The following is a 230686-nucleotide window of genomic DNA, read 5'->3' on the forward strand; positions in this document are numbered from 1 at the left end:
GACCAGATCTCCGCGGGCGCGCTGAGCCATCTGCCCAGTGCCGCATGCATGACGTTCGCGCCCCACCCCAGCTGTGAGGCGATCAGTACTCCCGCGCACAACCAGTAGAACGCGCTGGGTCGCCACTTGAAGAAGATCGGGTCCCGGAACAGCACGGTGAGGCCGCCGAGCTATGTTGAAGCCCCACTTCACTATTCGGCGTGACATCGGCGAGAGTCGATCCGGCCGGCCGGTCGCCGGCGTCACCGGGTCGCCGGGAACAGCCGCGGTGCCGCTCGGCTGACCATCCTGCATGAAGTCGAACTCCTCTCGGGCGGCTCGCCTCCACGATCACCCCGATCATCGAGCCGCGGAGGCGAGTGTATGGACTCACCCGGAACGGAAAATCATCCTCGAGGACGATTCGGGGATGATTCCCGGCCGCCGGCGCATCGGGTCACCGACGGTTCGTAGGATGGGTCATCCTATGTTTGAGACCGAAAGATCGACCGACGCCGCGGACGTGCGGTTCACTGTGCTGGGCCGGGTCACCATCCGTCGCGGCGGCGCTACCGCGGTGTCCGAACGCCCGCGGACCCAGGCGGTGCTGGCCGCGCTGTTGTTCGCCGCAGGCAGGCCGCTGACCGCCGCTCAACTGGTGGATGCGGTCTGGGGTGCGGATCGACCCGCCGACGCCGTCGCCTCGCTGCGCTCGCACGTGCGATTGTTGCGCAAGGTCGTCGAGCCCGACCGTGCTCCCCGCACCGCCTCGATACTCGTATCGATCGGCGATGGCTACGAGCTGCGTGTGCCACGCTCGGCCGTGGACGCCGGTCGGGCCGAAGCGCTGGCCGAGGCCGCGGAAACCGCGCGGAAGACCGGAGATTTCGCGCACGCGCACAGCCTGCTGGGACGGGCGCTGGAGCTGTGGCGCGGCGAAGTGCTCGCCGGCGTGCCGGGACCGCTGGCCGCCCAGCAGCGACGGCGCCTGTCCGAGCTGCGCGCCGATCTGCTCGAATCCCGCCTGGAACTCGACCTGCGGCTGGGCCGCCATGATCAGGTGGTCGGCGAATTGGCCGCCGCCGGTACCGAATTCCCGTTTCGCGAGCACTTGCGCGGACTGTGGATGACGGCGCTGTATCGCTGCGGGCGACGCAGCGAGGCGCTGGCGGTGTACACCCAGACCCGCGCGATGTTGGTCGACGAACTCGGTATCGAACCCGGCCCGGAATTGGCGGCCCTGCACCGTGGCATCCTCGAGGACGACCTGCCGCCTGCCGCGACGCTGCTCGGTGCGGCAGGCACCGTATCCGTCGCACCCGCCGACGTACGCCCCGCGCAGCTCCCCAGAGGGATCGCGGACTTCACCGGACGCGAGACGGTGGCGCACGAATTGTGCGCCATCCTGACCGATTTCGCGGCCTCGCCGCCCGTGGTGGTGCTCACCGGAATGGGCGGCGTAGGAAAGACGACCCTGGCCACCCATATCGCTCGCCAGGTCCGCACCCGGTTTCCCGACGGTCAGCTCTACGCTGACCTACGCGGCATGGACGACAGCCCGGCCGACCCGGCAGCGGTACTGGCATCGTTCCTGCGCGCCCTGGCCGTGCCCGACAGCGACATTCCACGGACAGCGGCCGAACGGGCGGGACTGCTCCGCGGACTCCTGACCGGTCGTCGGATGCTGCTCGTTCTCGACAACGCCGGCAACCTCGACCAGGTGACTCCCTTGCTGCCCGGCGAGCCCGGATGCGCGGTCTTGATCACCAGCCGTGCGGTGCTGGTTCCGCTGCCGGACGCCACGATCCGCCACTTGGACGTGCTGTCGGACACCGAGGCACGAAACCTCCTGAGCCGCATAATCGGTGCGCAGCGCACCGCCGCGGAGCCCGAGGCGGCGCAGTCCATCGTCGACGCTTGCGCCCACCTTCCGCTGGCCATCCGCATCATCGGTGCGCGCCTGGCGGCCCGGCCGCACTGGAGTGTCGCCACGGTCGCGGCACGGCTGGCCGACGAACAACGACGACTCGCCGAATTGCGCTGTGGCGATCTCGCGGTGGACGCCAGTTTCACCGTCGGCTACCGGTTACTGGATCCGGCCGGCGCACGAGCCTTCGTCATGCTGGCGGCACCGACCGTACCGGACCTTCCGGTCGCCGCCGCGGCCGCGATCCTCGGCATCGACGACGACGCGGCGACGGGCATCTGCGACTCGCTGGTCGATCTCGGTTTGTTGCAGTCCACCGCGCCCGATCGCTTCAGCTATCACGATCTGTTGCGTCTGTTCGCCAGGGCGGTCGCACCGGACGGTGACCGCGAACAGATCCTCACCCGCCTGCTCGACTTCTACCTCGCCACGGCGAAAAACGTTACCCGCCATCGCAATCCGGGACACCGCCTCGACTACATACCGGCCACGAACCACGTCGGCCGTCCTATCGTCACCGAAGCCGAGGCACACCGGTGGCTCGGCGACGAACGCTCCACCGTGATCGCCCTGCATGGTCAGATCGCCGCGAATCACCCCGGTTTGATGCCTACCGCCGTGAATGTCGCGTTGCTGATGGCCACCGGCATCGATGCCTCGGCCGAGTCCGGTCAGCTCGCCGAGGCACTCCGGCAGTTACTCGCCGTAGCCGAACGACTCGGCGATCAAGACAGCGAGGCGCGGGTTCGCCTGGCACTCGGGCTGGTGCTGGCCTTGGATCTCGGTCGCGGCGAGGAAGCGGTGACCGTGCTCGAGAGGGCAGGAAAACTCTTGCGGCCCAACGGAAACACGATGTTGCTGGCATTCGTCGAGCACGTGCTCGGGGCAGCCGAGTTGAGCACCGGGAACATGATCGACGCTGTCGCGCACAACGGGGCGGCCGCCGCGATCTTCCGCGACCTGGGCGATGCCGCCTGGGAGGGGTGGGCGTGCGCCACCCTGGCCGACAGATGCGGTGACACCGCGCAATGGGATCGAGCCGTCGAAACAGCCCAGCGGGCACTGCGATTGGCCGCCGAACTGGGGGGCGCCCCTTTCGAGTCTCTGGCGCTCGGGCAATTGGGACGGGTGGCGATACTGCGGGACAACGATCCCGAGCGGGCGATGGCGCTCTGCGCGGAGGCGGTCCGGGTGGCCCGCTTACATGAACGCCGGCTGTATCTGGGCTGGGCGCTGTATCGACTCGGCGAGGTCGCGCTGTACTGCGGCCGGTTCACCGCGGCCGAGATCGCCGCCGCCGAGGCGGTGCGGATTCTGACTGAAACGACCGACCCTATCCGGCGTGACCACGCCCTGCACTTCCAAGCCAGAGCGGTCGCCGCGCAGGGGCGCGCGGCAGAGGCGGCCGAACTCGGTGCGGACATCGCGGAGTCGTCGAGTCTGCTAAGCCGAACGCTTCCCCGGCCGGATCGGTTCGCCGTCCATTCCCCGGCGCCGGAGGTCGAACCGACGCGGTCCTGACCGGCCATGCGAGCCCGGCGGGGCACATTGCCGCAGGTGAGGCCTCTGTTCATTCTCGGCTCATCGGTTGCTCGAGCAGCCTGCGCAAGATCGGATCGGCAAGCACGTCGCATCGTCCGATCGGAGTACCACCGCAATGAGCCCCCTGTCCGTTCGCAGCGCGGCAGCCGGCGTCGCATCCATCGATCTGGTCACCTACCCCTGTTCGGAATGGGGGCGAGGGCTGCCGGAGACGGTGCGGGCCGCGCACTATCTGGCTGAGCGCGGTATCCGGGTGCGGCAAATTCGCGGCGCGTCGTTCGAGAGTTCGATCCAGCTCCTGCGCGAGCGTCTCGCCGGGCCGCATCGACCGGACGCCGTGGTCTGCGTGGGCGGCGACGACCTGATCGCGGTCGCTCTACAGGCGACCGCTATCACCGGGACACCGCTGGGGTTGCTGCCGCTCGGCCGGAACAATCGACTCGCTACCGCGCTGGGTATTCCGTCGGATGACCCCCGCGCGGCCGCCGAGATCGTGCTCGCGGGCCGCCGGCGCGGTATCGACCTCGGCGTGATCGGGTCCGGCTCGGACACCGCGACACCGATTCCGGCACGATGGTTCGCCACCGCCGTGCATGCCGCCGCAGGTGGTGTCGCGGTCGGCCGCCACCGCCACAGGTGGCCGCGCGTCGAGCCCGAACTCGAGTCGTTCCGGCTCGAAATGTCCTGTGCGAGTGGCGGTTCCCCGGTCGTCATCGAGGCCTGCGCGGTGCTGGTGACGGTGGGCCGCGGCCGTACCCGACTCGCAGACGGGCTGCTCGAAATCACCGCGATCGGTACGGTGGCCCACCGTGCGTCCGCGCGATTGTTCGCTGCTCTCGCCGCCGGGCGGCCAGTGGTCCATCCCGCTGTCAGTCGCTACCGCGCCGCGGCCGTCACGGTGGGCGCGCCGGGAGTCGATGTGGCGGCGGACGGTGTCCTGCTGGGCCGATTGCCGGTGACTATCCGGACTGTTGTCGCGGCCCAGACCGTGCTGGCCCCGTGAACTCGACTGGCGGGTCGCGCGGCCCGCCCGCCTTTCCCGTTTCGAGTGCACCTCTGAATTCGTTGAAAGACAAGGAATCCCATCATGACTGCCAGCGTGCAGCCGGAACTGCTGACCTCGTTCGACCCGGCGACGGGCAAAGCGCTGACTACCTACCGTGTCGATGACGAAGACGCGGTACGCGCGGCCGTCGCCACCGCCCGCGCGGCCGCCGCGATGTGGAGTGAACTCAGCTTCGCCGCCCGCAGAAAACATCTCCTGCGCTGGTCCAGTCTGCTGGTCGCGAAGTCGGCGGAACTGTGCGACCTGATCCACATCGAGACCGGCAAGCCTCGCGGGGACGCCTTCCTGGAGTTGCTGCTCGCCCTCGAACACACCGCGTGGGCCGCGAAGAACGCCGCCCGGGTGCTGCGGCCGCGGAGCGTGCGGACCGGTGCGTTGATGGCCAACTTCTCGGCCGCGGTCGAGCAGCGGCCGCTGGGCGTCGTCGGGGTGATCGGTCCGTGGAACTATCCGCTGTACACGCCCAACGGGTCCATCGCCTACGCCCTGGCCGCCGGCAACACCGTGGTGTTCAAGCCCAGTGAGCACACCACCGGCGTCGGAAATCTCCTGGCGGCGACCTTCGCGCAGGCGAATCCGGAACTGCCCGAAGGCATTTTCACCACCGTCAACGGTTACGGTGCGACCGGCGCCGCGCTGGTCGCCTCCGGGGTGGACAAGATCGCCTTCACCGGCTCGACCGCCACGGGCAAGCGCATCATGGCCGCCGCCGCGGACACCCTGACCCCGGTGCTGCTGGAGTGCGGCGGCAAGGACGCGGTGATCATCGCCGCCGACGCTGATCTGCCGGCCGCCGCCGACGCGGTCGCCTTCGGCGCGACCAGCAACAGTGGTCAGACCTGCATCGGGGTCGAGCGCGTCTATGTCCTCCGGCCGGTAGCCGAGCAATTCCTGGCCGAACTCACCGCAGTTCTGGCCGACGTGCGACCCGGTATCGGCGCGGCGGCCGCCTATGGCCCGATGACGCTGCCCGGCCAGCTCGCGGTGGTGCGCCGGCATGTCGAGGACGCGCTGGCGCACGGCGGCACCCTCGTGCTCGGCGGTCCGGAGTCGATCAAACCGCCCTATGTCGAGCCGGTGGTGCTGGTGGATGTCGATGAGAGTTCCGCCGCGGTATGCGAGGAAACCTTCGGCCCCATCATTACCGTGCGCACCGTCGACAGCATCGATGAGGCGGTGCGGCTGGCCAACAACAGTGGGTACGGCTTGGGTTCGGCTGTTTTCTCGCGTCGGCACGGCCGCGCCATCGCCCGTCGACTGCGAGTCGGCGCGACCTCGGTCAACTCGGTGGCGGGCTTCGCCGCGATTCCCGCGCTGCCGTTCGGTGGCGTCGGCGACTCCGGGATCGGGCGAATTCACGGTGACGCCGGGCTGCTCGAGTTCTCCCGGGCGCATTCGATAGCGGTGCAACGATTTTCGCTACCGGGCGCCGAACTGCTGTCCTATCGTCGCTCCGAGCGCACTTTACGGCTGTTGAGTACGGTGGTGCGGCTGGTGCACGGTCGCAGGTAGGGCGAGGTCTTCAGGGGCGACGCGGACATCCGCGGTCGATCTCGCGTCGTCTTCTCCGTGTGCCGCGATCCGCGCCGGTCGCACGGCTTCTGATTGGTTTGGGGGCGGTGGGCTATCCCGGGTGAGGGTTCCCGCGCGCAGGGCGGGGCAGTGAGGAGTTGTGGTGTTGTCCGGTGTGTGGGAAGCGGGAGGGTGGGGGCTGCTGGCCGGATCGGCGCTGTTGGCCGGCGCGGCGGTCGGCTATGTCGGCCGGATACCGACGCGCATGGTCGCGGCGATCATGGCGTTCGGCAGCGGCGTGCTGTTGTCGGCGGTGTCGTTCGAGCTGATCGCCGAGGCCCACGACCGAGGCGGCATGGTGCCCACCGCGATCGGCGCGGTCGGTGGCGCGATCATCTACACCGGCGCGAATCTCGTGCTGGCCGCGCGTGGGGCGCGGCATCGCAAACGCTCCGGCGACCAGCAACCCGCCGAAAGCGAGCAAGCCGGTTCGGGGACCGCGATCGCACTGGGCGCCTTGCTCGACGGCGTGCCGGAGTCGATCGTGATCGGCACCAGCCTGCTCGGCGGTGGCACGGTGAGCGCGGTCACCGTCGCCGCGGTCTTCATCAGCAATGTGCCCGAAGGACTTTCGAGTGCGTCCGGGATGCGGCGTGCGCGCCGGAGCCGGAGATATGTCTTCGGGCTGTGGGGTGCGATCGCCGTCATCAGCGCGGTTTCGGCGATGCTCGGCTACGGGCTGCTGGGCGAGGCATCGCCGGCGCTGCTGGCCGCGATCACCGCCTTGGCCGGCGGTGCGATCTTGACCATGATCGCCGACACGATGATCCCCGAGGCCTTCGACGACGCTCAGCTGATGATCGGCCCGATCACCGTCGCCGGGTTCCTGAGTGCGTTCGCCCTGTCCCACCTCGGCCACTGACCGCGGCCAGGGCGACTTGCTCTGTGTGGCAGCGTTTCTCGGCGAAGGTCGACGATGTCCGCCGGGCGCTTGGATCTAGCGATGTCGCTGATACGAATTGCGTGAGTGCCGTAGTGCCGGAAGCGATGTCCGGCGGTGGCGTCGTTTTCGCGCCGGCGCGGAGCAACTGTGCACCAGAGGTAGCTCGCGCAGATCCGGCAGCGCTAGGCGAGCGGCGACAAGGTCACTGAATCGCGTGCATTTCCCCTCGAATTCGCGGTGCTGGACACCCAGCTCATAGAGTTCGGCGAGAGCTCCCAGCATCTCATGGTGTTCGGGTCGACTCACGCACACCGCATCGGTGCCCGGCTCGGCCAGCCATAGCCGCACGTTCTCGTGTGCGACGATCAGGCGAACCAGGGCCGAGAAAGCCGACGAGCGGTTGCGTCCGAGTCGGACATCGGCGAGGAAGGCCGCCATCCGCTGGTCTTGCCGCGCGAGTAATGCTGCGACGTGTTTTGTGGGATCGGTCATGTCCACAAACCCTTTGTCCTGCTGTCGGTTCCTTTCTGTCCGGCTATACCCGCGCACGGAGTCGGCAACCGGAACGGCTACGGAGGTTCGGTCGATTGACGAGGTCGGGTTCATTCTCGGTTTTCGCGGGGAGGAAGCGGTTCGGCCAGTAGGTCACGCAACGTCAGGTGGACTTCGTGCAGAAAACTGCTGATCTCGCCCAATTGCGCTACGGAGTATCGGTCCATGACTCGGATGAGGCGGGCCGAGAGCGGGTCGAAGAACTCGTGCGCGACTGCGGCGGCTTGTCCGCCGGTGTGCAGCAACACCTTTCGGCCATCTTGCCCCTCTCGGCTGCGGCGGATGTAACCCGCGCTCTCGAGTCGGTTGAGCATGTTGGACGTGGCGCCGGGGGACAGGTGGATCCGCTTGGCGAGCGCGGCGGGGGTCAGCGGTTGCCCGAGCAGTTCTTGGTTGGCGATCTCGGCCAGGGCATTCGCGTCGCTCGCGTGCAGCGACAGCCAGCCGGCGAAGGCGCGGCGCAGATTCTCGTAGTCCACGGCGTGGCGGCGTAAGCCGTCGATCAGTTGCTGTTCCAGCCGCTCGCGGTCGTCGGTCACTGCCGTCTCCTTCGTCGTGCTGGGTGACCAGGCCACTTGCTTTCACGGTGAAACGACCTTAGCATCGGCAAAAGTTGTTTCACCGTGAAAATAGTTTGCGGTGTGATTCTTGGATTCGAGGGCGAAAGGGGTCGACGGCGCATGACGGACGAAGGCCGGTCGGCCATCCGGCGATGGCTGGGATTGGTGGCCATCTCGCTGGGGGTGGCCCTGATCGTGGTGGACACCACCATCGTGAATGTCATCCTGCCCTCCATCATCGAAGAACTCGGTGTGACCTCGGTGCAAGGTCAGTGGGTGCAGGAGTCGTACGCGGTGATCTTCGCGGCCTTGCTGCTGGTCGCCGGGCGGGTCGCCGATCTGGTCGGCGCACGCAGGATCTTCCTCATCGGCATCGCGTGCTTCGGGCTCACCAGCCTGCTGGCCGGAACGGCGGACAGCGGCACGGTACTCGTCCTCGCCCGTTTCCTGCAGGGCGCCGCCGCGGCGCTGATCCTGCCCACCTCGTTGTCGCTGCTGAATCAGACCTTCACCGGCAAGGACCGCAACCAGGCCTTCACCGTGTGGGGTTCGACCATCGGCATCGCCACCGCCATCGGGCCGCTGCTGGGCAGCTGGCTGGCCGAACATCTTTCCTGGCGTTGGGCATTCGGGATCAACATCCCGTTGACCGTGGTGGTGTGCGCGGGTGCGCTGGTGTTGCTGGAGCCGTCGAAGCGGCAACCCGGTCGAGTCGATGTCCTCGGCGCGGTGGCGTCGGTGGTCGGCTTGGGTTCGGCGGCATTCGGATTGGTGCAGAGCCGCACCTACGGCTGGGGTGCCACCCTGGCTCCGGTGGAGGTGGCGGGATGGCACTGGAGTAGTGGTCCTTCCCCGGCGCTGGTCGCCCTGGCCGTCTCGGCTGTTGTGCTGGGGGCGTTCGTGTTTCGCCAGATTCGGCTCTCCTCCGGTAACCATCGCGTGCAGCCCCTGGTGGACGTGGGACTGTTCACGATCGCGTCGTTTCGCAACGGCAATCTCGCCAGTGCGGTCATCGCACTCGGTGAGTTCGGCCTGGTGGCGGTGTTGCCGTTGTGGTTGCAGTTCACGCTCGGCTACAGCGCGGTCGAGACCGGCCTGACCGTGCTCGCCATCGCGGTCGGCGGATTTCTGGCCAGTGGGATCAGTTACCCACTGTCGGATCGCCTTTCGCCGCTGGCGATGCTGCGGATCGGTCTGGTCCTGGAGGGCGTCGGTTTGATCGTCCTGGCGGCGGCCTCGACGATCGACGCGCCGTGGTGGCACCTCGGCGTACCGCTGGCCGGATACGGTGTCGGCGTCGGATTCGCGACAGCCCAGGTGACGAACGTGGTCCTGGCCGAGGTTCCGGCCGATCGCGCGGGGCAGGGATCGGGCGTGCAGAGCGCCTTCCGGCAGCTCGGCTCTGCCCTCGGCATTGCCGTCCTGACCACCGTATTCTTCACCACGCTGAATTCTGGCCTGCGAGAAAGGCTCTCGGACTCGGGTCAGCCCGCCGGCACGGTCGACCAGCTCGCTCAGGCGGTCACCGACAGCGCCGGCGCCGCGATCGGACCGCTCGGGCAGAACCCGCAGACCGCCGCCGTCGCCGATGCCGCCCGGCAAGCGATGACCGACGCCATCGCCTGCACCGGCTATCTGGCCGCAGGTTTCGTGCTGCTCGGCGTGGTGGCGACCTTCCTGATCCCGCATCCACGCGCGAGCGCGGACGGCGCCGCATCCGAAGGCAAGTCGGAAAGGTTTGCGGGCAAACAGAATTGACACCTTCAATCGCCTACACGACGGAAAGGTCATCGTGCAACCAGGACAACCGAGCCGGACTGCGATGAGCGCCGCGCAAGGACGTGCGCTACATCAGAGCTCCGATCACCCACGAGTGTTCACCGACCCCTTGGCGGTACCGCTCGCCAAGGCGGCACACAGCGCGCTGGGCGAAGCCGCCGGGGATACCGAGGTCCCGCTGGAGGCACGGCTGTTCCTGGCCATGCGCCATCGCTTCGCCGAGGACACGCTCGCGCGCCGGGCCGATGGTCTCGCGCAGGTCGTAGTACTCGGGGCGGGACTGGACACCTTCGGATTGCGTAACCCCTACCCAGGCGTCGTCGTCTACGAAGTCGACCATCCGGACACCCAGGCCTGGAAACGGCAGCGAATCACCGACGCCGGGATCGAGGTGCCCGACTCGCTGCGCTTCGTCGCCGTCGATTTCGAATCCGACTCGTTGCCGGACCGACTGTGCGCCGCCGGATTCGATGCCGCGGCGCCGACCTTCTTCCTCTGGCTCGGCGTTGTGCAATACCTGAGCGATGCCGCGCTCGACGCGACGCTGCGATTCATCGCCGAACGTCCCGCTCCGACCTCTGTGGTAATCGACTACGGCGAGCCCCCCTCGGCGTTGCCACCTCGGCGCCGGGCAATGGTGGAGGTACTCGCCACGATCATGGAAGGCATCGGTGAACCATGGTTGTCGTTGTTCACCGCGAACGAAATCGCCGACAGGCTAGCCGGTTTCGGCCTGAAGGTGGTCGAGGACCTGGACTGGCCGGCCATGATCGAGCGCTTCGTCCCCGGCAGCACCGCCGAGGATCAGGTCGGCGCGCACGTCCTGCTCGCCGAGCGCGTCGGCAGCAGTGCGCACCCGTGACGACTGCAGCTCAGCGGGTACTGCGGCACGGTCAGCGATTTCAATCTCCGAAAGAGGGGTTATGAATACTTCGGCAGCGCAGCCGGTCACCCGCGGGTGGCCATCGCGGCGGAATCTGATCGAGACCGGCACCGAGGTCGTGGCCGCGGCCGTCGCCGGTTCGCTGGCCACCGGACCTGGCTCGCGGTGGTACCAGCGCCTCGACAAGCCCGGTTTCCAGCCGCCCGGGGCGGTGTTCCCGATCGCTTGGACATTGCTGTACGGCGATGTCGCGGTGACAACCGCGCGGGCCCTCGATCGAGCCGACAGGTTGGATGCGCGAGCGCTGCGTCGCGCTCTGGCGGTGAATCTGGCGCTCAATGCCGGCTGGAGTTGGATGTTCTTTCGCGCGCACCGCCTTCGAGCGGCGACCGCGCTGTCGGCAGCGCTGACGGTGAGCAGCGCCGATCTCGCTCGGCGAGTCATTGCCGAGGATCGAGCAGGATGGGCATTGAGCGCGTATCCCCTCTGGTGCGGGTTCGCGACGGCGTTGTCGGCGAGTCTGTGGAGACGCAATCGTTGATGATGCCGGAGTAGCGGCAGGCCATCGCGACGTTGCCGGTGACTTCCGCGACATGAAGAAGGACCGCGAGGTGTGGAGGCACCTCGCGGTCCTTTTTCTCAGCGCTTGGCTGACAAGAGATAGTTGCCGGACTGTACCCGGCCAGGTTGTGCGCTCATGCCATGTCCGGGCATTCGAGAGCGCACGCAGGTGTCAGGGTAGGTGGTTGACCAGGGAGTTGGCGATGCGCTGGGCGTCGTCGCAGGAATTGAATCCGTCGGTGCCGCCCTGCGGCTTCCAGGTTCGGGACGCCAACAGCAGAATGTCACCGCCGAAAGACGCGGGCACCGCGATGTAGCAGCCCAGTTTGTGCCCGTCCTGCGCCGCCCGGAATTGCTGAGACTTCCGGCCGGCCACCGTGACCGAACTGAAGTCGACGTATTTGCCGGTCTGCCGCAGCTCACCCACCGGCGTGCCATAGGCCGAGACGAAGAACTCGAGGGCACCGTCGGCGGTCTTCCATTTGCAGGACTTCTCGCTCGGCATACCGGAATTCGTCACCGGTTGCTCGCTGGCAGGGTTCAATCCCGCACCCGCGAGCGCGGAATCGGAGATGTCACAGGGGTTCCAGCTGCCGGCGGGCCGATCCGTGTCGGTGCCCGGTGCCGCAGCCTGGGGTGCGGGTGCCGCCTGAGGTGCGGGAGCTCCTTGAGGTGCGGGAGCCGCCTGAGGTGCGGGTGCCCCCTGCGGTGCGGGTGCCGTCTGGGCTTCGGGCGCGGCATTCGTCGCCTGCGCCGGAACCGATGTGGGTGCCGCCGCAGTCGAGGTGACCGCGTTCTTCGAGGTGCTCGGCGCCGCCGTGCTGTCGTTCGAGGCGGAACATCCGGCAACCAGCAGCGCGGCCCCGAGCGCCACCGCTGCGGCGCTGATCGATCGTGTCTTCTTGCGGCTCATGCATGCATATTCGCGCAACGGAAAAATGTTGTTACACAACCTTTTCACACTGGCCAACCTGGCCCGTTGCCCCCACCGCCGCTGAGACATGCAGCGAATCCACGAGTCTCGTGTCCAAAGGCGGTATCGACCACCACGCAGTCGCCAGGCAAGTGTGGACTGTGATTAGCAGCACTGCCCGTCGGTGGGGATTAGCAGCACTGTCCGTCGGTGGGCTTACAGCACAACGGGATTGGCATCGCGTAATCGGACCCGCGGATCGCCCGTCGACCGGAGGAGGAGTGGAACGTGGTCGACAGGCGATCGAGTGCCCGTGACAAATACGGTGTCAGGCACGAAGCTCTAACGCGGGATTGCCCGGGCAGCCTGGTCGAGTACTACCGATCCCTTGTACTGCTGATGCACCCAGCCTTCACCGGCGATGATGCCGGCGTTCCACGCGAGAATGCAGGCACCTTGGCACCAGAACGGGGTGGCACCCAAGTCCGGCGAGCAGACAGCATCCTGGGGGACACACACGTCACGCACGTAATCCTCGGCTCTGAGTTTGGTGGAATTGCTGCCGGAGATCACGGGCAAGAACTGGCCCACTCCCTGCTTGCCGGGCGCCGCGCCACCGAAGCGGACCAGGTTGTCGTTCGCCACGCGGTCGCCGTCGGCAACCAATAGCGGACTCCACAGATTTACTGTCGCGAGGGCGGCACGGTCCTGGAGGACGCGGTGCATGACCATCGCCCCCTGCGAGTATCCGGCGAGGATCAACGGTTTCTGCGCGCATTCCGGTCGAGACCGATAGTCATCGAGCAAGCTCTTGGTGTACCGCACGCCGGTCGCGATCGAGCTGAAGAATGCCTGCGGCGCGAACGACAGCGTCCACACGCTTTCGGCCTCGTAGATCACGGGCACCACGCGCAACTCCTGACCGTTGAACCCGTGATTTTTGACCTCGTCGTACATTGACGAGTACGCCGACCACATGGTGTCTCCGAGCCCGTACCAGGAATTGGATGGCTCTCCGGAGCCGCGGGCGGCGATCACGACGACGCTGGCCTGTTTACATGCCTGAATCATCGTGTTCAGCGGTGTGGGCGGGCCGGCGGCGTGCGCCGTCGGCGGACTGGACGTCATCACCAGAGTGAAGCCGACAGCGACGGCGAGCAGCGCTGTTGGCAACAGTCCTTGGCGACGTGGCGCCTGTCCGTCGGGGCGGCTCCCGGTGGCGGACCGAGGATGTGTGGAGCGGGTGCGGATAGATTCCATGAGCAGAGCTCTCTTTCGGTGCCGGGCGGAATGCGTGTGGCAGTTCTGGCCAGAAACACGCAATGGGCTCGGACTTGCTCAGGCTTGGCAGATGGACGGAATGAATACCGAAACCGGCAAGCCTTTGGCTACGGCGTCGACAATTCCGTGGATACCGTCTTCGGTCTGACGGCAGAACTGGTCGGCGAATGTTTGTCCGTCGTGCAGTGACTGCGCGGCATTCATGCAGGTGCCACGGATGAACGCGGAAGCCGCGGCAGCGGCGCCGGCAATGACAATGCCCGCACCCGCGCTGACGAACACGCTCGCGAGTGCAACCGCATTGACGTCATCGACCATCCGGTTGCAGTACTGGTCAAGCGACTCGGTGTTGCCGAACTGCGGGACAGGAATCGGTGAGACCGTAGCCGGTCCCGCACCGTCGATCACCACAGTGGTGTCCGTCGGATACGTCAGCCAGCCGTCGTAGCAATCGCCGTTGACCTGGTAGGTGCCGTTCGGCAGTTCGCCGAAGCGCAGTTCGCCATTGCCGCCACCGTTGAGCCGGACTCGCCCTTCAAGGGCACGGCCATCGCCTCGTACGTGCACGACACACAAACCGTCGAGACCTGTTGGATTGGTGCCAATTCGGCGGCCGAGGATCTGCACCTTGATGATGCCTCGTGCTTCGGTCGAAATGAGCACCTGGCCATTCCATCCGGCCCCTGGTCTTGCAGCTTCGTGATGTGAAACGCTGTCAGCGAGCGCATTCGGGGCAAGCGCGAGTCCAGGAATAAGGATCATGGTTGCCACGACAACGCTCGCGGCCACCTGGCGCGCCGCCGTCAACATCTTGATCAATTGCCCTCTCCAACCCGCCTTTTCGGCCATCGAAGCCGTGCATCAATGAACCAACAACCTAATCGGCAAACTCCTGCACCACAGTCGTTCAAACCACCGACAGAGCGCTCGCGTGGAGCTGCAATCCGTGTATCTCGTGGGTTGACAGGATGATTCACCTTCGCCGACGGGACCGAGCGCCGTCGCTATCTGTCACGGTGCAGTGCGGTGGAGGTCAGATGCTGGGTGGGTCGCAAAACCGGGGGTAGCGCAGAGAACGGGTTTCGAAGACAGCCCCTCAGGCAGCTAACAGGTACGTGATCGCTGCCAGCGCCGCGCCGAGGATCGACCCGACGATCACCTGTCCCCGTGTGTGGTCGCCCAGCCAGACACGGGACCACCGTTGCAGGGCACCCGCAGTGCCCAGTGCTCGGGGTTGAACGACATAGGTGATCGATAGTTGTGATGCCAGGTTCGCGAACAGCTGCTGGAAGTAAGTTGGGTCTTCTGGTCTCACGATAGCGGTAATGCGCTCGATGTCATAGCGGCGCAACAGTTTCAGACCATACCCCGCCATGGGGGCCTCGCACTCGTTCGGGTTCGAGTTCACAACGTACTCGACTCGGCAGAGGCAGATTCCCGAGATCGGCTGCCGCCCATCGTTTGCGACTGGCCGAACACGCGAGGGCAGGGCACGAGCGTGCACCGAACACCAGGCGGCGCCATCATCGGACTTGTAGGCTCTCCAGCTGTGAGCACACAGGGGGCGGGATCGGTTGCCGCAGATGGCCGGAAGAAGCGATGGGCACAGTTCAGAGGGGTCGCCGCCGTTGTCATCATCGGCCTGTACATTGTTGCGCTGGCCAGGTTGGCTGTCAGTGCGGATTGGGGCGACCTGACCGCAAGTCGTCTGTTCGGCCTGACTGGTGTCGTTGCCGGCCTGCTCTGCTTGATTTCACTCGGGCAGGAAATGGGTGTGGCAGTTGGTCCGCGGAGACGACGGACAAAGCGTAGAAGGGCTGTCGCGCTGCTCGTGGCCGCCTTGGCCCTGGCGGGCATCATCACGTCGATCATCCGCACAGGCACGGTTTTCGCCGACCCTGCGGGGCAGCTGATGATGCAAACGGCTGCGATTGGCACCCTGCTGATCGCCGTTACCGAGAAGCCCTCACGAGATCGGTTGTAGCCTCTGGCCTCCTTCGTCCGAACGCCCGGAACTCGGTGTTGGCCGCCATGGAAAAGCGGTACCAGCCAACGGATCTGGACGGCAAAACAACGTCTGTCGCTGTGCCGCAGAAGCATGTCCGCGTCGCGGCGCGGGGACTACGGCAGATCAGGCCAGGCCGGCTCCGCGGTACGCGGCAGGGTGTGGATCATCTCGCCAGGCGAGGGCTGAATATTGTTTTGGGCCACGAGTTTTGGGATGTCGCGAGGCGGGACGGTCGACCGCACCCCGCACACGGGGCATTCCAGATAGTGCTCGTTGCTCACGGTGAAGAGCGGGACGAAGAACAGTGAGAACTTGGTGACGAACTTCCGCAATCCGTGCGGGCCACTACACCGGCAAGTGCCACAGTAGACGGTGAGTGTGGCGAGCGTGTGAACCTGCCGCTGCCAGCCGTAGATGAGCACCGAAACCTCCTGGGTTGCAACAAAAGAACCGCGAAGTATACGACGCCACGAGCAACAGGTGGTAAGTGGCGACCCAGTCACCCGACCGCGACCGGCGGCGGTCGGGCGCGATGGACCATGCGCTGGAGATCCGCGGTCAACGCCTTCGCGATCACCAGCCCAACGCCCAAACCTTACTGACAGAAATCGCCGGAAACACCATTGACAAGACAGACCCGATCGTGGAACGCCGGCGACGCAGATGATCCGGAGATGCCAGGCGACTTACGAGGATTGTACCGCTCGGGCATGATCTAGAGCACATGGAGGAACCAAGTTGGAGCGGTGTGCGTCCAAACCAGTTGACGAACATCGGACTGTGCGGAAGGAATGTTGTTGGCACCCAACGCAGCAACGGCGCCTGTGCTGATCGGCATGGAGCTGGACAGGTTGAGGCTACCGGTCAAGATAGAGGTCGATCGATCCCTGCATCAGCGTCGTGAACCGAGCCAATTCTCGGCTGAGGCGATGAGCGGATACTGGGCGGCGGTCTGGCGGCAAGAAGCCCCGACGATCGCCTCGGGGCAGTGGGAGCGGCTCAGCATGAGGCCGACCCGCCGTGCGAAGCTGGTCGCCCTGCTCGGTGCATCATCTTCGACGGAGTTCGCGAAGATTGAGTCCGCTGGGGTGTCGGTTTACGAAGCAAGCGGACCCGCAACCGAATTCGATACGCCGTCGGTGACGGTGCGCGCAGAGCTGTCAGGGTTGACCGAGATCGTCATCGAGCCGCGTTGGGCGTCGACGGCTCAGCCCTTCGAGATCGGTCACGACATCCTTACGTGTATAGACGAGATCCGTAAGCAACGCCCGGTGTTCGATGAGTCGGGCCAGTGGGCGGCACGATCCGAGGACGAGCTGGAATCCGAAGTCGTGCAGCACCGCTTCTACCTCGAAGGGATCCCCCGGTGACAAAAGACTTTTCGATGGATCTGAACAAGATGGTCACCGCGTCGGCGTCGTGGCAGGAAACCGCCACCGACCTCGAAGCCGCGGCTCGCGGCACACGGTCGATCGCGGAAAGCCATGGCGATATCAATTGGTCGATCTTCGATGAGGTGTGGCAAGCACAGAAGAAATCCGCGGAGTGGTTACGAGACCGGTTGCGGGAGGGAAGTAGCGAAGCGACCTCGATCAGCAACGTGTTGACGCACGTAGCCACTGTTCTTCAAGAGAAAGATGAGAACTTCGCCAATGTCTTGATCAAGCTACAAGAGGGGCTGTAGTGACGGAGACGAGCAAGACCCTTGATGACCTCGATAAGGTCCTGAGGCAGTTTTCGGCGAAAATCGACGAGATCCGAAACACCCCAGACGATGTCGATGAAGCGTTCCGGCTCGCGGCCATAGCCGCAGCGGCGCAAGAAGGTGGGGCCTTGCTTCCCGGGGTTGGAGTGGCGGTGGGTGCGGTCTACGGGGTTCTGACCGAGGATTCGCTGACCGGTGTGATGCAGGACAACAAAGAGAAGATCAAGGCCGGCATCCGAAAGGTCCTCGAAGAACTCAGCGGGGCCATCGACGGCTTGCGCGCTCCGGTCGCGTTTGTTCAAACCGCAGGGGAGTGGCTCCATGCGAAGAGCAAGATCAGCGAGGCGCGCAACAACTACCCTCTGCACGGTAACCTCACTGGACAGTGGCTGGGGGCTTCGGCGGCCGCTTACGGTAACGCCGCTGCCGTGCAACAGACAGCGATGGAATCGGCGATGACCGTGTGCGATACCGCCAACAGTGCATTGCGCGACTCAGCCGACGGCGCCTGGAAGTTCTACTCCGGCATCATCGAAGACATCGCCGCATACCTGACGAAGTTCAGCGGTGCCATGCTGAAGATCGCGTCTTTTGTCGCGATGCCCATCGGTGTTTCCGACGCGATCGACTTCGGCACGGATCTGGTCGACAAGGTCGGAAAACACGGCCTCGCGCTCGGTGCGGTCCTGCTCAGACAGCAAGGAATTCTCGACACCCTCACGGTCGCGACGACAAGCCCCGCCGGCATCAACAACGGGAAATGGCCGCAGAGCGCATCCACCGACTTCGACAGCCAGTCACCGGACAAAGACAAGTGGGATCCACGATGACGCGGCGGGCCGCGTTCGCGGCGGGGGTGGTCGTGAGCGCTCTGCTGTCTGCCTGTGGGCCGGGCAACGACCACGCCGGGCCTGCGCCCAGCATGCACAGCACGCGCGAATTGTGTGCCTACCCGAAGGAATTCCTGTCCAGGTGGTACAAGGTCACTGCGTTCGACGTCACGATCCACCCGACCACCCGCAAGGACGGAGACATCGAACAATCAGCTGGATGCCTCTACCAGAACTCCGACACCAGCCCCACGAACACCGACGTTCTACCGACTCGATACGTGGGGGGTGTGTCGCTCGGACTCGATGAGGGCCACAATAATCTCGGCTCTACCGAAGGTTCGAATGACCGGACCCGCACAGTGCAGGGTGTCCCCGTCGCGGGAATCATTGCACCGAAAACCGCTGATGGTTCCCGATATCTGACGCTGTCGGCGGTCATCGAAGGGTGGCGAGGCGAACTCGAGATCTATGTCAAGGACGAGAATGCCCCACAGATCGACGACGGCGCCCAGTTGGTCGTAAGCATGATTCGTGATCTACGAGGGTGATGTCGAACACCCGGAACAAACGCAAATGACGGACGCCGATAGGGTTGGCGACCTCTGCTGGACGAGCACACGCTGTGACGAAACTCTTCGATGGCCTCAGTGAGGCGATGCGAGAAGGACCTGGATCGGGCCGGTGGAGTACGGCCGATCGGTAGGCCAGATTCCGTATCCACACCGGCAGATTCCCGTCGGCGATCTGGGCCGACAACTCGTGCAGCATGGACAGAATGGCGCCCGCCTCTGCGAAGGTCAGTTCGTTGAGGAATGCCTGTTCGTTGTGTCCGATGGTGCAGTCCGGGGCCGGACGGTATTCGTCGCCGTATAAGCATCGAGCGTGCTCGGTCAACGTGGTGTGCACGCTGCAGAGGCTACGGGCCGGGCATCGAATCCTGCTGGATTTGGCTTTTGTGCTGGTAGCGTCCGTTTCGTGACGCTTCGAGATCTTGTTGCCCGGGCGGTGGCGGTCGGAGCGACGCCAGGTGTTCCGGCGTCGGAAGCCGAGTTGGCGGCCGCGGAAGCACGGCTGGGAGTGCGCTTCGATTACCAATATCGCGAGTTGATGGCGATCGGGAGCGGCATCGAGGGGCTCAGGTCGTGGTTCTGGTATCCGGTCGCGAGCTCGGTGTCGGGAAACGCTGGCTGGAGAGCGAAAGTTTTCTGATCGGTGAGTATTTCCATCCGTCCGATGAGCCGTTCCTCAACGAGGAGAGCTATCGCGGTGAACCGGTTCGTGGCAGGTTCCATCCGGCTCCGGCCGGACGAAGACATGTGTTGATCGGTGAGAATATCGATCTGCCTGGGTCGTTGGTCACGAACTTTCCGGTGTCGGAGCCGGCGCCCAGCAGTGATATCGCCTATTGCCGTTGGGAGCCGGAGATTTTCGGGGATGTGGCTCAGACCCTGACCCAGCTGATCGAGGAGATCGAACGCCGCAACGCCGAAGAAGACCCCGATGACCTGCCGCCCGAGCAATGGGACCGCTCCGGGGCATCGACGGCGTTGGTGAACTTGCGCGACGGAATCTCCGAGGAGCGTGTGCCAAAGATTCGGCATGCGTTGTCGGCACGCCGGCGCCAAGAGTTCGACGAGCGAGCTGTCGGGGAATCGATCAGCAGGCTGCGGGAGATGGTGTGGTGCGACGGAGCGGAGCCGCAGTTCAGCTACACCGATATCGAGCATGATCTCTGGGGTCCCGGCGTCCCGCGAATACGGGCGGCGGCGACGTTCCCGCAAGGTTCGGGCCTTCCCGCTCGTGAGGCGATAGTCGGTGTGGTGAAGGAGAATACGGTGTGGCGGGTCGATTTCCTGTCATGGGCCTGACCGACCGTCGAAGATGCAGTCGGCTACACCGAGTCCGCCGCCCGCACGGCGAGCCATCTCAGGCTTTCCGTCCGCCATCCCCGTATCGCTGGTGTCGGCGAAAAGATAAGCTACGTGACTCTGTTCATGATCAGATGACGGACAGGCTAGGCCGTCCTGATCGCACCCGGCCCAGGAGATATCGGGTTGTGCGTCTGGCTCAGGGCCTGCCGTGCCCAGCAAACCTTTGGGCTGCATCCTCGAAGGTCCGCCAAAGCTTGTGCGACTTCAGTGTGGCGTTGAAGGTCGCTGTAAGCTGCGGTAAATATCGGGCGCTGTATTCCTCGGATTGATTTAAGTCAGTGCTTAAGTGAAAGGTCTTGGGCAGCGTCACTTTCGGAGTCGTCCTATGCTTCGCGCATCCGAAATATCTCTTCGAGTCGCATCCAAGGGCGGACATGCGAATGCTGGGCAAACGTTCCGGGTCACGTGATCCCAAACGTCATCTCTGGGTTCTAGGTTTCATCGCGCCGGCGGCCGCGCTGCTGCCCTCCCAACTAGTGTTACGCACGGGCTGCCCAATCTTCTGGTGGAGCGTTCCGATCATCGTGTTCATCGTTATCCCGATACTGGATTGGCTGGTGGGGGAGGACTGCAACAATCTGCGCGATGAGGATTACGAGGAGCTGTCGAACGATCGATACTATCGGTGGTGCACGTTCTTGTTCCTGCCGGTCCAGTTGATCGGCCTGCTTGTCGCGTGCGCCATGTGGTCCGGTGACGAGTTGAGTGTGGTGGACAAGCTGGGTCTGGCGGTGTCGGTAGGCTTTGTGAGTTTTATCGGCATCAACGCCGCCCACGAGTTGGGACATCGGGTCGAGAAACTGGAGCGGTGGCTGTCGAAGATCGCGCTGGCACAGTCGGGTTACGGCCACTTCACCGTCGAACATAATCGCGGGCACCACGTTTGGGTGGCCACACCCGGCGATCATTCGAGTGCGCGGTACGGCGAATCGCTGTGGGAGTTCTTGCCCCGCTATCTGGTGACCGGCTTTCGCGCGGCGATCAGGCTGGAAGGGGAGCGGCTACGCCGAAAGGGACAGGGGTGGTGGAGTATTCACAACCAGATCCTGCAGACATGGTCGATCACCGCGGTACTTTTCGGTGGACTGCTTGCGGTCTTCGGCTGGTCCATAGCGCCGTACCTGTCGATACAGGCCGTGCTCGGCATGGCGTTGCTCAAGACGATCGGCTACATCGAGCACTATGGGCTCCTGCGCGAGCGCAAGGCCAACGGTTCCTGGGCTCGCTTCTCGCCCAAGGACAGCTGGGACTGTGACTGGCTGGTCACCAACGTCTTCATCTTCAATGTACAGCGGCACAGCGATCATCACATCAATACCGGACGCCGGTATCAGACGCTGCGCAATTCCGAAGAGGCGCCGCGGCTTCCGGCCGGCTACATCACTATGGTCGTGTGCGCGGCGATTCCGCCATTGTGGCGGCGGGTGATGGATCCGCGGGTGCTCGCGCACTACGAAGGCGATATCACCAAGGCCAACATCCAACCCCGCAAACGAGCCACGATCCTGGCTGCTCACGGACGCGACGAACACGGATTCGGAGTCGCGTTTTCTGATCCGTGGGCTGGTCCAGCGCAGCCGGGCGCGGAACGGTGTGCCTGACCTTCGGCGCTCGAGCTTTTCGATGCGGAGCGAATCCTGCACGCGACGGCAGTGATTCGCGGTGCTTGCAAATAGCGAACTGCCGACTGGCGCTACCTTGTCCGCGCGCAGTCGTTACACTGCATTCGCGCCGGCTGAGGACAGTTGGGAGAAAGCGCGTCGGAGGTGTCGCGAATTTCAACCGCGTGGCGTCCTTGCCGGTCGCGAATCCCGACATCACCGCGCCAGCCGGATTGTGGTGCGGCGGTACCCAACCGGCGTCCCACGCGGCTGGGTGCCAGCAGTCATCGTGAGGGATCGTCGCGCCGTCACTCCGGGATCTGGACAGCAGGATTGGAACGCGCACTCGCTCTGCTCGGCGAAGGGCAGCGGGTCATGTCGCACACTTGCCCTCGGATCTGCGTGTGGCGGTAGACCGCGGCATTGCTATGTGACGCCCGACACTCTAATTTAGGAAAGAGATGTTCTCTTTCTTCGGAGGTGTGAGTGTCCATCCGTGACATGATGTTTCGATCCCTCACGGTGCAGCGCCTGCCGGCCGTCGTATCGGTCACCGCATGCCTGGTCGCAGCACTGCTGAGCGTGACCGGACCGCGGGCCGCGGCGGTACCACTCACCGCCGACGATCCGTTCTATTCCGCACCGGTCGGATACGAAGCCGCTGCGCCCGGCACGATCCTGCGCTCACGACAGGTACAGGTCAGCACCCTGCGGCTGCTGCCCACTCATATCCAGGCCTGGCAATTGCTCTATCGCACAACCGATTCCCACGGAGCCCCCTACATCGCCGCCTCTACGGTGATGGTTCCCGACGGGCCGCCTCGGCCACGTCCGCTGCTGTCGTATCAGACCGCGGTCGACGCTGTCGCCGACATGTGCCGTCCGTCGGTGGCGTTGCAGCAAGGCGTACCCATCGATTTCACGAACCCGAACGGTCCGATCGGCATAGCCGCCCCCAGTGTCGAAATCCTGCTCGCCGCAAGCGGTCTCGAACGTGGGTGGGCGGTGACCATTCCGGACCAAGGTGGCACCGACGATCACTTCCTGACCCCCGAGGAACCCGGTTACGTTGTGCTGGACGGTATCCGGGCGGCTGAGCAGTTCGGGCCGCTCGGCCTGGCGGGCGTAGATACCCCGGTCGGCCTGTACGGCTACTCCGGTGGCGGTGTCGCGTCCACCTGGGCGGCGGAGATGGCCCCGCACTACGCACCGGAACTAAAGCTCGTGGGTGCGGTTCTCGGCGCGCCGGTCGCCGACTTGGCGGGCACACTCATCTCGATCAGCAACACTCCCACGGGTGGCCTGCTGCCCCTGGCCGGAGCGGCGATGTCGAAAGACTCTGCCGAATTCGCCGACACCTTGAGCCACTACCTGACCCCGGCGGCTCGGCAGCTGATCGACCGGGCGAAACGCCAGTGCACCGGCCAGATCGTCATCGACGCCGACCTCGACAGCATCGGCCGATTCCTCGCCCTACCGGACTTCGCACGCTATATCACCGTGCCCGTCGACGTGTTTCTCGCCGACCCGGTCGTGGCACGAATGATCGAACAGCGCTCCTACACCAAGCACACTCCGACCGCACCGGTCTACGAATTCAACGGGGTCTACGACGAGGCGAGCACCATCGCCGGAGCCGACGCGCAGACCAGCGCGTACTGCTCTCGCGGAGTATCGGTCACCTACAGACGGGACTCGTTTCCCATCCTCGCGCACGGCCCAGTGGCGGTACTCGGCGCACCCGACGCCTTCAACTGGCTGCAACGACGCATGGACGGCGAGCCTGCCCTCGCCGGCTGTGACATCCAAACGGTGCCGTCGACGCTGCTGAACCCTGGCGCCCTCGACACCTTAGGCGCCGCCCTCGGCACCGCGATCCGCACACTGCTCGGGTTCGCACCGGGGAGTGGTCGATAGCTGCACGGCACGCGGGATCCAGCTGAACGAAATCTGTTGCTGTGTAGGCTGAGTCGCGGTTCAAAATGGATGCGGCATCGACGAACTCTGAGTGGACCGCCGAATGTGTCCGGTGCGGGCGCGTACCAGATCTGCTGTGAGTTATGGCGGGAGGTCGGCGAGCAGGCTGCGGCGTGCGGTGTCGACGTGTTGTTCGGCGTAGCGGGCGAGGGTCTCGGGATCGCCTGAGCGAAGCAGTGTCGCGAGTTCCCGGTGTTCGGCGACGACGCGATCGCGGTAGTGGTTGTCGGCGGTGACGCGGTGCAGTTGGAAGAAGTGGACCTGGGAGCGGACCGCATCCCAGGCCCGGTGCAGGCGCTGGTTGCCCGCGGCGGCGTAGATGCGGTCGTGGAAGGCGAGGTCCAGGGCCAGCAGCCGGGCCGCGGGCGCGTTCGCGGCCAGTTCCGCCGCCATGCGGTCGACCAGTTCGTCGAGTTCGTCGAGTTGATCGGGGGTCGCGGTGTGCCGTGCGGTGATCGCGGCGAGTCGATCGAGTGCTGCCCGCAGGGTGTAGACCTCCTCGACATCGTGGGCGGTGATCTCGAGCACGGTGGTGCCGCGGTGCCAGCCCCGGCGGATGAGCCCTTCGCTTTCCAGTAGCGCGAGGCCCTCGCGAACCGAGCCTCGGCTGATCCCCAGTGCTGCGGCCAGTTCCACCTCTCGCAGTGGTGCGCCGGGTGGGAATTTCCCGGTGAGGATCGCCTCGCGGATCAGATCGGCCGCCTCCTGCGCCAGACCACGGCGGGCTGCCTTGGGAAGGGATGTATCCATGTCCTAATGTTGACATTCGGACATGGGTGCGCGCAAGCTGGATTACGAGGGGAACACACAAGGAACCGATTCGAGGAAGGTGTCGCGTCATGCGCCCTGCAGTCCACCTGGCAATCCCGGTCGAGGATCTCGACGCCGCCCGCCATTTCTACGGCGAGGTGTTGGGTCTCGAGCAGGGTCGAACCAGTAGCCACTGGATCGATTGGAATCTGAGTGGGCATCAATTGGTCACCCACGTCGTCGCGCGCGCCCGGGCACAGGAGGGCGCCAGCGAGGTCGATGGGCATCACGTACCGATCCCGCATTTCGGTTTGCTGTTGTCCCCGCAGGGTTTTCACGAGCTGGCCGACCGGTTGCGTGCCGCCGGAACCGAATTCCTCATCGAGCCTTATCTGCGCTTCCCCGATCGCCCCGGTGCGCAATGGACGATGTTCTTCCGCGATCCGTGCGGTAACGCGTTGGAGTTCAAGGCGTTTCTCGACGAGTCGCAGGTGTTCGCGCGATGAGGCGGGTGCTGATCACCGGAGCCTCCCGCGGGATCGGGCGGGCCGCGGCGAGCGCGTTCGCCGCCCGCGGCGACCGCGTCGCGGTGCACTACGCTCGTGACCGAGCCGCAGCCGAGCAGACCCTGCAGGCACTGCCCGGCTCGGGCCACGTCATCGTGGCCGGCGACCTCACCGACCCCGACGCCGCGCAGCGGATCGCCTCCGATACCGTGCAGGCGCTGGGTGGCATCGACGTTCTGGTCAACAACGCGGGCATGGCCCCGACACCCGGCAATGCCCATCGTGTCGCGGAGGTGGAAGCCGCTCAGTGGCAGCAGGTCTGGCAGCACATGCTCGAGGTCAATGTGCTCGGCCCGGTGCATTTGACCTACGCCGTCGCACGCCACCTCATCGCCCGCGGCGCGCCAGGGCACATCGTCAATGTCGGGTCGCGCGGCGCGTTCCGCGGCGAACCCGACTATCCCGCCTACGGTGCAAGCAAGGCCGCCCTGCAAGCGTTCGGGCAATCCATGGCGATAGCGCTCGCCCCGCACGGCATCAGCGTGGCATCGGTGGCCCCAGGCTTCGTGAGAACCGAACGCCAGGAAGCCAAACTTGCTGCGCCCGAGGGTGATACCCTGCGCGCGGAAAGCCCCTTCGGACGCGTCGGCACCCCCGACGAGATCGCCGCCGCCATCGTCTACCTGGCCTCACCGCAAGCCACCTGGGCATCCGGCGCCATCCTCGACCTCAACGGCGCCTCCTATCTACGCCCTTGACCTGGCATCGGCTACAGCGCACTCGCCGACGCGGTCTTACTGCCTTCGACAGTGCCCCCCGAAGGCCGATTACCCGGCCAAGACCTCGGCGCAAGACAATAGACCAGCATGGGGGCGGGGCAGCAGCTAATTCCCACCCGGGCCATCGCGAGCTGAAGTGCACGCTCATCAGTGTGGACTGAACCGTGCGAACCTTCTACTACTGCCGCTATTCGCGTGTGCCCCGCGACGGATTCCGGCAATCAGGCCCTAGTCCTGGGCAGACAGGGGCGTCCGGTGGGCCAGAGGAACGTCCGCGTTGTTCCGGGGCACTAGATGATCTGGCCGTGAGGAGACGAGAAGAAGACGATCCGGGTTGCTCCCGCGGTGATCGCCGGTATGTCGAAACCGTTAGACGGGGCCGCTTTTGGTGGTGAGCGCTTTGTCGCAGGCGGCGAGGATTCGGCCGAAGACATGGCCGACAACGGTTCTGGCGACCTTTCCTACAATCGAGCCGACGTCGACGGTGCTGGTCCAGACGACTCGGGTACCGCCGGGCACCGTCGTGAAGGTCATGGTTGCGCCTTTGTGCGATATCGGGGGGACGCTGCGTTCGACGACGTAGTCGAATGACCGGGGCGGGTCGTAACGGGTGATGCGTTCCCGGAACCGGCCGATCAGCCACGTGTGCGCCCGGACCGCGCCGAGCCCCCATGCCGCGGCTTCGCCGGGCTGGATGAGCCTGTCACGCAATACCCAGGCGGTGCGCTCGTAATTCGTGGTGTTCGAACACCAGTCGAAGACTTCCTGCGGCGGTGCGGCAATCGTGCGCTCGACAGTGATGGTTTCCATATTTCTCCCTAGGCGTTGCTCTGTATGTCACTGCGACACCGCCCGGCCCTCGACCGTGACACCCGTGCGGTGTGGTCTCCGTCACGAAAGTGGCACGGTTGCGGCCTGATTCGGCACTGACCCGTCCCCGGGATCGCCGGCCTCGACTTCCTCTTCGTCGAAACCGTACGGCACGTCGGCGGTTTCAACGCGGACATGCTTGGTGCCTCTACGGTGGTAGCTCTGTTTCCGCCGTGATGACCGAGGGTCGGTTTCATCACCGGCACCGCTCGCGGCAGAGGCCCTGGCGAGGAAGGCGGCGACGGTCAGGCCGAGCAGGCACGCGGTGATGGTTTGTACCCGGTAGTCCAGCACGGCGATCAATGCTGAACCACCCAGCAGCGCAAAGCCCGTTGGGCGTGAACATGATCGTGCTGGCGGTCGCGCTCACGCGGCCGAGCAGTGCGTTCGACCCGGACTCGACGTGGCTGCTGTGGTCGTCGAAGAAGCGCCTGGACCACAGAGGGAAGACGGCCGGTCAAGTAGTGAGCGGCTGTCGTATGAACAGCTGATACCGAACAGCGAGCGTTTCGAACAAAATGGGATATCGGCTGCGGCACGGGGATTCGCGCAGCAACGGCCGATCACGGCACAGACCGATCATGCTCATCGCGTGCTGTCGGCGTGGTTCGATTGTATGTGGAGGCCTTGATGAGACGGCTTATGGATCTGCTCGCGGCATTCCTTATCGCCGGTGTGGTCTCGTTGGGTATCGTCCCGACTCCGGCGATGGCAGATTCGGGCCTATCGTACGGATACGATTTTCCTACCGGGCTACCTCAGTCGTTCATCGCGAAGCAAGGGGCTTTCACGCCGGCCAACGCAGTGGGTGAGATCACGCGTGACTTGAACCGATTCTTCCCGTTTCGGTCCGAATGTGGTCCTCTGACGCCGGGGCGTGTGTGCAATCTGGAAAATCTGGGTACCAAGAACCCGATCAGGGTCGTCTTCGTGAATGGCTCGGTATTCAGGTTCGTTTCGTTGCCCGGGCATTTCGAAGGCGAAAATCGTTATATTACCTTTACGTTGTATCTGAAGAAGCAATCGAACTTTCCGTCGCAAAACCCGTTGTATCTCAAGGTTTCGGCTGAAGGGCCTTGGACTCCGGGAGCGCAGACGAGCGTGACGACTGGTCTTGCGTACGGATTCTGGAAGCAGTTCGCCGAGAACATCGGAGCCCGGGCATTTCGCTGACGCATACAGTTGATCCCGATCAGGCCGGGTTCGGGGGACCCGGTCATGCCTCGCGTAGTCGGCGACCCTTCGCCGCCCGGCGACCGGTCGTCGGTAATGATCACGGTGGATGCCACGGCATCTGCGGGTTCGGTCACCTATTGGCTTGTGACGGTCGCCGCAGTACGGCAGCGAAGCTGCTCGGCGTCGATTTTTCCGGCGAACCCACCAGGCACGAGACGTTACTGGGCGACGTTGTCTCGCTTCGGCGACGCCACCCTCTTGGTCGATCGCTACCGGATCGAGCGGGTGCTCCTGTCGGGCGACGCGGCGCACATGCATCCGCCCAATGGTGGACAGGGCATGAATCTCGGTATCCAGGACGCGTTCAACCTAGAGGTGCCCGCTGTGCTGCTGCGGCCGGACGGCCACGTTGCGCGACGGCCATCGTGAGGCCGGGTTGAGCAACGGCGTGACTCGGGCACTGGCCAAGGTGGTGAAAGCTGACCCGCTTGACGAGAACGCAAGCCGAGGGGGCAACGGAGATTCCCAGAGGCTCAGCACATCTCGGCACCGCTGCGGACTCTGGCCGGACCGTTCGGGCGCGGTTCGATGTCTCTTGCGTTGAGGTGGCAGGCCTCGAAGCAAGGTCGGTTCTCGGGGGCGGCTCCCGAGAAGGCGCCGTTGTGAGCCGATTATTGGTCGCGCGGATTGCCAGAGGGAGGCAGCTTCACAGTTCGCGGCCAAACCCCGTTGATCGATGGGGTCGCTACTGCCGACGCAGCGAGGCGATGGCGTTGGCGAGCAGATCTACACCCTCGATGATGGCGGGTTCGGTCAAGCCGCCATACCCAAAGACCAGACCTCCGGGGCCGTTCTTTGTCACCCAATAGGGTGCCAGGCCGTAAATTCCGACGCCCTGCTCCGCCGCCGCATCCGCCACTGCGACCTCGGTGAGATCGGGCGGCAGCCAGGTCATCACATGGAGTCCGGCGGATACTCCGATCGGCACGAGGTCGGGTATCTGTTCGGCCAGCCTGCCGACGAGGGTGTCGCGCAGCTGCCGGTACCGCGGCCGCATCCGGCGCAGGTGCCGGTCGAACTCGCCCCGCGCGACGAAGTCGGCGAAGGTCAGCTGATCCAACACGGGCGAACCGCGATCGTCGTTCACCTTGGCCACCGACGTCGGCTCGACCAGACGGCTCGGCAGGATCAGCCAGCCCAGTCGTAACCCAGGCGCGAGCGTCTTGCTCGCCGTGCCCGCATAGACCACGGACTCCGGCGCCAGGCCCTGCATCGCGCCGATCGGATCGCGGTCATAGCGGTACTCCGCGTCGTAGTCGTCCTCGATGATCAGGGCGTCGTGGGCGGTGGCCCATGCGATCAACGCGGCCCGTGTCCGCGCCGAAGCGACTGCGCCGGTGGGAAATTGATGGGCGGCGGTCACCAGGACGACGTCGGCACCTGACCGTTCGAGTGCCGCCACATCGAGCCCGGTGTCCGATACCGGCACACCGACCGTCTCGAGTCCGGCTTTGATTGCGACCTCGCGAACTTCGTTGTCGGATGGGTCCTCGACCGCCAGCCGGCGATATCCGGCCGCCGCCAGTACGTCCAGGAGCAGCCGCGAACCTTGGGCGAAGCCGCTGCAGATCAGCATATTCTCCGGCCGCGCCGAGGTACCCCGGACCCGATTCAGGTAGTCGGCCAGTGCTTCACGCAGCTCGGTGCTGCCGCGCCCGTCCAGGTAGGCGAGGCTGCTGTTCGGCGTCTCGTTGAGCACCTTGCGAATCGAGCGCAGCCAAGCGGCGCGCGGAAATCGGGAGACATCCGGCTTGCTGTACCTGAAATCGATCCGCGGCGGACCGCCGGCCGCCGTCTTCTGTTGTGCGACTGGAGAACTGGCCACGGTCGGCGCCACCTGCGTGTAACCACCGGTCCAGCTGACCAGATACCCCTCGGCGACCAACTGCTGGTACGCCTCGACGACCACGCCCCTGGAGAGTCCGAGATCGGCGGCGAGAGCCCGGGTCGCCGGCATCACCGTGCCGGTCCGCAACAGTCCCTGCCGAATCCGATCACGGATGCCGATCTCCAATTGCCGGTACAGCGGAACAGACGCGTCGCGCCGTAGCTCGACCAACAGTTCGCCGGAGGCGAAATTGGTACTGGAAAGGCGCATAGAAATGGACCTTATCCATAAACCACTTCGCTGTCATCGTTGTGCGCAGACCACTTTCGACAGGAGCACCCGATGACCGCCACCACACTCACTCTCGAACTTCTGCATCCGGGACAGCCCGGGTACGACGAGGCACGCACGGTCTGGAACGCGATGATCGACCGGCGGCCGAGCGTGATCGCCCGCTGCCACAGCACCGCGGACGTCGCAGCGGCCATTCAGTTCGCCCAAACCGAGGACCTGGAAATCGGCGTACGCTGCGGTGGCCACAACATCGCCGGACTCGCGGTGCCCGAGAGCGGGCTGATGATCGACCTGACGCCGATGAACGCCGTCCAGGTCGATCCCGAGCGGCAGGTCGCCTGGATCCAGGGCGGTGCGCTGCTCGGCGAACTGGATCGTGCCACGCAGGAATACGGTCTGGCCACCACGGCGGGCAACGTCTCGCACACCGGCGTGGGCGGACTCACTCTCGGCGGCGGGATGGGCTGGCTCGCAAGGCAATTCGGGCTCGCCTGCGACAACGTGATCTCCTACGAAGTCGTCACCGCCGCAGGCGACGTCGTGACGGCGAGCGCGAGCGAGAACCCCGAGCTGTTCTGGGGATTACGCGGCGGCGGCGGCAATTTCGGCATCGTCACCGCGTTCGAGTTCCGTCTGCACCACATCGGTACCCGCACTCTCGTCGCCGAATTCACCTACGACTGGGCGGAGGCCTTCGCGGTCCTGCGAGGTTGGCGTGATCTGAACGCTACCGCGCCCCGGCAGGCCACCTTCACCGCGAGCATCGTCGGTCAGGAACTCACCGTCGGCTTCGTATGGATCGGCGACCCACAAACAGCCGCCGAACTGCTCGCGGCCTTCCGCAACCTCGGCCAGACAGCGGCCGAGCGCATCGAAGAATTGTCGTACCTGACCTTGCAGAGCCGCGAAGACAGCGCGCAGGGGCACCGGTTCCGCCGCTACTGGAAAGGCCACTACTTCATGTCGCTGCCCGACGAGGCGATCCGCGCCCTGCTCGGCAACCCCGGCGTCGGTGCCAGCCTCCAAGCCTACGGCGGCGCGATCGCCGATATCGCCGACGACGACGCCGCGTTCAGCCACCGAGACACCCAGTTCGAGTTCGTCACCGCCACCCGCTGGAACAACCCCGCCGACGACGCCGAACAGATCGCCACGATCCGCGCGTACGCGGCCACCCTCGACCGTTACGCCGGCGGCGCGTACGTCAATACCCTCAACGGAGAGGGCGTCCACCGCGCCTTCTCGCCAGCCAAACTCGCCCGGTTGACCACGCTGAAGAACAACTACGACCCGACCAACATCTTCCACCTCAACCAAAACATCCGACCGACCCGCTGACCAATGTGTCTTGCGATGGGTCCTACAGATCGTCAAGCCCAGCGAACGACTTCAGGACATCGACACCGCGAAGTGGATATGAACGCTGCGCCGGCAGACCTCGCCAGGGCCGGGCGGGCTGAACGACAAAGGCACGAAAGACAAACGCTCGCGCCGGATTCCGATCATCGAGGAAATCCGCCCGATGGTTCTCGCCCGGATCGCGGCAGCCGACGGCAGGCCTGACGCTCGCCTGTTTCTCGGACCGCGCGGCGGGCGAATTCAAACCGGTGTCCTCCGGCGCGCCATCCATTGGCCGGACGTGGTCGCAGCCCTGGGATACGAGCACCTGCGCCGGCACGACCTCCGGCATACCGGACTCACCTGGTTCGCCGACGCCGGAGTCCCGCTGCATCGGCTTCAGCAGATCGCCGGGCACACCGACCCGCGGATCACCCGGCGGTACCTGCACCCCGACATCGCCGCGCTGCAAAACGACGGCGACTTGCTGTCACGGTTCCTGACCACGCCGAACAACGGACCTCAGCTGCCCGAGCTGCTGGCGCGCAGGGGTCAGGCCGATTGGTCCCCAAACGGTCCCCAACTCCGAGTGGTCGAATAACGACGAAACCCCTCCGACCGAGGTCAGGAGGGGTTTTTCTCTGTCGGGCTGACAGGATTTGAACCTGCGACCACCTGACCCCCAGTCAGGTGCGCTACCAAGCTGCGCCACAGCCCGTTGCCGCCCATTGCTGGGCGCTCGAAGAGATTACCTCAGGTTGGGGCGGGGGAGCGAATCGCCTGGTTAACGGCGTGGCGGTGGGGGTGGGAGGGGCTGAATCCTGGTCGGGCGCAGGGGGTGTGACGGGCGTCCCGGGTGGGTGGGGCGATTGAGGGCGGGAGGTGGGGGCATTTCCGGTCAGTACGAAAACGGCCGGGACCCGCGGGGCCGGCGGAATGGAAGGAGGCGGCCGGTATGAGTCGGGAGCGGCGGCTGGTCGAGGCGTTTGTGCAGTTGGCGGACTCGCTGGTGGAGGATTACGACCCGGTGGACGTGGTGCAGGAACTGCTGGATCGCGCCGTCGAGTTGCTACCTGTCGATACCGCGGCGGTGTTGCTGGCCGGCGACGGCGAGGACATGAAGGTGCTGGCGACGACCAGTGAGGCGACGCGCTGGCTGGAGTTACTGCAAATCCAGGCGCAGGACGGGCCGTGTGTGCGGTCGTACCGCACTGGCGAGCGGGTCATCGTGGAGGATCTAGAGGCGGCGCGGGGGGAGTGGCCCGCGTTCGCGAAACAGGCTCTGCTGGACGGCTTTCAGTCGGTGTACGCGTTGCCGCTGCGGTTGCGTGCGGATCGGGTCGGCGCGCTGAATCTGTTCAGTGCCGGCGCGGAGCGGCTGAGCGGGGACGATCTGCTGGTCGGGCAGGCGCTGGCCGATATCGCGAGTATCGCGATTCTGCAGGCTCGGCTGCTGGCCGGTCATAAGACGGTCAACGGGCAGTTGCAGCTGGCGTTGCAGAGCCGGATCGTGATCGAGCAGGCGAAAGGCATGCTCGCGGCGCACGGTGATCTCGACCCGGAGACCGCGTTCGATGCGCTGCGCGGCTACGCCCGGCACACCCGGGTGCGGGTGCCGGAGCTTGCCCGGGCTGTGGTCGATCGGACCGCCGACCCGGGCAAGATCTTGGAAAAGCACCGCACGCGGTGAGCGTCACATCCGTTCGTGCACGGTGAGCAGTAGGTGGTCGAAGCGGGTGCGCAGCTCGACCATGGAGCTGTCCAGGGTGGTGACCTCGGAGACGAGCTGGGTGGCGAGCGCGCGCAGCTTGGTCCCGGTTTCTTGGGAACGCCAGGTGAGCACCCGGAAGGCCTGGTCCTCGGTGATCCCATAGATGAGCATGAGCGCGCCCTTGGCCTGTTCGATGGCGGCGCGCGCGGAGTACAGCTCGGGGAGCGCGCCGTCGAGGGTCTGCCTGCGGTCTTCTTCGAGCGCGTTGGTGAGGTCGATGTAGTAGCCGGACGTGCCGATCACGTCGCCGTTGTCGTCGCGCATGTCGTCGCCGACGACGAGAATGTGATGCAGCACTCCGCCGGTGTCGATGATCCGGTGCCGGCTGCAGAACGGCTCGCCGGTCTCGACCGTGCGCGCGATGGTGTTCGCGACTTGATCGCGATCGTCCGGATGCTTGTGCGACAGCAGCAATTCGGTGGTCGGCCGGACGGTGCCCGGTTCATAGCCGTGAATGATCGCGACCTCGTCGGACCATTCCCACCGCTGGTCGGCCAGCCAGAAACGGAAGGTTCCGGCGCTCTGTGATCGGCCCGTTCCCAGTACTTCCTCGGCCGGCCGAACCGTGTCGGATTCGACGGGCCGGGCGAGCCCCTGAGCCTCGCCGGGCATGCTTTCCGGTACCTCAACAGACTGATCCAACAACCTGCCCCTCTCCACCTAAGACCGATGTCAGTATCAATTTCGGTTTCGGTCGGCTGGCGGGGTCTGGGGCAGCGCGGTCCGGTCGAGAAGATTACCTGGGGGTACCGACAGTTCGTCGGCGAGGCATCCCGAGACCCTTCAGGCGCGGCGGGCGACGGTCAGGACGTCGGGTACCAGTGGGGAGGGGAGCGGCCTGCGGACGGGGCGTTGCTCGGTGACCCGGAATCCGGCCGCTTGGACCAGGCGCCGCATCGCATGAGGCGACGGGAAGTACGCGACGTTCTGCATCGGGGACGGCTGTAACAGCTGCGCGAACCGGTGGCGTGGATTGATCAGGACGATGGCGAGCAGCCCACCGGGAGAAAGGATTCGGTGAAATTCGGCCAGCGCCGCCGGATGATCGAAGAAGTGGAAGGCATGCGTCGAGACGACTGCGTCGACCGCGCCGTCGGGCAGGCCCAGGTCCTCGGCACGCCGATTGAGCCAATTCACCTCGCGGGAGCGCGCTTTCGCCTGCCGGAGCATGCCGACGGAGGCGTCGCAGCCGTAGATCACGTCGGGCTTCAGTTCCTGCTGCACGCGCGACGCGAGAATCCCTGTGCCGCAACCGACATCGGCGATCCGCCGGATACCGCCCTGCCGCAGTTGGCCGATGATCTCGTCCTGCGGCGGCCGGTAGGCGACCCGTTGCACCAGCGGGATGTTGTATACGCCTGCCAGCCGATTCCATCCGTGGGTGACGAGACTGTTGAAGGCACGGGTCGGGGTGTGCGGCATGGCGGCTGACATCGGTGTCCCTAAGTTTGTAGGTGTCTGGGGTTGGTGCCCTGGATGCCCAGGGCGGTGGGGTGTAGCTGATCGGTGTGTGCCTGTTGTCGAGGCTCGAAAGGACTGGCTGCCCCGCCGTGCTGGACGCTCCGGTTGCTGATTGAGAGCTTGTTGCGGGTCGTCGCTGTTTAGGGATCTGCCGGCGGGGTTGTCCACGGGCGCAACAAACTTCGACGGTCAGGAGCAGGTGAGTGACCACTCGCCCTCAGATATGGGTCGGGATCGACGTCGGCAAAGCAGCGCATCACGCGTGTGCGGTCGACGACGCCGGCAAGACGGTGTTCAGCCAGAAATTCGGCAACGACCAGACCGCGATCGAGGCGCTGATCGCCCGCGCCGGCCAGGGCGCCGATCGGGTGCGGTGGGCGATCGATTTGACCAGCCCGCTGGCGTTGTTGCTGATCACAGTTCTGCTGGCGGCCGAGCAGGCGGTGACGTATGTGCCGGGCCGGGTCGTGAACACGATGACTCACGGGTTCCGTGGTGAGGCCAAGACCGACGCCAAGGACGCGAAGGTGATCGCCGAAACCGCGCGTATGCGCCGCGATCTGGGTCAGGTGGTCATGCCTGACGAGCTGGTGGTCGGGTTGACGCAGTTGACCCGTTATCGCACCGATCTCATGTCGGATTGGGTCGCGGGCGTGAATCGGTTGCGTGATCTGCTCGGATCTATCTTTCCCGCGCTGGAAGCCGCGTTCGACTACTCGAACCGGACCCCGCTGATCTTGGTCGCCGGAATGTGTACTCCCAGCGAGATCCGCGCCGCCGGAATCGACGGCGTCGCAACACATCTGACCGAGAACGGGGCCTGGAAGCCCGGCATCGGCAAGACCACAGCCGCCGCGGTCGATGCCGCCGGACGCCAAACCCTGGCCCTGCCCGGCGAAGCTGACACTGCGATGCTGGTCAAACGCATCGCGGCCAAACTCCTGGACCTCGATCGCGAGATCAAGGACACCGACAAACTCATCACCACCCGCTTCCGGGCCCATCCGTGGGCCCACATCATCGAGTCTCTGCCCGGTATGGGGCCCGGCCTGGGCGCGGAGTTCCTCGTCGGCACCGGCGGTGACCTGGCCGGTTTCTCCAGCGCGGGCCGGTTGGCGTCCTACGCGGGTCTTGTTCCCGTTCCTCGGGATTCGGGCCGGGTCTCGGGCAATCTGCACCGGCCCAAGCGTTACAACCGGCGCATGCGCAGGGTGTTCTACATGGCCGCCCTGTCGAGCCTGCGTAACCCCGATGGTCCCTCGCGGCGGTTCTACGAACGCAAACGCGGCGAACGACAGATCCACACCCACAGGCCCTGCTGGCGTTGGCCCGCCGCTTGGTCGACGTGCTGTGGGCTTTGCTTCGAGACGGACGCGCATTCACCCTCGAAAACCCGGGATCGATGGCCGCTGCGGCTTGACACGGTCATTGAGAGTCCCTTCGGTGTACTGACCTCCAGCCTAATCTGTCTGAGACAACTTAGGAAGCCTTGGCCGCGTGGTGGTCCGAGCCGGCGCTGAGCGGTTTCGCGATGTCCTCCAGCGAGCGGCCCTCCGCCTTGACGCCGTACGCCAGCTCGACGAGTCCGGCGGCGAACATCGCGGTGGCGCCGATGGCGAAGGCGAGCGCGATCTTGCCGGCGTCGCCGTCGGCGGCCAGCTTCGAGAACACCAGCGGGCCGGCCACGCCGCCCGCGACGGTCCCGATCGCGTAGAAGAACGCGATGGCCATGGCGCGCGTCTCCATCGGAAAGATCTCGCTCACCGTCAGATACGCCGCGCTGGCGCCACAGGAGGCGACGAACAGCACCGCGGTCCAGCACGCGGTGAGGGTTACCGCCGACAGCGTCCCGGCTGCGAAAAGCCAAGCCGTGCCGAACAATAGGATTGCCGAGCCGAGATAGCAGCCGGCGATCATCGGCTTGCGCCCGACGGTGTCGAAGAGCTTGCCGAGCAGCAGCGGTCCGAGGAAGTTGCCGAAGCAGATCACGGCGAAGTAGTAGCCGACCCGATCGTCGGCCACGTGGAACGACTTCGACAGGATGAGCGCGTAATTGAACGTGATGGCGTTGTAGAGGAACGCCTGCCCGATGAACAGCGAGAGGCCGAGCACGCTGCGCTTCGGATAGTGCTTCGCCATCACCTCGGCGATCTCGCGGAAGCTGATGGTGCGCCGCTGGTGGATCTCGATCCGCTGATCGGACACGTCTTCCAGCTCGCGGCCGGTGTCGGCGCGGACCTGCGCTTCGATGTCGGCGACGGTCCGTTCGGCCCCGTCCTCGCGCTCGTGGATGAACATCCAGCGCGGGCTCTCCGGCACGTGCCTGCGTACCACCAGGATGACCAGCCCGAACACCGCGCCGAGCGCAAAGGTCAAGCGCCAGCCGATGTTCGGCGCGAACAGGTCGGTGTTCAACGCGACGATGGACAGCAGCGAACCGCCGACCGCGCCGAGCCAGAACGTTCCGTTGATCACGATGTCGATGCGCCCGCGATACTTTCGCGGGATCAGCTCGTCGATGGCGGAGTTGATCGCCGCGTACTCGCCGCCGATGCCGAAGCCGGTGAGGAAGCGGAAGATGACGAACCACCACATCGAAAACGACAGGGCCGTCATGGCTGTCGCGAACAGATACACGGCGAGGGTGATCAGGAACAGCTTCTTACGCCCGAATCTGTCGGTGAGCCAACCGAAGAACAGTGCGCCGCAACCGGCGCCGGCGACGTACATCGCCGCCGCCAGCCCGGAAACCTGTGCGGCAGTAATGCTTATGCCGCTGCCCGGTTCGGAGAGCCTGCTCGCCACGCTGCCGACGACGGTGACCTCCAAGCCGTCCAGGATCCACACGGACCCGAGCCCGATCACCACCATCCAGTGCCAGCGCGACCATGGCAAACGATCCAGTCGTGCCGGGATGTCGGTCGATATCGTCTTCACAGCCACCCGCCTTCGGTCAGTGCGGTCCGAGTACCCGAGGGGCCGGCAAGTATTCAGGGCGGTATAAGCGGCCGTGGCGCGCAGGTGTGATCGAAAGCGTGCGGGGTAACGCGAGGACATCATCAGCGAAGAGGAAGGTGCCCGTGACGAGGACCAAGCATGATCACACCAAGGCTCCGCTGGTCGAGGCGCTGGCGGACTACCACGAACGCGGCCGGTACGGCTTCACGCCGCCGGGGCACCGACAGGGCCGCGGTACCGACAAACGGGTGCTGGAGGTGCTGGGCGCGGACGCGTTCGGCTCCGATGTCCTGATGAGCGCGGGCCTCGACGATCGGCTCGCCCGAGGTGGCTATCTGCGCGAGGCCGAGGAGCTGATGGCCGACGCGGTGGGTGCGGAATCGGCGTTCTTCTCGACCTGTGGCAGTTCGTTGTCGGTCAAGGCCGCGATGATGGCAGTGGCCGGCGGGCACGACGGTGGGCTGCTGGTCGCGCGGGACAGTCACAAATCGATCGTGGCGGGCTTGATCTTCTCCGGCGTCCGCCCGCACTGGATCACCCCGCGCTGGGACGCCGAGCACCACCTGTCCCATCCGCCGTCGCCCGAGCAGGTCCGCCGGGCCTGGGAGGAAAACCCGGACGCGAGCGGCGCGCTGATCGTCAGCCCGAGCCCGTACGGCACCTGCGCGGACATCTCGGGTATCGCCGCGGAGTGTCACGCTCGCGGCAAACCGCTCATCGTCGACGAGGCATGGGGTGCGCACCTGCCCTTTCACCCCGCGCTGCCGACGTGGGCGATGGACGCGGGCGCCGATGTCTGTGTGGTCAGCGTGCACAAGATGGGCGCGGGCTTCGAACAGGGCTCGGTCTTCCATGTGCAGGGCGATCTGATCGATCGAGCCAGGCTCAGCGCGTGTGCCGACCTGCTGATGACCACCAGTCCGAACGTGCTGATCTATTCGGCCCTGGATGGCTGGCGCAGGCAGATGGTCCAGCACGGACGCGAAATGTTCGACGCCGCGCTCGGTGTCGCCGACGAGGCGCGGACCGCACTCGCCGAGATCCCCGGCATCGCCGTGCTCGAGCAGGAACTGCTCGGCTCGGAGGCGTCACACGACCTGGATCGCATGCAGGTGCTGATGGACGTCTCGCGCACCGGGGAGTCCGGATACCGGGCCGCGGATTGGTTGCGTGAGCACCGGCTCATCGACGTCGGGCTCAGCGACCATCGCCGTATCCTGGCGACGCTGTCCGTGGCCGACGACCGGCACTCGATCGCCGCGCTGGTCGACGGCCTCACCGCGTGGCGCAAGAATGTGAAAGACCCACAACCGCCCCGCATTTCGCTCCCCGCACCGGGCGAACTCGAGCTCGAAACGGTACTGCTGCCCAGGGACGCGTTTTTCGCCCGCACCGAAGCCGTGCCGCTGGACGAGGCGCCTGGGCGGATCGCCGCCGAGCAACTCACGCCCTACCCGCCGGGCATACCGGCGGTCGTGCCGGGTGAACGTCTCGACGCCGCCGTCGTCGAGTATCTGCGCACCGGCCTCGAGGCCGGGATGAATGTGCCCGATGCCGCCGACCCCGAGCTGCGCACAATCCGCGTCACAGCGCGTTGACCTCGGGGTTCGGTCCCGCAGACCGGCCGATTACGGCGAAACCGACCGGGTATACGTCGCCAAGGAGGTGATCGACATGCCGAAGGAATGGACTGCCAAACAGGAGCGGCAGTACGAGCACATCAAGGATTCCGAGCAGGATCAGGGAGCGTCGGCCAAACGCGCGAAGGAGATCGCCGCGCGCACGGTGAACAAGAACCGAGCCCAGTCCGGCCAGTCGAAGACGGCCAGCCGGTCCTCGGTCCAGGACAAGTCGCCGCAGCAACGTGGCGGGCAGCGCTCGGGAACCAACCGGCCGAAGGGGCCGACCCGGGATCAGCTCTATAACGAGGCCAAGAAGCGCAATATCGACGGCCGCTCGAAGATGAACAAGAGCCAGCTGGCCAAGGCGCTCGGCAAGGGCTGAGTCTCGGATTCGTTCGTAGGGAGAACCGATGGTTGCGCATGAATTGCTCGAACAGCTGCACGAGGATATCGCCGCCGCCGAGAGCAGCGGGGACACCGCGACGGCCGGACGGTTGCGGGCCGAACTCGCCGTCGCGACGGAATCGGACGGGGTCGGCGCGGAAATCCAAGCCGCGCAGGCGGCCTCGACCCCCGACCCGGCTTCGGTCGAGCGGGCGGCGGAGGATCTCGGTCCCGGCAGCTACGAGCAGAACGCGGAAGACGCCGACGAACTCCCGCTCGGTTCGGCGCAGGACGAGGTCCAGGAGCCGCCCGATTGACCGGCTAGCCGGCCTCGTCATCCGCACTAGATCACCAGCAGGAGGTGCCGCGAGTGAAGTCCGCGGTGAAACTCGCCGAACTCGCCAAGCGAGACGGCCTGACGGTCGCCGTCGCGGAATCGCTGACCGCCGGAAATCTGGCCGCGACACTGGGTGCCGCGCCGGACTCGGCCCAGTGGTTCCGCGGGGGAGTCGTCGCCTACTCCACGAAGGTCAAATATCGGGTGCTCGATGTGCCCGAAGGGCCGGTGGTCTCCGCGACGGCGGCCAGCGCGATGGCCGAAAGTGTTCGGGCACTGATGGATACCGACCTCGCCGTGGCGACCACCGGTGTGGGCGGCCCGGATTCGCAGGACGGCGAGCCGGCCGGCTCGGTCTGGTTCGCGGTGGCGACCCGAGCGGGAGTGGACGCCGAGCATCACCAGTACGACGGCGAGCCGGAGGAGGTTGTCGACCGGTCGGTGCGGCACGCGGTCGGTCTCTTGCTCTCTGCGGCAAAGTCGTTCGGCTAGCCCCGCAGACCGAGAGGTTGGGCTACGCTGCGCAGGAGTAGAACCTGTTGCAGAAAGTGGTCGCGCGATGAAGGTGATGTTCGCACTCTGGAGCCCCGGCGACCTCCTCGCCGAGGAGCTGACCGTCCGGCTGGGCGCCGCCGGAGCTGTTGCGGTGCAGGCGAATATCTCCGATTCCGTGGTCGAGAACGCGATGCTGCGACTGACCACGTTCGAGGAACCGGTGTCTGCGGTGGTCGGCGTGTGGCTCCCGGATGGCGGTCAAACCGATGCTGTCGCCGACATTCTCGGGTCCATGGCGAAGCGGATTGCCGGCTGGCACGTCGAGGAGACCAGGCCGATCGAGCCCCCGGTGGTACCGCTTCGTGAACGGGCTCCCGGGTTGGCCAATGTCGCTTTTCTGCGCCGGCCCGACACCCTGTCGCACGCCGACTGGCTGCACCGTTGGCGCACCGAGCACACGGAAATCGCCATAGCCACTCAGGCGACCTTCGGCTACGTCCAGAATCTCGTCCTAGAACCCGTCACCGAGGCGGCGCCCGAGATCGCGGCCATTGTCGAAGAACAGTTTCCGATCGGGGCTCTCACCGACCCGCACGTGTTTTACGGCAGCGCCGGCGACGACGCTGAACTGACGCGGCGCATCGCGCGATTGATGAAGAGCGTCAACACTTTCGGCGCTGATCGAGACATCGACGTAGTGCCGACCAGTCGGTATCTTCTGCGCTGAGCCGAGACAGCGTCGGTGCGCAATCGGGTGGACTGAGCTGTGGCAGCCGGAGTTGTCAGCCGCGCTGCGACATCCCGGCGGTGGTGATCGCCGCCGCAGAGGCCCGCAATGCCGAGCGGGCGGCGCTCACCGCGGGATGGTCGCCGGTTCCGCGTCGATACGCCAGCAGGGTACGCCGTTGCGTCGGCAGCGGTGTCAGCGTGACCTCCGGGGGGCAGGTGAGGGCGCCGAGTTCCGGGACGAGCGCCACCCCTTGCCCAGCCGCGACGAGGGCCAGTACCGTGCCGAAGTCGTCGGCGTGATGACGAATCCGCGGCGTGAATCCCGCTGCCTGGCAGGCGCGCACGGTCATCGTGTGGCACAACGTATCGGGAGTGCCTGCGATCCAGGAGGTTTCGCGCCGGCCGGCCAGCGACTCGCCGGAAAGCGCCGCCAGATAAATGGTCTCCTCGAGCAGCGGCTCGGTGTCCAGTGCGGAATCCGGCTCTACCGGCACGTAGTCGTACTCCTGAACCAGCGCGACATCCAGGGTTTCCGCGCGCAGCGCGGCGGGTGCGGTCGCCGGGTCCAGTTCGGTCACCATCAATTCGAGGCCGGGATGATCGCGGCTCAACGCGACGAGCGCGGGGGAGAGGATGGTTCGAACGGCGGTGGGGAACGCACCTATGCGTAGCGTTCCGGTCAGGTCGGCCCGCGTGGTGGCCAGCTCGGCGGCGGCTTGCTCGAGCACCGCGAGGATAGTCTCCGCGTGCTCCACCAGGGTGCGGGCGGCCGGAGTCAATGTGACCCGGCGGCCGGTGCGTTCCAGCAACGGCACGCCTGCTTCGCGTTCGAGCGCGCTGAGCTGCTGGGATACCGCCGAGGGCGTGTAGGCGAGCGCGTCGGCAACGGCCGCGATGGTCTCGCGGTGGGCGAGCTCGCGCAGCAGCCGCAACTTCCGGATATCGAGCATCAGTCAATCTTATGCTCGCCTGTAGAAACGTGAACTAGACCTAACCGTTCATCGGGGTCAAGCTCGTATTCATGACGCTCGCAGGCTTGTATATCCCTCTGGTCACGCCGTTCACCGCCGACGGCGCGCTAGCCGCCGACGCGTTGGAAGGCCTGGCCCACTCCGCCCTCGCCGAAGGCGCGACCGGGCTCGTCGCGCTCGGCACCACCGCGGAGGCCGCCACCTTGACCGCCGTGGAACGCGCGCTCGTCGTCGAGATCTGCGCCCGCGTGTGCCGGGAACGCCACGGCCAGTTGATCGTCGGGGCCGGCTCGAACTCGACGGCGGCCTCGATCGAGGCGGTCGCCGCGCTCAGCCCGCACATCACCGCGGCGCTCACGGTCGTCCCGTACTACACCCGCCCCTCCGAGGCCGGTGTGCTCGCCCACTTCCAGGCGCTCGCCGCCAGCAGCCCGGTTCCGCTGGTCATCTACAACATTCCGTACCGCACCGGCCGCATCCTCGGCGCCGAGACGCTGCGCCGGCTCGCCGGGCACCCGAACATCATCGGCGTGAAGCACGCCGTCGGCAGCATCGACGATGCCACCATCGAGCTGATGGCCACGCGCCCAGCCGATTTCGCCGTCCTCGCGGGCGACGACCTCTACCTCTCGCCGCTGCTCGCCCTCGGCGCGGCGGGCGGCATCCTCGCCTCCTCGGCCCTGCGCACCGGGTCGTTCGCCGCGCTGATCGCGGCCTGGCACGCCGGACGGATCGACGAGGCCCGCGCCCTCGGCCACCGCCTGGCCGGGCTGTCCGCCGCGCTGTTCGCCGAGCCGAACCCCACCGTCATCAAGGCGGTCCTGGCCGCCCAGGGCCGCATCCCGAGCCCGGCCGTCCGGCTGCCGCTGCTGCCCGCGAGCGAGGCCGCTACGACCGCCGCGCTGACCGCGCTGGAAAATTCTTCTACCGAATTGCCCGCGAAATTGCTGGTGTAGGAGGCGAAGAGGTGGAACGCTGAAGCGGTGAACCTTCCTCCGGATAATCAGGCGACGGGGCCTGACCCGACCGCCGACAAACTGGACCCGGCGGTCTTGAAAGTAGCAGGCGTGGTCGTGCTGGGCGCGATCATGTCGATCCTCGACATCACCGTCGTCAACATCGCGCTCCCGACCTTCCAGGCCGAATTCGAGACGAGCTACGCCATCGCGGCGTGGACGATCACCGGCTACACGCTCGCGCTGGCAACCGTCATTCCGCTCACCGGATGGGCGGCGGACCGGTTCGGTACCAAACGCCTGTACATGGCGGCGTTGACCTTCTTCGTCCTCGGCTCGGTGCTGTGCGCCACCGCGTGGAACATCGAGTCGCTGATCGCGTTCCGCGTGATCCAGGGCATCGGCGGCGGCATGCTGATGCCGCTCGGCATGACGATCATGACGCACGCGGCCGGCCCGCAGCGCGTCGGCCGGGTGATGGCGGTACTCGGCGTGCCGATGCTGCTCGGCCCGATCTGCGGCCCGATCCTGGGCGGCTGGCTGATCGAATTCCACTGGCAGTGGATCTTCTTGATCAACGCCCCGATCGGCGTCATCGCGCTGATCCTGGCCTACGTCGTGTTCCCCGCGGACAAGCCGGAACCGTCGGAGTCGTTCGACTTCCTCGGCATGCTGCTCGCCTCGCCGGGGCTCGCGCTGTTCCTGTTCGGCGTCTCGTCCATTCCGGGTGAGGGCACGGTGCTCGCGACAAAGGTGTTGCTGCCGGCCATCATCGGCGCGCTACTGATGGTCGCGTTCGTGTTCCACGCGCTGCGCACCGAGCATCCGCTGATCGACCTGCATCTGTTCCGCAACCGGTCGCTGACCTTCGCGGTGCTCACCATGGTGCTGTTCGCGATCGCGTTCTTCGGCGGGGCGCTGCTGCTGCCGACGTACCTGCAACAGGTGCGGGGCGAATCGGCGTTGCAGGCCGGATTGCTGCTCATCCCACAGGGTTTGGGCGCGATGGTGACCATGCCGGTGGCGGGCAAGCTGGTCGACAAGATCGGGCCGGGGAAGATCGTGCTGGTCGGCATCACGCTGATCGCGGTCAGCACGGTGTTCTTCACCCAGCTCACGGTGGACACCGCGTACCCGCTGATGCTGGGCGCGCTGTTCGTGATGGGCCTCGGCATGGGCTGCACGATGATGCCGATCATGACCGCGGCCATCCAGACGCTGAGTCATCAGCAGGTCGCCCGTGGTTCGACGTTGATGAACATCGTGAACCAGACGGCGGGTTCGATCGGCACCGCGACCATCTCGGTGGTGCTGACCAACTTCCTGAACAACAAGGAATTCGCCAAGCCGGCGATCGCGGCGAACGCCAATCCGGAGTTCGCGAGCAAGCTGCCGCCGGGCGTGCTGGAGACCGGATTGAGCCAGGCGTCAACGGCATTCAGCCACACCTACATCGTGGCGCTGGTGCTGATCATCCTGACCCTGATCCCGGCGTTCTTCCTGCCTCGGACGAAGCCGAAGAATCCGGAGCTGACCGACGCGGTCGCGACGGTACACGTTTGATCGGTGTGCGCCGAGATCGCCTGCTGGGCAGGCGATCTCGGCGCACGACGGTCAGCCGTGTAGATCCTCGATCGTCGCCGCTTCGTTCCTGGACAGGTTGATGCCCAGGTTCGCCGCGGCCCGGTCGAGATCGTCGTCGTCGCCGTCGCGCATCTCGATCGCGGCGCCGTCTGAGGACAGCACCTCGACGTTGAGGCACAGCGACTGGAGTTCCTTGAGGAGCACCTTGAACGATTCCGGAATGCCGGGCTCCGGAATGTTCTCGCCCTTGACGATCGCCTCGTAAACCTTGACCCGGCCCACGATGTCGTCGGACTTGATCGTCAGCAGCTCCTGCAGCGTGTATGCCGCGCCGTAGGCCTGCATGGCCCAGCACTCCATTTCACCGAAGCGCTGGCCACCGAACTGGGCCTTACCGCCGAGCGGCTGCTGGGTGATCATCGAGTACGGGCCGGTCGAGCGGGCGTGGATCTTGTCGTCGACCAGGTGGTGCAGCTTCAGGATGTACATGTAGCCGACCGCGACCGGGTACGGGAACGGCTCGCCGGAGCGACCGTCGAACAGCGTCGCCTTGCCGTCCGCGCCGACCATCGCGTCGCCGTCGCGATTGGGCAGCGTGGAGCCGAGCAAGCCGGTGAGCTCCTCGTCGCGGGCGCCGTCGAATACCGGTGTCGCGATATTGCTGTTCGCGGGCGCGGACCGCAGCTCCGCCGGTAAGGTCTCGGCCCAGTCCGGCGTTCCCTTGATCTCCCAGCCGGTCTTGCCGATCCACCCGAGGTGGGTCTCCAAGATCTGGCCGATGTTCATCCGACGCGGCACACCGTGGGTGTTCAGGATGATGTCGACCGGGGTGCCGTCCGGCATGAACGGCATGTCCTCGGTCGGCAGGATCTTGCCGATGACACCCTTGTTGCCGTGGCGGCCGGCGAGCTTGTCGCCGTCCTGGATCTTGCGCTTCTGCGCCACGTACACGCGCACCAGCTCGTTCACCCCGGGCGGCAGATCGTCGTCGTCCTCGCGCGAGAACACGCGAATGCCGATGACCTTGCCGGACTCGCCGTGCGGCACCTTGAGCGAGGTGTCGCGCACCTCGCGCGCCTTCTCACCGAAGATCGCACGCAGCAGGCGCTCTTCCGGGGTCAGCTCGGTCTCACCCTTCGGGGTGACCTTGCCGACCAGAATGTCGCCGTCCCGGACCTCGGCGCCGATCCGGATGATGCCGCGGTCGTCGAGGTCGGCGAGCACGTCGTCGGAGATGTTCGGGATATCGCGGGTGATCTCCTCGGCGCCCAATTTCGTATCCCTGGCGTCGATTTCGTGCTCTTCGATGTGGATCGAGGTGAGCACGTCCTGTTCCACGAGGCGCTGCGACAGGATGATCGCGTCCTCGTAGTTGTGGCCCTCCCACGGCATGATCGCGACGAGCAGGTTCTTGCCCAGCGCCATCTCACCGTTCTCGGTGCACGGACCGTCGGCCAGCACCTGGCCCGCTTCGACTCGCGCACCCTCGTCGACGATCGGCCGCTGGTTGACGCAGTTGCCTTGATTCGACCGGGCGAACTTGCGCAGGCGGTAGCTCTTGCGCGTGCCGTCGTCGGCCATCACCGTGAGGTAGTCGGCCGAAACCTCCTCGACCACACCGTCTTTCTCGTTCACCACGACGTCGCCCGCGTCGATCGCCGCCCGCAGCTCCATGCCGGTGCCGACCACCGGCGCCTCGGACCGGATCAGCGGCACGGCCTGACGCTGCATGTTCGCGCCCATGAGGGCACGGTTGGCGTCGTCGTGCTCGAGGAACGGAATCATCGCGGACGCGACCGAAACCATTTGGCGCGGAGACACATCCATCAGATCGACCTCGGTGGGCGCGACGAACTCGACCTCGTCGCCGAAGCGCCGCGCGAGGACCTTGCTGTCCAGCAGCCTGCCCTGCGCGTCGACCGGGGAGTTGGCCTGGGCGCGGATGTAGCGTTCCTCTTCGTCGGCGGTCATGTAGACGACCTCGTCGGTGACCCGGCCGTCGACCACCGTGCGGTACGGCGTCTCGATGAACCCGAACGGGTTGACCCGGGCGAACACCGAAAGATAGCCGATCAGACCGATACTCGGGCCTTCCGGCGTCTCGATCGGGCACATGCGGCCGTAGTGGCTGAAGTGGATGTCGCGGACCTCGATGCTGGCGCGTTCCCTGGACAGGCCGCCGGGGCCAAGGGCGGACAGCCGGCGCTTGTGGGTGAGTCCGGCGAGCGGGTTGTCCTGCATCATGAACTGCGACAGCTGCGAGGTGCCGAAGAATTCCTTGATCGACGCGCTGACCGGGCGGATGTTGATCAGGGTCTGCGGAGTGATGGCCTCGATGTCCTGGGTGGTCATCCGCTCGCGCACCACGCGCTCCATCCGGGACAGGCCGATCCGGAGCTGGTTCTGGATCAGCTCGCCGACGGTGCGGACGCGGCGATTGCCGAAGTGGTCGATGTCATCGACGCCGATCGGCACCTCGGCGCCGCCCGCGGCGGTCATGGTCTTGTCGCCGCGGTGCAGATGCGCCAGGTATTCGATGACCGCGACGAGATCGGCCTCGGTCAGCGTGGCCGAATCGATCTGCAAACCCAGTTTCTTGTTGATCTTGTACCGCCCGACCCGCGCCAGGTCGTAACGCTTCTCCTTGAAGAACAGGTTCTCCAGCAGGGCCTGCGCGGACTCCTTGGTCGGCGGCTCGCCCGGACGCAACTTGCGGTAGATGTCCAGCAGCGCCTCGTCGGGGCCTGCCGTGTGATCCTTTTCCAGGGTCGACATCATGATCTCGGAGAAGCCGAACCGCTCGACGATCTGCTCTGTGGTCCAGCCGAAGGCCTTGAGCAGCACGGTAACCGGTTGACGACGCTTGCGGTCGATGCGGACGCCCACGCTGTCGCGCTTGTCGATGTCGAATTCCAGCCACGCGCCGCGCGACGGGATGACGCGGGCGCTGTAGAGGTCCTTCTCGGTGGTCTTGTCGACGGAGTGGTCGAAGTAGACGCCGGGGGAGCGCACCAGCTGGGCGACGACGACGCGTTCGGTGCCGTTGATGATGAACGCGCCCTTGTCGGTCATCATCGGGAAATCTCCCATGAAGACCGTCTGGCTCTTGATCTCACCGGTGTTGTTGTTGATGAACTCCGCGGTGACGAACAACGGCGCCGCGTAGGTCATGTCCTTGTCTTTGCACTCGTCGATGGAGGCCTTGACCTCTTCGAAACGCGGGTCGGACAGCGACAGCGACATGGTGCCGGCGAAGTCTTCGATCGGGGAGAGTTCGGCGAGCACCTCTTCGAGGCCGCCGGCCGTGCTGTTCTCGCCGCGCGCGGCGGCGCGCGCCCGCCACTGCGGTGTGCCGATCAACCATTCGAACGACTCGGTCTGCACGTCGAGCAGGCCGGGCACGTCGAGCGGCTCACGAATCCTGGCGAACGACACCCGCTTCGGGGCGCCGGGAATACCGGCAATTTCCTGGGCTGTAGTGGTGACTTTCTGGGACGAGACTGACACGGTGCGTCCTTCCGCGACCTCACACTGCTGATGAATTGCGTGTGGTCACCTACCCGACGAAACTCGCACACCCGCGACGAGTGAACAGAATGGGTTTGTGTGGGTTGGACAGGAGGCAGCCAGCGCAACGTCCCAAGTTACTCGCTGAATCCGCGCAGCACAATAGGCATTCGAGAATTAGGTTCACGTAGTAACCACGTCGAATGTTTTTCGCCTATGGGAATAGTAGCCCCGGGAAGTTCTCCGCGTCAAGACTTTCGGCGAAAATTCGCCGATTCGGCTGGTTGAATGCCGAGGATCAGGTGTTCGTCTCGTCCAGGAAGTCCAGCACGAGCGGGCTCGCGACGGCTCGGAATTCGTCGAAGTAGGCGTGCCGGGCGCCGGGGATCAGCCGCATCCGGGCGTGCGGGATGCGCTCGGCGAGCAGCGGGGCGTTCGCGGCGGGATTGAAGCGGTCCTCGGTGCCGTGCACGATCAGGGTGGGAGACGCGATGTCCGGCAGGGCATCCCAGGCGTCGTGCCGGTTGCTGGCCATGAGGTGACGGCGTTTGGCGTAGGCGGGCATCGCGGGGTCTCCGAGGGTGTTGTACGGACCTGTGTTGTGCGCCAGCCACTCCGGGGTGTACATCAGCTCCAGCAGGGCTTGCCGCGCCGCCTGCGGGTCGGGATCGATGAGCGACTGCCGGATCTCGGGGCCGCGTTCGATGCCGTGTTTGCCGCCGGGGGAGGTGCAGCCGAGGATCAGCGCGGTGACCCGCTCGGGATAGCGGGCGACCAGCCACTGGGCGACGCGACCGCCCATGGATGTGCCGTAGACCGCGGCCCGGCCGATGTCCAGGTCGTCGAGCACCGCGACCACGTCGTCGGCGAAACCGGTTGTGCTGTAGGGCTCGTCGGGCTTGTCGCTGTCTCCGGTGCCGCGCCAGTCGAGGGTGATGGTGCGATACCGGGTCTCGAAGTCCGTGCGGATCCCGTCCCACCAGTGATGGTTGTTGGCTTGACCGGCCAGCAGGATCAGCGCGGCGCCCGTCCCGGCGGTTTGGTAGGCGAGGCGAACGCCGTTGGCGCCCTTGGCATATGGCACGGAATTGCTCCTAGCGGGTCGGTTGTTGGGTGGGGCGCAGGCCGTCGAGCACGAGTTCGAGGCTGCGGCGCCACGCGGGAGTCCCGGTCGCCTCGCCCAGCAGGGACAGGGCCCAGATCAGATGCACGACGTCGTCGTCGCTCGCGTCCGCGCGCACCGCGCCGACCTGCCGGGCGCGTTGGAGCAGCGTCGACAGATGCGACATACCGCGATGGCAGGCCTCGGTCAGCTGCGCCGCGGCGGGATGGTCGCCGGTGAATGCCTCGAGCAGTCCGCGGTCGGTGGTCATCTGATCGAGCAGTTCTTCGATGAATCCGCTGAACGCGACCCAGGCATCGGGCTCGGCGGCGGCCCGCGCGGCGAATTCATCGATGGCGGCCAGGCGGGGTGGCAGCAGCGCCTCGATGAGCGCGTCGCGGTGCGGAAAGTGGTTGTACAGCGTGCCGATGCTGACCCCGGCCCGGCGCGCGATCTCCTCCAGTGAGCCGTCGAGCCCCTGCTCGGTGAAGACGTCGGCGGCCTCCCGCAACAGCTTCTCGCGATTGCGGGCAGCGTCGCGGCGCATCGGTTTGGTCATGAGGCCCATCCTACAAAAGTCGAGGGGCTCCTCGACTTCGTGCTATGTTATGAAAATGAGGACCCCCTCAATCTTTGGAAGGAGATTCATGTCCACCACACCAATCGCGCTGATCGTTGGCGTCGGCCCTGGGCTCGGCATGTCGATGGCCAGGCGTTTCGGCAGCGAGGGTTTTCGGGTCGCGCTGGTGTCGCGCGGCGGCGCACGGCACGGGGACTATCTGAAAGACCTTGCCGCGCAAGGCATCGACGCTGCCGCCCACGTCGCCGACGTCACCGATCGCGACCGGCTGAAGGCTGTGCTCGCCGAGGTCACCGCCGACGGTGACATCGAGCTGGCCTACTACGGCACGGCGCCGGCGCAGCAGCCCGTGCCGATCACCGAAACAGACGCCGCCGCAGCGCAATCGGCGTTCGAATGGGTGTGGCCCGCGGTCGACATGGTGCACGAGGTGCTCCCCGCCATGCTGACTCGCGGTGCGGGCGCGCTGTTCTTCGCGGGTGGTTTGTCGAGCGTCCGGCCCATGCCGATGCTCGGCCAGCTGGCCCTGCCGTCTGCCGCGATCCGCAACTACGCGCTCACCCTCAACGCGGCCCTGGCCGGGCAGGGTGTCTACGCGGGCACGCTCACCATCGGCGGCCTCATCGAGCGTGGGGATATCCACACCATGGTTGCCGCCGACCCGGGCCGGTTCGGTTCCCTCGAAGGGCACACGCTGAACCCGGACGACCTCGCCGCCACCGCCTGGGACATGTACCGCAGCCGTGACCGCGCGGAAGAGGTCTTCGACGTGTTCAGCGGCTGACCGAGTTCGGGTTCAGCCGTCGGTGAGGATTCTGGCGGCGGCGTCCAAGCCCTCCGTGGTGCCGACGATCACCAGCAGGTCGCCAGCCGCGAAGACGAAATCCGGTCCCGGCGACGGGATCACCGCTCCGCCGCGCATGATTGCGACGATGGAAACTCTTGTTCGAGTGCGCATTTCGGTTTCACCGAGCGGGCGGTCGACGTACGGGGAGCCGCCGAGGACGGAGAACTGGCGGGTGTTCACGCCGTCGAACTCGCGGTGTTCCTCACGCAGCTGCGCCACGAGCTGCGGGGCGCCCAGCAGATTGGCCAGCGCGGCCGCCTCCGATGCCGACAACGGGATCTGGTCGGTGGCCTCGGGATTGTCGGACTTGCTGACGATCAGGTAGATCGTGCCGTCCTTGTGATCGATGACGCCGATGCGGCGGCGAACGCCCTTGACCGGAAAGTCTTTACGCACACCGATACCCGGCAGGCGCGTCACTTCAACGTTCACTCCTCCAGCGTAGCCGCGCGTGCGCGGCGGGGTGTGATGCTGATCATGCCGGGCCTTCGCCGCGCTCCGGCGGGCTTTCCGATCCTCCGCTACTCAGGCGGAACGGCTCGTGCGGCGGTGCTGGCGGCCGGAACGAAGTCGCTGTGCTGCAAGCACTGCAACAGGCTCCGGCCGCTGCGCTCGCGACGAACTGGTTGAGCGTCGTCCTGCTTGTCCCGGTAGCGCTCAGTCCGACGGGCCCACGAGGTGATAGCGCACGGTGGGGCTCCACAGGAAGAAGCCGTTCACGCCGGCGGCATCGGCGGCGTCGATCTGCGCCCTGACCTCGCCGGGACCGTAGTCGACGCCGAGGCTGAAGTCCTGCAACCAGGGGACGACCTTGGCGGAGGTGCCCTGCGTCTGGGTGCGGAAGTCGTGCAGTGAGCGGTAGATGATGTCGTAGGGCTGCGAATTCGGGTTCGAGACACCGTATTCGCCGGCGTTCCAATGCGAGGGGTACAGCATCGGCGCGATGTAGTCGACGTACTTGGCCATCAGCGGAATGTCTTGCGCGATCTCGTCGGGGCGGGTGGACGCTATCCCGAACACGGCGGCGCTGAGATCGGCGCCGGCGTCGTGCACGGGATCGCGGCTCTCGTGCAGGAATTCGGCGATCGACACGGTGGGCGTGGTGGTCGAGCCGGGGAAATTCATCTGGGACAGGGCGCCGTCGGGGCGTCTGATGTAGTCGTACATTATCCCGTCGAAGCCGAGCTTCGCCGCCTCGACCGCGAGATCGATATTGTATCTGCGCATTTCGGGATTCGCGAAGTTGGTGAAGGCGATCGGGCCGTACTTGCTGGAATACGGCTGGCCGGAGGGAGTTTGCACAACCCAGTCCTGATGCCCGCTCTGCCACGCCCATTCGGCCATGGTCTTGTCGCGGAAGGCGACGATCCGGCCGACCACGCGAATTCCCATGTCGTGCAATTGCCGTAGCGCGGCGGGAGCGTCGTAGATGGGCGTGACGGCGCCCGATTCGCGGGCCAGCGGCACCTGGGAGTCGTAGCCGACGACGCCGTCCTCGTCCTTGATATCGAGCTGCACGGTGTTGATGCGGCCATCGCGGGCCATGTTCAGTACGTCCTCGCGGAGTCCGTCGTCGGACCAGCCGTAGGCGGTCACGTGTACCGCCTTGATCCGCGGCTGCTCGACGGCCGCGGTGATCGCCTGCACGGCCTCATTGCCCGCCGCGTCCACGGCGACGACCTGGGCGCCGGTCTGCGCGCGTGACATGGCTATCTCGAACGTGCCGTCGTCGGCCGGCGTCACGGTCTGGGTGCCGGCCGACACGCGTTCGGCCCCTTCGGCTTTGCCGCGCAAGGTGACCGGCTGACGGTAGGAGGCCACGCCCACCGGCTGGGTCAGCGTGAGCGCGGGCGGCTCGTTGTCGACCGTGAACGTCTTCGACACGCCCGGACCGGTGCGGAGGAAACCGAGGAAACCCGGCGGGATCTCGGCGGTGAACTTGTGCTCGCCGTCGGGCAGCGCTCCCGGCCGGTAGACGACCGTGTTGCCGTCGATCGTGCCCGAGACTGGCGCACCGTCGAGCGAGAGGCGCATGGCGGCGGGGTCATAGGCGCCCGCGTCGACCCGCAAAGTCATGGTGGACATGGTCGTTGCGCCGACCAAATTGTTCGGCAACCCGGTGACGGTCAGGCCCCGGGGCTCGGTGCGCACCCAACTCAGGGTCACGGAAGCGATAAGAATCAATAAGACCGAGATAACCAGGACTGCCGCCAACCGCCGGTGTCCTGTAACGCCTAGTCTTTCTAGCAACGCGCACACCAACTTTCGTCAGAAGATCGCTCAACTATCGCGGGTTCGGCCCGCGCCCGTCCCTTCTTTGCCCGAGTTCCTTACGCAACGAAATGGTCTACCTCGCGTACTGTTCGCACGGTGGCGAAGAACGCGACTATCGGTGTTCGAGTTGTGTTGTCGGTGCTGGTGCTGACGGCCGCGGCGTGTGCCGCGGACCCCGGCCCGGCCAATCTCGCGGGCCCGATGGAGAGTTCGCCGCCATCGAGCAGTCCCGCACCCGATCCGGCCGCGGTGGCGGCCAACGAACTGGGCGTGGTGCCGGTCCTCATGTACCACCAGCTGGCAGCCGTGCCGGACAGCGAATACGACCAGACACCAGCGAAATTCCGCGCCGAGCTCGAGCGGCTATATCGGGAGAACTACCGTCCGGTGACCGCGGCCGCCTACGTGTCCGGCGCCATGAATCTGCCCGCGGGCACACATCCGGTGGTGCTCACCTTCGACGACTCGACGCGCAGCCAGCTCGCGTTCGCCGCCGACGGACAGGTCGCGCCGGACACCGTCATCGGCATCCTGGAACAGTTCCGGACCGAGCATCCCGACTTCGCGCCGACCGCGACGTTCTACGTCAACAATCAGCCGTTCGGTGACGATCCGCGCGCCCTGTCCTGGCTGGCCGCACACGGTTACGAGATCGGCGCCACACCGCGACCCACGCGAACCTCGCGCAGCTCGACGGCACCGGAGTCCAGCGCGAGCTGGCGGACAACGTCCGCGCGATCGGGTCGGCGGCGCCGGGCCGGGTGCGGACGATGGCGTTGCCGCTCGGTATTTCCCCAGCCGACCGGGGGCTGGCCACCGCGGGTAGCTGGGACGGCACGAACTATGCGTTCGAGGCGGTGATGCTGGTCGGGGCCGAGCCGGCCCCGTCGCAATACGCCGACCTGGATCCGACCGCGATTCCCCGGATTCGTTCCGGCGGTACGACGGTCGACTTCGACTCGACCTACTGGCTCGATCGGCTCGCCGCGCATCCGGAGCAGCGCTACACCTCGGACGGCAATCCGCAGCAGATCTCCTTCCCGGCGCGCCTTTCCGGGACCCTGAACCCGCGGTGGTCGGTTCAGGCCAGGCAGTACTGATCGGACAGCGCAGGAGGTCGGCCGCACCGGAGTGCGGCCGACCTAGATGCGGGTTCAGTGCCTCACCGCGGCGAGCGGGCCGCTAGTTGTTCGAGGACGGCGACCATCCGATCGATCTCCTCGCAGGTGTTGTAGAAGGCGAACGACGGGCGCACCGTCGCCTCCAGGCCGAGGCGACGCAGGATCGGCTGGGCACAATGGTGGCCGGCGCGGACGGCGATGCCCTTCTCGTTCAACGCCTTTCCGACCTCGATCGGCTCGTAGCCGGCCAGCACGAACGAGAGCACGCTCGCCTTGTCGGCGGCCGTGCCCACCAACCGGATACCGCGGATCGCCGCGACCCGCGGTGTCGCGTACTCGAGCAGTCCGTGCTCGTAGCGGGCGATGTTGTCGATGCCGACACCCTCGACGTACTCGATCGCGGCGCCGAGACCGACCGCGTCCGCGATGTTTCCGGTGCCCGCCTCGAATCGCCCGGGCGGCGGCTGGAACAGCGAACGTTCCAGGGTGACATCGCTGATCATGTTGCCGCCGCCCTGCCAGGGCGGAACGTCTTGCAGTAGCTCGGATTTGCCGTAGACCACGCCGATTCCGGTGGGGCCGAACAGCTTGTGGCCGGAGAACACGAAGAAGTCGGCGCCGATGGAGCGTACGTCGATCCTGGTGTGCGGGACCGATTGTGCGCCATCGATCAGCGTGACCGCCCCGGCGCGCTGGGCCTCGGCGACGATCTCGCGCACCGGGGTGATGGTGCCCAGCGCGTTCGAGACATGGGCCACCGAAACGAGTTTCGTGCGATCGGAGAGCAGCTTGGTGTATTCGCCGAGCATCAGCTCGCCGTTGTCGTCCACCGGAATGACCTTCAGCACAGCGCCGGTCTCGGCGGCCAGCATTTGCCAGGGGACGATGTTCGCGTGATGCTCCAGGTGCGAGATGATGATCTCGTCACCCTCGCGAATGTTCTTGCGGCCCCAGGTCTGTGCGATCAGGTTGATGGCCTCGGTCGCGCCGCGGACGAAGATGATCTCTTCCGCCGAGGACGCGCCGATGAACCGGGCCACGATATCGCGGGCCTGCTCATAGGCATCGGTCGACCGGGCCGCCAATTCGTGTGCGGCACGGTGGATGTTGGAGTTCTCGTGCTCATAGAAATAGGAAATGCGCTCGATCACCGAGCGCGGCTTCTGTGTCGTCGCGGCGTTGTCGAACCAGACCAGCGGATGGCCGCTCACCTGTTCCCGGAGGATCGGGAAGTCGTTGCGCACCGCGTAGACGTCGAACGGCGGATGGGCGTCGGGCAGGCGAGTCGACGATGCAGGTGCGGTCGGCGACGCGGCCGAGTCCAGGAAATAGAAGCTCGGGGCGGCGGACGGCTGCATGCCGCTGTCGGGAAAGCGTTGGGGTGACAGCACTTCGCGCAACGACGGCAGTGCGGTGAGGAACGGGTCGTTGTGTATGCCCGCCGTGCTCACGGGCGGGTGCGCGGGCGGGCCTGCCGCGTCGGCCATCGGCACATCTCGTCCCCAACCCGGCACCGACGGTTCCGGCGTACTGCCGCCGGGCGGCGTGGTGCCTGAAAACCGCTGTGCGCCAGACGGCGACCCACTATTAGGTGCCGCGCCGTTGACGCCAGGAACAGACGGCGCCGGAGTGCGGCCGCCCGGTGGCGTGGTGCTCGAAAACCCCGGCGCCCCGGCCGCCGTCGCCGTCGGCACCGGCGAAGGCACCGGCACATTCGGCGGGGAGGTCGGCATGTCCGGCTGCACCATGCTCACGCCCAGCGGTGCGGCGGGCGAACCCGCCGCGGCCGACGGCAGCGCCGAAAAGAACGCGCCGGCAAGGCGATTCAACGTCGCCTCGTCCGGCAGCATCCATTCGGCGCCACCGTCGTCCGCTGGGCGCGAGAGGTCAGCTCCGGTAGGTCGGTGCGTAGTCATGGAACTTGCCCACCTCGGCTCCGTCGAGCACTGCTACCGCATCGTCGGTAAGGATCGCCAGCGAGCAGTACAGCGACACCAGATATGACGCGATCGCGCTGCGATCGATACCCATGAACTTCACCGACAGGCCCGGTCCCTGCTCGCCGGCCAGCCCGGGCTGATACAGGCCGATCACGCCCTGCCGGGCTTCGCCGGTGCGGATCAGCACAAACTTGGTCTTCCCGCGTTCCACCGGAACCTTGTCCGAGGGGATGATCGGAATCCCGCGCCAGGTCAGGAACTGCGACCCGAACATGCTCACGGTCGGCGGCGGCACCCCGCGCCGGGTGCATTCCCGGCCGAACGCGGCGATGCCCTGCGGATGGGTGAGGAAGAAGCCCGGCTCTTTCCAGACCTTGGTGAGCAGGTTGTCCAGGTCGTCGGGCGTGGGTGGCCCGGCGATCGTCGAGAGGCGCTGTGTCTTCGTGGCATTCGCGATGAGACCGTAGTCCGGGCTGTTGATCAGCTCGCCCTCTTGGTGCTCCTTGATTGCCTCGATGGTGAGCCGCAACTGTTGAGCAATCTGATCGTGCGGGCTCGAATACAGATCCGAGACGCGGGTGTGCACGTCGAGAATCGTGTGCACGGCCTTGAGCCGGTACTCCCGCGGGTCTCGTTCGTAGTCGATAAAGGTCTCCGGCAGCGGAGACTCGTCGAAGTTGTCGCACTGAATATCGACGGTTTGTTCGTGGGTGACCCGGTTTCTCCGGTAGATACCGGCTTCGACGGGCACCCAGTTCAGCAGATGGACCAACCACCGAGGGGTGATCGACTCCATCTGCGGAACGGACTTTGTTGCGTTGGCGAGTGTCCGGGCGGCGTCATCGCCCAGCGCCATCGGCCGTGGAACAGCTTTTGTCATCGAACCACCTTGGGATCGGCAAATCCACCGTTACCAGCTCGCCCATGCTAGCCCCTGCCTCCCGACTTGCCCGGATAGGTCCTATTGCCCGCCTTGCGCCGCGTGCCGCGGCTCCGTCGGCGCGGTCAGCGGGTGGTGCGTTCGCCGCCGTTGACCGCCAGAACCTGCCCGGTCACCTGCCGCGCCGCAGGCGAAGCGAGGTAGTGGACCGCGGCGGCGATGTCGGCGGGGACGCCGGCGCGGCGCGTGTGTGCCGCGGCGATGAGCGACGCGCGCCGCTCGTCGGTCAGTTTGTCGCGGAAGAACTCGGTGGCGCAGATGTAGCCGGGGGCAACGACATTCGCGGTGATACCGTGCGGTCCCAGCTCGGCGGACAGTTGTGTGTTCCACGAGGCGAGACCGGCCTTGGCCGCGCCGTACGCGCCCGCACCCTTGTCGGCGGCGATCGAGCCGATGTGCACCACGGCGCCGGGCGTGGTCAGTCGGTCGCGCAGCGCCGAGGTCATCAGTACCGCGCTGATCAGGTTGGCGTCCAGGTTGGTTCGCCAGGCGGCGGCCAGACCGTGCAGATCTGTCGGCGCATCCTGGTCGAAGTCGGTGTTGCCGCCCGCGTTGTTGACCAGCACGTGGATCTCGTGGGGGAGCAGGTCGACCAATGCTTCGATCTGGGCCGGGTCGGTCGCGTCGCAGACCTGTGCCGTGACGCCGAGTTCTGCTGCGGTCGCGTGCAGCGGTTCGGGCCGGCGTCCGGTGATCACCACCGCGTCGCCCTCGGCCGCGAAGCTCTGGGCGATCGCCCGCCCGATTCCGGTGGCTCCGCCGGTCACCACGACGTTCCGTCCCATGGCTGTCTCCTCGGTTGTGCGTAGATCGAGTACATTTAGGTCTAAACGTACTCATCGTTTAGACCTAAATGCAACCGAGGAGTGGCATGGACGAGAACGACCCGGTCGACGCGATCGCCCTCGCCTGGCTCCGCGAGCGGCCGGGCACACCGGTCGACGGCATCGGTGTCGTGACCCGAATATGGCACCTGGCCAAGCTTTTCGGCGACGATCGCCGCCGGGTGCTGGCGGTGGAAGACACCGACGCGGCCACTCTCGATCTGCTCAGCGTGCTGCGCCGCAGTGGCCCGCCGTATCAATTGACCACTCGGGAACTCAAGGACCGCACCATGCTCACCGCCGGTGCGATCTCTCAGCGGGTCGCGCGCGCTGAAGGGGAGGGGCTGGTCACCAGAGCGCCGCTGGACGACGGTTCGCGTGCGGTCGTCGTCTCGCTGACCGCCGCCGGTCACGTCATGATCGAGCGATTGGTCGACCACGTGCTCGGCCGCGAGTACGACTTGCTCGCTGCCTTGACCGCGGAGCAGCAGGCCGACCTGACGGAGTTGCTTCGGATTCTGCATCAGGACCTGATGACACGACTCGGCGCCCCCAAGGTCACCCAGGTCGGCTCCGACGACGCCTGACCGTGCGAAAGCTGTTGTGGGTCAGCTAGATAACCCGCGCTCAGCGCAACGCGAGCGCGAGGAAGAAATCGACGCGGTCTTCGAGTCGCGAGAGGTCGCGCGCGGTCAGTTCCTCGATGCGCTGGATGCGGTACCGCAGGGTGTTCACGTGAACGTGCAGCAGGTCCGCGCACTTGGTCCACGAGCCGGAGACCTCGAGGAACGTTTCCAGCGTGTGCACGAGGTCCGCGCGATTGTCCTGGTCATAGGTGATGAGCGGATCGAGCAGGCGGAGCCGGAACATGCGGCGGACCTCGTCGGGGACCGAGGCGAGCAGCAGCATGTGGGTGGCCAGTTCGTCGTGGCCGACGACGCTGGCCGGTTGTAGTCGGCCCGCGGCCATGCGCCGGGCGTAGCGGGCCTCCTCGACGGCGCCGCGCAGGCCCTCGCCGTCGACCACGCCGCTGACGCCGACGGAGAGCCGGCTGCCGCGTAGGCCAGGTTCCAAAGCGGTTACCGCGCGGTTGATTTCGTCGATCACCGGGGTGTCCGGGCCGGCCGGGATCAGCGCGATCGCCTCGCCGTCCACCACGCCGGCGGCTGGTCTTCTGCCGTAGAGGATTTCGCGCAACAGCACGCGTAACTCACCGGGGCGCAACGTGTCATCGGCGGCGGCCGCCACCGCGATATAGGTTTCCCCGGGCCCGAGCCCGGTGAGTTCCAGCCGCGAGATGATCTCGGTCGGCTTGGCGTCGGACACGATCAACTCGATGAGTTCCTGCGCGAGCCGCCCCTCGGCGCTCTGCCGGTCGTCCTGTCGCGCCCGTTCCAGCGAGACGACGGCCGCGAGTTCGCCGGCCAGCGCGCGGCGCTCCTCGGGCCACTCGGTGTAGTCACCCTCGAAGACCAGGAACCAGTCCGCGGCCCGCGAGGTCCGGTGCTCATCGACCGCGAACAGGGAGAACCGGCTTCCGCCATGCAGAAATGCCAGCGGTAACCGCCGAGCACTGAGGAACGCGGCGGTCACCTCGATCGGCGGCGGTGTGCCCGGTCCGGCTACTGCCCGTCCGGTCGAGGACACCACCCAACATCGCATGCCCAGATCGCGTTCGATGAGCTCGAGCACGGAACCGAGCCCGGCGCCGGAGACCAGCTGCCGATGCCGATCCAGGATCGCGGTCAGATCGGCCGCCCGCCCGGTCGACAGATTGCGGGTGATCTGCTCGGTGACCGCGGCGAACGCGACGGTCTCCGGCACCCGGAACAGCGGAATCCGATGCTTGCGGCAGGCTTCGACGACATCCGGCGGCGCACCGCCGTATCTGGCGTCGCCGGCGGCCATCCCCGCCACCCCGGCCTGGGCCAGCGCGCGAACGAACACCTCGCTGTCCGCGGGATCATGCCGCCATTGCAAGCCGGTGAGCACGAGCTCCCCGCCGGACAGGTAGCGACCGGGATCGAGCATGTCCGTGGTCACCACCCAGCGCACGAACCGGTCCAGCTCTTCCTCGCCGGTGACGAGTTCCAGTCCCAGGTCCGCCATGGTCAGCAGTGATCGAAGGCGCACGCTGCGAAGGCTAACAGTCGCACCCCTGGTAAACGCCCTTGGACATTCGCACAAAGAGTTGGGTGTGAACTGGCGCACAGTTCAGATTTCTCGTTTCTAGCTGCGGTGTTCCCCGGCGGGTGTACTTGCGGAACAGAGTGGTTAACCCCGACAGGAGATCAGATGGCAGGCGACATCGGATGGCTCAACTCGCTGCCACCGGACCGCGCCGAGCAGGAACTGCTGACCTGCTGCGCGTCCCGGCAGTGGGCGCAGAAGGTGGCGGCGGCGCGGCCCTATCCGGATGCCGAGGAGGCCATCGCCGCGGCCGTCGCCGCGGTGTGCGAGCTGAGCTGGCCGGATGTCGAGGAGGCGCTGTCGGCACATCCGCGCATCGGCGACCGGGCCAAGGCCGAGTTGTCCGAGCGGGAGGCGGCGTGGTCGCGCGGCGAGCAGTCCGGCGCCGCGAGCGCCGACGCCGCCGTGCGCACGGAGCTGGCCGCGGGCAACCGGGCCTACGAGGATCGGTTCGGCCACGTCTTCCTGATCCGTGCCACCGGCCGCAGCGCCGAGGAGATGCTCGCCGAACTGCGCAAGCGCCTGGCCAACTCCGAGCTGGACGAGCGGATCAAGGTGCAGAGCGAACTCGCCGACATCACTCGGCTGCGCGTCCGAAAACTGCTGGGGGACAGGTGAGTCTGTCCACCCACGTGCTGAACGCGGTGACCGGCCGTCCGGCGGCGGGCCTGCGGGTTCGGTTGTCGAGCGCCGACGGCACCGTGCTCGCCGAGCGCCGCACCGACGACGACGGCCGGATCAAGGACCTGCCCGCGCCCGAAACCGGCACGCACCGGCTGACTTTCGACACCGGCGAGATCAGCCCCTTCTACCCCTCGGTCGCCATCGACTTCACCGTCGCCGACCCGGCCGCGCACTACCACGTGCCGCTGCTGCTCAGTCCGTATTCCTACTCCACCTATCGAGGTAGCTGAACAATGTCGATCAAGCTCGGACCCAACCGATATGGCAAAGCGGAAACTCATGTCGTCAGGGTGACGAAAAACGGTGGCGTGCACGAGATCCGGGATCTCAATGTCGGCGTGGCGCTGTCCGGCGACATGGACGACGTGCATCTGACCGGCGACAACGGCGCGGTGCTGACCACCGACACGCAGAAGAACACGGTCTTCGCCTTCGCCAAGGAGCACGGCATCTCCTCGCCCGAGGCGTTCGGGGTGCTGCTGGCCCGGCATTTCGTCGATTCGCAGGCGACCATCCATCATGCGCGGGTCAGCGTGCAGGAATACGCCTGGGAGCGCATCGTGCTCGGCGGCGGCGACGAGCAGCACTCGTTCGTCCGCTCCGGTCAGGAGGTGCGTACCGCGCGGGTGCACTACGACGGCGAAAAGGCCTGGGTCGTCGCGGGTCTGCAGGGTCTGGTGGTGCTCAACTCGACCGGCTCGGAGTTCCACGGGTACCTGAAGGACAAGTACACGACGCTGCAGGAAGCCTACGACCGCGTGCTCGCCACCGAGGTCAACGCGGAGTGGCGGTTCACCGGCGAGCCGGGCGACTGGGACAAGACCTATCGCGAGGCCAGGCAGGCCCTGCTGGAGGCGTTCGCCGAGACCTACAGCTACTCGCTGCAGCAGACCCTCTACGCGATGGGCGAGCGAGTACTCAACGCGTGCCCGGAGATCGGTGAAGTCCGGCTGTCGCTGCCGAACAAGCACCACTTCACCGTTGATCTGTCCGCCTTCGGGCTGGCGAACGACAACGAGGTGTTCTACGCCGCCGACCGCCCGTACGGCCTGATCGAAGGCACCGTGCTGCGCGAGGACGCGCCCGCCGCCGGTCCGGCGTGGGAGTGACGATGGACTTCCTGCGACCCACCAGCTGGGCGGACGCCCTGGACATCAAGTCCGGCCGCCCGGACGCCACCCCGATCCAGGGCGGCACCGACATGATGGTCGAACTGAACTTCGACAAGGGCCGGCCGAGCGCGCTGCTCGACCTCAACCCGTGCCGGGAGTTGTTCGAGTACGAGGAGATCGACGGCCAGATCCGGATCGGCTCCGGCGTGCCGTACGTGCGGATCATCAACCGGCTGGGCAACCAGCTGCCCGGTCTGGCACAGGCGTCTCGCACGGTCGGATCGCCGCAGATCCGCAACCGCGGCACGGTCGGGGGCAACCTCGGCGGCGCCTCACCGGCCGGGGACGCGCATCCCGCGCTGCTCGCGGGCAACGCGGTGGTCGAGGTCGAGTCCGCCGCCCGCGGCGCCAGGATGATCCCGATCGACGATTTCTACATCTGGGTACGCAAGAACGCGCTCGAGGCCGACGAGCTGATCCGCGCGGTCTGGCTGCCGCCGGCCGAAGGGCCGCAGTACTTTTCGAAGGTCGGCACGCGCAACGCCATGGTGATCGCGGTGTGCTCGTTCTCGATCGCGCTGTACCCGGGCAACGGGACGGTGCGCACGGGCATCGGCTCCTCCGGCCCGACCCCGCTGCGCGCCGGGTCCGCCGAGGAATTCCTGGCCACCCAGCTGCCGTGGCACGATCCCGCGCCGCTCACCGACAAGGTGCTGCGCGAGTTCGGCACGCTCGTCGCGGCCGCCGCCAAGCCGATCGATGACGTCCGCGGCACCGCGGACTACCGCAAGCACGCCCTCTCGGTGCTGGCCCGCCGCACCCTGGGCTGGGCATGGACGGACTATCTGACAGAAAGGAAGGCAGCCTGATGCGCGTGACCTTCGACGTGAACGGTTCCACGGAGACCGTCGACGATGTGTGGGAGGGCGAGAGCCTGCTCTACATGCTGCGCGAGCGGATGGGCCTTCCGGGCTCCAAGAACGCCTGCGAGCAGGGTGAATGTGGTTCCTGCACGGTCTATTTGAACGGCACGCCGGTGTGCTCCTGCCTGGTCGCGGCCGGGCAGGCCGAGGGCTGTTCGGTGCGGACGGTCGAGGGCCTGGCGAGGGGCGCGAAGCTGGATCCGATGCAGCAGGCGTTCGTCGAGGCCGGTGCGGTCCAGTGCGGTTTCTGCACACCGGGCCTGATCGTTCAGGCGCACGACCTGATCGAGCACAATCCCGAACCCTCGGACGCGGAGATCCGGGAGGCGCTGGCCGGAAACCTCTGCCGCTGCACCGGATACGAGAAGATCCTGGACGCCGTACGGCTCGCGGCGGCGCGGAAGGCGGGGGCGCGATGAGCAAGGTCGTCATCGAAAACGCTTACCTCGCACCGGTGGTCGGCCCGGAAATCGCCTCCGGGTACCTGGTGATCGCGAACGGCCGGATCGAATCGCTCGGTGCGGGACCGGCGCCCATCGTGCCGGACGCGCAACGCATCGACGGCACCGGCTGCCTGGTCACCCCCGGACTGGTCAACACCCACCATCACCTCTATCAGTGGGCGAGCCAGGGGCTGTTCCAGGACGCGACGCTGTTCGAATGGCTGACCGGGCTCTACCGGCTCTGGGCGGGCATGGACGCCGAGGTCGTATACGGCGCGGCCGCAGCGGGATTGGGCTGGCTGGCGCTGACCGGCTGCACCACCAGCAGCGATCATCACTACGTGTTCCCGAAGGGCCGCGGCGACCTGTTCGACGCCGAGGTCCGGGCCGCGCGCGAGCTCGGCATCCGATTCCACCCGTGCCGTGGCTCGATGGACCGCGGCCGGTCCGACGGCGGCCTGCCGCCGGACGAGGTGGTCGAGGACCGCGACGAGATCCTGCTGAACACCGCGGAAACCATCGACAAGTACCATGATCCGTCGTTCGACTCGATGCTGCGGGTCGCCGTCGCGCCGTGCTCGCCGTTCTCGGTGAGCGAGGGGCTGATGACCGACGCGGCGCTGCTGGCGCGCACCAAGAACGTCCGGCTGCACACGCACCTCGCCGAAACGCTGGACGAGGAAGAGCACTGCCGTGAGCAGATGGGTTGCACGCCGGTCGAATACATGGAGAAGCTCGGCTGGCTGGGCGAGGACGTCTGGTTCGCGCACGCGGTGCACCTGCACGACGCCGACATCCGCCGCTTCGCCGAGACCGGAACCGGCTCGGCACACTGTCCCAGCTCCAACGCTCGCCTCGGCGCGGGCATCGCCCGGGTCTCCGAGTTGCTGCGTGCCGGTGCGCCGGTCGGCCTCGGTGTCGACGGCGCGGCGTCGAGCGAGCTCACCTCGATGGCGGGGGAGATGCGGCAGGCGATGCTGTTCCAGCGGGCCGTGCACGGACCCACCGCGCTCACCGCGCGCCAGGCGCTGGAGATCGGAACACTCGGCGGCGCACGCAATCTCGGTCGTCAGCAAGAACTGGGCAGCCTGGAGGTCGGCAAGCTCGCCGATATCGCGATGTGGCGGGTGGACGGATTCCGGGCCGCGGTCGAGGACCCGGTGTGCGCGCTGGTCTTCGGGCCGACGCCGCCGCTGGCGCGGTTGCTCGTCGGCGGCCGGACGATCGTGGAAAACGACGAACTGCGCACGGTGGCGCACGACGCGGTAGGCCGGGCAGGCGCCGCCGCTCGCCTACGACTGATGCGAGGACAGGCATGACCGCCGCACGCACCACGCGATTCCCGGGAGAGGTCGCCGCACCGGGCAAGGGCGGCATCGGCGAAAGCCCGCTGCGCCCCGACGGCACATTGAAGGTGAAGGGCGAGTTCGCCTACGCCTCCGATCTGTGGATGGACGGCATGCTGTGGGGTGCGACGCTGCGCAGCCCGCATCCCCGCGCCCGCATCGTCAGCATCGACATCAGCCAGGCGCTCGCGCTGCCCGGTGTGTTCGCCGTGCTCACGCATGAGGATGTGCCCGGCCGCAACGTCTATGGCCTCGACATGACCTGGGACCAGCCGGTGCTCGCCATCGACGAGGTCCGCCACCACGGTGAGCCGATCGCGCTCGTCGCGGCGGACCACCCGGAGATCGCGCGCCGGGCGATGGAGGCGATCGCGATCGAGTGGGAGGTGCTGACCCCCATCACCGACCCGCTCGCGGTGATCGCCGATCCCGAAGCCAATAAGGTGCAGGAGCGCGGCGGCATCGCCAGGCACCAGCCGGTGCGGGTCGGCGATATCGCGGTCGGCCGCGCGTTGTCCGATGTGATCGTGACCGGTGAGTACGAGGTCGGCATCCAGGATCAGGCGTTCCTCGGCCCCGAGGCCGGCCTGGTCGCACCGGGCGAGGACGGCGGGCTGGATTTCTACGTGGCCACCCAGTGGATGCACAACGACCTCGACCAGATCGGTCCCTGTCTCGGCCTGCCCGAGGACAAGATCCGGATGACCCTGGCCGGTGTCGGCGGCGCGTTCGGCGGCCGCGAGGACCTGTCGATGCAGATCCACGCGGGCATGCTCGCGTTGTACACCGGCAAGCCGATCAAGATGATCTACAACCGCGAGGAATCCTTCTTCGGGCATGTGCACCGGCATCCGGCGCAGATGCGCTACGAGTACGGCGTGACCAAGGCGGGGAAGATCGTCTTCGCCGAAGTGCAGATCGTGCTCGACGGCGGCGCCTACACCTCGGCGACGCTCAACGTCACCGGCAATGCGTCCTCACTCGCGGTGGGCCCGTACGAGATTCCGCATATCAAGATCGACGCCTACGGGGTGTACACCAACAACCCGCCCTGCGGCGCGATGCGTGGATTCGGTGCGGTGCAGGCGTGTTTCGCGCACGAATCGATGATGGACAAGGTCGCCGAGGCGCTCGCACTCGACCCGATCCATGTCCGTCAGGTCAACGCGGTCGCGCAGGGATCCAAGCTGGCCACCGGGCAGGTCGTGCACGCACCGATGCCGATGGCCGAGATGCTCGGTCAGGCGCGGGACCTGCCGCTGCCCGCACCGCTGGACGCGTCCGACATCCGGAACCTGCCCGGCGGCGCCTCCCAGACCACGCACGGCGAGGGCGTGGTGCGCGGCATCGGCTACGGCGTCGGCATCAAGAACATCTGCTTTTCCGAAGGTTTCGACGACTACTCCACCGCCCGGGTGCGGCTGGAGGTGATCGGCGGCGAACCGGTCGCACTGGTCCACACCGCCGCGGCCGAGGTCGGCCAGGGCCTGGTCACCGTCGAGGCGCAGATCGCGCGGACCGAACTCGGCATCGAGCGGGTGACCATCCATCCAGCCGACAACCAGATCGGTAGTGCCGGTTCTTCGTCGGCGTCGCGGCAGACCTACATGACCGGCGGCGCGGTGAAGGCCGCGTGCGAGGCTGTGCGGCAGCGCGTACTCGCCTTGGCCCAGGGACGTTTCGGCGCCACCCGCGGTCTCCAACTGGTCGGCGGCAAGGTGGTCTCGCGCACCGGCGAGGTGTACGCCGCGATCGTCGACCTGCTCGGTGACGAGATCATCGAGGAGACAAGGGAATACCACCACAAGCCGACCACCGGCATGGATCCCGTGACCGGCCAGGGCGACAGTCACACCCAGCTCGCCCTCTGTGTGCACCGCGCTGTGGTGGACATCGACACCGAACTCGGTCTGGTCAAGGTGGTCTCGCTGGACGCGGTCCAAGATGTCGGCAAGATCATGAACCGCCTGTCGCTGGAGGGCCAGATCCACGGCGGCTCCGCGCAGGGCCTCGGCCTGGCGGTCATGGAGGAAATCCAAGTCCGCGACGGAAAGGTGCTCAATCCGTCCTTCACCGACTACCTGATCCCCACGATTCTCGACATGCCGCCACAGCGGCTGGAGATTCTCGAAAACGCCGACCCGCACGCCCCATACGGCCTGCGCGGCGCCGGAGAGCCACCCACGCTCTCCTCGACTCCCGCGATCGTCTCGGCCATTCGGGACGCATGCCGATCCGCGGGCGGAACCGTGCACATCAACCGAGTGCCGGTGCGTCCGGAAGACATCATCCGGAGCAGTTGATCAACAGGGGCTCCGAACCCCACAACAGAACCGAACCACGCGATCCGGCCGGCCCGGCCGGATCGTAGGTCGGCTATGCCCAAGGGAGGGCACGCCATGACCCAAGTCCAGACCCACTCCTCAGTTCCGGAGCCGGTCACGGGAAAATCACCGCTCGACCGATTCTTCCGGCTGAGTGCACGCAATACCACCGTCTCCCGCGAAATCCGCGGCGGTATCACCACTTTCGTAGCGATGGCCTACGTTATCCTGCTCGTCCCGCTGATCATCGGCGGGGTCCAGGACATCGACGGCAACACCCTCAGCATCGCCCAGCTCACCACCGCGACCGCGTTCTCGGCCGGGCTCAGCACCATCCTGATGGGGCTCGTCGGCAACGTCCCGCTCGCGCTGGCCGCCGGCCTCGGCGTCGTCCCGGTGGTCGCGTTCCAGGCGGCCCCGCACATGACCTGGCCGCAGACCATGGGTCTGGTCGTGCTGATGGGCGTCATTATCGTGATCCTGGCCGCGACCGGGCTGCGCACGATGATCATCAACGCGATCCCGCTGTCGCTCAAGAACGCGATCGGCGTCGGGATCGGCATGTTCATCGCGATGATCGGGCTGGTGTCGGCCGGGGTGGTCGGGCACGGTGCGCAGACCGGACCGCCGGTCACGCTCGGCGTCGCCGGTCACCTTTCCGGTTGGCCGGTGGTGATTTTCGCGGTCGGGCTGTTGCTCATGCTGGCGTTGTTCATCCGCAAGGTGCCCGGCGCCATCCTGATCAGCATCGCCATCGCCACCGTGCTGGCCATCGTGGTCAACTCACTGGCGAAGATCGATCCGAAGACCTGGGGACCGGTGGTGCCGGAGACGCCGAAGGGATTCTTCGCGGCGCCGGATTTCGGGCTGGTGCTGAATATCGACCTGATCGGCGGCTTCGCCAAGGCGGGTGGGCTGGTCGCGGGCGTTGTGCTGTTCACGCTGGTGCTCACCGGGTTCTTCGACGCCATGGGCACCGTATTCGGGGTCTGTGACGAGGCGGGACTGCTCGACGAGCGTGGCACCATGCCGGGGCTGGGCAAGGTGCTGACGATCGACGGTGTCGCGCAGGTCATCGGCGGGGTCAGCGGCGGCGCGGGCAACACCGTGTACGTCGAGTCCGCGACGGGCGTCGGTGAGGGCGCACGTACCGGTCTGGCCAGCGTGATGACCGGCGGATTGTTCTGCCTCGCAGTGCTGTTCACGCCGCTGGCTGCGGTGGTACCGATCCAGGCGGCGGCACCGGCGCTGGTGCTGGTCGGCGCGCTGATGATGACCCAGGCCCGCAAGATCGACTGGGCCGACCTGGAAGTCGCGGTGCCTGCCTTCCTGACCGTCGTGCTGATGCCGTTCACCTACTCGATCACCAACGGTGTCGGCGCCGGCGTCATCGCCTTCGTGGTGATCAAGGCGGCGCGCGGAAAGTTCCGCGAAATCCATTGGCTGATGTGGGTAGTCGGGATCGTGTTCGCCGGCTACTTCGGCATCACGGCCATCGAACTACTGCTCGGCGGATAGAACGGCGAAAAGAACAATGCGTGACCTCGCGGCAGAACTCTTGCAATGGCACACGGCGGGCAAGTCCTACGCCGTCGCCACCGTCATCGGCGTCAGCGGCAGTGCGCCGCGGCCACCGGGCGCCGCCCTGGCGGTGGACGCCGACGGCGTGGTCATCGGAAGCATCTCCGGTGGCTGCGTCGAGGGTGCGGTGTATGAGCTCTGCCGCGAGGCGCTGCGTACCGGGCGGCCGGTGCGCGAAACCTTCGGGTACAGCGACGACGACGCGTTCGCCGTCGGCTTGACCTGCGGGGGGAAGATCGAGGTGTTCGTTCAGCCGATCACTCCCGCGGAACACGGCACGATCGAGGCGCTGCTTCGATCGGCCGAGCCCGTTGCCCTCGTGCGCGACCTGAACACCGGGGCCGCAATGGCTTTGGGGGCGTGGTGGACGCTCGGCGCCGCCTTCGATCCCGTGGTGGTGGCGGAGGCCAGGGCGATGCTCGAGGTGGCCGCCACCGGTGTCCGGGTCATCGGGTGCGGCGAGCGCGAGGTGACGATTTTCGTGGAGTCGTATGTGCCGCCGCCGCGCATGATCGTGTTCGGTGCCATCGATTTCGCGGCCGCGGTGACGCGGATGGGCCGGTTTCTCGGCTATCACGTCACCGTGTGCGACGCCAGGCCGGTGTTCGCGACCCAGGCGCGGTTCCCCGATGCGCACGAGGTCGTCGTCGAGTGGCCGGATCGTTATTTGGCGCGCACCGCGGTCGACGCCAGGACGGTGCTGTGCGTGCTGACGCACGACGCGAAGTTCGATATTCCGTTGCTGGAGAGGGCCTTACGACTGCCCGTGGCGTATGTGGGCGCGATGGGTTCGCGGCGCACGCACGAGGAACGGATGGCCAGTCTGCGCGCCATCGGTCTGTCCGAAGCCGAACTGGCCGCGCTGCATTCGCCCATCGGACTCGATCTAGGCGGGCGCACGGCCGAGGAGACCGCGGTCGCCATCGCGGCCGAGATCGTCGCGGTCCGACGCGGCGGGTCGGCGCGGCCGCTGAGGACCAGTGACGGGCCTATTCATCGGGACTTGGTTCCTGCCTGGTGACGTATTCGGCCGGAACAGCGTACGGCTGGAGCATCATACAAAAGCTTCTTCGTAATGATCGATCAGCTTTGGGTTGATCTCATCTATCCCGATACCGCGTAATCCCTGCATACTTGGTGAAATTCGACACAAAAGGACCCGATAATGCCGTTGATTTTTCTGAACGGCTCCGCCATGCGCGGAGGGCCGCTCAACCATCTGTTGAACGGTGCGCCGTTCGCCGGTGAGGCGAAAACCGCTCCGCGCTACCGATTCTTCTCGGTGGGCGACCGTTTCCCCGGTCTCGAGCCGGCGCCGGATGGTGGCTACTCGATCACCGGTGAGCTGTTCGATGTGCCCCTCGACGTGCTGCGCGAACACCTGCTACCTGCGGAACCGCCCGAGCTGGAGCTCGGTGCGATCGAGCTGGACGACGGTAGATCGGTCCTGTCGATGGTGCTGCGCCGGCCGCCGACCTCGTATCCGGAGCTGATCGACATCACCCGCATCGGCAGTTGGAAGAAATATCGCGAAGGAGCTGAGTGAAGCATCACGCAGGGGAGTCCGGTCTCCCGAAATTCGACGTCAATTGCTCTATTCTTTTCACGGACCTGCCGCTGCTGGAACGCCCCGCCGCGGCAAAAGCGGCCGGCTTCGACGCGGTCGAATTCTGGTGGCCCTTCGGCGAAGACCCCATACCGGGGGATAAAGACATCGACGCGTTTGTTCGCGCGATCGATGATGCCGGCGTGCAGCTGGTCGGGCTGAATTTCATCGATCTGATTCCGGTCGGCCGCGGGCTGGTGTCGGTTCCCGGTGAGGTCACCAGGTTCCGGGACAACATCGAGGTGGCGGTCGGGATCGCCGAACGCACCGGCTGCCGGGCGCTGAACGCGCTGTACGGCAACCGGATCGCGGGCGAGGACCCGGCGAAGCAGGATGCGCTCGCAGTGGAGAACCTGCGGCTGGCCGCGCGAGCCGCGGCCCGGATCGGCGCTACGGTGCTTGTCGAGGCGCTGAATGCCCCTGAATCGCCGCACTATCCGATAGTCAGCGCCGAGGCCGCCGTGCGGGTGATCCAGCAGACCGGCGAGCCGAACGTGCGCTTCCTCTGCGATCTCTACCACCTGGCGCGGATGGACGAGAACCTGATCCAGGTGATCAAGACCTACGCGCGCTACATCGGCCATGTACAGATCGCCGACGATCCCGGTCGCGGCCGGCCGGGCACCGGCGAACTCGACTTCACCACGCTGTTCGAAACCCTCGGCGCCGCAGGCTACGACGGGTGGATCGGCCTGGAATACAAAGACCCCGAGCTGGATTGGAAGTGGATGCAGGCATGAGCAAAATTGGATTCATCGGCCTGGGGATCATGGGTAGCCCGATGGCGGGACACCTGGTCAAGGCCGGACACGAGGTGACCGGGTACGACATCGGCCCCAAGGGACTGGAAAAGCTCAAAGAGGCAGGCGGTTCCGCGGCTGCCAGCGTTGCCGAGGCGGTCCGGGACAAGGACATCGTCATCACGATGCTGCCGCAGGACGAGCAGATCGAAGAGGTCTTCCCCGACATCGTCGAGCACGCCGTGCACGGCACGCTGTACATCGACTTCTCCACGATCACGCCCAAGACCGCCAAATGGACCGCCGAACAGGGCAAGAAGAACGGTCTGCGCGTGCTGGACGCCCCGGTCAGTGGCGGGGAGAACGGGGCGATCAACGCGGCACTGTCGATCATGGTCGGCGGCTCCGCGGCCGACTTCGCGGCCGCCACACCGATCTTCGAGACGGTCGGCAAGACCTTCGCGCTGGTCGGAAGCAGTGGCGCGGGGCAGTGTGTGAAGGCCGCCAACCAGCTCGTCGTCGGCGGTACCTACGCCTTGGTCGCCGAGGCGATCCTGCTGATGGAGAATTTGGGCGCGGACGCGGCCAAGGGGCTGGACGTGCTGGCCGGCGGGCTCGCGGGCAGCAAGATCCTCGAGCTCAAGCGCGAAACAATGCTGGCCCGCAACTTCGTGCCCGGCTTCCGGATCGACCTGCACCACAAGGACATGGGCATCATCCTGCAGGCCGCCCGCGAGGCCGAGGTCTCCATCCCGATGGGCGCGCTGACCGCGCAGCTCATCGCGGCGGGCCGGGCGATGGGCTACGGCTCGCTCGATCACTCCGGTCTGCTGCTGGTCGCGGAGGCGCTGTCGGGCCGGGGCGAGGCATGAGGATGCCTGCCACGCCCACAGTGCTTGCGCGCCACGCGGAATGCGGCATCCGGCTGCCGGACGGCTGGGTGCGCAGCGATAGAACTGCCGACAATGCAGTGCTGCACGCGATGCAATCGTGCGGTGCGCGCCAGAACAAGGAGCGTTGAGCATGGCACGGATGCGTACCGTGGATGCTGCGGTGTTGATTCTCGAGAAGGAGGGCGCGACACAGGCGTTCGGGTTGCCTGGGGCGGCGATCAATCCGTTCTACAGTGCGATGCGGGCGCACGGCGGGATCAAGCATGTGCTGGCTCGCCACGTCGAGGCTGCTTCGCATATGGCTGAGGGTTATACCCGGGCTGTTGCGGGCAATATCGGTGTGTGTATCGGTACTTCGGGGCCGGCCGGCACCGACATGGTCACCGGGTTGTATTCGGCGAGTGCGGATTCCATTCCGATCCTGTGTATCACCGGGCAGGCGCCGGTGGCGAAGTTGCACAAGGAGGATTTCCAGGCTGTCGATATCGCTTCGATCGCTGGGCCGGTTGCCAAGTGGGCGGTCACTGTTCTGGAGCCCGCGCAGGTGCCGGGTACTTTCCAGAAGGCGTTCCGGGTGATGCGTGAGGGGCGTCCGGGTCCGGTGTTGATCGATCTGCCGATCGATGTGCAGCTCGCCGAGATCGAGTTCGATATCGAGACATACGAGCCGTTGCGGGTGCATCGCCCCGCCGCGAGTCGGGCACAGGCGGGAAAAGCCATCGCGATGCTCAACGCATCCGAGCGTCCGCTGCTGGTCGCCGGTGGTGGCATCGTGAACGCCGACGCCGCTGAGTTGCTCGTCGAATTCGCTGAGCTGACCGGTGTTCCCGTGGTGCCGACGTTGATGGGGTGGGGCACGATTCCCGACGATCACCCGCTGTATGCGGGCATGGTCGGTTTGCAGACCTCGCACCGTTACGGCAACGCGACGATGTTGGAGTCCGATTTCGTGCTGGGTATCGGTAATCGGTGGGCCAACCGGCATACCGGTGGGGTCGAGACCTACACCAAGGACCGCACTTTCGTGCATGTCGACATCGAGCCGACCCAGATCGGACGAGTGTTCGCCCCTGATTTCGGGATCACCTCCGATGCCGGTGCCGCGCTGAAGGTGTTCATCGAAGTCGCCCGCGAGCTCGCTGCTGCGGGAAACTTGCGCGATCGGTCCGACTGGGCTGGGCAGGTGCGGGCACGAAAGCAGCTGGGCCAGCGCAAGACCCACTTCGACACTGTGCCGATCAAGCCGCAGCGGGTCTATGAGGAGATGAACAAGGCGTTCGGACCCGACATCCGCTACGTCAGCACGATCGGCCTCTCGCAGATCCAGGCGTCGCAACTGCTGCACGTCTACAAGCCGCGGCACTGGATCAATGCCGGGCAGGCCGGGCCGCTGGGCTGGACGCTGCCCGCCGCGCTCGGTGTGGCGACCGCCGTCCCCGACGCCACCGTCGTTGCGTTGTCCGGTGACTACGACTTCCAGTTCCTGATCGAGGAATTGGCTGTCGGCGCGCAGTTCGGTATCCCGTATATCCATGTACTGGTGAACAACTCGTACCTGGGCCTGATCCGTCAGGCACAGCGGAACTTCTCGATGGATTACTACGTCCAGCTCGACTTCGACAACATCAACAGTCCCGAGGTCGGCGGGTACGGCGTGGACCACGTGAAGGTGGCGGAAGGGCTGGGCTGCAAGGCGATCCGCGTCTTCGAGCCCGAGCACATCGGTCAGGCCTTGGAGGATGCCAAGAAGCTGATGGCCGAGCATCGGGTGCCGGTGGTCGTCGAGTGCATTCTCGAACGCGTCACCAATGTGTCCATGGGCTTGGAGATCGACAACATCGTCGAATTCGAGGAACTGGCGCTGTCCGCCGCGGACGCGCCCACCGCCACCGTCGCCATCGAGCCGGAGCCGGAACCGGTCGGGGGCGGCAGGTGAGCGGGCCGGACGTTCCACGCTCGAGCGGCGTGCGCGGCGGGTGGCGAGAGGGACACTGTGTCGTCGCCCCCGACAAGTTCAAGGGGTCGCTGACCGCGCCCCAGGTCGCCGCGCACATCGCTACCGGACTCCGCCGGGTGCGCCCGGATATTCCCGTCGTCACCATGCCCGTGGCTGACGGGGGTGACGGCACGGTCGACGCCGTCGTGGAGTCGGGCTTCGTCCGCTTCCAGACGGGCGTCGCCGGACCCCTGGGGTTACCGGTGGCCGCCTCGTTCGCGATGAGGGGCGAGGCCGCCGTGATCGAGCTGGCGGAAGCGTCCGGCCTGCGTCGGCTGCCGATTCGGCCGACATTCCAGACCGCCATGACCGCAACCAGTTACGGCACCGGCGAGTTGATCCGCGCGGCCGCCACCCGCGGCGCTCGCAGCGTGGTGCTCGGTCTCGGCGGGAGCGCGTGCACGGACGGGGGAGTGGGCATGATGTCGGCGCTCGGCGTCCGGTTTCTCGACGAGCACGACCGGGAACTGCCGCGCGGCGGTGCGGCGCTGACTCGGCTGGCGCGCATCGATGCCAGCGACATGTTGCAGGTACCGGTGATCGTCGCCTCCGACGTGGACAACCCACTGCTCGGACCGCGCGGCGCCGCACAGGTTTACGGTCCGCAAAAGGGTGCGCGCCAGACCGACATCGACGAATTGGAATGGGGCCTGGCCCGGTTGGCGTCGATCGTCGAACGCGACCTCGGCGCCGATGTGGCGGACCGGCCGGGTGCCGGTGCGGCGGGCGGAGTCGGTTACGCCGCGCTCGCTTTCCTCGGCGCGACGGTGCGGCCGGGCATCGAGATCATCCTCGACCTGATGTCGTTCGCCGAGCAGGTCGAGGGGGCGCGGCTGGTGATCACCGGCGAGGGCTCGCTCGACCCGCAGACCCTGCACGGCAAGGCGCCGGTCGGGGTCGCCCGAGCCGCGGCCGGCGCCACCGTGCCGGTCGTCGCAGTGGCCGGGCAGTGCTCGCTCACCGGCGAGCAACTGCGCGGCGCCCACATCGAGCAGGCGTACGCACTGACCGACCTCGAACCCGACCCCGAGGTCTGCATGGCGAAGGCAGGACCCTTGTTGGAACGACTCGCCGGTGAGATCGCCGGCGCCTGGCTGGGAGCGAGTGCTCATGCATGATCTGGTGATCCGGTCCCGGCGGGTCGCGCTGCCGGAGGGAATTCGCGCGGCCTCGATCGCCGTGCAGGACGGCAAGATCGCCGAGCTGGCGGACTACGACGCAGTGCTGGACGCCGCGGCGACCACCGACCTCGCCGACCTCGTCGTGCTGCCCGGACTGGTGGATTCGCACGTGCACGTCAACGAGCCGGGGCGGACCGAGTGGGAAGGTTTCGCCACGGCCACCAAGGCCGCCGCGGCGGGCGGGGTGACGACGATCGTCGACATGCCGCTCAACTCGCTGCCGCCGACGGTCACCGTGCCGCACCTCGCGACGAAACAGGCTGTAGCGGCTGGGCAGTGCCATGTGGACGTCGCGTTCTGGGGCGGGGCGATTCCGGGGAACCTGTCGTCGCTGCGGCCGCTGCACGAGGCGGGTGTGGCCGGGTTCAAGTGCTTCCTCTCACCATCCGGGGTGGATGAATTCCCGCCGCTGGGGCTCGGTGAGATGGAGCGGGTGATGCGCGAACTGGTGGAGTTCGACGGGTTGCTGATCGTGCATGCCGAAGATCCGGTGCGCCTGCGTGATCCGGTCGACGGGACATATCGCGCGTTCCTGGATTCGCGGCCGGGAGCGGCGGAAAGGGCTGCGGTCGAAGAGGTTATCGCGCTCGCCGAGCTGACCGGCGTGCGCGCGCACATCCTGCATGTTTCGGCGGCGGCTTGCCTCGAACCGCTCGCGGCGGCGCAGGCGCGGGGTGTCCGGATCACTGCGGAGACTTGCCCGCACTATCTGACGCTGTCGGCCGCCGAGGCGTCGTCCACCGCGTTCAAGTGCTGCCCGCCGATTCGTGACGCCGGCAACCAGGACGCACTGTGGCAGGGCTTGGCCGACGGGGTGCTGTCGTGTGTGGTTTCCGACCATTCGCCGTGCACGCCGGACTTGAAGGAAGGCGACTTCGCGACCGCGTGGGGCGGCATTTCTTCCTTGCAGATCGGCCTGCCTGCCGTGTGGACGGCTGCCGCCGAGCGTGGGTTCCGGCTGACCGACGTGGTCCGCTGGATGGCTGCCGCACCCGCTGAACTGGCCGGGTTGCCGCACAAGGGGCGGATCGCGGTCGGCTGTGATGCCGACCTGGTCGCCTTCGACCCGTGGGCGCCGATCACCGTCGACCCGGGCGCATTGGCACACAAGAATCCGATCACGCCCTACGGCGGTCGCGAACTGCGCGGCCTGGTCCACGCCACCTGGCTCCGCGGTCGCGTCGTCGGTAACGGCCACCCGCCCGCAGGCCGCCTCATTTCCTTGCACCACAACCGGATAGGGAACAATGTCTGACTTCACCAGCCTGCCCGACCTGGCGCTGCGCACGAATCGCGCCGGGGTGATCGCCGCCAGCGACGAGTCGTTCGAGGAACGCGAAAACCTCATCAACCCTTGGGAACCCCGCTTCGCCGAGCACACCTTCGGGCCGAAGGGCCAGGAGTACGACGGCTGGGAAACCCGCAGGCATCGAGGACCCGGTCACGACTGGGCGATCGTCCGGCTCGGCATGCCCGGGGTGATCCGTGGTGTGGTCATCGATACGGCGTGGTTCAAGGGCAACTATCCGCCGTTCACCTCGATCGAGGCCTGCCGTGCTCCCGGTTATCCGTCGCCCGCGCAACTGGATTCGGCCGAATGGGTGGAGATCGTGCCGCGCACCGCACTCGGTGGCGACGCGAAGCACGAGCTCGCCGTCTCGGATGACGGCATCTTCACCCACGTCCGGCTGAACATCTACCCAGATGGCGGAGTTGCCCGGCTGCGCGTGCACGGCGAGGTGGTGCCGGACCCGACCCTGCTCACCGGTCTCACCGTGGATCTGGCCGCGCTGGAAAACGGTGCCCGCACGGTCGGCTGCTCGGACATGTTCTACTCGGCACCTGACAACATGCTCGCACCCGGCCTGGCCCGCAATCAGGCCGAAGGCTGGGAAACGGCTCGTCGCCGGGACACCGGAAACGACTGGGCGGTCATCGAACTCGCGGCGCAAGGCGTCCCCGCGTTGATCGAACTGGACACCACCAACTTGCTGTTCAACGCGCCCGGCGAAACTCGCATCCTCGCCATCGATCACCAAGGCCCCGAACCCCTTCCGCCGACCGATGACTCAGCCTGGTACGAGCTGTTGCCCAGGACAACCCTGCAACCCGACACTCCCCACCGATTCCGGCTCACCCCTCCCGATCGCCCCGCCACCCACGTCCGCGTCGACATCTACCCGGACGGCGGGATCGCCCGCCTGCGCGTTCTGGGCTCACTTACCGCCGACGCCGAGCGTGAACTGAACTCCCGGTGGCTCGCGAACAAGCGGTGAGCAGCTACGGGTCCCGGGATGGGCTCTGCTGACGGGTCGCGCTGTGATCGAGACCCGGTCTGCGGTGCGTACGGGTGGGGTCCGCGCCGCGATGGGGCCGACGCAGGTTCGACGGTGTCTGGCACTGTCCCTGAGGAATCCGCGACTCCTCCTCGTGCGTAGGAGATCCTGGGACATGTTCCGTTGCCCCGTCGCCGTGAACTGAGCCGGGTTCGTGTTCCACTGTTTCGATGAGTAGTTCGCGCGGGTGGTGACGATGGTTGACTCGTGGAGTGCCGGTGGGATCGATGTGCGGCGGCGCGATCCAGCCGGTGCGCCCCGGATACTCCGAGTCCGGGCCGAGGACAACGGTTTTCCAGCCGCCGGGGCCATCGTGGATCATGGCGTGGCAGCGGTCGCAGGCCAGTGTTTCGTTGTCGATGTCGGTAGGGCCACCGTTGTTCCAGTCGGTGACGTGGTGGGTGGCGCACATGCTGGCAGGCGCGTCGCAGCCCGGGCGCGTGCAGCCGCGCAGGGCGGCGATCAACGCCATCCGTTGTGCGGCGGTCGCGAGGCGTTTGGTCCGGCCGAAGTGTAGTGGCAGACCGTCGTGGTCGAATACCGCGAGGAACGGTTGGGCTTCCTCGGCCAACTTCAATGCTTCGGCCATCGGTACGGACCCGCCGGTGGCAGTTGTTGCGACCCCGGAAGCCTTCTCGACTTCGGCGAGGCTCATGGTCAAGATCGTCGAAACCGGCAATCCGCGATGCGAACCCAGCTTCTCCGGAGTCACACAGTGTTCCAACAGGGCTTGAACAGCATCGTGGGTGCGTTGGGCAGCGCTGCGCACATCCCGGCGCGCCGCAGCAGCCAGCTCGTCGGGATCGACATATTCGCCATCACTGCACAGGCTTGCGGGATCGTCGGGATTGTTCATCCCCGGCCTGCCGAGTTTCGCGACTACAGGATCCAGGAGCGCGCGCAGGGTCGGCGTGATCTCGCCAGAGATCGGTGACATCCCATCCGACCGTTGACGCCCGATGCGAATACCGCGCATGCGGGCACGATCGGTGTCGTCGGAGAGTTTCCCGTCGGGATCCAAATGCGCCAGGATCGCCTCGCCGACCTTACCGATGTCGTCCGGCGATCCAGTGCGCGCGAAATCGGCCAGAACCTGTTCCGCGGCACCGTATTCCGGGTTGCTCACGCCGCCGGGCACTCGATTCATCACCGCGGCCACCCGGCGCGCGTGGTCGGCCGAGATGTCCCCGGCCGCCTGCCCCGCCGCGGTGTTCGCCAATTCGGGTGGGCGAACGGCGCCGGTGACATCGCGGCGCATACCGAGGACCCGCGTGGCCGCGACCCGGCTGGCGGCCTCCGCGTGCGACAGCCGCAGGGTTTGCATCAGCAGTTTCTTGAGCGTGCCCGCACCGGTGCGCGACGGCAGTCCACGCTCGGACGCCTCGCAGAGCAGCCGATGGCCGACCGAGGCAAGGATCCGGGTCGCCTTCTCCATATCACGCATCAGCTCGAGCAACTGGTCATCGGCCAGCGGCATCAATGGCGCGTCGAGCAGTTCGGTGGCAGCGGCGAGCAGCGGGTCGGCGACCCGTTCCTGCGGCACCTCGCTGCTCGAATCCATGTTCTAGACCCTAACGACCGCGATCACGAATTGCTAGTAAAAAAGCCATCTGAACTGGGAGTTTTCACAAAACGTGTGTGAAGTTGACACATCAGTGGCAGCACGCGCTGATTTCGGATAGCTCGTTGGCCCACCGCTCGCGGTAGGGTCCGATCATGTCGATCAGCATCGGATACCGCCGGGCGCGCCGATGACCGTCTACGACACAACCGGCCGCACGTATTCCCGGACCCGCCACCCGGATCCGCGCATCACGAACACGATCGCGACCGCACTGCGCGGAATGCGCACGATAGTGAACATCGGCGCCGGCACCGGTTCATACGAGCCGAGCCGAACGGTGCTCGCCGTCGAGCCCAGCCTCGTGATGATCGCGCAACGCCCGGTGAGCGCGGCGCCAGCAGTGCGGGCGACCGCCGAACACCTACCGCTGCGCACGGATTCGGTGGACGCGGCACTCGCCGTGCTCACCATTCATCACTGGACCGACCTGGAGCGCGGCATCGCCGAGATGACCCGGGTCGCTCGCCACCGCGTCGCGATCCTCACGTGGGATCACCAGGTGTACCGCCAGTTCTGGCTGGTCCGCGACTACTTACCCGCGGCCGCCGACACCGATGGGAAGCTCGCCGTCGCACTGCCCCGGCTCACGGCCTTGCTGAAAAATGCGGAGATCCAACCGATCCCGGTGCCACACGATTGTGTGGACGGCTTCGGCGGCGCCTACTGGCGCAGGCCCGAAGCGTATCTCGACGAAACAGTCCAGGCGGGCATGTCGATGCTGGCGTTGACGCCGAAACCCCTACTGCGACCGGGATTGTCCCGCTTACGGCAGGACTTGGCGACCGGCGAATGGCACTCCCGATACGCCGACCTCCTCGATCGGCCGGAACTCGACCTGGGCTATCGCCTGGTCACCGCCGACCTGCCGAGCTGACCGGAGGAGACTCGCTCCAGCAACAGGGCGCGCCCGATGTCACCACCGATGCGCACGAGCAATTCGGCCGTCAGCGCCGGATCACCCGCCGTATCCCGATCGGTGTAGTCGGTGAGCGCGTAGACGCCGGCGAAACCACCACGCCCCCAGCGATTTCCCGCGACTTCACTACGCCCCGCAACCGCGACAACCGGCACCGGCGCGGCCCGCCGAGCGACAACCGCCGGCAGCTTCCCGTGTTCGGTCTGCGCGTCGAGACTTCCCTCACCGGTAACGACCAGATCCGTCTCGGCACAATGCCGATCGAAGTCCAGCAGATCGAGGAAGAACTCCGCCCCGGAGTGCATCCGAGCCCCGAGCAGCAGCGCGGCGAAGCCGATCCCACCCGCACTGCCCGCACCGGGCAGCGCGGCAAGCCGGTGGGTCTCCGGAAAACCATTGCGGCACAACATGTCCACTAGATGCCGGAGCCCGCGATCGAGCAGGCACACGGCGGCCGGGTCGGCCCCCTTCTGCGGCCCGTACACCGCGGCCGCCCCTTCGAATCCGGTCAGCGGATTGGTGACATCACCGGCCACCAGCAGGTCGACGGGCGGTAAGCGCACGGCCGCAGCCGTATCGATCGCGGCGATGTCGAGCAGCGCCCGGCCGCTGGGCGGCAGCACCCGCCCCGCGGCGTCGAGAAAGCGAAACCCGAAGGCGGTGAGCAACCCCATACCGCCATCCGTGCTCGCGCTACCTCCCAGCGCCAGCACCACCTGACCCGGGTCCCACCGCAATGCCTGCCGAATCACCTGCCCCAGACCGAGACTCGACGCATCCAGCGCCTGCGGACGGCCACCGGGCAGCGTGGCCAGCCCGCAGGTATTCGCCACCTCGACCACCACGGTGTCCCCGCGCACCGCCAGCGCGGCCCGCCGCGGCGTCCCGAGGGCGCCCGCGACAGTGCACGAACGCCCCGAGAACCCCGCCGCGACAGCAGCATCCACGCTGCCGTCCCCGCCGTCCGCCAGCGGCAGTCGCCTGCCCTCGACACCGGCGTCGGCCAGCCCGAGGGCGAGCCGGCGCGCGACCTCGGCCGCGCTCAGGCTCCCCTTGAACTTGTCCGGCGCAACCAGAACCCTCATCCTTCGAGCACCCTGATCAGCGCCGCCGCCGAGATCACCGTCGTGACCCCGCCGATCCGCGTCGAGATCTGCGCGAACGGCATCAGATTCATCCGGTTCGACGCCGAAAGTATTGCCACATCCCCGGTTCCACCGAGCCCACTGTGGCACACCGTCACCAACGAGGCATCGATCGGATACATCCCGATCGCCCGCCCCACCCAGAACCCGGTGGCGGCCATGGCAATCACCACGCCGATACACGCGGCCACATAGCCCACCGAGATCACCCCCATGATGTTCTTCAACGGCAGATACAGCATGCCCAGCCCGATCATCGTCGGATAGATGAAGTGCCGCGCGATGACCGTGTAGATCCCGCGCACGCTGTCCTCCACCTCGGCCGGAAACACACCGAACAGCTTGCAGAGCACCGACATGATGATCACCAGCACCGGCGCGGGCAGGTGCACGACCCGCTCCAGCAGCGTGGCCAGCACGAAGAGCCCGCAGATGAGCAGCACGCCCAGCGCATGATTGCGACCCGCCCCGGCGGTCTCCGGCAGCGCGGCCGGGGGAGTGATCTCCGGCGCCGGCACCTTCACCAGCTGACCACCGCCGTCGAGTTGCGGCCGCCGATCCCCGAGCCTGCGCAACAACCCCGCGATGATCACGGCCGCGATGTTGCCGATGATCGCCGCCGGAATCAGCTCCGCCACATAACTTCCCGGCTCCCCGCCCAACGCCGACGCGTAGGCCGAGGACAGCGGAATCACCCCTTCCCCGATCCCGCCCCCGATGATCGGCACCACGATGTAGAACAGCGCCCGGTGAAAGCCGTACCCGAACGCCATCGCCACCCCGATCCCCACCGACACCGCGGCGACCGTCCCGAGGACCAGCGGCGGGAAGATGCGAATCAGCCCGCCCACCATCACCTTCCGGCTCATCCCGAGGATGCTGCCCACCACCAGCGTGCTGATGACGAAGTAGAGGAAGTTCGCCTCCTTCATCAGCGCGTTGACCCCGGCCAGCGTATTCGCGTTGAACACACCGAAATACACCAGCACCGACGGCACCATCAGGCAGATCAGTGCTCCGCCACCAATCTTCGAGATCACCGGCAGCCGATTCCCCAGCGGCCCGAGCAGCATCCCGAGCCCGACGATCACCGCCAGCCCGCCGATCATGTTCTTCGGCACCGAGTCGAATACCCCCGCCGTCAGCACCCCCGCGGTGAGCACGATCGGCACGACCAGCGGAATCCCGTCCAGCGTCGGCAGCGTGAACGACCGCGCGGTCTTCGCTTGCAGACTCATGACCGGCACACCATCGAGGCCGCCGACTCGAGCTCCGCCCGCACTTGCCCGCCCACGGATTCCGTCGTCGCGGTCCCGCCCATATCCGGGGTCAGCGCCGACTTCCCCTGAGTCAGCACCGTTTCGATCGCCGCGACCACCGCATCGGCCGCGGCCTGCTCCCCGAGATGCTCCAGCATCATCGCCCCGCTCCAGATCTGGCCGATCGGGTTGGCGATCCCGAGTCCGGCGATATCCGGCGCGGACCCGTGCACCGGTTCGAACAAACTCGGAAACAGCCGCTCCGGGTTGATGTTTCCGCCCGGTGCGATGCCGATCGTCCCGGTACACGCGGGACCGAGATCGGAGAGAATATCGCCGAACAGATTGCTCGCGACGACGACATCGAACCAGTCCGGATGCAACACGAAATTGGCCGTCAGAATATCGATGTGATACTTGTCCACCTCGACATCAGGATAATCCGCCGCCATGGCGGCGACCCGTTCGTCCCAATAGGGCATCGTGATCGAAATACCGTTGCTCTTGGTCGCCGAGGTGAGATGCCCCTTGGGCCGCCGCCGCGCGAGTTCGAAAGCGTACTTCAGGATTCGGTCGACGCCCGTCCTGGTCATCACCGTCTCCTGGATCACCGTCTCCCGGTCGGTCCCCTCGAAGATCTTGCCGCCGATACTCGAGTACTCGCCCTCGGTGTTCTCCCTGACCACGTAGAAGTCCACGTCACCGGGTTCGCGCCCGGCGAGTGGGCTGCTGATTCCGCGCAGCAGCCGGACCGGCCGCAGGCTCACGTACTGATCGAAATGCCGCCGGAACTGCAACAGGCTGCCCCACAGCGAAATATGGTCCGGCACCACCTCCGGCCAGCCCACCGCCCCGAAGAAGATCGCGTCGAACCCCACCAGTTCCTCGAACCACCGATCCGGCAGCATTTGCCCGGTCGCGGTGTAATACTCCGCGCTGGCGAAGTCGAACTCGGTGAAATCGAGAGTGAAGTCGAATGCGGCCGCAGCGGCCTCCAGCACCCGAACTCCCTGCGGCACGACTTCTTTGCCGATGCCGTCTCCCGGAATGACGGCAATGCGGTGCGTTGAACCCATCGTGGCGTGCTCCGATCTCGTGGATATCGGCCCCGGAATACGTTGGTGTGGGGCCGATCACAACAGTAGGCTCGGATATTCTGCGGCAAAAGCACGCAACGAGAAAGAGACTCTTTCCCGATCGGAAAGACGAGGAGGCCGCCGTGTCGTCCACCGACGACGTCACCTTTTTCGACATCGTCGCCCGTTCCCGCAGCCTGACCGAGGCGGCCCGCGAGTTCGGCGTCTCGGTGTCCTCGGTGAGCAAGCGGCTCGCGCAGATGGAGGCCAGGCTCGGCGTGCTGCTCGTGCAGCGCAGCACCCGGCGGCTGACCCTGACCCCGGAGGGGGAGCGCTACGCCGCCGGCGCCTCGGTGATCGCGGCTCAGCTCGAGGAGCTGGAGGATTCGATCGCCGAGCAACAGCACGAACTGCGTGGCCGCGTCCACGTCCGCTCCACGATCGGCCTCGGCCGCGCCCATATCGCCCCGCTGGTCGCGGAGTTCGTCGAGCGCAACCCCAGAGTGCAAGTGGATCTGGAACTCTCGTCGCTGCCGCTCAACATCGCGGGCACCGGCTTCGACATCGACATCCGGGTCGGCGCACTCCAGGATTCGCGACTGACCGCGACCAGGCTGTGGGTCAACCGCCGTGTGCTCTGCGCGTCACCGGAGTACTTGCGGCGCAACGGAACCCCCGCGGGCCTCGAGGAACTCGAGCGGCACAACTGCATCATCCTGCGCGAGAACGAATCCGACTACGCGCTGTGGCGCTTCCAGACCGGCGACAAGGAACTCGCCATCCGGGTGGCGGGCAACCTGATCAGCAACGACGGCGACGTCATCACCCAGTGGTGCCTGGCCGGCCGCGGCCTGGTGATGCGCTCGCTCTGGCACGTCGAGCCCCTGCTGCGCGACGGCTCGCTCATCCAGGTGCTGCCCGATATTCAGACCCCGAGCGCCGACATCGCCGCCGTGTACGCCGCGGCGGCACCGTTACCGCGCCGGACCCGCGCCGTCATCGATCATCTGAAGGCCGGCCTCGGCCGGCGAATCACCGCGGCGGCGCGGTAACGCCTGTCGCAGAGCCGGTTTCAGCCGTAGAGCGCGACGAACTTGTCCAGCGAGCGCTCGATGTCGCCCTTCACCGCCCGCGCCACCCCGGCCCCGATCGGGCCGAACAACGGCCTGCCACCGAGCTCGATGTCGACCGTCACCTCCGACCCGGTGCCCTTCGGCGCCACCAGCAGCTCGAGCCCGAGCTTGGTCCCGCCCTTGCCCGCACCCGTCAGCAACAGCCGCCGCGGCGCCTCGGCGGCCTTCACCGTCCACGTCACCCGATTCCGCAGCCCCTTCACCGAGGCCACGCCGACCAGTTGCGTGCCGACCGTCAACTGTTCCGGCACCTCGCTGCGCCATGCCTCGTGCATGGTCAGCCACTTGTCCAGGTCGGCCAGATTGGACGTGTGCGACCACGCGTCCTCGGGCGAGATCGGCACATCGACGGAGACCTTCAGCTTTGCCATGGCCGCATAGTATCCGGTACCCGCGGTTCGCCATAGTTGACGTAGGCGAGAGCGCTTTACCTCTCTGGGCGACATTCGGGCAACCACCGCAAGGTTCGCGTCCAGGATCACCCAGACGATTCCGGCTGAAACAAACTGGTCGTTCCAGCAAACTTCTGGTCGCTACCAACCGCTAATACCCTGTTCTCCCACCGGCTTCGGATAGGCGCGGTTGACGGCATGCGCGTGATATGCGGCACCACAGATAGATCCGATGATGTGTCCTCTATCGCCGCGCCGGAAAGCCCCCTGGTCACCGCGTGGCAAGCGGCCGTGATCACCAGTGGCGCAGCATTATTGCGCATCCCGGCGCACTCGTCATCTGATGTCTGCAAACGCAATCATGTGACTGGATCTGGCGAGAACTGGTTGCATAGCTGCTAATGTCGCAGCGTCGGGTTCTGGTAACTGTTCGGACACAATCTGTTGTTCGATCGGTCGCCGGTCCTCCGGCGTGGACCAGATCCGACCAGGGTGTGCTGGTCGGCGTCGCGAGGAAGGCGAGACGAAGCACAATGACGGACAGACCACGCGCTCTCGCGCCTGCGCACTCGCAAGCGCACCCGATCCTCGGCGGCAATCGACGACGAAAGAACTGATGAATCAAGATATCGCCGTGGTGCTTTCATGGATCCTCGCCGCTGCCCTCGTGATAGTGGCAGCAGTCGCGCTGTACGCGGTGCAGTACGCGAAACGGCAGCGGGCAAGGGCCGAAGCACTCAGCAGAGAGCAGAGAGCAGCGGAGGAAGCCGTCGAGCACTTCGCGACCACCACGCTGCCGGCCGTCGCGGAGTCGATCAGACGCTTCGACAGCCAGGCGCCGACGGTGGAAGTGCCGCCGGGCCTGGAGAATTCACGCATCGCGCAGGTGTTGCGGTGGATCGCCGAGCGATACGCCGACGACCTGAGCCTGCTGCGGTCGGAGACCAGGGACCAGACCAACCACGAGGCGCAGCAGGCGATCAAGGTCGCCGAGGACAAGGTGCGCGGCGAGGTGTCGACCGCGTCCAGGCAGGCGACCAGTGCGGCCGTGCGCTCGTTCGGCACGTCCGTGGTCAGTCTCGGCGCCGACGTCAGCCAGGTGGTCAGCTCCGCGCTGCGTGAGCACCGCAACGACGAGGTGTACGAAACCCTCACCCGCATCGACCACACCGTGCAGCAGATGATCCGCCAGGCGCAGTCCTACGTGATCGTCTGCGGCGGCCTGCCCGGCCGGCGCTGGCCCGCCCAGTCGCTCACCGACGTGGTCGGTGGCGCGGTCGGCCGCGTGCGCGACTACCTGCGGGTGCGCCCCACCCAGCTCGACCGGGTGGTGATCAGCCGTGCGGTGGAGCCGCTCGTGCACACCCTGGCCACCCTGCTCGACAACGCGTTGCGCTATTCGCCGCCGACCTCGTACGTGGATGTCTCCTTCCAGGAGGGGCACCACGGCGTCACCGTGATCATCGACGACGCGGGCGTGCGGATGAACGCCGAGCAGATGGAAGAGGCGCGCCAGGTGCTCGCGCACGAGCGCTCGGTCGACATCCACCAGCTCGGCCCCTCGCCCAAGGTCGGCTTCCCCGGCATCGCCGCGCTCGCCCGCCGCTACGGCTTCACCGTCTACATCGACGGCCCGAACGTCTACGGCGGCATGCGCGCGATGGTCTACATCCCCGAGGCACTGCTGATGACCCCGCAGCCCGGCCAGCACGAGGCCGTGCCCGCGCGCGCGGTCGAGATTCCCGCCGAACCCGCTCCCGCAGCGGTCACGACGACCGCGTCACACCGGGCACCGGAGAGCGAAGAGCCCAGTGAGAGTGAGCCATTCGCCGTGCACGAGATCACCAACGGCGGCTTACCGAAGCGGCGCCGCCGAACGGTCGCGCTGGCTCCGGTCGGTCCGCGTACCGAACCCGGCCTCGCCCGGCCCGATGTGGCCGCGGCCTGGCACACCGGTTCGCAGAGCGGCCGCGCTGCCGCCGGCGAACAGTCCGACAATTCCGATCACACGGAAGGGATGACATCCTGATGGCCACACCCGTGACCGACAGCAGCAACAAGCTGGGCTGGCTACTCGAAGACCTCAGCGTCCCGGGCGTCAGATTCTCGGTCCTCCTGTCCGAAGACGGTTTACGGATCGCGCATTCCGCGGGTATCGAACGCGATCAGGCGGAGCGCTTCTCCGCCGCCGCGTCCGGACTGCGCTCGCTCGGTAAGGCGCTCGGCGAGTTCTGCGGGGACGGCGTCAACGGTGTGCGGCAGAACATGACCGAGTACGACCAGGGCATGATCCTGATCACCGCGGCCGGCGACGGCGCGCTGCTCGGGGTCGCGACCACGCCCGAGATCGACGTCGCGCTCATCGCGCACCGGATGAACGAACTCGCCGGCCGGGTCGGACACGAGCTGGGCAGCCAGCCGCGCAGGCGTGTCGATGGTGGCGAATTGCCATGACATCACGGGCCCGGCGTGATCCCGACCTGGTTCGGGCGTACGTGCGCACCGGGGGACGCACCCGTCCCACTCGCGAGTTGGACCTGGTCACTCTGGTCCGTGCCGCAAAGGACCCATCGCCGGGTGCCACGCCCGACGCACGCCGGGTCATCAATCTCTGTAGCCGCCGAGGCACGTTATCGATCGCCGAGATCGCCGCGTACCTCGATCTTCCGCCGTCCGTTGTCAAGATCGTCGCGGCCGATCTGATGGACAACGGCCACCTGGTCACACCTACGCCGGCGGAAAACCTGCCGGAGATCGCTCTGCTCGAGGAGGTACTTAATGGGCTCCGTGCTCTCGCCGTCTGATCGTCCAGTCGACTATGTGCCGGAGACCGTTACCCGTTCCGTAAAACTGTTGGTGGCAGGCAATTTCGGGGTCGGCAAGACCACCTTCGTGAGCAGCGTCTCGGAGATCAAGCCGCTGCGCACCGAGGAGACGATCACCGAGGCCAGCGTCGGCGTCGACGACATGGCCGGCCTGCCCGGTAAATCGCAAACGACCGTGGCGATGGACTTCGGCCGCATCACGCTCAATCCGCAACTGGCGCTGTACCTGTTCGGTACGCCGGGCCAGCAGCGGTTCGTCCCGTTATGGGAGGAACTGGCCCGCGGCGCGCTCGGCGCGCTGGTGCTGGTCGACACCCGGCGCATCGAGAAGTCCGACGAGGTGCTCTCGGTGCTCGAGGAGCGCGGGGTGCCGTATTCGGTGGCGGTCAATCAGTTCGAAGGCTTCAAGAACTTCCCGTTGAGCGAGGTCCGCGACGCGCTGGACCTGGCCCCCGAAACACCGCTCACCTCCCTGGACGCGCGCGACCGGGGCACCTGCCTGCGGTCCCTGATCACGCTCGTCGAATTCCTGTTCCATCGTCAGGAGTCACGACTTTGACCACGCCCCCGCGTTCCTGCCCGGTCCAGCACGGATCACCGATCGACACCGAAGGCCCCCGGGTGTCGCTGTACTCGGAGGAATTCGCCGCCGACCCGCACCTGGCCTACCGTGAGATGCGCCGCCAATACGGCTCATTGGTGCCGGTGAACTTGGCCCCGGACGTGCCGGCCACGCTGGTGATCGGCTACCACACCGCGCTGCGCATCCTCAACGATCCCGAGCACTTCCCGGCCGATCCGCGCACCTGGCAGAAGGGCGTGCCCGGCGAGTGCCCGATCCTGCCCATGCTGGAGTGGCGGCCGAACGCACTGCGCAGCGCGGGCCTGGACCACAGCAAGTACCGGCAGGCCAACGTGGCCGCCATCGCCGAGGTCGACCTGCACAGCCTGCACGCCACCGTCGAGCGGATCGCCATCCCGCTGATCAACGCGTTCTGCCAGGACGGCGCCGCGGACCTGATCAGCCAGTACGCCTTTCCGCTCACCTTCGCGGTGCTCAACGCGGTGCTCGGCTGCTCGCCGGAGATCGGCCAGCAGGTCGCCACCGGTATGGCCGCGATCTTCGAGGGCGTCAACGCGGACAAGGGCAACGCCATGCTCACCGACGCGCTGTTCGAGCTGGTGAACACCAAGCGCAAGGAGCCGGGCGACGACATCACCTCGCGGCTGCTCGCGCATCCGGCCAAGCTCGACGACGTGGAGATGATCCATCAGCTGGTCACCCTGTACGGCGCGGGCATCGAGCCGCAGCAGAACCTGATCGTCAACACGCTGCTGCTCATGCTCACCGACGACCGGTTCGCCGGAAACGTTCTGGGCGGCAGTCTTTCGACCCGCGACGCCCTCGACGAGGTGCTGTTCACCGACCCGCCGATGGCGAACTACTGCGTGTCCTACCCGCGTCAGCCCATCCTCATCGACGGTGTCTGGCTGCCCGCCCATCAGCCGGTCGTGATCAGCATGTCCGGCTGCAACAACGATCCGACCATCAGTGTCGGTGAGTACGTGGATAATCGATCGCATCTGGCTTGGAGCGTCGGACCGCACGCCTGCCCCGCCCGGTCGATGGCCTACCTCATCGTGCAGGACGCCATCGATCAGCTCCTCGATGCGTTGCCCGAGTTGGGACTTGCCGTCGCCCCGGGTGAATTGTCTTGGCGGCCAGGTCCTTTCCATCGAGCGCTGGTCTCCCTCCCGGTAGTCTTCCCTAAGTCACCACCGTTGAACGTGTTTTAAGGAGACCCCGATGGACACCGAGCCTCTAGTCCTAGACCCGGCGGGCACCGACATCCAGGGCGAGGCGGCTCGCTTGCGCGAGCGCGGCCCGGCGACCCTGGTCGAGTTGCCCGGCGGCGTGCGCGCCTGGTCGATCACCGACGCCGACCTGCTCAAGCGGCTGCTCGTCGATCCCAAAGTGTCCAAAGATGCCAGACAGCATTGGCCCGCGTTCGCCAATGGCGAAGTGCCGCAGGATTGGCCGTTGTTCCTGTGGGTCGCGGTGAACAACATGTTCACCGCGTACGGCGCGGATCATCGCCGACTACGTAAGCTCGTCGCTCCCGCGTTCACCCACCGGCGCACCGAGGCGATGCGCCCGCAGATCACCCGGATCGTCGAGCGGCTCATCGCCGAGCTCGCGGCCGTCCCCGCCGGCGAAGTGGTCGATCTGCGTGAGGGTTTCGCGTACCCGGTGCCGATCGAGGTCATCTCCGAGCTGATGGGCGTGCCGGAAACGCTGAACCCCGGCCTGCGCAAGTGCGTCGACGGCATCTTCGACACCGCCCTCGGCCCGGAGGAGTCGCAGGCCAACTACATGGAGATGTACCGCATCCTCGGCGAGCTGGTGGCCTTCCGGCGGGAGAACCCGGGCGATGACATGACCAGCCTGCTGATCTCGCATCGCAGCGAGGACGACGGTTCCAAGCTGACCGAGCAGGAGCTCATCGACACGCTGCTGCTGGTCATCAGCGCCGGCCACGAGACCACGGTCAACCTGCTCGACCAGGCGATCTACGCGCTGATCACCCGGCCGGAGCAGCGGGCCACGGTGCTCGACGGCAAGGTGGGCTGGGCCGATTTGATCGAGGAGGCACTGCGGTTCGAGGCGCCCGTCGCGCACCTGCCGTTGCGATTCGCGGTGGACGACATCGACCTCGAGGGTGTGCGGATCGCCAAGGGTGATCCGATCCTGCCGGCCTACGCGGCGGCGAACCGGGACCCGAAGGTGCACGGCGATACCGCCGACGAGTTCGACGTCACCCGGGTTACCAAGGACCACTTGGCTTTCGGGCACGGCGTGCACCACTGCCTCGGCGCGCCGCTGGCCCGGCTGGAAGCGGCGGTCGCGCTCCCCGCCATCTTCGAGCGGTTCCCGAACATGCGCCTGGCCGCGGACCCGTCCGAGCTGGGCACCGTGGTCAGCTTCATCTCCAACGGGCACGGCAAGCTGCCGGTGATCTTGGAGCCCCTCGACTAGAACAGGATTCGAACCCAGGGGTGCCGCGGGCCGCGACACCCCTTTCGCATGTCTACACCTTGCGCGCCAGCCCGGTCACGATCAGCTGCTCCCAGATGGTCAATTCGCGCTCTTCCTTGTCGACCGCCGCCAGATCCGGCCGCCAGCTCGCGCAGGGCACGATGCCGGGCTCGACGAGCTCCAGTTCGCCGAACAGCGCCGCGATCTCCGCGTCGGTACGCCAGCGTCCGCGCCCGAACGTCGCCTGGAGCTTCTGCTCGGCCGCCGCTGTCTCTCGATTGCCGCCCGAGCGGAAGTGCGAGATGTACACCATGCTCCCGGTCGCCAGCTGGTCGATCCAGTAGCGCACCACCGCGGCCGGGTCCTCGTCGTCGTTGAGGTGGTGCAGGATCGCGCTGAAGATGACCGCGACCGGCCGGTCGAAATCGATCATCTCGACCACCTCGCGATGCTCCCGAATCGTGCGCGGGTCCCGCAGATCGGCCTGGAACACGGTGGTGCCGGTATCGGTGGCCAGCAGCGCGCGGCCGTGCGCGAGGACGATCGGATCGTTGTCGACGTAGACCACCTTGGCGTCGGGCGCGTGGCGGCGCGCGACCTGGTGCACGTTGTCCGCGGTGGGTAGCCCGCTGCCGAGGTCGACGAACTGCCGCACCCCGTCGCGGGCGAGGTCGCGGACCGCACGGATCAGCGCCTGCCGGTTGCCGGCGGCGATCGCCACCGAGCCGGGCAGATTGTTCTTGAAATGGTCGCCGATCGCCCGGTCGACGGCGAAGTTGTCCTTCCCGCCGAGCAGGTAGTCGTACACTCGCGCGATGCTCGGCTTGGATTGGTCGATCACGTGCGTCAGGTCGGTCATGCGGTGCCCCCGATGATGGATTGTGTAGGTCTCATCGTAGAAGGACGCGCGGCGGACCGAACCTCGAGTCTTATTTGAACACAACATGTTTCATCATCGAACGGCCTCCGGCATGTTTGCCGGCCGGGTGGCCGGGTAGGCGACGAGGATGCCGACCGAAGGAGATTTCGCATGACATCAACCGGACCGGTGGGGCGTCTGCGCAGCGTGGTGCTCGATTGCCCGGAGCCGCGCAAGCTCGCCGAGTTCTACATCGGCCTGCTCGGCCTCGAACTGACCGAGGACGAGGACGACACCTGGGTGGTCACCGTGGACGGCGAGGGCAGGCGGACCGTGTTCCAGTCCGCGCCCGAATACCGGCCGCCGCGTTTTCCCGATCCCGAAGCGTCCCAGCAGATTCACTTCGACGTCCTGGTCGAAGACATCGAGCAGGCCGAACCGAAGGCGCTCGCGCTCGGGGCAAAACTGGTGCAGCCCAACGACAATGACCAATTCCGGGTCTATGCCGATCCGGTGGGCCACATCTTCTGCCTCATCTGGCTGTAGCGACCGCCGGAAGAACGCACCGCGAGACCGTAGGGTCTCGCGGTGCGTCGCGCTAGTTCGTGCTCGGACAGTCGGATCAGATCCCGATTAGGTCTAGCACTGAACGAACCCAGTGGCTAACCATGCCGATGATCATCGGAAGCTCCTTTCACCACTTCGGGGAACTGCGTCGTAAACACCAGATTGCCGCAGTCCGCCGCACCCCAAACAGCGATCGCCCGGACGTCCACCGGACATCTCGATCACCGCAGTGTCCGCTTGTGCGAACGCATCGAGGTTTCTCAGGGGAACCGGGTCGCTTTTCTCAGGGAGCGGATCAACACTGTGTGGGCGTGAGTCATCTGGAGTTGCCGTTTCTCGTGCTGTTCGGCACGATCCTCGCCCAGCCGATCGGGCGGCGGCTCGGCGTGGCGCCCGCCGTGTTGATGACCGCGTTCGGCTGCGTGCTCGCGTTGATCCCGGCGGTGCCGGAGGTGCGGGTCGCGCCGGATCTGATTCTGCCGCTGCTGCTTCCGCCGCTGCTGTACGCGGCCGCCCGGCGCACCTCGTGGCGGACGTTCGCGCAGAACTGGGGTGCGATCGCGCTCCAGGCGGTCGGGTTGGTGTTCGCCACGGCGGCGGTGGTCGCGGTGGTGGTGCGGCTGTGCGAGCCGGGTGTGCCGCTGGCCGCCGCGTTCGTGCTCGGCGCGCTGGTGGCCCCGCCCGACCCGGTGGCGGTCGGCGCGCTGGCCGGCCGGCTCGGGTTGCCGCGCAGGCTGGTCGCGGTGCTGGAGGGGGAGGGGCTGTTCAACGACGTCACCGCGATCGTGCTGTACGGGATCGCGGTGCAGGCGGTGTTCACCGGACAGTTCTCCGCCTGGTCGGCGGCCCTGGATTTCGTGATGTCCGCCGTGGCCGGCGTCGCGGTCGGGCTGGTGTTCGGCTGGGGCGGCAGCCGGCTGATGCGCCGGCTGGACGAGGCCGCGTGGCAGGTGGCGCTGGGTTTGGCGCTGCCATTCGCCGCCTATCGGCTGGCCGACGCCTGGGGCGGGTCGGCGGTGCTCGCGGTGCTGGTGTGCGCGCTGTATCTGACCGACGCGGCCTCGGATTTCGGCGACAGCAATTACCGGCTGATCGGCGACTCGTTCTGGTCGATCATCGAAATGCTGGTCACTGGAATCGCTTTCGGCCTGATCGGGCTGGAGCTGGCCACCGTGCTGCGCGACGTGGGGCCGGATTGGCCGCGCTTTCTCGGCGTTTCCGGCGCGGTGATCGCGGCGGTCGTCGGGGTCCGGCTGGCCTGGTCGATGGCGACCTGGGCGCTGTTCGGTCGCTGGTGGCGGCGCCGGGAGGCGGACGAGCCGTACACCTGGCGCGAAACCATGGTGACCTGGTGGGCTGGGCAGCGCGGTGTCGCCACCGTCGCGCTGGCCCTGGCCGTGCCGCTGACCACCGAGCCCGGCGCCGATTTCCCGTGGCGCAGCGGAATCCTGTTCACCGCTTTCGCTTTGGTGCTGTTCACGCTGTTGGTTCAGAGGCCGACGCTGTCGCTCGTGGTGCGCGCGACCGGGGTTCGCGTCGATACCGCGGCGGAGCGGAACCTGGAGCGCCAGCTGTGGGCGCGCATCCTGCGCGCCGAGCTCACCCGGTTGCACGAGGTCGCGCGCATCGAGAACCTGCCCGACGAGGTCTATGACCGATTGCACGCCGGCATCGAAAGACGGCTTGCCAGAGCCGATCCCGACGCGGCCGAGGACGCCAAGGCGGCGGCCGACCGGACCTTCCGGCTCAACCGCAAGCTCGATCGAATCAATCAGGAAGTACTGACGGCCGGGCGCACGGAGGCGATGGCCGCGCGCCGCGAGCCCGGCGTGCCACCGGATCTGGTCGACCGGGTCATGCGCCGCCTCGACCTGCGATCCCCGTAGCGGGCCGACCGGTCAGGACCGCCTTTTGGCATCCGAACAGCAAACAGCCCGGCGAAGCTCCCGAATCCGGGACCGGTCTGCTGCTACCGTCCGAGACCGTGACTACGGACAGCGTGGATGCGGCTCGTTCGGACCGCAGGCTCGGCCTGCGCATGTGGCTGCTGCCGGTGGCCATCCTTGCGGTGTTCATGGCCCTGCTCGGCACGATGTACCTCGACTATGTGGTCGATCCGGAAGCGAATATGCACGATTTCCCGATCGCGCTGGTCAATCAGGACGTCGGCGACACCATCGGCGCCCCGGGGCAGGAGCGGCAGGTCAGGTTCGGCGACCAGGTCACCGAGGGGCTGCGAAAGGCCGTCCCGGCGGACCGGATCGACCTGCAGGTGCTCGCCGTCAACGAGGCCTCGCAGCGGATGCAGGACAACAAGGTCTACGGCACCATCCTGATTCCGAGCGACTTCAGCAAACGCCTGGGCATCCTCGGCGTCGGCAGCGTGATCCCCGGCGACATCGAACGCCCGATCATCACCTTGCAGACCAACCCGCGCAGCGGCGCGTTCGTCACCGAGATCGTCACCCAGATCGGCAACCAGGCCCTCGATCAGGTGAACAAGCAGGTCGGCGCGCAGCTGAGCGAGCAGGTCAAGGCCCAGCTGACCCCGCCGCCCGGCGGCCCGCCCGCGCCCGAACTGAGCGGCGCCACCCGGGTCGCGCTCGCCGAACCGCTGCAGATCGTCGTCGAACCGTTCCATCCGCTGCCCAGCGGCACCGGCCAGGGCCTCACCGCGTTCTTCTACGCGCTGCTGCTCCTGCTGGCCGGCTTGGTCGGCTCGATGACCATCCACACCATGATCGACGCGCAGCTCGGCTTCGTGCCCACCGAGTACGGGCCGTGGTTCGTCCACTTCCCGCCGACGCCGATCTCCCGCTTCCACACCCTGCTGATCAAGTGGGGCGTGATGGTGGTGACGGCGAATGTCGTTGCGGGCGTGTTCCTGGTCGTCGCCAACGCGTTGGGCATGCCGATCGATCATCCGCTCGGCCTGTTCCTCTACAGCGCGCTCGCCATCATCGCCGTCGGCGTCACGGGCCTGTCGATCCTCGCCGCGGTCGGCTCGGCCGGCCTGCTGCTCAACCTGATCCTGTTCATCATCCTCGGCCTGCCCTCCTCCGGCGGCACCGTGCCGATCGAGGCGACGCCGAAGTATTTCGGCTGGCTGGCATCCTTCGAACCGATGCATCAGGTGTTCCTCGGCGTCCGCGCGATCCTGTACTTCGACGCCAGCGGTCCGGCGGGGCTCAGCCGGGGCGTCTGGATGGCGGCGCTCGGCCTGGCCATCGGTCTCGTCCTCGGCGTGGCGATCACCCGCTTCTACGACTACAAGGGCCTGCGCCGCACGGGAGCCGGTCGTCCGGTATAGGCACGTCCTGTCCGGTTCCCGCCACGGCGGGCGTGGCTTCTGCGTACATTGGGTCGGCGAGTCGGCCGGGCGACCACGGTGTCCGCCGAATCCCTTCGACCAGAGAGCGTTTCGTGACTACTGCGCAGTTCCCGTTTCCGGTCCGCGATGCCGAGCGCAAGGTGCTCGACCGAGTCGCCGAGTTGGCGGAGGGATTCCGGGCCGTCGCGGCCGACTACGACGAGCGTGCCGAGATCGCGGTGGCGCACCTGACCGCGCTACACGACGCGGACGTCGACCGGGCGGTCTTACCCGAACGGGTCGGCGGGCTCGGCCTGAGCTACGCGGCCTTCGGGCACGTGGTGTGCACGCTGGCCAAGGCGGATCCGTCCACCGCGACGATCTGGACGATGCATGCCGGCGCGGGCGTAGCCCTCGCGGAATTCACCGGCGAGACGCTCGGTTCGTTCTTCGCCGACGAGTTCCTCGCGGGCAAGCGCTTCGCCAACGCGCTGTCCGAACCGGCCAGCGGCAACCGCTTTCTCAACCCGCAGCAGGACGCCGAGCCGGTGCCGGGCGGCTGGTCGCTGACCGGCGCCAAGCGCTTCGTCTCCGGCTGCGAGATCGCCGAATACCTGCTGGTGAACGCGCGAGTCGACGGCGTCCCCGCCTTCTTCGGCGTGGTGCCCGACGACACCGTCTCGACCATCCCGATCTGGGACACCCTCGGCCTGCGTGCCACCCGCAGCCAGCTGCTGTCCTTCGACCACACCCTGCTGCGTGCCGAATATCGCGGCCGCGCACCGGGATTCGGTGACTTCGCGGTCATTCCCGCCGGCCTCCCGGCGATCTCGCTCGGCATCGCCGACGCGGCCTTGGACGCCCTGGTCGAGCACGCGCAGTCCCGGGTGATCCTGGGCAAGCCGCTGTCGCATCAGCAGTGGGTGCAGTACGAGGTCGCCGACGTGCAGATCAGGCTGGCGGCCGCGCACGCGCTGTACGAGCGCGCACTCTTCGAGGCGGACAACGGAATACCGAGCTTCTTCCCGAACCTGTCCCGCGCCAAATACCTCGCGAACAAGATCGCCGTCGAGGTCGCGCAATTGGGTGTGCGGGTGGGCGGCGCCTCGGGCTATCTCAAACAGTCGCCCATCCAACGTCATCTGCGCGACGCCGAGGCGGGCCAGCTGATGGCGTACTCGACCGAGGTGATAGCCGGCGAGATCGGCCGACTGGTGCTCGGCGTGCCGGAAGGCGAGTAATCTCGACTCCCAGCGCTTGCGGCGGACCGCGCCGCGGCCGAGAGCTGGGAGTCGTCCGATGACCGCCGAACCGGTGAAGATCACCCTGTTCGACCTGGACCACGCCGATGTCCAAGACATCACCCGCCAATTGTCCACGCAGTCACCGGGTTTGACGCCGGAGCAGATTCCGGGCAGCCGCTACGGCGAGCCGACCATGCTCGTGCTCGCCGTAGCCTGCGCCACCCCCGCCATCCACGCGCTGGCCGCGTGGGCCATGAAGAACCGCCGCAAACAGCGAATCGAGCTGCGCGCCAAGGTGTTGTACTCCGACGGCAGCGAGGTGGACCGCTCGGCGATCCTCTCGTTCAGCGAGAGCGACGCCCCGGATGCGCGAGTGATCCAGCAGCTCATCGACGGTCTCGGCCTGCAGGGCCTGCCCGAAGGCGACGATGGCGGAAACCCGTAGCTGGACCGACCTTTCCAGCAACCTCACGCACCTGGGCGCGGTCCGGCTCGCCGATCACCTCGACGAGTTGCTGCACCCGGGCAAAGGCTCACCGGAGCTGACCCTCGGCTGCCTGCACGAGTTCACCCACCACTGGTGCTTCCACTCGGCGGTCGGCTTCGCGATCACCGGGCTGCAATACCGGATGACCCGCGCGGCGCTCAGCGGAGCGGCGGGGGCGGTGGATCGGATTCAGCGCGACGCGGTCGCCTATCAGACCGTGACCGCGGTACTGCGGCCGCTGATCGAGGGATTGGCGCTGTTCGCCGAGTTCGATGCCAACACCGTCCGCAGCCCGGTCGCCACGGCGCCGATGCTGGCCGCCATCAACCTGTTCTCCGGCAAGGCTCCGCATATCCTGGGCCCCGCGGCGGACGGCGATCTCGCGCCGCTGGCCGGCGACCGCGCGGCCACCCTGGCCATGTCCCTGCCGATCAGCGTGCACCTCAGAACGATTCGGGTCAGCGCCGCGGGCGTCCGCCGCAAGGTGAACGTGCTCGCGACCGGGCTCGCCGACGATCGGGACGGATACCTGCTCGGTTATCTCGGCGTCAAGAGCATGTGGCGCGACCTGCGCCGCGGCTGTCACCGGCTGTACGACGAAACCGATCTGGCGCTGGCCGTGCTGCGCGGGTTCTTCTTCGAGGACCGCCGGCTCGTCGAAATCCTGCTCGGCACCGGCGAAAAGGACATGGGCAAGCTGGCCAACCGGATCGTCGGCCACGTCGGCGGCCGGGTCCGCGAACTGGCGCGCGTCACCGAGGCCGACGTGGCACGCGTCGAGGCGATGATCCTCGATCGCGAGCCGACGGATTCGGCGCAATGGGCTGCCCCGCTGCATGTTTCGCCGGCCCGGTGGCTGGCCGGGCAACGCGCCTACGCGATCTTGCTCGCCGAGCTGGACGCCGAGCCCGCACAGGTGGCCGAGTCCGCCGACGCGGAGCTGGCCGAGGGCCTGCGCCAGGCGTTCGGGGTGATGCTCGATCGCCGCCACATCGTGCGGCTCGGCACGGCGGCGGTCGACGTGACCGTCGGGCGGCGCGGCAGATACGTTGTGCGGCTGGGTAAGCGGGTGCTGCTGCGTGGCCGCGCGCCCGACGCGCCGCGCCAATCGGGTTCCGGCACGGTCGAATTGGTGTTCAGCGCGCTGTCGTCCGGGTTGCACCGGGCGATCGTCGTGTACGGCCCGGAGTCGGCCGTCGATATCGTCGCACCGGGCGTCGAACCCGGCGATGCCGGAGAAATGGCGTTGCTGCGCACGCACGCCCACCCCGGCGAGATGTACGTCGAGCTGTTCGAGCGGATGCGACTCGTGGTCGACAGCGTCCTCGACGGAACCCCGCACGCGGATCTGCTCGCCACCGTTCAAGCGCAACTACCCGACGTAGCCCGGCGTCTCTACCTGGACAGCGCCCTGAACACCGTGCCCGACGATCGCCTCGGCGACGTGTGGCGCACGCTCGACGCCGGGGGCGTCTACGCCCTGCTCGACTACGACCGCGACCTCCTCGAAGCCCTGATCGTCCTCGGCGCGGTCGCCCCGCTCCTGCCGTTTCGCGCGCAGCTGCTGAACGAACTGGCCCTGCACGATTTCCCCGACCCCGCGACCATCCTGCGCAGGCTGGTCGAGATCGAGCAGCGCACCGGCTTCGGCCTGGTCAACGCCGACGACACCCACGTGCTCGTGCACGTATGAGCACCGGCCCCGCCACCGTCTTTCGATCACCCGATCGAACCTGAGAATGCAACGGCCGCAGGCCGGCCGGCGTTCACCGGGCGCTGATCGAATGGCCTGGCATCGTTCGCCAGGGAGGAAGAGGCCATGACCAGCACCGACATCAATGCCAGCGAGGCGCACACCGGCGGCCCGGTGGCGTCGCGCGTCCACGAACTGACCACCGTCTTCGAGCGCGGGTTGCAGGAGAACCTGGGTGTCGGCGCGTCGCTGGGGATCCGCCTGGAGACCGCGGGCGACGGCTACACGCGGTACTACCTGGATCCGAACCCGGCCACCATCAACGCCATGTTCACCGTGCACGGCGGCGTCATCGCGACCCTGATGGACACCGCGATGGGCAGCGCCGTGTTCACCAAACTCGGTGACGGCGTTGCCTATACGACGCTGGAGCTCAAGGTGAACTTCATCCGGTCGGTCACCCTGGACGGCTCGCGCCTGACCTGCGAGGCCAACGCGATCCACGTCGGCAGGCGCACCGCGACCGCGGAGGGTCGCATCGTGGACGGCAACGGCAAATTGATCGCACACGGCTCCACCACGATCCTGGTGCTGAACCCGGAGTAATGAAACAGCCCTGCCGCGGAAATAACTTCCGCGGCAGGGCTGATTCGTTACCGGCATCCGGAATTCACGCCAGACTGTGGCATTCCTCGATGAACCGCACCAATTCGTCCAGCCGGTCGGTGCGAGTGTCCACCGTGCGGTCGATCACCTTGATCAGATGCTCGTACGCCTCGGTGTGGTCGTAAGACGCGACATCGGCGATTTTCAATGCCCACCGCCAATATCCGCGCATCGTGTCCGCCAGCGGCATGCGGAAATTCGCGATCACGTCGCGGATCGGTTCCACCGTCGCGTCACCGTGCACCCGCAGGTACCGGCCGACCACATCGGCCATGAAACTGAAATGCCTGGCCTCGTCCCGCGACAGCCGGGTCAGCACCGACGCGAGCACCGGATCGCCGACCACGTCGCGCAGGTGCTGGTAGTACATCTGCGTCGCCTTCTCCTGCACCAGCGCGTAGGCGAAGAACTGCACCGGATGGTCGTAGGGCAGGTCGAACGGTTTCTGTCCCTCGATCGCCAATTCCGAACGTAGCGAACTACGTTCGGCGATGCCGGACGACTCCTGGTAGCGGGTCAGCGCGCGTGCGTGCGTGTCCTCCTCCAGCGCCCAGCGGACGGTGAAGTGGTACAGCTCGCGGTTGTGCACGAACGCCTCCCGGCCGACCGAGTCGTCCACCGGGAAATACCGGTGGTAGACCTCGAAATAGCCGGGTAGATGATCCTCGATGAGCGTGACGAACTGCACCGCCGAGCGCTGCCCCTCGGTGAGCCTGCCCGCGTCGGCCCGCGTCCAGTCGAACGCGGTCTCCACATCCCAGGCCCTGGCCGCGGGGGAGGCGGTGAGGAAGCCGTCGACCGCCTCGGCCACCTCCTCGACCGGGATCAGGGTCGACTCGATATCCATGTCTGTCCTCCCCGTCAGCGGGCGTTACGACACGTCAGCGCGTAATGCTTGGTGGTGTAACCCCATCCGGCGTTGGCGATCTCCAGGTAGTGCCGCAGCTTCGCGGCCAGCCCCTGGCCGTGCGCGTCGATGCGCTCGGCGGACGCGTACACGTTCGCGATCCAGTCGTCGATGGTGCGGCGGTAGTGCTCGGTCAGATCGTCCACCGCGATGATGGTGAAGCCGGCGTCCTCGGCGGCGGTGACCAGATCCGACAGCGGCCGCAGATCGCCCCAGCCGAAGATGTCCTCGCGGACGAACTCCGTGCCGTCCTTGCGGTCGAAGGCGTTGTGCGACGCGGCATTCCGGAAGCAGCTCTCCGAGACATACAGCGTGCCACCGCGGCGCAGCACCGCGCGGGCACGGCGGAACACCGCATCGAGATCGGGCATGTGCACGATCGAGCCGAGCAGCGTGACCGCGTCGAAGCTGCGCGGCGCGAGCTCCAGCCGTTCGAAGTGGCCCACCCGTGTGTGCACCCGCTCGGCGACGCCACGTGCCGTCGCTTGCTCGGCGATGTACTCGTGCTGCCGCGGTGCCGGGCTGACCCCCAGTGTGTCGCAACCGAACTCCTCGGCCATGAACAAGATCAGCGAACCCCAGCCGCACCCGACGTCGAGGAGCCGCTCGCCGCCGCGCAGCCGGAGCCGGTCGGCGACGAAGCGCAGCTTGTTCCGCTGCGCCTGCTCGAGGGTCTCGGTCTGCGAGGTGTAGAGCGCGGAGCTGTATTTGCGTAGCGGATCGAGGAACTGGCCGAAGATATCCGGATCCAGGTCGTAGTGCTGATTGGTATCCGCGGTGACGGTCACGCCGCCGCCTCTCGCAGCGACCGGTCCACGACCGCGACCACATCATTGAGGGTGGACAGGCCGAAAACGTCCTCGTCCTCCATCTCGATGTCGTAGGTGCGCTCGATCTTCGCGACCATGCGCAGCACCCGCACCGAGTCGACGCCGGCCATGCCGCGCAGGTCGACGTCGGGCCGCAATTCGGCCTGGGCGATGCCGGTCTCGGCGGCGGCGATCTCGGTGACGGTGCGCAGGATGTCGGCGGGATCGGTCATGAGTGAACTCCATTCGTAGAGAAGGTATTCGCGGCGGACAGCGCGTCCGAGAGCAAGGCGACCTCGTCGTCGCCGAGGGTGAGTTGGTGGCGCACATCGTCGAGCGCGAACCGCTGGTAGGCGGCGGTGGAGGTGGCGCAGACGGCGCCGTCGCCGTCCAGGATCTGCGCCGCCGCCTGGATCGGCCGATCCGGCGCCGGATCGGACAGTGTTGCGACACACAGGTATTCGTGGTCGACCAGGAGCGGGGTGAGGAACCTGGTGCGTTGCGACACGGTGAACGCGGGGTAGTTGCGCGCGAGCACGATCAGGTTGCCCATCACCTCGTCGCAGATCACCCCGATCAGCCCGCCGTGCACGACACCGGGATAGGACTCGAACTCGCGCCCGAGCCGGAACCGGGCCTGTAGACCGTCCGGGTGCGGGGTGAACGACAGCCGCAGCCCGGCCGGGTTGTGTGGCGAGCAGCCGAAGCAGTGGTAGTCCGGGATCACCGACCACGGCACCCGCACGGTGGCGTCCTGGTCGTCTACGGCGACGGCGTGGTCCATCGGGCTAGGCGATCGTGTCGGCGAGGGCACGGCGGACCTTCGCGTTGCTGGACAGATCCAGCCCGGTCATGTTGGCGAAGGTGCGACGTACCTTGTCGTGCAGCACATCCAGCTCGCCCTCGGCGGCCACCTCCTCGAGGAACAGGTCGAATCCGGTGTCGATGGTCTCGTGCTCGCCGAGCTCGCTGATGCCCGCCTTGAAGGTGCTCACCGGGTGCTTGATCTTGGCCTCGGAGCTGTAGACGTAGAGCGTCTCGAGCACCGAGGGCAGCTCCTCGGGCCGCCGCTCCAGCCGCTCGGTCGCGTAGTGGATGAACTCGCGCGCATGACCGGCCTCGTCGCGACTCGCGCTGAGCAGCAACCCCTTCAGCACCGGCTCCTGCACCCAGCTCGCCACGGCGCGGTAGATGTGGTTGACCGTGAGCTCGGAGATGATGTTGGTCGCCAGGGTGGCCGACGGCGTGCTGCCCGGCGCGTACGGCTCGCGCATGGAGTCGACCGCCTTGTCGTCCACGCTCTCGCCGATCGCGCCGAGCCAGGAGCGGAACGCGTAGTGGTGCTGCACTTCCTGATAGCCCCACACCACCGCGAAGGTGGAGAAGTCGTAGTCGTCGACGAATTCGTTCAGGAAGCCGTGCACGGCGGCGATGACATTGGACTCGCCCATCGTCGCGCTCTTGGCCAGCGTCACGTACTCGGGACGGACCAGCGAGCGGTCGACGGCGTCGAGGTCCAGGTCGGCCAGCTTCCAATGCAGGCGCTCGTAATGGCGGAAGACTTCATAGCTGTGCACAGATGACTCCAGTTCGGTCGGTGCGAAGTGCCTTGGCGGTCAGTGCTTTCGGGCGGAGACGAGGTCGCGGGCGGCGAGACGTTGCAGCTTGCCGCTGCTGGTCCGGGGGATGCTGCGCGGCGCGACGAGGTACACCTCGACCGCGGCCAGGCCGAGTTCGGCGGCGACCCGCGCCTTGATCCGCGTGCCGAGCGTCTCGGCGTGCGCGCCGGTCAGTTCGGATTCGGCAATCAGCGCGATCACGTCCGCGCCGTCCGGGTCGGTGGCGGCCGTGCAGCGGCCCTTGTAGACGCCGTCGAGCTCGCGCACTGCGGCCTCGACGTCCTGGGCGTAGTAGTTCACGCCGCGCACGGTGATCATCTCCTTGCGCCGCCCGGTGACGAAAAGCTCACCGGCGCGCAGATATCCGAGATCGCCGGTGCGCAGCCAGCCGTCGGTGAACAGGCCGGCGACTGTTTCCGGCCGGGCGGTCAGGTAGCCGTCGGTGACCGACGGGCCCTGGATGAGGATCTCGCCGACCGCACCGTCGGGCAGGTCGTTGTCGTTGTCCAGACCGACGACGCGCACGTGCATGCCGTCCACGGCGGAACCGACCCCGGCGACCGCCTTGGCGCCGAGGGCGTCCGGGGAAACCGGTTGCGCCTGTGCGTCATCCGAGAGTGCCGCACGATCGACCCACTCGAACAACGACTTCCGGCCCAGTGGCGGGAAGGCGACGGCGAGGGTGGCCTCGGCCATGCCGTACACGCCGAACATGGTCGTCGGCGCGAAACCCGCCGGCGCGAACCGCTCGCAGAACGCCGTGACCACCTTGTGGGAGATCGGCTCGGAGCCGTTGAACGCGATCCGCCAGTTGCTGAGGTCGTAGTCGGTCACCCGGTCCGGCGGGATCGCGGCGAGCAGCGCCTCGTAGCCGAAGTTCGGCATCGCGGTGATCGTCGTTGCGCTGGCGGCGAATTCGGCCAGCCAGCGAGCCGGATCCTTGACGAACGCCAGCGGCGACCAGACGTGCGCGGGGATGCCGCGCAGGATCGCCGACAGCGTGCCGAACAGACCCATGTCATGGAACAGTGGCAGCCAGAACCCGCCGGTGTCGGCGAGGTCCAGCGCGATGCCGGTCCGGATCGCCGCGAGCCCGCTGAGCACGTTGTGGTGGGTCAGGCGAACACCTTTCGGTGTCGCGGTGCTGCCCGAGGTGAACTGCACGATCGCCAGGTCGTCCGCGCTCAGTACAGGCAGCTCGACGCTGTCGTCGCCCTCGGCGAACAGTGTTGCGGTGTCGACCAATTCGACGTCGACGGCCTCGCCGAGGAGCGCCGCCAGCTCCGCGAATCGATGCGACATGAGCACGGTGCGCATGCCCGCCGCCTCGACGATCGCCGCCAGTTTCTGCGGGTATCCGCCCAGCTGCCGCGAACCGGCAGGCAACGGCAGGGGAGTGCCCGCGCCACCCGCGGCCGCCACGCCGAACAGGCTGATCAGGAACTCGGGCGCATTGGGGCACAGGATGCCGACCGGCTCACCGCGCGAGATGCCGCGCCGGACCAGCGCGGTGGCCGCCGACCGGGAACGCCGATGCAGCTCGGCGTAGTCCACGGTTTCCGACACCGACCAGAACGTGGCGGTCACCCTCGGATGTTCCGCCGCGATCCCGGCCATGCGGCCGTGCAGGGTTTCCACCGATTCCGCAGAATTCATGACTGCCATGACAACAGTGAATTGTGACGGTGCCTTGAACTGATTGTGAATTACGGTGTTCGATAAATAAGCGCGATCGGCCAATCGCTGTGCACGATAAAGGAATTCGACTATGACGCGATAGGAACGGCTGATCGCCGTCGTCGGCAGGTGTCGGGAAGCCCGACGATTGATCGCGGAATTACTTCAGCTATCCGCGTTTATCCCGTTTCCAGTTATCCAGGAGTTGCCGGTGAGTTCCGACCATTCGGCGGTCGAGGAATTGACCCCGGTCCAGCTGGCGGTCATCGAGAGCGTCGCGCCGCATATGCGGCACAACCCGTATGCCGCCTACGCGACGTTGCGCGCCGCGGGCCCGTTCGTGCCCGGCCCGCACGACATGCACCTGGTGACCCGTCACCACGAGGCGCAGACGATCATGCAGGACCCGCGCTGGAGCCACGCGGAGGAACCGCAGCTGCTGCACGGCGACAGCGAGGTCGAGCTGCCCGGCTCGTTCCTGTGGATGGAACCGCCGGACCACACCCGGTTACGCGGCCTGGTCAGCAAGGCGTTCACCGCGCGCACCGTCAGCGGCATGCGCGAGCGGGCCGAGCAACTGGTGGACGGCCTGATGGCGAAGATGCTGGCCGACCGCGACGTCGATCTGCTGGACGCGCTGGCCTATCCGCTGCCGCTGGCCATGATCTGCGACCTGCTCGGCGTGCCCGCGGAATCGCACGATCACGTGCGCGAGATCTCCACGGCCATCGCCCGCGGGCTCGATCCGGACCTGCTGCTGTCGCCGGACGAGCTCGCCGCCCGCACCGCCGCCGTGCACGCCTTTCTCGATTTCTTCGGCGAATTGGTCGAGCAGCGGCGCAGATCCCCGCGCGAAGACCTGATCACCGCTCTGGTGCAGGCCGACGACGCCGGTGCCCGGCTCACCGCCAACGAACTGCTCGGCACCCTGCTGATCCTCGTGGTCGCCGGGCACGAGACCACGGTGAACCTGATCGGCAACGGCGTGCTGGCGCTGATCCGCGACCCGGACGAGTTCGAGCGACTGCGCGCCTACCCCGAATTGTGCGAACCCGCCGTCGACGAGGTGCTGCGCTACGACGCGCCGGTGCACCTCACCACCCGCACCGCGCACGCCGAAATCACCCTCTCCGGGCACACTTTCGCGCCGGGCGACGCGGTGATCGTGCTCTTCGGCTCGGCCAACCGTGACCCCCTGGCCTTCCCCGACGCCGACCGCTTCGACATCGCCCGCTACGCCCGCGGCCGGAAGTCGCAGCGGCACCTGTCCTTCGGGCTCGGCCTCCACTACTGCCTCGGCGCGCCGCTGGCCCGGCTGGAGATGCAGGTGGTGCTGCGCGCGCTCACCGAGCGGGTCGGATCGATGACCTTGCTCGACGAACCGCCGTACCGGCCGAATGTGGTCGTGCGCGGCATGTCGCACCTTCACGTCCGGCTGGACGGCCGATGAGTACAGGAGCCCCGATGAGCACCGCAGTCCCCGCCGAGGTCACCTTCGACGCGTTCGAGCCGAGCGAACGGGCCGACCCGTATCCGGCCTACCGCCGCGTGCGCGACGCCGCACCGCTGTTCCCGTACGAATTCGGGGACGTGCCGGTCACGTTGATCACCCGCTACGAGGAATGCGCGGCGATCCTGACCGGCAACGACTGGGGTCACGGGTACGCCGCGGGCATCAGCCCGTTTCGCGACACCACCGCCGCGATCCCCGGTTCGTTCGTCCGGATGGACCCGCCCGAGCACGGCCGCTACCGCAAGCTGGTGGCCAAGGCGTTCACGCCGCGAATGATGGCCGAGCTGGTGCCGCTGGCCGGGCAGGTCGTGCACGACCTGGTCGAGGCGGCCGTGCGGCGCGGCGAGCTGGACGTGCTGAACGGCCTGGCCGTGCCGCTGGCGGTGGCCATGGTGCCGGTGCGGCTGCTCGGCGCGGATCCCGCCGACGCCGCGCTGTTCCGGCAGTGGCAGCTGGCGATCGCCCGCGGCAGCGACCCGGATTCGCTGCTCGGCGAGGCCGAGGTGGCCGCGCGCGGCACCGCCGCGATGGAATGCATGGGCTACTTCGCCCGGCTGATCCAGCAGAAAAAGGCGAACCCGACGCCGGATCTGCTGAGCGCCTTGGTCGCCGCGAGTGCGGACGGGCAGCTGACCGAGCCCGAGGTGATCGGCATCGCGCTGCTCACCCTGGTCGCCGGCATGGAGACCTCGATCAATCTGATCGGCAACGGCATGCTCGCGCTGCTGCGCAACCCGGAACAGCTTGCGCTGCTGCGCGACGACCGGTCGCTGATGGGTCCCGCGCTGGAGGAGATGTTGCGGTACGACGCGCCGACCCAGTTCACCATCCGGGTCGCGCTGGCGGACACCGAGGTCGGCGAGCACCGGTTCGAGCGTGGCGACGGGGTTGTCGTGCTCACCGCGTCGGCGAGCCGCGACGATCGCGTCTTTCCGGACGCCGACACCTTCGACATCACCCGTTACGCCGGAAACCGGCCCGCCAGGAAACATCTCGGCTTCAGCCTCGGCATCCACTACTGCGTCGGTGCGCCGCTGGCCCGGATCGAGGCCGAGGCCGCGCTCGGTCAATTGCTCGACGAGGCGCCGAATCTCGCGCTCGCGACCGAGGAGATCGAGTACCAGCCGAGCCTGATCCATCGCGGGATCCGGTCGCTCCCGGTGTGGCTGTGAGGGCGTCATGATCGAGTCTCGGCACGCGGTCGTGCTCGGCGCGGGCATCGCCGGATTGCTCGCCGCCAGAGTGCTTTCCGACCATTTCGCGCAGGTAACCATCTTCGAGCGGGACACCATTGAGGGCGTCGATGTGCGCCGCGGGGTGCCGCAGGGGCGGCATCTGCACGGGCTGCTCGATCGCGGCCGCACCATCATCGAACAGCTCTACCCCGGGTTCACCTCCGAGCTGGCCGAGCGTGGCGCGATCACCACCGAGGCACTGGTCGGAACCCGGTGGTATGTCGGCGGATCGCGGGTCGCGCCGAGTTCGACCGGGCTCACCTCGGTGCTGGCGACCAGGCCGCTGCTGGAAGCCGTTCTGCGGCAACGCACCCTGGCCACGCCCGGCGTTCGGCTGTGTGAAGGCGCGGCCCGCGGGTTGATCGGTGACGCGCATCGGGTGCGGGCGGTGTCGGTCTCCGGCGCGTACGGCACGCACGCGCATGCGACGGATCTGGTGGTCGACGCGACCGGACGCGGATCACGAGCGCCCGTGTGGCTCACCGCACTCGGCGCGCAGGCACCGGCGGAGGACCGCCTGGAAGTCGACCTCGGCTACGCGTCCCGGCTGTTCCGGCGCACGCCGGGGCAACTGGGCGAGCACTCGTCGGTGATCGTCTCGACCGGCGCGAACGGCCGTGGCGGCGGGGCGATCCGGGTCGAGGGCGACCGCTGGCACGTCACCCTGGCCGGCCTGCTCGGCGATCATCCGCCGACCGACCCGGTCGGCTTCGCGGCGTTCGCGAACACCCTCTCGGCGCCGGACATCCATGACATCGTGGTCGGCTCCGAACCGCTCGACGAGGCTGTGCCGCACCGCTTCCGGTCGCCGGTACGGCGCAGGTTCGAACGACTCGACGCGGTGCCGCACGGCTTCCTGGTGCTCGGTGACGCGCTGTGCAGCTTCAACCCGCTGTATGCCCAGGGCATGGCGGTGGCCGCGCAGCAGGCCATGGCCCTGCGTGACTGCCTCCGGGCCGGCGCCGAGTTACCCGGCCTGCCCGCCCGGTTCTATTCCGCCGCAGGCAAAGTGGTGGACGTCGCCTGGCAGCTGTCCGCGGGCGCCGACCTCAGCCATCCCGGGGTACTCGGCCCGCGCACGCCGCGGACCCGCCTCACCAATGCCTACGTGGCCCGCGTTCAGCGCGCCGCGCATGTCGATCCGCTGGTGGCGCGGACCTTTCTGCGCGTGGCAAACCTGGTCGAACCACCGGCCGCGCTGCTGCATCCGCGCATCGCCAGCCGAATCCTGTTGCGCGGCAACCGCACACCCGTCGCGGCGCCCGATATCGGCGGACAACCGTCCGTCGACCGCACCCCGATCCTTACCGAGCCGACGAGGTAACGCCCGCAGCGGCGCGGGCACACGCCTCCCGACCCATTCCGAACGACCGGCGGCACCGGCAGATCGCCGGTGCACCGCACAGGAGGGACCACTCGACATGGACTCGTCGCACGCGAGCACGGCTGTCGCGGAACAAGATTCCGTACAGACCGCGATCGCCCAACTGTTCGGCCCCGAAGGCAGATCCGACCCGTATACCCCCGCCCGCGTGCTGCGCGAGGCGGGCCCGGTGCACCAGACCCCGCTCGGCCACCGCGTGCTGACTCGCTACGACGACTGCGTCGCGGTGCTGTCGACCACCGCGTGGAGTCACGCGGAAGAGGCCGCGATGATGCATCCCACGGTGTCGCCGGAGAACGCGGCCGACGAACTGCCCACCTCGTTCCTCTGGATGGAGCCGCCGGACCACACCCGGCTGCGCAACCTGGTGACCAAGGGCTTCACCCCGCGCATGGTGACCCGGCTGCGCCCGCGCATCGAGGAACTCACCGAGCAACTCGTCGACAACGCGCTCCAGGCAGGCGAATTCGACCTCATCGAGACCATCGCCTACCCGCTGCCGTTGATCATCGCCTGCGAGCTGATCGGCGTGCCCGCGGAGGCCTACGGCCAGGTGCATCAGTGGTCGCAGGACCTGGCCCGCGGCTTCGACCACGACTACACACTCCCCGAGGAGGCGCTGAAGGCGCGCAGCGCGGGCTCGCGCGGCTTCATGACCTACTTCCGCGAACTGCTGAACGAGCGGCGGGTGAACCCGAAGGACGACCTGCTCAGCGGGCTGTCCCAGGTCGAGGACCGCGGCGACGTGCTCACCGAACAGGAGCTGCTGGCCACCTGCATCACCACCTTCGTGGCCGGGCACGAGACCACGGCGAACCTGATCGGCACCGGCATGGTGCAGCTCATGCGCAACCCGGACCAGATCGCCGCGCTGCGCGCGCGTCCCGATCTGTGTGCCCACGCGCCGGACGAGCTGCTCCGGCTCGAGCCGTCGGTGCAGATCACCACCCGGGCCGCCACCCGGCCGATCACCGTGGCCGGCCACGACTTCGAGGCCGGGGAAGGCGTTGTGGTGCTGATCAACTCGGCCAACCGTGACGACGACGCCTTCGTCGAACCGGATCGGGTCGATGTCGCCCGCTACTCCGACCCGAAGAACCCCGCCAGGAAGCACCTCGGGTTCAGCCTCGGCATCCACTACTGCCTCGGCGCGCCGCTGGCGCTGCTGGAGATGGAGATCCTGCTGGAGGTGTTGCTGCGCAAGGTCAAGGACATCGACCTGCTCACCGACACTCCGCCGTACAAGCCGAATGTCGTGATCCGGGGACTGGAGGCTTTGCCGACGCGATTCACCCCCGCCTAGTCGACTAGGATCTGACCGAAGGACCCGGAGCCGGAGGGGCGCCGGGTCTTTCGCGGTTCCTGGGTCAGTTGCCGAGGCAAAGCCGCTGTGGTGCGGCGTCTTTCGCGAGGCGGGCGTCGACGCAGCCCGCGGGTAGGTCGCCGGATGCCGCTGTGCCGAAGTTGGCGGTGACCGTCAGCGCGTTGTCACCGAAAGTGCTGCGCTGCACCAGATGATCGTCGGTGAGCCACTCGAAGCCGGTCATCGGCAAGGTACCCGCGGCCTCGTGCAGCGGAGCGAAATACTGTTGCAGCCGGGCGATCTCCGCGCCGTGCGCGATGAGCTGCTGCCGGTCCAGCGCCAGGTTCAGCGGTGTGTTGTTCAGTATCGCGGTCAGCGCGCGCATCGTTTGCTGTTGCGGCAGCTTGTAGTACGCGAGTTCCCAGCGGTCCAGGTTGATCAGCGAGTCGTGCAGCACCGTTTCGTACAGCGGGACCCGGTAGACCGGATCGAACATGGCCTCGGCGGCCGCGGCGGGAAGTTCGGCCGGCTGGAAGAAGAACTTCGGCGCGTCCGCCGGTGCCCAGCCGCCCCAGGTTTCCCTGTCGCGCTGGGCCTTCCACAGCAGATCCGATACCGGCGTCTGGGAGCCGTGGCTGTAGGCCAGCACCGTGCTCGCCCACGCACCCGCCGATTCGGAGCCGAGCACCTGTTTGCGTTCCCCGGCCAGCTTGCGCATACGGGCGAGCCGATTGTCGCGGTCCTGCTTCTTGTTCATCGGGTGGCCGGGGCTGTAGTCGTCGAAGAACTCGCCCGCCGCGTCGACGTCGAGGAAGTAGGTGTTCGCCCCGTTCGCGGTGATGCTCGCGTAGCGGTCGTCGAGCAGGCGCGGATCCTGGGCCAGCGCTTGGGAACTGAGATAGCAGCCGCGGCCGCCGAACCCGGTTTCCGGCGTGCCGTTCGCGTCGTGCACGCAGCCGGTCGGCCACACCTGGCCGGGCCAGCGCGAGCTCGGATTGTCGGCGGTGGCGGGGTCTTGCGCGTTGTCGTACGAATCGTAGGGCCCGGCAAGGTATCCGGCCTGTTTCGCGGCGTCGACGGCCGCGCGGGTCATCGGGTCGTCGCCGGCATCGTAGCCGAGCCACATGCGGCTAAGGCCGAGATCCCGCATCATGCGGATCGCCTCGGGCGTGCGGCCGTCGCCCCAGAGGTAGGCGTGAAATGCGCCGAGCAGCTTGGCGATCGGCGGATTCTCCCGGATCTTGTCGGCGAGGGAACGGAATTGGCCGTGCTGGATCAGCCAGGCGCGGTAATCCTTCGCGGCGGCGACGGGGGAGGCGTCGGTAAGCGCGAAAGTGACGGTGTAGTCCCGGGTATCGGCTCTGGCCGCGAAATCGTGTTCGGCGGTCGCGCGCAGCTTTCCGTCGGTGGACCGCACCGTCAATGTGGTGCCGATGTCCGTGGGAACGAGGTAGCTCACGCCGCGGTCGCCGATGCGGTAGCCCCAGAACGGCATGGTCAGTCCGGAGGTCAGGTCGAGGGGGTTGTCGATCAGCGCGGCGTCGGGGGAGTTCCAGAACGGATCGGCGACCGGCAGCGACAGGCCCTCGCCGCGCGGGAGTTGCAGTGCGGCGGCGGCCGGATCGGTGCCGGTCACCGGCCAGGCCAGCCGCTCGTCGCGGTCGCTTCGCACGTGGACTCGCAGCCGGCCGTCGGCGGTGTCGGCCGCGACGGTCAGTCCCGTCGCCGGGTAGGTCCACGTCGCCAGATCGCCGGTGATCCGGATCGGGCCGGCCGCGCCGAGCCCGCCGTGCGCACCGTCGGACATCGCGATGCGCGTGCCCTCGCCGGTGATGCCGGTGATCGCCAGCGATGTCGTGTCCACGTCCGCCCGGCCGCCCTCGATCGGCAACAGCAGGTGGTCACCGCGCTGCTCGGGTCGCGCGTTCGCGGTGTCGTCGCCACAGGCCGTGATACCCAGCCCAGCGACCAGCGCGACGGTGATGAGGGTGGCCCCGGCCGCGATCCTGCGGCGGGTGCGTTCGTTGCTCCGGCGTCTCATGCCAGGCACGGTGCCGCGGCCGGATGAGAGTTCGATGAGACCGCCTCGGGGTCCCGGGCCTGCGCGGACCCGATCCGTAGTATCCGGACCATGCGCGTTTTGGTGGTGGACGACGAGGACGCGGTCCGCGAGGCACTCGTGCGCGCGATGGACAGCGAAGGGTACGAGACCCGCGCCGCGGGCGACGGCGCCGCGGCACTGGCCGAGATCGAGCGCTGGCAGCCGGAGGTGGTGCTGCTGGATGTGCTGATGCCGTTCATGGACGGGCTGACGGCGTGCCGGCGGTTGCGGGCGCGCGGTGATCGCACCCCGATCCTGATGCTCACCGCGCGGGACGCGGTCGCCGATCGGGTCGACGGCCTGGACGCGGGCGCGGACGATTACCTGGTCAAACCGTTCGATCTGGATGAGCTGCTCGCCCGCGTCCGTGCACTGGTCCGGCGCACCTATCCCGACGACGGTGCCGTGCTGTCGTGTGCGGATCTCGTCATGGACACCACCGCGCACGAGGTTCGCCGCGGTCCACGCCTGGTCGAACTCAGCCGCACCGAGTTCTCCCTGCTCGAGGTGCTGCTGCGTAACGAAGGCCAAGCGCTGCCCCGCGAGACGCTCATCGAACGCGTGTGGGGGGCCGGGCTCGGCTCGACGTCGAACTCGCTCGAGGTCTACATCCGCTACCTGCGGCGCAAACTCGAAGCCGACAACGAGCCCCGGCTCATCCACACCCTGCGCGGCATCGGCTACCGGCTGGCCCCGCCGTGAGGTTGCCCGGTTCGCTGCGCGCCCGCGTCGCGCTGTTCTGCGTCGCCGCCATCGCCGTGGCGCTCGCGGGCATGGGATTCGCCGCCTACGCCGTGGTCGCGCACGAACTCGACAGTTCCCTGGACCTCGGCCTGCGCCGTGAAGCGACCCGCATCACCCGGACGATCACCACGGACGCGGACGTCGCCACCGCGTCCGGACCGTGCCGGTACCTGACCGCGCCGAGTTGCGTCCAGGTGGTAGCCGCCGACGGGCACATCGAATCCGCGCACGACCCGAACCAGCCGCTACCGGTCGACTCCGCCACGACGGCGGTCGCCTCGGGCACCCGATCCGCGTTTTTCAGCGATGTCAGCCTCGACGGCTATCCGCTCCGGATGTACACCGCGCCGCTGCGTTCCGGCTCGGCGGTGCAGATCGCGCAGCGCTCGGACCCGGTCGACACCAGCTTGCGCCGCGTCGCCTACGCCCTGCTCGCCGCGGCCGCCGTCGGGATTCTGCTCGCGATCGCGGCCGGTCTCGCCGTCGCCCGCCGTGCCGTCGCCCCGGTGACGACCCTGACCGCCGCCGCCGAACGCATCGCGGGCACCCGCGACCCTCGTCACCACATCACCGTCTCCGGTCCCGACGAACTCCAAAGCCTGGCAACCAGTTTCAACACCATGCTCGACGAACTCGACCAGGCGCTGACCGCCGAACGAACCTCCCGCGCCGCCCAGCACCGGCTGATCGCCGACGCCTCGCACGAACTGCGCACCCCACTCACCGCCCTGCGCACCAACATCGACCTGCTCCGCCGAGCCGCGCGCCTCAGCGCCGGCCAACTCGAGGAAACCGCCGCCGCCCTGCGCGTCCAATCCGAGGAACTCTCCGGTCTGGTCACCGACCTCATCGACCTGGCCCGCGCCGACGACCCGGCAGCCGCCCCTGAGCCCCTCGAAGACCTCCGCCTGGACCTGCTCGTGACGGACTGTCTCTGCACCGCCGAACGCCACTGGCCCACAATCACATTCGACACCGACCTCGTCCCGACCACTATCGACGGCGCGCCCGCGCGCCTCACCCGCGCCATCACCAACCTCCTCGACAACGCCGCCAAATTCAGCCCGCCCCGGGGCCGCGTCCACATCCGCCTGCACGACAACGAACTGACCGTTCGCGACCACGGCCCAGGCATCCCATCCGAGGACCTCCCGCACATCTTCGACCGCTTCTACCGATCCGCCACCGCCAGGACGAAACCCGGCCACGGGCTCGGCCTGGCCATCGTCAGACAGGTCGCGGACCTCCACGGCGCCACCGCAACCGCCGAATCAACCACGGACGGCGCGGTATTCCGCGTCTCCTTCCTCGAATCGGCGGACTGAACAACGCCGATCTCCTCACCGGCCTGGCCCGCGCTCGATATTGCGTCGCCGGATCCGGGCTGTGCTGCCAGAATCAGCCGATGCCGGTCGACCAGAACCTCCTCCTCGCCTTCATGGCCACCACGTTCATCGCGATGATCACGCCCGGCCCGGACATGCTGTTCGTCCTCGGCTGCGGGATGCGGGGAGGTCCGCGAGCCGGACTGCTGGCCACGGCAGGAGTGGCGACGAGCGAGGCGATTCACGTCGCGGTGGCGGCGGCCGGGCTCGCCGCGCTGTTCGCCGCCGTCCCCGTGGCCTTCACGGTTGTCCGGGTGCTGGGCGCCGGATATCTGATCTACCTTGGCGTGCAGGCGATTCGGCGGCGGTCGAGCCTGCCGTCCGAGGACGAGCGGGTGGGGGTTTCCGGGCGGAAGGCGTACCTGTCCGGGCTGTTCACCAACCTGCTGAACCCGAAGATGGTGACGTTCACCATCGCCTTCCTCCCGCTGTTCATCGACCCGAGTCGCGGCCAGATCTGGTTGCAGTTCGTGATTCTCGGCGCGATCATGATCGTCTTCGAGTTCCTCGTCGACGGTGCGGTCGGCGTGCTCGCCGGCCGGATCGGCGGCTGGCTGCGCCGCAGGCACGCCGCGCGCCGCCGGATCGAGGTCGCCACCGGCGGGATCTTCATCGGGCTCGGCGTCCGGCTGGCCGTCCAGCACTAGCCGGCGCGGCCGTCCCCGCTCGACCCGCCGGTCCCCAGATTTGCCGCTGGCGTGCTGGGCCCGGAAGGAGAAATATAGGCGTGCAACCGCCAGCGGACGGCGTCGCGAAGCCAGACCGCCGCCGCCCTGTTCGGGTACGAGATTGGGAGCGGACTGTGCACGACGCCACCGAGACCACCGAGGCGCGGGCGGGCACGTCCGCCGACGAACCCGCCGAGTCCTACACCTGGGAGATCGTCCACGACGGCACGACCGTCGAGTCCGGCGAGAGCTACCTGGGTGAGGCGCACCCGTTGACCGGCAGCACCGCGAGCCAGCACTACGAGATCGCCTGCGGGGTATTCGAGCAGGCCTGCGACTCGGCGGTGGAGGAGTACCGCTACGAGGTGATGATGGCGCGGGTGGAGGGCCGGTCCGAACCGCGCCCGGTCACCGTCCTCACCGTGCTGCTGCGCTACGCCGACGGCGGCGTCGCGGTCTCGATGACCGCGCACCCGCGGCACCGCCCGATCACCGACCAGGACCTGGACGAATACCGCGACTACCTCGAGTGGGCCGAAGCGGACCACCGCCGCTTCCTCGAACAGAAGGCACTCGGCGACGAACCCTTCGACCTGCCATGGGAATCCACGGAGGAGGAGTGGACCCCCGACGAGACGATCGACCAGTCCGATCCTCGCCTGGCCCGGATCGCCGCGCTGGAAGCCGAGGCCGCCGACATCCGCGCCGAGGTGTTCGACCCCGACCATTGCCGCGAACTCCACTTCCGCGCCGACCAGAAACAACGCGAAGCCCGAACCGCGGCAACCGAAGCCGCCGCGGCCGGGGACGCCGCCGCGCTCGCGGCGGCCGAACGTGAACTCGCCCACCGCACCGAACGCGTCACCCGGTGGACCACGCTGCTCGCCGAATCCACCGCCGCCTATCTTCAAGCGGCAGCACTGGACGCCGAAGCGACGCAGGTGCGTCGAGCGTTGCAGGCCGACACGCGACCGGCCGAAGCCGGTGTATCGAGCGACCCTGCCTGACGACCTCACAGCGCCAGCAGCGCGCGCTGCCCGATCCGCGGATCGGCCAACGGGCGCAACGCTATTCGCATGAGGGCAAGGGCGTTGTCGTCCCCGGCTATGCGGTTCGCCTTGACCGCGCCGCAGGCCAGGCATTGGTGGACGAGCTGCCATTCGCCGTTGTCGCGGGCGGACATGCTCCCGCTTCCATCCGTCCTTTGCACGGCTCGGCCCGGTCGCCGGGGACGCGCCGGTCCACGTGGCGGCTGGTCAGGCAGTGCGGGCAGTGGTTGCGGTGGGCGGTGCCGGGCGCGGCGACCGGCACGTCCATCCGGCAGCCCAGGCAGCGGAACGCGTCGCCGGATTCGCCTGCGCGGCCGTGCAATACATGTTTGGCGCGTTGCGGGCGGTGACCCGCCGGCTTTCTGCGTGGCATGGCACACCCCCTACAGATCGCCGAAGACTTCGAGCGGGAACGGCGGTTCGGCGAGCGGGCGGACCGCCATGCGCATCAGGATGAGCTGGTTGTCGTCGCCGCACACGGGGTGCAGCGCCAGCTCGTGACAGCGGGTGCACCGATGCACGACGGCCCATTCGCCGGTGCGCAGCACGGCGATCGACAGCGGCGCCATCCTGGCCCGGCACTCGGAGGTGCCGCCCTCGACGTGGTCGTGGGTATGTCGTGAGTTCAGGCAACTCGGGCAGTGGTTACGCCAGCTGTTGTCGGGGGCGAGCGTGGCGACGACGAGGCCGCAGCGCACGCAGGTGAAGGTGTCGGTGCGCAGCGATGCGCTCGGACCGGGAGAAGCGTTGTCTGACACCCGGATTACTCCTTTGCTGAGGGTTGGGAAACAGCAGGAGCAGGCCGAGCGCGCCTCGAAGCTAGTTAGCGGCGGTTGGCTGTGCGGGCGCGAGGGAACCGATACGGTCCGACCTGGCGCGGTGAGGCGCGCTCGGCGCGGTCCGGGGCATAGACACTCATTTCTGGGCCGTCGGCCCGATCACCGATCTCTCGGGCGCTTCCACCAGCGCGGCAGCAACCGTAGCAACGTCGGCTCGATCGTCGCCACCGATTTTGCCGAGCCGCGATCGGCTCCGATAGTTGCAGGTCACCAGGACCAGGCTGCCCGCGGCGACGACAGCGGCAAGGGCGAACATGGCGGGATAGCCGAAGCCGAGCCGCTCGTTCAGGAACGACAGCAGGGCAGGCACGCCGAAGCCGAGATAGCTCACCGAGTAGAACACCGCGGTCAGCCCGGCCAGGTCGGTCGGGCGGGCGATTCGTTCGATCTCCTGGAGTCCGGCGACGAGTCCGATGCCGTATCCCGCGCCGAGTACGACGGCGGTCAGCAGTGTCGCCCAGAGCGTGAGCGCGCCGGAAGCCCAAGCGGCGGCGGCCATTCCGAGCGTGACGAACACCAGCGAGACGACGGCCGCGCGCGCGGTGCCCGGCCGGTCGATCCGCCGGGCCGCCGACTGGATCGCGAAACCGCAACTGAGCGTGATGACACAGACCAGCGCCGAGAACGCGATCGGCGCGCCGCGCAGGTGCGGTGCCATCAATGCCGGCATGATCGCGTAGGCCGTTCCGGCGGCGGTGAACAACCACAGCGCGACCGGCAGTGCCACACAACGGAATCGGCGATGCCCGGCGGCGGGGACCTTCAGATCATCGATCAGCCGCCCCGGATTCCTCTGGGGGAGTACCGTTTCCGGCGCCCGCGCCACCCACAGCGCGGCGATCAGGCAGAGCGTCACGCTGACCAGATAGGCGAGCCCGTTCGGCCACGGCGCCCACTGCGCCAGCACCCCGGCGAATCCCGCGCCGACCGCGAACCCGCCGGTGAGACTCATCGCCGAGCGCCGCGCCCCGGTGCCGCCCGGCGACGCGGGCCCGAACGGCGGCTGCGCCAGCTCCTTCAGCCAGCTGCTGCCCACCGCCATCGCCAGTCCGAGCGCGATCCCGCACAGCACCCGGCCGGCGGACAGCACCGGCACCGACGCAGGCCCGAACGCCAGCAGTAGCGACCCCGCCGCGCTGATCAGCGGCGCCGGGCGCAGCAGCGCGCGCCGCCCGTACCGATCCGAGAGCGGCCCGCCGATCAGCAGCGCGGGCACGATGCCGAGCACGTAGTAGAACAGCAGCAGATCCACCGTGGTCGCGGGCAGTCCGTGGTTCTTGTACATCACCAGCAGCGGCGTGAATTCGTTTCCGCCCCAGGCGATCGCGAACATCGCCGCGGCGACGCCCCACCATCCCTTCGGCGTGACCCGCGTGGGTGCGGCCTGAAAAGCGGTGGCCTGCGTCGTCATCACAGCCCCCGTAGTTCCAGCTGGTGCACGCCGGACAGGTGCTCGGCCAGCGCGGTGGCGAACTGCTCGACCTCGCCCGCCTCGATCAGCCCGGCCAGGTGTGTGTGCTGCTCGATGATCCGGTCGATGTCGATCGGCCCGCGGCGCAGCGCGACGCTGTTCATCCGCCGCTGCCGCTCGCGCAGCGAGTCGTAGAAGCTCGACAGCAGCGGGTTGCCCGCCGCGATCACATACGAGCGATGGAAGTCGGTGTCCACCAGGGCGAACTGGTCGAGGTCCCCGGCCGCGGCCAGCTCGCGCTGACGGTCCAGCGACGAACGGAACATCGCGGTCAGCGCCGTGCGATCGGTGGTGGCCAGCGCGCGCACGGCGGCCGCCTCGACGACATAGCGGGCGTAGGTGACGTGCTCGGCCTCGTCCGGCGGGATCGGTACCACCAGCGCGCCGCGCTTCGGGTAGAGCTTCATCCACCCTTCGGTCTCCAAGCGCAGGAACGCCTCGCGCACCGGCGTCCGCGACGTGCCGAGGGCGGCGGCGATCTCGCCCTCGCTGATCAGCTCGCCGCCCGGCAACGTGCCGCTCAGGATGCGTTCCTTGACCTCGCGATAGGCCTGCTCCGCTGATGAATACGTCTTAGACACAAGTTGCATCTTAGGCAAGATCAACGGCTTGCCGACTGTGAGGTCTGTTACCCGCGGCCCGGCCGGGCACATTCGCGAGTGCGCTCGGAGAGCCTCGCGGCCGAACATCTTGCGGGCTGGAAGACTCGGGCCACAGCTGAACCGAGGATTCGACAGCGATGAAGCCAATTATGAGAATTATCTTCAAAGATCTAGACCTGATCTTGCAGGATATTCATAATTTGAGGCAGAACGGTCTACATTATGCGGACCAGCTATGACCATTCAGCTATCAACATCCATCGACATTCAGGAGCGCAGGTGAAGATCGGGGTCCCCCGCGAGGTCAAGAACCACGAGTATCGGGTCGCGATTACCCCGGCCGGTGTGCACGAGCTCGCGTCCCGGGGGCACGAGGTGTACATCGAGACCGGTGCCGGTCGTGGCTCGGCGTTCGAGGACGAGGCGTACACCGTGGCCGGCGCGCGGATACTGAACTCCGCCGACGAGGTCTGGGCCACCGCCGACCTGGTGCTCAAGGTGAAAGAGCCGGTCGCCGAGGAGTATTCACGCATGCGCGAAGGTCAGGTGCTGTTCACCTACCTGCACCTCGCCGCCTCCAAGGAGTGCACCGACGCCCTGCTGAGCTCCGGCATCACCTCGATCGCCTACGAGACGGTCACCGGCCGCGACGGCTCGCTGCCGCTGCTCGCCCCGATGAGCGAGGTCGCGGGCCGGCTGGCCCCGCAGGCCGGCGCCTACCACCTGCTGCGCAACGGCGGCGGCCGCGGCGTGCTGATGGGCGGCGTGCCCGGCACTCCGCCCGCCAACGTGGTCGTGATCGGCGCGGGCGTCGCGGGCGGCAACTCGATCGCCATCGCGCACGGCATGCGCGCCGAGGTCACCGTCCTCGACCTGAACATCGCCCGCCTGCGCGAGATCGACGCGCAGTACAAGGGCCAGGTCCGGACCATCATGTCCAACCGGCTCGAGGTCGAGAAGGCCGTGCGCGAGGCCGATCTGGTCATCGGCGCGGTGCTGGTCCCCGGCGCGAAGGCGCCCACGCTGGTCTCCAATGACCTTGTCGCGCAGATGAAGCCGGGCTCGGTGCTGGTCGACATCGCCATCGACCAGGGCGGCTGCTTCGCCGATTCGCGCCCGACCACGCACGCCGACCCGACCTACCGGGTGCACGAGTCGGTGTTCTACTGTGTCGCCAACATGCCCGGCGCGGTGCCCTACACCTCGACCGTCGCGCTCACCAATGCCACACTGCCGTACGTGGTCTCGCTCGCCGAGCACGGCTGGCGCGAGGCGGTGGCGCTGGATCAGGGCCTGGCGAGCGGTCTCAGTACGCATGGTGGTGTGCTGCTGTCCGCTTCCGTCGCGGCCGCACACGGTTACGCCGCCGAAAGCCTGGCCGCGTAACACGTTTCGCAAGGGCGGCCGGCCTTCGGGCCGGCCGCCCTTGTCACGCCGTGGGATTCGTCCGCGGCCGCATGTGCTCGAAGATCAGGATCGTCTCGGTGGAGGCGACCGCCGGATGCTCGCTCAGGTTGTTCAGCACGAACCGGCGCAGTTCGTCGGTGTGCGAGGTGGCGACGTGGATCAGGTAGTCGTCGGCGCCCGCGATGAAGTACACGTTGAGCACCTCCTCGAACTCCGACATCTGCTCGCCGAACTCGGCCAGATGCTGCCGGGCGCTGGCCCGCAGCCGCACCGCGATCATGGCCTGCAGGCTGCGCCCGAGCGCGGCGGGGTCGATATCGGCATGGAATCCGCGAATGACGCCGCGTTCCACCAGCGCGCGCACCCGCCCGAGGCAGGTGGACGGGGCGATGCCCGCCGCGGCCGCGAGCGCGTTGTTCGTCATCCGGCCGTCTCGCGCGAGCTGGTCGAGCAGGATCCGGTCGATATCATCGATCGGCACCCCGGCCGGCGGATGGACCGGCGGCACCGGCGCGGTCGAGCCGCCGGGTGAATCATTCTTACGCATTCCTCGACCGTACAGAATCTTGTTCGTGGAAATCACCTTTGTTGTGAATATTATTCGCCGAATTCGAGTTTTATGAGGGCTTAGCACGCCAGGACATGGCCTTGAACCCCTTCTGGATGTTCTCGCCCGGCATCACCCGCAGTCGCCACGGACGCAGCCGCAACACGCTGACGTGCGGCGACTCGGGGCCGGTCCAGCCGGGGACGCCGATCGCGCCCGGGTCGTAGCCGAGCGGCGCGGGGGTGTTCGTGAACAACTCCCACACCCTGGTCTTCGTCGGCACGTCGTCGACCCATTCGGCCGCGCACTCCGCCGTGCAGGTGTCGTGCGAGGGCGCCCAGTAGTTACACGAGGCATACGGACTGTGCGCGAGATGGGCCTGCTTGGCCGGAGTCCTGCCGGTGACGATCCATCCGGTCAGCTCCTGCCCGTCCCACTCCCAGAGGGGATGCAGGACGCGGCTGCGCGGCCGTCCGGCCGGATCGGTCGTGGACACCGTGCACCACACGATGCTGTGCGCGAGGCCGACGAAAGCAGGTGCGATTTCACCCAATTCGGTCACCTCGTCACCTTATCCGCCGAATCGGTTTTCAGCCCACCGGACGAGCATGCGGCCGGGCCTGTTCCAGCTGCGCGGCGACGGTGAGGATGGTCGTCTCGCCGTTGCCCGGCCCGACCAGCTGAACCGCCAGCGGCAGCCCGTCCGCGGCGATGCCCGCGGGCAACGAAGCCGCGGGATGGCCGGTCACGTTCCACAGCGTCGTGTAGGCCACCATCGGAATGGACCGGAGCTGGGCGCGGACGGTGCTCGCGCCGTCCAGCACGCCGATGCGCGGCGGCCTGCCCGCGAGGGTGGGGGTGAGCAGCAGGTCGCAGTCGGCGAAGACCCGATCGACCTTGTGCGCCAAGGCTTCTCCCTGCCGGATCGCCCATTCCACGACCGGGCGCCGGGCCCAGGCGCCCAGCGCGACGGTCTGCCGGGTGCGGCGTTCGAGGCGGTCCGGATGCTCGACGTGCTCGGCTTCGTCGCGCACGCCGCCGAAGAACTGGGGGAAGAAGGCCTGCAACGACTCCGGGTAGTCCGGGTCCACCTCGAACACCGAATGCCCAAGGTCGGCAAGCAGTTTCGCGGTGTCGTGCACCGCCCGCACGTGCTCCGGATCCGGCTTCGCCAGGGGGGACGGCGGTTTCGTGCTGTAGCCGATCCGCAGGGCGGTGCCGGGCTGCCGCGCGGCCTGTTCGAAGGACATCAGCGGATCCGGCGCGGTGAACCGGTCGCCGGGGGTGTTGCCGCGGATCACGTCGTACACCACCGCGGAATCGAGCACGCCGCGGGTCAGCGGCCCGGTGACCCCGAGCGACCACCAGAGGTGCTCGAACGGCGCGACCGGCACCCGCCCGCGCTGCGGCTTGAGGCCGAACAGCCCGCAGCAGGCGGCGGGGATCCGGATCGAGCCGCCGCCGTCGCTGCCGATCGCCACCGGGACCAGGCCGGCCGCGACCGCCGCCGCCGAGCCGCCGCTGGACCCGCCGGTGGTCCGGCTGCGGTCCCACGGGTTGCGGGTCACGCCGTAGGTGCTCGACTCGGTGAACGGCCACTGCCCGAATTCCGGCATGGTGGTCTTGCCGACGATCACCGCGCCCGCGGCCCGCAACCGGCGCACCACCTCGGCGTCGGCCTTGGCCGGAGTCGAGTTGGCCCGGGTGCCGAAGGTGGTCACCAGGCCGGCGACGTCGATCTCGTCCTTGATCGCGATCGGGATGCCGTGCAGCGGCCCGACGGTGCCCGCAGCGCGCTCACGGTCGCGGTCGATCGCCTCCACCCTGGCCTGCTCGTGCCGGATCTGGGTGAACGCGTTCAGCTCTGCGGCCGCGTCGATGCCGCTCAGCGTGGCGGCGACCAACTCCTGCGCGGACAGGACCCCTTGCTCCAGCAGCTCCCGCTGCTCGAGCACGCCCGCCGAGACGACGTCCTGGAGATCCATCTGCACCGCTCCTCTCGGCCACGCGGCACCGCGTGACCAGCACGACCGAACCCTCGGGCCGAAGCCCCGACAGTAGATAGCCGTATGACCATTCCGCAATCACTACGGATGCGGATCACAAGGAGTTCAGTATTTGGGCGAACCGGGTGGGCGATAGTCCGGATCGGCGGCGCGCATGGCCGCGACGTCGTCGCGATCGCGCAGCGCGGGCAGGCGCCGCCAGCGCTCGTGCAGCCGGGCCAGCGCGTCCCGGTCGAGATCGATGCCGAGGCCGGGGGTGTCGGCGACCTCGATGGCGCCGCCGGTGAAGGTGAACGGTTCGGTGATGACGTCCTCGGCCTGCCACGGGTAGTGGGTGTCGCAGGCGTAGTCGAGGTGCGCGACGGTGGCGGCGACGTGCGTCATCGCGGCGAGGCTGATGCCGAGGTGGGTGTTGGAGTGCATGGAGATGCCCTTGCCGTAGGCGTGGCAGACCGCGGCGAGGTCGCGGGTGGCGTGCAGGCCACCCCAGAAGTGGTGGTCGGACAGCACGGCCTGGACGGCGTTCGCGTCGAAGGCCGGGCGGATCTCGTCCACGGCGGTGACGATCATATTGGTGGCCAACGGCATTCCGGTGCGGCGGTGCAGCTCGGCCATGTCCTCGACGCGGGCGGTCGGGTCCTCGAGGTATTCCACGATGCCGGTGAGTTGTTCGGCGACCGTGGTTGCGGTGGCCAACGACCAGCCTCCGTTGGGGTCCAGGCGCAGTGGGTGTTCGGGGAAGGCCTTGGCCAGTGCGGTGATGGCGGCGACCTCCGCGTCCGGCGGGAACACGCCGCCTTTCAGCTTGAAAGAGCGGAATCCGCCGTGCGCGCTGAACTTTTCGGCCAGCCGGACGACGCCGTCTGGATCGAGAACCGCACCCCACTCGTCGGCCGGAGCGTCCGGTGCCGGGTGTTCGGCCCACTTGTAGAAGAGGTAGCCGGAGTAGTCGACCCGGTCGCGCACTTTCCCGCCGAGCAGGGCATGCACGGGCAGGCCGAGTTCGCGGCCGTGCGCGTCGAGGGCGGCGGTCTCGAAGGCCGACACCACGCTGAGCCGCACTTTGTCGGTGGTCAGCGTGCCGCGCAGGCCGCCCGCGACCGGGTTGTCGTCGAGCAGCCGGATGTCACCGGCGTCGAGCAACCGGATCGCGTTGATCGCCGTGACCGGCATGCCGATCAGCTTCGGCGCGAGTTCGGCTGCGCGGGAGAGGTATTGGTGGTCGCCGTAGGTTTCGCCGAGACCGACGGTGCCGCTGCCGGTTTCGACCTCGACGATCAGTCGCGGCGTGTAGGGCTGATGCACGCCACCGACATTGAGCAGGGGCGCGTCCGCGATGAGGATCGGGGTGAGGCGGACGTCGGTGATGACAGCGGACATGGTCAGTCCCGCTTTCCGTCGATGCGGCGGGGCACGCGCCACGGATTGTCGTCGCGCAGGGCCGGTGGGAGCAGGCTGTCGGGGAAGCCCTGCCAGGCGACGGGGCGCAGGAAGCGGTCGATCGCGGCGGCGCCGACCGAGGTTGTCGTAGGTGCGGTAGTGGCCGGATAGGGTCCGCCGTGCTGCTGTGCCCAGGTGACGGTTACGCCGGTGGGCCAGTCGTTCCAGATGAGCCGTCCGGCCAGCGCGGTGAGCGCGGGCAGTAGCGGACGGACCTCCTCGATCTCGCTGTCCTCCGCGAAAACTGTTGCGGTGAGGCCGGGTTCGAGTTCGCCGAGCAGCGCGGTCAGCTCGGTGGTCTCCGCGTACTCGACCACGAGCGCGGCGGGGCCGAAGCATTCGGTGCGCAGCAGTTCGGATCCGGCCAGGAAATCGGCGGCGGAGATCTTCAGCAGCGTCGGGGCGAGCAAGTCGTCTTGCAGATCGGGGGCGGAAAGCGCGGTGACGGAGGGATGGTCGCGCAGGTTCGTCACGCGCGTGCGGAAGCCCTCGGCGATGCGGTCGTTGAGCAGCCGCTGCCCGGGGGCTTCACGAACTGCGATACGCAGTGCGTCGGTGAGACCGTGGCCCGCCGGCAGCAGCAGCACACCGGGCTTGGTGCAGAACTGCCCGGCGCCGAGGGTGAACGAGCCGAGGAAGCCCGCCACGATCTGGCGGCCGCGGGCTCGAACCGCTCCCGGCAGCACGACCACCGGATTGACGCTGCCCAGCTCGCCGTAGAACGGGATCGGCCGGGGCCGCGAGGTCGCGATGTCGAACAGCGCGCGCCCGCCGGGCACCGAACCGGTGAAGGCCGCGGCGGCGATGGCCGGGTGCCGCAGCGCGGCGGTGCCCGCGTCGATGCCGTGGATGACCTCGAAACTGCCGGCCGGCGCGCCCGCCTCGATCAGTGCGTCCCGCACGATGGTCCCGGTGCGGGCCGACAACCGCGGATGTCCCGGGTGCGCCTTGAGCACGACCGGGCAGCCCGCGGCGAGCGCGGCGGCGGTGTCACCGCCCGCGACACTGAACGCGAACGGGAAGTTGCTCGCGGCGAATATCAGCGTCGGGCCGATCGGGACAACGCTGCGGCGGATATCCGGCCGCGGCCCCATCGGCCACTGCGGGTCGGCGTGATCGACGGTGGCCCGCAGGAACTCGCCGTCGGCGAGCACCTCGGCGAACAGCCGCAGCTGAAACGTGGTGCGCGCCAGCTCGCCTCGCAACCGCGGGCGTTCCGGGAGCCGGGTTTCCCCGGCGGTGAGCGGCACCAGTTCGTCGGCCGCGGCGTCGATGGCGTCCGCGACGTGCGTGAGCCACCGTGCGCGCTGGGCCGGCGTGGATTCGGCGAGCCGGGCGGCGGATTCCGCTGCCGCGTCGATGATGCGGGACAGGTCGTTCGGGTCGGTATCCATGATTCCTCCGAAAGGTCAGGCGCGGGTGGCGTATTCGGCGACGGTCCAGGCGCGCGCTCGGTCGCTGAGGGTGACGCCGAGGCCGGGACGTGCCGACAGGTGCATGCGTCCGCCGACGATCTCGAGCCGCTCCTCGAACAGCGGGTCGAACCATTCGAAGTGCTCGACCCAGGGTTCCTGGGCATAGGCGGCGGCCAGGTGGACGTGCACCTCCATCACGAAATGCGGTGCCAGTTGCAGGTTTTCGCTGTCGGCCAGCGCCATCACCCGCAGGAACTGGGTGATGCCGCCGATCCGCGGCGCGTCGGGCTGCACGATATCGGCCCCGCCCGCCCGGATGAGCCGGGTGTGCTCGGCCACGCTGGTCAGCATCTCACCGGTCGCGATCGGGGTGTCGAATGTTGTCGCGAGCAGCGCGTGGCCGTCGAAATCGTAGGCATCCAAAGGCTCTTCGATCCACACCAGCCCGAACGGCTCGAACGCCCGGCACATCCGGCGCGCGGTCGCCCGATCCCACTGCTGGTTCGCGTCGACCATCAACGGCACGCGGTCGCCGAGCTTTTCCCGCACCGCGGTGACCCGGGCCAGGTCGACGGCGCTGTCCGGATGCCCCACCTTGAGCTTGATTCCGCCGATGCCCTGTTCGAGGGACTCCGCCGCACGGTCGAGGACCTCCTCGATCGGCGCGTGCAGGAATCCGCCGGAGGTGTTGTAGCAGCGCACCGAATCCCGGTGCGCACCCAGCAGTTTCGCCAGCGGCAACCCGGCGCGCTTGGCCTTCAGATCCCACAGCGCGACGTCGAACGCCGCGATCGCCTGCACCGCGAGCCCGCTGCGTCCGACCGACGCGCCCGCCCACATGAGCTTGTCCCAGATCTTGGCGATATCGCTGGGATCCTCGCCGAGCAGCACCGGGGACAGCTCCCGCGCGTGCGCGAATTGCCCTGGTCCGCCTGCGCGTTTCGAGTAACCCATGCCGAGGCCGGCCAGCCCGGACGCGGTGGTGATCTCCGCGAACAGCACCGCCACCTCCGTCATCGGCTGCTGGCGGCCGGTCAGCACCTTGGCGTCGCTGATCCCGGCCGGCAGCGGCAGCGCGACCGAGGAGATGCTGACCTCGGTGATCCGGTCCAGTGTCGCCGCGCCGGTCATGCCGCGTCCGCACCGGCGACCGTGGCGATCAGCGTCGCGAGTTCCGTGCGTTCGTCGTCGGTGAGGTTGGTCAACGGCGGCCGCACCGGCCCGGCGGGGCGGCCGATCGCGGTCAGCCCGGCCTTGATGATGGAGACCGCGTATCCGGGCCGCCGGTCGCGAATATCGAGGTAGGGGATGACGAACTCGCGCAGGTGCCGGTAGACGGTGTCCCGATCGCGGGCCCGCACCGCGCGATAGAACGCGAGCGCGAATTCGGGCAGGAAATTGAAGATCGCGGAAGAGTAAGTGGTGACACCCATTTCGGTGTACGGCAGCGCGAAGGTTTCCGCGGTCGGCAATCCGCCGATGTAGGTGAGCCGGTCGCCGAGCCGGGCGTAGATCCGGGTCATGGTCTCGATATTGCCGACGCCGTCCTTGAATCCGACCAGGTTCGGGCACCGTTCGGCCATCCGGGCCAGCGTCACGTCGTTGCAGGTGGCGTTGGCGCGGCTGTAGAAGATGACGCCGAGCGAGGTGGCCGCGCAGATCGTCGCGACGTGCTCGATCAGGCCCTCCGGGCCGGCCTCGGTCAGATACGGCGGCAGCAGCAGAATGCCCTCGGCACCGGCGACTTCGGCCGCGCGCGCCTGCTCGACCGCGGCCGCGGTCCCCGCGGTGGCAGGCGCGATCACCGGTATCCGCCCGCCGGTCTCGGCGACCGCGGCCCGCACCACCTGATCGATTTCCGCGGGCGTCAGGGAGAATCCCTCGCCGGTACCGCCCGCCGCGAACAACCCGGCGACGTCGTATTGCGCCAGCCAGGCGATGTGCTTGCGATACGCGGCCTCGTCGAACGCCAGGCCGGCGTCGAAATGCGTGACCGGGAACGACAACAGTCCGTTGCCCAGTGCGGGCCCCAGCTCGTCAGCGGAGAGATGCGACATGTGTTTCCTTTCGATGATCAATGCGCGGGTGGCAGCGAGTCCAGCAATCGCACGACCCGCGGCAACGCCGGGTTCGCGCAGTTGCGCCGCCACACCGCGTACAGGACAACCGGATCCTCGACGCCGTCCAGCGGCCGGAACCGCACGCCGTCGGGGTGCAGATGGCTCGCGGTCTCGGGCACCAGCGCCAGCCCGCGACCCGCCGCGACCAGCGCGAGCATGGTGTGCACCTGGGTCAGCTCGTGCGTCGACGTATAGGGCACGGCCGCAAGGATTCCCGCGACCAGATCGGCGAAATATCGGGCGGGGCCGGGCGCGTACACCAGCAGCGTCTCCCCGCCCAGCGCCTCGGCCGCGATCGGGCCGTCGCCGGCCAGCGGGTGACCGTCCGGCAGGGCGAGCATGAGCCGCTCGGAATGCACCAGCTCGCAATCGAATTCGGTCCGGTCGAACGGCGGCCGGGCCAACGCCAGGTCCAGCGTGCCGCTGCGCAGGTTCTCGAACTGATCGGAGCTCACCATCTCGCGCAGCACCACCTCGACGCCGGGCAGTCCCTGCTCGATGTGATTGAGGAACCGTCCGAGGAACCCGAACCCGGACGCCGCGGTGAACCCGATCCGCACCGTGCCCGCCCCGCCCGCCGCGACCAGCCGGGCGGTGCCCGGCGCGCCCTCGGCCAGCGCGAGCAGCCTGCGCGCCTCGATCAGGAACACCTGTCCGGCCGGGGTCAGCTGCGCCTGCCGCTGGCTGCGGTCGAACAGCTCCACCCCGATATCGCGTTCCAGCTTCTGGATCTGCCTGCTCAGCGGCGGCTGGGTCATCCGGAGCCGCTCCGCCGCCCGGCGGAAGCTGCCCTCGTCGGCCACCATGACGAATCCGCGAACCTGCTCCAGTGAGATCATGGCTGCCAGCCTGCCCGCCGCGGCGCGAAGATGCGGCTGATCCAGCAGCCACGGGCGAGTCCCGCGGTCCTCGATGCGGCGGGTCATGCGATCGGCAGGTCGATGATCTCGACCCAGTTGGGGTTGCGGCCGACCGGGACGCGGTGCACAGCCGTGAGCGCACCTGTGTCCTGGGCGATGGCGTAGCTCGTGATCGCGCCGGACTTCTGTCCCGCGGCCACGAGGAAGCGGCCGTGCGGATCGATGGCGAAGCCACGCGGCTGGGACTCGGTGGGGGTGTGGCCGAGCGGTTCGAGCGCGCCGGGCATGCCGTCGACGCGGAATCCGGCGAGGGTGTCCGAAGTTCGCTCGGACACATAGAGATAGCGTCCGTCGGGTGTGAGGTGCACGTCCGATGTCCATGGACTGCCGGAAAAGCCCTCTGGCAGTACCGAAATCGAGGACACCGGGGTCAGCGTGCCGGTCACCGGATCGAACAGGTAGCTGCCGACCGTTCCGTCCAGCTCGTTCGTCACGAAGGCGACGCGGCCACCCGGGTGGAAGACGATATGCCGCGGTCCCGCACCGAGTTCGGTGCCGACGGCCGCGGGTCGATTGGGCGTCAACCGGCCGGAGGTCGCGTCGAACCGGTACTGCAAGAGGTGATCGCCGCCCAGAACCGCCGCGAACACATACTGATTCGACGGATCGGCGACGATCGAATGCGCATGCGGCGCAGTGCCGATCACCGCAGCCGGTTGCGCCGCGACGACGCCGCTCGCCGAGATCGGACTGACCGCGATCTGGTTACCGCTGTAGGAGGCGCTGAACAGGAACCGCCCCGTTCGGTCGGTAGCGAGATACGCCATGTTGTCCGGCAGGGGAGTCGTGGCCGATGCCGCCAGCCGCCCGCTCATCGGATCGATGGCAAAAGCCTTGACCGAGAACGGTTCCGACCGCAGTCCGGCGTAGAGGAACCGCTGGTCCGGACCGACGGCCAACGGCATCACCGTCCCGTCCACCGGCACCGACTCCACCGGTGTGAGCACACCGGCGGAGTCGAGCGCCAGCACCGAGATCTCGCGACTGTCGGCGTTCGACACGTAGACGACACTGCGCATCCCGGTCTCGGACATCTGGGTCACGCCTGCTCCACGGCGCGTCCGCCGACCCGCGCTCGCAGATCAAGCTCGATCTGCTCCAGGCTGCGCCCATTGGTCTCCGGCACGAACCGCTGCACCAGCACGAACATCACCACGCTCACCCCGGCGAAGCACCAGGCCGACTTGGCCAGTCCCAGATGGTCGTTCATCACCGGGAACAGGAAGGTGATGGCGAACGTCGAACTCCACAGCACCACGCTGCCGACCCCCATGCCCACGCCGCGCACCCGCAGCGGGAACACCTCGGCCATCATCACCCAGACCACCGCGCCCCAGCCGAGTTCATAACCGGCCAGATAGACGTTGAGCAGGATCAGCGTGGTCAGCCCGGTCACCGTGTGGTTGTCCACGGTGAGCACGATGACCCCGAGCAGCAACAGCGACAACGCCATACAGACGTTCCCGAGCAGCAGCAGCGGTTTGCGTCCCCACCGGTCGACCACGAAGATCACCCACGCGGTGAACGCCACCTTGACCACGCCGAGCACGATGGCCGCCAGCAGCGAGGTCGAGTTGCCGAACCCGAGATCGGTGAACATGGTCGGTGCGTAGAGGTTTACCGCGTTCACGCCGGAGAACTGCTGCCCGACAGCGAGAATCAGCGCGACGATCAGCGCGGGCCGCGCCCACGGCGCCCACAGATCGCGCAGGCGGCCCTTCTGCTGCACATCCAGCTGGTTCACCGTGCGAATGTTGTCGAGCTTGCCGTCGATCTCGTCCGATCGATGCGTGCCGGCCAGCACGGCCCGCGCCTCGTCCTCGCGGCCCGCCTTCACCAGCCAGCGCGGCGTCTCCGGCAGCACCGTCATGCCGAGGAACAGCACCGCCGCGGGTATCGCGGCGACGCCGAACATCAAGCGCCAGTTGCCGGATCCGGACAACGCCCAGTCGACGATGTAGGCGATCAGGATGCCGGACACGATCATCAGCTGGTTCAACGTCGACAACGCGCCGCGCGCCCTGGTCGGCGCCAGTTCCGAGAGATAGGTGGGCACCGTCGCCGACGAGCAACCCACCGCGATCCCGGTGACGAACCGGGCGATGACCAGCACGGACACATTCGGTGCCACCGCGCAGCCGAGCGCGCCGATCCCGAACACCACCGCGGCGATCATGATGGTCCGTCGCCGGCCGAGCCGGTCGGTGATCCGGCCCGCGATGGCCGCGCCGATGATCGCGCCCGCGGCCAGGCAGCCACCGATCACGCCCTTGGTCACCGAGGTCAGCTCCCACGCGTCCTTGATGAACAGCAGCACGCCGGAGATGACCCCGAGGTCGTAGCCGAACAGGATGCCGCCGAGCGCGCCGAAGAAATAGAGGAAATGAACATTGGTGCCGAGGGCCGATTTACGGGCCTGCACCGAGGATTTGTATTGCATGTGCTGCGCTTCTTTCGCGGTCGAGCAAGTGCCCTCAGCGTCACACGCTGAACAGGCGGTATTGCGGAAAGCGTGATGCGAACTCGGTATCGCGCTATGCGTTTCGAGTTCCGTCAAAGGGGATTGGGCGTGCCCAACGGGGTATCGAGGAACGCGCCGCCGATAAACGCCGGCGCCGCACCGCCGGGCACCTCCGCCGCGAATTTCTCGGCGTCGTCCAGACTGCCGTAACCGAGTTCTTCCGCTTCGCGCAGCGACACCACGGCGCGGGTATTCTTCGACACGCCCCAAATCACCCGGAAGCCAGGGTTTTCCGTGGTCAGGCAGGCCTCGAACAGTCGCGCGCCGTCATCGGGTGAAAGCCACATCGACAGTCCCCGAACATCATTCGGCCGCTCGAAGCACGAACCGATCCGAACGCAGATCACGTCCATGCCGAACCGCGAGTGATACAGACTGCCCAGCGCCTCGATCGCCGCCTTGCTGAACCCGTAGTAAGTGTCCGGCCGCGAAGGCGCTTCTCCCGCAATGCCGTCCGGTCCGGCCTCGCCGATCGCCCGGTATCCCACCGCGTGATTGCTCGACGCCAGCACGACCCGCGCGATGCCTGCCTGTCGCGCGGCCTCCAGAACGGTATGCGTCCCATCGACATTCGCCGCGAGCACCCGCTCCCAGCTGTCCTCGCGGCTGATCCCGCCGAGGTGGATGATCGCGTCCACGTCCCGGCACGCGGCCGCCATGGTGGCGGCGTCGGTGAGCGATCCGGTGACGATCTCGACCCGCTCATCCGTTGCGGGAGCGGGGAGTTCGGTCAGATCCAGCAACCGCAGAATGCGGTCCGGGCGGCGTAGTCGCGGCCGCATCAGCGTGCCGATCCCGCCGCCCGCGCCGGTGATCAGAATCCGGGTCATGTGTCCTCCTGGGTCCAGCGGCGACTGTGGTTCGGATCACTCGCCGTGCGACTGTCAGAAGGCTAAAGCGCTGGAAAGATGCCTGTCCAACACTCTTTCGATATCGACTGATGCCAACCGGGCATCAGTTTCTGCCCGGAAAACAAGGCTGGGTGGGTGGCCCGAAGGCCGACCCACCCAACCGGCCCGAGGGACTGGCGTCGGTGCCCCTCGGAGTTCTCTCAGACGAGCTCGGCGGCGTCCGCCGTACCCGTGCGCTCCAGCTTGGAATGCGTGCGCGAGTACAGGAAGTACACCGCGAGCCCGACGACCAGCCACACCCCGAACCGCACCCAGGTCTGCCACGGCAGCGACCAGATGAGATACAGCGAGAAGCCGATGCCGATCAGCGGAACCACCGGCATGAGCGGCAGCTTGAACTCGCGCGGCTCGTCGGGCCTGGTGCGGCGCAACACGATCACGGCCACCGACACCACGATGAACGCCATCAGGATGCCGATATTGGTCAGCTCGGCCACCACGGTGATGTCCAGCAGTCCGGCCATCACCGCGGCGCCGATGCCGACGATCCAGGTCACCCTGGTCGGCACCTTGCGCACCGGGTGCGTCTTGGCGAACCACTCCGGCAGCAGGCCGTCACGGCTCATCGCGTACCAGACGCGGGTCACGCCGAGCATGAAGGTCAGCACCACGGTGACGATGCCGACGATCGCGCCGATCGCGATGATGTTCGCGATGCCCGGCATGCCGACCGACTCGAACGCGGTGGAGAACCCGCTGGTCGGGCTGATCTCGGTGTACTTCTGCATGCCGGTCAGCACCAGCGTGGCCAGCACGTAGAGCACCATCGCGATGCCCAGCGAGTAGAGGATCGCCTTCGGCAGATGCTTCTTGCCGTCCGTCGATTCCTCGGCCGCGGTGCTCATCGCGTCGTACCCGAAGACCGCGAAGAACACGGTGGCCGCGCCGGTCCACACCGCGCCCTGGCCGAACGGGAAGTACGGCGTGTAGTTCGAGCTGTCGATGTGGAACACCCCGAGCACCACGATCAGCACGACCAGGGCCACCTTGATGCCCACCGCGACGGTCTCGAACCGGCCGACGCTGCGGATGCCGCGCGAGAGCAGCCACGCCGTGCCGAGACAGAACAGCATCGCGAACACGTCCACCACGTGGCCGTCGCCGGTGCCGTGCGCGCCCATCATCCAGTCCGGCAGCGTGATGTCCACCTGCCCGAGCAGGAACCGGAAGTAGCCGGACACGCCGATCGCGACCACCGCCGCCACCGCGATGTACTCCAGCAGCAGATCCCAGCCGATGAACCAGCCTGCGATCTCGCCGAGCGAGACATACCCGTAGGTGTAGGCCGAGCCCGCCTTCGGCACCATCCCGGCGAATTCCGCGTAGCAGAGCGCCGCGGCCGCGCTGGCGACACCGGCGATCAGGAACGAGATCAGCACCGAGGGACCGGTGACGGAGTGCGCGACCGCGCCGGCGAGGGTGAAGATGCCCGCGCCGATGATGCCGCCCACGCCGATCGCCGTGAGCTGCCACACGCCGAGCGAACGGGACAGCTGCTCATCGGCAGGCCCGTCGTCCTCGACCTGTCCCATGGGTTTGCGGCGCAGCATTTGGCTGCGCAACTCCGCGATGGACATGTAGTTCCTTTCGTCCTCCACGCTCCGCGACGATGCGTAACGCAGATCACACTTCGAGCTGTGGTTACTAAATACGACCACAGCGCGACTGTGATCGGCGAGTTGGCCAAATATTGTTCAAGGTGGTTGGCCAACCGGACGGCACGCCGTGCGACGCGCCGACCGTCACCGCTGACTACCGGGCTTCAACGACCGCAGGAAGAACGCCACATTCGCCGGCCGCTCGGCCAGCCTGCGCATGAAGTAGCCGTACCACTGGTCGCCGTAGGGCACGTACACGCGCAGATGGTTGTGCTCCTCGACCAGCCTGCGCTGCTCGGCGTCGCGGATGCCGTAGAGCATCTGGAACTCGAACTCGTCGGCCTTGCGGTGGGTCGTGTCGACGCACCGCTGCGCCTCCGCGATGAGCGCCGGGTCGTGGGTCGCGACCATCGGGTAGCCGTCGCCGAGCATCAGCACGCGCAGGCAGCGCAGATAGGACTCGTCCACCTCGGTGCGGCTCTGGAACGCGACGGACGCGGGTTCCTTGTAGGCGCCCTTGCACAGCCGGATGCGCGAGCCGTACCCCGACATGTCCCGGCAGTCGCCCTCGGTGCGCCGCAGGTACGCCTGCAGCACCGTGCCCAGGCTGGGGAAGTCCGCGCGCAGTTCGCGCACGATGCCCAGCGTGGAGTCGGTGGTGGTGTGGTCCTCGGCGTCGATGTTCACCCAGACCCCGGCCTCCGCAGCGGCCGCACAGATCCGGTGCGCGTGCTCGAGCGCGATCGCGTGCCCGTCCTTGGGCAGCGACTGGCCCAGCGCCGACAGCTTGAGCGAAACCTCCAGCGGCCGAACCGCTTCCGTCTCGATCCCGACCTCGAGCCGGCTCAGCGCGGACAGCATGTGCAGGTAGTGCGTGACCGTGGTGCGGGCCTGCTCGATCTCGGTGGTGTCCTCGCCGAGATAGTCGATGGTGACGTAGCGGCCGGAGCCGAGCAGCGCCTCGACCGCTGCGACCGCCTGGTCCGCGGAGTCGCCCGCGACGAACCGGTCGACCAGTTTCTTGGTCGTCGGCATCCTGGTGATGGTGCGTTCCATGCGCGGCGAGCGGGACGCGGCCAGCATCGCGGGCCGCAGCAGTGCGGAGAAGGCCATCAGATCTCCTGTGTTCCGCGGGACACCCGCACCCGGTCGGCTTCGATGAGCCGGACTGCGCGATTGTGCCTCATCTACGCCTCCATGTGCGGGTAGCGGTGATCGGTCGCCGGGACGAACGTTTCCTTGATGGTGCGGGCGGAGGTCCAGCGCAGCAGGTTCTGCGGCGAGCCTGCCTTGTCGTTGGTGCCGGAGGCGCGCGACCCGCCGAACGGCTGCTGGCCCACGACCGCGCCGGTCGGCTTGTCGTTGATGTAGAAGTTGCCCGCGGCGAACCGCAGGCCCTCGGTGGCCTTGGCGATCGCGCCGCGGTCGTCGGCGATGATCGCGCCGGTCAGCGCGTAGGGCGAACCCTGGTCGATCAGCTCGAGGGTCTGCTCGAACGCGCCGCGGGCCGAGTCGTCGTAGACGTGCACGGACAGGATCGGACCGAAGTACTCGGTGCTGAACGCCTCGTCGGTCGGATCCTCGCCGAGCAGCACGGTCGGGTCGACGAAGTAGCCGACCGAGTCGTCCGCGTGCCCGCCGGCCGCGATGGACAGGCTCGGCGTCGCCTTGGCCCGGGCGATGGCCTCGGCGTTCTTGTCGAACGCGCGCTTGTCGATCAGCGCGCCGCCGTAGTTGCTGAAGTCGGTGACGTCGCCGTAGCTCAGCGTGGCCACCTTGTCGACGAACTCGCGACCCATCTTGGCCCACACCGACTTCGGGATGAACGCGCGCGAGGCGGCCGAGCACTTCTGGCCCTGGTAGTCGAACGCGCCGCGGATCAGCGCGGTGGTCAGCACGTCCGGGTCGGCGGAGCTGTGCGCGACGACGAAGTCCTTGCCGCCGGTCTCGCCGACCAGGCGCGGGTAGGCGTCGTAGTCGGCGATATTGGCCGCGACCGAGCGCCACAGGTGCTGGAAGGTCGCGGTGGAACCGGTGAAGTGGATGCCGGCCAGGCGGCGATCCGCCAGCGCCACGTCCGAAACTTTCGGGCCCGCACCGTGGACAAGGTTGATCACGCCGGGCGGCAGGCCGGCCGCCTCCAGCAGCTTCATCGTCCAGTACGCGGCGACCGACTGGGTCATCGCCGGCTTCCAGACCACGGTGTTGCCCATCAGCGCGGGCGCGGTCGGCAGGTTGCCCGCGATCGCGGTGAAGTTGAACGGGGTGATCGCGTAGACGAAGCCGTCCAGCGGCCGGTACTCGACCTTGTTCCACACGCCGGGGGAGGAGATCGGCTGATCGGCCAGGATCTGCCGGGCGAAGTGCACGTTGAACCGCCAGAAGTCGACCAGCTCGCACGGGCTGTCGATCTCGGCCTGGTACGCGGTCTTCGACTGGCCGAGCATGGTTGCGGCGGCGATCGTTTCGCGCCACGGGCCGGCCAGCAGGTCGGCGGCGCGCAGGAACACCGCGGCCCGGTCCTCGAACGACAGCGCCCGCCAGGCCGGCGCGGCGGCGGTAGCCGCGTTGATCGCGTCCTCGACGTCGCCGGACTTCGCGGTGGTCAGCGTGCCGAGCACGGCGGCGTGCCGGTGCGGCTGGACGACATCGATCGTCTTGCCCGAACTGCGCCGGTGCTCGCCCGCGATAACGTGGTGCACCTCGGTCGGGGTCGCGCCGAGCTCGGCCAGTTTCGCCTGCAACCGTGTACGTTCCGCACTACCGGGCGCGAACGTGCCGACCGGCTCGTTCACCGGCCGCGGTGTGGACACGATGGCGTCCATGATTCCTCCTGCTGGATGTGGCAACTCTGAGGTCAGGCGAAGTCAACACCGGAAAAACGCGCGGGAAATGGGCTAAAAGGACAAAGATGGGATGAGTGTGTTGTCGAGTTGGCCGAAAGGCGTAGTCGTGGCTGTTGATAGTGGGCTGGTTGCCGCGGACATCGACCTGTTCGGTCTGGCGCAGATCGTCGCGCAGAACGCGGGTGGCATGGTGTTGATCGAGGACCCGCAGTCGCATGTGCTGGCGTACTCCGCCTCCGACGAGGCGGCCGACCCGATGCGGGTGATGTCGATCCTGGGGCGGGAGGGGCCGCGCGAGTATCTGGCGGTCCTGCGCAAGTGGGGAGTGTTCGATCGGCTGCGGCAGACGGACGAGGTCATCGATGTGCCGGAACACGAAGAGCTGAACATCAAGCGCAGGCTCGCGGTGAGCGTCCGGCATCCCGCCGACGGCGCCGCGCGGGCGCCGCGGGTGCTCGGCACGATCTGGTTGCAGCAGGGGGATCGGGAGTTCAAGCCGGACGCGGCGGAGATCCTGCGCGGGGCCTCGGCGATCGCCGCCCGGCTCATCTCGCGCAGTCTGGACGCGCCGTCCACCGAGGCGTTGCTGGTGCAGCGGTTGTTCGGTGTCGGTGGGCCGGTCGACGTCCCGACGGTCGCGGCGGCGCTGAATCTGCCGTTGACCGGCCCGGCCGCCGTTGTCGGGTTCGCGCTCACCGCCACCGAAACCGCGCCCGCCACCGAGCCTTCCGCGCTGGGCAACATGCTTCGCTTGCGCGCCAGCTCATTTCGCAACGACTCGGTGACCGCGACGCTCGGCGACCGGGTGTACGTGTTGCTACCCAGCTACAAAGCCGCGCACGCGGTGACCGCGTGGACCCGTCAGCTCGTCGAGCAGCTGGAATCCAAACGCGCACTGGCACTTCGGGCGGCCATCGCCTGCCCCGTGCCCGAGCTGGGTGGGGTCGCCGCCGCCCGGCGAGAGGTCGACCGGGTGCTAGACAGCACCGTCGCCACCTATCCGCGCGGGCGAGTGACCACCCTCGCCGACTCCCGCACCGCCGTCCTGCTCGGCGAGATCCTCGACCTGGTCGGCACCCGCCCGGAATTGCACGATCCGCGCCTGCGCGCCCTGTCCGACTACGACCGCAAGCATTCCGCCAGCCTGCGCGAGAGCGTCGACATCTACCTGCGCGAACACGGCGACGTCCGCAACGCCGCCACCGCCCTCCAGGTGCACCCGAACACGTTGCGCTACCGCATCCGCCGCGTCGAAGAGATCCTGCGCATCGACCTCACCGATCCCGCCGACCGCATGCTGCTGGAAATCCAGCTCGCCCTGCACCGCCGCGAACACGGCCGCTGATTCAGCACTTTCCGGTGGCCGCGTCCCGGATGCCGGCGATGGTGGATTGGCGGTCCACTTCGCTGAGCGATGGCCATTGGGCGGACTGGGGGAGCATCGAAATCGTTTCCTCCGCAGTCTTGTTCGCCGATTCCTGGCTGACGTCCTTCAGCTTGCTCAGCACCGGCAGATAGTTCTGGCACGACGAACCCCGCACCTGAGCATTCAGCGTAGGCGTCGCCGGCGCGGCATCCTTACCTCCCGACGAACTACACCCGGACAGCGCCAACACAACCCCGATAGCCAGCAAGGCAATGCTTTTCATCCACGATCTCCTCATCAGAATGGGGAGACCCTACCCGCCCCCACCACCCCCGTCCACGCAACTCGAGCCGTGGATGGTCAGGAGGTACCGGCCGCGATCCGGGCGGCCACCTGCGTCGGGGTCAGCTGGGTCGTGTCGATGATCTCGGCTTCTTCGCGGTACCAGACCTGTGCTGCCTCGTAGGCGTCGAGGTGGTCCAGGCGCCATTGGCGGGCGATCGTTTCGACGGGGTCGGATTCGATGCGGCGGGTGAGTTCGGTGCGGTCGGCGTGGAGGACGATGTGGCGCAAGGGGATTGCGGCATGTTCGAAACCGGCGTGGATTTCTTGCCAATACTGGTGGGTGAGCACGGTTTGGGGGATGACCAGGGTGCCGCCGACGTAGTCGAGGACCTGGGTGGCGGTGGCGACGACCAGTTGGCGCCAGGGACGCCAGTCCTGGAAGTTCTGCACCGGTTCCGAGTCGAGGACGTGCCGGAGCATGTAGCCGACGTATTCGGAGTCGAAGATGCGCGACTGGGGCAGCAGGGTGATGAGTTCTTTTGCGGTCGTGGTCTTTCCGGCGCCGAAGGTTCCGTTCAACCAGATGATCATGTCGATCAGGGTAGTCAGGGGCGGTGGGGTGGGGTGAGTAGTGCGTGGAGGGAGTGGCGGATGGCGCTGGTGGCTGCCTTCTGGGTCAGGCCTCGGCGGTCGGTGAGGTGGTGACGTAAGGGCCAGGCGAGGGTGGCTTCGAGTAGGTCCAGAAGATGGGCGGGGTCGGGGTGGGAGAGTTCGGGGGCGAAGGTTTCGGCCAGGGCGGCGCGGATTCTGCTGTCGGTGTGGCGCATTCGTTGATCGATGGCGGGGATGCGCTGGGATTCCAGGAGACCGAGGATGCGCGGGTTGCGTTGGCGGGCGAAGATCGCCTCGCTTTGGCGGAGGGCGGCGTCGATGCGCCGGGCGAGCGGGAGGCCGGGGTCCGGGTGCTCGATGAGGGCTTCGACTTCGGCGGATTGCTGGTCTACGACGGCGATGCGGAGGTCGTCACGGCCGGGGAAGTGGACGAAGATGCTGCGCTCGGAGACGCCGGCCCGGGCGGCGATGTGCTTGGTGGTGGGATCGGTGTCGCCCTCGATGACGAGGGACAGCAGGGCGTCGACGATGGCGCGACGGGTCTGCTCGGGGTTACGTCGTCGCCGGGGTCGGGTCGCCTCGCTCATGTGGTTCATCCCAGCACATGGTGACACTATTGCAGTCTGGCTGCAATAGTGGGTAGGGTCGGCGGGGCTCAGCGGCCTGGCTGTGCCGATCGAGATGGGAGCGCGACGTGGACGGTGAGCAGGAGAAAGGCTCGGTGGCGCGAGTATCCCGGCGGGGTGTGTTCGGGGTCGGTGCGGCCGCGTTGGCGGCGGCGGGGACCGGGGTCGGGCTGAGCGGGTGCGGGGACTCGGTGACGCTGAATCCGTCGGCGAAGCCGGTCGAGCCGAGCGCGCACGTCGCCGAGGCGAACCAGCGGATCGCCGCGACCTTGCCGTTCGCCGATACCGCCGACTTCGCGGACGCCGACCGCGGCTGGATCGCGTCGCTGGAGCCGGGCGTCGTCCACGACGGCACCGGAAAGGTAGTGTGGGACAACGACTCCTATGGTTTCCTGCGGGAACCCTGTCCGCTGTCGGTGAATCCGAGCCTGTGGCGGCAGTCGCAACTGACCGTCAAGCAGGGACTCTACGAGATCGCGCCCGGCTTCTTTCAGATCCGCGGCCTGGATCTGTCGAATATGACTCTGGTCGAAGGCGATACGGGCGTCATCGTCATCGATCCGCTGGTCTCGGCGGAGACCGCGGCGGCGGGCCTGGCGCTGTATCGCAGGCACCGCGGCGACCGGCCGGTCACCGGCCTGATCTACAGCCACGCGCACGTCGACCACTTCGGCGGCACCCTCGGAGTCACCACGAAAGACGAGGTCGCGGCCGGTCGCTGCCCGGTGCTCGCGCCGTCCGGATTCCTCGAACACGCTGTGTCGGAGAACATTTACGCCGGAACGGCGATGGCTCGACGGGCCGCGTACATGTACGGAGCCGCCCTGCCGCGCGGTCCGAAGGGGCAGATCGGCGCGGGCCTGGGGCAGACGACCTCGGTCGGCACGATCACCCTGCTCGCGCCGACCAGGGACATCACCCGTACCGGCCAGGAAGAAACGATCGACGGCGTCCGGATGGTGTTCCAGCTGACCCCGGGCACCGAGGCGCCCGCGGAGATGAACTTCTACTTCCCGGACCGCCGCATCCTCTGCATGGCCGAGAACGCCACCCACACCATGCACAACCTGCTGACCCTGCGCGGTGCCCTGGTGCGCGACCCGCACGTCTGGTCCAGGTACCTGACCGAGTCGGTCAACCTGTACGCCCGCAATGCCGATCTCGTCTTCTCCTCCCATCATTGGCCGATCTGGGGCACGGACAAGATCGTCGAGTTCCTGTCCGTGCAGCGAGATCTCTACGCCTACCTGAACGATCAGACCCTGCGCCTGCTCAACCAGGGCTACGTCGGCAGCGAGATCGCCGAGATGCTGCGACTGCCGCCGGCGATCGCCGAATCCTGGTCCACCCGAGGCTATTACGGCTCGGTGTCACACAACGTCAAAGCCATCTACCAGCGCTATATGGGGTGGTTCGACGGCAATCCCGCACACCTGTGGGAACATCCGCCGGTCGAATCCGCCGAGCGGCACGTCGACGCCATGGGCGGCGCGACCGAAACACTGAAGAAAGCGCAAAATGCCTATGACACAGGCGATTACCGCTGGGCCACGCAGCTGGCCAACTATGTGATCTTCGCCGATCCACGCAACGACACCGCGAAACGCTTGCAGGCGAGCATCTTCGAGCAACTCGCCTACGGTGCCGAGAACGCCACCTGGCGCAACTTCTACCTCAGCGGCGCGGCCGAACTGCGCAACGGCTCATTCGGCACGCCGACCCAGGGCAACTCCCTCGGTGTGCTCGCCGCGCTCACCGTCGACCAGGCCTTCGACGCGATGTCGTTGCGCGTCAACGGCCCCGCGGCCTGGGACACCACCATCACCTCCGACTGGCGCTTCCCCGACGACAACAACCGCCTGCACCGCGCCGAACTGCGCAACGGTGTGCTCATCCACTACGACCGCACCCCGGCCGACGGCCTGCCCGCCGCCGACGCCACGGTCACGCTCACCAGGGCCGCATTGGCGCGAACCCTGCTGGCGGGTCAGGATTTTCAGGCCGCGGTAGTCAAAGGGGACATCACCATCGAAGGCGACATCCTGGCGCTGAAGAAGCTGAAGGACCTGTTCGACAAACCGGACCCGAACTTCGCCATCGTCACCCCGTGACGGTCTGTTCCCCACTCGACTGGGGAACGCCATGACCGTTCCTTCGTGACATGCTTCAGTCGGCTGTTCGGAAAGGAGCGGCAGACAGCGCGGACCTGCACGTGCGCACCAGGTCTCGGCAGTTCCGGCTGCGTGAAAACGCCGACGCCTGCGAGGGATTGGTTGACCGATGCGAAAATCTGGCCCGATCACCGGATCGGTACTGATAGTGGCCGGGCTGCTGATCACCGGCTCGGCGGCGCAGACCACCGCGCACCCGAACACACCGGAGAATACGTCGGACAACTCGTCGGCGCTCTCGATCAGCCTGCCGGACCTGACGACCACCGAGCCGCCGCCGGCTGATCCGCCGCCGCCGGATCCGGCCCCGATCGACGGCGGCCTTCCGGACGACAGCACGACGCCCGCCGATCCGCCGATCGTGCCGCTGGAGTCCACGCCGTCGGAATCGCCGGACTACACGCCGCCGGTCGACACCCCGGCGGACCCGGCGCCCGTCGCGGACCCGGGCACGACGGATCCGCCCGTCCTCACCACGACAGATCCGCCGATCACCACCACGGATCCGCCGATCACGACGACAGATCCGCCGATCACGACAACGGATTCGCCGACGCCGTCCTACCCGTCGGATTCGTCGTACCCGACGCAGCGACCGCGGATAGAGCTGTCGATCGAAGTGACGATCCAGGTCCCCGGCAGGCCACCGGCCCCGTGCGGCGTCTACTACTGCCCGACTTCGACACCATCTGTGTCGCCGACACCAACGTCTACGCGTCCACTCGAACCTTGCCCGACCACATCGACCCCGTCGAGCACCCCGCGACCGACCACATCCCCGCCGCGAACCCCGTCCACCGTCCGCCTCCCGCCCGCGATGTCCACCACGACACCGACATCCACCCGGACGACGACCCCCACGCCTTCCTGCCGCCCCGTCACCACAGTCCTGCCGTACAACCAGCAGCCGACCACGACGCCGACGACCACCCCATCGCGAACCCCCACCACGACTCCCACCCGGACGACCACTCCCACACCGACCCCGCGCAGATAAAACGAGAGCGCCGAAACCGACCACCGCCGCGGATTCCCGAACACGACGGGCAGTACGCGTCAGGGGGCGAGGAGCGGCTGGTGCGGATCAGGTCCGCGGTCGATTCAGGGGTCGACCAGTCGGTCTCGGCTGAAACCAACCCTCGCTCCACCCACCAACGGCCCACTAACGACGCGCCAACGAACCGGTCTCACCCCGTCGGGACCAGCGTGAACGTCAGCTCGTAGTCCCCGATCCGGATCACCGCCCCGTCGATCAGCACCCCGGTGTCGGCGATCCGCAGTCCGTCGACGAACACCCCGTTCGACGACAGCAGATCCTTGATCAGATAGGTCAGCCCGTTGTGCAGAATCGCCGCGTGATGCCGGCTGACCTTGCCGTGCTCGAGCACGATGTCGTTGTCCGGCAACCGCCCGAGCCGGGTGACCGTGCCGGTGAGCGGGTACGTCCGGCCGGACCGCTCGCGCAGCAGCGCGGTCTGCGCACCGGAACTCTGCTCGACGATCGTGGTCGCCCCGATCGAGGCCGCCACCGCTTGTGCCCGGCTGTCCAGGGGATCCTGCCGGAGGATGCGCGTTTCCAGCTCGCGAATGGGCGGGCTCGGATCGATGCCGAGCTCCTCGGCCAGCGTCGCCCGCAGCCGCCGGGCAGCGTCGAGCGCGTCGGATTGCCGACCGTCCACGTACAACGCGGTGATCAGCTGCGCCCACAGCGGCTCGCGCAGCGGATAGTCCCGGACCAGCAGCGCCAGTTCGGAGGCGACGAGGCGGGCCCGCCCGCGCGCGATATCCGCCTCGGCCCGCGCCTCGATCGCGCTGAGCCGATCGTCGTCGAGCACGGTCGCGTACGCGTCGGCGAAGGCGAGCCCGCGCAGATCCGCGAGCACCGGCCCGCGCCACTGCCCGATCGCATTGGACAGCAACTCGCTGGCTTGCTGGTACTGCCCCGCGCTCAACGCCCGCAACCCGGCGTCTTTGCGTACCCGGAACCGCTGCACATCACTGGCCTCGTCGGCGACCGTCACCCGGTACCCGGTACCGACTTGAGCCAGCACGGCCCGCGCATCGATTCCGTTGTCCCGCAGCGGCTTGCGCAGATTCGAGACGATCGTGTGCAAGCTCGTCCGGATGTCCGGCGGCGGGTTGTCCTCCCAGACCGCCTGCGCCAGCGCCGCCACCGACACCGGCCGATTCGCGTTGATCACCAGATACGCCAGCACCGCCCGCTGCTTCGGCCCGCCGAGCGCCTGCCCGGCGCCGTCGATGGTCAGCTCCACCGCGCCGAGTACGCCGAATTGCGCGCGCGCCTCGGTCATGGCAGGTCTCCTCCCGCGTGCTGGCATTCATCCGTCGCCCGTGAGCCTACCGAGCCCGGTGCCCGGTCCCGGTGGGCGAGCGCGAAACGCGCGGCGCCGAAGTGCTTCGGCTACGGCATTGTCGCTGGCCCGCAATGCTTTCCGGTGCCGCCCGGCGCGTCGGGGGCTTGCCCCGCGCGGCCCGATCGGGGATGCTGGATGGTCACGGGATGCGACTTAGCACATTTCTCCGCCGGACCGGGGCGAGTTCACCCGCCCGCAACGGTCCCGGCAACATCCGTGCGATCGCGGTTCATCCGGGGTTACCCGGCGCGGCCTACCTTTCGGGGTACGCGGAAAAGGAGCCTGCGGCATGGAGTTCCGACATCTGGTTTCATTCATCACGATTGCCGAAGAGCTACATTTCGGCCGCGCAGCGCAGCGCTTGCATCTCACGCAGCCAAGTCTCAGTGCCCAGCTACAGAAGCTGGAGAAGTCGTTGGGCGTGCAACTGGTCGCACGCAACTCGCACGAGGTCAAACTGACCCCGGCGGGCCGGGAGTTCGAGGGCCAAGCCCGCATCATCGTCGCGCAGATGGACCGAGCCGCCCAGGTCGCCAAGGCGACCGCGGAGGGGCGGGCCGGCACCCTCAACATCGGCTACAACCTGCCGGCCAGCCGGCACGTGCTGCCCGACGCGTTGACCAAGATGACCGAGCAACACCCCGACATCGTGGTGTCGCTGTGGGAGAAACGCACCGGGCCTCAGCTCGCGGCGCTCGCCGACGGCTCGCTCGACCTGGCCATGGTCTATGGCCACCCGAGCACCACGGATTTCCGGTATCGGCGTCTGCTGCACCGGGTTCCGCTGGTGGCGGTGGTCGGCCGCAGGCACCGATGGGCCGACCGGCCCGGCGTGCCGTTCGCCGAACTGGAGGGACAGGAGTGTGTGCTGTTCGCGCGCGAACAGTGTCCGGCCATGTACGACTCGATCTTCCGCGCGGCGGCCGATACCCGGATCACGCTGTCGGTCGCGCAGACCGCGGACGATCCCGGTGCGACCGCGCACATGGTCTCGGTGCGGCCGCTGGTGGGGTTCGCCTCGCTGCCGCGCGCTATTTCGATGGGTATGGGCGCCCCGGGCAGCAGCTCGGTGGCGGTGAAATTGCTCGATCCGGTGCCGACTCTGGATTTGTACGCGGTGTGGCGTGCGGACGAGTCGAATCCGGCGGTGTCGCTTTTCCTGGAGTGCGTGGCATCCCCGGAACCGGCACGCATCGATATTGCCCGCGCGGTGTCGGCCTAGTCCCGTCGATAGGCCATGACATTCGCGCGGTAGGAACCGCGATATCGACCGGTCCGTAATTCGGGATTCGCGACCAGAATTCGACACTGTGAAGAAAGTGTCTGTCACCGCGGTATCCAGCACCGAGAATGGAATCGACCTTCCGGACGACGCGAGTTTGTACTCGGTGATTTCCGGAGCGGCCGCCGAACACCCGCAACGGCTTTCGCTGTGCGGCGCGGACGGAACGCAACTCACCTGCGCCGGCGTCGACCGGCAGGCCCGCGCACTGGCCTCCGAACTGGCGGCGCGCGGGGTGGCGGCGGGAGATCGGGTCGCGATCCTGGGCCGCACCGGCCTGGAGTGGGCGCTGCTCGACTGTGCCCTGCTCGCGCTGGGCGCCGTGGTGGTCCCGGTGTACCCGACCTCCTCGGCCGCGCAGATCGAGCACATCCTGTCCGACAGCGGCAGTGCGTATTTCGCCGCCGAGGACGAGACCGACGCGGTACGCCTGAAGGCGGCCGGCGCCGAGCAGGTCTGGACGTTCGCACAGCTCGCCGGCTGGGCGGACGGCGAAATCGACCCTGGCCTCGCCGAACGCGTCGCGGCGGTGCGCGCCGACGACCTGGCCATGATCGTCTACACCAGCGGCACCACCGGAGTGTCCAAGGGCTGCTTGATCACTCATCGCAACATGTTCGTCTCCGCGGCCAACACGGTGCGCCAGACCGGCACGGTGTTCGACGGGACGACCGTGCTCGCGCTGCCGCTGTCGCACGTGTTCGGCCAGACCATCCTGTTCGCCTGCCTGGCCGGCGGCAGCCGCACGCATCTGCTGCCCGGCATTCCGGATCTGGTGCCGGTGCTGCCGGTGCTGCGCCCGACCTTCCTGGCGCTGATTCCGTTCGGGCTGGAGAAGATTCGCAAGCACTGCCGCACGCTGCTCTCCGGCGCCGAAGAACAGGAGGCGGTAGCGCGCGGGCTGGAATCGCTGAATGCGCAAGCGACCCCGGAACTCTCGGATCATCCGGTGGCCGCGGCGCTCGGCGGGCGGCTGCGCCACGTCATCTCCGGCGGTGCGTCCCTTGACGATTCGACCGCGGGCTTCTACGCGGGCTTCGGTGTGCTGCTGCTGAACTGCTACGGGCTGACCGAGGCGGCGACCGCGGTGACCGTGAGCGCACCGGAGACCAACCGGCTCGGCACGGTCGGCAGGCCGATCCCGGGCACGTCGGTGGCGATCGCGGCGTCCGACGGCGAGGTCCTCGTCGGCGGTCCGCACGTCTCGCCCGGTTACTGGGGTGCGGCCGCGGATCAATCCGTGGTCGACGACGAAGGCTGGTTGCGCACCGGCGATATCGGCGAAATCGACGCCGACGGATATCTGCGCATCACCGGCCGCAAGAAGGAAATCCTGGTGACCTCCGGCGGCAAGAATGTCGCGCCGGCCCCGCTGGAAGACCGGGTGCGACTGCATCCGCTGGTGAGCAACTGCATGGTCATCGGCGACGGCCGCGACTTCGTCACCGCCCTGATCACCCTGGATCCGATTCAGCTGCTGCGCTGGCGCGAGCAGACCCCGGACGGCGATCTGTCCGCCGCCATCCAATCCGCGGTCGACGACGCGAATTCACTTGTCTCCAGGCCGGAGTCGATCCGGGCTTTCCGGATCGTAGACGGTGATTTCACCGTCGAGGACGGATTGTTGACTTCGTCACGGAAATTGCGCCGCGCCGCGATCGCCGCGGCGTATGTCGCGGATATCGACATCCTGTATCGGCCGCGGCAACCCGCTGTATAGGCGACACCGATCGCCCGATGAATTACGGCTTCCCCGGTGGTTATCGCCGCGGGCCGGCCACAGACTCGATTTCAGTATTCGACTACCGGAAAGTGATGCGAACATGTACGACGTCATCGTTGTCGGAACTCGGGTCGCGGGTGCTCCGCTGGCCATGCTGCTGGCCAGGAAGGGCTACCGGGTCCTCGCGGTGGACCGCGCCACCTTCCCCAGCGACACCCCCTCGACCCACTACATCCACCAGGCCGGCCTCGGCCTGCTGCAGCAGTGGGGTCTGCTGGACCAGGTCGTCGCCGCGGGCACCCCGGCGATCCGGCACCTGAATTTCTCCTACACCGACATCGTGATCAAGGGATTCGCCGACGTGTCGGCCGACGGCATCGACGCCGTCTACTGCCCGCGCCGCACCGTGCTGGACAAGATCCTGGTCGACGCCGCGGGCAATGCCGGTGTCGAGGTGATCCACGGATTCACCGTCAACGAGCTCATTTTCGACGGCGACACGGTGGCGGGCATCCGCGGCCAGGCCGGCGAGGGCGCCGAACAGGAGTTCCGGGCCAAGCTGGTGATCGGGGCCGACGGCTCGAACTCGACGGTCGCGAAGGCGGTCGGCGCCGAGGTCTACGAGGGGTCCCCGGCGGCGTGCTTCATCTACTACTCCTACTACGACGGCCTGGACTGGGGCATGCAGCACCGCACCGGCTTCGGTGAGCAGCAGTTCGCGTCCTGGCCGACGAACGACGGCCTGGCCTTGGTCGCGGTGATGCGCAAGCGGGACCGGTTCCGCGACTTCCGCACCGACCCGGATGCCGGCGTGCAGGAGATCGTCTCCCAGATCGACCCGGAACTCGGTGTGAGCCTGCGGGATTCGGGCAAGCGGGTGGAACAGTTCCGGCCGATGCTGTACCCGGACAACTACCGCCGCCGCTCGTTCGGTCCCGGCTGGGCGCTGGTCGGCGACGCCGGTTACCACAAGGACCCGTTCACCGGCTGGGGCATCACGGACGCGTTCAAGTACGCGCAGCTGCTCGCGGATCTGGTGCACGAGGGCCTGTCCGGCGCTCGCCCGATGGCCGAGGCGCTGGCTGAGTACGAGCGCGAGCGCGATGCGCAGAGCGCCAGTACTTATGAACTGACCGAGAGCATTTCGGGCCTGTCGCTGTCGCCGTACTACGACTCGGTGTTCCGCGCCACCAGCTACGACGCCGAGTACACCAAGGGCTTCTTCGGCCTGATCGCCGGAATTTACTCCCCGGAGAAGTACTTCGGCGAGCAGGAGCTGGCCGACCTGTACGAGAAGGTCGACTTCCCCGCCGACGCGCGGCATGTCAGCAAGAACGGGATCTCCGCATGAGCATGCCCGGCCTGACCGCGTTGGGGGACAGCTTTGTCGAGGGCCGCGGCGATGCCGCGGCCGGGGGCGGGTACCGCGGCTGGGTGCCGCGACTCGGCGGCCAGCTGGGGCTGCGGCCCGCGGCCGTACGCAACCTCGGGGTGCACGGCGCGACCACCGCCGTGGTGGTGGAACAGCAACTGCGCCGGGCGGTGTCGGCCCGGGCGGCGCTGTTCGGCGTCGTGGTCGGGGTGAACGACCTGGTCAGCGATTTCGACGCCGCGCGCTTCGAACGCAACCTCGCCACCATCTTCGGCGCGTTGCGGGCCAGTGGCGCAACGGTTTTCACCGCGAGCTACCCCGATATCCCGGCCCGGCTGCCGGTGCCGGACGGTTTCCGCGCCCTGCTGCGGGAGCGTTTCGATTTCGCCAACCTGGTGCTCGCCGAGGTCACCGCCGACACCGGAACGCTGCTGCTCGATATCGCCACCGAACCCGAGTGGACGCGGCCCGAGGTGTGGACCGAGGACGGCCTGCACCCGAGCTCGCTCGGGCACCACCTGTTCGCCGCGGGCGCGGCCGAGCTGATCGCGTCGCGGACCGCGACCACCGTCGCCGCCTGATCTTTCCATCCGGTTCGAGAGGAACTTTCGTGACAGACGACAGACGCCTGGCGCGCAACCCGATCGCCATCGTCGGGATGTCCGGGCTGCTGCCCCACGCGCACAACCATCGTGAGTACTGGCAGAACATCGTCGACGGCGTGGACTGCACCACCGAGGTGCCCGCGTCCCGGTGGAGCCTCGACGACTACTTCGACGCCGATCCGGACGCCCCGGACAAGACGTACTCGCGTCGCGGCGCCTTCCTGCCCGACATCGAGTTCGATCCGCTGGAGTTCGGGTTGCCGCCGAACCAGCTCGAGGTCACCAGCACCATGCAGACGCTGAGCCTCGGCGTGGCCAGGGACCTGCTCATCGACGCCGGCGCGGTGGATTCCACCTGGTACGACCCCGGCCGCACCGGCGTGGTGCTGGGCACCACCGGACCGGTGCCGCTGATGCACCCGCTGGCCGCCCGGCTCTCCACGCCGGTGCTCAAGGAGGCGGCGCGCTCGGTCGGGCTGTCCGGCGCCGACGCGGACGCGATCGCGGACAGGTTCGTCGCCGCGTTCGCGCCGTGGGAGGCGAATTCGTTCCCCGGCCTACTGGCCAACATCACCGCTGGCCGGGTCGCGAACCGGCTGGGCCTCGGCGGCATCAACTGCACCGTCGACGCGGCCTGCGCGGCCTCGCTGGCCGCCTTGCGGACCGCGATCGCCGAGTTGCAGGACGGCCGGGCCGACATGATGATCACCGGCGGCGTGGACACCGAGAACACCATCTTCATCTATATGTGCTTCAGCAAGGTCGGGGCGCTGTCGTCGAGCGGGCAGATCAGCCCGTTCGCGTCGGACGCCAACGGCACCCTGCTGGGCGAGGGCATCACCATGCTCGCGCTGCGCAGGCTGGAAGACGCACGCCGGGACGGCAATCGGATCTACGCGGTGATCCGCGGCCTCGGCTCGTCCAGTGACGGCCGGGCCAAGAGCATCTACGCGCCGCGGGCCGGCGGTCAGCGGGTCGCCCTCGATCGGGCCTACGCCGACGCCGAGTGCTCGCCCGCCGATGTCGCGCTGATCGAGGCGCACGCCACGGGCACGCCGGTGGGGGACAAGACCGAGCTGACCGCGCTGAAATCGCTGCTCTCCGACGCGACTTCGGAGCCGCGGTTCGCGGCGCTCGGCAGCGTGAAGTCGCAGATCGGGCACACCAAGGGCGCCGCGGGCACCGCGAGCCTGATGAAGCTGGCGTTCGCGCTGCACCAGAAGGTGCTGCCCGGCACCATCAATGTGTCCGCGCCGAACGCGGAGATCGCCGCGGACGACGCGCCGTACTACGTGAATACCCGCACCCGTCCGTGGATCCGTGACCCGCAGCGCCCGGTGCGCCGGGCCGCGGCGTCGGCATTCGGCTTCGGCGGCACCAACTTTCACGTCGTGCTGGAAGAGGCCGGCTCGGCCCGCGATCAGCCGGTGCTGCACCGCACCGCGCGGGCACACCTCTGGCACGCGCCCGACGTCGCCGGTCTGGTGGACGCGGTGCGCAGCGTCGACGCGATCGACGGCGGCGACATTCCGGAAGGCCACGCGCGCATCGGATTCGTCTCGGTGGACGACGAGAACGCCGAGCATCTGCGCGGTCTCGCGGTCGACGAGTTGGTGCGCCGGCCGGACGCCGCGGCCTGGGATCACCCGGAGGGCGTGTACTTCCGCGCCGCCGCGCTGCCGGACCGCAAGGTGGGCGCGCTGTTCGCCGGGCAGGGCAGCCAGTACGTCGACATGGGACTGGATGCGGCACTGAACAATCCGGCGGTCGGCGCGGCGTTCGACGCGGCCAACGTCGCGTTCACGGGTGCGCCGGTGCGGGTGTCGTCGGTGGTCTTCCCGCCGCCCGCGTTCGACGAGCAGACCGCGCAGGAGCAGGAAACCGCTTTGCGCCGCACCGAATTCGCGCAGCCCGCGATCGGTGCGCTGGCGGCAGGACAATTCCGGGCGCTGACCGGATACGGCTTCCGGGCCGACGGCTACCTCGGGCACAGCTTCGGCGAACTGACCGCGCTGTGGGCCTCGGGCGCCATCGGCACCGCGGAGTTCTTCGAGCTGGCCAGGGCGCGCGGTGTGGCGATGACGCCGGAGCCGGGCGTCGAGGCGGGCACGATGGTCTCGCTCGGCGCCACCAGGGGGCTTGCCGAGGAGCTGCTCGACGACATAGACGATGTGTGGATCTGCAACCACAACGCCCCTGACCAGGTGGTTATCGGCGGTGGCATCGAGGGCGTCGCCGCGGTGGTGGCGCGCTGCGCGGAGCGGGACGTGCGCACCCGGGAGCTGCCGGTGTCCGGCGCGTTCCACACGCCCTATGTCGGGCACGCGGTGGCCGAGTTCGCGAAAGCGACTGCCGCGGTGTCGATCGGGGTTCCCGACGCGCCGGTCTATGCGAACACCCCCGGCGCGCACTACGGCAGCGACGTAGCCGCGAATCGGGACCTGATCACCGAACAGCTCAGCAAGCCGGTCGAATTCGCGTCGGCGCTGACGGCGATGCGAGATGCGGGCTGCACGGTGTTCGTGGAGTTCGGCCCGAAACAGGTGCTCACCTCGCTGGTGCGGCGCACCCTCGGCGACGATGTGGTCGCCATCGCCACCGACTCCGGGCCGATCGGCAACAGCGACCTGACCCTGGCGCGGGCCGCGGTCCGGCTGGCCGTGCTCGGCTTCGGCCTGCGCGGGATCAACGGTCACGCCGCTCCGGAAGCCGTGCGGCACCAGCCGACTCGGCCGATGACCGTGACGATGTCCGCCCCTGAATACGTGCCCGAGAGCCGTCGCGCGGCGTACGCCGCCGTGCTCGACGACGGCTACCGGGTGAGCCTGGCGGCTACCGCCTCTTCCCCGGTCGGCGCCGTGGTCGATCGCCTGCCCGAAACACCGGTCGTGGCCCCATCTTTCACCGAAGCAACGGAGACCACCGTGTATCAACCCGCTGATTCCTACGATCCCGGAGCGGACGCGCTCGACAGCGCGCTCGTGCAGCACTTGCAGACGCACCGCCAATTCCTCGACGGACAGCTGGACATGGCCCGCGGGCTGGCCGGTGTGCTCGGCAACGGGTCGCTGGACGACGCGATGGTCCGGGCGATCGAGGCGGTCAAGGACCACGGCGTCGCGATCAGCGAAAGCCACTCGCGGGCCAGCGATGTGCTCGCCCAATTGGCCGAGCTGGAAAGCGGTTTCGCGCCGGCCCAGCGGGCATCGGCCCCGCGCCGGGTGGAGTCGGCGCGGCAGCCTGCCCTCGAGCCGGCGCCGCAGCGGCGGCCGTTGGCCACGGCTTCGGTGGTCGAGCAGCGTCAGCCGGTCACGACCGTGGAACCTGTTGCGGCTCCAGTTGTTCCGGAGGTTCAGGCGGTTCCGGCGAACGGCAGCGGATCGCATCCGCAGGTGGCCGACGGTCAGGTGACGGCCGATACGCTGCGCCAGGCGTTGCAGGAGGTCGTCGCGGAGAAGACCGGTTACCCGGTCGAGATGGTCGATCCGTCGATGGACCTGGAAGCCGATCTCGGCGTCGACTCGATCAAGCGAGTCCAGGTCATCGGGGCGCTGCAAGAGCGTTTCCCGCACCTGCCGAACCTCGGCCCCGAGCAGCTGGGCACGCTGCGCACCCTCGACCAGATCGCGAGCCTCCTCGGCGAGACCGAGCTGAACGGAGCGTCAAACGTTCTGAACGGAGCGGATTCGTCTCCGAATGGCACGGTTCAGGCAGAAGGTGACGTGCCTACCGGCGACACCCTGCGCCGCGCTTTGCAGGAGGTCGTGGCGGAGAAGACGGGTTATCCGGTCGAGATGGTCGATCCGTCGATGGACCTCGAGGCCGACCTCGGCGTCGACTCGATCAAGCGGGTGCAGGTGATCGGCGCACTCCAGGAACGGTTTCCGGATCTACCGAGTCTCGGCCCGGAGCAGTTGGGCACGCTACGCACCCTCGATCAGATCGTCGACGAGCTGGCCACGTCGGTGGGTGGTGATGTCCACCCAAAAGCTGAGGCCGCGGCCGAAACGCCGCGGCACGCCGTCGAACTGATCACCCTGCCCGCCGTCGACCGGGCCGCCGCGCCCTACCGCGCCGACGCCGTGGTCGCGCTGCTGGACCTCGGCGGGGCGGCGGAGCCGGACTGTGCCGCACTCGAATCGGCGTTCGGCGCGCTGGGCTGGGTGGTGCATCGCCATCGCGGACCGGATCTGCCGGAGCTCGGCTCCGTGGATGTGTGCCTCGTCGTCGTCGGCGATGCGGCCGACTGGGATTCGGCACAGCAGCGCCTCGGCGCGACCATCCTGGCGGCGGGTCGAGCGGTGCCGCTGTTACGGAAAGTCGATGACCGGGCGAGCTTCGTCACGGTCACGCGCCTCGACGGCCATCTCGGCTTCGCGGGCACGGCAGACCCGGTGAGTGCGTTGCTCGGTGGCGTCGGTGGTGTGGTGAAAACGCTTGCCGCCGAACAGCCGTCGCTGTTCTGCCGGGCGCTGGACATCGCGCCGAACGCCACGCCGGAACGGCTGGCCGATCTCGTGACCGCCGAATTGTTCGACGCGGCACGGGACTCCGTCGAGGTCGGGATCGACGCGGCGGGAGAGCGGCGGACACTCGTCCCGAGCACGTATGCGCCTGCCGGCTCCGTAACCATCGTGCGTCCCGATGCAGAGCAGCAGCCGAGCCTGCTGACGGCAGCGGATGTTCTGCTGGTCACCGGCGGCGCGCGGGGCGTCACGGCGACGTGTGTGAAAGCGCTGGCGCAACGCGGCCAGGCCCGGTTCGTCCTGCTCGGTCGATCCGAGCTGACACCCGAACCCGACTGGGCGGCAGGCGTCCCCGACGTGGACCTCAAGCCCGCGGCGGTGCGCGCTCTGGCGAGCACCGGCATGAAGCCCCGGGAAATCGAGCGCGCTTGCTCCGGAGTGCTTGCGGCGCGGGAGATCCGGGCCACGCTCACCGAACTGGGTTCGCGGGCCGAGTATCTCGCGGTGGACGCCACCGACGAGAGCGCAGTGCGGACCGCGCTGGCACCGTGGCGCGACACCATCACCGGCGTCGTCCACGGCGCCGGAGTGCTGGCCGACTCGATGATCACGGACAAGACCGCCGAATCCATCGGACGCGTCCTGGAACCCAAGATCGCCGGACTGGCCGCCGTGCTCGCCGCCCTTGGCGACCTACGGCACCTGGTGCTGTTCACCTCGGTGGCGGGCCTGTTCGGCAACGCGGGCCAGGCCGACTACGCCGCCGCGAACGAGGCGCTGTCCCGGTTCGCGGTGAGCTGGGGGCGACACCATCCCGGCTGCCACGTCACCGCGATCGACTGGGGCGCCTGGGACGGCGGCATGGTGACGCCCGCGCTCCGCGGTCACTTCCAGGCTCGCGGCATCGCGCTGCTGGATCCGGAGATCGGGGCGGCCGCCTTCACCGAGCAGTTCACCGCGGATCGCCGTGCGGACACCGTTGTCCTCATCGGTCCCGCGAACGGACTGTCCGGCGACGCCGGAGTCGAACCGAGCGCTGTGTCCGCTCGACGGATATTGGCCGGGCTCACCGACGACCCGATCATCCAGGCCCATCGCATCGGCGAACACGTCGTGCTGCCCGCCACTTTCGGCCTCGGCGCGATGATCAATCTCGCCGAGCGGAGCCTGGCCGGTCGAACCGTGACCGGTGTCCGGGACTTCGAAGTGCTCAAGGGCATCGTGTTCGACCGCCCGATCGACGAGATCGAGCTCGAACTGATCCCCGGCACATCCGCCGACGGCGTGGCGGTGGTGGAAGCGAACATTCGCGGCGGCAGCATCCTGCACTTCCGTGCCACGCTGCTGCTCGGCGGCGGTACCGAGGACGCGCCGAGCAGGCCGATCCCCAGCGGATCGGCCGGCGACGCGAACATCTATCGCGATGCCATCCAGTTCCACGCGCCGGCCCTGCAAGGTCTGCGCCTGGTGCGGGCGGCCGCAGACGACGCGATCGTCTTCGAATGCTCGCTTCCGGCAGCACGAGTGGCGAACGGCGCGTACGCCGGCCGCCTGCACGATCCGGTCCTCGCCGACCTGATCCTGCAAGGGCCGCCGGTCCTCGGCTACCGCCTGCTCGGCGGCGCCTGCCTGCCCCTCGGGCTCGGCCGGGCGGACTACTACCGGCCGTTGCCTGCGGACGAGACATTCCTGCTCGTCGTGGACAACCCGCGCACGGGACGCGTCGACGCTCGCATCGACGCCACCGCGACCGCAACGGACGGCACAGTGCTGCAACGGTTCTCGGACGTCACCGTGGTGACGACGCCGGATCTGACAGAGAAGTTCCAGACCTCGGTGAGGCGGTGGATGGCATGACAGTGCTCGAGTTCGACGGAATCCCGTTCGACCCGATGGGTTCCGCGGTGGCGGCTGCCGCCCCGACGGATGCGGCCGACAACGGGGAGCACCCGAGCGCCGTGCAGAGTAGCGACACGGTGGCGCTGAGGTCCGAAAATAGCGGCGGGGCCTCCGATCCGGATCCGTCGGCTGAACCGGCGGCCACCGTGACGAAAGGCGGCCCGCAGTACCCGGACGGCTCGCCGAGTGGCGAACGACAAGGCGGTGATCAGGTGGCTCCGAGCTCCGGAAACGGCAGTATCGCCGCCGGTGGCGCCCTGGCAGCCGCATCGCCGCGCGTCGGTGCGGCACGAGTCGGCCACCCGCTCAGCGAGATTCGCTCCGGTGTGGTGACCGCACACCGGGCGGCATTGAGCGCGCAGCTCGCCTTGCAGCGGGCGGTCTGGCAGCGGACGCTGCGTGCGGCGACCGGTACCGGTCAGCCGGTCGCGGCAGTCGGCGAACAGACCGCCGGCAACGGCCCCGGTTTCGGCGGCGGCAACGTCGCCGCTGCCGAAATGGAGTGTGCGGCAGCCGAATCGGCGTTCAAGCCGCTGGCTCGCACTCGGCTCCGGCAGCTCGACCGAGCGGCCCTGCTGCGGCTTGCCGACGGTGACGTGGCCGGTGTGTTCGGTTCTCGGCATCAACGATTCGGCGTCACGTCGGTGGCTCGACTCGCCGCCGCCGGGCCTTTGGTGCTGACCGATGTCACGACGATCGAATTGCGCGGCGGCGTTGGAAAGGGCCGCGTGGTCGCGCACTTCGACGGCGACCCGCGCGCCGCCGCGGTGCAGGCCGCGGAGGTATTCGCGCTCTTCACCGGCATGCAGCTGTGCCTGTCGGGCAGCACACTCGACACCGCGCAGCTCAGCGGATCGGTCGCGGGCAGCGCCGCAACGGTGGAACTCATCGTCACCGACATCGACCTGGTGCCGAGGCCGCATGTCTCCGCGACCGCGCACTTCCCCGGCGCACAGGGGCAGGTGCAGGTGGCCGTCACGATCGCCGAACCGGCGGGCACCGGCGTCGGACCGGGCGAGGCCGCACCGTCGCTGCTGCTCAACGAATTCCACATGGCCCACCTCGCCCGCGGCGACCAGAGCATCGCCATGGGACCGGAATTCGCCGGATACACCGGCGTGCGCGCCACCCGGTTGCCCACCGGCGGCCTGCTGCTGGTCGACCGGGTCATCGAATTCGACGGCGCGCGTGGCCGATTGGACGGCGCGACCTACACCACCGAATACGACTCACCCGCCGACTCCTGGTACTACGGCGACACCGCCAACGAGTCCATGCCGCACTTCGTCTACATGGAAACCTCGCTCCAGGCGGCGCTGCTGATGGGCTACTACGCGGGACCGACGCTCACCCAGCCGGGCGTCACGCTCAGCCTGCGCAATCTCGGCGGCACTGCGACCGTGCTGCGCCAGATCGACCTGCGGGACAAGACGATCGAGCAGTCCTCCCGGCTGCTGTCGACCACGATTCTGCCCGGCTCGTCGCTGCAAACCTTCGACTACACACTGAGCGTGGACGGCGAACCGTTCTACACCGGCGAGACCATGTTCGGCTACTTCAGCGACGAGGCCCTGGCCAACCAGACCGGCCTCGACGCGGGCCGGGCGGCCCCGACCTGGCTGGACGAGCACGCGGACGCCCGGATCCGGACCATCGACGTGGCCGCGCGCCGCGCCGACCCGGCCGCCGAACTGTGCGCCCGCCACACCCTCGCGCTGATCGACCACATCGACGTGGTCGACGGCGGCGGGAAATACCAGGCGGGCTACCTGCATTCGCTGCGCGCGATCGACCCGTCGGACTGGTACTTCGACCGGCACTTCCACCTCGACCCGGTCATCCCGGGCTCGCTGGGCGTGGAGTCGGTCATCCACGCGGTGCAGGAGTGGATGCTCGACGCGGGATTCGCTGACTCCCTTGCGGATCCGGTCTTCCGCATCCCCGCCGACCTGCCGTTCAGCTGGCGTTACCGCGGCCAGTTCCTGCCCACCGACGGCACCGTGGAACTGGACGCGCACATCAAGGAGATCCGGCGCGGCCCGCACGGCGTCACCGTCATCGTGGACGGTTCGCTGTGGAAACCCGGCCTGCGCATCTACGAACTCACCGACCTCGCGGTCGAACTCGTCGAGCGAGAGGACCGCCGATGACCACCGCGCAGACGAGTGCCGTCGCGCAGACGGCCGAAGACATCACCGCCGTGCTCCTCGACGTGCGGCAACCGGCCTGGATCGTCCGCCACGACGGCCGGGTCGGCGTGACCTCCGACGCGGGCGTCGCCGCCCGCGCGCAGGTGCTCACCGCGGTCGCCCCGCTGCCGCCGGAACTACTCGGCGACAAGCAGTTCCACGTCGCCCACGGCGTGCGGGCCGCGTACGCGGCGGGGGCGATGGCCAACGGGATCGCCTCCCCGGCCCTGGTGTCGGCGATGGCGCGGGCGGGCTACCTCGCCTCGTATGGCGCCGCGGGTGTCACGCCCACGGTGGTGGACGCGGCGCTGGCCGAGCTCAGCGCGGCGCTGCCCGGAAAGCCGTTCGCCTGCAACCTGATCCACAGCCCGTCCGAACCGGCGCTGGAGCGCGCCATCGTCGATTCCTGCCTGCGTCATCAGGTGCGCTGCGTGGAGGCCTCGGCCTTCATGGGTCTCACCGCCGAGGTCGTCCGATACCGGGTCGCCGGCCTCGGCGTCGACCGGCACGGGCAGATCGAGGTGCGAAACCGGTTGATCGCCAAGGTTTCCCGGGTCGAGGTGGCCGAGCCGTTTCTGCGACCGGCCCCCGCGAATCTGCTGCGTCAGCTGGTCGCCTCCGGTGACGTCACCGCCGAACAGGCGCGCCTGGCCGAGCAGGTGCCGATGGCCGACGACATCACCGCGGAGGCGGACTCCGGCGGTCACACCGACCGCAGGCCGCTGCTGGTGCTGCTGCCCGAACTCATCGCCGCGCGCGATCGCAGCCCGCTGCCCGCCGCGGCCGCCGTACGCATCGGCGCAGCAGGCGGCATCGGCACACCGGCGGCCGCCGCCGCGGCGTTCGCGCTGGGCGCCGCCTACGTGGTGACCGGCTCGATCAACCAGGCGACTCGGGAGGCCGCCCAGTGCGACACCACCAAACAACTCCTGGCCAGGGCGGATTTCGCCGACTGCACGATGGCGCCGTCCTCGGACATGTTCGAACTCGGTGTGCAGGTCCAGGTGCTGCGCCGCGGCACCATGTTCGCGGCCCGCGCGCAACGCCTCTACGACACCTATCGCGCGTACGCCGGGCTCGAGGATATCCCGGCCGACCTGCGCCGCGACCTGGAGGCCACGCTGTTCCGGCGCCCGCTGGACGCGGTATGGCAGGACTGCGTCGGCTACTTCACCGAGCGCGATCCGGGCCAGCTGGTCGGCGCGGCCGAGGACCCGAAACGCCGGATGGCCCTGGTTTTCCGGTGGTATCTGGGGCTGTCGTCCGGGTGGAGCATCCGCGGCGAGGCCGATCGGACCGCCGACTACCAGGTGTGGACCGGGCCCGCGATGGGCGGTTTCAACAGCTGGGTCAGCGGGACTTACCTGGCCGCGCTCAGCAATCGGCACGTCGCCGATATCGCCGATCAGCTGATGCTCGGCGCCGCCTATCTCACCCGGATCGCCCAGCTCCGCACCGCGGGCGCGCGGCTGCCGGCCGGCTGCGCCCGCTTCGTTCCGCGACCGCTCGGCGCTGCCACCAGTTCTGGGGGCAGCTGATCGGCCGGTTGAATTGCCACCTACGGATCCGTAGGCTCGCGGAGGTTGTCGCGCTGGCGGTCGTGTTCGGTCCCCGCGCAAAGTGAGCCAAAAAGTCTGAGGGGTAACGCAAATGGGCCGACTTCTGACCCAGCTCGAGCTGCTCACCGAGCTGGAACCGGTGGCGGCGGACAACGTCAACCGGCACCTGTCGATGGCGAAGGCCTGGCATCCGCACGACTACGTGCCGTGGGACGAGGGCCGCAATTTCGCCGCGATGGGCGGCGTCGACTGGGACCCCAGCCAGTCGCAGCTGTCCGACGTCGCCAAGGCCGCGATGATCACCAACCTGCTCACCGAGGACAATCTGCCCTCCTACCACCGGGTGATCGCGGAGAACTTCTCCCAGGACGGCGCGTGGGGCACCTGGGTCGGCCGCTGGACCGCCGAGGAGAACCGGCACGGCATCGTGATGCGCGACTACCTGGTGGTGACCCGCGGCGTCGACCCGGTCGAGCTGGAGAACGCCAGGATGATCGCGATGACCACGGGCTTCGACCCGCTGGCCGTGGCGAAGTACGGCACCGTCGATCCGAGCGAGGTGCCCGATACCGGATTCCTGCTCGGCGTCGCCTACGTGACCTTCCAGGAGCTGGCCACCCGCCTGAGCCACCGCAACACCGGCCGGGTGTGCAACGACGCCGTCGCCGACAAGATGCTGCAGCGCATCGCCGCCGACGAGAACCTGCACATGATCTTCTACCGCAACATGTGCGGCGCGGCGCTGGATCTGGCGCCCGACCAGGCCATCGAGGCGATCGCCCTGGTCCTGATGAATTTCCAGATGCCGGGCGCGGAGAACCCGAACTTCCGCCGCTACGGCACCCTGATGGCCAAGCACGGCATCTACGACATGCGCCAGCACCTCGAGGACGTGGTGATGCCGGTGCTGCGCATCTGGAAGATCTTCGAGCGCACCGACTTCACCGCGGCCGGCGAGCAGACGCGGGAGAAGCTCGCCGACTATCTGGCGAAGTACGAACGCGACATGCTCAAGTTCGAGGAGCGCCGCGACCGCATCGCCGCCCGCCAGGCCACCAAGCGCGACTCCGCCCCGCTCACCACCACGCTGCGCTGATCGACCGCCCGGGGCAAGCGCTCACGCCTCGGCCGCTCGGCGGGACCGGGTGGTTTCGTTGCCCCGGAGCTGAATTTGGGGCAACGCGAAGAAAAGCACGACGCCGGTGACGATTCGCCAGACCACGAACGGATCGATGGCGAGGCGTTCGGCGGTGCCCGCGCCGAGGCCGAGGTGGTCCGGAGCGAGGCTGGCGATCATCCCGAAGACGGTGATCGCGATCAGCGCGAGAGTCGTTGCGGTATAGGCGCGATGGGCGCGGTAGAGGCTGGCGATGATGATCATGATCGCCAGCCCGGAAAGCAGTTCCAGGTAGGCGCCGGCGGGGTGCAGGACGGCGCGCAGGCGATCACCGCCGGGAACTTCGCCCGCGCTGCCGGGGAACGCGCCGACCAGGACGATGCCGAGGCAGTTGATCAACGCCAGGTAGGGGATCGACTGTGCGGCGCGGGTTTTCGGCAGCATCGGGCCGAGGAGCAGGGCGGCGGCCAGCACCAGGACGCCGAGCAGAATGAACTCGGCGGACATCAGCGCGTGCCACGGCGAACAGATGTAGCGCGGGGTGCTCGCGCCGTATTGCGCCATGTCGCCGAAACATTCGGGCACGCCGAGGTCGCTGATCATGTTCGCGGACCAGCTGTAGGGGTTCGCGTCGCTCCAGCGGCCGCCGACGACCAGTTCGGCGATGTAGTAGCTGATCGTCAGGAACAGCAGCGCCGCACCGGCTTTCGGGCGGGCGGTCATGCGCGGCAGGTGGTCGGCGGGACGGGCAGACCGGCGAATCGGTCGTTGATCCACGCGGTGACCAGATCGCCGCGGGCGCGCCAGGCCTCGTGCCCGCCGGGCAGCACATGGTCGACCAGGTTGATGCCGAGGCGGCACATATCGGCGACGGCCTGGTTGCCCCACGCGGTGTTGACCAGGTCGTCGCTGTCGCCGCGGGAGAGGAAGGTCGGGATGTCGGTTGCCAACTTGGGCAGGTTACCGGCGGTTTCGTAGTCGGCGAGCAGGCCCTTCGCCGTGTCGTCGACGAACTGCGCGGCGGCCGGCGTCGCGGCCTGGCCGACGGCGAAGTCCCGCAACGTCGACTGGCCGGTGCACAGGCCCTCCAGCCGGGGCGCGGCCGCGAGCAGCGGGCCGTGCAGGACCTTGTCGTAGGAATAGTCCGGGTGGTCGTAGCGGACGGCGGCGACCAGGTAGGGCAGCAGCAGGTACTGGCCGACGGTCAGGGTGTTCGTCTCCGCGGCCTTGGCGAGTTCGCTGCGCAGCGCGGGCGAGAGCAGCACATTGCCGAGAATCTTCAGCTCGGGCGCATAGGTCGCGGCGGTCTCGGCCGCGGACTCGGTGGCCCGCCCGCCCTGCGACAACCCGACGAGCACAACGTCTTTGGTCACCGGAAGGTCGAGTTGGCGCACCGCGCGCACGGAGTCGAGCACGTCGTAGCCCGAGGACTCGGCTTGCAGATACGGCGCGGAACCGGGGCCGTCGAGCCCCTGATAGTTGGTCATCACCACGGCCTTGTGCGCGTCCAGGAGGTTCGCCACTGTGACGTCGTTGCCGAACAGTTCGGGCGAGCTGGTCGGCGCGCACTCGGTGGCGACCCCGGAGGTGCCGTGCCCGTAGGCGACCAGCGGCCAACCCCCTTCCGGCGCGGTGCCTTTCGGCAAGTACACCGCACCGGAGACCTCGATGGGCGCTTTGTCCGGTGCGGTGGAGACGTACCGGATGTAGGTCGCCGAACCGGCGGACGCGGAGATCTTCGCACCGCCGTTGGTCAGCGGTCGCTGCGAAAGCAGCGTGCCCGGCTTGGGCGGCGGCTCGGCGGCGGTGTCCGAGGAAGACCCGCAACTCGCGGCGGCCAGCGCCGCCGCGGCGGCCAGGGAAACCCACGTCAGTGCCCTCTTCGGACGCACGATCCATTCGCTCCTTCGACTCCGCCGCGTACCGTCAGCTGTCCCCGCAAGATCAGGATGTCCGGTGATCGCGGTCTCCGCACCGCCGAGTGAGCGGAATCTCAGTTTGGGTACCGATTCGTAACCGACGGCCTGAAACTACTTAAGTCCCGACCGCACGAACGCGTTCACGATATGGCGTTGCAACAGCAGATACATCACCAGGACCGGCAGGCAGGCCAGGCTCGCCAGCGCCATCATCGGCCCCCACTGATCGCCCTCGGTGCCCATGAAGCTGCGCAGCCCGAGCTGGAGCACGCTGTTGGACTGCCGCAGCACCACCGCGGGCCAGAAATATTCGTTCCATGCATTGATGAACAGCAGAATGCCCAGCGCGGCCAGCGCGGGGCGCAGGTTCGGCACGACCACGGTCCACAGGATCGACCACGACGAGCGGCCGTCGATCTTGGCGGCGGCGACCAGCTCCTTGGGGAAGCTCGCCATGTGCTGACGCAGCAGCAGCACCGCGAGCGCCGAGCACAGCGTGGGCAGCACGACGCCGATCAGCGAGTTGATCAGGCCGAGCTGGGTGAGCAGCACATAGTTCGGCAGCATGGTCACTTGGAACGGCACCAGCCAGGTGCCGACGAACGCCAGGTACAGGACCTTCTGGAACGGGAACGTGTACATCGCGAACGCGTAGGACGCCAGCAGCGCGACGAGCAGCTGCCCGATCGCGGACAGCGCCGCGATGACGAAGGTGTTGCCGATCAGCCCGGCCACGTCGACCTTCGCGGCGGCGTCGGTGTAGTTGGCGAACGAGATCGGCCACGGGATCGGCGACAGCGAGGTGATGTCCTCGGGCCGGCGCAGCGAGGTGGCGAACAGCCAGTAGATCGGGAAGATGCACACTATCGCGGTCACCGCGAGCAGCACGTGGCTGCCCGCGGTCCGTAGGCGATCAATCATCATGGAAGGCCACCTTTTCCGAGATCCACACCAGGATCCCGGCGATCACGCCGAATCCGGCGAACAACAGCACTCCGGCCGCCGCGCTGAGCCCGGCGTCGAAGCTGTGGAAGGCGTAATCCCACAGCAGGTAATAGATATTCGTGGTGGCCTGCGCGGGACCGCCCTGCGTCATCGAGTCGATGAGCGGGAAAGTCAGGACGGGACTGAGCAATACGGTGGTCAGCACGAGGAACATCACCGTGGGGGACAGCAGCGGCAGGGTGATCCAGCGCCGGATCTGGCCCGGACTCGCGCCGTCGACCCGGGCCGCCTCGTGGTAATCCCCACTGATACCGGCCAATCCGGCCCACACCACCAGCACGGAGAACCCGAGCAGCTGCCAGCCGGTGATCGCGATGATCACCAGGTGCGCGGTGCCCGCGTCGTAGACCCAGTTGCGGTCCGAGCCGATCAGCTGGTCGACGAACCCGCTGCCGGGATGCAACAGCCAGCGCCAGACCGCCGCTGCCGCAACCGGAGCCACCAGGAACGGCACGAAGATGAACGCCTGATAGATCGTCCGGGCCCGGCCCTGGACTCGCTTGCTCGCCAACGCGATCAGCACCGGAAGGAGCACGGTGAACGGCAGCATGCCCAGGATCAGCGCGCCGGTGCGCCCGATCGAGTGCCAGAAGGCGGGCAGGTCCAGCAGCCGCTCGTAATTGCCCGTGCCGACCGGCTTCATCGGCGAGGTCGGCAGCAGATTCCATGAGTAGGTGGACAATTCGAACGCCTGCACCAGCGGCCGATAGGTCCAGACGACGAGCAGGAACAGCGCGGGCGCCAGATACAGGTACGGCACCACGAACCGCCCCGCCCGGCGGAACCGGGCGAGGCGGTGCGGCGGCGCCGGGGTAGCGGCCGGTTCGGCGACTTCCGCAGCGGCGCGCGGGGTTTCGATGACGAACATCGACCTACCCGGTCTCGGCCGCGGCCAACGCGGCGAGCTGATCGAGCACGTCCTGTTCCGTTCTGTCGTAAACGGTTTCGGCGGGCGTCGCCTCGATCGCGGTGGCCACCAGATTCGAGCCGAGCAGATCGATGCGGCTGTAACCGAAGCCGACCAGCCCGCGGTGCCGCCCGACCGGCGCGATCGGATCGATCCGGTAGGACAGCGCCGGTCCGATCCAGACCGGGATGCCGCCGAGCACGGACGCACCGGTCAGGTGGTTGTGCCCGCAGATGATCAGCCGCACATCGGATCCCGCGAGCACCTCCTCCAGCAGCCCGGGCTGTTCGAGCTTGAGGTACTCGGTGGTCGCGATCGGCGACGGGATCGGCGGATGGTGCAGCACGAGCAGCGTGCCGTGCCGCGCGGGCGTGCGCAGCTCGGCGGCCAGCCAGTCGAGCTGTTCCGGTTCCAGCCTGCCGTCGTGCCGGCCGGGGGTGGTGCTGTCCAGCGCGATGATCCGCAACCCGGCCACGTCGGTGACGCTGTCGTGGGTGACGTCGGGATCGGCTGCGGCGGTATCGGTTCCGAGCAGCTCGGCGCCGAACGCCGCGCGCTCGTCGTGATTGCCCATGACGTACACCGGCTGCGCGCCGAGATCCGCGGCCACCGGCTCGACCGCGTCGCGCAGTCGCCGGTACGCCTCGGGCGAGCCGTTGTCGGTCAGGTCCCCGGACAGCACCAGCGCGTCGATCCGCTGACCCGAGGCCCGGAGTTGTTGCAGCACATGGGTGAGGTTCTCGTAGGTGTCGACCTTGCCGTGCACCCGTTCACCGGCGGGCCGGATGTGGGTGTCGGTCAGCTGGACGACCGTGACCCCGCTCATGACGCGGGCAGCAGTTTGGCGCCCTGCTCCTTGGCGGCGGTCAAGGTGGACTGCGGATCCTTGCCCTGGAACACGATCGCCTCCACCGCGTCCATCATGCCGTCGCGGATCTGGAGGTAGTTGGTGCCGGGCATGGAGATCCACGGCTCCATGGTCGCCAGCTGCGCGACGTTCGGCTGCAACAGCGGGTTCTTCGCCGACCAATCCTTCAGTCCGGCAGGGTCATCCATCAAGCCCGTGCGCAGCGGCAGGTAGCCGATGCCCTGGGAGATCTTGGTGTAGGCGTCTTCACTGGTGAGGAACTTGATCAGCTCCCAGGATGCGCGCTGCTTGGCCGGGTCGTTGGACAGGATGTGCAGCGACGCACCGGAATTCGTCGGCACCGTCGGCTTGCCGGTGAAGCTGGGCATGGGCGCGGCGCGCAGGTCCCACTTGTCCTTGGCGCCGGTGGTGAAGGTGCCCTGGATCGCGCTGGTCTCCAGGATCATGCCGATATCGCCGCGGGCGAAGGCCTCGTAGCCCTGCTTCTGGTTGAGCTTGGGCATGCTGCCCGACTCGACCAGCTGCTGTTGCTGCCGCGTCACCTCGACCACGGGCGCGTCGGCGAAGGTCAGCGACCTGCGATCCTCGGCGATGACCCGGCCGCCGTTGGACCGGACCAGCGACTGGAAGCACCAGTCCTTGGCGGTCTTGGTCAGGCAGTCGACGTAGACGCCGCCCTTGCCGGTCTTACCGGTGATCGCGGCGGCGGCCTCGGCGACCTGCTGCCAGGTGCTCGGCGGCTTGGCCGGATCCAGCCCGGCCTCGGTGAACAGCGAGGCGTTGAAATAGAGCACCGGAGTGGAGAATACGAAGGGCACGCCGTAGGTGTGGCCGTCCCAATCGGCGAGGGTGCGGGCCTTCGGGGCGTACGGGTACTTGGCGCCGTCGAAGTTGCGCTGCACCTCCTGCTTGGAGACCAGCGTGTCCAGCGGCTTGGCGCCCAGCTGATGGACGGTGTAGTCCAGGTCGCTGAAGCCGAGCTGGGCGACGTCCGGCGGGGTGCCCGCGACGGTCTGGTTCTGGATGCTGGAGATGGTGTCGGTGGCCGGGTTCGGGCTGTTGCCCTGCGGCTTCTGCGCGGTCACCGTGATATTCGGGAACTTCTTGCGGAAGTCGCCGATGAGCGTGTTGAAGGTATCGGTCCACGCGCCGGCGAGTCCGTAGTTGTAGGACTCGAACACGATGGCCACGTGCTGATCCGGGGTCAGGTCCGGGATCTGCGCGGTGCCGGAGTTCGAGTCTGTGCTGGTGCTCCCGAGTCCGCCGCAAGCGCTGAGCGCGACGGTGGTTGCGAACACCATGCCCAAGATGGGCGCGGTGCGGTTCACGGTGTTCTCCTCATTGATTCGGTGATGTCGGACGGCGTTGTCACGAGTCAGGCGACGGCGGCGACGTCGTCGGCGCGCTGCGCATCCGGTTGCGGCTCTTGCCAGGTCATGCGCAAGCCGGATTCGGGGTCGAACAGGTGGATGTGGGCGGGATCGACGCGCAGCCCGATGCTGTCGCCGGCCTGGACGCCCGCGGGGCGTGCGGCGCGGGCGCAGAGGGTGTGCGCGCCGGTGGTGAAGTGGATCAGTTCCTCGCTGCCGAGGTTCTCCACCATGCGCACCTCGCCGCGCAGGTCGGCGGCGGTCTCGTCGAGGCGCAGTCGTTCGGGGCGGATACCGGCGACGACCTCGACTGTGCTGGTGAAATCCGCTGCGGTGATGGCTAATTCGACGTCGATGCCGTCGGCTACCAGGAACAGCCTGCCGTCGCGTTCGGTGACGGTGCCGGGGAACAGGTTCATCGGCGGAGCGCCGAGGAAGCCGGCCACGAAGGTGGAGCGCGGCCGGTCGTACAGCTCGGTCGGGGTGCCGACCTGCTCCACCCGGCCCTCGTTGAGCAGCGCGATCCGGTCGGCCATGGTCATCGCCTCGACCTGGTCGTGGGTGACGTACAGGAACGTCGCCCCCAGCCTGCGGTGCAGCGCGATCAGCTCGGCGCGGGTCGCGCTGCGCAGCTTGGCGTCCAGATTGGACAGCGGCTCGTCCATCAGGAACGCGCCGGGATCGCGAACCATGGCGCGGGCCAGCGCGACTCGCTGCCGCTGACCGCCCGACAGGGCGCCCGGCTTGCGCCGCAGCAGCTCGCCGAGCCCGAGGATCGCGGCCACCTCGGCCACCCGCTCGGTGATCTTCGCGCGCGGAGTGTGCCTGGCGCGCAACGGGAAACCGATGTTCTTCGCCACGGTCAGGTGCGGGTAGAGCGCGTAGCTCTGGAACACCATCGCCAGATCGCGCTGCTGCGGCGCGCGATGGGTGATGTCGTTGTCGTCCAGCCGGATCACGCCGCCGGTCGGATCCTCCAGGCCGGCGATCATCCGCAGCAGCGTGGACTTGCCGCAGCCGCTGGGGCCCAGGAGCACCAGGAACTCGCCGTCGGCGATGTCGAGGCTCACCTCACGCACCGCGTAGGTCGCGCCGAATTGCTTCGACACCCGGTCAATTCGCAGTCTTGCCACCAGTTCTCCTCAGCCGGGTAGTTCGCCGGCGACAATCCAGGTCGCGACCCGGGCCGCGATCGCCGGGGAATCCTTGACCCAGGTGAAGTGATCGCGATGCTCGACCGGCGAGTCCTCGTCGATGTGCCACTGGGTGAGCTTCGCGTTCGGCATCCGGGAGACCAGGAAGTCGACATTGGACTTCGGGCCGAGGACATCGTCGGACAGCGAGATGGCCAGCACCGGCTTCGCCAGCGCGCGCAGCAGCGTGTTGTAGTGCCGCGCCGAGCCTTTGGGGCGGTAGTAACTGGTCAGCGAGTGCATCGCCCAGTCGCGCATGACACCGCCGGGCATCGGCGCGGGGATCAGCACGCCGCCGGGCCAGTGGCCCTTCCAGCGCGCGACCAGGCCGATCCACTGGATCTGGCTCAGGGCCTCGAACCAGCGACGCGGGCCGAACGCCCACCAGAAGACGGTTCCGGTGCCGATGACGGTCACGCCGGCCACCCGGTCCGGCTCGGCGGCGGCGTAGAGCAGCGCGATCTGGCCGCCCAGGCTGTGACCGAACAGGTGGATCGGCGCGTCCGGAAAGCGTTGCCGCACAGCGGCGACGATCGCGGGCAGGTCGATCTCCAGCATCTCGCGATAGCCGAAATCGCGGTGCAGGCCGAGTTCGGGTCGCGCTTCGCCGTGGGCGCGCAGATCGCAGGTGGCGACCGAAAGGCCTTGGGCGTTGAGTTCTTTGGCGAGCAGCAGGTAGTTCTTCGCCTTCATCGCCATGGCGGGCAGGATCAGCACCACCGGCGCGCCGGGCTTCGTGGCGGGCAGGAAGCGGACGGTGAAGGTGACGTCGTCGGGGGTCGAGACGGTCACCGACTCGAGGGTGGTGAATTCCGCGCTCTTCTTCGGGGCCGTTGCCGTCACCGGTCCGACTCCGGGATCGTCACGTCGCAGATGTAGTCGAAGGTGAACTTCGCGACGACCACGTCGCCGTCATCCACCAGAGCGGCCTTGCCGGACAACTCGAATCGGTTCGAGACGGTGGCCGCGAGCACCGCGGCGAGCTCGCGCTCGTCCACCGTGGCGAGGGCGCGGATCCGGCCGACGGCGGGCTTGCGGTAGGACGCGGTGCCGGAGCGCAGCACGAGGCGTTCGACGGTGGACAGGCGCGGGGCGGCCGCGCCGACGAACGCCGCCGCGCCGCCGATGTCGGCGGCGGTGAACAGCGCGCCGGCGTGCACCGTGCCCATGTGGTTGCCGACAGTGCCGCCGGCCGGGATCTCCACGACGGCGCGTTCCGGGCTGATCTCGATGATCCGGGTGCCGACGTGGCGGCCGAACGGCACCAGGTCCTGGGACACGGCGCGCAGGTATTCGTAATCGACGGCGGCGCAGTCGAGTTCGGGATAGGCGGCGGCGAAGCCGGCGATCTCTCGCGTGGTCATTGCGGTACTCCTCTCAGCGATAACGGAATTCAGCGATTGCGCAGCGCGCGCCTGGCGATGGACCAGCGCAGCACCTCCGACGGACCCTCGTAGATGCGGAACGCCCGCGCCTCCACCAGGAATCGGGCCACCAGGTGGTCCTCGCAGACCCCGAGCCCGCCGTGCAGCTGCACGGCACGGTCGAGCACCCGCCAGACCGCCTCGGAGACGAAGGTTTTCGCGATCGACGCGTCGTGGCGCGCCTGCGACGAGGTCGGGCCCTGCGCGTCGATGGTCTCGGCGGCGGTGCGGATCACGCCGCGGGCGGCGGCGATGTCGATCTCGTTGTCCGCGACCATGCCCTGCGCCAGCCCGTGGTCGGCGATCGGGACGCCGAACGAGGTCCGGGTGCTGATGTGGTCGATGGTGAGGCGGTGCGCGCGGACCGCGAGGCCGAGCCAGTTCATGCAGAACACCAGCCGGGATGGGGCGAGCCGCACCTGGGCGAGCGCCAGGCCCTGGCCGACCTCGCCGAGCACCGCGGAATCGGGGACCGCGCAGTCGGCGAAGGTGACCTCGCAGTGCCCGCCGGGAGCGCTGGTGTGGTCCAGGGTGGGCATCCGGCGGCCGACGTGCAGCCCCGGGTTGTCCGCGTCGACCAGGAACATCGTCGGTCCGTCGCCGGTGCGGGCCACGCAGATGGTGAACGCCGCGCCCTGCGCGCCGGTGGTGAAGTGCTTGGCGCCGTTGATGACCCAGCCGTCGTCGGTCTCCTCGGCGACCGTCTGCAACATGCCGGGATCCGAGCCCGCGCCGGGGGCGGGCTCGGTCATGGCGATCGCCGAGCGGACCTCGCCGGAGGCCAGCGGCGCCAGGTAGCGCTCCTTTTGCTCAGCGTTGGCGACATGGGCGAGCAGATGGATGTTGCCGTCGTCGGGCGCCCACGCGTTCACCGCGATCGGGCCGAGCAGGCTGGCGCCGGCCGCCTCCAGCACCTGAGCTTGCGCCCGGGTGTCCAGGCCGAGGCCGCCGTACTCCGGGGCGGACAGCGGGCCGAACACGCCCGCCTCCTTCGCCCGCTTCTGCAGGTCGAGGCGCAGCGCGTCGTCCATCACCCGCCCGTCGACGATGACCTCGCGTTCCACCGGAACGACCTGGTCACGAATGAACCGGGTGGTTGTGTCCACCAATTGCCCCACAGTCGTCATGGCGCCAGTTTCGGGGCCGCGGGGCCGTCTGAGTCGGGGCGATAGTCAACGTCGATCGCCCGAATCGACTGCCCGTTCGCCTGCTGCGTGGCCGGGGGATCTCCGAGACGGTGATCGCGACGACCAACCCCGCGAAGGATGGCTGAAATGACGGAGTTTCCGGTACGGGTGTCGGCGCGCCGCGACGAGGCCGAAGGTGTGTTCTCGCTCGAGCTGTCCGCGGTCGGCGGGGAGTTGCCGAGCTGGACGCCCGGCGCGCACATCGATGTCGCCGTCGGTGAGGCGGGAGTCCGCCAGTACTCGCTGTGCGGCGACCCTGCCGATCCGGACCGCTGGCGCATCGCGATACTGCACGAGCCGGACGGCCGCGGCGGATCACGTCATCTGCACAACACCGCACTGCCCGGCACGGAGCTGCGAGTATCGAAGCCGCGCAACAATTTCGAGCTCGTCGCCCGCGAGAGCTACGTGTTCGTCGCCGGCGGCATCGGCATCACCCCGATCCTGCCGATGATCGCCGCCGCGGCGGCCGCAGGCGCCCGCTGGTCGCTGTACTACGGCGGCCGCACCCGCGGCCACATGGCCTTCGCCGACGAACTGCGCACCACATACCCCGCCGCGAAACTGCTGCCACAGAACGAACACGGCCTCCTGCCGCTCGCCGAAATCCTCACCACCGATCCCGACGCCACCGTCTACTGCTGCGGCCCCGAACCCCTGCTCGCAGCCGTAGAAGCCGAAGGCGCCCAGCGCGGCCTACCCGTCCACCTCGAGCGATTCGTCCCCCGCCCAAGGGAATTCGCGCCCAACGGCGAATTCGACGTGCAACTGGCGAGCACCGGCCGGACTTTCCGCGTAGGCGTCAAACAATCCATCGCCGACGTATTGGAACGAGCAGGCATCCCCCTGGTCACCTCCTGCCGCGAAGGCACCTGCGGCACCTGCGAGACAACAGTCCTGTCCGGCCGGATCGACCACCGCGACTCGCTGCTCACCCCCGAGGAACAGGCGCGCGGCAACACCATGATGCTGTGTGTATCGCGGGCCGTGTCAGAGGTCCTGGTGCTGGACCTCTGACACCGGGTAGTCAGCCCGCGAGTGACCAGTTGCTGCCGCTGGGGCCTTGGATGGCGTAGTCGATGGACTTCTTGGTGCCGTACACGTCGCCGCCGACGAGCATGCCGAGCTTTTCCGCGACCGCCTGGGCGATCTTGAAGGAATTGCAGGTCGAGATGTAGATGTTGCCGGTATAGCCGCCGGGCAGGATGGCCTTGATGATGCCGGCGAGCTGGTCCGCGTTCAGATCGATCACCGGACCTTTGCCGGGGGTGGAGTCCTCGTCGCCGATGGAGTCCTCGTCGCCGTGGGCGGTGATGAAGAGGTTCTCGGTCTTGCCCAGCGTCGCACAGGGCCAGAGCTTCTTGCTGTAGGCATACGCGCGGCCGAACGTGGCCGGCTTATAGGCGGAGTCGTCGTACCCGGCCTCGAGAACATCGATGTCTTTGGCAATGAAGACAACAATCATGAGCTTGCCATTCCTTCTGACGAAAGCCTCTATACAACGGAATCGCTTGCATCCGTTAAGCTTTCGATCTATTCGATGCATAGAGAATACCGCGTCGGGAAGGCGGCGACGGGAATTCCGTACAGGGGACCAGTCGGTTCACGACGTGGGTCGCGGGCGGTGATACCGGGCATCCGGCGGCGACCGGCGGATCGACCCATCCTGAACGGCCGCGGGAACGAATGTTCCTCGGACGGCGGGTCGGCCCGGACCCCGGCATGAAACATGGTCGGATTCGTCGGTACCGGACAGTGCACATCGAACCTGGAGGAACCATGTTTGTTCGTTCGCGCGTGCTTGTACAGTCCCTGCTCATGGCCGGCGCGGGGGTGTTGATTCCGGCTCAGGGAATCGCGTCCGCGGAGCTGCCGACCGCGCCGAAAGTGTGCACGGAGCAGCAGGAAAAGGACGCGGACGCGGCTGCGGCGACGGAGTGTGCGCGGTTGCGAACCCGGAGTGCCGAGGCCAGGAGAAGCAGCGTCCCGGTCCCGGAGAATCCGGAGAAAATCACGCCCTTCGAGATGAAATCGGATATCGGTGTCGAGCCGGCGGAACAAAAGTCTCTGTTCGGCGAGGCGACGGACAACGAGAACGCGGGAACTGTCGGCGCGTACCGGGACACGGCGGCCCGCGCGGCCTATTTCACCGGGTTCTACACCGCCCGGCAGGGTGGCGAGCTGTACTTCCTCCCGTCGTCGGTGGAGTCGGCAGACGCAAAGGGTTTGACCGACTATCTGCTCAAAAAAGCCGGCGGCAATGATGGAAAAACGCACGACGACAGGGACCTTACGCCCGAGTTGCTGACCGCGAAGAAGACCGCCCTTACCGCCCTGGCTCGCGCGGACATCCTCACGGGCAAATTCCCTGACCTGCCGGACACCGGCGACATAGAAGCCGACGATGCGGCGGCGGCCGAATTCGAGGACGCGACTCCGGGCGATACCGTGGCGAACCGCATCGCGGCAGACCGGGCCGAGGCGGCGGCGGTCAAGGCGGCACAGGCCGCCGGTTGGATCAAAGCGGACTGATTCCGCGGGCAGCCGCTGCGCGCCGTAATGGGTGCCGCTGGACGTGATTCGTGCTATCGAGGAGGGATGGAGCCGAGGCAGGGGTCTTATGACGTGGTGATTGTGGGGGGCGGGCACAACGGGCTGGTGGCTGCGGCTTATTTGGCGCGGGCGGGGCGGTCGGTTGTGGTGTTGGAGCGGCAGGGGAGTACGGGTGGGGCGGCGGTTTCTTCGCGCGTGTTCGCGGGGGTGGACGCTCGGTTGTCGCGGTATTCGTATCTGGTGAGTTTGTTGCCTCGGCGGATTGTCGAGGAGCTGGGGTTGTCGTTTGTTACCCGCCGGCGCCGGATTTCTTCGTATACGCCGGTGGGGGCGGGTGGATTGCTGGTGGATACCGGGTCCGCGGAGCGGACCCGGGACAGTTTTGCGGGATTGACCGGGGCGGATCGGGATTTCGTTGCGTGGCAACGGTTTTACGGGATGACGGGGCGGCTGGCAGAGCGGGTGTTTCCGACCTTGACCGAGCCGTTGCCGTCGCGCAGCGAGCTACGGCGGATTGTCGACGACGAGGTCGCGTGGGGGGCGTTGTTCGAGCGGCCGCTGGGGGAGGTTATCGAGGCGGAATTCGCCGATGACACGGTGCGCGGGGTGGTGCTCACCGACGCGTTGATCGGGACGTTCACGCACGCGCATGACGCGTCGTTGCGGCAGAACCGGTGCTTCGTGTATCACGTGATCGGGGGCGGCACGGGGGACTGGGATGTGCCGGTGGGCGGCATGGGCGCGCTGACCGACGCGCTGGCCGGCGCGGCACGGTCCGCCGGTGCCGAGATCGTCACCGATTGTGCGGTGACCGGTATCGAAACCGACGGCCGCGCGGCGGAAGTCGGCTATGCGGGTGGTGTGGTCGGCGCGGGCCACGTGCTGGTGAATGCCGCGCCGCACGAGCTCGCGCGGCTGCTGGGTGCACCGGCGGAGCCGAAACCCGAAGGCGCGCAACTGAAGGTCAACATGTTACTGACGCGGCTGCCTCGGCTGCGGGACAGCTCGGTCGACCCGCGGGAAGCGTTCGCGGGGACCTTTCACATCGGCGAATCGTATGCCCAACTCGATCGCGCCTACGGCGAGGCGGCGATCGGGCGGATTCCGTCGGCGCCACCGTCGGAGATCTACTGTCACACGCTGACCGATCCGTCGATCCTGTCGCCGGAGCTGGCGGCGCAGGGCGCGCACACGCTCACCCTGTTCGGATTGCACACCCCGGCGAAGCTTTTCGCGAAAGATCCGCTGGGGACGAAGGTCGAGCTGCTGAAAGCGACCATCGCCCAGCTGGATTCGGTACTCGCGGAGCCGATCGGCGACTGCCTGGCCGTGGACGAGAACGGCGAACCGTGCCTGGAAGCGAAGACCCCGCTGGACCTCGAGCAGGAGGTGGGCTTGCCCGGCGGCCATATCTTCCACCGCGACTTGGCCTTTCCCTATCTGGCGGACGGTTCCGACACCGACCCGGCGACCCGCTGGGGTGTCGCGACCGGCCACCGCAATGTGCTGCTCTGCGGCGCGGGCGCAGTACGCGGCGGCGGGGTCAGCGGCATCCCCGGTCACAATGCCGCCATGGCCGTGCTCGAACTGCGCCCGTAGCCCGTCAGACCTTCGGTGCCAGCAGGACTTTCGCGCTGCGCCCCGGACTCTCGGTGGCGACGGCCGCGTCGGCGGCCGACTCCAGCGGGTAGGTGGCTTCGGCGTCCAGCTTCAGCACGCCCTGCGCCGCCGCGGACACCAGCTCGCCGATCAACCGCCGGCGATCTTCGGCAGAGGTCTCCTCGATCCGCTTGGCCCCCCAGAAACCCTTGACCACGGTCTGTTTGAAGATGAGGTCGCTCGGGTTGAGCGCCAGCGGCTGACCGGACAGCGCGCCGAACGAGATGAGCTCACCCTTGGTGGCCAGCAACGCCATCGCGTCGCTCGCGGCCGGTCCGCCCACCTGATCGACGGCCCGCACGATCGGCGCTCCCGACGTCGCGGCGACGGCCGCGTCCCGCCACCCCTCGGCCTCGGTGTCGAACACCGGCTCGAAACCGGCCGCCCGCAACGCTTCCACCGACTTCGGCCCGCGCACCAGGTTCAGCACGTTGACCCCGCGTTGGCGCGCAAGCACATTCACCAACCGGCCGACCGCGCCGTTGGCCGCGTTGATCGCGATCCACTCGCCGGACCGCACCGCGAGATCCTCCAGCAGCATCAGCGCGCTGAGCGGCATGGCCAGCAGCTGAGCGGCGGTCTCGTCGGACACCGCGTCCGGCACCGGCACGACCTGACCGGCCTGCACGATGAAGTAGTCGGCCCACACGTTCTGTGCGCCGGACACCGTAACCCGCTGGCCGACAGTGAGTCCGGTGACGCCCGGACCGAGCGCGTCGATCCGGCCGACCCCCTCGGTGCCCGGGATCGCGGGCAGCGGCGGCTTGTAGCCGTACACGCCGCGCACGATGGCGAGGTCGTGATTGTGGATGGGCGCGAGGATCAGCTCGACCCGCACCTCACCCTCGCCCGGTTCGGGCTGCGGCCGCTCCGCCGTGGTCAGTACGTCTTTCGGTTCGCCGAAACGCTCGATGACTACCGCACGCATCGCTTGCTCCTCCGATCAGTCTTCGGCGACAACGACATCGACGTCGATGTTGCCGCGGGTGGCGTTGGAGTACGGGCACACCTGGTGTGCCTTGTCGGCGAGGGCCTGCGCGTCCTCGCGGGACAGATGGGGCAGCGACACCTCGAGGGTGACCGCGAGCTGGAAACCGCCGGCGTCGTTCGGGCCGATGCCGACCTTCGCGCCGACCGCGGAGTCGTCGACATTGGCCTTGGCCTGCTTGCCGACCAGGCGCAGCGCGGAATGGAAGCAGGCCGCGTAGCCCGCCGCGAACAGCTGCTCCGGATTGGTGCCCGCGCCGCTGCCGCCCATCTCCGGCGGGGTGGCCAGGTCGACGTCGACCTTGCCGTCGGTGGTGCGGGCGTGGCCGTTGCGGCCGTCACCGGTGGCCAGGGCCTCGGCGGTGTACAGGACCTTCATGTCTGTTCTCCTTCGATCGGTGGTGCCGTGAGTGCGCTGGTCAGTCGACGCAGCGTGGCGCGCAAAGCCAGGAATTCGTCCACGGAAAGGCCGCACGCCTCGGCCATCTCGGCCGGGATGCCGCGCGCTTCGGCGCGCAGGGCGCGTCCGCGTTCGGTGAGTTCGATGTCGACGCGGCGTTCGTCGTCGGCGGCGCGTTGCCGACGGACGAAGCCCGCCGCCTCCAGCCGCTTGAGCAGGGGAGACAGCGTGCCGGAGTCCAACGCGAGAGCGTGGCACACCTCGCCGACGCTACGCCCGTCGCGTTCCCACAGGGCGAGCATCACCAGGTATTGCGGGTAGGTCAGCCCGAGCCGTTCCAGTTTCGGCCGGTAGACCGCGGTCATCGCCCGGGATGCCGCGTACAGCGGAAAGCAGATCTGCTCATCGAGGGTGAGATGGTCGTCGGTCATGTGCAATAACGTAGTCCCCAATTATATTGTGCACAACCAATCATGAGGTGTTGCCGGTCACAGTCCTCGACGCGACCGGATGTAGAGTGTCGAGGCCCACCGGGCTGGCCTGAACCGCCTTCCGAGCGTTCGGCGGAACCCGCGACTCGTGTCCGATCTGACTCTTCGGTGTTTATGTCTGAATTCGCCGACGAGAGCCCTTGGACGCTTGTACAGTCAGCCGCACGTACCACCTCTCGAGGAGCCGCATCATGGTCCGCGAAAGCGATCGGCTGATCCGCACCGATGTACCCCATTCCGCCCGTATCTGGAATTACTGGCTCGGTGGTCAGGATTATTACGAAGTCGATCGAATAGCCGGCGAGTCGGGCGAATCCGTGTTTCCCGAAATCGGCACCATGGCCCGGCAATCGCGCCGGTTCCTGATGCGCGTCGTGCGCTACCTCGCCGAGGAGGGCGGCATCCGGCAGTTCCTCGACATCGGCACCGGCCTGCCCACCATGCAGAACACGCACGAGGTCGCGCAGGGTGTCGCGCCGGAGTCCAAGATCGTCTACGTGGACAACGATCCGCTCGTGCTCGCGCATGCCCGCGCGTTGCTGATCAATACCACCGACGAAGGCGTCACCGCGCTGATCGAAGCGGATTTCCACGATACCGACCAGGTGGTGACCGAAGCGCGCAACATTTTGAACTTCAACAAACCGATCGCGGTCATGTTCATGGGCGTTCTCGGTCACGCTCGCACCTGGGACGACGTTATCCGGATAACCGGCGCTTTGCAGGAAGCCATTCCGTCCGGAAGTTATTTCGCGATGTACGAAGGCACCACCGAAGATCAACGGCTGGTGCGCCTCTCGGACTACTACTCGAAAACCGGCGCGGTGCCGTACTACGTGCGCACGGTCGATCAGGTCCGCGAGGTGTTCAAGAACCTCGATCTCGTCGAGCCCGGCATCGTGCCGGTCAACCAGTGGCGCGCCGACATTTCAGAGCCCGCGCGCGAGGTGCCGTCGGCGGCGTGGGGCGGCGTCGGCCGCAAGCTCTAGCGCTGGCCGGCGCGCCCGCCGATGCGCTGCGTGAGGCTGTCGGCGGCGGTGCGGAGCCGGTCGGCCAGCGGCGTCCAGTCGGCCTGGCACGGCGTGGCCTCGCAGTGGTGCCGGAAGGTGACGCTGATGGCCGCGATCGGGCGCTGGTTGTGATCGAAGACGGGATAGGCGACCGAGGCGAACCCCGGTGTGATGTGCCCGTCTTCGCTGGCCCAGCCGCGATGGCGTTCGGCGGCCAGCACCGTGCGCAGCGACGCGAGCGAGTTCGGCCCGCGCTCGGTGCGCCGCACGAACGACGACGCGGACGGGAACAGCGCGCGGATCTGCGCGGCGGGCAGGTAGGCGAGGATCGCGCGCCCGCAGGCGGTCAGGTGCGCGGGCAGCCGCACGCCCACCCCGGTGATCAGCGTCTCCGGCCGGATCGGGCGTTCCTTGATCAGGTAGAGCAGCTCGTTGCCGTGCAGCACGCCGAGGTGCGCGTTGTGCCCGACCTGCTCGACCAGTTCGCGCAGCAGCGGTCCGGCCAGCCGTTCGAGCGGGTCGTGGCGCAGGTAGGCCGAGCCGAGCTCGAACGCGGCGATGCCGAGGCCGTAGCGGCGTTCGCTGGGCAGCCGGGTGACGAACCGGGCCGACTCCAGCTCGCCGAGCAGGTGATAGGTGGTAGACCGGGGGAGGCCGAGTTCGCGCGCGATGGTCGACGCCGAGATCGGCCCGGCGCGCCCCGCGAGTAGTTGCAACACCGCCAGGCCGCGGCGCAACGCCGGGACGTCGCTGCTCGTTCCCATGCCATCTCCTCGGCAAGTCTTGGATATCAGACACTATCGGACCGTCCCTCATTCTCCACCGCCCGCGCTGACGGTGGAATGGACCCCATGCCCGAAACTGCACAGCTACCGACCGTCGCGCTGGACGGACCGTTGACCGGGGACCAGGTCGTCGCCGTCGCCCGGCTCGGCGCCAAGGTTCACCTGAGCGCGGCCACCGAGGAGCGGCTGGCGCTGGCCAGGGCGCACGTCGACGCGCTGGCCGCGGGGACGGTGCCGACCTACGGCGTGTCCACCGGCTTCGGCGCGCTCGCCACGCACAGCATCCCGCAGGAGAGCCGGGTGGCGCTGCAGCGTTCGCTGATCCGCTCGCACGCGGCGGGGGCGGGGCGCCCGGTCGAGCGGGAGGTGGTGCGCGCGCTGATGGTGCTGCGGCTGCGCACCCTGGCGACCGGCCACACCGGCATCCGGCCGGAGACCGCGGCCACGCTCGCCGCGTTGATCAACGCCGACATCACCCCGATCGTGCACGAGTACGGCTCGCTGGGCTGTTCCGGCGATCTCGCGCCGCTGGCCGCGGTGGCCCTGGCCCTGATGGGCGAGGGCGACGTCATCGACGCCGCGGGCACCGTGACGGACGCGGCAACGGCCTTGCGCGGCAACGGGATCAAGCCGGTCGTGCTGGCCGAGAAGGAAGGCCTGGCGCTGACCAACGGCACCGACGGCATGCTCGGCATGCTGATGCTCGCGCTGGCCGACCTGAACATGCTGCTCGACGTCGCCGACGTCACCGCGGCGATGAGCGTGGAGGCGCTGCTCGGCACCGACCGGGTGTTCGCGGCGGATCTGCAAGCCCTGCGCCCGCATCCGGGTCAGGCGCGCTCGGCGGCGCGGATCAGCGCCGCGCTGGCCGGTTCGGAGATCGTGGCGAGTCACCGTGGGCCGGACTGCAATCGGGTGCAGGACGCCTACTCGCTGCGCTGCGCCCCGCAGGTGCACGGTGCGGCCAGGGACACCGTCACGCACGCCGAACTGGTCGCCGGTCGCGAATTGGCCTCCGCCATAGACAATCCCGTGGTGCTCGCCGACGGCCGGCTGGAGTCCAACGGCAACTTCCACGGCGCGCCGATCGCGTACGTGCTCGACTTCCTCGCCATCCCGGTGGCGGACGTGGCGAGCATGGCCGAGCGCCGCACCGACCGGATGCTCGATGTCGCACGCTCGCACGGACTTCCGGCGTTCCTGGCCGGCGACCCCGGCGTCGACTCCGGGCATATGATCGCCCAGTACACCCAGGCCGCCGTGGTGAGCGAGCTGAAGCGCCTGGCTGTGCCCGCGTCTGTGGACTCGATCCCGAGCAGCGCGATGCAGGAGGACCACGTCTCGATGGGCTGGTCCGCGGCCCGCAAGCTGCGCACCGCGGTAGACGGCCTTACCACCGTGCTGGCCGTCGAATACCTCACGGCCGCACGCGCACTGGACTTCCGCGCGCCGATGCGCCCGGCGCCGGCCACCGCCGCGGCTCTGGCCCTGCTGCGCTCGAAGGTCGACGGCCCCGGCTCGGATCGCCATCTCGCGCCGGAGATCGCCGCCGCCGAGGCGCTGGTCCGCTCCGGCGAACTCGCCCGCGCGGTCGCACCACACCTCGGCGAATGAGCGCCACACCTGCCGCGACCCGCGGCTCACTTGAACTCGATTGTGCTGGAAGGGCGGCGATTTCATGACTCGGACGGTTCGGGCGGCGCGCGGTACGCAGCTGACCGCGAAGAATTGGCAGACCGAGGCGGCGATGCGGATGCTGCACAACAACCTCGATCCGGAGGTGGCCGAGCGGCCGCAGGACCTGGTGGTCTACGGCGGCACCGGCAAGGCGGCCAGGAACTGGGCCAGCTTCGACGCGATCACCCACTCGCTGACCACGCTGGACCGCGACGAGACCCTGCTGGTGCAGTCGGGCAAGCCGGTCGGCGTGTTCCGCACGCACGAGTGGGCGCCGCGGGTGCTGATCGCCAACTCCAATCTGGTCGGCGACTGGGCGAATTGGCCGGAGTTCCGGCGGCTGGAATCGCTCGGCCTGACCATGTACGGGCAGATGACCGCGGGCTCCTGGATCTACATCGGCACCCAGGGCATCCTGCAGGGCACCTACGAGACGTTCGCGGCGGTGGCGGACAAGCGCTTCGGCGGCACCCTGGCCGGCACGCTCACGCTCACCGCCGGACTCGGCGGCATGGGCGGCGCGCAACCGCTGGCGGTCACCATGAACGGCGGTGTCGCGCTGGTGATCGAGTGCGATCCGGCCCGGGCGCAGCGCCGGGTGCAGGAACGCTACCTCGACGAGATCGCGACCGATCTGGACGACGCGGTGATCCGGGTCTCGAACGCGCGCAGGCAGCGAAAGGCGTTGTCCGTCGGCCTGATCGGGAACGCGGCCGAGGTGCTGCCGAAGCTGCTCGAGCTCGGCCTCGACCCGGAGATCGTCACCGACCAGACCTCCGCGCACGACCCGCTGGCCTACCTGCCGCGCGGCATCGCGGTCGAGGACTGGGCCGACTACGCGGCGAAGAAGCCCGACGAGTTCACCGACCGGTCGCGCGAGTCGATGGCCGAGCACGTCGGGGCCATGCTCGGCTTCCTGGACAAGGGCGCCGAGGTGTTCGACTACGGCAACTCGCTGCGCGGGGAGGCCAAGCTCGGCGGCTGTGCGCGCGCCTTCGACTTCCCCGGTTTCGTCCCGGCCTACATCCGCCCGCTGTTCTGCGAGGGCAAGGGGCCGTTCCGCTGGGCGGCGCTCTCCGGTGACCCGAAGGACATCGCGGCCACCGACCGCGCCATCGTCGATCTGTTCCCGGAGAACGAGTCGCTGCGCCGCTGGATCCGGATGGCCGGCGAACGCGTTGCCTTCCAAGGACTTCCGGCCCGCATCTGCTGGCTCGGCTACGGCGAGCGGCACCTGGCCGGCCTGCGGTTCAACGAGATGGTGGCCAGCGGCGAGCTGTCCGCGCCGGTGGTGATCGGTCGCGATCATCTCGATTCCGGCAGCGTCGCGTCGCCGTACCGGGAGACCGAGTCGATGGCCGACGGTTCCGACGCCATCGCGGACTGGCCGTTGCTCAACGCCCTGCTGAACACCGCGTCCGGTGCGACCTGGGTGTCCATCCATCACGGCGGCGGTGTCGGCATGGGCCGGTCCATCCACGCCGGTCAGGTGTGCGTGGCCGACGGCACCGAGCTGGCCGCGCAGAAGATCGAGCGGGTGCTCACCAACGATCCGGGCACCGGCGTGATCCGGCACGTGGACGCGGGCTACGACCGCGCCACCGAGGTGGCCGCCCAACGCGGCGTGCGCATTCCGCTGCACGAGGCGCCGTGAACCAGACCCCAGAGCACACCAGGAGCGACGCCGTGGGCGTGAATCAGCTGATGAACGAGATCGCCGGGGTCGGCCGGGATGCCCGGCGCGGCGGCTACTCGCGGCACGTCTACGACTACGCCGATTTCGAGCTGCGGGACTGGTTCATCGACCAGGCCCTGGACACCGGGCTGGACGTGCACACCGACCGCAACGGCAACATCTGGGCTTGGTGGGGAAGTCCAGGGTCCGGCGCGGTCGTCACCGGCAGCCATCTCGATTCGGTGCCCGGTGGTGGCGCGTACGACGGTCCGCTCGGCGTGGCCAGCGCGCTCGCGGCGGTGGAGATCTTGCAGGGCAAGGGCTTCCAGCCGGCCAAGCCGCTCGCGGTGCTCGTGTTCGCGGAGGAGGAGGGCGGGCGGTTCGGCGTGCCGTGCCTAGGCTCGCGACTGCTCACCGGCGCCATCGATCCCGATCGCGCCCGGAACCTGCGGGATGCCGAGGGCGTGACGCTCGCCGAGGCGGCGGTGAAGGCGGGGCACGATCCGAAGCGGTTCGGCGCGGATCCCGAATCCCTGGCCCAGATCGGCTGTTTCGTGGAGCTGCACGTGGAGCAGGGGCGCGGGCTGATCGAGCTGGACAGCCCGGTCGCCACCGGCAGCAGCATCATCGCGCACGGCCGGTACCGATTCTCGTTCTCCGGCCAGGGAAATCACGCGGGCGCGACCCGGCTCACCGATCGCCACGATCCGATGCTGCCCGCCGCGACGGTGGTGGCGGCCGCGCGCCGGGCCGCCGCCGCGATGGCCGACGCGCGGGCCACGGTCGGCAGGCTGGTGCCCAATCCCGGTGGCACGAATGTCATCGCGTCCAGCGTGGATCTGTGGCTCGATGCCCGAGTCGCCGGTGACGGCCGGACCGCCGCGCTGGTCGAGGACATCACCGAGGCCGCGCGGGAGGCCGCCGCCGCCGAAGGGTGCGAGCTGACCGTCACCGAGGAGTCCTATTCGGACGACGTCGTTTTCGACGAGACGCTGCGCGGCCGGATGGACACGGTGCTCGGCGGCGTGCCCGCGCTGCCCACCGGCGCCGGGCACGACGCGGGCATCCTCGCTGGGCACGTCCCCTCCGGCATGCTCTACGTGCGCAACCCGACCGGGATCAGCCACGCCCCCGAGGAGTTCGCCGAGCCCGCCGACATCGACAGCGGCGCACAGAGTCTCGCGCGGATTCTCGAGGATCTGGCCGGATGAGCACCTACTGGGCCGAATACGCCTGGCTGCCCGGCGGTGTCGCCGAGTCGGTGACGATCGAGGTGAACGGCGCGACCATCCAGTCGGTCACCAGCGGCACCGAGCGCACCGGCACGGTACTGCCCGGGCTGACGATCCCCGGTTTCGCGAACGCGCACTCGCACTGTTTCCACCGCGCGCTGCGCGGGCGCACCCAGCACGATCAGGGCACGTTCTGGACCTGGCGGGAGCGCATGTATGCGGTTGCCGCCCAACTGGATCCCGATTCCTACTACCGGCTCGCGCGAGCGGTGTACGCCGAGATGGTGCTGGCGGGGTACACCAGCGTCGGCGAGTTCCACTACCTGCATCACGCCCCCGGCGGCGCGCGGTACTCGGACCCGAACGCGATGGGCGCGGCCCTCGCCGCGGCCGCCGACGACGCCGGCATTCGCCTCACGCTGCTCGACACCTGTTATCTGGCGGGCGGATTCGGTGTGGAGCTGGGGGAGCACCAGCTGCGGTTCAGCGACGGCGGCGTGGACGCGTGGGCCGAACGCGCCGCCGCGTTCACCCCGGGGCAGGAGCTCGTACGGACCGGCGTCGCCGCACACTCGGTGCGCGCGGTACCGGCGGCGGCGCTGCCGGTGGTCGCGGAGGCCGCTGCGGGCCGACCGCTGCATGTCCACCTCTCCGAGCAACCCGCGGAGAACGCCGATTGCCTTGCCGCGCACGGCGTTACCCCGACCGCCTTGCTCTCCGGAGCGGGACTGCTCGGCCCGCGGACGGTCGCGGTGCACGCGACCCACCTCACGGCCGCCGACATCGCCCTGCTGGCCGGCAGCGGCACCCGCGCGTGCTTCTGTCCCACCACCGAACGCGACCTCGGCGACGGCATCGGCCCCGCCCGCGCGCTGTCGGAGGCCGGCGTCGGCCTGTGCCTCGGCACCGACAGCCACGCCGTGATCGACGCCTTCGAGGAGTGGCGCGCCCTCGAACTCGACGAGCGACTGGCCAGCCGCGCCCGCGGCCGCTTCACCCCGGCCGACCTCTACCGCGCCGCCACCGACCACGCGTCCATCGGCTGGCCCGAGGCCGGCCGGATCGCCCCAGACGCCGCGGCCGACCTGGTCACCCTCGACCTCGGCTCGATCCGCACCGCTGGCGCCGCCCCGGCCGCCGCGCTGTTCGCCGCGACCGCGAGCGACATCCGCTCGGTGCTCGTCGCCGGCCGGCCCGTCGTGTCCGAGCACCGCCACCTACGGGTGCACCACCCGGAAACCGTGTTGCGAGAGGAAATCGAGGCACTGTGTCGACCCTGATCACCGGCATCCGCGAACTCACCACCAACACCGAGGGCGGCCCGCTGCGCGACGCCGCGGTGGTCCTGGACGGCGAGCACTTCGCCTGGGTCGGCCCGGCGAAGGACGCGCCCGCCGCCGACGACCGCGTCGACCTCGACGGCCGGGCCGCGCTGCCCGGCTGGGTGGACAGCCACACCCACCTCGTCTTCGCCGGCGACCGGACCGCCGAGTTCGAGGCCAGGATGGCCGGGCGGCCCTATCGCGCGGGCGGCATCGCCACCACGGTCGCCGCCACTCGCGCCGCGTCCGACGACGAGCTGTCGGTCAACCTGGCCCGGCACATCGCCGAGGCGCGCAGGCAGGGCACCACCTGCCTGGAAACCAAGACCGGTTACGGCCTCAGCGTCGAGGACGAACTCCGCTCGGCCCGGCTGGCCGCGGCCGCCGCCGACGAGGTGACGTTCCTCGGCGCCCATCTGGTTCCGGCCGGCATGGACGCCGACAAGTACGTCGATCTGGTGTGCGGCGACATGCTCGACGCGGTAGCGCCGCATGTCCGCTGGGCCGATGTGTTCTGCGAGACCGGCGCTTTCGATCACGACCAGTCCGATCGGGTGCTGCGCGCCGCCAAGGCACACGGCTTGGGTCTGCGGGTGCACGGCAATCAGCTCGGCGAGGGCCCCGGCGTCCAATTGGCGGTCGCGCACGGCGCGGCGAGCGTCGACCACTGCACCTACCTGACCGACGCCGACATCGAAGCGCTCGCCTCCTCGGACACCGTCGCCACCGTGCTGCCCGCCTGCGACCTGTCCACCCGGCAGCGCCTCGCCCCGGGCCGCGCGCTGCTGGACGCGGGCGCCACGGTCGCCCTGGCCACCAACGCCAACCCGGGCAGCTCCTACACCACCTCGATGGCCTTCTGCGTCGCGACCGCGGTGCTGCAAATGGGACTCTCGGTGGCCGAGGCGGTGTATGCCGCGACCGCGGGCGGTGCGCGAGCGCTGCGCCGCGACGACGTCGGCGTGATCCGGGTCGGCGCCCGCGCGGATCTCCAGGTGCTGGACGCACCGTCGGTCACCCACCTCGCTTACCGTCCGGGCGTCCCGCTGACCTACGCGGTCTGGCGACTGGGCCACCAGGTCAAGACACCGATGTTCGACTGACTCAGCGCGCCGGGAAGCGAAGCACGCGATCGTCATTCGCTCTCGGGTTGCCGCGCCCGTCGGTGTTGGACGTGGTGAGCCACAGCGCACCGTCGGGCGCGACCATGACCGTGCGCAGCCGGCCGTAGCTGTCCCGGAACACATCTCGCGGCTGACCGACCGTGCCCTCGCGCAGCGGCACGGTCCACAGCCGTTCGCCGCGTAATGCCGCGGCGTACAACGTGTCTCCGGCGATCGCGATCCCCGAGGGCGACGCCTCGGACGTGGGCCAGGTAATCAGCGGGTCGGTGAACCCGCGATCCGTCCCGCCGACTCCCTCGACCACCGGCCAGCCGTAGTTGTGGCCCGGCTCGATCAGATTGATCTCGTCGAACCGGTTCTGCCCGAACTCCGCCGCGAACAGCCGTCCCTCGCGGTCCCACGCCAGTCCTTGCACGTTCCGGTGTCCCAGGCTGTACATCGGCGAGTCCGCGATCGGATTGTCCGGTGCCGGTCGCCCTTCCGGTGTCAGCCGGAGAATCTTCCCGTTGGGACTGGCCGGATCCTGCGACCGGCCGCTCTGTCCCGCGTCACCGGTTCCGGCGTACAACATGCCGTCCGGCCCGAACGCGATCCGGCCGCCATTGTGGTTGGCCGCCTTGGCGATTCCGTCGAACAGCACTTCCGGCGGTCCATCGGGGCGCAAGCGCACGATCCGGTTGTCGTTCTGCGCGGTGAAATACGCGTAGATGTACCGGTTTTCGGCATAGTGCGGGGACAACGCCAGGCCGAGCAGCCCGCCTTCGCCGCTCGCGACGACACCCGGCACCTGATACACCTGCTCCGGCGCGTGACCCGGCCCGATCCGCAGGATCCGCCCGCTGTCGCGCTCGGCCACCAGCGCGTCGCCGTCGGGCAGGAAGGTCAGTCCCCACGGCACGTCGATCCCGTGCGCGATCTCCTCCGGCGCGCCGAGGTCCGGTGCGCCCAGCGGTTTACTCGGTGCGGTACTGCGGACGGTCTCGGTGGCGGGCGCGGGTTGCTCCGCGTTGTCGCAGGCCGAGAGCAGGCCGGCGGCCAGTATCGCGGTGACGGCGACACCGACCGCGCGACGTCGCGCTGAGCTGACATTCCGATATCTCACGCGGGCACCTCCGGCGGTATTTGTGTGTGCGGCGCGCGGGACGAAGCCACATCGGTTGGCCGCGCACCCCGGGCGGTAGCCTGACCCAGTCTTGTCCCCGAACCACGTTGAGGTCATGGAACTTCGTCAACTGAGGTATTTCGTCGCGGTGGCCGAGGAGCTACATTTCGGCCGGGCGGCGGAACGACTGATGATCGTGCAGTCGTCAGTCAGCCAGCAGCTCGGCCGGCTCGAACGCGAGCTCGGCGTCGTGCTGCTGGAACGGTCGCCTCGTAGCGTCCGGCTCACCGAGGCCGGGGCGGCGTTCCTGCCTGCCGCGAAAAAGGTGCTCGCCGCCGAGAAACGCGCCCGGACCAGCGTCGCGGACTTCCTGACCACGCCGACCGTGCTGCGCATCGGCACCAGCCGGGGGATGGGCGAGCGGCTGGAGCGGCTGCTGGTCGCGCTGAAGTATCGTGCGCCAGGGATCAAGGTGGAACTGACGTCGGCCTCGCTCGGGCAGCGACTGCGCAAGGTGTCGGAGCACGAGTGGGACGCGGCGTTCCTGCGCGGCGAGGTGGCCGCGCCGGAGGGTGTGCAGCAGATTCCGGTCTGGTACGACGAACTGGTCGTCGCGCTGCCCGCCGATCACCCCTCCGCCACCGAGCGGTGCGTCGATCTCGCTCAGCTCGCCGAGCTGCCGCTCTATCTGACGAACCGGCAGAACAACGCGTTGCTCGATGATCTCGTGCTGACCGCGTGCGGCAAGGCGGGATTCGAACCGGTGCTCGGTCCCGAGCAGGTCTCGATCCAGGACACCCTCGCCGCGCTCGGCGCCGGCGCCGCCGGCTGGACCGTCCTCTACGCGCCGCACGCCCGGCTGCTGCACAGCAGCCGGGTGGCCTTCCTGCCCGTGTGCACGCCGGGTGTGCTCGCGCTGCCCACGGTGCTCGCCGTGCGCACCAATGCCATGGAGCGGCTGGCCCCGCTGCTCGAGGCCTGCCGGGACGTCGCGCTCGGCGATCAAATTCTGTAATCGGACTTGTGCCTGCCGCCGGTCTTCCGTTACCGTCGAAGTGAACGAAACCGTACCGTTCACTTGGAGGGATCGTGATCAGGGGCGCCGAACGCGAGCAGGCGATCCTCGCCGCCACCTACGCGCTGCTGGGCGAAATCGGTTACGCGGCAATCACAATGGACGCCGTCGCGGCCCGGGCGCAGGCCAGCAAGGCGACCATCTACCGGCGCTGGCCGGGAAAGCCCGCGCTGGTGAAGGCGGCGATGGACGCACACGACGCCGAGTACGTCGCGGAGATTCCGGACACCGGGACGGTGCGCGACGACCTGATCGCCGCGCTCGTCGCGCTCACCGCGCAGGTCGACGAGCACTACGTGACCATGATGACCGGCCTGATGCACGCCATGCGGGTGGACGCCGAACTCGCGGCGGCGCTGCGCGAACACGTCGCGGACGAGGATCTCGGCCCGTTCCGCACCGTCGTCGAGCGCGCCGTCGCCCGCGGCGAATTACCCGAGGGCACCGCAACCGAACTGGCACATCAGGTTTCGGAAGGACAGATCATGCGGCGGATGTTCCTCGGCGCACCCCTGGATCGAGCGTTCCTCACCGACCTGGTGGACGAGCTGCTGCTGCCGATCCTCACCCGCACTTTCCCGAAAGAAGAGCGATGACAACAGAACTGCCGGTGCTGATCGTCGGCGCCGGACCGACCGGACTGACGCTGGGGTGCGAACTGGCCCGGCGCGGGATCGAGTGCCTGGTGGTGGACAAAGCCCCGGGACTGTTCCCCGGCTCGCGCGGAAAGGGTTTACAGCCGCGGACTTTGGAGGTGTTCGACGATCTCGGCCTGATCGACGCGGTGCTCGCGGCGGGGGCTCCGTTCCCGTCGTTCCGCATGTATGTGGGCACGGAAGTGACGATGACTCGGACGGTGGAGGGGATGCTCGGTCTCGCGCCCCTCCGGCGCGTCGACGGCGTGCCGTATCCGAATGCCTGGATCCTGCCGCAGTGGCGCACCGACGAACTGCTCCGCGACCGGCTGCTAGAACTCGGCGGCCGGCTCGAATTGAACACGGAGCTGATCGATTTCGTGCAGGACGAGAGCGGTGTCACCGCGACCCTGCGGCGCGACGGCGAACCGCTCACAGTGCGGGCGCGGTACCTGGTCGGCGCGGACGGCGGTGGCAGCGTTGTCCGTAAGCGGCTCGGCGTCGGCTTCGAGGGCGAAACCTTCGAGACCGAGCGAACGCTGATCGGCGACGTCCGTGCGCAGGGGCTGGCCGGTACCTACTGCCACATGCTGACGACCGGCAGTGTGCGGGAACGCTTTTCGCTGTGGTCCATGCCGGGGACCGACTACTACCAGTTCATCGCCAACATGACCGCGGACGACGTGCCCGATCTGACCCTGGAGGCCGTGCAGAAGATTCTCGACGAGCGCTCCGGCCGCTCGGATATCCGGCTATCCGACCTGAACTGGATCTCGGTGTACCGGGTGAATGCCCGGATGGTGGACCGGTTCCGGGTTGGGCGGGTGTTCCTGGCCGGCGATGCCGCGCACGTGCATTCGTCCTCCGGCGGGCAGGGGTTGAACACCAGCGTGCAGGATGCGTACAACCTGGGCTGGAAGTTGGCGGCGGTGCTGTCGGGCGCTCGGGACCGGCTGCTGGATACCTATGAGGCCGAACGGTTTCCGGTCGCGGCGCGGGTGCTTCACGTGACCACGCGCTCGCACCGGCGGGACTTCCACGATGCCGAGCCCGGGGAGGGGAGTCTGGACATCTTCCAGTTGAAGGTCAACTATCGGGGCGGGCCGTTGGCCGTGGAGACGCGCGACGAGCCGGGGGCGGTGCGTGCGGGCGACCGTGCGCCGGACGGCTGGTGCGGTGATGCGAGCCTGTTCGACTTGTTCCGTGGCACGCATTTCACGGTCCTGGGCTTCGGCGGCGATACCGCCGCTGCGGTCGCCGAAGTCGTTCGTACACAGGGTGTTCACGGTCGCGTGATCGAACCCGGTGTGGTGGTCGAGGGCACCGTCGGCGACCCGTTCCGCAACTACGACATCGACCCGTCGGGTACGGGAACGCTGGTGCTGGTCCGTCCCGACGGCTACATCGGAGTCGTCGCCACCGGCCTCGGGCCGATCCAGGACTTCCTCGCCGCCTGGTGACCGCTAGCCCAAATGGGTTCCGTACCAATCGAGTATCCGCCGCCACGCCTCGTCGGCGGCGGCCGGTGCGTAACGCGGCCCGGTGTCGTTGAAGAACGCGTGATCGGCCTTCGGCGCGACCCAGATCTCGTGCGGCGCGCCCGCGCGCGTGAGTGCGGCCTCCGCGGCCGGGCGGGTGGCATCGACGCGGGCGTCCGCCGCCGCGTAGATCCCCAGCACGGCGGCCTTCGCGGCGGTGAGGTCGCCGTGGTCGGGGAAGGGGCCGTAGAACGGCGTCGCCGCGGCAAGAGCGGACGGCCCGGAGGCGAGCAGCAGCCAGACCAGCCCGCCGCCGAAGCAGAACCCGGTGGCGCCGAGTTTCTTGCCCGGCACCCGCCGCCCGAGCTCGGCCAGCCCCGCGCGCAGGTCGCCGATGAACTGATCCTGCGGAGTCCTGCTCAGCTCGGCGGTGGCCTGCGCCGGATCGCCGAAGGCGTCGGTGCCGCCCTTCGCGGACAACAGGTCGACGGCGAGGGCGGAGTAGCCGGCTCCGGCGAATCGTCCTGCCACCGAACGGATGTGGTCGGTCAGGCCCTTGTTCTCGTGGATGACCAGCACGCCTCCGCGAGGTTGCGCGGCGGCCGCCCACGCACCGCGCAACTCCCGATTGTCCGGGCCCGCGAAGGTGATCGGCGCAGTCGGCAGTGCGGCACCCGACCCCGGCGGCGTGGATGGTGTTGCGGCGGAACTCGGTTGGGTGGTCGCCGATGGATCCTTGGACTCGGCGGTGCAGGCCGCGAGCAACGCGGCCGCCGCCGGAACGCCGAACCCGAGCAGCCCGAGCCGGCGCAGCGCCTCGCGCCGATTCAGCAGGCCGTCGGCATGATCGAGGGCGATCTCTTCCGCGATATAGCGCTGTAGCGGCGTCATGCCCACCAAGGTAGGCCCCGGCCTGGCGATCCGCGGGGCTTTGCCGCAACCGGTGAGCAGGCGTTGAACGACCGACCGGAATGGTATGCGCGCGCGGAGTGTTAAACCAAACTGCTGGGTATCTATAGCGTCCGATTTGCGCAAATCCACTATCGCACAACCGGATCGGCTCGCCGGGTCGCGGGCAACACGACAAACCGGCCGTTTCGTACCTCCCGCTGATTTGCGCACTGATTGCTATCTTGTCAATCCGATACGGCGAACTCCATCAACGTGCGGGACATCGGTCGAGGAGCGGGATGCTTTCGGGGCAGCAAGTGGCGCAATGGTTTGTCCGCACGGCTCGATGGACGATGGCGCTATCGATCGTCCTGGTTGGCGGTGGGTTTGCGGTGGGGCCGGCGGCGGCTCAGCCGGACAGCGGTACCCGCAGCGACCAGTGGACCGCGCTACACGACGGGCCGCAGCCGTACGCCGACGTACACATCGACTGGGATGTGCCGATCCGGATGAGCGACGGCGTCATCCTGAAGGCGAACGTGTACCGGCCGGTGGCCGCGGACGGAGTGGTCGAACAGCGTCCGCTGCCGACCATCGTGAACCTCACGCCGTACACGAAACTGCTGTCGAACCTGGTCGATTCGGCCATCTCGGCGCCCGGCCTCCAGCCGATGGTGCTGGACCTGCTGCGCCGGATGAACCTGTCCGGAACCCCGATCAGCGGCTTCGGCGACCTGGTGCACGCGCTCGACGGCGGCACCGTGCAGACCGTGCTCGGCATCGACCGCTTCCTCATCCGCAGCGGCTACACGCTGGTGGTCGCCGACGTCCGTGGCACCGGTTTCTCCCAGGGCACGTGGGACACCCTCGGCGCCCGTGAGCAATTGGACACCCGTGAGGTGATCGGCTGGGCCGCCGCGCAACGCTGGTCCACCGGCAAGGTGGGGATGAGCGGTGGCTCCTACGCGGGCATCACGCAGCTGCGCGCGGCCGAAAACGCCCCGGCCCCACTGAAAGCCATCTTCCCGGTCGAACCGGGCAGCGACCTGATGCGCGATGTCGTCGCGCCGGGCGGCGGCATCGGCACCACCTTCCTGCCGCTGTGGCTCAGCAACGTGAACCAGACGAAACTCATTCCCGACGTGCGCTCGATGCTGGCCGGCACGTTCGACTGGCGCTGGCTCGGCGACCGGCTCGCCGACCCGGCGACCAACTACGACCTGCTGACCCAGGCGCTGCTCACCCCCTCGCTCGACCAGGTCCCGCAGACGCTGGCCGCCGCGCTCGATCACGACAGCGACTTCCGGCAGGCCATTCTCGGGCATCCCGAGCGAATCACGGTGCCCACCTTCGTCTATGGCGGCTGGCACGACATCTTCGCCAACAGCGCGACCACGCTGTTCAATGCGATTCCGTTGCCCGCCGACCAGAAACAGCTCCTCGTCGGCGACACGTATCACGCCAATCCGGGCGCGGGTACCGGGATGCCCGGCGGACCGGCCCGGCTCGAGGTGTTGCAGCGGGTGTGGTTCGACAAGTGGCTCAAGGACATCGATCACGGCCTCGGCGAATTCGGTCCGGTGACGGTGTGGGAACAGGGTGGCGGCTGGCGGACGCTGGCTCGGTTTCCCCAGACCGGTGCGACCCATCGACGGGTCTACCTGTCCGCGGCCCCCAGCGGCACGGCAGAGAGCGTATACGACGGATCACTGTCCGCGACAACGCCGGACGAGCGCCGCACCCTGACGGTGGCGCCCGGCCTCACCACCGTGTGCTCCCGCGACACCGCGCAGGGCGCCGCCGGGATCCCCGCGATACTGGACATGTGCGCCAAGGACTCGCGCATCGCCGAACGCAATGCGCTGACCTTCACCGGCACACCCGTCACCGAGGGAACGGTCATCTCCGGCCCGATCAACGTGCACCTCAACGCCGTTCACGACGCGACCGACGGATACTGGGCCGCCACCGTGAACGACGTTGCCCCGGACGGAACGTCGACGGTGCTGAGCACCGGCCAGCTCACCGCGTCGATGCGCGCGATCGACCAGGCGAAGAGCGCCCGCTCGCCCAACGGCGACTACACCGCCCCGTACAACCCGATCACCCTGGACAGCCTGCTGCCGGTGACCCCGGGCGAGCCCGTCGTGCTCGACATCGCGGTCATCCCGATCCAGGCGGTGCTCCAGCCGGGACATCGACTACGCGTCGACGTCTTCGCCGGAAACTCCCCGAAGGGCTTGCCGTTCCGGCCGCTGCTGAACAACACCGAACTGAAACCGCAATCCCTGCAACTGGATCCGGCCCAGCCGAGCTTCGTGAACCTGCCGACCAGCAGGCCGCTGGGATGAGTCAGGTGCGGCGGGCGCGGGCGATGCGGGCGTGCAGGCGTTCGGGTTCGGGACCGAGCTCCGCCGCACCGACATAGCTTGCGATGAGGTCCGCCGCGCTGAAGTCCTCGACCTCGTCGAAGCCTGCCGCCCGCAGTTCCGCCGCCAGTTCGGCGGCGGTGAGGGAGCTCAGCAAGGGTTCGCCGACCGCGGCCATGCGCTCCGCTCGCGCTCGCAGTTGCGCCCGGTGTTCGGGGGCGGCGTCGGCGGCCGGTGGGATGTAGTCGAAGACCAACCTGACCGGTGTCGGCTGCTCGGCCACGAACTGCAAGGTCGAACGGATGGCTTCGGTGGTCAGATACATCACCACGCCGAGCCAGACGAAGGCCGCCGGCCGGTCTCGGTCGAGGCCCGCCGCGGCCAGACCCGTTGCGAGCGTTTCACTCTCGAAGTCGATCGGGGCGAAGGTCAGGGACTCGGGGACGGTGATGCCGGCGTCGGCGAGCAGCTGCCGTTTCCACGCCTGGGTCGCGGGGTGGTCGACTTCGAATACCCGCAGTGCCGGATCGGCGTTGCGGTAGGCGAAGGTGTCCAGCCCCGCGCCGAGGATCACCACCTGCCGCGTCCCCTCCGCCACCGCGTCGGCGACCGTCTCCTCCGCGAAGCGCGACCGGCTGGCCATGAACAACCGGCGGACGCGATGAAAGGCGATGTCCTCGCCCGCCGCCGCGGCGATGGTCTGCTCGGTCAGCTCCTCGGGCGTCAGTCCCAAGATCGGCCCGGCCACGGGGTCGGTGAAGACCCGGGGCTCGGGAGCGATTTGGTGATAGGCGCGCGCATGCGCGGTGGCGAGCGCCGTGCGGCTCGGCTTTCCGGTCTTCATGTCAGAGCTTTCCTTGCACCTGACCGGCGATCAACTCGAGGTGGTCGAGATCGGCGAGGTCCAGTATTTGCAGGTAGATGCGTTGCGCGCCGATCTCGGCGTAGCGGCCGATCTTGTCCACCACCTCGGCGGGCGAGCCGGCCAGGCCGTTCGTCTTCAGCTCGTCCACCTCGCGGCCGATCGCCGCGGCCCGGCGCGCCACCTCGGCGTCGTTCGCGCCGACGCAGGCGACTAGGGCGTTGGAGTAGACGAGGTCGTCGGCGCGCCGCCCGCGTGCCTCGGCCGCCGCGCGCACCCGGCCGAACTGGGCGGCGCTGTCCTCGATCGACGAGAACGGCATGTTGAACTCGGTCGCGTATTGCGCCGCGAGCCGCGGCGTACGGCTGGCGCCGTGGCCGCCGATCAGCACCGGCACCGGGTCCTGCACCGGCTTCGGCAGCGCGGGGGAGTCGGTGAGCTGGTAATGCCGGCCGGCGAAGTCGAATTTGTCGCCCGGCTTGGTCGCCCACAACCCGGTGATGATGGCGAGCTGCTCCTCCAGCCGGGCGAATTTGTCCGCGGGGAACGGGATGCCGTAAGCAGCGTGCTCCTCGGCGAACCACCCACTGCCGAGGCCGAGTTCGACTCGGCCGCCGGACATTTGGTCCACCTGGGCGACCTGGATGGCCAGCGGTCCCGGCAGCCGGAAGGTGGCGGCGGTGACCAGCGTGCCGAGGCGGATCCGCTTGGTTTCGCGCGCCAGGCCGGCCAGGGTGATCCAGGCGTCGGTCGGGCCGGGCAGGCCGTCCACGCCGCCCATGGCCGCGTAGTGGTCGGACCGGAAGAATGCGTCGAAGCCGAGATCCTCGGTGGCTTTGGCGACGGTCAGCAACGTGTCGTAGCTCGCGCCCTGCTGCGGTTCGGTGAAGATGCGCAATTCCATGATCTCCATCGTGCCCCAGGACGCTTCCGTCCGGAACGGCCGGGGTACGGGGCATGATCTGGGTGAGGGAATGGAGGTGGCGATGCGTGGGTCCATCGCGGGGATCGTGGCGTATCCGGTGACGCCGTTCGGCGCGGACAGCGGCGAGGTCGACGAGCAGGTGCTGCGCGGGCTGGTCGATCGGCTGGTCGACGCGGGCGTGGATGCCGTTGCGCCGCTGGGGAGTACGGGCGAGGCCGCGTATCTCGACGACCGGGAGTGGGCGGCGGTGGCATCGATCTGTATCGAGCAGGTCGACGGGCGGGTGCCGACGGTGATCGGGGTGTCGGAGTTGACCACGGCGGGAACCATTGCGCGGGCGCGGCTTGCGGAGCGGTTGGGCGCCACGGCGTTGATGATGCTGCCGGTTGCCTACTGGCGGTTGACCGAGGAGGAGCTGCGCAGGCATTTCACGGCGGTGGCCGACTCGGTCGCGCTGCCGATCATGGCGTACAACAATCCGGGCACCAGCGGGATCGATATGACACCGGAGTTCCTGGTGGAACTCGTTGGCGCCGTGGACAACATCACCATGGTCAAGGAATCCACCGGCGACATCACGCGGATGCGCCGGCTGGCCGAGCACGCCGTGCCGTTCTGCAACGGCAGCAATCGGCTCGCGCTCCAGGCGTTCGACGCCGGTGCCGTCGGATGGTGCACCGCCGCACCGGGTTTGGTGCCGGAGCAGATCGTGCGAGTGTGGCAGCTGCTGACGGACGGTGAAAAAGCGGCGGCGACAGCGCTTTTCGAACGGCTGGAACCGTTGCTCGTCGCGATGTCCCGCGCCGGTCTGCCACGAGCCGTCAAAGCGGGATTGCGCTCGCTCGGTATCGAAGCCGGCGACCCACGCCCGCCGCTGCTGCCGGTGGACGACCACACCCGTCGCGCAATCGCCGAGCTGATCGCGGCGGCAGTGGATGGGCCGCGGGCCTGAACCCCCGGTGCGGCCATTGGGCGCAGGCCGAGGCTTCGTTCGGCGGTCAACGGCAGGAGCGCCCGCTGCGTCGAACTCGCCCGCCGATGCGCCATCTCCGTGAACGAGCTCGCCGCAGTGCTCAACGGCGACGAAACCCGGGATGCGGTCCCTGATCGCGGCAAAGTGCGATCGGATACCCCGGAAAGTCCCGCTGGGTGAACGGACGAATACCGAGTGGGACATCGCGGCGGCAAAACGCTGGTGGTCCTGCCCTTATGTCCCGCTCGACGAACAACGTATGCCGAGTGGACCGTGACTGGAAGTCGGTTGTTGCGACGCACCCGGCAGTATTCGGGCATTCCGAGCTCGCGCTAATGTCGCATCGGAGATGTGCATCGCCCATCATGGGCGTGCGTACGAGCAAAGGAGCCGAGGTGCCGGAACGAGCGCTGCCCGTCGTGGTTGTGATGGGGGTGTCGGGGTCCGGCAAGTCGACGGTCGGCCGGGCGCTCGCGGCAGAGCTGGGGGTCGAGTACGGCGAGGGCGATGATCTGCATCCCAAGGCGAACGTCGACAAGATGGCGGCCGGGATCCCGTTGGACGATGCGGACCGCTGGCCGTGGCTCGACAAGGTGGCGGCCTGGATGGCCGAACGATCCGCGCAGGGCGGGGTGATCACCTGCTCTGCGCTCAAGCGGATCTACCGCGACCGGCTGCGCGCCGCCGCGCCCGACGCGTTCTTCCTGCATCTGGCCGCGTCGCACGAGGAACTCGCGCACCGAATGGCCGATCGCACCGGCCATTTCATGCCGTCGAGCCTGCTCGACTCCCAGCTCGCCGCGCTGGAGCCGCTGGCTGAAGACGAACGCGGCGACACCGTGGACGCCACCCGCGACCCTGCCGAGCTGGCCCGCGAAACCTCGGCGTTACTGCACGGCCTTTAGGCGAGCCTGCTTGAATCGTCAGCCGCACACCTTCTGGCGCACCGCACATCGACTCGCCGCATCGACACGCGTGCGGATATCAGGAAGTGTGCGGCTGCCGCGTGGAACCACCGCGTAGCCGTACCGAGGTGGCTCTGCGGCTGCGGCCGACCTATGACGTCCCGACCAGTTCCTCCGTGATCGCCCGGCAGAAGTCGTCCAGGTCGCCCGGATTGCGCGAGGTGATGAGCGCCCAGTCGTTCTCCGCGGAACGCACCACCGGCTCGTCGACCCACCGGCCGCCCGCGTTGAGCACGTCGGTGCGCAGCGAGAAATACGACGTCAGCGTCTTGTCCGGGGTGAGTTCGGCCTCCACGAGCAGCCACGGCCCGTGGCAGACCGCGGCGATCGGCTTACCCGCCCCGGCGAACGCCTTGGCCAGCTCGACCGCGCGATCTTCGGTGCGCAGCTTGTCGGCGTTGACCGTGCCGCCGGGCACGACCAGCACATCGAAGTCGTCCACATCCAGATCGTCGAACGACGCGTCCGGCTGCACGGTCACGTCCTTCTCGGTGTCGTGCTCGAAGGTCTGCACCTGCTCGTTCTTGGGCGCGGCATGCACGACCGTCGCCCCCTTGTCCGCCAGCTGTTTCTGCGGAACCAGCAGCTCATCGCGCTCGACGCCGGTGTTCGACGTGATGATCAGTACGCGCTTCCCGTTCAGCTCTTCCGACATACCGGAAACTCCTTTCGCTCGTTCGTCTCAGGAGTAGGCGTGCCGCGAATTCGGAAAGCTAAACAGGCTAGAGCCCACCGAGTCGGGTGAGCACCTCGAATGCCACGTCGGCGCTGCGCCACAACGCGTCGATCTCGACCCGGGCGGCCGGCGCGAGCGCCGGATCGGTCAGCGCGAGTCCGTTGCCGAAAATCACCACATTGGCGCCGAGATCGGCCAGCCGCAGCAGTTGCGGCGTGGCCACACCCTCGCCGAAGAGCAGATCGAGACCCTCGCCGACGAAATAGAACCGCCACAGCGGCCCGAGGTCGCCGTGATAGATCTCCTTGGTCGAGGAGATGATCAACGAACCCTGCTGCGCGATCGAGTCGACGATCTTGAAGTAATCCGGAGCATTCGCGGTCGTGCCGCCGACCGCGGCCACCGCATAGGCCAGGTCGACGGACAGATGCGCGTTGTATCCGGCCATCGCGACGCGCGCGGGCGACAGCTCGCACCGGCGGGCGAGCGCGAAGTAGTTGGTCCATTGCGGATCGGCAGGCCCACCGGTGAACTCGGCGTGCACGTTACGCAGGAAGCGCGACAGCAGCTCCAGGCTGATCCGATGCGCCCACTCCGGATCGGTGAACGACGCCGGGTCGCGCTGCAACGGCATCACCGCGGCCTGCTCGACGGCATCGAGGCCGAGCGCGAAGACGCCACGCAGATCGCGGTGCTCGACCAGGATCCGGGTGAGCTGCCGGTGGTTGTCGACGGCGCGCTCCAACCGATCCATCGATGAGCCGGTGAGCGTGCTCGTGTCCGAAAGCTCGGCGATCGAGGAGATCTCGGCGGGCGACAGCGCGCTACCGCAGGCCGAGTCGGCGACGGCGGCGGCCGGTCCGACGCCGAACAGGCCGGCGCAGCCGAGGATCAGGGTGGAGACGACGGCTAGGCGGATGGTTGTAATCATGTGCGGCTCCGGGATGTTCGCGCACCGCGTTGTGCGTCGGCGACGGGCGATCGTGCGCAGACGGTCGGCGCCGGCGAGGGCGAGAGGAAACGCTCCGGCGAAACCGGAGGTGGCCCAACATTAGCCGACCGAATGGTCCGCGGGCAGCGACTCGCGTGGCTCCAAAGGGTTATTGCCCGGGCGCGCAGACTCCGCCGGGCAGGCAGACGCCGGAGATGTCGGAGATCAGGAAGCCCGCGCCGATCACCAGCGACCCCAGGGCGATCACCCCGAACAACCCGACCCACAGGATTCCGGGCAGGTGCGTGAGGCGCGCGAGCTGGTCCGCGTCGGAGGCCACGTCCTCCTGGTAGCGGCTGCGCAACTGCCGCGATCGCCCGCGCTGCAATTCGATCACCGGCCGCGCCCCGGCCAGCAGCAGGAACCACGCGCCGAGATACGCGAAACCCGCCTGCAGCGTGTCCGTACCGAACCAGGACACCGCGAACACCGTCGCGCCGACCGCGAACACCGTCAGCATGCCGTACACATTGCGCGTCATGATCAACACCCCGGCCAGCAGCGCGATGGCCACCCACAGCATCAACGTGATCCGGCTCGCGCCGAGCAGCGCGGCGAAGCCGAGCCCGAGCAGCGGCGGTCCCGGATAACCCGCCATCGTCGTCAGAATCATGCCCAGCCCGTAGGGTTTTCCGCTCGACACGGTGAGACCCGAAGTGTCCGAATGCAATCGGATGCTGTTGAGCTTGCGCCCGGTGAGCAGCGCGACCAGCGCGTGCCCGCCCTCGTGCGCGATGGTGACGATATTGCGGGTGTACCGCCAGACGGGGGTGTACCCGACCAGCACGAGCGCCACGACGCCCGCGCCGGCCACCAGCCACCACGGCGGCTGGGTTTGCGTTGTCGTCAAGCGGTCGACGATGGAGGTGCCCCGCTCGACCCATTCGGCTCTGTCCACCGCCGCACCTTATCCGGCGTCGGACATCTCCGCTCGGAGCTGACGTTTGTAGATCTTTCCGGCATCGTCGCGAGGGAGTTCGGTCACGATCCGCAGCACCCTCGGCACCTTGTACGCGGCGAGCTGCCCGGCCAGACCTGCCCGGATGCCGTCCTCGGTCAGCTCCGCGCCCGGGCGCGGAACGACCTGCGCGGCAACGACTTCGCCGAGATCCCCGGAGTGCGGGATGCCGAACACCGCGACGTCCTCGACGCCGTCCATGGCCATGATCGCGTTCTCGATCTCGGCCGGATAGATGTTCACGCCGCCGGAGATGATCAGCTCGCTGGAGCGCCCGGTGAGGTAGAGGTAGCCGTCCTCGTCGAGGTAGCCGCGGTCGCCGACGGCGAGGAAATCCGGTAGCGGACCGGGCGATTCGCCGGTGTCGTGCAGGTAGCGGAACTTCGGCCAGTAGTCGGCGCCGCGCACGAACACCTGACCGGTCCGGCCGGAGGGCAGCGGATCGCCCGCGTCGTCGAGGACGACGACGGCCGCGCCGTCCGCCGGGCGGCCGACGCTACCCGGATGGGCGAGCCACTCGGCGGCCGAGATCCAGGTGATGGTGCCCGCTTCGGCGCAACCGTAGTACTCGGTCAGCGCGTCGCCGAACCAGTCGATCGCGGCCCGTTTCACCGCGGGCGGACACGGGGCCGAGGAGTGGATGAGATGGGTGAGGCTGGAGACGTCGTAGCGGGCGCGCACGTCCGCGGGCAGCGAGAGCAGCCGCGACAGCATGGTCGGCACCACCTTGGCCTGGGTGATGCGGCGCTCGTCGATCAGGCGCAGGAATTCCTCGGCGTCCCAGCGCGGCATGATGGTGATGTCGGTGCCGACCCGAAGCGCCAGTGTGGCAATGCCGTTCGGGCTCGCGTGATAGAGCGGGCCGGGGATCACCGCGTGCCCGCGCGGGGTGAGGCCGAGTCGTTTGGCCGCGCTGCCGGCGACGGACAGCCACTGGTGCGGCGTCATGCGTTCGCGCAGTACGCCTTTGGGTTTGCCGGTGGTGCCGGAGGTGTAGATCAGGCCGGTCGAGTCGTCGCGCGAGCCCTCGATGCGGCCGAGCGGTTCGGCGTGCGTCTCGATCCACTGTTCCAAGGTGGCGTGCCTGCCGGTCGGCTCGGCCAGCGCCGCGTCCGCGCCGGTCGCGGCGAGCAGTTCGGCCGGCATGGCGATCTCGAGAATCGGCGTATCGGAGTGCGGCACGGCCTTTTCGACGATGTCGATGAACTCGGTGTGCGCGATGACCAGTCGCGCACCGCTGTCGCCGAGCACGTGCGCGACCTCCGGCACCTGCCAGCGGGTATTGATCGGCACCGAATTCGCCCCGCACGCCGCGACCGCGAGGGATACCTCGAGAAACTCGATGTCGTTGCGGATCATCATCGAGACCCGATCTCCCGGTCGCACCCCCGCCGCCGCGAGCCCGGCGGCTAGCCGTCCCGCCCGCTGATGCGCCTCGGCCTGCGCTCGCACGCGCCCCGCGCAGGAGATGGTTGGTATTGACCTGCTGCCCAAAGCATCGCCCATATTTCGCAGTCTGCCACTTCCTCAGCTAACCGGTAGCGCAAGCCGGGTCATGAGGTTTTGCTGAGTATTCCGGACATGTCGCCGATCACGCTGGCGGTGCGATAGGACAGCGTGCCGTCGGGGAGTAGCTGGAGGTGGGTGGTGTTGCCGTCGTCGTTGCAGCCGCCGCTGTCCTCGGTGAGGCGCGCAGTGAGCGTCAGTTCCTCGCCGTCGACGGCCGTCAGCGTTTCGGCTCGGCCACAGGTCATACCGACCACTTTGCCGGTATTGGACGAGGTGCCGAGTTCCTCGCCGACGGTGCCCGCGTTCAGTGTCAGCACGATGTCGAAGCCGGCGATTTTGTCCTTGGCGACGCCTTTCCATTCGCCGACGAACGCCTCCGGCAATTCCGCGGCGGCACTGCCGGGCGTCGAGGTGGACTGGTCTGTGGTGCGGTCGGAGTCGGTGAACTGCTTGGTTATGACGAAGGCCGCGATCGCTATTACGAGGCAGAGAACCAGTCCGCCTGCGATCAATGCGATGCGGCGGCGCGGGGGCTGTGCGCCCGACGCGCTGTATGGCCCGTCCTGCGGGGGCGGAGCGCTGTACGACGCATTTTGCGGAGCGACGTATCGGTGTGCGCGCTGCGGGGTGTGGGACCGGTCTTGCGGCGCGGCCGGTGCGTACGGCGAGGGGTTCGAACCATCGGGCGCACCCCGCCACCATGATCGCGGCGTGACGTCCGGTTGTCCGGAGGCGGGCATGCTGGTCGCGGTCCGCGCGTTCGGGTCGGTGACCGGCCGCGCGTTCGGGTCGGTGACCGGCCGCGCATTCGCGTTGGTGACCGGCCGCGCATTCGGATCCGTGACCGGCCGGACCACCGTTTCCGCCGTCCGGGTCGGATTCGGCTGCTTGCTCAACGCGTCGGGCACGTCGAACGGCCCGGAGTCCAGGTCCAGCAACTGCACCGCACGCCGGCTGACCTCTTCCAGCGCGGGGGCGGGGAGCCAGCCGCCGCGGCCGGGGAGGCCGAGGGCGGTCAGGTCGGCGATGATGCGTTCGGGGGTGGGCCGGGCGGCCGGGTCCTTGGCGAGGCAGGCGGCGATCAGGGGGCGCAGCCGATCCGGGACCGCGTCGAGGCGCGGCTCCTCGTAGACGACCCGCCAGAGCATCTGCACCATCGCGCCGATGCCGAACGGACCCTGCCCGGTGGCCGCGAACACCAGCACCCCGCCGAGCGCGAATACGTCGCTCGCCGGCCCGACCGGGTCGCCGGTCACCTGCTCCGGGCACATGAATCCCGGTGAGCCGATGACCTTTCCGGTGGTGGTGAACTGGCTGTCGTCGATCGCGCGGGCGATGCCGAAGTCGATCACCTTGGGGCCGTCGAGGGCCAGCAGCACGTTGGACGGCTTCAGGTCGCGGTGCACCAGGCCGGCGGCGTGCACGGCGACCAGCGCCTCGGCCAGCCCGTGGGCGAGCACCAGCAGCGAGTTCTCGGCGAACGGTCCGTACTCGCCGACTGCCTCGGTCAGCGAGAATCCGGCCACGTAACCGGTGGCCAGCCACGGCGGATCGGCGTCCACGTCGGCGTCCAGCACCGGCGCGGTGAACTGCCCGCCGACCCGTCGCGCCGCGGTGACCTCGCGACGGAACCGCTCGCGAAATTCGTTGTCGCCGACCAGTTCCGGCCGGATCACCTTGACCGCGACGGTCCGGCCACCGGCATTGCGGCCCAGGTAGACCCGGCCCATGCCGCCCGCACCGAGCACGCCGAGTATCCGGTAGTCGCCGATCCGCGCCGGATCGTCTGCGCCGAGCGGTCGCATCGCGATGCTGGTTCCCTTCGAGTGTCGAACATCGAAAGGTTACCTACCCGGCGACGCGCTGTCCGGTTCAGTTACCGGTTGTCAACCGGCCACCGCGCTCGGCACCGGCGCCGGACGATCATGTCGCACATACTTCGCCAGCAGATAGGCCGCGATCGCCGCGGGAATGTTCATCAGCACCCCGTACACCGCGCCCGGCACCGCCATCGCGTCGTTGTGCAGCACGGACCCGGCGATGGCGATGGCGATCGCGCCGTTGTGGATGCCGATCTCCATGGCCGAGGCGATCGCCTGATCCGCGTCGACCTTGCCCAGCCGCGGCACGAAATAGCCGACGGCCAGGCTGATCACGGCGAACAGCAGGCTGAGCGAGGCGAGCTTGCCGATGTTCTCGGTGAGCGTGCCGAAGTTCTTCGCCACGGCCGCGAGCACCACCAGCGCGAGCACCACGATGGAGAGGATCTTCACGTTCCCGCGCATCCGCTCGGCCCAGCCGGTGAACCGCCGGTGCACCCACATGCCGATCGCCACCGGTACCAGCACGATCGCGAACACCTGCGCGAACTTGTCCGGGCGCAGCCCGAACGACCCGTCGCCGTCCATGAACCGGCTGTAGGCGAACGCGACGATCAACGGCATGGTGAACACGGCGAGCACCGAATTGATCGCGGTGAGCGTGATGTTCAGCGCGACATTGCCGCCCGCGATGTGGCTGAACAGGTTGGCCGACGGCCCGCCGGGCGACGCCGCGAGCAGCAGCATGCCCACGGCCAGTGCGCCTTCGAGCTGGAACAAGTAGATCAAGCCGAGACAGACCGCGGGCAGCAGCACCATCTGGCAGAGCAGGGCGATCACCGCGGCTTTGGGATAGCGCAGCACCCGCGCGAAATCGTCCACGGCCAAGGTCAATCCGAGCCCGAACATCACCAAGGCCAGGGCCAGCGGTAAGAAGACCGCGAAAATCGTTGAACCCATGCGGGTCTCCTCTCAGCCGAACGGCCGACCCGCGTGCGGCCGACACCGAGCGTCGACGTTATCGATCTCCGGCGCGGGCCGCCAGCCCAATAATCGAGGGGTGCCTGCGTTTACCCGGTGACTACCTCGCCCTCGGCGGCCGATCTGCGGGCGGCCTCCAGGATGCGCAGGGTGGCGACGGCGTCGCGCGGGTCGACCGGAACCCGGCCGCCGTCGAGCAGGGCGGCGGCCAATTGGGCGTAGAAGGCGGGGTAGTCGCCCGCAATGGTGGGTACCGGTTCGACGGCGGGTTCCGCGCCGAGCACGCCCCAGTTCTCGGATTCGACCGTGCCCCAAGGCTTGCCGTCGTCGGGGCGGCGGCCGTCGCGTAGCGCGCTCTCCTGTGGATCGAGGCCGTAGACGACGTAACCGGACTGCGAGCCGAGCACGCGGAAGCGCGGACCCAGTTGCGGCGCAACGGCACTCATCCAGAGGTGCGAGCGGACACCCGAGGTGTGGGTGAGCGCGACGAAGGCGTCGTCGTCGGTCTTTATGCCGGGGCGCCGCCGATCCAGTTCGCAGTAAACGGATTTCACCGGCCCGAACAGCGTCAGCGCCTGATCGATGAGATGACTGCCGAGGTCGAAGAGCAGTCCCGCGCCGTCGGCGGCGCCGCCCACCTCACGCCAGCCGCCCTTCGGCACCGGGCGCCAGCGTTCGAAGCGGGATTCGAACCGGCGCACCTCGCCGAGCCTGCCCGCCTCGATCAGGGCACGCGCGGTCAGGAAGTCGCCGTCCCAGCGTCGATTCTGGAAGACGGTCAGCGCGAGGCCCGCCTGCTCGGCCCGTTTGACCAGGTCTTCGCCCTCGGCGACGGTCACGGCGAACGGCTTGTCGACGACCACCGGCAGGCCCGCGTCCAAGGCCTGGGCGGCCAGCGGGGCGTGCGTGCGGTTGGGCGTCGCGATGACCGCCAGGTCGATGCCGGACGGATCCGCGAAGAGTTCGTCCGTTGTGGCGACGACCCGCACGCCGGGGTGTTCGCGCTCGGCCTGGGCCGCGCGTTCGGGGTTGGCGGTGACCACCACCGCGACCCGCATCCGTGGTTCGGCGGCGATCAGCGGAGCGTGGAAGACCGACCCGGCCAATCCGTATCCGACAACTGCGACGTCCAGGCTCATATCTCGACGCTAGCGGATCGTCCCGGGGATTCGGCTCATGATCGAGTGGGTATCGCGGCTGGTTCGATCTGACCATCGTCCGTCCGCAACCGCGAGGCAACCTTAGCCATGCTTACGATCCGTGCCGGACGGTTGCTGCGCCTCGACGCCGTCCTCCGTTTTGTTCCATCTGGAACCGTGTATGCGACAGTCCTTCTCGCCGTTCCGCGTCCCTCCAGGGGGTGTATTTACACCGTATTCTCCGGTGATAATCCGGCAATTACTCAGCAAATCTTAGAGTAAACTTAAAGCTTTCCCTATCGGGCAAATCGGAAATTACAGCGCGTGACTGATGTCACGAACGCGCATTGCGGCAACGCCTGTTTCTGCTTGTGGACGCCGATTCGTGCGGTCTGAAGTGGTGCTTTACGGAATATTTGCAATAGGGCCGATGACCTGCGGCGAACTGCCTTCAGTTGGTCGATTCGAAGTTTGCTGTCGAAATACCGGCGGTCCTGACCTACCGTGTGAAACGGCGCTTAGTCAATGCTGATACGGCGTTCTATATCGCCCCTTCTCGCAGACCCAACGGAGGCCGCACATGCGTGTGCCGCTGATTACGGCGAAGAAAACTCGAACCGAAATGACGTCCCGGATACCGGGCAAGGTGGTGCCGCGCCTGTCCGCCGACATGCTCACCAGACTGCCCGCCACGGTCGCCAGGCCGGGGTTTGCTCCGCGGAGCCTGAGCACCGGAATTCTGCACCTCGGCTGCGGCTCCTTCCACCGGGCGCACCAGGCCCTGGCTACCCAGCACGCGATGAACGAGACCGGCGATCCGCGCTGGGGCATCGCGGCCGTCGCGATCAACCGCCCGACCGTGGTCGACGCGCTGCGCGCGCAGGACCACCTGTACACCACGCTGCTGCACGAGGACGGGCAGGCACGGGTGGAGGTGGTCGGCTCGATCACCGAGGCCATCCATGCTCCGTCGGACCTGATCGGCGTGCCGCAGCGGATCGCCGACCGACGGGTCAAGATCGTCACGCTGACCGTTACGGCCAGCGGCTACTGCGTCTCACCGGTCACCGGCCGGTTGGAGGTGGACTGCCCCGGCGTGCGCCACGATCTGCGCTCGCCGACCCGGCCGATCACCCCGATCGGCATGCTCGCGCAGGGGCTGGAGCTGGTCCGCCGCCGCGGCGGCACCCCGCCGGTGGTGATCAGCTGCGACAACCTGTGCGCCAACGGCAGCACCCTGCGCCGCGCGGTCATCGATTTCGCGCTGCTGCGCGACGATCATCTCGCCGAGTGGATCGCCCGGCATGTGCAGTTCCCGAACAGCGTGGTGGACCGCATCGTGCAGCCGACCGCGCCGACCGACGCCGCGGTGGCGCGCAACTGGCTCGGCGGCATCGAGGATTTCGCGCCGGTCTCCGCCGAGCCGTTCATGACCTGGACGATCGAGGACTTCGAGGGCGAGCGCCCGCAGTGGGAACTCGGTGGTGCCCAATTCGTCGCCAACGTCAGGGATTACGAGCTCGCGAAGCTGCGCCTGCTCAACGGCACGCACATGCTGCTCGCCTACCTCGGCGGCGTGGCGGGGCACCGCACCATCGCCGAGGCGACCGCCAGCCCGGCGCTCGCCGCGCTGGCCCGGCAGTTCATGCTGGACGAGCAGGGGCCGACGCTGGCCCTCGGGCAACCCGAATTGCGCAGAACCGTAGACGATTTGATGCGCCGATTCCGCAATCCGGCCATTGCCCAGGACATGACGCGGATCGGTCGCAACGGTTCGGACAAGATGATGCCCCGGGTCGTCGACGCACTGCGCGACAACATCGAGGCGGGCCGGCCCACGCCCGGCGCGACCCTGCTGATCGCCGCCTGGATCCGCTGGTTCACCGCGAGCCACGCCCCGGGCGCGGTGATGGAGCTGATCGACCCGCGCGAGGACTCGCTCGCCGTGCTGGTGGACAGCGATCCGCACCGCTGTGCGCAGGCGTTCTTGCAGCGCACCGATATTTTCGGCACGCTGCCGGAACTGGATAGAGTGCAGCGACAGGTCGGTGATGCCCTGGCGGAGATCGGCCGCGACGGCGTCGAGGCCGCGGTCCGGCGCAGGTTGGCGCCGCAGTCGGAAGGGAGTATCGGATGAACGCCGAAAATCCGGTTCGCGCAGTCGTTTTCGATATGGACGGGTTGCTCATCGACTCGGAGAGCCTGGCGATGGAGTCGCTGGTCACCGCGGGTGCCGAGCTCGGCTACGAGCTGCCGATCGAGTTCTGCCGCAGCATGATCGGCGTGCCCGCCGACCGCTGCCGGACCCTCGCCGCGGCCGCGTACGGGCGGGGCTTCCCGCTGGAGGAGTACTTCGCGCTGCACGACGAGCACCTGCGCGTGCTGGTGGACAGCGGCCGGCTGGCGACCAAGCCGGGCGCGGTCGAACTGCTGGACGCACTGGAAGCGCAGGGTGTGCCGAAGGCGATCGCCACCTCGTCGTCGCGCGATCGCGCCGACCATCATCTGCAGCTGGCCGGCCTTGCGGATCGGTTCGACGCGGTGGTGACCCGTCAGGACGTGACCAAGGGCAAGCCCGATCCCGAGCCGTACCTCAAGGCCATGGCGGCGCTCGGCGGCGAGCCGGAAACCACACTCGCGCTGGAGGATTCGACCAACGGTCTGCGCGCCGCACACGCGGCCGGGCTGCGCTGCATCCTGGTCCCCGACCTGGTGCAGCCGACCGAGGAGTCCCGCAGCCTCGCCCACCGGCTGTACCCGGACCTGCATCAGGTCATCGAATACCTCGCGGTGGCCAACGCGCCCTCGCCCGCCTCGACCGCCTAGGCGCGCCGCCGAAGCATCCGCACGCCTTCTGATTTCCCGCACCGGAATTCGCATGCAATTCTCGGTGCGGGAAATCAGGAGGCGTGCGTCAGTGCTCGGCCCATCTCTGCACCCACACCTGTAGGGGTGCGAGCGCGGCGACGAGGTCGAGGCCGTCCGTGCTCAGCTGGTAGCCGTCGGGTTCCGCGGCGACGATCCCGGCCTCGCGGAGTTCGCGCAGCCGATCATTGAGCACGCTGGCCGATACGCCGCCGCACAGCTTCTGCAACTCGCGGAAGGTCACCGCGCGTCCGTCGCGCAACTCCCACAGCACGCGCAGCGCCCACCGCCGGCCGAGGAGATCCAGCAGCACCATGATCGGCCGCCCGGACTGCGATCCGCGGACCGGTTCGCCGACCGCCGGAGTCTTGCCCGCTTCGGATTCCGAAGCTACCATCGTCACCATCCTTGCTCTTTTTTTCGAAGCGAGAATACTCCGTCATCGTCGCAAGCATGAGGATCTACCATGGGTGACACCCCGCGCATCGTCCCGCTCAGCCCGCCGTACGCTCCCGAAATCGAGGCGCAGCTGCGCAAATGGATGCCGCCCGGCGCGGCCGTCGAACCCCTGGCCCTGTTCCGTACCCTCGCCCTGCACGACGACCTCTTCGGCCGCATGCGTCCTCTCGGCGCGGGCATCCTCGGCCACGGCCGCATCCCGCCGCGCCACCGCGAGATCGTCATCCTCCGCACCTGCGCCCGCGCGAACGCCGAATACGAATGGGGCATCCACGCCGTACTCCAGGCCCCCGAGGTCGGATTGACCGCCGACCAGATCGACGCGACCGTCATCGGCGCACCCGACGACCCGGCCTGGTCGGCGGACGACACCGTCCTGCTCCGTCTGGTCGACGAAATGTACGACACCGCAACAGTTTCCGACGAACTCTGGGCCGAACTCAGCGCTCGCTACCCGGACGACCAGATCCTCGAACTGATCACCACCACCGGCTGGTACCGCCTGCTCTGCACGGTGATCAACACCGCCCGTATCGAACACGAAACCTGGGCCCGCCGCTTCCCGGCCCGGGTCAGCGATCCGTCTTCGCCGCGCGGGTAGCCGCCGAGTACTCCTGCTCCGGGCGCCCGGTGCTGCCGTAGCGCAGGCTCATGCGCAGGGTGCCGGTGCCGACGAGGGTGGCGAGGTAGCGCTGGGCGGTGGCGCGGGAGATGCCGATGGCGGTGGCCACCTCGCCGGCCGAGAGCGGGGTGCCCGCTTCGAGGATCGAGTGCAGGACAAGGTCTTTGGTAGGGGAGGCGGCGGTGGCCGGGGCGTGGGTGATCGTGGCCGGGCGCAGGGCCTGGAGGGCGGCGTCGACGCGCGCGTTGTCCACCTGCGGGGCGGTGAGGATGCGGCGGTAGCGGGCGTAGCCGGCCAGGCGCGCGGCGAGTTCGGTGTGCGGGAAGGGCTTGACGAGGAAGGCGAGCGCGCCGGCGGACAGGGCGGCACGGACCGCGCCGCTATCCGTGGACGCGGTCAGAACCATGGCGTCGCAGCGTAATTCGCGGACGAACTCGATGCCGGAACCATCCGGCAGGTAGACGTCGACGAGGGCCAGGTCGACGGAGTCGGCGGCCAGGATTTCGCGCGCGGTGGTCACCGTGTTGGCGGTGCCCGCCACGGTGAAACCCGCGATGGAGTCGACGATCCCGGCATGCAGATTCGCCACGCGGAAATCATCGTCGACGACGAGAACGGTCAGATCTGATGGAGCCATGACGCCTTACTGTCTACGAGCACTTCGGGTATGCGGGCAATGAATTCGGCACCGGTCAACGGGGGAGTTCCCCCGCGCGGACTGGCCAGCCGGACATCGCCGCCGTGATTGCGGGCGATCTGCCGGATGAGCGCCAGTCCGACGCCGCGGCCGCCGGGCACATCGCCGCTGTCGCGGGTCGAGGTGCCCTCGGTGAACAGGACGTCGATCAGCTCCGGCGCGACGCCGTCACCGCTGTCCGCGACGACGATGTGCAGCGTCGAATCCTCTTGCACCAGCTCGACTTCCACCTGCTTGACCGGATTCTCGGCGGCGCGCACGGCCTCGATCGCGTTGTCCAGCAGATTGCCGAGCACGGTGGTCACGTCGACGGGATCGGCGAGGCTGCCGTCCACCCAGGTGTTCGGGCCGAGGACCAGCTCGACGCCGCCTTCGCGCGCGTGCGCGGCCTTCGCGGCGAGGAACGCCTGGAGGTAAGCGTCGTGGATCGCGTCGATGCCGGGCGCGGCCGCCCCGAGCGGACCGGCGCCGATCATCTCATCGATCGACCGCGAGGCCTCCTCGGTGCGCCCGCCGTGCAGCAACCCGCTGATCAGGTGCATCTTGTTGGAGAACTCGTGGCGCTGCGCGCGCAACACCGTGCTCATCGATTGCACCGCGTCGAGCTGGCGAGTCAGCGCCTCCACATCGGTGCGGTCGCGCACGGTCAGCACCGCGCCCAGATCGCGCCGATCCCGATGGACCGGCCGCGCCGCGACCACGACGATGTGCGAACCGACCGTGGCCGACGCAGGCTGCTCGTCCAGCCCGCGGAATACCTCGAGCACGCGCGGGGTCAGCCCGATCTCGTCCACCGGCCGCCCGATCTCCGCGCCGATGCCGAGCAGCCTGCGCGCTTCGTCGTTGACGAACGTTGTGCGCCAAGCGGCGTCGACCGCCAGCACGCCGCGGCCGATGCCGTGCAGCACCGCCGCCTGACCACGCACCAGTTCGGCGAGTTCGGCGGGCTCCAAGCCTAGGGTCAGCCCGCGCCAGCGCCGCGCCAGCAGCATCGATCCGGCGATCCCGACCAGCAGCGCGGCGCCGACCAGCAACCCCGCGGTGCGCAGATCGTCGAGCAGTTGGTCGCGTACCGCGCCGGTGGCGATGCCCACACTCACCGCGCCCACGATACGGTCCGAACCAGGTTCCAGCACAGGAACTTTCGCCCGCACCGAGTCGCCGAGCGTGCCGCGCTCCTCGGCGATCACCTCGCGCCCGGCGAGCGCGCCGGACGGATCGGTGCTCACGTGCTCGGTGATCCGCGCCGCGTCCGGATGCGCCAGCCGGATCCCCGAATCGTCGGTGATCACCACGAACAACGCGTCGGTGCGCTGCGTGGTGTCGATCGCGATGCGCTCCAGCGGACCGGCGGCGAGCTGCTCGCGCAGTTGCGGATCGGTCCCGATCGCCCCGGGCGCGTACTTGGTGACCTCTTCGCGAACCACGGGTTCGGCCGCGACCGTGCGCGCGATCGCGAGGGCGCGCTGGCCGTAGCCGTCGCGCAGGCGCCCGTCGCTGAGATAGCCGAAAACGGCGAAGGCGACGCCGAGGGTGAGGGTGACCACCACGATCTGCAACAGCAGAACTTGAGTCCTCAATCGCACGGCCGGCGCGCCCTCAGTGGCCATTGGCGCAGCATAGACCACCCGGCACGGGTGAGCAGAATGCGCAGAACCGGCGAATCGGCACTTTGCACGGCTTGTGCGCACAAGCTCCGCGGTGTGATCGGGGCCACGTACGTTCGCTCTACCTCGATCTCGCAGGAGCTAGAACCATGAACCACCCACTCATCGAGCTGCGGAGCGCGACGAAGCGTTTCCCCGGCACCGGGGGCGGCATCCACACCGCCGTCCGGAACCTCGACCTAGAGGTCCGACCCGGCGAATTCGTCGCCGTGGTCGGCCCGACCGGCTGCGGCAAGTCGACCACCCTGTCCCTGGTCTCCGGGCTCGAGCCCGCGTCGGCCGGCCGGACGCTGGTGCGCGGCAAGGACGTCGACGGCATTCCGGACGGCATCGGCTACATGTTCCAGCAGGATGCCGTGCTGCCGTGGAAGTCCGTGCTGGACAACGTCGCTCTCGGCCCGCGCCTGCGTGGTGCGTCGAAAGCCGAAGCGCGGGCGAAGGCCTCGGTCTGGGTGGACAAGGTCGGCCTGGCCGGATTCGAGACCTACTACCCGCATCAGCTGTCCGGCGGCATGCGCAAGCGGGTCGCGCTGGCGCAGACGCTGGTCAACGACCCGGAAATCCTGCTGATGGACGAGCCGTTCAGCGCGCTCGACGTGCAGACCCGCCAGCTCATGCAGGACGAACTGCTGCGCGTGTGGGCGGGCACCGGCGCCGCGGTCATCTTCGTCACCCACGACCTGGAGGAGGCGATCGTGCTCGCCGACCGGGTGATCGTCATGACCGCCAGTCCGGCGACGGTGTGCGGCAACTTCACCGTCCCGCTCGACCGGCCGCGTGATGTCGAGGAGATCCGGCTCACCACCGAGTTCCGGGACATCTACAAGGAAATCTGGGAAACGCTGCGCGACGAGGTCGAGGCGGCTCGAGCCAAGGGAGCCTCCCGTGTCGCATAATCTTCTCGAAAAGGGTTCCGCCGCAACGCCGGTGCCGGAGAACGAGACCGAGGAGCAGATCCTCACCCGGGTCCGCACCAATGTCCGGCGCGCTCGCATCCGCACCTGGGGCCTGCGCTTGGCGCTGGTCGCGCTGTGGCTCGGTTCGTGGGAACTGACCGCGACGCTGTGGATCGACCCGTTCTTCTACTCCAAGCCGTCGCTGATCTGGGACCGCCTGGTCGAATGGTTCACCGAGGGAACCCAATTCGGCTCGATCTGGTTGCAGATCTTCACCACCGTGCAGGAGGCGGTGCTCGGCTTCCTGATCGGCGCGGTCGCCGGCGTCGTGCTCGGCACGCTGCTCGGGCGCAGCCGCTACTGGGCCGACGTGCTCGCGCCGTTCATCAAGGCGCTCAACGCGGTTCCGCGCATCGTGCTCGCGGCATTGTTCATCATCTGGTTCGGTCTCGGGCTCAGCTCGAAGGTCGCGACGGTGGTCGTGCTGGTGTTCTTCGCGGTGTTCTTCAACGCCTTCACCGGTGCCCGGGAAGTGGACGGCAACGTCATCAACAACGCCCGCATTCTCGGGGCGGGTAAGCGGCAGGTGCTCACCGCGATCGTGCTGCCCAGCGCGACCACCTGGATCCTGTCCAGCCTGCACACCGCCTTCGGCTTCGCGCTCATCGGTGCGGTCGTCGGTGAATACGCCGGGGCCAGTAAGGGTTTGGGCCTGCTGATCAGCAACGCCCAGGGCACCTTCGACTCGGCGGGCATCTACGCGGGCATGATCATCATCACGGTGATCGCGCTGCTCGCGGAGTGGGCGATCGGTTTCGCCGAGGGCAAGTTGCTGAAATGGCGTCCGTCGCAAGCGACTTCGGGACACGGGATCTGAGCATGAGGTACCGCAAACATGTGACGATCGTCGTCGTTGCCGTCGCGGCGCTGCTGCTGGCCACGGGATGCCGGGATTCCCGGCATATTCCGATGGCGAACGGGCGCCCGCAGATCACCATCATGGTCGGCGGGCTGGAGAAGGTGATCTACCTGCCCGCGATGCTCACCAAGCAGCTCGGCTTCTTCGACAGCAACGACATCGACGTGAAACTGCTCGGCGAGCAGTCAGGCGCCAATGCCGAAACCGCGCTGCTCACCGGCGATGTGCAGGGTGTGGTCGGGTTCTACGACCACACCATCGATCTCCAGGCCAAGGAGCAGTGCATCCGCTCGGTGGTCCAGTTCTCCGACGTGCCCGGCGAGGTGGAGCTGGTGTCCAAGCAGGACGCGGCGACCATCAAGTCCACCGCGGATCTGCGCGGCAAGAACCTCGGCGTCACGTCGCTCGGCTCCTCGACCGACTTCCTCACCCAGGCGCTCACCGGCCAGCAGGGCATGACCACCAAGGACTACACCCGGGTGAAAGTCGGTGCGGGACAGACGTTCATCGCCGGCATGAACCACAACGGCATCGACGCGGGCATGACCACCGACCCGACCGTCGCGCAGATGATCAACTCCGGTGAGGCCGAAATCCTGGTCGACATGCGCACCGAAGCCGGCACCCGGGCCGCCCTCGGCGGCCTGTACCCGGCCACGTCGCTGTACATGAACTGCGCGACCATCGACGCCCACCCGGACATCGTGCGCAAGCTTGCGGCCGCCTTCGTCCAAACCCTGAAGTGGATCAAAACCCATACCCCGGAAGAGATCGCGGCCAAGATGCCCGCGCAATACGCCAGCGCGGGCAAAGACCTCTACATCCAATCCATCCGCGACTCCATCGGCATGTTCAACGGCGACGGCCTGATGAAACCCGAAGGGGCCCAGAACGTCCTGAGCATTCTCAGCAAGTACTCCCGCAACGTGGCACCGATGAAAGACCGCATCGACCTGTCCAAGACCTACACCACCCAGTTCGTCGAGGAGGCATTGCGCGCCCCCAAGCAATAGCGGGTGCTCGATGCGCCGTCCAGGAACCTGGGCGGCGCATCGCCGGGTCCGGGAGCTGATCCGAGCGGCTGGCGGGACTGATCGGCTACCGTCGAGCAGATGGCAGGTCTGTCACGAAGTGAGGCGCGCCGCGGCGGTGGCGTGGGCGCAGCTCCGGTCGCGTTGCCGCCGCGGCGAGCTGTCGAACTGGCCGACGGTTCGAGTGTCGATGTCCGATTCGCGCCCGGAGCGAATCCCGTTGTGCTGCTGCATGGTTGGGCGTTGACCGCGGATGTGAACTTCGGTCATCTGATGCGGCCGGTGGCCGACGAATACGGTCTGGTCGCGATGGACATGCGGGGGCATGGGCGGGGATTGCCGTTGGGGGCAGGGGAGCGGTTCGATATCGCGCAATGTGCGGATGACGCGGCCGCGGTATTGGACACGCTCGGCATTGATCAGGTGGTTGTGTGCGGGTATTCGCTGGGTGGACCCGTCGGGCTGGAGTTCGCTCGGCGGCATCGGGATCGCGTGCGCGGGTTGGTATTCGAGGCGACCGCTATGGCGTTCGATAGTGCGGAGGACAAGTTCGGGCGAGTGTTCTTTCGCGGGCTGCGGCCGTTCGCGGACCGTAGCGGTGGCATCGGCCGGTCGGTGCCGTTGTCGTATTTCTGGAAGGCCCGGTTCAAGTCCGCGGAGGTAAAACGGCTGTGGCCGTGGTTGCGGACAGAGCTGGGCCAGTGCCATCCGCGGGTGATCGTCGATGTAATCCTGGCCGAATACGCGTTCGATTTCCGGCCGCATGCCGCCGAGATCGCCGACTTGCCGACCGCCGTCGTCGTCACCACGCGAGACGGGGCGGTCCCACCCCGAGACCAGCGTGCGTTAGCCGCGTCGCTGAATGCGACAGTAATCGAGCTGAACGCAGCCCACGACGTCTTCCTCGCCGACCCGAAAAAGTACGTAGCGACCACCCGTTCGGCAATCGAAAACGTCCTCCACCGCTGAATCCGCCGCAGCCCCAGCTCTGCCGATCTCGTCGGCCGCCCGATTCGCCTGCCCGCACACGAATTGTTAGCCCGCGCACGAGTTAATTAGCGATTTCACGCGCGGGCGTAGAGGACCTACGCGGCGAGCGGTTCGCGCTCTGTCAGTTCGGTGATCGCTGCTGTGCCCATTCACGGTCCCACCTGCCGTGTGCGATTCGTCGGCCCGCACGAGTTGATCAGCGATTTCACGCGCAGGCGGACAAGACGTGCGGGGCGAGCGGGTGGCTTGCGTTCGGTCCGTTGGGCGATCGAAGCCGATCGTTGCTGTGCCTCGTTGCTGCCTCACCTGCCGCGCGCGAATTGCCAGCGCGCACGAGTTGATCGGATCTTGTGCGCGCGGGCGGCGATTTCGTGCGCGGCAGGTGCTGGGCGCCCGCGCGGCGATTTCGGGTGTGGCAGGCGCTGCGGGCTTCGTGTTTGCGCGGTTATTTCGTGCGCGGAACACCGCGGGCCGAATGCTTGCGCGGCGCTTCTCGGCGCGGCGGGTGGGGCAGGGCTCAGCTGGTTGCCGGCGCGGTCTCCTTCTGCTTGAGCTCGGCTTTCCACTCGCGGAAGCCCTCTTCGGTGCGTCCGCGACGCCAGTACCCGGAGATCGAGTTCGCCCACTCGGCGGACACGCCGCGCTCCCGGCGGACATAACGGCGCATGTCGTGCATGACGGCTTGCGCTTCACCGTGGATGAAGACCTGGACCTGGCCGTCTTTCCACGGTGCGTTGCGCACGCTGTCGGCGAGCAACTCGCCCGGCGCCTGGGTACCGCGGTGCAGCCAGGTCAACTCGATCCCCTCGGGCTTGCGCAACGGCAGCTCGTCATCGGGCCCGGAGACCTCGATGAACGCGTAACCGACGGCCGTCGGTTCCATCGCCTCCAGCGCGGCGGCGATGGCGGGCAGCGCCGCCTCGTCACCGGCCAGCAGGTGCCAGTCGGCATCCGTGCGGGGCGAGTACGCGCCGCCGGGGCCGAACAGGTCGATGGTCTCGCCGGGTTGGGCCGCGGCCGCCCACGGTCCCGCGATGCCCTCGGCGCCGTGGTACACGAAATCGGCCGCGAGCTGTCCGGCCTCGCGGTCCACCGAGCGGACGGTATAGGTGCGCAGCACCTCGATGCCGTCGCGCTCGAAGATGAACTTGACGTACGAATCGGTGAACTCGCTGACCTGGAACGCGGCGAAGCCGGGGCCACCGAGATGGACCCGGATCAGGTGCGGGCTCAGCCACTCGGTGCGCTGCACGGTCAGGGTGGTGCGGGGTCGGGCCATAGGTGTTCCTCCCACTACTAATTAGGGTTACCTTACCGACCCTACTCCGAGTTGATCTCCAAGGAAATCCAGGCGGTGTTCGGCTCACCGTGCGAACAACCGCTGACGAACACCGCGCGGCCGTTCAGGATGACGGACATGACCCAGACCGTGCCGACGCCGACCCACCTGGTGCAGCAGCGTTACCGCGACCCCCAGCCTACCGAGCCCGCCGACTGGAACCCGGTATTGCAGGTGCTGCACGAGCATCGTTCGGTCCGGCGCTATCTCGCCGACCCGGTCCCGGATGACACGCTGCGCCTGCTGATCTCGGCCGCCCAGTCCGCGCCGACCTCGTCGAACCTGCAAGTGTGGAGCGTTATCGCGGTTCGCGATCCGGAGCGCAAGGCGCGCCTCGCGGCCTTGGCCGGCGATCAGGCGCACATCCTGCAGGCACCCGTATTGCTGGTCTGGACAGCCGATTTCGCGCGCCTGCGCCAACTCGCGGACGACCGGGAGGTCCCGCTCGACGGCGCCGACTACCTCGAATCCAGCTACGTCGGCTTCATCGACGCCGCCCTGGCCGCGCAGAACGCCGTCGTCGCCGCGGAATCCCTCGGTCTCGGCACGGTCTACCTCGGCGCGCTGCGCAACCACCCCGAAGACGTTGCCGCGGAACTGAATCTGCCCCCGCAGGTCTTCGCCGTCTTCGGCCTCCTGGTCGGCCACCCGGACCCCAGTGAGGACGCCAGAGTCAAACCACGCCTGCCCCAGGCCGCCGTCCTGCACCATGAGACCTACCAGCTGACCGCCCAGCGCGAACACGTCACCGTCTACGAGTCCCGCATCGCGGAATTCTATGCCGAACAACAACTCTCGCACTCGTGGACCGAACGTGTATTGGCCCGGCTGGCCTCCGCCGCCAGTCTCAACGGCCGGCACCGCCTGCGCACCTCACTGGAGAACCACGGCTTCCGGCTGAAGTGACCCGACCTTTCTCTCGACCGGCGTAATCGGAGTCGCCCCCGGCCCGCTCCGCGCTTGCGGACTTCCGCTGGGGTGCACCCCGCGCTCTGCCGTTAACCAGCCGCGCGGTCCAGCGCCTCCGGCGCGGGCGGCACCAGCGTGCCGACGGGTGCCCACTGACCTGCGGTATTAGATCCGAATTACGCGGCAGGTAGTGCCGGACCGGTAGCGTGACGTGCTGTTCGACTCCGGAACATGCGATGATCCCATGTCATGTGTCCGGGGTCACCGACCGACGATCCCGGGCGACGCGTCGTTGCCGCACGAGAGAAGGACCGCACTATGACAGCCGCCGACAGTCATCTATCGGACGCTGGAACGCAGGATTCGACCGGTGACTCGGAGGGTTACTCCCGCGGTCTGAGCCCGCGGACGATTCAGATGATCGCCATCGGCGGCGCGATCGGCACCGGCCTGTTCTACGGCGCGGGCGGCGCGATCGAGCAGGCCGGACCCGCGCTGATCCTGGCCTACCTCGCGGCGGGCGTGGCGATCTTCGTGATCATGCGCGCGCTGGGGGAGTTGCTCACCTACCGTCCGGTCTCGGGCAGCTTCGCCGAGTACGCGCACGAATTCCTCGGGCGGTACGCGGGTTTCGTGACCGGATGGTCGTACTGGGCGGTGTGGGTCGCGACCTGCATGGCCGAGATCACCGTGGCGGGCAAGTATGTGCAGTACTGGTTCGATATCCAGCCCTGGATCACGGCGCTGGTGGTGCTCGCGGTGATGTTCGCGGCGAACCTGATCTCGGTGCGCCTGTTCGGTGAGGGCGAGTTCTGGTTCTCCGCCATCAAGGTCACCGCGATCATCGGCATGATCCTGCTCGGCATCGGCGTGCTGACCATCGGCTTCGGCCACGCCGCCAACCCGACCGTGACCAACCTGTGGGCCGACGGCGGCGTGTTCCCGAACGGATTCGGGCAGTCGCTGCTGGTGCTGCAGATCGTGCTGTTCGCCTACGTCGGCGTCGAACTGGTCGGCGTCACCGCCGGCGAGGCGCGCGAGCCGCGCAAGACCCTGCGCAAGGCAATCAACACGCTGCCGTTCCGGATCGGCCTGTTCTACGTCGGCGCGCTCGTGGTGATCATGTCGGTGTCCAGCTGGCGCACCTTCCATGCCGGTAAGAGCCCGTTCGTCGAGGTGTTCCAGCAGATCGGCATCCCCGGCGCCGCGGGCATCATCAACTTCGTGCTGCTGACCGCCGCGCTGTCGTCCTGCAACTCCGGCATCTACTCGACCGGCCGGATGCTGCGCACGCTGTCGCTGCACGGCGAAGCGCCGGCGGCGCTGAACAAGCTGAGCTCACGCCACGTGCCCTACGTCGGCATCTCGGCGTCGGCGGCCGCGATGGTCATCGGCGTGATCGTCAACGTCATCTCGCCGGACAAGGCCTTCGCCTACATCACCTCGGTCAGCACCATCGGCATCATCTTCGTCTGGGGCATGATCCTGGTCTGCCACCTGATCTACCGGACCAGGGTCGCGCGCGGCACCCTCCCCGCCGCCGACTACCGCCTCCCCGGCGCCCCGTACACCACGGTGCTGGCGTTGGCCTTCCTCGCCCTCGTCGTAGTCCTGCTGTTCTTCACCGAAAGCGGCCGCACCGCAGTAGCCGTCGGCGTCGTCTGGACCATCCTCGTCTCCGCCGGCTACCTAGCGCTAACCCGCCTCGGAAAGCCCACCACCCCAACTCCCGCCAACCACTAGCCACCACCCGTACCCAACGCCGCTGATACCCCAACACCCGCACACCACCCGGTTTCCCGCACACCGAATCGCATGCGATCCCGTGTGCGGGAAGTCAGTAGGTGTGCGGCGGAGGGCGGTGAATGCTCTTGCCGGGTGCGCAGTTTGCCCGCGCCCCCGTTGATCGTTCGGCCCAACAGCCGCACGCTTCTTGATTTCCCGCACCGAGATTTGCATGCGAATTTCGGTGCGGGAAATCAGAAAGCGTGCGGCTGTTGGCGTCGCGGCGGAGTGCGGCTGTGGCTACTCGCGTTTTGTTCGTGAATGGGGGTGGGGGTGGTTTGGGCTGGTGAGGGGGGTGGGCGGAAGTAGTTGAGGACGAGGCGGGTGATGTCGGTGAGGAAGCGGTCGCGGGAGACGGGGGGCCGGTCGAGGATGTAGCGGATGGCTAGGTGTTCGACCGTGCGGACCAGCATCCACGCGGCCGACTCGAAGTCGACGTCGTGGGGCAGAGAGTCGCGATGCATGGTGAGCGCGACGCGGGCCAGTTCGCCGATCTGCTGCTCGAAGGCGAACACGGTGTTGTCGCCGCTGAGGCGCGGTGTCTGCTCGATGACGGCTCGCAGCAACGCGGGATGGCTGCCCAGAGCATCGAGCAACGCGGAAATCGTTGCGGGAACCGCGGTTTCGGGCGGCTCGTGCAGGTGCGCCAGCACGCTGCTGTGCACCAGGGCCGCGACCTCGCTGTTGTAGCGCTCGATCACCGCGGTGACGATGGCGTCCTTGCCCGGAAAGTATTGGTACAGCGACCCGGGACTGATCCCGGCGGCGTCGGCGATCCGATTGGTGGACGCCCCGTCGTACCCGTGCTCGATGAGCACCTGCTGACCGGCGTCGACGATGCGCCGCACCATTTCCCGGGAGCGCTGCTGCTGCGGCGTTTTCCGCGTCTTCGGTGGCATCAGAAGACGAATTGAACGCGAGTATTTATTCGTGTCAGCATCGTTTCATGGTTGCACACAATGACGTGGTGCACGAGAGCCACAGTGCGCCCGTGCCGCTCGGTCCGGACTCGTTGACCTGGAAGATCTTCGGTTCCCTCTACTTCGCGCCGACCGGGCTGTTCCTCGGCATGGTGCAGAACATGCATCCCGGCCTCGGCGCGGGCGTCGAGTACCACTCGCGGATCAAAGACGAGTTCTATCAACGGGTGCTGCGTTCGGCGTACCCGATCGTCGGCGTGGTCTTCGACGGGCCGCGAGCCGAGCAGACTGCCCGCGAGATCGTCGACTACCACCGCACGATCAAAGGCGTCGACGAGCGAGGGCGGCGGTACCACGCGCTGGACCCCGGAACCTTCTATTGGGCGCACGCGGTGTTCTTCGTGCAGACGCTCCGGGCGGGCGAGTTGCTCATGGGCGGCCTGTCGCCCGGGCAACGCGAGCAGCTGTGGCGCGAGCAATATCAGTGGTACGAGATGTACGGCATGAGCATGCGGGTCGTCCCCAAGAGCTGGCCGGAGTTCCAGAACTACTGGAACGACATGTGCGAGAACGTGTTAGAACCGACGCAGGCCGCCTGGGAGGTCTATCGGCTGGCCGAGAACGCCCCGGTGCCGCCGTTCCCCGTGCTCGACCTGCTGCCGAAACCCTTGTGGGAGAGAATGTTTCGACCACTCGGCGCGCGGTTCTATCAGTTCGTCACCGTCGGCCTGTGCGACCCGGCGATCCGGCGCACGATGGGCTTCACCTGGACCCGCCGCGACCAGTTCTGGTTCGACCGCTGGTGCGCCCTGTTCACCGCGATGAACCGGCTGACACCGGACGAGATCCGCTACTTCTTCCCGCGCATTCGCGCGGGCCGCCGCCGCGAACGCGGCCTACGCCCCGCGACGCTGCCGCCACCGGAAGCGCCCGAATTGCTCTGGCCCGCAGCCGAGCACCGCACTGATCCCAAGCACTACTGCCCGGTCCACGCCGATCACGGCACCACACCCACCACGAAATTCCGGCAACTGACAGGATTTTGACCGATGCTGGACGTGCACGCCGACGCGCACCCCTACGACTACTACTATCGCCCAGGCATGCCCCTGCGCCCGCCGCCGCCCCGCGCCGTCGCCTCCGAATTATGATACGAGCCAAGGAAATCGATCCTAGCGCCGTGGATCGACGTCCGACCGGTGCCTGTCGAAACACCCCGCACCCGACTGATGGCCGATCACCTCTGGCAGGGCGACGAACCGATGGACCGGCTGGTCGCCGCGTTCGGGCGCATCGGCACCGCCGAAGGCAGACGGCTGCTAGACCGAGCACTCGACCACGGCATCGACACCGTCGACGACCCGCCGCCGGAACTCGTGGCCCTGTTCGCCGCCCTTGACAACCCGCCGGACTGGTACGACCCCGACCTTTGGGAACGCGGCCGCCAACTGTGGATCAACGTCTCCACCTCCGGCAAGCTCGCCATGGGCGTGCAGGACTTCATGGGCACCTTCGTCGGCGCCGAGGTCGCCTCCGCGACCGGGGCCACCGGCCGGTTCGTCAACGATCCGTACCGGCGAAACCTGGAGACCTCCACCTGGTTCCGCAACGTGACCGTCCGCGGCGGCATGGACCGCTGGTCGCCGGTCTTCAAAGACACCGTCCGCGTGCGGCTCATGCACTCCCAGGTGCGCGCCGGCCTCCGCCGTGCCTGGGGCGCCGACCATTTCGCGATTCACGGCAACCCCATCTCCAACAGCACGATGATGGGGGCGGCAGTGACCTTCGGCATCTCGCCGATCTGCTTCGACCACACCCACGGCCGCAAATCCACTGAGCGGCAACGAGATGCGGTAATGCACTACTGGGCCTACATCGCTCACGTGTTCGGCGTCGCCCACGAGCTGATCCCGCGCACCGCCGTCGAAGGCATGGAGATGTCGGACTACATGGTCGCCACCGCCGGCGTCGCCCCGGAATGGACCGCCACCATGGCCGGTGCCGCGACCCACCGCCTGGCGAACCCCGCCGGCCTCACCGATCGACTGAAAATCCGGGCGACCGCACCCCTGCTCGGCCTGCTGGCCTACTTCAGCAGTGAACCCCTCGTCCGGGAGTTGTTCCGCAGCACACCATTACGCGACGTACCGGTGCAACCATGGTCGGCCTTGACCGGCGTGGCCGCCGCCCTAGACGTCCGCCTCCGGGCGCTCGACGACGCACTACCCGGCGCGCACGCTCGCATGGCGCGCCGAGCATCCGCCGACGACCCGGTCTGGCGCCGCAACGCGAAGCTCGCGAAACTCCTCGCCGCCCGCGTAGGCATCCACGGCACCCCCTACGACCACCACGACGACTCCGCCCCCGCCCGCTGCCCGGTCCGATGATTCCGCCCCCGCAGCTTGTAGTCGAATTACGCAGGTCAGGCCGCACCGTCCTGGTACCGCCCACCCTGACCGTGCTAGAGGCCTTGGAGAACGAGGGCGTCCCGATCGCCTCGATGTGCCGCGCCGGCATCTGCGGAACCTGCGAAACAACAGCCCTGTCCGCCACCGAACAGCGCTCGACAAGCGCGCCACATCCTGCGACCGAGCCGGGTTCGGTGAGCGTGTCGCCTGGCGTGCTCGGGCCGAGTGTGCCGCGTCTCGTGATCGGTCCGGGCTGGCCGAAAGAGTCATCTCGGGTGACTGAGCCGGTTTCGCCCACGGTGTCGGGACCCGTGCGCGAGCGGGGCTCGCCAAATGTCTTGCCTAGCGGTACCGAATCGCGTTCGGTGGCTGTGCCGGGTTCCGCGACCCAATCGAGCTCGCTGAGTCCGACGCGTCCCGCGATGGGGTCGGCCGCCGATCGCTACCCCCGACGTGTCCGCCTCTGTGTCACCGCTCCGGGCACGCTTATCCACCTGGTCTTGGATCTGTAGCTGGACCCGGATCCGTTGCTGGGCGCTCGCTCGCATGCTGAGGATTCGTACCAATCCGGCGGGTACTCCGTTGTGATCATGGTGCCGCGCGCAGCACCCCGACGGATCGCACAGTAGCGTTGCCCTGGACAAGACCGGGGGAACCGGGTGGGGCCGATTCGGTGGTGGGTCAAGCGGAGGCAGGGATATGACAGTGAAGACGTTGGACGACCTGGTGCCGGGTGAACTGCCGGCTGGAATCGCGGCCTTGGCTCCGGACGTTCAGGCCCAGCTCGCCACGGTGGTCGCGGAGGCCCGGCGCAAACAGGCGAAGGACCTCGAGACCGCCGCTTACTCGCTGCTCGATTTCGTGCCCCGCCTCCTGCGCGGCGCGGTGAAGAAGGCGGCCGGCCTGTGACCGACGCGACCAGCGCCCAGATCATCAAACTCGCCCGCACCTTGGGTGTATCGGCCGACCAGCTCGATTACCTGACCGACGTCCCCGCCGCCGACGTCAGGGACTTCCGTTTCCAGGTCGCCGACCTGCTGTTCGACAGCCAGTCCGGCGGCCTGCGCAAGGTCGCCGCGGCCGCCAAGGTGATCCCGGCGCCGGTCATCGCCAAGCTGGTCGCCCGTAGCCGCAACGCGCTGCTCGCCGCGCGCATGGCCGGCGTCCTCGAACCGGCACACGCGGTCGACGTCGCCAAGCGCCTCCCGGTCGACTTCCTCGCCGAGGTCGCCCCGCTGCTCGACCCGCGCCGCGCCGCCTACCTCATCGCCGGCGTGCCCACCGAAACCATCGTCGAGGTGGGCAAACTGCTTGCCCGGCAAGAAGATTGGATCACCCTGGGCGACCTGATGGCCGTTGTCTCCGATGAGTCCGTCCGCGCCGCACAGGCCGTCCTCGACGGCGCCGCCCTGCTCCACTCGGCGTTCCTCATCGACGACGCCGAGCACCTCGAACGCTTGGTCGGCCTGGTGTCCGAGCGAAAGCTCGCCGAAATGCTCGAAGCCGCGGCCGAACACGACCTGTGGGACGAATACCGCAGCACCCTCGGCAGCCTCTCGGACTCGGCCCTGACGGTCGTCCGCGCGGCGGTCGACCAACTTCCGCCCGAACACCGCGACCGCGCCCTCGCCGAAATCGCCGATCGCCGCCCCGCCTCGTAACCCTCAGGTCCGCAACAACGTCCGAATCCCGAGCACCGCCCCGATCAACCCCAGCGCTGCGGCGAGCACCGCGGACACCGCGACCCCGTGAATCAATTCGGCGTCGCTCCCGACAACCAGCAGCACCGCCGCGGCCACCGCGCACGCCGCCGCGAACAACGCCGTGATCAACCGTTGCACGAGCCCGTCATCATGACCACCCGCGCTTCGTCACCTGGCCCGAGCATGCCGCAGCACTCGGGCGCTGAACATCGGGGATCACCCTGAGGCCCGGCGGCGTACTCGACACGTAGCCGGGGGATGAACAGACATTTTCGGGTAGTCGAGTACGCGCCTGCGAACGCTCCCGCGGGTCGACAATTGACGGGTAGGAACGGTCGGGGCCTGATGAGGATGTGTGCAATGGTCACCCTGCGTATCGCGACGTTCAATCTCGAAAATTTCGATGAGACGCCGAATCCCACCCCGTTCGAACCGACCCTGGAGGACCGCATCGCGGTGATGCGACCGCAGATCAATCGTCTCCGCGCCGACATCCTGTGCCTGCAGGAAGTGAACGGCCAGGAGCGCCCCGGCCGGCCGCGGTCGCTGATCGCGCTGACCGACCTGTTGCAGGGCACCGCCCTGGCCGGCTGGAACATCGTCTCCACCGAGAAGGCCAACGGCGAGGTGTTCGACGAACGCAACCTCGCGGTGGTCACCTCGCTGCCGGTCACCACGCACGCGCAACTGCTCAACGACCTGGTCGCGGCCCCGGTCTACCAGGTGCTGACCGCGAATCCGCCCGCGGCGCAACCACAGTCGATCGCGATCGAACGCCCGATCCTGCACGTCGAACTCGACCTGCTCGGTGCGCCGCTGCACGTCATCGTCGTGCACCTGAAGTCGAAGCTGCCCACCGACATCGCGGGACAGAAGCTCGACCGTTTCACCTGGCGCGACGCCGGCGCGGCCGCCGAGGGCTCGTTCCTGTCCGCGATGAAACGGATGAGCCAGGCCGTCGAGGTCCGGCGGCTGGTCGATCGGATCTTCGACCAGGACCCGGCGGCACGCATCGTGGTCGCCGGTGATTTCAACTCCACCGCCGACGAGGTGCCGCTGGTCGCGATCCGCGGCGATGTCGAGGACACCGGCAACGGCGCGCTGGCCGGCCGGGTGCTGGTGCCGCTGGAGAACACCGTCCCCGAGTCGTCGCGCTACTCGCTGTTCCACCACGGCAAGGGGCAGATGCTCGACCACCTGCTGGTCACCCGGAACCTGCTGGCCAACTATCGCGGCACGGAGATCCACAACGAGCTGCTGCACGACGAGTCCGCCGACTTCGCCACCGACCGGAAGTTCCCCGAGTCCGATCACGCGCCGGTGGTCGCGACCTTCGAATTCGCCTAGGCGAGCACGGTTTTCCGGCCCGGCATGCAGGCCGAGGCCAGCACCATCACGGCGGCCATCGCCGCGACCGTGAGGAAGACCAGGTGCACCGCCGAGGACAAGGTCGAGGGCAGCGGATGATCGGTGTCGCCGATCCGCGAGTTCACGATCGCGCCGAATACCGCGACGCCAACCGCGCTGCCGATCGAGCGGGCGAACATGTTGGCCGAGGTCACCACGCCGCGCTCGGACCAGTCCGCGCTCGTCTGTGCGGCGATGAGGGTGGGCGTCGCGACCAGGCCCATGCCGATGCCGATCACGAAACAGGAGCCGGCGATCTGCCACAGCGTGGAATCCTCGGCGATCAGCAATGTGGTCACCGCGCCCACCGTGGCCAGCCCGCTGCCGATCAGCGCGGTCGAGCGGAAACCGATGCGCAGGTAGACCTTTCCGGCCTGCGACGCGGCGATCGGCCAGCCGAGGGTGAGCGCGCCGATGGTGAGCCCGGCGACCAGCGCGCCGGTGCCGAGCACGCCCTGGGTGAATGTCGGGACGTAGGAGGTCAGGCCGACCAGGATCGCGCCGACGAGCACCGAGACCAAACTGCTCGCGATGATCACCCGCCGGGTGAACACCCACAGCGGCAGGATCGGATTCGTCGCCCGCCGCTCGACCAGGCCGAACAGCACCAGCAGCAGCGCGCCGCCGACGAAGATGCCGAGGCTGGCGGGGGAGTCCCAGGCCCAGGCCTGACCACCCTCGAGCAGCCCGAGGATCAGCGCGCCGGCGCCAACGGTGAGGAGGGCGGCGCCGAGATAGTCGACCTTCTGCTTGCGCCGCGGCGCGCTCTCGGAGAACTTGCGCAGCAGCATCCAGGCCGCGACGGCGGAGAGCGGCAGGTTGATCAGGAAGATCCAGCGCCAGCTGACGTAGTCGGCGAAGACCCCGCCGAGCAGCGGGCCCGCCACCGAGGACATGGCCCACACGCTGGCCAGATAGCCCTGCACCTTGGCCCGCTCGGTGAGGGTGTAGAGGTCGCTGGCGATGGTCATGGTCATCGGCTGGATCGCGCCCGCGCCGATGCCCTGCACCGTGCGGAAGATGATCAGCCCGAGCATGCTGGTCGCCAGCCCGCACAGCAGCGAGCCGAGCGCGAACACCGCGATGCCGAACATCAGCACCGGCTTGCGCCCGACCGTGTCGGCGAGCTTGCCGTAGATCGGCACGGTGACCGCCTGCGCCAGCAGATATATGGAGAACAGCCAGGGGAATTGGGCGAAGCCGCCGAGCGTGTCGGTGATCGTCAGCACCGCGGTGGCGATGATGGTGGAATCCAGCGCCACCAGGCCGGTCGCCAGCATCAGCGCGCCGAGGATGGCCCCGCGCTCCGATCGAAAGCCGACGCCCGACGATGCCACTGTCTCGGTTGCCACGCGTGCGGCCCCTTTCGTTTGTCCGACTAATCACCTTCAACGAACGTAGTCCGGGCCCAGCTATTCCCGCTCGGAATATTTTCGCGGTCCGGTGATCGACGAGGCGCGCGGCGGGTCTGCGCCCGGCTCGGAGCCGGTACCGATCGGGCCCGACCCACGCGGGGCCGCCCGGCTCGGCGTTGGACGGGCGTACATAAGGCGTTGTACGACCGCACATCTCCGGCAAACAATTAGCAATCAAATTGGCGTGACGCGCTGTTCCGCCGAACGCCGCCGAATGTTTCGGGCAGTTGAATGCGATGTGGTGAATAGTTGACCCGCGTTTGTCCGACCAGGCGAAATCGGACGAAAAAATGGCGCGAATCGGACGTATAACCCCCGGTGCATGCGGAGGTCCTTACTCCGTATAAATCCGGTGGCCCAGCTCACAGGAGCTTCCAGGTGGAAGCTGTAGACAGCTATCTCAGTACGGTTGTACTGTCTGCCGATGTGTTCAGGACGACGCCGTAGGTAGGTGGTGTAAAGGCGCGGAAGACCCCACTCCACCGATATATAAAGACCGACCCGACCGGAAGTGAACGGGGCCTCCAGATGAAAATCTTCTGCATAATTCTGCTTGTCTATCTCGTGCTCGCCGAGCCATTCTTCGAGATATTCTCGGTCCGCGTCTTCACGAAGGAATTCGGTGAACGGTCCGACGCGCGCGTCCGGCTGTATCAGGGCGGCGTCTTCCGGACGTGGGCCACCCTGGCCGTCATCCTGGTCGCCTTCGCGATCAGCGGGACCTCGGTGCACGAGCTCGGCCTGACCCACTTCGACTTCTCCGTCTTCCGCGGGTTCTCCCTCGCCGAGAAGATCATCAGCCTGGCCATCGTCGCCATCTACGTCTCGTATCTCCTTGGGCCCGTGCTGATTCCGCTGGTCGGCGGTCGCCGGGGCCGGGACTGGATCGCGCGGCAGATCGAGTACGTCGTCTTCATCACCCCGGAGACCTCGATCGAGCGGTTCTGGTGGCTGGCCAACTCGTTCAGCACGCCCGCCGAAGAGGTGGTCTACCGCGGCTTCACCATCTACGCGGTCGCGCTGCTCTGGCCGGATATGCCGTTCTGGATCCTGATCATCGTTGCCGGTGGCGTCATCGATGGCCTGCGGCACGGATTCCGGCCCGCCGTCTCCGCCCAGGTTATATTCGGTGGCGTCGCGCTCGCGCTGACCTATAAATTGACCGGCGCGATCTGGCCGACCATCGCGGTGAAGCTCTTCCACGACCTGCGCGTGCTGGCCTTCCCGCTGGCCCAGGCGCGGCAGAACCTGGCCGCGCGTGGATTGTCCGAAATACCCGGGAAAACCCTCGCCGATCACAATGTCCCCGCCGTCGCGGACAACACTGAAAATTCAGTCGAGCCACGTACTTCTGTTTCTACGTAGTAGGGATAGTGCTAGATGTCTGCAGAAATGGCCCGTCGGACGGCCGACGAAATCAGTTTGTTTCTCACCGAAACGCTCGGAGATTTATTGGACATTGCCACGGATGACGTCGCCCTGAGTGAGCCGTTCTCGAGTTTCGGGCTCACCTCGGCGGTGGCGTTGGTATTCGTCGGCAAGATTTCCACCTGGATGGGAAAACCGCTTCCGCCGGACCTTCCCTGGGAATATCCGACCGTGCACGCCCTGGCCGAGGGGCTGGCCGCGGCACAGGACGACCTCGAACCGGCACTGCCGGACGCGGCGGTCCGGGAGCCCGAGGTCGAGCGGCGCCCGGCCGGGACCGGCGCCGCCCAGGAACCGGTCGCCATCATCGGCATCGGCTGCGCGTTCCCCGGACTGCGCGGACCGCAGCAGCTGTGGGAAACCCTGTGGCACGGCAGGGAATTGGTCGGCCGGGCCCCGGCCGATCGGCACGACTGGCCGCCGACCGGCCACGCGCACGGCGATGAGCGGCGCGAATCCTGGTTCGGCTCGTTCCTCGACGACCCGTATGCCTTCGACGCCGGCTATTTCGGTATCGGTGACGCCGAGGCCGCGGCCATGGACCCGCAGCACCGGCTGCTCGCGGAGACCGTCGCGGACGCCTTCGAGGACGCGGGCGTACCGGTCGAGCGGCTGGCCGGCACCTCGACCGGGGTCTTCGTCGGTATCACCGCGGGTGACTATTCGCGCGGTATGGGCGAATCCGCGGCGGCCGGAATGCCGATCGCGGCCGTCACCGGCAATGCCGGCAGCATTGCGGCAAACCGGCTTTCGTATCTCTACGACCTGCGCGGCCCGAGCGTCAGCGTGGATACCGCCTGCTCGTCGTCGCTGGTCGCGCTGCACATGGCGCTGCGCGGCCTGCACGACGGCGACTGCGACGTCGCGGTGGTCGGCGGCGTGAACATGACGCTCGATCCGCGGGTCACCGAGTCGCTGGCCGGCGCGGGCATGATGGCCGCGGACGGGCGGTGCAAGACTTTCGACGATCGCGCCGACGGCTACGTGCGGGGCGAGGGCAGCGCCGCGGTCGTGCTGAAGCCGTTGGCGCAGGCCGAACGGGACGGCGATCGCGTCTACGCGGTGCTGCTCGGCTCGGCGATAAACCAGGACGGTCGTACCAATGGACTGACCGCGCCCAGTTATCAGTCGCAGGTCGACGTGCTGCGCCGCGCCTACCGGCGGGCCGGGGTGAACCCGGGCGACGTGCAATACATCGAGGCGCACGGCACCGGGACCATCCTCGGCGACGCCATCGAAGCACGCGCGCTGGGCACCGTTTTCGCCGATGGCCGCGAAGACAAGTTCCTGGTTGGCTCGGCCAAGACCGTGGTCGGTCACCTCGAGGCCGCCGCGGGCATCACCGGATTGGTGAAGACCGCGCTGGCGCTGCACCACGGACAGGTGCCCGCCAACCTGAACTTCGAATCGCCGAGCAAGCACATCGCGTTCGCCGAACTGCCGTTCACCGTGCCTGCCGAGAACCAGGTTTGGCCGCAGCGCCGGGGCCGCGCGCTCGCCGGCGTCAGCTCCTTCGGGTTCGGCGGCACCAACGCGCACGCCGTGCTCGCCGGCGCCGCGACGGAGTCTGCGCACATCCCGACCGCGGTCGAAAAGCCGTATCTGGTCAGCATTTCCGGCCGCAGCGAGCAGTCGACGCTCGACCTGGTCGACCACTGGATCGACATGCTGCGCGACGGCACGGCCGCGCCGATCGCCGAACTCGCGCAGACCTCGACCGCGCGCCGGGCGCAACATCCGTTCCGGGTCGCCGTCGCCGCCCGCGACCACGCGGACCTGGCCGAGCAACTCACCTCGATCTCCGGTGGTTCGCTGCCGCTCGGCGCCGCCGCCGGCCGGGTTCCGCGCGGCGGTCCCGGCAAGGTGGCGTTCGTCTTCACCGGCCAGGGCAACCAGTGGGCCGGCATGGGACGCAAGCTGATTCGGCATCAGCCGGTGTTCCGTGACGCCCTGCTCGCGGTCGATCGCGAGCTGCGCGTCGAACTGGGCTGGTCCACCTTCGCCGTCCTCGACCGCGGTCGCGACGAGGAGGCCCTCGCCGACACCGGCACCGCGCAGCCGGTGCTGTTCGCCTTGCAGGTCGCGCTGGCCGCGCTGTGGCAGTCGTGGGGGATCACCCCGTCCGCCGTGGTCGGGCACAGCGTCGGCGAGGTCGCCGCCGCGCACGTCTGCGGCGCGATCGACCTGCGCACCGCCGCGCAGATCATCGCGGCCAGGGCCAAGGCGACCGCGCGGCTGCGCGACAACGGCTGCATGGCCGTGGTCAACCGCCCCGTGGCCGAACTCGAACTGCCGCCCCGGGTACACCTGGCCGGCACCAACGGCCCGCAGTGGACGCTGATCTCGGGCAGCACCGGCGCGGTCGACGGCTACCTGGCCCGGCTCGACGGCGAGCAGATCATGACCCGCCGCCTGCCCGGTCGCTACGCCTTCCACTCGCCGCTGATGCTCGACTGCCTGCCGGAATTCGCGGCCGACATGCCCTGCATCCAGCCCCGCGAGGGCAGCGTCCCGTTCTACTCCACCGTCACCGGCACCCGGATCGACGGCGCGCATCTGAACGGCCTGTACTGGACCGATCAGGTGGTGCGCCCGGTGCGGTTCGCCGAGGCGGTCGGCGCGATGATCGAGGCCAATATCGGCGCCTTCATCGAGCTCGGCCCGCACCCGGCGCTGAACGGAATGCTGAAAAGCCTGCTCCGCCATCACGATCGGGCGGGTGTCGCGGTGCCATCGCTGGTCCGCGACGTGGACGATCTCTCGGTGATGCTGGCGGCGCTGGGCGAGCTGCATGTGCGCGGGCACGAGGTGCGCTGGTCCGGTGTGGACGCGGCGACCCGGCCGATGGCGCGGTTGCCGCTGTATCCGTTCGACCGCAAGTCGTACCGGATCGTCGGCGGCGTGCCGAGCGTCGAGGCCGCCCCGGTGTCGCGGGCCTCGACCGATCTGTTCACCGCCGACGCCGACTACGTCGCGCCACGCACCGAATACGAGCAGGTCGTGGCCGAGATGTGGGCCGAGTTGCTCGGGCTCGAGCAGGTCGGCGTCTTCGAGAACTTCTTCCGCATCGGTGGGCATTCCCTGGCCGCCACCCAGTTCGTCCGCAGGCTCCGCGAGCTCTTCGAGATCGAGTTCGCGCTCCGGCGCATGTTGCAGGAGCCGACCGTCGCCCAGGTGGCGGCCGCGCTGGAGGAGCTCATGGTCGAGCAAGCCGATGCAGCCCTTTTGGAGAACGATCATGAACTCACCGGCTAGCAGCC

At 67.9% G+C, this 230686-nt stretch carries 210 protein-coding genes, 1 tRNA gene and 3 pseudogenes (2 of these 214 only partly in view); 119 read left to right on the forward strand and 95 right to left on the reverse strand.

What is annotated here, in order from left to right:
• A pseudogene (locus ACFYO1_RS34600) lies at positions 1-158 on the reverse strand (inner membrane-spanning protein YciB) (its annotated part extends 193 nt beyond the left edge of the window); the annotation flags it as partial.
• A gap of 308 nt (positions 159-466) precedes the next feature.
• Between ACFYO1_RS34600 and ACFYO1_RS34605 the strand changes: the two are divergent.
• The 4 genes from ACFYO1_RS34605 to ACFYO1_RS34620 all read left to right on the forward strand — a co-directional run bounded on the left by ACFYO1_RS34605 (position 467) and on the right by ACFYO1_RS34620 (position 6948).
• Positions 467-3427: a BTAD domain-containing putative transcriptional regulator gene (locus tag ACFYO1_RS34605; protein WP_387240633.1), complete on the forward strand. Its 2961-nt coding sequence runs from the start codon at positions 467-469 to the stop codon at positions 3425-3427.
• A gap of 136 nt (positions 3428-3563) precedes the next feature.
• Positions 3564-4451: a diacylglycerol kinase family protein gene (locus ACFYO1_RS34610; protein ID WP_387240636.1), complete on the forward strand. Its 888-nt coding sequence runs from the start codon at positions 3564-3566 to the stop codon at positions 4449-4451.
• A gap of 84 nt (positions 4452-4535) precedes the next feature.
• Positions 4536-6026, forward strand: a complete 1491-nt coding sequence (locus ACFYO1_RS34615) for an aldehyde dehydrogenase family protein (RefSeq protein ID WP_387240639.1) — start codon at positions 4536-4538, stop codon at positions 6024-6026.
• Positions 6027-6189: 163 nt separating this feature from the next.
• Positions 6190-6948, forward strand: coding sequence for a ZIP family metal transporter (locus ACFYO1_RS34620; protein WP_387240642.1), 759 nt, complete (start codon positions 6190-6192; stop codon positions 6946-6948).
• A gap of 75 nt (positions 6949-7023) precedes the next feature.
• Here the strand turns inward: ACFYO1_RS34620 and ACFYO1_RS34625 are convergent, their stop codons facing one another.
• Together ACFYO1_RS34625 and ACFYO1_RS34630 are read right to left on the reverse strand one after the other, a co-directional pair.
• The gene (locus ACFYO1_RS34625; protein ID WP_387240645.1) at positions 7024-7461 is read right to left on the reverse strand and encodes a hypothetical protein; all 438 of its coding nucleotides are present in this window, start codon (positions 7459-7461) and stop codon (positions 7024-7026) included.
• A gap of 110 nt (positions 7462-7571) precedes the next feature.
• On the reverse strand, positions 7572-8060 hold the full coding sequence (locus tag ACFYO1_RS34630) for a MarR family winged helix-turn-helix transcriptional regulator (protein ID WP_387240648.1): 489 nt from the start codon (positions 8058-8060) through the stop codon (positions 7572-7574).
• Between the two features lie 141 nt (positions 8061-8201).
• On the opposite strand from ACFYO1_RS34630, the gene ACFYO1_RS34635 reads away from it, so the two are divergent.
• From ACFYO1_RS34635 to ACFYO1_RS34645, 3 genes are all read left to right on the forward strand, one after another.
• The gene (locus ACFYO1_RS34635; RefSeq protein WP_387240651.1) at positions 8202-9839 is read left to right on the forward strand and encodes a DHA2 family efflux MFS transporter permease subunit; all 1638 of its coding nucleotides are present in this window, start codon (positions 8202-8204) and stop codon (positions 9837-9839) included.
• 64 nt (positions 9840-9903) lie between these two features.
• Positions 9904-10722 carry a class I SAM-dependent methyltransferase gene (locus ACFYO1_RS34640; RefSeq protein ID WP_387240654.1) on the forward strand — a complete coding sequence of 273 codons (819 nt, stop codon included), beginning with the start codon at positions 9904-9906 and terminating at the stop codon, positions 10720-10722.
• A gap of 61 nt (positions 10723-10783) precedes the next feature.
• On the forward strand, positions 10784-11284 hold the full coding sequence (locus tag ACFYO1_RS34645; RefSeq protein ID WP_387240657.1) for a TspO/MBR family protein: 501 nt from the start codon (positions 10784-10786) through the stop codon (positions 11282-11284).
• A gap of 192 nt (positions 11285-11476) precedes the next feature.
• On the opposite strand, the gene ACFYO1_RS34650 is transcribed toward ACFYO1_RS34645, so the two are convergent.
• Positions 11477-12178, reverse strand: coding sequence for a DUF3558 family protein (locus tag ACFYO1_RS34650; RefSeq protein ID WP_387241678.1), 702 nt, complete (start codon positions 12176-12178; stop codon positions 11477-11479).
• On the opposite strand from ACFYO1_RS34650, the gene ACFYO1_RS34655 reads away from it, so the two are divergent.
• Positions 12090-12302 carry a hypothetical protein gene (locus tag ACFYO1_RS34655; RefSeq protein ID WP_387241722.1) on the forward strand — a complete coding sequence of 71 codons (213 nt, stop codon included), beginning with the start codon at positions 12090-12092 and terminating at the stop codon, positions 12300-12302. The genes ACFYO1_RS34650 and ACFYO1_RS34655 overlap by 89 nt on opposite strands.
• A gap of 257 nt (positions 12303-12559) precedes the next feature.
• On the opposite strand, the gene ACFYO1_RS34660 is transcribed toward ACFYO1_RS34655, so the two are convergent.
• From ACFYO1_RS34660 to ACFYO1_RS34670, 3 genes are all read right to left on the reverse strand, one after another.
• Positions 12560-13390, reverse strand: a complete 831-nt coding sequence (locus tag ACFYO1_RS34660) for a cutinase family protein (protein ID WP_387240660.1) — start codon at positions 13388-13390, stop codon at positions 12560-12562.
• Between the two features lie 165 nt (positions 13391-13555).
• Positions 13556-14317 carry a hypothetical protein gene (locus ACFYO1_RS34665; RefSeq protein ID WP_387240663.1) on the reverse strand — a complete coding sequence of 254 codons (762 nt, stop codon included), beginning with the start codon at positions 14315-14317 and terminating at the stop codon, positions 13556-13558.
• 277 nt (positions 14318-14594) lie between these two features.
• Positions 14595-14906: a phosphatase PAP2 family protein gene (locus ACFYO1_RS34670; RefSeq protein WP_387240666.1), complete on the reverse strand. Its 312-nt coding sequence runs from the start codon at positions 14904-14906 to the stop codon at positions 14595-14597.
• Between the two features lie 141 nt (positions 14907-15047).
• Here ACFYO1_RS34670 and ACFYO1_RS34675 point away from each other — a divergent pair, with 141 nt between their 5' ends.
• The gene (locus tag ACFYO1_RS34675; protein WP_387240669.1) at positions 15048-15482 is read left to right on the forward strand and encodes a hypothetical protein; all 435 of its coding nucleotides are present in this window, start codon (positions 15048-15050) and stop codon (positions 15480-15482) included.
• Positions 15483-15619: 137 nt separating this feature from the next.
• Here the strand turns inward: ACFYO1_RS34675 and ACFYO1_RS34680 are convergent, their stop codons facing one another.
• A complete protein-coding gene (locus ACFYO1_RS34680) occupies positions 15620-15928 on the reverse strand; it encodes a hypothetical protein (protein ID WP_387240672.1) in 309 nt (102 codons plus the stop codon).
• A gap of 375 nt (positions 15929-16303) precedes the next feature.
• On the opposite strand from ACFYO1_RS34680, the gene ACFYO1_RS34685 reads away from it, so the two are divergent.
• From ACFYO1_RS34685 to ACFYO1_RS34715, 7 genes are all read left to right on the forward strand, one after another.
• Positions 16304-16876 (forward strand): hypothetical protein, encoded by a 573-nt coding sequence (locus ACFYO1_RS34685; protein WP_387240675.1) that lies wholly within the window; start codon positions 16304-16306, stop codon positions 16874-16876.
• Positions 16873-17190, forward strand: coding sequence for a hypothetical protein (locus tag ACFYO1_RS34690; protein WP_387240679.1), 318 nt, complete (start codon positions 16873-16875; stop codon positions 17188-17190). The genes ACFYO1_RS34685 and ACFYO1_RS34690 overlap by 4 nt, the downstream gene beginning before the upstream one ends.
• Positions 17190-18041 (forward strand): hypothetical protein, encoded by an 852-nt coding sequence (locus ACFYO1_RS34695; RefSeq protein ID WP_387240682.1) that lies wholly within the window; start codon positions 17190-17192, stop codon positions 18039-18041. Before ACFYO1_RS34690 ends, ACFYO1_RS34695 begins: the two co-directional genes overlap by 1 nt.
• Positions 18038-18592, forward strand: a complete 555-nt coding sequence (locus ACFYO1_RS34700) for a hypothetical protein (RefSeq protein WP_387240685.1) — start codon at positions 18038-18040, stop codon at positions 18590-18592. The genes ACFYO1_RS34695 and ACFYO1_RS34700 overlap by 4 nt, the downstream gene beginning before the upstream one ends.
• A 594-nt stretch (positions 18593-19186) precedes the next feature.
• Positions 19187-19912, forward strand: a complete 726-nt coding sequence (locus ACFYO1_RS34705; protein WP_387240688.1) for a hypothetical protein — start codon at positions 19187-19189, stop codon at positions 19910-19912.
• Positions 19913-20355: 443 nt separating this feature from the next.
• Positions 20356-21576, forward strand: coding sequence for an alkane 1-monooxygenase (locus tag ACFYO1_RS34710; RefSeq protein ID WP_387240691.1), 1221 nt, complete (start codon positions 20356-20358; stop codon positions 21574-21576).
• A 501-nt stretch (positions 21577-22077) separates the two neighbouring features.
• Positions 22078-23493 carry a lipase family protein gene (locus ACFYO1_RS34715; protein WP_387240694.1) on the forward strand — a complete coding sequence of 472 codons (1416 nt, stop codon included), beginning with the start codon at positions 22078-22080 and terminating at the stop codon, positions 23491-23493.
• 141 nt (positions 23494-23634) lie between these two features.
• Here the strand turns inward: ACFYO1_RS34715 and ACFYO1_RS34720 are convergent, their stop codons facing one another.
• Positions 23635-24303: a GntR family transcriptional regulator gene (locus tag ACFYO1_RS34720; RefSeq protein WP_387240697.1), complete on the reverse strand. Its 669-nt coding sequence runs from the start codon at positions 24301-24303 to the stop codon at positions 23635-23637.
• An 89-nt stretch (positions 24304-24392) separates the two neighbouring features.
• Between ACFYO1_RS34720 and ACFYO1_RS34725 the strand changes: the two genes are divergently transcribed.
• Complete coding sequence (locus ACFYO1_RS34725) at positions 24393-24809, forward strand: VOC family protein (RefSeq protein WP_387240700.1); 417 nt, start codon at positions 24393-24395, stop codon at positions 24807-24809.
• A complete protein-coding gene (locus ACFYO1_RS34730; RefSeq protein WP_387240703.1) occupies positions 24806-25567 on the forward strand; it encodes an SDR family NAD(P)-dependent oxidoreductase in 762 nt (253 codons plus the stop codon). The genes ACFYO1_RS34725 and ACFYO1_RS34730 overlap by 4 nt, the downstream gene beginning before the upstream one ends.
• Positions 25568-25957: 390 nt before the next feature.
• On the opposite strand, the gene ACFYO1_RS34735 is transcribed toward ACFYO1_RS34730, so the two are convergent.
• Positions 25958-26398: an SRPBCC family protein gene (locus tag ACFYO1_RS34735; protein ID WP_387240706.1), complete on the reverse strand. Its 441-nt coding sequence runs from the start codon at positions 26396-26398 to the stop codon at positions 25958-25960.
• Positions 26399-26479: 81 nt separating this feature from the next.
• Complete coding sequence (locus tag ACFYO1_RS34740; RefSeq protein ID WP_387240709.1) at positions 26480-26761, reverse strand: hypothetical protein; 282 nt, start codon at positions 26759-26761, stop codon at positions 26480-26482.
• Positions 26762-27100: 339 nt separating this feature from the next.
• Between ACFYO1_RS34740 and ACFYO1_RS34745 the strand changes: the two genes are divergently transcribed.
• Complete coding sequence (locus ACFYO1_RS34745) at positions 27101-27631, forward strand: hypothetical protein (protein ID WP_387240712.1); 531 nt, start codon at positions 27101-27103, stop codon at positions 27629-27631.
• Positions 27632-27865: 234 nt separating this feature from the next.
• Positions 27866-28006: pseudogene (locus tag ACFYO1_RS34750) on the forward strand (FAD-dependent monooxygenase); the annotation flags it as partial.
• Positions 28007-28379: 373 nt separating this feature from the next.
• Here ACFYO1_RS34750 and ACFYO1_RS34755 read toward each other — a convergent pair.
• Positions 28380-29792, reverse strand: a complete 1413-nt coding sequence (locus ACFYO1_RS34755; protein ID WP_387240715.1) for a PLP-dependent aminotransferase family protein — start codon at positions 29790-29792, stop codon at positions 28380-28382.
• 72 nt (positions 29793-29864) lie between these two features.
• Between ACFYO1_RS34755 and ACFYO1_RS34760 the strand changes: the two genes are divergently transcribed.
• Both ACFYO1_RS34760 and ACFYO1_RS34765 read left to right on the forward strand, forming a co-directional pair.
• Positions 29865-31154 carry an FAD-binding oxidoreductase gene (locus ACFYO1_RS34760; protein ID WP_387240718.1) on the forward strand — a complete coding sequence of 430 codons (1290 nt, stop codon included), beginning with the start codon at positions 29865-29867 and terminating at the stop codon, positions 31152-31154.
• A gap of 118 nt (positions 31155-31272) precedes the next feature.
• Entirely contained in the window at positions 31273-31755 is a 483-nt protein-coding gene (locus ACFYO1_RS34765) for a tyrosine-type recombinase/integrase (protein WP_387241681.1), read from the forward strand.
• Positions 31756-31798: 43 nt separating this feature from the next.
• Here ACFYO1_RS34765 and ACFYO1_RS34770 read toward each other — a convergent pair.
• Positions 31799-31872 (reverse strand) — tRNA-Pro (locus ACFYO1_RS34770).
• A gap of 237 nt (positions 31873-32109) precedes the next feature.
• On the opposite strand from ACFYO1_RS34770, the gene ACFYO1_RS34775 reads away from it, so the two are divergent.
• Entirely contained in the window at positions 32110-32844 is a 735-nt protein-coding gene (locus ACFYO1_RS34775) for a GAF and ANTAR domain-containing protein (RefSeq protein ID WP_387240721.1), read from the forward strand.
• 3 nt (positions 32845-32847) lie between these two features.
• On the opposite strand, the gene ACFYO1_RS34780 is transcribed toward ACFYO1_RS34775, so the two are convergent.
• Together ACFYO1_RS34780 and ACFYO1_RS34785 are read right to left on the reverse strand one after the other, a co-directional pair.
• Positions 32848-33537, reverse strand: coding sequence for a PAS and ANTAR domain-containing protein (locus ACFYO1_RS34780; RefSeq protein ID WP_387240724.1), 690 nt, complete (start codon positions 33535-33537; stop codon positions 32848-32850).
• 171 nt (positions 33538-33708) lie between these two features.
• The gene (locus ACFYO1_RS34785; RefSeq protein ID WP_387240727.1) at positions 33709-34359 is read right to left on the reverse strand and encodes a class I SAM-dependent methyltransferase; all 651 of its coding nucleotides are present in this window, start codon (positions 34357-34359) and stop codon (positions 33709-33711) included.
• A gap of 230 nt (positions 34360-34589) precedes the next feature.
• On the opposite strand from ACFYO1_RS34785, the pseudogene ACFYO1_RS34790 reads away from it, so the two are divergent.
• Positions 34590-35806: pseudogene (locus tag ACFYO1_RS34790) on the forward strand (IS110 family transposase).
• A 59-nt stretch (positions 35807-35865) separates the two neighbouring features.
• On the opposite strand, the gene ACFYO1_RS34795 reads toward ACFYO1_RS34790, so the two are convergent.
• On the reverse strand, positions 35866-37323 hold the full coding sequence (locus ACFYO1_RS34795; RefSeq protein WP_387240730.1) for an MFS transporter: 1458 nt from the start codon (positions 37321-37323) through the stop codon (positions 35866-35868).
• Positions 37324-37466: 143 nt separating this feature from the next.
• Here ACFYO1_RS34795 and ACFYO1_RS34800 point away from each other — a divergent pair, with 143 nt between their 5' ends.
• The 5 genes from ACFYO1_RS34800 to ACFYO1_RS34820 all read left to right on the forward strand — a co-directional run bounded on the left by ACFYO1_RS34800 (position 37467) and on the right by ACFYO1_RS34820 (position 40909).
• The gene (locus ACFYO1_RS34800; protein ID WP_387240733.1) at positions 37467-38942 is read left to right on the forward strand and encodes an aminotransferase class I/II-fold pyridoxal phosphate-dependent enzyme; all 1476 of its coding nucleotides are present in this window, start codon (positions 37467-37469) and stop codon (positions 38940-38942) included.
• Between the two features lie 76 nt (positions 38943-39018).
• Positions 39019-39348 (forward strand): plasmid stabilization protein, encoded by a 330-nt coding sequence (locus ACFYO1_RS34805; RefSeq protein WP_387240736.1) that lies wholly within the window; start codon positions 39019-39021, stop codon positions 39346-39348.
• 28 nt (positions 39349-39376) lie between these two features.
• The gene (locus tag ACFYO1_RS34810; RefSeq protein ID WP_387240739.1) at positions 39377-39667 is read left to right on the forward strand and encodes a hypothetical protein; all 291 of its coding nucleotides are present in this window, start codon (positions 39377-39379) and stop codon (positions 39665-39667) included.
• A gap of 53 nt (positions 39668-39720) precedes the next feature.
• On the forward strand, positions 39721-40179 hold the full coding sequence (locus ACFYO1_RS34815; protein WP_387240742.1) for a CinA family protein: 459 nt from the start codon (positions 39721-39723) through the stop codon (positions 40177-40179).
• A gap of 67 nt (positions 40180-40246) precedes the next feature.
• Positions 40247-40909, forward strand: coding sequence for a hypothetical protein (locus ACFYO1_RS34820; RefSeq protein WP_387240745.1), 663 nt, complete (start codon positions 40247-40249; stop codon positions 40907-40909).
• Positions 40910-40964: 55 nt separating this feature from the next.
• Here ACFYO1_RS34820 and ACFYO1_RS34825 read toward each other — a convergent pair whose 3' ends face one another.
• Complete coding sequence (locus ACFYO1_RS34825) at positions 40965-41861, reverse strand: LysR family transcriptional regulator (RefSeq protein WP_387240748.1); 897 nt, start codon at positions 41859-41861, stop codon at positions 40965-40967.
• A gap of 71 nt (positions 41862-41932) precedes the next feature.
• Here ACFYO1_RS34825 and dapA point away from each other — a divergent pair, with 71 nt between their 5' ends.
• Together dapA and ACFYO1_RS34835 are read left to right on the forward strand one after the other, a co-directional pair.
• Positions 41933-42838 (forward strand): 4-hydroxy-tetrahydrodipicolinate synthase, encoded by a 906-nt coding sequence (gene dapA / locus ACFYO1_RS34830; protein ID WP_387240751.1) that lies wholly within the window; start codon positions 41933-41935, stop codon positions 42836-42838.
• Between the two features lie 27 nt (positions 42839-42865).
• A complete protein-coding gene (locus ACFYO1_RS34835; RefSeq protein ID WP_387240754.1) occupies positions 42866-44401 on the forward strand; it encodes a DHA2 family efflux MFS transporter permease subunit in 1536 nt (511 codons plus the stop codon).
• 51 nt (positions 44402-44452) lie between these two features.
• On the opposite strand, the gene ACFYO1_RS34840 is transcribed toward ACFYO1_RS34835, so the two are convergent.
• The 3 genes from ACFYO1_RS34840 to ACFYO1_RS34850 form a co-directional block, all read right to left on the reverse strand.
• Positions 44453-47929, reverse strand: a complete 3477-nt coding sequence (locus ACFYO1_RS34840) for a DNA-directed RNA polymerase subunit beta (protein WP_387240757.1) — start codon at positions 47927-47929, stop codon at positions 44453-44455.
• A gap of 298 nt (positions 47930-48227) precedes the next feature.
• Entirely contained in the window at positions 48228-49013 is a 786-nt protein-coding gene (locus ACFYO1_RS34845; protein WP_387240760.1) for an alpha/beta fold hydrolase, read from the reverse strand.
• A gap of 10 nt (positions 49014-49023) precedes the next feature.
• Positions 49024-49590 carry a TetR/AcrR family transcriptional regulator gene (locus ACFYO1_RS34850; RefSeq protein ID WP_387240763.1) on the reverse strand — a complete coding sequence of 189 codons (567 nt, stop codon included), beginning with the start codon at positions 49588-49590 and terminating at the stop codon, positions 49024-49026.
• 88 nt (positions 49591-49678) lie between these two features.
• Between ACFYO1_RS34850 and ACFYO1_RS34855 the strand changes: the two genes are divergently transcribed.
• Complete coding sequence (locus ACFYO1_RS34855; RefSeq protein WP_387240766.1) at positions 49679-50395, forward strand: SDR family NAD(P)-dependent oxidoreductase; 717 nt, start codon at positions 49679-49681, stop codon at positions 50393-50395.
• Positions 50396-50407: 12 nt separating this feature from the next.
• Here the strand turns inward: ACFYO1_RS34855 and ACFYO1_RS34860 are convergent, their stop codons facing one another.
• A complete protein-coding gene (locus ACFYO1_RS34860; RefSeq protein ID WP_387240769.1) occupies positions 50408-50890 on the reverse strand; it encodes a cation:proton antiporter regulatory subunit in 483 nt (160 codons plus the stop codon).
• Positions 50891-51115: 225 nt separating this feature from the next.
• A complete protein-coding gene (locus ACFYO1_RS34865) occupies positions 51116-52624 on the reverse strand; it encodes a putative glycoside hydrolase (protein WP_387240772.1) in 1509 nt (502 codons plus the stop codon).
• Between the two features lie 204 nt (positions 52625-52828).
• On the opposite strand from ACFYO1_RS34865, the gene ACFYO1_RS34870 reads away from it, so the two are divergent.
• Entirely contained in the window at positions 52829-53593 is a 765-nt protein-coding gene (locus ACFYO1_RS34870) for a hypothetical protein (RefSeq protein WP_387240775.1), read from the forward strand.
• Complete coding sequence (locus ACFYO1_RS34875) at positions 53593-53832, forward strand: hypothetical protein (RefSeq protein WP_387240778.1); 240 nt, start codon at positions 53593-53595, stop codon at positions 53830-53832. Before ACFYO1_RS34870 ends, ACFYO1_RS34875 begins: the two co-directional genes overlap by 1 nt.
• A gap of 62 nt (positions 53833-53894) precedes the next feature.
• Here the strand turns inward: ACFYO1_RS34875 and ACFYO1_RS34880 are convergent, their stop codons facing one another.
• The 3 genes from ACFYO1_RS34880 to ACFYO1_RS34890 all read right to left on the reverse strand — a co-directional run bounded on the left by ACFYO1_RS34880 (position 53895) and on the right by ACFYO1_RS34890 (position 57518).
• Positions 53895-55769, reverse strand: a complete 1875-nt coding sequence (locus ACFYO1_RS34880; RefSeq protein WP_387240781.1) for a family 2A encapsulin nanocompartment cargo protein cysteine desulfurase — start codon at positions 55767-55769, stop codon at positions 53895-53897.
• Complete coding sequence (locus tag ACFYO1_RS34885) at positions 55741-56673, reverse strand: family 2A encapsulin nanocompartment shell protein (protein WP_387240784.1); 933 nt, start codon at positions 56671-56673, stop codon at positions 55741-55743. Before ACFYO1_RS34885 ends, ACFYO1_RS34880 begins: the two co-directional genes overlap by 29 nt.
• A gap of 125 nt (positions 56674-56798) precedes the next feature.
• On the reverse strand, positions 56799-57518 hold the full coding sequence (locus ACFYO1_RS34890; RefSeq protein WP_387240787.1) for an SDR family NAD(P)-dependent oxidoreductase: 720 nt from the start codon (positions 57516-57518) through the stop codon (positions 56799-56801).
• Positions 57519-57604: 86 nt separating this feature from the next.
• Here ACFYO1_RS34890 and ACFYO1_RS34895 point away from each other — a divergent pair, with 86 nt between their 5' ends.
• Positions 57605-58144, forward strand: a complete 540-nt coding sequence (locus ACFYO1_RS34895; RefSeq protein ID WP_387240790.1) for a MarR family winged helix-turn-helix transcriptional regulator — start codon at positions 57605-57607, stop codon at positions 58142-58144.
• A 40-nt stretch (positions 58145-58184) separates the two neighbouring features.
• On the opposite strand, the gene ACFYO1_RS34900 is transcribed toward ACFYO1_RS34895, so the two are convergent.
• Positions 58185-59690, reverse strand: a complete 1506-nt coding sequence (locus ACFYO1_RS34900; RefSeq protein ID WP_387240794.1) for a PucR family transcriptional regulator — start codon at positions 59688-59690, stop codon at positions 58185-58187.
• A gap of 162 nt (positions 59691-59852) precedes the next feature.
• Between ACFYO1_RS34900 and uraD the strand changes: the two genes are divergently transcribed.
• The 16 genes from uraD to alc all read left to right on the forward strand — a co-directional run bounded on the left by uraD (position 59853) and on the right by alc (position 76852).
• On the forward strand, positions 59853-60365 hold the full coding sequence (gene uraD, locus ACFYO1_RS34905; RefSeq protein ID WP_387240797.1) for a 2-oxo-4-hydroxy-4-carboxy-5-ureidoimidazoline decarboxylase: 513 nt from the start codon (positions 59853-59855) through the stop codon (positions 60363-60365).
• A complete protein-coding gene (gene uraH, locus ACFYO1_RS34910) occupies positions 60362-60661 on the forward strand; it encodes a hydroxyisourate hydrolase (protein ID WP_387240800.1) in 300 nt (99 codons plus the stop codon). Before uraD ends, uraH begins: the two co-directional genes overlap by 4 nt.
• A gap of 3 nt (positions 60662-60664) precedes the next feature.
• Positions 60665-61540 carry a factor-independent urate hydroxylase gene (gene pucL, locus ACFYO1_RS34915; RefSeq protein WP_387240803.1) on the forward strand — a complete coding sequence of 292 codons (876 nt, stop codon included), beginning with the start codon at positions 60665-60667 and terminating at the stop codon, positions 61538-61540.
• A 2-nt stretch (positions 61541-61542) separates the two neighbouring features.
• Positions 61543-62412 carry an FAD binding domain-containing protein gene (locus tag ACFYO1_RS34920; RefSeq protein WP_387240807.1) on the forward strand — a complete coding sequence of 290 codons (870 nt, stop codon included), beginning with the start codon at positions 61543-61545 and terminating at the stop codon, positions 62410-62412.
• Positions 62412-62885, forward strand: a complete 474-nt coding sequence (locus tag ACFYO1_RS34925) for a (2Fe-2S)-binding protein (RefSeq protein WP_387240810.1) — start codon at positions 62412-62414, stop codon at positions 62883-62885. The genes ACFYO1_RS34920 and ACFYO1_RS34925 overlap by 1 nt, the downstream gene beginning before the upstream one ends.
• A complete protein-coding gene (locus tag ACFYO1_RS34930) occupies positions 62882-64228 on the forward strand; it encodes an 8-oxoguanine deaminase (protein WP_387240813.1) in 1347 nt (448 codons plus the stop codon). The genes ACFYO1_RS34925 and ACFYO1_RS34930 overlap by 4 nt, the downstream gene beginning before the upstream one ends.
• Positions 64225-66558, forward strand: coding sequence for a xanthine dehydrogenase family protein molybdopterin-binding subunit (locus ACFYO1_RS34935; RefSeq protein WP_387240816.1), 2334 nt, complete (start codon positions 64225-64227; stop codon positions 66556-66558). The genes ACFYO1_RS34930 and ACFYO1_RS34935 overlap by 4 nt, the downstream gene beginning before the upstream one ends.
• Positions 66559-66654: 96 nt before the next feature.
• On the forward strand, positions 66655-68097 hold the full coding sequence (locus ACFYO1_RS34940; RefSeq protein WP_387240819.1) for an NCS2 family permease: 1443 nt from the start codon (positions 66655-66657) through the stop codon (positions 68095-68097).
• A gap of 16 nt (positions 68098-68113) precedes the next feature.
• Complete coding sequence (locus ACFYO1_RS34945) at positions 68114-69181, forward strand: XdhC family protein (RefSeq protein WP_387240822.1); 1068 nt, start codon at positions 68114-68116, stop codon at positions 69179-69181.
• A gap of 144 nt (positions 69182-69325) precedes the next feature.
• The gene (locus tag ACFYO1_RS34950; protein WP_378724638.1) at positions 69326-69706 is read left to right on the forward strand and encodes a gamma-glutamylcyclotransferase; all 381 of its coding nucleotides are present in this window, start codon (positions 69326-69328) and stop codon (positions 69704-69706) included.
• The gene (locus ACFYO1_RS34955; protein WP_387240827.1) at positions 69703-70506 is read left to right on the forward strand and encodes a hydroxypyruvate isomerase family protein; all 804 of its coding nucleotides are present in this window, start codon (positions 69703-69705) and stop codon (positions 70504-70506) included. The genes ACFYO1_RS34950 and ACFYO1_RS34955 overlap by 4 nt, the downstream gene beginning before the upstream one ends.
• Positions 70503-71378, forward strand: a complete 876-nt coding sequence (locus ACFYO1_RS34960; protein ID WP_387240830.1) for an NAD(P)-dependent oxidoreductase — start codon at positions 70503-70505, stop codon at positions 71376-71378. Before ACFYO1_RS34955 ends, ACFYO1_RS34960 begins: the two co-directional genes overlap by 4 nt.
• A gap of 151 nt (positions 71379-71529) precedes the next feature.
• The gene (gcl, locus tag ACFYO1_RS34965; protein WP_387240833.1) at positions 71530-73335 is read left to right on the forward strand and encodes a glyoxylate carboligase; all 1806 of its coding nucleotides are present in this window, start codon (positions 71530-71532) and stop codon (positions 73333-73335) included.
• Positions 73332-74513, forward strand: coding sequence for a glycerate kinase (locus tag ACFYO1_RS34970; protein WP_387240836.1), 1182 nt, complete (start codon positions 73332-73334; stop codon positions 74511-74513). The genes gcl and ACFYO1_RS34970 overlap by 4 nt, the downstream gene beginning before the upstream one ends.
• Positions 74506-75831, forward strand: a complete 1326-nt coding sequence (gene allB / locus ACFYO1_RS34975; protein ID WP_387240839.1) for an allantoinase AllB — start codon at positions 74506-74508, stop codon at positions 75829-75831. Before ACFYO1_RS34970 ends, allB begins: the two co-directional genes overlap by 8 nt.
• Positions 75824-76852 carry an allantoicase gene (gene alc / locus ACFYO1_RS34980; protein ID WP_387240842.1) on the forward strand — a complete coding sequence of 343 codons (1029 nt, stop codon included), beginning with the start codon at positions 75824-75826 and terminating at the stop codon, positions 76850-76852. Before allB ends, alc begins: the two co-directional genes overlap by 8 nt.
• Before the next feature lie 4 nt (positions 76853-76856).
• Here alc and ACFYO1_RS34985 read toward each other — a convergent pair whose 3' ends face one another.
• A complete protein-coding gene (locus ACFYO1_RS34985; RefSeq protein WP_387240845.1) occupies positions 76857-78473 on the reverse strand; it encodes a DUF222 domain-containing protein in 1617 nt (538 codons plus the stop codon).
• Positions 78474-78663: 190 nt separating this feature from the next.
• On the opposite strand from ACFYO1_RS34985, the gene ACFYO1_RS34990 reads away from it, so the two are divergent.
• Positions 78664-79410 (forward strand): class I SAM-dependent methyltransferase, encoded by a 747-nt coding sequence (locus ACFYO1_RS34990; protein WP_387240848.1) that lies wholly within the window; start codon positions 78664-78666, stop codon positions 79408-79410.
• On the opposite strand, the gene ACFYO1_RS34995 is transcribed toward ACFYO1_RS34990, so the two are convergent.
• From ACFYO1_RS34995 to ACFYO1_RS35005, 3 genes are read right to left on the reverse strand one after another with little or no spacing between them, the layout of a single operon-like run.
• Positions 79377-80537, reverse strand: a complete 1161-nt coding sequence (locus tag ACFYO1_RS34995; RefSeq protein ID WP_387240851.1) for a glycerate kinase — start codon at positions 80535-80537, stop codon at positions 79377-79379. The two genes, ACFYO1_RS34990 and ACFYO1_RS34995, sit on opposite strands and share 34 nt — an antisense overlap.
• A complete protein-coding gene (locus tag ACFYO1_RS35000) occupies positions 80534-81835 on the reverse strand; it encodes a 2-hydroxycarboxylate transporter family protein (RefSeq protein WP_387240854.1) in 1302 nt (433 codons plus the stop codon). Before ACFYO1_RS35000 ends, ACFYO1_RS34995 begins: the two co-directional genes overlap by 4 nt.
• Complete coding sequence (locus ACFYO1_RS35005) at positions 81832-82932, reverse strand: tartrate dehydrogenase (protein ID WP_387240857.1); 1101 nt, start codon at positions 82930-82932, stop codon at positions 81832-81834. The genes ACFYO1_RS35000 and ACFYO1_RS35005 overlap by 4 nt, the downstream gene beginning before the upstream one ends.
• A gap of 143 nt (positions 82933-83075) precedes the next feature.
• Between ACFYO1_RS35005 and ACFYO1_RS35010 the strand changes: the two genes are divergently transcribed.
• Entirely contained in the window at positions 83076-83984 is a 909-nt protein-coding gene (locus ACFYO1_RS35010; protein ID WP_387240860.1) for a LysR family transcriptional regulator, read from the forward strand.
• A gap of 20 nt (positions 83985-84004) precedes the next feature.
• Here the strand turns inward: ACFYO1_RS35010 and ACFYO1_RS35015 are convergent, their stop codons facing one another.
• Positions 84005-84436: an SRPBCC family protein gene (locus ACFYO1_RS35015; RefSeq protein WP_364735709.1), complete on the reverse strand. Its 432-nt coding sequence runs from the start codon at positions 84434-84436 to the stop codon at positions 84005-84007.
• Between the two features lie 637 nt (positions 84437-85073).
• Between ACFYO1_RS35015 and ACFYO1_RS35020 the strand changes: the two genes are divergently transcribed.
• From ACFYO1_RS35020 to ACFYO1_RS35045, 6 genes are read left to right on the forward strand one after another with little or no spacing between them, the layout of a single operon-like run.
• Positions 85074-86486 carry an ATP-binding protein gene (locus ACFYO1_RS35020; RefSeq protein ID WP_387240864.1) on the forward strand — a complete coding sequence of 471 codons (1413 nt, stop codon included), beginning with the start codon at positions 85074-85076 and terminating at the stop codon, positions 86484-86486.
• Complete coding sequence (locus ACFYO1_RS35025) at positions 86486-86911, forward strand: roadblock/LC7 domain-containing protein (RefSeq protein WP_378722033.1); 426 nt, start codon at positions 86486-86488, stop codon at positions 86909-86911. Before ACFYO1_RS35020 ends, ACFYO1_RS35025 begins: the two co-directional genes overlap by 1 nt.
• Positions 86908-87261 (forward strand): DUF742 domain-containing protein, encoded by a 354-nt coding sequence (locus ACFYO1_RS35030; protein WP_150407764.1) that lies wholly within the window; start codon positions 86908-86910, stop codon positions 87259-87261. Before ACFYO1_RS35025 ends, ACFYO1_RS35030 begins: the two co-directional genes overlap by 4 nt.
• On the forward strand, positions 87236-87841 hold the full coding sequence (locus tag ACFYO1_RS35035; RefSeq protein WP_387240868.1) for an ATP/GTP-binding protein: 606 nt from the start codon (positions 87236-87238) through the stop codon (positions 87839-87841). Before ACFYO1_RS35030 ends, ACFYO1_RS35035 begins: the two co-directional genes overlap by 26 nt.
• Positions 87838-89079: a cytochrome P450 gene (locus tag ACFYO1_RS35040; RefSeq protein WP_387240871.1), complete on the forward strand. Its 1242-nt coding sequence runs from the start codon at positions 87838-87840 to the stop codon at positions 89077-89079. Before ACFYO1_RS35035 ends, ACFYO1_RS35040 begins: the two co-directional genes overlap by 4 nt.
• A gap of 10 nt (positions 89080-89089) precedes the next feature.
• Complete coding sequence (locus ACFYO1_RS35045) at positions 89090-90319, forward strand: cytochrome P450 (RefSeq protein ID WP_387240874.1); 1230 nt, start codon at positions 89090-89092, stop codon at positions 90317-90319.
• A gap of 52 nt (positions 90320-90371) precedes the next feature.
• Here the strand turns inward: ACFYO1_RS35045 and ACFYO1_RS35050 are convergent, their stop codons facing one another.
• Positions 90372-91178, reverse strand: coding sequence for an SAM-dependent methyltransferase (locus ACFYO1_RS35050; RefSeq protein ID WP_387240877.1), 807 nt, complete (start codon positions 91176-91178; stop codon positions 90372-90374).
• A gap of 171 nt (positions 91179-91349) precedes the next feature.
• Here ACFYO1_RS35050 and ACFYO1_RS35055 point away from each other — a divergent pair, with 171 nt between their 5' ends.
• From ACFYO1_RS35055 to ACFYO1_RS35085, 7 genes are all read left to right on the forward strand, one after another.
• Positions 91350-91724 carry a VOC family protein gene (locus ACFYO1_RS35055; protein ID WP_387240880.1) on the forward strand — a complete coding sequence of 125 codons (375 nt, stop codon included), beginning with the start codon at positions 91350-91352 and terminating at the stop codon, positions 91722-91724.
• A 332-nt stretch (positions 91725-92056) separates the two neighbouring features.
• Positions 92057-93631 carry a Na+/H+ antiporter gene (locus tag ACFYO1_RS35060; protein WP_387240883.1) on the forward strand — a complete coding sequence of 525 codons (1575 nt, stop codon included), beginning with the start codon at positions 92057-92059 and terminating at the stop codon, positions 93629-93631.
• Positions 93632-93783: 152 nt separating this feature from the next.
• A complete protein-coding gene (locus ACFYO1_RS35065; RefSeq protein WP_387241684.1) occupies positions 93784-95055 on the forward strand; it encodes an ABC transporter permease in 1272 nt (423 codons plus the stop codon).
• A 113-nt stretch (positions 95056-95168) separates the two neighbouring features.
• Positions 95169-96296, forward strand: coding sequence for an acyl-CoA dehydrogenase family protein (locus ACFYO1_RS35070; RefSeq protein WP_387240886.1), 1128 nt, complete (start codon positions 95169-95171; stop codon positions 96294-96296).
• 58 nt (positions 96297-96354) lie between these two features.
• A complete protein-coding gene (locus ACFYO1_RS35075; protein ID WP_387240889.1) occupies positions 96355-96744 on the forward strand; it encodes a hypothetical protein in 390 nt (129 codons plus the stop codon).
• Entirely contained in the window at positions 96728-98479 is a 1752-nt protein-coding gene (locus ACFYO1_RS35080) for a hypothetical protein (RefSeq protein WP_387240892.1), read from the forward strand. Before ACFYO1_RS35075 ends, ACFYO1_RS35080 begins: the two co-directional genes overlap by 17 nt.
• A gap of 126 nt (positions 98480-98605) precedes the next feature.
• Positions 98606-99085 carry a PaaI family thioesterase gene (locus ACFYO1_RS35085; protein ID WP_387240895.1) on the forward strand — a complete coding sequence of 160 codons (480 nt, stop codon included), beginning with the start codon at positions 98606-98608 and terminating at the stop codon, positions 99083-99085.
• Positions 99086-99149: 64 nt separating this feature from the next.
• Here the strand turns inward: ACFYO1_RS35085 and ACFYO1_RS35090 are convergent, their stop codons facing one another.
• Genes ACFYO1_RS35090 through ACFYO1_RS35115 form a run of 6 tightly spaced genes read right to left on the reverse strand, consistent with a single transcriptional unit; the run spans position 99150 to position 104136 of the window.
• Positions 99150-99992: an acyl-ACP desaturase gene (locus ACFYO1_RS35090; RefSeq protein WP_387240898.1), complete on the reverse strand. Its 843-nt coding sequence runs from the start codon at positions 99990-99992 to the stop codon at positions 99150-99152.
• Positions 99993-100006: 14 nt separating this feature from the next.
• Positions 100007-100840, reverse strand: a complete 834-nt coding sequence (locus ACFYO1_RS35095; protein ID WP_387240901.1) for an SAM-dependent methyltransferase — start codon at positions 100838-100840, stop codon at positions 100007-100009.
• Positions 100837-101094 (reverse strand): acyl carrier protein, encoded by a 258-nt coding sequence (locus ACFYO1_RS35100; protein ID WP_387240904.1) that lies wholly within the window; start codon positions 101092-101094, stop codon positions 100837-100839. The genes ACFYO1_RS35095 and ACFYO1_RS35100 overlap by 4 nt, the downstream gene beginning before the upstream one ends.
• Positions 101091-101645, reverse strand: a complete 555-nt coding sequence (locus tag ACFYO1_RS35105; RefSeq protein WP_387240907.1) for a PaaI family thioesterase — start codon at positions 101643-101645, stop codon at positions 101091-101093. The genes ACFYO1_RS35100 and ACFYO1_RS35105 overlap by 4 nt, the downstream gene beginning before the upstream one ends.
• 4 nt (positions 101646-101649) lie before the next feature.
• Positions 101650-102438, reverse strand: coding sequence for a ferritin-like domain-containing protein (locus tag ACFYO1_RS35110; protein ID WP_387240910.1), 789 nt, complete (start codon positions 102436-102438; stop codon positions 101650-101652).
• A 39-nt stretch (positions 102439-102477) separates the two neighbouring features.
• A complete protein-coding gene (locus tag ACFYO1_RS35115; RefSeq protein WP_387240913.1) occupies positions 102478-104136 on the reverse strand; it encodes an AMP-binding protein in 1659 nt (552 codons plus the stop codon).
• Positions 104137-104368: 232 nt separating this feature from the next.
• Here ACFYO1_RS35115 and ACFYO1_RS35120 point away from each other — a divergent pair, with 232 nt between their 5' ends.
• From ACFYO1_RS35120 to ACFYO1_RS35135, 4 genes are all read left to right on the forward strand, one after another.
• On the forward strand, positions 104369-105607 hold the full coding sequence (locus ACFYO1_RS35120; protein ID WP_387240916.1) for a cytochrome P450: 1239 nt from the start codon (positions 104369-104371) through the stop codon (positions 105605-105607).
• A 14-nt stretch (positions 105608-105621) separates the two neighbouring features.
• Positions 105622-106842, forward strand: coding sequence for a cytochrome P450 (locus tag ACFYO1_RS35125; protein WP_387240919.1), 1221 nt, complete (start codon positions 105622-105624; stop codon positions 106840-106842).
• Between the two features lie 7 nt (positions 106843-106849).
• The gene (locus ACFYO1_RS35130) at positions 106850-108229 is read left to right on the forward strand and encodes an FAD-dependent oxidoreductase (protein ID WP_387240922.1); all 1380 of its coding nucleotides are present in this window, start codon (positions 106850-106852) and stop codon (positions 108227-108229) included.
• Positions 108230-108326: 97 nt separating this feature from the next.
• Positions 108327-109592, forward strand: coding sequence for a cytochrome P450 (locus ACFYO1_RS35135; protein WP_387240925.1), 1266 nt, complete (start codon positions 108327-108329; stop codon positions 109590-109592).
• 64 nt (positions 109593-109656) lie between these two features.
• On the opposite strand, the gene ACFYO1_RS35140 is transcribed toward ACFYO1_RS35135, so the two are convergent.
• On the reverse strand, positions 109657-111633 hold the full coding sequence (locus tag ACFYO1_RS35140) for a glycoside hydrolase (RefSeq protein ID WP_387240928.1): 1977 nt from the start codon (positions 111631-111633) through the stop codon (positions 109657-109659).
• Between the two features lie 90 nt (positions 111634-111723).
• Between ACFYO1_RS35140 and ACFYO1_RS35145 the strand changes: the two genes are divergently transcribed.
• The 4 genes from ACFYO1_RS35145 to ACFYO1_RS35160 all read left to right on the forward strand — a co-directional run bounded on the left by ACFYO1_RS35145 (position 111724) and on the right by ACFYO1_RS35160 (position 115497).
• Positions 111724-112395: a response regulator transcription factor gene (locus ACFYO1_RS35145; RefSeq protein ID WP_387240932.1), complete on the forward strand. Its 672-nt coding sequence runs from the start codon at positions 111724-111726 to the stop codon at positions 112393-112395.
• On the forward strand, positions 112392-113762 hold the full coding sequence (locus tag ACFYO1_RS35150) for an ATP-binding protein (RefSeq protein WP_387240935.1): 1371 nt from the start codon (positions 112392-112394) through the stop codon (positions 113760-113762). The genes ACFYO1_RS35145 and ACFYO1_RS35150 overlap by 4 nt, the downstream gene beginning before the upstream one ends.
• 80 nt (positions 113763-113842) lie before the next feature.
• Entirely contained in the window at positions 113843-114469 is a 627-nt protein-coding gene (locus tag ACFYO1_RS35155; protein ID WP_387240938.1) for a LysE family translocator, read from the forward strand.
• A 155-nt stretch (positions 114470-114624) separates the two neighbouring features.
• Positions 114625-115497, forward strand: coding sequence for a hypothetical protein (locus tag ACFYO1_RS35160; RefSeq protein ID WP_387240941.1), 873 nt, complete (start codon positions 114625-114627; stop codon positions 115495-115497).
• A gap of 5 nt (positions 115498-115502) precedes the next feature.
• Here ACFYO1_RS35160 and ACFYO1_RS35165 read toward each other — a convergent pair whose 3' ends face one another.
• The 5 genes from ACFYO1_RS35165 to ACFYO1_RS35185 form a co-directional block, all read right to left on the reverse strand.
• Entirely contained in the window at positions 115503-115673 is a 171-nt protein-coding gene (locus ACFYO1_RS35165) for an RNHCP domain-containing protein (protein WP_387240944.1), read from the reverse strand.
• Positions 115595-115912 carry an RNHCP domain-containing protein gene (locus ACFYO1_RS35170; protein ID WP_387240947.1) on the reverse strand — a complete coding sequence of 106 codons (318 nt, stop codon included), beginning with the start codon at positions 115910-115912 and terminating at the stop codon, positions 115595-115597. The genes ACFYO1_RS35165 and ACFYO1_RS35170 overlap by 79 nt, the downstream gene beginning before the upstream one ends.
• 10 nt (positions 115913-115922) lie before the next feature.
• Positions 115923-116297 carry an RNHCP domain-containing protein gene (locus ACFYO1_RS35175; RefSeq protein WP_387240950.1) on the reverse strand — a complete coding sequence of 125 codons (375 nt, stop codon included), beginning with the start codon at positions 116295-116297 and terminating at the stop codon, positions 115923-115925.
• 157 nt (positions 116298-116454) lie between these two features.
• Positions 116455-117789 carry an MFS transporter gene (locus ACFYO1_RS35180; RefSeq protein ID WP_387240953.1) on the reverse strand — a complete coding sequence of 445 codons (1335 nt, stop codon included), beginning with the start codon at positions 117787-117789 and terminating at the stop codon, positions 116455-116457.
• Positions 117789-118439 (reverse strand): GntR family transcriptional regulator, encoded by a 651-nt coding sequence (locus ACFYO1_RS35185; protein WP_387240956.1) that lies wholly within the window; start codon positions 118437-118439, stop codon positions 117789-117791. Before ACFYO1_RS35185 ends, ACFYO1_RS35180 begins: the two co-directional genes overlap by 1 nt.
• 291 nt (positions 118440-118730) lie before the next feature.
• Here ACFYO1_RS35185 and ald point away from each other — a divergent pair, with 291 nt between their 5' ends.
• Positions 118731-119837 (forward strand): alanine dehydrogenase, encoded by a 1107-nt coding sequence (gene ald / locus ACFYO1_RS35190; protein WP_387240959.1) that lies wholly within the window; start codon positions 118731-118733, stop codon positions 119835-119837.
• 43 nt (positions 119838-119880) lie between these two features.
• On the opposite strand, the gene ACFYO1_RS35195 is transcribed toward ald, so the two are convergent.
• From ACFYO1_RS35195 to pruA, 14 genes are all read right to left on the reverse strand, one after another.
• A complete protein-coding gene (locus ACFYO1_RS35195) occupies positions 119881-120405 on the reverse strand; it encodes an Lrp/AsnC family transcriptional regulator (protein WP_387240962.1) in 525 nt (174 codons plus the stop codon).
• Between the two features lie 70 nt (positions 120406-120475).
• Complete coding sequence (locus tag ACFYO1_RS35200; RefSeq protein ID WP_387240965.1) at positions 120476-120967, reverse strand: pyridoxamine 5'-phosphate oxidase family protein; 492 nt, start codon at positions 120965-120967, stop codon at positions 120476-120478.
• A gap of 28 nt (positions 120968-120995) precedes the next feature.
• Positions 120996-122390: an amidase gene (locus tag ACFYO1_RS35205; RefSeq protein ID WP_387240968.1), complete on the reverse strand. Its 1395-nt coding sequence runs from the start codon at positions 122388-122390 to the stop codon at positions 120996-120998.
• Positions 122391-122516: 126 nt separating this feature from the next.
• Complete coding sequence (locus ACFYO1_RS35210; protein WP_387240971.1) at positions 122517-123791, reverse strand: enolase C-terminal domain-like protein; 1275 nt, start codon at positions 123789-123791, stop codon at positions 122517-122519.
• Between the two features lie 2 nt (positions 123792-123793).
• Positions 123794-125245 carry an aldehyde dehydrogenase (NADP(+)) gene (locus ACFYO1_RS35215; protein ID WP_387240974.1) on the reverse strand — a complete coding sequence of 484 codons (1452 nt, stop codon included), beginning with the start codon at positions 125243-125245 and terminating at the stop codon, positions 123794-123796.
• Positions 125246-125260: 15 nt separating this feature from the next.
• Positions 125261-126397, reverse strand: coding sequence for a mandelate racemase/muconate lactonizing enzyme family protein (locus ACFYO1_RS35220; RefSeq protein ID WP_387240977.1), 1137 nt, complete (start codon positions 126395-126397; stop codon positions 125261-125263).
• Positions 126394-127323 carry a 5-dehydro-4-deoxyglucarate dehydratase gene (gene kdgD / locus ACFYO1_RS35225; protein ID WP_387240980.1) on the reverse strand — a complete coding sequence of 310 codons (930 nt, stop codon included), beginning with the start codon at positions 127321-127323 and terminating at the stop codon, positions 126394-126396. The genes ACFYO1_RS35220 and kdgD overlap by 4 nt, the downstream gene beginning before the upstream one ends.
• 17 nt (positions 127324-127340) lie before the next feature.
• On the reverse strand, positions 127341-128312 hold the full coding sequence (locus tag ACFYO1_RS35230) for a LysR substrate-binding domain-containing protein (RefSeq protein ID WP_387240983.1): 972 nt from the start codon (positions 128310-128312) through the stop codon (positions 127341-127343).
• Complete coding sequence (locus ACFYO1_RS35235) at positions 128309-129340, reverse strand: lactonase family protein (protein ID WP_387241687.1); 1032 nt, start codon at positions 129338-129340, stop codon at positions 128309-128311. The genes ACFYO1_RS35230 and ACFYO1_RS35235 overlap by 4 nt, the downstream gene beginning before the upstream one ends.
• 5 nt (positions 129341-129345) lie before the next feature.
• Complete coding sequence (locus tag ACFYO1_RS35240; RefSeq protein ID WP_387240986.1) at positions 129346-130746, reverse strand: sugar porter family MFS transporter; 1401 nt, start codon at positions 130744-130746, stop codon at positions 129346-129348.
• Positions 130747-130859: 113 nt separating this feature from the next.
• Entirely contained in the window at positions 130860-131657 is a 798-nt protein-coding gene (locus ACFYO1_RS35245) for an NAD-dependent epimerase/dehydratase family protein (protein WP_387240988.1), read from the reverse strand.
• Between the two features lie 221 nt (positions 131658-131878).
• Positions 131879-133315 (reverse strand): amino acid permease, encoded by a 1437-nt coding sequence (locus tag ACFYO1_RS35250; protein ID WP_387241690.1) that lies wholly within the window; start codon positions 133313-133315, stop codon positions 131879-131881.
• A gap of 165 nt (positions 133316-133480) precedes the next feature.
• Positions 133481-134449: a proline dehydrogenase family protein gene (locus tag ACFYO1_RS35255; protein WP_387240991.1), complete on the reverse strand. Its 969-nt coding sequence runs from the start codon at positions 134447-134449 to the stop codon at positions 133481-133483.
• Between the two features lie 74 nt (positions 134450-134523).
• A complete protein-coding gene (gene pruA, locus ACFYO1_RS35260) occupies positions 134524-136161 on the reverse strand; it encodes an L-glutamate gamma-semialdehyde dehydrogenase (protein WP_387240994.1) in 1638 nt (545 codons plus the stop codon).
• Between the two features lie 127 nt (positions 136162-136288).
• On the opposite strand from pruA, the gene ACFYO1_RS35265 reads away from it, so the two are divergent.
• The gene (locus tag ACFYO1_RS35265; protein WP_387240997.1) at positions 136289-137527 is read left to right on the forward strand and encodes a PucR family transcriptional regulator; all 1239 of its coding nucleotides are present in this window, start codon (positions 136289-136291) and stop codon (positions 137525-137527) included.
• A 1-nt stretch (position 137528) separates the two neighbouring features.
• Here the strand turns inward: ACFYO1_RS35265 and ACFYO1_RS35270 are convergent, their stop codons facing one another.
• The 3 genes from ACFYO1_RS35270 to ACFYO1_RS35280 all read right to left on the reverse strand — a co-directional run bounded on the left by ACFYO1_RS35270 (position 137529) and on the right by ACFYO1_RS35280 (position 139032).
• Positions 137529-137831: a hypothetical protein gene (locus tag ACFYO1_RS35270; protein ID WP_387240999.1), complete on the reverse strand. Its 303-nt coding sequence runs from the start codon at positions 137829-137831 to the stop codon at positions 137529-137531.
• Positions 137832-137908: 77 nt separating this feature from the next.
• Positions 137909-138424 (reverse strand): AAA family ATPase, encoded by a 516-nt coding sequence (locus ACFYO1_RS35275; protein WP_387241002.1) that lies wholly within the window; start codon positions 138422-138424, stop codon positions 137909-137911.
• 14 nt (positions 138425-138438) lie between these two features.
• On the reverse strand, positions 138439-139032 hold the full coding sequence (locus tag ACFYO1_RS35280; RefSeq protein ID WP_387241005.1) for a TetR/AcrR family transcriptional regulator: 594 nt from the start codon (positions 139030-139032) through the stop codon (positions 138439-138441).
• Between the two features lie 296 nt (positions 139033-139328).
• Here ACFYO1_RS35280 and ACFYO1_RS35285 point away from each other — a divergent pair, with 296 nt between their 5' ends.
• Both ACFYO1_RS35285 and ACFYO1_RS35290 read left to right on the forward strand, forming a co-directional pair.
• A complete protein-coding gene (locus tag ACFYO1_RS35285; protein ID WP_387241693.1) occupies positions 139329-141182 on the forward strand; it encodes an alkyl/aryl-sulfatase in 1854 nt (617 codons plus the stop codon).
• Between the two features lie 169 nt (positions 141183-141351).
• On the forward strand, positions 141352-142239 hold the full coding sequence (locus ACFYO1_RS35290; RefSeq protein WP_387241008.1) for a hypothetical protein: 888 nt from the start codon (positions 141352-141354) through the stop codon (positions 142237-142239).
• Positions 142240-142429: 190 nt separating this feature from the next.
• Here ACFYO1_RS35290 and ACFYO1_RS35295 read toward each other — a convergent pair whose 3' ends face one another.
• Positions 142430-143554 (reverse strand): BTAD domain-containing putative transcriptional regulator, encoded by a 1125-nt coding sequence (locus tag ACFYO1_RS35295; RefSeq protein WP_387241011.1) that lies wholly within the window; start codon positions 143552-143554, stop codon positions 142430-142432.
• Between the two features lie 352 nt (positions 143555-143906).
• On the opposite strand from ACFYO1_RS35295, the gene ACFYO1_RS35300 reads away from it, so the two are divergent.
• From ACFYO1_RS35300 to ACFYO1_RS35335, 8 genes are all read left to right on the forward strand, one after another.
• A complete protein-coding gene (locus ACFYO1_RS35300) occupies positions 143907-144839 on the forward strand; it encodes a LysR family transcriptional regulator (protein ID WP_150407809.1) in 933 nt (310 codons plus the stop codon).
• An 88-nt stretch (positions 144840-144927) separates the two neighbouring features.
• The gene (locus ACFYO1_RS35305) at positions 144928-146619 is read left to right on the forward strand and encodes an AMP-dependent synthetase/ligase (RefSeq protein WP_387241014.1); all 1692 of its coding nucleotides are present in this window, start codon (positions 144928-144930) and stop codon (positions 146617-146619) included.
• Positions 146620-146722: 103 nt separating this feature from the next.
• Positions 146723-147973, forward strand: a complete 1251-nt coding sequence (locus ACFYO1_RS35310) for an NAD(P)/FAD-dependent oxidoreductase (protein ID WP_387241017.1) — start codon at positions 146723-146725, stop codon at positions 147971-147973.
• Positions 147970-148575 carry an SGNH/GDSL hydrolase family protein gene (locus ACFYO1_RS35315; RefSeq protein WP_387241020.1) on the forward strand — a complete coding sequence of 202 codons (606 nt, stop codon included), beginning with the start codon at positions 147970-147972 and terminating at the stop codon, positions 148573-148575. The genes ACFYO1_RS35310 and ACFYO1_RS35315 overlap by 4 nt, the downstream gene beginning before the upstream one ends.
• A gap of 29 nt (positions 148576-148604) precedes the next feature.
• Positions 148605-154922 (forward strand): beta-ketoacyl synthase N-terminal-like domain-containing protein, encoded by a 6318-nt coding sequence (locus tag ACFYO1_RS35320; RefSeq protein WP_387241023.1) that lies wholly within the window; start codon positions 148605-148607, stop codon positions 154920-154922.
• A complete protein-coding gene (locus ACFYO1_RS35325; protein WP_387241026.1) occupies positions 154919-157114 on the forward strand; it encodes a beta-ketoacyl synthase in 2196 nt (731 codons plus the stop codon). Before ACFYO1_RS35320 ends, ACFYO1_RS35325 begins: the two co-directional genes overlap by 4 nt.
• Positions 157111-158691 (forward strand): PfaD family polyunsaturated fatty acid/polyketide biosynthesis protein, encoded by a 1581-nt coding sequence (locus ACFYO1_RS35330; protein WP_387241029.1) that lies wholly within the window; start codon positions 157111-157113, stop codon positions 158689-158691. Before ACFYO1_RS35325 ends, ACFYO1_RS35330 begins: the two co-directional genes overlap by 4 nt.
• A gap of 112 nt (positions 158692-158803) precedes the next feature.
• Complete coding sequence (locus ACFYO1_RS35335) at positions 158804-159808, forward strand: acyl-ACP desaturase (RefSeq protein WP_378720802.1); 1005 nt, start codon at positions 158804-158806, stop codon at positions 159806-159808.
• Positions 159809-159829: 21 nt separating this feature from the next.
• Here the strand turns inward: ACFYO1_RS35335 and ACFYO1_RS35340 are convergent, their stop codons facing one another.
• The 10 genes from ACFYO1_RS35340 to ACFYO1_RS35385 form a co-directional block, all read right to left on the reverse strand.
• Positions 159830-160552: a DUF998 domain-containing protein gene (locus ACFYO1_RS35340; RefSeq protein ID WP_387241032.1), complete on the reverse strand. Its 723-nt coding sequence runs from the start codon at positions 160550-160552 to the stop codon at positions 159830-159832.
• Positions 160549-161721, reverse strand: coding sequence for a lipase family protein (locus tag ACFYO1_RS35345; protein WP_387241035.1), 1173 nt, complete (start codon positions 161719-161721; stop codon positions 160549-160551). Before ACFYO1_RS35345 ends, ACFYO1_RS35340 begins: the two co-directional genes overlap by 4 nt.
• A gap of 138 nt (positions 161722-161859) precedes the next feature.
• Positions 161860-162672, reverse strand: coding sequence for a carbohydrate ABC transporter permease (locus ACFYO1_RS35350; RefSeq protein WP_387241038.1), 813 nt, complete (start codon positions 162670-162672; stop codon positions 161860-161862).
• A complete protein-coding gene (locus ACFYO1_RS35355; protein ID WP_387241041.1) occupies positions 162662-163621 on the reverse strand; it encodes a carbohydrate ABC transporter permease in 960 nt (319 codons plus the stop codon). Before ACFYO1_RS35355 ends, ACFYO1_RS35350 begins: the two co-directional genes overlap by 11 nt.
• A 4-nt stretch (positions 163622-163625) precedes the next feature.
• Positions 163626-164486, reverse strand: a complete 861-nt coding sequence (locus tag ACFYO1_RS35360) for a metallophosphoesterase (RefSeq protein WP_387241044.1) — start codon at positions 164484-164486, stop codon at positions 163626-163628.
• Positions 164483-165856, reverse strand: a complete 1374-nt coding sequence (locus tag ACFYO1_RS35365) for an ABC transporter substrate-binding protein (RefSeq protein ID WP_387241047.1) — start codon at positions 165854-165856, stop codon at positions 164483-164485. Before ACFYO1_RS35365 ends, ACFYO1_RS35360 begins: the two co-directional genes overlap by 4 nt.
• 47 nt (positions 165857-165903) lie before the next feature.
• Entirely contained in the window at positions 165904-167031 is a 1128-nt protein-coding gene (locus tag ACFYO1_RS35370) for an ABC transporter ATP-binding protein (protein ID WP_387241050.1), read from the reverse strand.
• 9 nt (positions 167032-167040) lie between these two features.
• A complete protein-coding gene (locus tag ACFYO1_RS35375) occupies positions 167041-167934 on the reverse strand; it encodes an alpha/beta fold hydrolase (protein ID WP_387241053.1) in 894 nt (297 codons plus the stop codon).
• Positions 167931-168455: a YiiD C-terminal domain-containing protein gene (locus tag ACFYO1_RS35380; protein WP_387241056.1), complete on the reverse strand. Its 525-nt coding sequence runs from the start codon at positions 168453-168455 to the stop codon at positions 167931-167933. Before ACFYO1_RS35380 ends, ACFYO1_RS35375 begins: the two co-directional genes overlap by 4 nt.
• Before the next feature lie 29 nt (positions 168456-168484).
• A complete protein-coding gene (locus ACFYO1_RS35385) occupies positions 168485-169642 on the reverse strand; it encodes an acyl-CoA dehydrogenase family protein (RefSeq protein ID WP_387241059.1) in 1158 nt (385 codons plus the stop codon).
• A 147-nt stretch (positions 169643-169789) separates the two neighbouring features.
• On the opposite strand from ACFYO1_RS35385, the gene ACFYO1_RS35390 reads away from it, so the two are divergent.
• Positions 169790-170719 (forward strand): PDR/VanB family oxidoreductase, encoded by a 930-nt coding sequence (locus ACFYO1_RS35390; protein ID WP_387241062.1) that lies wholly within the window; start codon positions 169790-169792, stop codon positions 170717-170719.
• Positions 170720-170729: 10 nt separating this feature from the next.
• Here the strand turns inward: ACFYO1_RS35390 and ACFYO1_RS35395 are convergent, their stop codons facing one another.
• Entirely contained in the window at positions 170730-171167 is a 438-nt protein-coding gene (locus ACFYO1_RS35395) for a hypothetical protein (RefSeq protein ID WP_387241065.1), read from the reverse strand.
• A gap of 353 nt (positions 171168-171520) precedes the next feature.
• Here ACFYO1_RS35395 and ACFYO1_RS35400 point away from each other — a divergent pair, with 353 nt between their 5' ends.
• On the forward strand, positions 171521-172234 hold the full coding sequence (locus ACFYO1_RS35400; RefSeq protein ID WP_387241068.1) for a hypothetical protein: 714 nt from the start codon (positions 171521-171523) through the stop codon (positions 172232-172234).
• Between the two features lie 66 nt (positions 172235-172300).
• Positions 172301-173854 carry a phytoene desaturase family protein gene (locus tag ACFYO1_RS35405; protein WP_387241071.1) on the forward strand — a complete coding sequence of 518 codons (1554 nt, stop codon included), beginning with the start codon at positions 172301-172303 and terminating at the stop codon, positions 173852-173854.
• 4 nt (positions 173855-173858) lie between these two features.
• Here ACFYO1_RS35405 and ACFYO1_RS35410 read toward each other — a convergent pair whose 3' ends face one another.
• Genes ACFYO1_RS35410 through ACFYO1_RS35420 form a run of 3 tightly spaced genes read right to left on the reverse strand, consistent with a single transcriptional unit; the run spans position 173859 to position 175732 of the window.
• Positions 173859-174842 carry a zinc-binding dehydrogenase gene (locus ACFYO1_RS35410; protein ID WP_387241074.1) on the reverse strand — a complete coding sequence of 328 codons (984 nt, stop codon included), beginning with the start codon at positions 174840-174842 and terminating at the stop codon, positions 173859-173861.
• Positions 174843-174857: 15 nt separating this feature from the next.
• Entirely contained in the window at positions 174858-175280 is a 423-nt protein-coding gene (locus ACFYO1_RS35415; protein ID WP_378722785.1) for an organic hydroperoxide resistance protein, read from the reverse strand.
• The gene (locus tag ACFYO1_RS35420) at positions 175277-175732 is read right to left on the reverse strand and encodes a MarR family winged helix-turn-helix transcriptional regulator (RefSeq protein ID WP_387241078.1); all 456 of its coding nucleotides are present in this window, start codon (positions 175730-175732) and stop codon (positions 175277-175279) included. The genes ACFYO1_RS35415 and ACFYO1_RS35420 overlap by 4 nt, the downstream gene beginning before the upstream one ends.
• A 251-nt stretch (positions 175733-175983) precedes the next feature.
• Here ACFYO1_RS35420 and ACFYO1_RS35425 point away from each other — a divergent pair, with 251 nt between their 5' ends.
• Positions 175984-176781: an SAM-dependent methyltransferase gene (locus tag ACFYO1_RS35425; RefSeq protein ID WP_387241081.1), complete on the forward strand. Its 798-nt coding sequence runs from the start codon at positions 175984-175986 to the stop codon at positions 176779-176781.
• On the opposite strand, the gene ACFYO1_RS35430 is transcribed toward ACFYO1_RS35425, so the two are convergent.
• Positions 176778-177566 carry an IclR family transcriptional regulator gene (locus ACFYO1_RS35430; RefSeq protein WP_387241084.1) on the reverse strand — a complete coding sequence of 263 codons (789 nt, stop codon included), beginning with the start codon at positions 177564-177566 and terminating at the stop codon, positions 176778-176780. The genes ACFYO1_RS35425 and ACFYO1_RS35430 overlap by 4 nt on opposite strands.
• 87 nt (positions 177567-177653) lie before the next feature.
• Here ACFYO1_RS35430 and hutH point away from each other — a divergent pair, with 87 nt between their 5' ends.
• The 5 genes from hutH to hutI all read left to right on the forward strand — a co-directional run bounded on the left by hutH (position 177654) and on the right by hutI (position 184596).
• Entirely contained in the window at positions 177654-179201 is a 1548-nt protein-coding gene (gene hutH, locus ACFYO1_RS35435; RefSeq protein WP_387241087.1) for a histidine ammonia-lyase, read from the forward strand.
• 64 nt (positions 179202-179265) lie between these two features.
• The gene (hutU, locus tag ACFYO1_RS35440; RefSeq protein ID WP_387241089.1) at positions 179266-180918 is read left to right on the forward strand and encodes a urocanate hydratase; all 1653 of its coding nucleotides are present in this window, start codon (positions 179266-179268) and stop codon (positions 180916-180918) included.
• 50 nt (positions 180919-180968) lie between these two features.
• Positions 180969-182150, forward strand: coding sequence for an allantoate amidohydrolase (locus tag ACFYO1_RS35445; RefSeq protein WP_387241696.1), 1182 nt, complete (start codon positions 180969-180971; stop codon positions 182148-182150).
• Positions 182147-183451 carry a formimidoylglutamate deiminase gene (locus ACFYO1_RS35450; protein WP_387241092.1) on the forward strand — a complete coding sequence of 435 codons (1305 nt, stop codon included), beginning with the start codon at positions 182147-182149 and terminating at the stop codon, positions 183449-183451. The genes ACFYO1_RS35445 and ACFYO1_RS35450 overlap by 4 nt, the downstream gene beginning before the upstream one ends.
• Positions 183439-184596 (forward strand): imidazolonepropionase, encoded by a 1158-nt coding sequence (gene hutI / locus ACFYO1_RS35455; protein ID WP_387241095.1) that lies wholly within the window; start codon positions 183439-183441, stop codon positions 184594-184596. Before ACFYO1_RS35450 ends, hutI begins: the two co-directional genes overlap by 13 nt.
• 1 nt (position 184597) lies before the next feature.
• On the opposite strand, the gene ACFYO1_RS35460 is transcribed toward hutI, so the two are convergent.
• Positions 184598-185719: a PQQ-dependent sugar dehydrogenase gene (locus ACFYO1_RS35460; RefSeq protein WP_387241098.1), complete on the reverse strand. Its 1122-nt coding sequence runs from the start codon at positions 185717-185719 to the stop codon at positions 184598-184600.
• Positions 185720-185834: 115 nt separating this feature from the next.
• Between ACFYO1_RS35460 and ACFYO1_RS35465 the strand changes: the two genes are divergently transcribed.
• The 3 genes from ACFYO1_RS35465 to ACFYO1_RS35475 all read left to right on the forward strand — a co-directional run bounded on the left by ACFYO1_RS35465 (position 185835) and on the right by ACFYO1_RS35475 (position 188889).
• Positions 185835-186734 carry a LysR substrate-binding domain-containing protein gene (locus tag ACFYO1_RS35465; RefSeq protein ID WP_387241101.1) on the forward strand — a complete coding sequence of 300 codons (900 nt, stop codon included), beginning with the start codon at positions 185835-185837 and terminating at the stop codon, positions 186732-186734.
• Positions 186735-186808: 74 nt separating this feature from the next.
• Positions 186809-187390: a TetR/AcrR family transcriptional regulator gene (locus tag ACFYO1_RS35470; protein WP_387241104.1), complete on the forward strand. Its 582-nt coding sequence runs from the start codon at positions 186809-186811 to the stop codon at positions 187388-187390.
• 8 nt (positions 187391-187398) lie between these two features.
• Complete coding sequence (locus ACFYO1_RS35475) at positions 187399-188889, forward strand: FAD-dependent monooxygenase (RefSeq protein WP_387241699.1); 1491 nt, start codon at positions 187399-187401, stop codon at positions 188887-188889.
• Between the two features lie 3 nt (positions 188890-188892).
• Here ACFYO1_RS35475 and ACFYO1_RS35480 read toward each other — a convergent pair whose 3' ends face one another.
• The gene (locus ACFYO1_RS35480; RefSeq protein ID WP_387241107.1) at positions 188893-189798 is read right to left on the reverse strand and encodes a dienelactone hydrolase family protein; all 906 of its coding nucleotides are present in this window, start codon (positions 189796-189798) and stop codon (positions 188893-188895) included.
• Positions 189799-190097: 299 nt separating this feature from the next.
• On the opposite strand from ACFYO1_RS35480, the gene ACFYO1_RS35485 reads away from it, so the two are divergent.
• Complete coding sequence (locus tag ACFYO1_RS35485; protein WP_387241110.1) at positions 190098-192149, forward strand: CocE/NonD family hydrolase; 2052 nt, start codon at positions 190098-190100, stop codon at positions 192147-192149.
• 1 nt (position 192150) lies between these two features.
• Here the strand turns inward: ACFYO1_RS35485 and ACFYO1_RS35490 are convergent, their stop codons facing one another.
• Positions 192151-193011: a class I SAM-dependent methyltransferase gene (locus ACFYO1_RS35490; RefSeq protein WP_387241113.1), complete on the reverse strand. Its 861-nt coding sequence runs from the start codon at positions 193009-193011 to the stop codon at positions 192151-192153.
• 1 nt (position 193012) lies between these two features.
• The gene (locus tag ACFYO1_RS35495; protein ID WP_387241116.1) at positions 193013-193933 is read right to left on the reverse strand and encodes an LLM class F420-dependent oxidoreductase; all 921 of its coding nucleotides are present in this window, start codon (positions 193931-193933) and stop codon (positions 193013-193015) included.
• 82 nt (positions 193934-194015) lie between these two features.
• On the opposite strand from ACFYO1_RS35495, the gene ACFYO1_RS35500 reads away from it, so the two are divergent.
• Both ACFYO1_RS35500 and ACFYO1_RS35505 read left to right on the forward strand, forming a co-directional pair.
• A complete protein-coding gene (locus ACFYO1_RS35500) occupies positions 194016-194906 on the forward strand; it encodes a dihydrodipicolinate synthase family protein (RefSeq protein WP_387241119.1) in 891 nt (296 codons plus the stop codon).
• A gap of 386 nt (positions 194907-195292) precedes the next feature.
• Positions 195293-195832 carry a gluconokinase gene (locus ACFYO1_RS35505; protein WP_387241122.1) on the forward strand — a complete coding sequence of 180 codons (540 nt, stop codon included), beginning with the start codon at positions 195293-195295 and terminating at the stop codon, positions 195830-195832.
• 151 nt (positions 195833-195983) lie between these two features.
• Here the strand turns inward: ACFYO1_RS35505 and ACFYO1_RS35510 are convergent, their stop codons facing one another.
• The 7 genes from ACFYO1_RS35510 to ACFYO1_RS35540 all read right to left on the reverse strand — a co-directional run bounded on the left by ACFYO1_RS35510 (position 195984) and on the right by ACFYO1_RS35540 (position 203966).
• The gene (locus tag ACFYO1_RS35510) at positions 195984-196547 is read right to left on the reverse strand and encodes a DJ-1/PfpI/YhbO family deglycase/protease (protein WP_387241125.1); all 564 of its coding nucleotides are present in this window, start codon (positions 196545-196547) and stop codon (positions 195984-195986) included.
• A gap of 67 nt (positions 196548-196614) precedes the next feature.
• Entirely contained in the window at positions 196615-197499 is an 885-nt protein-coding gene (locus ACFYO1_RS35515; RefSeq protein WP_387241128.1) for a DUF5995 family protein, read from the reverse strand.
• Positions 197500-197668: 169 nt separating this feature from the next.
• Positions 197669-198457 carry a M50 family metallopeptidase gene (locus tag ACFYO1_RS35520; protein WP_387241131.1) on the reverse strand — a complete coding sequence of 263 codons (789 nt, stop codon included), beginning with the start codon at positions 198455-198457 and terminating at the stop codon, positions 197669-197671.
• A 9-nt stretch (positions 198458-198466) separates the two neighbouring features.
• On the reverse strand, positions 198467-200023 hold the full coding sequence (locus ACFYO1_RS35525) for an AMP-binding protein (RefSeq protein ID WP_387241135.1): 1557 nt from the start codon (positions 200021-200023) through the stop codon (positions 198467-198469).
• Positions 200024-200070: 47 nt separating this feature from the next.
• Positions 200071-201831: a protein kinase gene (locus ACFYO1_RS35530; RefSeq protein ID WP_387241138.1), complete on the reverse strand. Its 1761-nt coding sequence runs from the start codon at positions 201829-201831 to the stop codon at positions 200071-200073.
• 81 nt (positions 201832-201912) lie between these two features.
• Positions 201913-202806, reverse strand: a complete 894-nt coding sequence (locus ACFYO1_RS35535) for a bile acid:sodium symporter family protein (protein ID WP_387241141.1) — start codon at positions 202804-202806, stop codon at positions 201913-201915.
• Positions 202807-202916: 110 nt separating this feature from the next.
• Positions 202917-203966 carry a Gfo/Idh/MocA family oxidoreductase gene (locus tag ACFYO1_RS35540; RefSeq protein WP_387241144.1) on the reverse strand — a complete coding sequence of 350 codons (1050 nt, stop codon included), beginning with the start codon at positions 203964-203966 and terminating at the stop codon, positions 202917-202919.
• A 580-nt stretch (positions 203967-204546) separates the two neighbouring features.
• Between ACFYO1_RS35540 and ACFYO1_RS35545 the strand changes: the two genes are divergently transcribed.
• Together ACFYO1_RS35545 and ACFYO1_RS35550 are read left to right on the forward strand one after the other, a co-directional pair.
• A complete protein-coding gene (locus ACFYO1_RS35545; protein WP_387241147.1) occupies positions 204547-206103 on the forward strand; it encodes a mannitol dehydrogenase family protein in 1557 nt (518 codons plus the stop codon).
• Positions 206100-206792, forward strand: a complete 693-nt coding sequence (locus ACFYO1_RS35550; RefSeq protein WP_387241150.1) for an HAD family hydrolase — start codon at positions 206100-206102, stop codon at positions 206790-206792. Before ACFYO1_RS35545 ends, ACFYO1_RS35550 begins: the two co-directional genes overlap by 4 nt.
• 88 nt (positions 206793-206880) lie before the next feature.
• Here ACFYO1_RS35550 and ACFYO1_RS35555 read toward each other — a convergent pair whose 3' ends face one another.
• The gene (locus tag ACFYO1_RS35555; protein ID WP_387241153.1) at positions 206881-207228 is read right to left on the reverse strand and encodes a winged helix-turn-helix transcriptional regulator; all 348 of its coding nucleotides are present in this window, start codon (positions 207226-207228) and stop codon (positions 206881-206883) included.
• A 69-nt stretch (positions 207229-207297) separates the two neighbouring features.
• Between ACFYO1_RS35555 and ACFYO1_RS35560 the strand changes: the two genes are divergently transcribed.
• Positions 207298-207891: a carboxymuconolactone decarboxylase family protein gene (locus ACFYO1_RS35560; RefSeq protein WP_387241156.1), complete on the forward strand. Its 594-nt coding sequence runs from the start codon at positions 207298-207300 to the stop codon at positions 207889-207891.
• Here the strand turns inward: ACFYO1_RS35560 and ACFYO1_RS35565 are convergent.
• Positions 207863-208549 carry a response regulator gene (locus ACFYO1_RS35565; protein ID WP_387241159.1) on the reverse strand — a complete coding sequence of 229 codons (687 nt, stop codon included), beginning with the start codon at positions 208547-208549 and terminating at the stop codon, positions 207863-207865. The genes ACFYO1_RS35560 and ACFYO1_RS35565 overlap by 29 nt on opposite strands.
• Positions 208531-210219, reverse strand: coding sequence for an ATP-binding protein (locus tag ACFYO1_RS35570; RefSeq protein ID WP_387241162.1), 1689 nt, complete (start codon positions 210217-210219; stop codon positions 208531-208533). Before ACFYO1_RS35570 ends, ACFYO1_RS35565 begins: the two co-directional genes overlap by 19 nt.
• A gap of 146 nt (positions 210220-210365) precedes the next feature.
• Between ACFYO1_RS35570 and ACFYO1_RS35575 the strand changes: the two genes are divergently transcribed.
• The 4 genes from ACFYO1_RS35575 to ACFYO1_RS35590 all read left to right on the forward strand — a co-directional run bounded on the left by ACFYO1_RS35575 (position 210366) and on the right by ACFYO1_RS35590 (position 214091).
• A complete protein-coding gene (locus tag ACFYO1_RS35575) occupies positions 210366-211172 on the forward strand; it encodes an ABC transporter ATP-binding protein (protein WP_387241165.1) in 807 nt (268 codons plus the stop codon).
• The gene (locus tag ACFYO1_RS35580) at positions 211162-212049 is read left to right on the forward strand and encodes an ABC transporter permease (RefSeq protein ID WP_387241168.1); all 888 of its coding nucleotides are present in this window, start codon (positions 211162-211164) and stop codon (positions 212047-212049) included. Before ACFYO1_RS35575 ends, ACFYO1_RS35580 begins: the two co-directional genes overlap by 11 nt.
• 2 nt (positions 212050-212051) lie before the next feature.
• Positions 212052-213104, forward strand: a complete 1053-nt coding sequence (locus ACFYO1_RS35585) for an ABC transporter substrate-binding protein (RefSeq protein WP_387241171.1) — start codon at positions 212052-212054, stop codon at positions 213102-213104.
• A gap of 99 nt (positions 213105-213203) precedes the next feature.
• A complete protein-coding gene (locus ACFYO1_RS35590) occupies positions 213204-214091 on the forward strand; it encodes an alpha/beta fold hydrolase (protein ID WP_387241174.1) in 888 nt (295 codons plus the stop codon).
• 538 nt (positions 214092-214629) lie between these two features.
• Here ACFYO1_RS35590 and ACFYO1_RS35595 read toward each other — a convergent pair.
• Positions 214630-215391: a siderophore-interacting protein gene (locus ACFYO1_RS35595; RefSeq protein WP_387241177.1), complete on the reverse strand. Its 762-nt coding sequence runs from the start codon at positions 215389-215391 to the stop codon at positions 214630-214632.
• Between the two features lie 138 nt (positions 215392-215529).
• Between ACFYO1_RS35595 and ACFYO1_RS35600 the strand changes: the two genes are divergently transcribed.
• Together ACFYO1_RS35600 and ACFYO1_RS35605 are read left to right on the forward strand one after the other, a co-directional pair.
• Positions 215530-216357, forward strand: coding sequence for an NADPH-dependent oxidoreductase (locus ACFYO1_RS35600; protein WP_387241180.1), 828 nt, complete (start codon positions 215530-215532; stop codon positions 216355-216357).
• 321 nt (positions 216358-216678) lie between these two features.
• On the forward strand, positions 216679-218103 hold the full coding sequence (locus ACFYO1_RS35605) for an amino acid permease (RefSeq protein WP_387241183.1): 1425 nt from the start codon (positions 216679-216681) through the stop codon (positions 218101-218103).
• A 236-nt stretch (positions 218104-218339) separates the two neighbouring features.
• On the opposite strand, the gene ACFYO1_RS35610 is transcribed toward ACFYO1_RS35605, so the two are convergent.
• Positions 218340-219044 carry a TetR/AcrR family transcriptional regulator gene (locus ACFYO1_RS35610; RefSeq protein ID WP_387241186.1) on the reverse strand — a complete coding sequence of 235 codons (705 nt, stop codon included), beginning with the start codon at positions 219042-219044 and terminating at the stop codon, positions 218340-218342.
• Between the two features lie 47 nt (positions 219045-219091).
• Here ACFYO1_RS35610 and ACFYO1_RS35615 point away from each other — a divergent pair, with 47 nt between their 5' ends.
• From ACFYO1_RS35615 to ACFYO1_RS35635, 5 genes are all read left to right on the forward strand, one after another.
• A complete protein-coding gene (locus tag ACFYO1_RS35615; protein WP_387241189.1) occupies positions 219092-220111 on the forward strand; it encodes an oxygenase MpaB family protein in 1020 nt (339 codons plus the stop codon).
• 153 nt (positions 220112-220264) lie between these two features.
• The gene (locus ACFYO1_RS35620; protein WP_387241192.1) at positions 220265-221452 is read left to right on the forward strand and encodes an oxygenase MpaB family protein; all 1188 of its coding nucleotides are present in this window, start codon (positions 220265-220267) and stop codon (positions 221450-221452) included.
• Entirely contained in the window at positions 221449-221985 is a 537-nt protein-coding gene (locus ACFYO1_RS35625; RefSeq protein ID WP_387241195.1) for a 2Fe-2S iron-sulfur cluster-binding protein, read from the forward strand. Before ACFYO1_RS35620 ends, ACFYO1_RS35625 begins: the two co-directional genes overlap by 4 nt.
• 187 nt (positions 221986-222172) lie before the next feature.
• Positions 222173-222382, forward strand: coding sequence for a hypothetical protein (locus ACFYO1_RS35630; protein WP_387241198.1), 210 nt, complete (start codon positions 222173-222175; stop codon positions 222380-222382).
• On the forward strand, positions 222379-223134 hold the full coding sequence (locus tag ACFYO1_RS35635) for a hypothetical protein (protein WP_387241200.1): 756 nt from the start codon (positions 222379-222381) through the stop codon (positions 223132-223134). The genes ACFYO1_RS35630 and ACFYO1_RS35635 overlap by 4 nt, the downstream gene beginning before the upstream one ends.
• A gap of 3 nt (positions 223135-223137) precedes the next feature.
• Here the strand turns inward: ACFYO1_RS35635 and ACFYO1_RS35640 are convergent, their stop codons facing one another.
• Positions 223138-223314, reverse strand: coding sequence for a hypothetical protein (locus ACFYO1_RS35640; RefSeq protein ID WP_387241202.1), 177 nt, complete (start codon positions 223312-223314; stop codon positions 223138-223140).
• A 222-nt stretch (positions 223315-223536) separates the two neighbouring features.
• On the opposite strand from ACFYO1_RS35640, the gene ACFYO1_RS35645 reads away from it, so the two are divergent.
• Positions 223537-224523, forward strand: coding sequence for an endonuclease/exonuclease/phosphatase family protein (locus tag ACFYO1_RS35645; protein WP_387241205.1), 987 nt, complete (start codon positions 223537-223539; stop codon positions 224521-224523).
• Here ACFYO1_RS35645 and ACFYO1_RS35650 read toward each other — a convergent pair.
• Entirely contained in the window at positions 224520-225935 is a 1416-nt protein-coding gene (locus tag ACFYO1_RS35650; RefSeq protein ID WP_387241208.1) for an MDR family MFS transporter, read from the reverse strand. The genes ACFYO1_RS35645 and ACFYO1_RS35650 overlap by 4 nt on opposite strands.
• 591 nt (positions 225936-226526) lie before the next feature.
• Here ACFYO1_RS35650 and ACFYO1_RS35655 point away from each other — a divergent pair.
• The 3 genes in view from ACFYO1_RS35655 to ACFYO1_RS35665 are tightly spaced (at most 27 nt apart) and all read left to right on the forward strand, a layout consistent with a single transcriptional unit that may run on beyond the window.
• Positions 226527-227363, forward strand: coding sequence for a type II CAAX prenyl endopeptidase Rce1 family protein (locus ACFYO1_RS35655; RefSeq protein WP_387241211.1), 837 nt, complete (start codon positions 226527-226529; stop codon positions 227361-227363).
• A 27-nt stretch (positions 227364-227390) separates the two neighbouring features.
• Entirely contained in the window at positions 227391-230681 is a 3291-nt protein-coding gene (locus ACFYO1_RS35660; RefSeq protein WP_387241702.1) for a beta-ketoacyl synthase N-terminal-like domain-containing protein, read from the forward strand.
• Positions 230665-230686, forward strand: partial view of a condensation domain-containing protein gene (locus ACFYO1_RS35665; protein WP_387241214.1) — the 5' portion only. Its footprint extends 4991 nt past the window's final position; 22 of the gene's 5013 nt are visible here — the first part of the coding sequence; the start codon lies at positions 230665-230667; its stop codon lies off the right edge, out of view. The genes ACFYO1_RS35660 and ACFYO1_RS35665 overlap by 17 nt, the downstream gene beginning before the upstream one ends.

The organism is Nocardia sp. NPDC006044 (genome assembly GCF_042871115.1).
Taxonomy (GTDB): domain Bacteria; phylum Actinomycetota; class Actinomycetes; order Mycobacteriales; family Mycobacteriaceae; genus Nocardia.

Bases quoted from the DNA above. Each gene is read 5' to 3' on its own strand.
- kdgD (WP_387240980.1), bottom strand. From the start codon at position 127,323: ATGTCGCATCTCTCCGCTGACGAGCTGGGGCCCGCACTGGGCAACGGA.
- ACFYO1_RS35415 (WP_378722785.1), bottom strand. From the start codon at position 175,280: ATGAAGGTCCTGTACACCGCCGAGGCCCTGGCCACCGGTGACGGCCGC.
- ACFYO1_RS35075 (WP_387240889.1), top strand. From the start codon at position 96,355: ATGACCGCCGAACCGGTGAAGATCACCCTGTTCGACCTGGACCACGCC.
- ACFYO1_RS34995 (WP_387240851.1), bottom strand. From the start codon at position 80,537: ATGAGGGTTCTGGTTGCGCCGGACAAGTTCAAGGGGAGCCTGAGCGCG.
- ACFYO1_RS35485 (WP_387241110.1), top strand. From the start codon at position 190,098: ATGCTTTCGGGGCAGCAAGTGGCGCAATGGTTTGTCCGCACGGCTCGA.
- ACFYO1_RS35220 (WP_387240977.1), bottom strand. From the start codon at position 126,397: ATGACCGGCGCGGCGACACTGGACCGGATCACCGAGGTCAGCATCTCC.
- ACFYO1_RS35145 (WP_387240932.1), top strand. From the start codon at position 111,724: ATGCGCGTTTTGGTGGTGGACGACGAGGACGCGGTCCGCGAGGCACTC.
- ACFYO1_RS35585 (WP_387241171.1), top strand. From the start codon at position 212,052: ATGAGGTACCGCAAACATGTGACGATCGTCGTCGTTGCCGTCGCGGCG.
- ACFYO1_RS34930 (WP_387240813.1), top strand. From the start codon at position 62,882: ATGAGCAAGGTCGTCATCGAAAACGCTTACCTCGCACCGGTGGTCGGC.
- ACFYO1_RS34785 (WP_387240727.1), bottom strand. From the start codon at position 34,359: ATGTCAGCCGCCATGCCGCACACCCCGACCCGTGCCTTCAACAGTCTC.
- ACFYO1_RS35510 (WP_387241125.1), bottom strand. From the start codon at position 196,547: ATGTCGGAAGAGCTGAACGGGAAGCGCGTACTGATCATCACGTCGAAC.
- ACFYO1_RS34735 (WP_387240706.1), bottom strand. From the start codon at position 26,398: ATGGAAACCATCACTGTCGAGCGCACGATTGCCGCACCGCCGCAGGAA.
- ACFYO1_RS34775 (WP_387240721.1), top strand. From the start codon at position 32,110: ATGAGTCGGGAGCGGCGGCTGGTCGAGGCGTTTGTGCAGTTGGCGGAC.
- ACFYO1_RS34945 (WP_387240822.1), top strand. From the start codon at position 68,114: ATGCGTGACCTCGCGGCAGAACTCTTGCAATGGCACACGGCGGGCAAG.
- ACFYO1_RS35240 (WP_387240986.1), bottom strand. From the start codon at position 130,746: ATGCAATACAAATCCTCGGTGCAGGCCCGTAAATCGGCCCTCGGCACC.
- ACFYO1_RS35170 (WP_387240947.1), bottom strand. From the start codon at position 115,912: ATGCCACGCAGAAAGCCGGCGGGTCACCGCCCGCAACGCGCCAAACAT.
- ACFYO1_RS35045 (WP_387240874.1), top strand. From the start codon at position 89,090: ATGGACACCGAGCCTCTAGTCCTAGACCCGGCGGGCACCGACATCCAG.
- ACFYO1_RS34960 (WP_387240830.1), top strand. From the start codon at position 70,503: ATGAGCAAAATTGGATTCATCGGCCTGGGGATCATGGGTAGCCCGATG.
- ACFYO1_RS35615 (WP_387241189.1), top strand. From the start codon at position 219,092: ATGGTTGCACACAATGACGTGGTGCACGAGAGCCACAGTGCGCCCGTG.
- ACFYO1_RS35660 (WP_387241702.1), top strand. From the start codon at position 227,391: ATGGCCCGTCGGACGGCCGACGAAATCAGTTTGTTTCTCACCGAAACG.
- ACFYO1_RS34720 (WP_387240697.1), bottom strand. From the start codon at position 24,303: ATGGATACATCCCTTCCCAAGGCAGCCCGCCGTGGTCTGGCGCAGGAG.
- ACFYO1_RS35400 (WP_387241068.1), top strand. From the start codon at position 171,521: ATGGCCGGCGCGGGGGTGTTGATTCCGGCTCAGGGAATCGCGTCCGCG.
- ACFYO1_RS34625 (WP_387240645.1), bottom strand. From the start codon at position 7,461: ATGACCGATCCCACAAAACACGTCGCAGCATTACTCGCGCGGCAAGAC.
- ACFYO1_RS35355 (WP_387241041.1), bottom strand. From the start codon at position 163,621: ATGTTCGTCATCGAAACCCCGCGCGCCGCTGCGGAAGTCGCCGAACCG.
- ACFYO1_RS35080 (WP_387240892.1), top strand. From the start codon at position 96,728: ATGGCGGAAACCCGTAGCTGGACCGACCTTTCCAGCAACCTCACGCAC.
- ACFYO1_RS35545 (WP_387241147.1), top strand. From the start codon at position 204,547: ATGCGTGTGCCGCTGATTACGGCGAAGAAAACTCGAACCGAAATGACG.
- ACFYO1_RS34885 (WP_387240784.1), bottom strand. From the start codon at position 56,673: ATGACAAAAGCTGTTCCACGGCCGATGGCGCTGGGCGATGACGCCGCC.
- ACFYO1_RS35250 (WP_387241690.1), bottom strand. From the start codon at position 133,315: ATGTCCATCGCGGAGTTGCGCAGCCAAATGCTGCGCCGCAAACCCATG.
- ACFYO1_RS35565 (WP_387241159.1), bottom strand. From the start codon at position 208,549: ATGGCTCCATCAGATCTGACCGTTCTCGTCGTCGACGATGATTTCCGC.
- ACFYO1_RS35270 (WP_387240999.1), bottom strand. From the start codon at position 137,831: ATGAAAAGCATTGCCTTGCTGGCTATCGGGGTTGTGTTGGCGCTGTCC.
- ACFYO1_RS35385 (WP_387241059.1), bottom strand. From the start codon at position 169,642: ATGACGACTGTGGGGCAATTGGTGGACACAACCACCCGGTTCATTCGT.
- ACFYO1_RS34990 (WP_387240848.1), top strand. From the start codon at position 78,664: ATGACCGTCTACGACACAACCGGCCGCACGTATTCCCGGACCCGCCAC.
- ACFYO1_RS35395 (WP_387241065.1), bottom strand. From the start codon at position 171,167: ATGATTGTTGTCTTCATTGCCAAAGACATCGATGTTCTCGAGGCCGGG.
- ACFYO1_RS35130 (WP_387240922.1), top strand. From the start codon at position 106,850: ATGATCGAGTCTCGGCACGCGGTCGTGCTCGGCGCGGGCATCGCCGGA.
- ACFYO1_RS35100 (WP_387240904.1), bottom strand. From the start codon at position 101,094: ATGACCGATCCCGCCGACATCCTGCGCACCGTCACCGAGATCGCCGCC.
- ACFYO1_RS34640 (WP_387240654.1), top strand. From the start codon at position 9,904: ATGAGCGCCGCGCAAGGACGTGCGCTACATCAGAGCTCCGATCACCCA.
- ACFYO1_RS35350 (WP_387241038.1), bottom strand. From the start codon at position 162,672: ATGATGATTGATCGCCTACGGACCGCGGGCAGCCACGTGCTGCTCGCG.
- ACFYO1_RS35405 (WP_387241071.1), top strand. From the start codon at position 172,301: ATGGAGCCGAGGCAGGGGTCTTATGACGTGGTGATTGTGGGGGGCGGG.
- ACFYO1_RS35330 (WP_387241029.1), top strand. From the start codon at position 157,111: ATGACCACCGCGCAGACGAGTGCCGTCGCGCAGACGGCCGAAGACATC.
- ACFYO1_RS35315 (WP_387241020.1), top strand. From the start codon at position 147,970: ATGAGCATGCCCGGCCTGACCGCGTTGGGGGACAGCTTTGTCGAGGGC.
- uraD (WP_387240797.1), top strand. From the start codon at position 59,853: ATGGCAGGCGACATCGGATGGCTCAACTCGCTGCCACCGGACCGCGCC.
- ACFYO1_RS34810 (WP_387240739.1), top strand. From the start codon at position 39,377: ATGGTTGCGCATGAATTGCTCGAACAGCTGCACGAGGATATCGCCGCC.
- ACFYO1_RS35430 (WP_387241084.1), bottom strand. From the start codon at position 177,566: ATGGGAACGAGCAGCGACGTCCCGGCGTTGCGCCGCGGCCTGGCGGTG.
- ACFYO1_RS35560 (WP_387241156.1), top strand. From the start codon at position 207,298: ATGGGTGACACCCCGCGCATCGTCCCGCTCAGCCCGCCGTACGCTCCC.
- ACFYO1_RS35525 (WP_387241135.1), bottom strand. From the start codon at position 200,023: ATGGGCGATGCTTTGGGCAGCAGGTCAATACCAACCATCTCCTGCGCG.
- ACFYO1_RS34850 (WP_387240763.1), bottom strand. From the start codon at position 49,590: ATGACCAAACCGATGCGCCGCGACGCTGCCCGCAATCGCGAGAAGCTG.
- hutH (WP_387241087.1), top strand. From the start codon at position 177,654: ATGCCCGAAACTGCACAGCTACCGACCGTCGCGCTGGACGGACCGTTG.
- ACFYO1_RS35140 (WP_387240928.1), bottom strand. From the start codon at position 111,633: ATGAGACGCCGGAGCAACGAACGCACCCGCCGCAGGATCGCGGCCGGG.
- ACFYO1_RS34745 (WP_387240712.1), top strand. From the start codon at position 27,101: ATGGATCTGCTCGCGGCATTCCTTATCGCCGGTGTGGTCTCGTTGGGT.
- ACFYO1_RS35600 (WP_387241180.1), top strand. From the start codon at position 215,530: ATGACCCAGACCGTGCCGACGCCGACCCACCTGGTGCAGCAGCGTTAC.
- ACFYO1_RS35420 (WP_387241078.1), bottom strand. From the start codon at position 175,732: ATGACCGACGACCATCTCACCCTCGATGAGCAGATCTGCTTTCCGCTG.
- ACFYO1_RS35245 (WP_387240988.1), bottom strand. From the start codon at position 131,657: ATGACCCGGATTCTGATCACCGGCGCGGGCGGCGGGATCGGCACGCTG.
- ACFYO1_RS35030 (WP_150407764.1), top strand. From the start codon at position 86,908: ATGACATCACGGGCCCGGCGTGATCCCGACCTGGTTCGGGCGTACGTG.
- ACFYO1_RS35495 (WP_387241116.1), bottom strand. From the start codon at position 193,933: ATGGAATTGCGCATCTTCACCGAACCGCAGCAGGGCGCGAGCTACGAC.
- ACFYO1_RS35035 (WP_387240868.1), top strand. From the start codon at position 87,236: ATGGGCTCCGTGCTCTCGCCGTCTGATCGTCCAGTCGACTATGTGCCG.
- ACFYO1_RS34635 (WP_387240651.1), top strand. From the start codon at position 8,202: ATGACGGACGAAGGCCGGTCGGCCATCCGGCGATGGCTGGGATTGGTG.
- ACFYO1_RS35020 (WP_387240864.1), top strand. From the start codon at position 85,074: ATGAATCAAGATATCGCCGTGGTGCTTTCATGGATCCTCGCCGCTGCC.
- ACFYO1_RS35570 (WP_387241162.1), bottom strand. From the start codon at position 210,219: ATGGCCACTGAGGGCGCGCCGGCCGTGCGATTGAGGACTCAAGTTCTG.
- ACFYO1_RS35050 (WP_387240877.1), bottom strand. From the start codon at position 91,178: ATGACCGACCTGACGCACGTGATCGACCAATCCAAGCCGAGCATCGCG.
- ACFYO1_RS35535 (WP_387241141.1), bottom strand. From the start codon at position 202,806: ATGGGTTCAACGATTTTCGCGGTCTTCTTACCGCTGGCCCTGGCCTTG.
- allB (WP_387240839.1), top strand. From the start codon at position 74,506: ATGCATGATCTGGTGATCCGGTCCCGGCGGGTCGCGCTGCCGGAGGGA.
- ACFYO1_RS35215 (WP_387240974.1), bottom strand. From the start codon at position 125,245: ATGGATACCGACCCGAACGACCTGTCCCGCATCATCGACGCGGCAGCG.
- ACFYO1_RS35300 (WP_150407809.1), top strand. From the start codon at position 143,907: ATGGAGTTCCGACATCTGGTTTCATTCATCACGATTGCCGAAGAGCTA.
- ACFYO1_RS35590 (WP_387241174.1), top strand. From the start codon at position 213,204: ATGGCAGGTCTGTCACGAAGTGAGGCGCGCCGCGGCGGTGGCGTGGGC.
- ACFYO1_RS35500 (WP_387241119.1), top strand. From the start codon at position 194,016: ATGCGTGGGTCCATCGCGGGGATCGTGGCGTATCCGGTGACGCCGTTC.
- ACFYO1_RS35380 (WP_387241056.1), bottom strand. From the start codon at position 168,455: ATGACCACGCGAGAGATCGCCGGCTTCGCCGCCGCCTATCCCGAACTC.
- ACFYO1_RS35410 (WP_387241074.1), bottom strand. From the start codon at position 174,842: ATGCGTGCGGTAGTCATCGAGCGTTTCGGCGAACCGAAAGACGTACTG.
- ACFYO1_RS34610 (WP_387240636.1), top strand. From the start codon at position 3,564: ATGAGCCCCCTGTCCGTTCGCAGCGCGGCAGCCGGCGTCGCATCCATC.
- ACFYO1_RS35235 (WP_387241687.1), bottom strand. From the start codon at position 129,340: ATGTCCGAGACCGGGATGCGCAGTGTCGTCTACGTGTCGAACGCCGAC.
- ACFYO1_RS34950 (WP_378724638.1), top strand. From the start codon at position 69,326: ATGCCGTTGATTTTTCTGAACGGCTCCGCCATGCGCGGAGGGCCGCTC.
- alc (WP_387240842.1), top strand. From the start codon at position 75,824: ATGTCTGACTTCACCAGCCTGCCCGACCTGGCGCTGCGCACGAATCGC.
- ACFYO1_RS35550 (WP_387241150.1), top strand. From the start codon at position 206,100: ATGAACGCCGAAAATCCGGTTCGCGCAGTCGTTTTCGATATGGACGGG.
- ACFYO1_RS35335 (WP_378720802.1), top strand. From the start codon at position 158,804: ATGGGCCGACTTCTGACCCAGCTCGAGCTGCTCACCGAGCTGGAACCG.
- ACFYO1_RS35210 (WP_387240971.1), bottom strand. From the start codon at position 123,791: ATGTCCGCTGTCATCACCGACGTCCGCCTCACCCCGATCCTCATCGCG.
- ACFYO1_RS35065 (WP_387241684.1), top strand. From the start codon at position 93,784: ATGTGGCTGCTGCCGGTGGCCATCCTTGCGGTGTTCATGGCCCTGCTC.
- ACFYO1_RS34890 (WP_387240787.1), bottom strand. From the start codon at position 57,518: ATGGGACGGAACGTCGTGGTGACCGGCGGAGCCACCGGAATCGGGCGG.
- ACFYO1_RS35180 (WP_387240953.1), bottom strand. From the start codon at position 117,789: ATGACGACGCAGGCCACCGCTTTTCAGGCCGCACCCACGCGGGTCACG.
- ACFYO1_RS35505 (WP_387241122.1), top strand. From the start codon at position 195,293: ATGGGCGTGCGTACGAGCAAAGGAGCCGAGGTGCCGGAACGAGCGCTG.
- ACFYO1_RS35310 (WP_387241017.1), top strand. From the start codon at position 146,723: ATGTACGACGTCATCGTTGTCGGAACTCGGGTCGCGGGTGCTCCGCTG.
- ACFYO1_RS35445 (WP_387241696.1), top strand. From the start codon at position 180,969: ATGAACGAGATCGCCGGGGTCGGCCGGGATGCCCGGCGCGGCGGCTAC.
- hutU (WP_387241089.1), top strand. From the start codon at position 179,266: ATGACTCGGACGGTTCGGGCGGCGCGCGGTACGCAGCTGACCGCGAAG.
- ACFYO1_RS34920 (WP_387240807.1), top strand. From the start codon at position 61,543: ATGGACTTCCTGCGACCCACCAGCTGGGCGGACGCCCTGGACATCAAG.
- ACFYO1_RS35000 (WP_387240854.1), bottom strand. From the start codon at position 81,835: ATGAGTCTGCAAGCGAAGACCGCGCGGTCGTTCACGCTGCCGACGCTG.
- ACFYO1_RS34710 (WP_387240691.1), top strand. From the start codon at position 20,356: ATGCTGGGCAAACGTTCCGGGTCACGTGATCCCAAACGTCATCTCTGG.
- ACFYO1_RS35125 (WP_387240919.1), top strand. From the start codon at position 105,622: ATGAGCACCGCAGTCCCCGCCGAGGTCACCTTCGACGCGTTCGAGCCG.
- ACFYO1_RS35185 (WP_387240956.1), bottom strand. From the start codon at position 118,439: ATGCAACTTGTGTCTAAGACGTATTCATCAGCGGAGCAGGCCTATCGC.
- ACFYO1_RS35255 (WP_387240991.1), bottom strand. From the start codon at position 134,449: ATGGCCTTCTCCGCACTGCTGCGGCCCGCGATGCTGGCCGCGTCCCGC.
- ACFYO1_RS35630 (WP_387241198.1), top strand. From the start codon at position 222,173: ATGACAGTGAAGACGTTGGACGACCTGGTGCCGGGTGAACTGCCGGCT.
- ACFYO1_RS34645 (WP_387240657.1), top strand. From the start codon at position 10,784: ATGAATACTTCGGCAGCGCAGCCGGTCACCCGCGGGTGGCCATCGCGG.
- ACFYO1_RS34825 (WP_387240748.1), bottom strand. From the start codon at position 41,861: ATGCTCGATATCCGGAAGTTGCGGCTGCTGCGCGAGCTCGCCCACCGC.
- ACFYO1_RS35490 (WP_387241113.1), bottom strand. From the start codon at position 193,011: ATGAAGACCGGAAAGCCGAGCCGCACGGCGCTCGCCACCGCGCATGCG.
- ACFYO1_RS35325 (WP_387241026.1), top strand. From the start codon at position 154,919: ATGACAGTGCTCGAGTTCGACGGAATCCCGTTCGACCCGATGGGTTCC.
- ACFYO1_RS35425 (WP_387241081.1), top strand. From the start codon at position 175,984: ATGGTCCGCGAAAGCGATCGGCTGATCCGCACCGATGTACCCCATTCC.
- ACFYO1_RS34755 (WP_387240715.1), bottom strand. From the start codon at position 29,792: ATGCGCCTTTCCAGTACCAATTTCGCCTCCGGCGAACTGTTGGTCGAG.
- ACFYO1_RS34820 (WP_387240745.1), top strand. From the start codon at position 40,247: ATGAAGGTGATGTTCGCACTCTGGAGCCCCGGCGACCTCCTCGCCGAG.
- ACFYO1_RS34780 (WP_387240724.1), bottom strand. From the start codon at position 33,537: ATGCCCGGCGAGGCTCAGGGGCTCGCCCGGCCCGTCGAATCCGACACG.
- gcl (WP_387240833.1), top strand. From the start codon at position 71,530: ATGGCACGGATGCGTACCGTGGATGCTGCGGTGTTGATTCTCGAGAAG.
- ACFYO1_RS34760 (WP_387240718.1), top strand. From the start codon at position 29,865: ATGACCGCCACCACACTCACTCTCGAACTTCTGCATCCGGGACAGCCC.
- dapA (WP_387240751.1), top strand. From the start codon at position 41,933: ATGACGCTCGCAGGCTTGTATATCCCTCTGGTCACGCCGTTCACCGCC.
- ACFYO1_RS34880 (WP_387240781.1), bottom strand. From the start codon at position 55,769: ATGACTACGCACCGACCTACCGGAGCTGACCTCTCGCGCCCAGCGGAC.
- ACFYO1_RS35645 (WP_387241205.1), top strand. From the start codon at position 223,537: ATGGTCACCCTGCGTATCGCGACGTTCAATCTCGAAAATTTCGATGAG.
- ACFYO1_RS35275 (WP_387241002.1), bottom strand. From the start codon at position 138,424: ATGATCATCTGGTTGAACGGAACCTTCGGCGCCGGAAAGACCACGACC.
- ACFYO1_RS35530 (WP_387241138.1), bottom strand. From the start codon at position 201,831: ATGCGACCGCTCGGCGCAGACGATCCGGCGCGGATCGGCGACTACCGG.
- ACFYO1_RS34875 (WP_387240778.1), top strand. From the start codon at position 53,593: ATGCTGGTCGGGGCCGAGCCGGCCCCGTCGCAATACGCCGACCTGGAT.
- ACFYO1_RS35205 (WP_387240968.1), bottom strand. From the start codon at position 122,390: ATGGATCTCCAGGACGTCGTCTCGGCGGGCGTGCTCGAGCAGCGGGAG.
- ACFYO1_RS35605 (WP_387241183.1), top strand. From the start codon at position 216,679: ATGACAGCCGCCGACAGTCATCTATCGGACGCTGGAACGCAGGATTCG.
- ACFYO1_RS35625 (WP_387241195.1), top strand. From the start codon at position 221,449: ATGATTCCGCCCCCGCAGCTTGTAGTCGAATTACGCAGGTCAGGCCGC.
- ACFYO1_RS35025 (WP_378722033.1), top strand. From the start codon at position 86,486: ATGGCCACACCCGTGACCGACAGCAGCAACAAGCTGGGCTGGCTACTC.
- ACFYO1_RS34700 (WP_387240685.1), top strand. From the start codon at position 18,038: ATGACGCGGCGGGCCGCGTTCGCGGCGGGGGTGGTCGTGAGCGCTCTG.
- ACFYO1_RS35480 (WP_387241107.1), bottom strand. From the start codon at position 189,798: ATGACGCCGCTACAGCGCTATATCGCGGAAGAGATCGCCCTCGATCAT.
- ACFYO1_RS35105 (WP_387240907.1), bottom strand. From the start codon at position 101,645: ATGGACCACGCCGTCGCCGTAGACGACCAGGACGCCACCGTGCGGGTG.
- ACFYO1_RS34940 (WP_387240819.1), top strand. From the start codon at position 66,655: ATGACCCAAGTCCAGACCCACTCCTCAGTTCCGGAGCCGGTCACGGGA.
- ACFYO1_RS34605 (WP_387240633.1), top strand. From the start codon at position 467: ATGTTTGAGACCGAAAGATCGACCGACGCCGCGGACGTGCGGTTCACT.
- ACFYO1_RS34855 (WP_387240766.1), top strand. From the start codon at position 49,679: ATGTCCACCACACCAATCGCGCTGATCGTTGGCGTCGGCCCTGGGCTC.
- ACFYO1_RS35290 (WP_387241008.1), top strand. From the start codon at position 141,352: ATGCGAAAATCTGGCCCGATCACCGGATCGGTACTGATAGTGGCCGGG.
- ACFYO1_RS35115 (WP_387240913.1), bottom strand. From the start codon at position 104,136: ATGAATTCTGCGGAATCGGTGGAAACCCTGCACGGCCGCATGGCCGGG.
- ACFYO1_RS34985 (WP_387240845.1), bottom strand. From the start codon at position 78,473: ATGGATTCGAGCAGCGAGGTGCCGCAGGAACGGGTCGCCGACCCGCTG.
- ACFYO1_RS35360 (WP_387241044.1), bottom strand. From the start codon at position 164,486: ATGAGCGGGGTCACGGTCGTCCAGCTGACCGACACCCACATCCGGCCC.
- ACFYO1_RS34935 (WP_387240816.1), top strand. From the start codon at position 64,225: ATGACCGCCGCACGCACCACGCGATTCCCGGGAGAGGTCGCCGCACCG.
- pucL (WP_387240803.1), top strand. From the start codon at position 60,665: ATGTCGATCAAGCTCGGACCCAACCGATATGGCAAAGCGGAAACTCAT.
- ACFYO1_RS34805 (WP_387240736.1), top strand. From the start codon at position 39,019: ATGCCGAAGGAATGGACTGCCAAACAGGAGCGGCAGTACGAGCACATC.
- ACFYO1_RS34715 (WP_387240694.1), top strand. From the start codon at position 22,078: ATGATGTTTCGATCCCTCACGGTGCAGCGCCTGCCGGCCGTCGTATCG.
- ACFYO1_RS34725 (WP_387240700.1), top strand. From the start codon at position 24,393: ATGCGCCCTGCAGTCCACCTGGCAATCCCGGTCGAGGATCTCGACGCC.
- ACFYO1_RS35610 (WP_387241186.1), bottom strand. From the start codon at position 219,044: ATGCCACCGAAGACGCGGAAAACGCCGCAGCAGCAGCGCTCCCGGGAA.
- ACFYO1_RS35390 (WP_387241062.1), top strand. From the start codon at position 169,790: ATGACGGAGTTTCCGGTACGGGTGTCGGCGCGCCGCGACGAGGCCGAA.
- pruA (WP_387240994.1), bottom strand. From the start codon at position 136,161: ATGGACGCCATCGTGTCCACACCGCGGCCGGTGAACGAGCCGGTCGGC.
- ACFYO1_RS35280 (WP_387241005.1), bottom strand. From the start codon at position 139,032: ATGAGCGAGGCGACCCGACCCCGGCGACGACGTAACCCCGAGCAGACC.
- ACFYO1_RS34615 (WP_387240639.1), top strand. From the start codon at position 4,536: ATGACTGCCAGCGTGCAGCCGGAACTGCTGACCTCGTTCGACCCGGCG.
- ACFYO1_RS35515 (WP_387241128.1), bottom strand. From the start codon at position 197,499: ATGATTACAACCATCCGCCTAGCCGTCGTCTCCACCCTGATCCTCGGC.
- ACFYO1_RS35450 (WP_387241092.1), top strand. From the start codon at position 182,147: ATGAGCACCTACTGGGCCGAATACGCCTGGCTGCCCGGCGGTGTCGCC.
- ACFYO1_RS35540 (WP_387241144.1), bottom strand. From the start codon at position 203,966: ATGAGCCTGGACGTCGCAGTTGTCGGATACGGATTGGCCGGGTCGGTC.
- ACFYO1_RS35165 (WP_387240944.1), bottom strand. From the start codon at position 115,673: ATGTCCGCCCGCGACAACGGCGAATGGCAGCTCGTCCACCAATGCCTG.
- ACFYO1_RS35230 (WP_387240983.1), bottom strand. From the start codon at position 128,312: ATGACCCGCCGCATCGAGGACCGCGGGACTCGCCCGTGGCTGCTGGAT.
- ACFYO1_RS35555 (WP_387241153.1), bottom strand. From the start codon at position 207,228: ATGGTAGCTTCGGAATCCGAAGCGGGCAAGACTCCGGCGGTCGGCGAA.
- ACFYO1_RS35135 (WP_387240925.1), top strand. From the start codon at position 108,327: ATGGACTCGTCGCACGCGAGCACGGCTGTCGCGGAACAAGATTCCGTA.
- ACFYO1_RS35465 (WP_387241101.1), top strand. From the start codon at position 185,835: ATGGAACTTCGTCAACTGAGGTATTTCGTCGCGGTGGCCGAGGAGCTA.
- ACFYO1_RS35015 (WP_364735709.1), bottom strand. From the start codon at position 84,436: ATGGCAAAGCTGAAGGTCTCCGTCGATGTGCCGATCTCGCCCGAGGAC.
- ACFYO1_RS35595 (WP_387241177.1), bottom strand. From the start codon at position 215,391: ATGGCCCGACCCCGCACCACCCTGACCGTGCAGCGCACCGAGTGGCTG.
- ACFYO1_RS35005 (WP_387240857.1), bottom strand. From the start codon at position 82,932: ATGGGTTCAACGCACCGCATTGCCGTCATTCCGGGAGACGGCATCGGC.
- ACFYO1_RS34895 (WP_387240790.1), top strand. From the start codon at position 57,605: ATGGACGAGAACGACCCGGTCGACGCGATCGCCCTCGCCTGGCTCCGC.
- ACFYO1_RS35055 (WP_387240880.1), top strand. From the start codon at position 91,350: ATGACATCAACCGGACCGGTGGGGCGTCTGCGCAGCGTGGTGCTCGAT.
- ACFYO1_RS35195 (WP_387240962.1), bottom strand. From the start codon at position 120,405: ATGCGTAAGAATGATTCACCCGGCGGCTCGACCGCGCCGGTGCCGCCG.
- ACFYO1_RS35295 (WP_387241011.1), bottom strand. From the start codon at position 143,554: ATGACCGAGGCGCGCGCGCAATTCGGCGTACTCGGCGCGGTGGAGCTG.
- ACFYO1_RS35340 (WP_387241032.1), bottom strand. From the start codon at position 160,552: ATGACCGCCCGCCCGAAAGCCGGTGCGGCGCTGCTGTTCCTGACGATC.
- ACFYO1_RS35155 (WP_387240938.1), top strand. From the start codon at position 113,843: ATGCCGGTCGACCAGAACCTCCTCCTCGCCTTCATGGCCACCACGTTC.
- ACFYO1_RS35085 (WP_387240895.1), top strand. From the start codon at position 98,606: ATGACCAGCACCGACATCAATGCCAGCGAGGCGCACACCGGCGGCCCG.
- ACFYO1_RS34925 (WP_387240810.1), top strand. From the start codon at position 62,412: ATGCGCGTGACCTTCGACGTGAACGGTTCCACGGAGACCGTCGACGAT.
- ACFYO1_RS35655 (WP_387241211.1), top strand. From the start codon at position 226,527: ATGAAAATCTTCTGCATAATTCTGCTTGTCTATCTCGTGCTCGCCGAG.
- ACFYO1_RS35575 (WP_387241165.1), top strand. From the start codon at position 210,366: ATGAACCACCCACTCATCGAGCTGCGGAGCGCGACGAAGCGTTTCCCC.
- ACFYO1_RS35090 (WP_387240898.1), bottom strand. From the start codon at position 99,992: ATGGATATCGAGTCGACCCTGATCCCGGTCGAGGAGGTGGCCGAGGCG.
- ACFYO1_RS34730 (WP_387240703.1), top strand. From the start codon at position 24,806: ATGAGGCGGGTGCTGATCACCGGAGCCTCCCGCGGGATCGGGCGGGCC.